Annotated in this window: 216 protein-coding genes, 1 tRNA gene, 1 riboswitch and 4 other annotated features (2 of these 222 running past the window's edge); of the genes, 53 read left to right on the top strand and 164 right to left on the bottom strand. The window is 37.6% G+C overall.

Annotated elements, in window-relative coordinates:
* Positions 1-263, top strand: the end of a protein-coding gene (locus IGL36_RS03055) for a helix-turn-helix domain-containing protein (RefSeq protein ID WP_002404994.1). The gene continues 1,216 nt to the left of window position 1, outside the view; 263 of the gene's 1,479 nt are visible here — the last part of the coding sequence; the start codon falls outside the window, past its left edge; it ends in the stop codon at positions 261-263.
* 54 nt (positions 264-317) lie between these two features.
* Here IGL36_RS03055 and lepB read toward each other — a convergent pair whose 3' ends face one another.
* The 7 genes from lepB to acpS all read right to left on the bottom strand — a co-directional run bounded on the left by lepB (position 318) and on the right by acpS (position 5,657).
* Positions 318-1,067 (bottom strand): signal peptidase I, encoded by a 750-nt coding sequence (lepB, locus tag IGL36_RS03050; RefSeq protein ID WP_025189632.1) that lies wholly within the window; start codon positions 1,065-1,067, stop codon positions 318-320.
* Between the two features lie 57 nt (positions 1,068-1,124).
* Positions 1,125-1,451, bottom strand: a complete 327-nt coding sequence (locus IGL36_RS03045; RefSeq protein ID WP_002378073.1) for a hypothetical protein — start codon at positions 1,449-1,451, stop codon at positions 1,125-1,127.
* Complete coding sequence (locus IGL36_RS03040; RefSeq protein WP_002355731.1) at positions 1,432-2,727, bottom strand: hypothetical protein; 1,296 nt, start codon at positions 2,725-2,727, stop codon at positions 1,432-1,434. Before IGL36_RS03040 ends, IGL36_RS03045 begins: the two co-directional genes overlap by 20 nt.
* 24 nt (positions 2,728-2,751) lie before the next feature.
* Positions 2,752-3,447: a hypothetical protein gene (locus IGL36_RS03035; RefSeq protein WP_002364743.1), complete on the bottom strand. Its 696-nt coding sequence runs from the start codon at positions 3,445-3,447 to the stop codon at positions 2,752-2,754.
* 318 nt (positions 3,448-3,765) lie between these two features.
* Positions 3,766-4,143 carry a type II toxin-antitoxin system PemK/MazF family toxin gene (locus IGL36_RS03030; RefSeq protein WP_002355729.1) on the bottom strand — a complete coding sequence of 126 codons (378 nt, stop codon included), beginning with the start codon at positions 4,141-4,143 and terminating at the stop codon, positions 3,766-3,768.
* A gap of 15 nt (positions 4,144-4,158) precedes the next feature.
* Positions 4,159-5,274 (bottom strand): alanine racemase, encoded by a 1,116-nt coding sequence (alr, locus tag IGL36_RS03025; protein ID WP_002355728.1) that lies wholly within the window; start codon positions 5,272-5,274, stop codon positions 4,159-4,161.
* 29 nt (positions 5,275-5,303) lie between these two features.
* On the bottom strand, positions 5,304-5,657 hold the full coding sequence (gene acpS / locus IGL36_RS03020) for a holo-ACP synthase (protein WP_002355727.1): 354 nt from the start codon (positions 5,655-5,657) through the stop codon (positions 5,304-5,306).
* A gap of 304 nt (positions 5,658-5,961) precedes the next feature.
* Here acpS and IGL36_RS03015 point away from each other — a divergent pair, with 304 nt between their 5' ends.
* The gene (locus IGL36_RS03015) at positions 5,962-6,228 is read left to right on the top strand and encodes a hypothetical protein (RefSeq protein ID WP_002364744.1); all 267 of its coding nucleotides are present in this window, start codon (positions 5,962-5,964) and stop codon (positions 6,226-6,228) included.
* A gap of 60 nt (positions 6,229-6,288) precedes the next feature.
* Here IGL36_RS03015 and cshA read toward each other — a convergent pair whose 3' ends face one another.
* The 21 genes from cshA to udk form a co-directional block, all read right to left on the bottom strand.
* A complete protein-coding gene (cshA, locus tag IGL36_RS03010) occupies positions 6,289-7,836 on the bottom strand; it encodes a degradosome RNA helicase CshA (RefSeq protein ID WP_002355724.1) in 1,548 nt (515 codons plus the stop codon).
* Positions 7,837-8,138: 302 nt separating this feature from the next.
* The gene (locus IGL36_RS03005; RefSeq protein WP_002355722.1) at positions 8,139-9,512 is read right to left on the bottom strand and encodes a UDP-N-acetylmuramoyl-tripeptide--D-alanyl-D-alanine ligase; all 1,374 of its coding nucleotides are present in this window, start codon (positions 9,510-9,512) and stop codon (positions 8,139-8,141) included.
* A 78-nt stretch (positions 9,513-9,590) separates the two neighbouring features.
* Positions 9,591-10,661, bottom strand: a complete 1,071-nt coding sequence (locus IGL36_RS03000) for a D-alanine--D-alanine ligase (protein ID WP_002379157.1) — start codon at positions 10,659-10,661, stop codon at positions 9,591-9,593.
* A gap of 140 nt (positions 10,662-10,801) precedes the next feature.
* Positions 10,802-11,248: a YaiI/YqxD family protein gene (locus IGL36_RS02995; protein WP_002379156.1), complete on the bottom strand. Its 447-nt coding sequence runs from the start codon at positions 11,246-11,248 to the stop codon at positions 10,802-10,804.
* The gene (locus tag IGL36_RS02990; protein ID WP_002363239.1) at positions 11,245-12,273 is read right to left on the bottom strand and encodes a hypothetical protein; all 1,029 of its coding nucleotides are present in this window, start codon (positions 12,271-12,273) and stop codon (positions 11,245-11,247) included. Before IGL36_RS02990 ends, IGL36_RS02995 begins: the two co-directional genes overlap by 4 nt.
* Positions 12,274-12,366: 93 nt before the next feature.
* Positions 12,367-13,377, bottom strand: a complete 1,011-nt coding sequence (locus tag IGL36_RS02985) for a sugar kinase (protein ID WP_002379155.1) — start codon at positions 13,375-13,377, stop codon at positions 12,367-12,369.
* Positions 13,378-13,386: 9 nt separating this feature from the next.
* Positions 13,387-14,130: a 2-dehydro-3-deoxy-phosphogluconate aldolase gene (gene dagF, locus IGL36_RS02980; RefSeq protein WP_002361094.1), complete on the bottom strand. Its 744-nt coding sequence runs from the start codon at positions 14,128-14,130 to the stop codon at positions 13,387-13,389.
* A gap of 3 nt (positions 14,131-14,133) precedes the next feature.
* Positions 14,134-15,240: a DgaE family pyridoxal phosphate-dependent ammonia lyase gene (locus tag IGL36_RS02975; protein ID WP_010707792.1), complete on the bottom strand. Its 1,107-nt coding sequence runs from the start codon at positions 15,238-15,240 to the stop codon at positions 14,134-14,136.
* Entirely contained in the window at positions 15,230-16,339 is a 1,110-nt protein-coding gene (locus IGL36_RS02970) for an amidohydrolase/deacetylase family metallohydrolase (protein ID WP_002381282.1), read from the bottom strand. Before IGL36_RS02970 ends, IGL36_RS02975 begins: the two co-directional genes overlap by 11 nt.
* 8 nt (positions 16,340-16,347) lie before the next feature.
* The gene (locus IGL36_RS02965; RefSeq protein WP_002379152.1) at positions 16,348-17,436 is read right to left on the bottom strand and encodes a DUF871 domain-containing protein; all 1,089 of its coding nucleotides are present in this window, start codon (positions 17,434-17,436) and stop codon (positions 16,348-16,350) included.
* Between the two features lie 8 nt (positions 17,437-17,444).
* On the bottom strand, positions 17,445-17,744 hold the full coding sequence (locus IGL36_RS02960; RefSeq protein WP_002363233.1) for a hypothetical protein: 300 nt from the start codon (positions 17,742-17,744) through the stop codon (positions 17,445-17,447).
* Between the two features lie 25 nt (positions 17,745-17,769).
* Entirely contained in the window at positions 17,770-19,083 is a 1,314-nt protein-coding gene (locus IGL36_RS02955; RefSeq protein ID WP_002358780.1) for a PTS sugar transporter subunit IIC, read from the bottom strand.
* A 130-nt stretch (positions 19,084-19,213) separates the two neighbouring features.
* Positions 19,214-19,909: a DUF4310 family protein gene (locus tag IGL36_RS02950; RefSeq protein ID WP_002361314.1), complete on the bottom strand. Its 696-nt coding sequence runs from the start codon at positions 19,907-19,909 to the stop codon at positions 19,214-19,216.
* Between the two features lie 19 nt (positions 19,910-19,928).
* The gene (locus IGL36_RS02945) at positions 19,929-20,708 is read right to left on the bottom strand and encodes a DUF4311 domain-containing protein (protein WP_002355709.1); all 780 of its coding nucleotides are present in this window, start codon (positions 20,706-20,708) and stop codon (positions 19,929-19,931) included.
* Positions 20,709-20,723: 15 nt separating this feature from the next.
* A complete protein-coding gene (locus IGL36_RS02940; RefSeq protein WP_002355708.1) occupies positions 20,724-21,080 on the bottom strand; it encodes a DUF4312 family protein in 357 nt (118 codons plus the stop codon).
* A gap of 30 nt (positions 21,081-21,110) precedes the next feature.
* Positions 21,111-21,467 (bottom strand): glycine-rich SFCGS family protein, encoded by a 357-nt coding sequence (locus tag IGL36_RS02935; protein WP_002355707.1) that lies wholly within the window; start codon positions 21,465-21,467, stop codon positions 21,111-21,113.
* Between the two features lie 14 nt (positions 21,468-21,481).
* Positions 21,482-21,805, bottom strand: a complete 324-nt coding sequence (locus tag IGL36_RS02930) for a PRD domain-containing protein (protein ID WP_002386991.1) — start codon at positions 21,803-21,805, stop codon at positions 21,482-21,484.
* A complete protein-coding gene (locus tag IGL36_RS02925; protein ID WP_010706696.1) occupies positions 21,771-23,690 on the bottom strand; it encodes a BglG family transcription antiterminator in 1,920 nt (639 codons plus the stop codon). The genes IGL36_RS02930 and IGL36_RS02925 overlap by 35 nt, the downstream gene beginning before the upstream one ends.
* 370 nt (positions 23,691-24,060) lie before the next feature.
* Positions 24,061-25,026 (bottom strand): Gfo/Idh/MocA family protein, encoded by a 966-nt coding sequence (locus IGL36_RS02920; protein ID WP_010706697.1) that lies wholly within the window; start codon positions 25,024-25,026, stop codon positions 24,061-24,063.
* A gap of 101 nt (positions 25,027-25,127) precedes the next feature.
* On the bottom strand, positions 25,128-25,469 hold the full coding sequence (locus IGL36_RS02915) for a type II toxin-antitoxin system PemK/MazF family toxin (protein ID WP_002355703.1): 342 nt from the start codon (positions 25,467-25,469) through the stop codon (positions 25,128-25,130).
* A 168-nt stretch (positions 25,470-25,637) separates the two neighbouring features.
* On the bottom strand, positions 25,638-26,267 hold the full coding sequence (udk, locus tag IGL36_RS02910; protein ID WP_002355702.1) for a uridine kinase: 630 nt from the start codon (positions 26,265-26,267) through the stop codon (positions 25,638-25,640).
* A 174-nt stretch (positions 26,268-26,441) separates the two neighbouring features.
* Here udk and IGL36_RS02905 point away from each other — a divergent pair, with 174 nt between their 5' ends.
* The gene (locus IGL36_RS02905; protein ID WP_002378057.1) at positions 26,442-26,897 is read left to right on the top strand and encodes a GNAT family N-acetyltransferase; all 456 of its coding nucleotides are present in this window, start codon (positions 26,442-26,444) and stop codon (positions 26,895-26,897) included.
* A gap of 34 nt (positions 26,898-26,931) precedes the next feature.
* Here the strand turns inward: IGL36_RS02905 and IGL36_RS02900 are convergent, their stop codons facing one another.
* Together IGL36_RS02900 and IGL36_RS02895 are read right to left on the bottom strand one after the other, a co-directional pair.
* Positions 26,932-27,612 (bottom strand): YjjG family noncanonical pyrimidine nucleotidase, encoded by a 681-nt coding sequence (locus tag IGL36_RS02900; RefSeq protein ID WP_002355700.1) that lies wholly within the window; start codon positions 27,610-27,612, stop codon positions 26,932-26,934.
* Positions 27,609-28,391, bottom strand: a complete 783-nt coding sequence (locus IGL36_RS02895) for a 16S rRNA pseudouridine(516) synthase (RefSeq protein ID WP_002358774.1) — start codon at positions 28,389-28,391, stop codon at positions 27,609-27,611. Before IGL36_RS02895 ends, IGL36_RS02900 begins: the two co-directional genes overlap by 4 nt.
* 330 nt (positions 28,392-28,721) lie before the next feature.
* On the opposite strand from IGL36_RS02895, the gene IGL36_RS02890 reads away from it, so the two are divergent.
* Together IGL36_RS02890 and IGL36_RS02885 are read left to right on the top strand one after the other, a co-directional pair.
* Positions 28,722-29,330, top strand: coding sequence for a 50S ribosomal protein L25/general stress protein Ctc (locus IGL36_RS02890; protein WP_002398085.1), 609 nt, complete (start codon positions 28,722-28,724; stop codon positions 29,328-29,330).
* A 251-nt stretch (positions 29,331-29,581) separates the two neighbouring features.
* Positions 29,582-29,905 carry a DUF960 domain-containing protein gene (locus IGL36_RS02885; RefSeq protein ID WP_002355697.1) on the top strand — a complete coding sequence of 108 codons (324 nt, stop codon included), beginning with the start codon at positions 29,582-29,584 and terminating at the stop codon, positions 29,903-29,905.
* 69 nt (positions 29,906-29,974) lie between these two features.
* On the opposite strand, the gene IGL36_RS02880 is transcribed toward IGL36_RS02885, so the two are convergent.
* From IGL36_RS02880 to IGL36_RS02865, 4 genes are all read right to left on the bottom strand, one after another.
* On the bottom strand, positions 29,975-32,989 hold the full coding sequence (locus IGL36_RS02880; protein WP_002364752.1) for a polysaccharide lyase 8 family protein: 3,015 nt from the start codon (positions 32,987-32,989) through the stop codon (positions 29,975-29,977).
* A 114-nt stretch (positions 32,990-33,103) separates the two neighbouring features.
* On the bottom strand, positions 33,104-33,913 hold the full coding sequence (locus IGL36_RS02875) for a PTS system mannose/fructose/sorbose family transporter subunit IID (RefSeq protein ID WP_033591546.1): 810 nt from the start codon (positions 33,911-33,913) through the stop codon (positions 33,104-33,106).
* Positions 33,897-34,688 (bottom strand): PTS mannose/fructose/sorbose/N-acetylgalactosamine transporter subunit IIC, encoded by a 792-nt coding sequence (locus tag IGL36_RS02870; RefSeq protein ID WP_002358771.1) that lies wholly within the window; start codon positions 34,686-34,688, stop codon positions 33,897-33,899. Before IGL36_RS02870 ends, IGL36_RS02875 begins: the two co-directional genes overlap by 17 nt.
* Positions 34,689-34,736: 48 nt before the next feature.
* Positions 34,737-35,630, bottom strand: coding sequence for a PTS mannose/fructose/sorbose transporter subunit IIAB (locus IGL36_RS02865; RefSeq protein ID WP_002383065.1), 894 nt, complete (start codon positions 35,628-35,630; stop codon positions 34,737-34,739).
* Between the two features lie 260 nt (positions 35,631-35,890).
* On the opposite strand from IGL36_RS02865, the gene IGL36_RS02860 reads away from it, so the two are divergent.
* Positions 35,891-36,598, top strand: a complete 708-nt coding sequence (locus IGL36_RS02860; protein ID WP_002366233.1) for a GntR family transcriptional regulator — start codon at positions 35,891-35,893, stop codon at positions 36,596-36,598.
* Positions 36,599-36,622: 24 nt separating this feature from the next.
* On the opposite strand, the gene IGL36_RS02855 is transcribed toward IGL36_RS02860, so the two are convergent.
* The 6 genes from IGL36_RS02855 to IGL36_RS02830 form a co-directional block, all read right to left on the bottom strand.
* Positions 36,623-38,401 carry a glycoside hydrolase family 35 protein gene (locus IGL36_RS02855; protein WP_033605461.1) on the bottom strand — a complete coding sequence of 593 codons (1,779 nt, stop codon included), beginning with the start codon at positions 38,399-38,401 and terminating at the stop codon, positions 36,623-36,625.
* A 12-nt stretch (positions 38,402-38,413) separates the two neighbouring features.
* Complete coding sequence (locus IGL36_RS02850; RefSeq protein ID WP_002398087.1) at positions 38,414-39,577, bottom strand: glycoside hydrolase family 88 protein; 1,164 nt, start codon at positions 39,575-39,577, stop codon at positions 38,414-38,416.
* A gap of 382 nt (positions 39,578-39,959) precedes the next feature.
* On the bottom strand, positions 39,960-40,787 hold the full coding sequence (locus IGL36_RS02845; protein WP_129238658.1) for a hypothetical protein: 828 nt from the start codon (positions 40,785-40,787) through the stop codon (positions 39,960-39,962).
* Between the two features lie 3 nt (positions 40,788-40,790).
* Positions 40,791-42,530, bottom strand: a complete 1,740-nt coding sequence (locus tag IGL36_RS02840) for a DUF2264 domain-containing protein (RefSeq protein WP_201292311.1) — start codon at positions 42,528-42,530, stop codon at positions 40,791-40,793.
* 378 nt (positions 42,531-42,908) lie between these two features.
* Positions 42,909-43,157 carry a GlsB/YeaQ/YmgE family stress response membrane protein gene (locus IGL36_RS02835; protein ID WP_002355684.1) on the bottom strand — a complete coding sequence of 83 codons (249 nt, stop codon included), beginning with the start codon at positions 43,155-43,157 and terminating at the stop codon, positions 42,909-42,911.
* 106 nt (positions 43,158-43,263) lie between these two features.
* The gene (locus tag IGL36_RS02830; RefSeq protein WP_159154313.1) at positions 43,264-44,895 is read right to left on the bottom strand and encodes a peptide ABC transporter substrate-binding protein; all 1,632 of its coding nucleotides are present in this window, start codon (positions 44,893-44,895) and stop codon (positions 43,264-43,266) included.
* 147 nt (positions 44,896-45,042) lie between these two features.
* Positions 45,043-45,275: a binding site (T-box leader), on the top strand.
* Positions 45,276-45,430: 155 nt separating this feature from the next.
* Positions 45,431-45,673, top strand: a binding site (T-box leader).
* Positions 45,674-45,726: 53 nt separating this feature from the next.
* Here IGL36_RS02830 and IGL36_RS02825 point away from each other — a divergent pair.
* Genes IGL36_RS02825 through IGL36_RS02815 form a run of 3 tightly spaced genes read left to right on the top strand, consistent with a single transcriptional unit; the run spans position 45,727 to position 47,851 of the window.
* Positions 45,727-46,371, top strand: a complete 645-nt coding sequence (locus IGL36_RS02825) for an amino acid ABC transporter permease (RefSeq protein ID WP_002398092.1) — start codon at positions 45,727-45,729, stop codon at positions 46,369-46,371.
* A gap of 12 nt (positions 46,372-46,383) precedes the next feature.
* A complete protein-coding gene (locus IGL36_RS02820; protein ID WP_002355681.1) occupies positions 46,384-47,019 on the top strand; it encodes an amino acid ABC transporter ATP-binding protein in 636 nt (211 codons plus the stop codon).
* Between the two features lie 10 nt (positions 47,020-47,029).
* A complete protein-coding gene (locus IGL36_RS02815; RefSeq protein ID WP_002368082.1) occupies positions 47,030-47,851 on the top strand; it encodes an amino acid ABC transporter substrate-binding protein in 822 nt (273 codons plus the stop codon).
* A 55-nt stretch (positions 47,852-47,906) separates the two neighbouring features.
* Here the strand turns inward: IGL36_RS02815 and IGL36_RS02810 are convergent, their stop codons facing one another.
* Positions 47,907-49,127: a Fic family protein gene (locus IGL36_RS02810; RefSeq protein ID WP_002376018.1), complete on the bottom strand. Its 1,221-nt coding sequence runs from the start codon at positions 49,125-49,127 to the stop codon at positions 47,907-47,909.
* Between the two features lie 247 nt (positions 49,128-49,374).
* Between IGL36_RS02810 and IGL36_RS02805 the strand changes: the two genes are divergently transcribed.
* Entirely contained in the window at positions 49,375-49,818 is a 444-nt protein-coding gene (locus IGL36_RS02805) for a hypothetical protein (RefSeq protein ID WP_002379142.1), read from the top strand.
* A gap of 96 nt (positions 49,819-49,914) precedes the next feature.
* Entirely contained in the window at positions 49,915-50,139 is a 225-nt protein-coding gene (locus IGL36_RS02800) for a DUF3955 domain-containing protein (RefSeq protein WP_002390916.1), read from the top strand.
* 55 nt (positions 50,140-50,194) lie between these two features.
* On the opposite strand, the gene leuS is transcribed toward IGL36_RS02800, so the two are convergent.
* Positions 50,195-52,609, bottom strand: coding sequence for a leucine--tRNA ligase (gene leuS / locus IGL36_RS02795; protein WP_002364766.1), 2,415 nt, complete (start codon positions 52,607-52,609; stop codon positions 50,195-50,197).
* A 120-nt stretch (positions 52,610-52,729) separates the two neighbouring features.
* Positions 52,730-52,962 (bottom strand) — a binding site (T-box leader).
* A gap of 50 nt (positions 52,963-53,012) precedes the next feature.
* A complete protein-coding gene (locus IGL36_RS02790; protein ID WP_010716812.1) occupies positions 53,013-55,226 on the bottom strand; it encodes an autolysin in 2,214 nt (737 codons plus the stop codon).
* 316 nt (positions 55,227-55,542) lie between these two features.
* Here IGL36_RS02790 and IGL36_RS02785 point away from each other — a divergent pair, with 316 nt between their 5' ends.
* From IGL36_RS02785 to IGL36_RS02765, 5 genes are all read left to right on the top strand, one after another.
* Positions 55,543-56,202, top strand: coding sequence for a DUF1700 domain-containing protein (locus tag IGL36_RS02785; RefSeq protein WP_002381265.1), 660 nt, complete (start codon positions 55,543-55,545; stop codon positions 56,200-56,202).
* Positions 56,202-57,227 (top strand): DUF4097 family beta strand repeat-containing protein, encoded by a 1,026-nt coding sequence (locus tag IGL36_RS02780; protein WP_002398094.1) that lies wholly within the window; start codon positions 56,202-56,204, stop codon positions 57,225-57,227. Before IGL36_RS02785 ends, IGL36_RS02780 begins: the two co-directional genes overlap by 1 nt.
* Positions 57,228-57,394: 167 nt before the next feature.
* Positions 57,395-58,045, top strand: a complete 651-nt coding sequence (locus tag IGL36_RS02775) for a phosphatase PAP2 family protein (protein ID WP_002398095.1) — start codon at positions 57,395-57,397, stop codon at positions 58,043-58,045.
* 15 nt (positions 58,046-58,060) lie between these two features.
* The gene (locus IGL36_RS02770; protein WP_002355668.1) at positions 58,061-59,029 is read left to right on the top strand and encodes a TIGR01212 family radical SAM protein; all 969 of its coding nucleotides are present in this window, start codon (positions 58,061-58,063) and stop codon (positions 59,027-59,029) included.
* Entirely contained in the window at positions 59,029-59,592 is a 564-nt protein-coding gene (locus IGL36_RS02765; RefSeq protein WP_002355667.1) for a class I SAM-dependent methyltransferase, read from the top strand. Before IGL36_RS02770 ends, IGL36_RS02765 begins: the two co-directional genes overlap by 1 nt.
* 57 nt (positions 59,593-59,649) lie before the next feature.
* Here the strand turns inward: IGL36_RS02765 and IGL36_RS02760 are convergent, their stop codons facing one another.
* From IGL36_RS02760 to erfC, 5 genes are all read right to left on the bottom strand, one after another.
* Positions 59,650-60,318, bottom strand: coding sequence for an ABC transporter ATP-binding protein (locus IGL36_RS02760; RefSeq protein ID WP_002363221.1), 669 nt, complete (start codon positions 60,316-60,318; stop codon positions 59,650-59,652).
* A gap of 4 nt (positions 60,319-60,322) precedes the next feature.
* Positions 60,323-61,402, bottom strand: coding sequence for an ABC transporter permease (locus IGL36_RS02755; protein WP_002355665.1), 1,080 nt, complete (start codon positions 61,400-61,402; stop codon positions 60,323-60,325).
* 138 nt (positions 61,403-61,540) lie between these two features.
* Positions 61,541-62,146 carry a TetR/AcrR family transcriptional regulator gene (locus IGL36_RS02750; RefSeq protein WP_002355664.1) on the bottom strand — a complete coding sequence of 202 codons (606 nt, stop codon included), beginning with the start codon at positions 62,144-62,146 and terminating at the stop codon, positions 61,541-61,543.
* 409 nt (positions 62,147-62,555) lie between these two features.
* Entirely contained in the window at positions 62,556-64,325 is a 1,770-nt protein-coding gene (gene erfD / locus IGL36_RS02745) for a multidrug ABC transporter ATP-binding protein/permease ErfD (RefSeq protein ID WP_002358756.1), read from the bottom strand.
* Positions 64,325-66,040: a multidrug ABC transporter ATP-binding protein/permease ErfC gene (erfC, locus tag IGL36_RS02740; protein WP_002355662.1), complete on the bottom strand. Its 1,716-nt coding sequence runs from the start codon at positions 66,038-66,040 to the stop codon at positions 64,325-64,327. Before erfC ends, erfD begins: the two co-directional genes overlap by 1 nt.
* 253 nt (positions 66,041-66,293) lie before the next feature.
* Between erfC and IGL36_RS02735 the strand changes: the two genes are divergently transcribed.
* On the top strand, positions 66,294-66,956 hold the full coding sequence (locus tag IGL36_RS02735; protein WP_002358755.1) for a TetR/AcrR family transcriptional regulator: 663 nt from the start codon (positions 66,294-66,296) through the stop codon (positions 66,954-66,956).
* Between the two features lie 80 nt (positions 66,957-67,036).
* Here the strand turns inward: IGL36_RS02735 and IGL36_RS02730 are convergent, their stop codons facing one another.
* The 7 genes from IGL36_RS02730 to rpoN all read right to left on the bottom strand — a co-directional run bounded on the left by IGL36_RS02730 (position 67,037) and on the right by rpoN (position 75,772).
* Positions 67,037-67,828: an alpha/beta hydrolase gene (locus IGL36_RS02730; RefSeq protein WP_002355660.1), complete on the bottom strand. Its 792-nt coding sequence runs from the start codon at positions 67,826-67,828 to the stop codon at positions 67,037-67,039.
* A 38-nt stretch (positions 67,829-67,866) separates the two neighbouring features.
* Entirely contained in the window at positions 67,867-69,333 is a 1,467-nt protein-coding gene (locus IGL36_RS02725) for an MDR family MFS transporter (RefSeq protein WP_002368061.1), read from the bottom strand.
* A 170-nt stretch (positions 69,334-69,503) separates the two neighbouring features.
* Complete coding sequence (gene metK, locus IGL36_RS02720) at positions 69,504-70,688, bottom strand: methionine adenosyltransferase (protein WP_002355656.1); 1,185 nt, start codon at positions 70,686-70,688, stop codon at positions 69,504-69,506.
* Positions 70,686-70,781: riboswitch (SMK box riboswitch) on the bottom strand. (Overlaps the previous gene by 3 nt.)
* A gap of 75 nt (positions 70,782-70,856) precedes the next feature.
* A complete protein-coding gene (locus IGL36_RS02715) occupies positions 70,857-71,549 on the bottom strand; it encodes a hypothetical protein (protein WP_002364776.1) in 693 nt (230 codons plus the stop codon).
* The gene (locus tag IGL36_RS02710; RefSeq protein WP_002364777.1) at positions 71,542-72,237 is read right to left on the bottom strand and encodes an ABC transporter ATP-binding protein; all 696 of its coding nucleotides are present in this window, start codon (positions 72,235-72,237) and stop codon (positions 71,542-71,544) included. The genes IGL36_RS02715 and IGL36_RS02710 overlap by 8 nt, the downstream gene beginning before the upstream one ends.
* 125 nt (positions 72,238-72,362) lie before the next feature.
* Entirely contained in the window at positions 72,363-74,240 is a 1,878-nt protein-coding gene (locus IGL36_RS02705) for an acyltransferase family protein (protein WP_002398099.1), read from the bottom strand.
* A 200-nt stretch (positions 74,241-74,440) separates the two neighbouring features.
* Positions 74,441-75,772: an RNA polymerase factor sigma-54 gene (gene rpoN, locus IGL36_RS02700; RefSeq protein ID WP_002370760.1), complete on the bottom strand. Its 1,332-nt coding sequence runs from the start codon at positions 75,770-75,772 to the stop codon at positions 74,441-74,443.
* 58 nt (positions 75,773-75,830) lie between these two features.
* On the opposite strand from rpoN, the gene IGL36_RS02695 reads away from it, so the two are divergent.
* Positions 75,831-75,902: transfer RNA gene (locus IGL36_RS02695), tRNA-Arg, on the top strand.
* 656 nt (positions 75,903-76,558) lie between these two features.
* Here IGL36_RS02695 and IGL36_RS02690 read toward each other — a convergent pair.
* From IGL36_RS02690 to IGL36_RS02665, 6 genes are all read right to left on the bottom strand, one after another.
* Positions 76,559-76,759: a cold-shock protein gene (locus IGL36_RS02690; protein WP_002355647.1), complete on the bottom strand. Its 201-nt coding sequence runs from the start codon at positions 76,757-76,759 to the stop codon at positions 76,559-76,561.
* A gap of 233 nt (positions 76,760-76,992) precedes the next feature.
* Positions 76,993-77,400 (bottom strand): NUDIX hydrolase, encoded by a 408-nt coding sequence (locus tag IGL36_RS02685; RefSeq protein WP_002398101.1) that lies wholly within the window; start codon positions 77,398-77,400, stop codon positions 76,993-76,995.
* A 25-nt stretch (positions 77,401-77,425) separates the two neighbouring features.
* Positions 77,426-79,213 carry a glycerophosphoryl diester phosphodiesterase membrane domain-containing protein gene (locus IGL36_RS02680; RefSeq protein WP_002363211.1) on the bottom strand — a complete coding sequence of 596 codons (1,788 nt, stop codon included), beginning with the start codon at positions 79,211-79,213 and terminating at the stop codon, positions 77,426-77,428.
* A 29-nt stretch (positions 79,214-79,242) separates the two neighbouring features.
* Entirely contained in the window at positions 79,243-79,752 is a 510-nt protein-coding gene (locus IGL36_RS02675) for an SA1002 family membrane protein (RefSeq protein WP_002398102.1), read from the bottom strand.
* A 173-nt stretch (positions 79,753-79,925) separates the two neighbouring features.
* Positions 79,926-80,309, bottom strand: coding sequence for a bacteriocin (locus IGL36_RS02670; RefSeq protein ID WP_002355641.1), 384 nt, complete (start codon positions 80,307-80,309; stop codon positions 79,926-79,928).
* 24 nt (positions 80,310-80,333) lie between these two features.
* Complete coding sequence (locus tag IGL36_RS02665; RefSeq protein ID WP_002398105.1) at positions 80,334-82,769, bottom strand: isopeptide-forming domain-containing fimbrial protein; 2,436 nt, start codon at positions 82,767-82,769, stop codon at positions 80,334-80,336.
* A 464-nt stretch (positions 82,770-83,233) separates the two neighbouring features.
* Between IGL36_RS02665 and IGL36_RS02660 the strand changes: the two genes are divergently transcribed.
* A complete protein-coding gene (locus IGL36_RS02660) occupies positions 83,234-83,638 on the top strand; it encodes a DUF1622 domain-containing protein (protein ID WP_002383026.1) in 405 nt (134 codons plus the stop codon).
* 20 nt (positions 83,639-83,658) lie between these two features.
* Here the strand turns inward: IGL36_RS02660 and IGL36_RS02655 are convergent, their stop codons facing one another.
* Positions 83,659-84,177 carry a hypothetical protein gene (locus IGL36_RS02655; RefSeq protein WP_002355635.1) on the bottom strand — a complete coding sequence of 173 codons (519 nt, stop codon included), beginning with the start codon at positions 84,175-84,177 and terminating at the stop codon, positions 83,659-83,661.
* Between the two features lie 195 nt (positions 84,178-84,372).
* On the opposite strand from IGL36_RS02655, the gene clpP reads away from it, so the two are divergent.
* Entirely contained in the window at positions 84,373-84,966 is a 594-nt protein-coding gene (gene clpP, locus IGL36_RS02650; RefSeq protein ID WP_002355633.1) for an ATP-dependent Clp endopeptidase proteolytic subunit ClpP, read from the top strand.
* 44 nt (positions 84,967-85,010) lie between these two features.
* Here the strand turns inward: clpP and IGL36_RS02645 are convergent, their stop codons facing one another.
* The 8 genes from IGL36_RS02645 to uvrB all read right to left on the bottom strand — a co-directional run bounded on the left by IGL36_RS02645 (position 85,011) and on the right by uvrB (position 95,714).
* Positions 85,011-85,529: a DsbA family protein gene (locus IGL36_RS02645; protein WP_002373440.1), complete on the bottom strand. Its 519-nt coding sequence runs from the start codon at positions 85,527-85,529 to the stop codon at positions 85,011-85,013.
* A 111-nt stretch (positions 85,530-85,640) separates the two neighbouring features.
* Entirely contained in the window at positions 85,641-86,564 is a 924-nt protein-coding gene (locus IGL36_RS02640; RefSeq protein WP_002398107.1) for a PEP phosphonomutase, read from the bottom strand.
* A gap of 232 nt (positions 86,565-86,796) precedes the next feature.
* The gene (gene whiA, locus IGL36_RS02635) at positions 86,797-87,732 is read right to left on the bottom strand and encodes a DNA-binding protein WhiA (protein ID WP_002358736.1); all 936 of its coding nucleotides are present in this window, start codon (positions 87,730-87,732) and stop codon (positions 86,797-86,799) included.
* 33 nt (positions 87,733-87,765) lie between these two features.
* On the bottom strand, positions 87,766-88,761 hold the full coding sequence (locus IGL36_RS02630) for a gluconeogenesis factor YvcK family protein (RefSeq protein WP_002355627.1): 996 nt from the start codon (positions 88,759-88,761) through the stop codon (positions 87,766-87,768).
* Complete coding sequence (gene rapZ, locus IGL36_RS02625; protein WP_002355625.1) at positions 88,761-89,648, bottom strand: RNase adapter RapZ; 888 nt, start codon at positions 89,646-89,648, stop codon at positions 88,761-88,763. The genes IGL36_RS02630 and rapZ overlap by 1 nt, the downstream gene beginning before the upstream one ends.
* 165 nt (positions 89,649-89,813) lie before the next feature.
* A complete protein-coding gene (locus IGL36_RS02620; protein WP_002398108.1) occupies positions 89,814-90,608 on the bottom strand; it encodes a YusW family protein in 795 nt (264 codons plus the stop codon).
* Between the two features lie 171 nt (positions 90,609-90,779).
* Positions 90,780-93,599: an excinuclease ABC subunit UvrA gene (uvrA, locus tag IGL36_RS02615; protein WP_002361280.1), complete on the bottom strand. Its 2,820-nt coding sequence runs from the start codon at positions 93,597-93,599 to the stop codon at positions 90,780-90,782.
* A gap of 117 nt (positions 93,600-93,716) precedes the next feature.
* A complete protein-coding gene (uvrB, locus tag IGL36_RS02610) occupies positions 93,717-95,714 on the bottom strand; it encodes an excinuclease ABC subunit UvrB (protein WP_002355618.1) in 1,998 nt (665 codons plus the stop codon).
* 278 nt (positions 95,715-95,992) lie between these two features.
* Here uvrB and IGL36_RS02605 point away from each other — a divergent pair, with 278 nt between their 5' ends.
* Together IGL36_RS02605 and IGL36_RS02600 are read left to right on the top strand one after the other, a co-directional pair.
* Positions 95,993-98,161 (top strand): amino acid ABC transporter substrate-binding protein/permease, encoded by a 2,169-nt coding sequence (locus tag IGL36_RS02605; RefSeq protein ID WP_002355617.1) that lies wholly within the window; start codon positions 95,993-95,995, stop codon positions 98,159-98,161.
* A 1-nt stretch (position 98,162) separates the two neighbouring features.
* Positions 98,163-98,900 carry an amino acid ABC transporter ATP-binding protein gene (locus IGL36_RS02600; RefSeq protein ID WP_002355616.1) on the top strand — a complete coding sequence of 246 codons (738 nt, stop codon included), beginning with the start codon at positions 98,163-98,165 and terminating at the stop codon, positions 98,898-98,900.
* 47 nt (positions 98,901-98,947) lie between these two features.
* On the opposite strand, the gene IGL36_RS02595 is transcribed toward IGL36_RS02600, so the two are convergent.
* The 15 genes from IGL36_RS02595 to IGL36_RS02525 all read right to left on the bottom strand — a co-directional run bounded on the left by IGL36_RS02595 (position 98,948) and on the right by IGL36_RS02525 (position 115,094).
* Positions 98,948-99,667: an MgtC/SapB family protein gene (locus IGL36_RS02595; RefSeq protein ID WP_002361276.1), complete on the bottom strand. Its 720-nt coding sequence runs from the start codon at positions 99,665-99,667 to the stop codon at positions 98,948-98,950.
* Between the two features lie 35 nt (positions 99,668-99,702).
* Complete coding sequence (locus IGL36_RS02590; protein ID WP_002386153.1) at positions 99,703-101,607, bottom strand: heavy metal translocating P-type ATPase; 1,905 nt, start codon at positions 101,605-101,607, stop codon at positions 99,703-99,705.
* A 109-nt stretch (positions 101,608-101,716) separates the two neighbouring features.
* Positions 101,717-103,165, bottom strand: coding sequence for a helix-turn-helix domain-containing protein (locus tag IGL36_RS02585; RefSeq protein ID WP_002358731.1), 1,449 nt, complete (start codon positions 103,163-103,165; stop codon positions 101,717-101,719).
* 3 nt (positions 103,166-103,168) lie between these two features.
* Positions 103,169-103,618, bottom strand: coding sequence for a hypothetical protein (locus IGL36_RS02580; RefSeq protein ID WP_002363200.1), 450 nt, complete (start codon positions 103,616-103,618; stop codon positions 103,169-103,171).
* Between the two features lie 201 nt (positions 103,619-103,819).
* On the bottom strand, positions 103,820-104,914 hold the full coding sequence (locus tag IGL36_RS02575) for a DUF916 and DUF3324 domain-containing protein (protein WP_002361272.1): 1,095 nt from the start codon (positions 104,912-104,914) through the stop codon (positions 103,820-103,822).
* A 75-nt stretch (positions 104,915-104,989) separates the two neighbouring features.
* Positions 104,990-105,730 (bottom strand): WxL domain-containing protein, encoded by a 741-nt coding sequence (locus IGL36_RS02570; protein ID WP_002355609.1) that lies wholly within the window; start codon positions 105,728-105,730, stop codon positions 104,990-104,992.
* Positions 105,731-105,752: 22 nt separating this feature from the next.
* Positions 105,753-107,849 carry a lectin-like domain-containing protein gene (locus IGL36_RS02565; protein ID WP_002398109.1) on the bottom strand — a complete coding sequence of 699 codons (2,097 nt, stop codon included), beginning with the start codon at positions 107,847-107,849 and terminating at the stop codon, positions 105,753-105,755.
* 19 nt (positions 107,850-107,868) lie between these two features.
* The gene (locus tag IGL36_RS02560) at positions 107,869-108,648 is read right to left on the bottom strand and encodes a WxL domain-containing protein (protein ID WP_002355607.1); all 780 of its coding nucleotides are present in this window, start codon (positions 108,646-108,648) and stop codon (positions 107,869-107,871) included.
* Between the two features lie 16 nt (positions 108,649-108,664).
* Entirely contained in the window at positions 108,665-109,396 is a 732-nt protein-coding gene (locus tag IGL36_RS02555; RefSeq protein WP_002361269.1) for a WxL domain-containing protein, read from the bottom strand.
* Positions 109,396-109,779, bottom strand: coding sequence for an LPXTG cell wall anchor domain-containing protein (locus IGL36_RS02550; RefSeq protein WP_002355604.1), 384 nt, complete (start codon positions 109,777-109,779; stop codon positions 109,396-109,398). Before IGL36_RS02550 ends, IGL36_RS02555 begins: the two co-directional genes overlap by 1 nt.
* Positions 109,780-109,957: 178 nt before the next feature.
* Positions 109,958-110,908: a rhodanese-related sulfurtransferase gene (locus tag IGL36_RS02545; protein ID WP_002398111.1), complete on the bottom strand. Its 951-nt coding sequence runs from the start codon at positions 110,906-110,908 to the stop codon at positions 109,958-109,960.
* A 153-nt stretch (positions 110,909-111,061) separates the two neighbouring features.
* A complete protein-coding gene (locus IGL36_RS02540; RefSeq protein WP_002398112.1) occupies positions 111,062-111,772 on the bottom strand; it encodes a DUF1003 domain-containing protein in 711 nt (236 codons plus the stop codon).
* Positions 111,773-111,870: 98 nt separating this feature from the next.
* A complete protein-coding gene (locus IGL36_RS02535; protein ID WP_002398113.1) occupies positions 111,871-113,037 on the bottom strand; it encodes a serine hydrolase domain-containing protein in 1,167 nt (388 codons plus the stop codon).
* A gap of 152 nt (positions 113,038-113,189) precedes the next feature.
* Positions 113,190-113,570 (bottom strand): VOC family protein, encoded by a 381-nt coding sequence (locus IGL36_RS02530; protein WP_002363195.1) that lies wholly within the window; start codon positions 113,568-113,570, stop codon positions 113,190-113,192.
* Between the two features lie 132 nt (positions 113,571-113,702).
* Positions 113,703-115,094: an L-cystine transporter gene (locus tag IGL36_RS02525; RefSeq protein ID WP_002355598.1), complete on the bottom strand. Its 1,392-nt coding sequence runs from the start codon at positions 115,092-115,094 to the stop codon at positions 113,703-113,705.
* 297 nt (positions 115,095-115,391) lie between these two features.
* Between IGL36_RS02525 and IGL36_RS02520 the strand changes: the two genes are divergently transcribed.
* Entirely contained in the window at positions 115,392-115,727 is a 336-nt protein-coding gene (locus IGL36_RS02520; protein WP_002366186.1) for a hypothetical protein, read from the top strand.
* 46 nt (positions 115,728-115,773) lie between these two features.
* Here IGL36_RS02520 and IGL36_RS02515 read toward each other — a convergent pair whose 3' ends face one another.
* The 4 genes from IGL36_RS02515 to pnuC all read right to left on the bottom strand — a co-directional run bounded on the left by IGL36_RS02515 (position 115,774) and on the right by pnuC (position 118,405).
* The gene (locus tag IGL36_RS02515; RefSeq protein ID WP_002358717.1) at positions 115,774-116,160 is read right to left on the bottom strand and encodes a DUF1149 family protein; all 387 of its coding nucleotides are present in this window, start codon (positions 116,158-116,160) and stop codon (positions 115,774-115,776) included.
* 112 nt (positions 116,161-116,272) lie between these two features.
* Complete coding sequence (locus IGL36_RS02510; protein WP_002398115.1) at positions 116,273-116,704, bottom strand: hypothetical protein; 432 nt, start codon at positions 116,702-116,704, stop codon at positions 116,273-116,275.
* A gap of 349 nt (positions 116,705-117,053) precedes the next feature.
* A complete protein-coding gene (locus IGL36_RS02505; RefSeq protein WP_002355594.1) occupies positions 117,054-117,698 on the bottom strand; it encodes a deoxynucleoside kinase in 645 nt (214 codons plus the stop codon).
* A gap of 8 nt (positions 117,699-117,706) precedes the next feature.
* Positions 117,707-118,405, bottom strand: a complete 699-nt coding sequence (gene pnuC, locus IGL36_RS02500; RefSeq protein WP_002355593.1) for a nicotinamide riboside transporter PnuC — start codon at positions 118,403-118,405, stop codon at positions 117,707-117,709.
* Positions 118,406-118,625: 220 nt separating this feature from the next.
* Here pnuC and IGL36_RS02495 point away from each other — a divergent pair, with 220 nt between their 5' ends.
* Positions 118,626-118,769 (top strand): hypothetical protein, encoded by a 144-nt coding sequence (locus tag IGL36_RS02495; RefSeq protein ID WP_002398116.1) that lies wholly within the window; start codon positions 118,626-118,628, stop codon positions 118,767-118,769.
* A gap of 190 nt (positions 118,770-118,959) precedes the next feature.
* On the opposite strand, the gene IGL36_RS02490 is transcribed toward IGL36_RS02495, so the two are convergent.
* From IGL36_RS02490 to ptcA, 5 genes are all read right to left on the bottom strand, one after another.
* The gene (locus IGL36_RS02490; RefSeq protein WP_002398117.1) at positions 118,960-120,546 is read right to left on the bottom strand and encodes an amidase family protein; all 1,587 of its coding nucleotides are present in this window, start codon (positions 120,544-120,546) and stop codon (positions 118,960-118,962) included.
* Between the two features lie 196 nt (positions 120,547-120,742).
* On the bottom strand, positions 120,743-121,672 hold the full coding sequence (gene arcC, locus IGL36_RS02485; protein ID WP_002355590.1) for a carbamate kinase: 930 nt from the start codon (positions 121,670-121,672) through the stop codon (positions 120,743-120,745).
* An 11-nt stretch (positions 121,673-121,683) separates the two neighbouring features.
* The gene (aguA, locus tag IGL36_RS02480) at positions 121,684-122,781 is read right to left on the bottom strand and encodes an agmatine deiminase (RefSeq protein ID WP_002364800.1); all 1,098 of its coding nucleotides are present in this window, start codon (positions 122,779-122,781) and stop codon (positions 121,684-121,686) included.
* Positions 122,774-124,150 (bottom strand): APC family permease, encoded by a 1,377-nt coding sequence (locus tag IGL36_RS02475; RefSeq protein ID WP_002355588.1) that lies wholly within the window; start codon positions 124,148-124,150, stop codon positions 122,774-122,776. The genes aguA and IGL36_RS02475 overlap by 8 nt, the downstream gene beginning before the upstream one ends.
* A gap of 66 nt (positions 124,151-124,216) precedes the next feature.
* On the bottom strand, positions 124,217-125,236 hold the full coding sequence (gene ptcA / locus IGL36_RS02470) for a putrescine carbamoyltransferase (RefSeq protein WP_002355587.1): 1,020 nt from the start codon (positions 125,234-125,236) through the stop codon (positions 124,217-124,219).
* A 398-nt stretch (positions 125,237-125,634) separates the two neighbouring features.
* On the opposite strand from ptcA, the gene IGL36_RS02465 reads away from it, so the two are divergent.
* On the top strand, positions 125,635-126,480 hold the full coding sequence (locus IGL36_RS02465; protein WP_002392183.1) for a helix-turn-helix domain-containing protein: 846 nt from the start codon (positions 125,635-125,637) through the stop codon (positions 126,478-126,480).
* Positions 126,481-126,522: 42 nt separating this feature from the next.
* Here the strand turns inward: IGL36_RS02465 and IGL36_RS02460 are convergent, their stop codons facing one another.
* The 8 genes from IGL36_RS02460 to IGL36_RS02425 all read right to left on the bottom strand — a co-directional run bounded on the left by IGL36_RS02460 (position 126,523) and on the right by IGL36_RS02425 (position 133,397).
* Entirely contained in the window at positions 126,523-126,840 is a 318-nt protein-coding gene (locus tag IGL36_RS02460) for a thioredoxin family protein (RefSeq protein ID WP_002355583.1), read from the bottom strand.
* Positions 126,841-126,979: 139 nt separating this feature from the next.
* A complete protein-coding gene (locus IGL36_RS02455) occupies positions 126,980-127,108 on the bottom strand; it encodes a hypothetical protein (RefSeq protein ID WP_002355577.1) in 129 nt (42 codons plus the stop codon).
* Positions 127,109-128,482 (bottom strand): 23S rRNA (uracil(1939)-C(5))-methyltransferase RlmD, encoded by a 1,374-nt coding sequence (rlmD, locus tag IGL36_RS02450; RefSeq protein WP_002355574.1) that lies wholly within the window; start codon positions 128,480-128,482, stop codon positions 127,109-127,111.
* Positions 128,483-128,681: 199 nt separating this feature from the next.
* On the bottom strand, positions 128,682-129,770 hold the full coding sequence (locus IGL36_RS02445) for a diacylglycerol kinase (protein ID WP_002355572.1): 1,089 nt from the start codon (positions 129,768-129,770) through the stop codon (positions 128,682-128,684).
* A gap of 18 nt (positions 129,771-129,788) precedes the next feature.
* On the bottom strand, positions 129,789-131,219 hold the full coding sequence (gatB, locus tag IGL36_RS02440) for an Asp-tRNA(Asn)/Glu-tRNA(Gln) amidotransferase subunit GatB (RefSeq protein ID WP_002358703.1): 1,431 nt from the start codon (positions 131,217-131,219) through the stop codon (positions 129,789-129,791).
* A complete protein-coding gene (gene gatA / locus IGL36_RS02435; RefSeq protein ID WP_002398120.1) occupies positions 131,219-132,688 on the bottom strand; it encodes an Asp-tRNA(Asn)/Glu-tRNA(Gln) amidotransferase subunit GatA in 1,470 nt (489 codons plus the stop codon). Before gatA ends, gatB begins: the two co-directional genes overlap by 1 nt.
* Entirely contained in the window at positions 132,688-132,993 is a 306-nt protein-coding gene (gatC, locus tag IGL36_RS02430) for an Asp-tRNA(Asn)/Glu-tRNA(Gln) amidotransferase subunit GatC (protein WP_002355569.1), read from the bottom strand. Before gatC ends, gatA begins: the two co-directional genes overlap by 1 nt.
* A 317-nt stretch (positions 132,994-133,310) precedes the next feature.
* On the bottom strand, positions 133,311-133,397 hold the full coding sequence (locus IGL36_RS02425; protein WP_306173767.1) for a hypothetical protein: 87 nt from the start codon (positions 133,395-133,397) through the stop codon (positions 133,311-133,313).
* Between IGL36_RS02425 and IGL36_RS02420 the strand changes: the two genes are divergently transcribed.
* Positions 133,363-133,578 (top strand): hypothetical protein, encoded by a 216-nt coding sequence (locus IGL36_RS02420; protein ID WP_002398121.1) that lies wholly within the window; start codon positions 133,363-133,365, stop codon positions 133,576-133,578. The two genes, IGL36_RS02425 and IGL36_RS02420, sit on opposite strands and share 35 nt — an antisense overlap.
* On the opposite strand, the gene ligA is transcribed toward IGL36_RS02420, so the two are convergent.
* Together ligA and pcrA are read right to left on the bottom strand one after the other, a co-directional pair.
* Positions 133,575-135,605 carry an NAD-dependent DNA ligase LigA gene (gene ligA / locus IGL36_RS02415; RefSeq protein ID WP_002398122.1) on the bottom strand — a complete coding sequence of 677 codons (2,031 nt, stop codon included), beginning with the start codon at positions 135,603-135,605 and terminating at the stop codon, positions 133,575-133,577. The two genes, IGL36_RS02420 and ligA, sit on opposite strands and share 4 nt — an antisense overlap.
* 125 nt (positions 135,606-135,730) lie before the next feature.
* Positions 135,731-137,989, bottom strand: a complete 2,259-nt coding sequence (pcrA, locus tag IGL36_RS02410) for a DNA helicase PcrA (protein ID WP_010716808.1) — start codon at positions 137,987-137,989, stop codon at positions 135,731-135,733.
* A gap of 164 nt (positions 137,990-138,153) precedes the next feature.
* On the opposite strand from pcrA, the gene IGL36_RS02405 reads away from it, so the two are divergent.
* The 4 genes from IGL36_RS02405 (at position 138,154) to IGL36_RS02390 (ending at position 143,464) form a co-directional block, all read left to right on the top strand.
* Positions 138,154-139,713 (top strand): ClC family H(+)/Cl(-) exchange transporter, encoded by a 1,560-nt coding sequence (locus IGL36_RS02405; RefSeq protein ID WP_002368023.1) that lies wholly within the window; start codon positions 138,154-138,156, stop codon positions 139,711-139,713.
* Positions 139,714-139,851: 138 nt separating this feature from the next.
* Complete coding sequence (locus IGL36_RS02400; protein WP_002381250.1) at positions 139,852-140,604, top strand: DeoR/GlpR family DNA-binding transcription regulator; 753 nt, start codon at positions 139,852-139,854, stop codon at positions 140,602-140,604.
* Positions 140,601-141,518, top strand: a complete 918-nt coding sequence (pfkB, locus tag IGL36_RS02395; protein ID WP_002363177.1) for a 1-phosphofructokinase — start codon at positions 140,601-140,603, stop codon at positions 141,516-141,518. Before IGL36_RS02400 ends, pfkB (IGL36_RS02395) begins: the two co-directional genes overlap by 4 nt.
* A 23-nt stretch (positions 141,519-141,541) precedes the next feature.
* Positions 141,542-143,464 carry a PTS fructose transporter subunit IIABC gene (locus IGL36_RS02390; RefSeq protein WP_002366176.1) on the top strand — a complete coding sequence of 641 codons (1,923 nt, stop codon included), beginning with the start codon at positions 141,542-141,544 and terminating at the stop codon, positions 143,462-143,464.
* Between the two features lie 46 nt (positions 143,465-143,510).
* Here the strand turns inward: IGL36_RS02390 and IGL36_RS02385 are convergent, their stop codons facing one another.
* Both IGL36_RS02385 and tig read right to left on the bottom strand, forming a co-directional pair.
* Positions 143,511-144,173, bottom strand: a complete 663-nt coding sequence (locus tag IGL36_RS02385) for a hypothetical protein (protein WP_002355557.1) — start codon at positions 144,171-144,173, stop codon at positions 143,511-143,513.
* Between the two features lie 111 nt (positions 144,174-144,284).
* A complete protein-coding gene (gene tig / locus IGL36_RS02380; RefSeq protein WP_430609059.1) occupies positions 144,285-145,568 on the bottom strand; it encodes a trigger factor in 1,284 nt (427 codons plus the stop codon).
* A gap of 348 nt (positions 145,569-145,916) precedes the next feature.
* On the opposite strand from tig, the gene IGL36_RS02375 reads away from it, so the two are divergent.
* Genes IGL36_RS02375 through IGL36_RS02365 form a run of 3 tightly spaced genes read left to right on the top strand, consistent with a single transcriptional unit; the run spans position 145,917 to position 150,115 of the window.
* The gene (locus IGL36_RS02375; protein ID WP_002405398.1) at positions 145,917-148,208 is read left to right on the top strand and encodes a hypothetical protein; all 2,292 of its coding nucleotides are present in this window, start codon (positions 145,917-145,919) and stop codon (positions 148,206-148,208) included.
* Positions 148,209-148,262: 54 nt separating this feature from the next.
* On the top strand, positions 148,263-149,000 hold the full coding sequence (locus IGL36_RS02370; protein ID WP_002358689.1) for a WxL domain-containing protein: 738 nt from the start codon (positions 148,263-148,265) through the stop codon (positions 148,998-149,000).
* Between the two features lie 35 nt (positions 149,001-149,035).
* Positions 149,036-150,115: a DUF916 and DUF3324 domain-containing protein gene (locus IGL36_RS02365; RefSeq protein WP_002386937.1), complete on the top strand. Its 1,080-nt coding sequence runs from the start codon at positions 149,036-149,038 to the stop codon at positions 150,113-150,115.
* A gap of 44 nt (positions 150,116-150,159) precedes the next feature.
* On the opposite strand, the gene ptsP is transcribed toward IGL36_RS02365, so the two are convergent.
* The 3 genes from ptsP to IGL36_RS02350 form a co-directional block, all read right to left on the bottom strand.
* Complete coding sequence (gene ptsP, locus IGL36_RS02360) at positions 150,160-151,887, bottom strand: phosphoenolpyruvate--protein phosphotransferase (protein ID WP_002363173.1); 1,728 nt, start codon at positions 151,885-151,887, stop codon at positions 150,160-150,162.
* Positions 151,887-152,153, bottom strand: a complete 267-nt coding sequence (locus IGL36_RS02355; RefSeq protein ID WP_002355551.1) for a phosphocarrier protein HPr — start codon at positions 152,151-152,153, stop codon at positions 151,887-151,889. Before IGL36_RS02355 ends, ptsP begins: the two co-directional genes overlap by 1 nt.
* A 170-nt stretch (positions 152,154-152,323) precedes the next feature.
* Positions 152,324-152,515, bottom strand: a complete 192-nt coding sequence (locus IGL36_RS02350; RefSeq protein WP_002398126.1) for a hypothetical protein — start codon at positions 152,513-152,515, stop codon at positions 152,324-152,326.
* Between the two features lie 301 nt (positions 152,516-152,816).
* Here IGL36_RS02350 and IGL36_RS02345 point away from each other — a divergent pair, with 301 nt between their 5' ends.
* Both IGL36_RS02345 and IGL36_RS02340 read left to right on the top strand, forming a co-directional pair.
* On the top strand, positions 152,817-155,057 hold the full coding sequence (locus IGL36_RS02345; protein WP_002386935.1) for an ATP-dependent Clp protease ATP-binding subunit: 2,241 nt from the start codon (positions 152,817-152,819) through the stop codon (positions 155,055-155,057).
* Between the two features lie 194 nt (positions 155,058-155,251).
* The gene (locus IGL36_RS02340) at positions 155,252-155,566 is read left to right on the top strand and encodes a DUF1827 family protein (protein WP_002398127.1); all 315 of its coding nucleotides are present in this window, start codon (positions 155,252-155,254) and stop codon (positions 155,564-155,566) included.
* Between the two features lie 39 nt (positions 155,567-155,605).
* Here the strand turns inward: IGL36_RS02340 and IGL36_RS02335 are convergent, their stop codons facing one another.
* The 6 genes from IGL36_RS02335 to IGL36_RS02310 all read right to left on the bottom strand — a co-directional run bounded on the left by IGL36_RS02335 (position 155,606) and on the right by IGL36_RS02310 (position 162,541).
* Complete coding sequence (locus IGL36_RS02335; RefSeq protein WP_002398129.1) at positions 155,606-156,676, bottom strand: hypothetical protein; 1,071 nt, start codon at positions 156,674-156,676, stop codon at positions 155,606-155,608.
* Between the two features lie 66 nt (positions 156,677-156,742).
* Positions 156,743-157,390 (bottom strand): DUF421 domain-containing protein, encoded by a 648-nt coding sequence (locus IGL36_RS02330; protein ID WP_002368017.1) that lies wholly within the window; start codon positions 157,388-157,390, stop codon positions 156,743-156,745.
* A 15-nt stretch (positions 157,391-157,405) separates the two neighbouring features.
* Positions 157,406-157,849, bottom strand: a complete 444-nt coding sequence (locus IGL36_RS02325) for a DUF3290 domain-containing protein (RefSeq protein ID WP_002355544.1) — start codon at positions 157,847-157,849, stop codon at positions 157,406-157,408.
* Between the two features lie 175 nt (positions 157,850-158,024).
* On the bottom strand, positions 158,025-159,599 hold the full coding sequence (locus tag IGL36_RS02320) for a peptide chain release factor 3 (protein ID WP_002355543.1): 1,575 nt from the start codon (positions 159,597-159,599) through the stop codon (positions 158,025-158,027).
* A 173-nt stretch (positions 159,600-159,772) separates the two neighbouring features.
* A complete protein-coding gene (locus tag IGL36_RS02315) occupies positions 159,773-161,152 on the bottom strand; it encodes a hemolysin family protein (protein ID WP_002363168.1) in 1,380 nt (459 codons plus the stop codon).
* A gap of 174 nt (positions 161,153-161,326) precedes the next feature.
* Entirely contained in the window at positions 161,327-162,541 is a 1,215-nt protein-coding gene (locus tag IGL36_RS02310; protein ID WP_002384914.1) for an AI-2E family transporter, read from the bottom strand.
* A 75-nt stretch (positions 162,542-162,616) separates the two neighbouring features.
* On the opposite strand from IGL36_RS02310, the gene IGL36_RS02305 reads away from it, so the two are divergent.
* Positions 162,617-163,048 (top strand): GNAT family N-acetyltransferase, encoded by a 432-nt coding sequence (locus IGL36_RS02305; protein ID WP_002358682.1) that lies wholly within the window; start codon positions 162,617-162,619, stop codon positions 163,046-163,048.
* Between the two features lie 87 nt (positions 163,049-163,135).
* On the opposite strand, the gene bph is transcribed toward IGL36_RS02305, so the two are convergent.
* From bph to pfkB (IGL36_RS02280), 5 genes are all read right to left on the bottom strand, one after another.
* Positions 163,136-163,669: a biofilm phosphatase Bph gene (gene bph, locus IGL36_RS02300; RefSeq protein ID WP_002355538.1), complete on the bottom strand. Its 534-nt coding sequence runs from the start codon at positions 163,667-163,669 to the stop codon at positions 163,136-163,138.
* Positions 163,670-163,857: 188 nt separating this feature from the next.
* Positions 163,858-164,835: a tagatose-bisphosphate aldolase gene (lacD, locus tag IGL36_RS02295; protein ID WP_002405399.1), complete on the bottom strand. Its 978-nt coding sequence runs from the start codon at positions 164,833-164,835 to the stop codon at positions 163,858-163,860.
* Positions 164,832-165,293, bottom strand: coding sequence for a fructose PTS transporter subunit IIA (locus IGL36_RS02290; protein ID WP_002382981.1), 462 nt, complete (start codon positions 165,291-165,293; stop codon positions 164,832-164,834). Before IGL36_RS02290 ends, lacD begins: the two co-directional genes overlap by 4 nt.
* A gap of 26 nt (positions 165,294-165,319) precedes the next feature.
* A complete protein-coding gene (locus IGL36_RS02285) occupies positions 165,320-166,738 on the bottom strand; it encodes a PTS fructose transporter subunit IIC (protein WP_002355535.1) in 1,419 nt (472 codons plus the stop codon).
* A gap of 4 nt (positions 166,739-166,742) precedes the next feature.
* On the bottom strand, positions 166,743-167,669 hold the full coding sequence (gene pfkB / locus IGL36_RS02280) for a 1-phosphofructokinase (protein ID WP_010716803.1): 927 nt from the start codon (positions 167,667-167,669) through the stop codon (positions 166,743-166,745).
* Between the two features lie 178 nt (positions 167,670-167,847).
* Between pfkB (IGL36_RS02280) and IGL36_RS02275 the strand changes: the two genes are divergently transcribed.
* A complete protein-coding gene (locus tag IGL36_RS02275; protein ID WP_002363162.1) occupies positions 167,848-168,594 on the top strand; it encodes a MurR/RpiR family transcriptional regulator in 747 nt (248 codons plus the stop codon).
* 59 nt (positions 168,595-168,653) lie between these two features.
* Here IGL36_RS02275 and trmB read toward each other — a convergent pair whose 3' ends face one another.
* From trmB to IGL36_RS02255, 4 genes are all read right to left on the bottom strand, one after another.
* Positions 168,654-169,298 (bottom strand): tRNA (guanosine(46)-N7)-methyltransferase TrmB, encoded by a 645-nt coding sequence (gene trmB / locus IGL36_RS02270; protein ID WP_002355532.1) that lies wholly within the window; start codon positions 169,296-169,298, stop codon positions 168,654-168,656.
* Between the two features lie 72 nt (positions 169,299-169,370).
* A complete protein-coding gene (locus IGL36_RS02265) occupies positions 169,371-170,150 on the bottom strand; it encodes a phosphotransferase family protein (RefSeq protein ID WP_002355531.1) in 780 nt (259 codons plus the stop codon).
* 128 nt (positions 170,151-170,278) lie between these two features.
* Positions 170,279-171,490: an ABC transporter permease gene (locus IGL36_RS02260; protein ID WP_010716802.1), complete on the bottom strand. Its 1,212-nt coding sequence runs from the start codon at positions 171,488-171,490 to the stop codon at positions 170,279-170,281.
* A gap of 1 nt (position 171,491) precedes the next feature.
* Positions 171,492-172,229: an ABC transporter ATP-binding protein gene (locus IGL36_RS02255; protein ID WP_002363160.1), complete on the bottom strand. Its 738-nt coding sequence runs from the start codon at positions 172,227-172,229 to the stop codon at positions 171,492-171,494.
* Between the two features lie 215 nt (positions 172,230-172,444).
* Between IGL36_RS02255 and IGL36_RS02250 the strand changes: the two genes are divergently transcribed.
* The 3 genes from IGL36_RS02250 (at position 172,445) to IGL36_RS02240 (ending at position 174,407) form a co-directional block, all read left to right on the top strand.
* Positions 172,445-172,870: an HIT family protein gene (locus IGL36_RS02250; RefSeq protein ID WP_002398134.1), complete on the top strand. Its 426-nt coding sequence runs from the start codon at positions 172,445-172,447 to the stop codon at positions 172,868-172,870.
* Positions 172,871-173,215: a YtxH domain-containing protein gene (locus tag IGL36_RS02245; protein ID WP_002398135.1), complete on the top strand. Its 345-nt coding sequence runs from the start codon at positions 172,871-172,873 to the stop codon at positions 173,213-173,215.
* 163 nt (positions 173,216-173,378) lie between these two features.
* On the top strand, positions 173,379-174,407 hold the full coding sequence (locus IGL36_RS02240) for a peptidylprolyl isomerase (RefSeq protein WP_010716801.1): 1,029 nt from the start codon (positions 173,379-173,381) through the stop codon (positions 174,405-174,407).
* A gap of 39 nt (positions 174,408-174,446) precedes the next feature.
* Here IGL36_RS02240 and IGL36_RS02235 read toward each other — a convergent pair whose 3' ends face one another.
* From IGL36_RS02235 to IGL36_RS02215, 5 genes are all read right to left on the bottom strand, one after another.
* Complete coding sequence (locus IGL36_RS02235; protein WP_010716800.1) at positions 174,447-175,391, bottom strand: 3'-5' exoribonuclease YhaM family protein; 945 nt, start codon at positions 175,389-175,391, stop codon at positions 174,447-174,449.
* Positions 175,388-178,099, bottom strand: coding sequence for an ATP-binding protein (locus tag IGL36_RS02230; protein ID WP_002398137.1), 2,712 nt, complete (start codon positions 178,097-178,099; stop codon positions 175,388-175,390). The genes IGL36_RS02235 and IGL36_RS02230 overlap by 4 nt, the downstream gene beginning before the upstream one ends.
* The gene (locus IGL36_RS02225; protein ID WP_002371470.1) at positions 178,096-179,331 is read right to left on the bottom strand and encodes a metallophosphoesterase family protein; all 1,236 of its coding nucleotides are present in this window, start codon (positions 179,329-179,331) and stop codon (positions 178,096-178,098) included. The genes IGL36_RS02230 and IGL36_RS02225 overlap by 4 nt, the downstream gene beginning before the upstream one ends.
* A 155-nt stretch (positions 179,332-179,486) precedes the next feature.
* The gene (locus IGL36_RS02220) at positions 179,487-179,828 is read right to left on the bottom strand and encodes a YlbF family regulator (RefSeq protein WP_002355518.1); all 342 of its coding nucleotides are present in this window, start codon (positions 179,826-179,828) and stop codon (positions 179,487-179,489) included.
* A gap of 62 nt (positions 179,829-179,890) precedes the next feature.
* Entirely contained in the window at positions 179,891-182,077 is a 2,187-nt protein-coding gene (locus IGL36_RS02215; protein WP_002398138.1) for a PBP1A family penicillin-binding protein, read from the bottom strand.
* 342 nt (positions 182,078-182,419) lie between these two features.
* Here IGL36_RS02215 and IGL36_RS02210 point away from each other — a divergent pair, with 342 nt between their 5' ends.
* Positions 182,420-183,283 (top strand): RluA family pseudouridine synthase, encoded by an 864-nt coding sequence (locus IGL36_RS02210; protein ID WP_033627171.1) that lies wholly within the window; start codon positions 182,420-182,422, stop codon positions 183,281-183,283.
* A gap of 123 nt (positions 183,284-183,406) precedes the next feature.
* On the opposite strand, the gene IGL36_RS02205 is transcribed toward IGL36_RS02210, so the two are convergent.
* The 5 genes from IGL36_RS02205 to IGL36_RS02185 form a co-directional block, all read right to left on the bottom strand.
* Complete coding sequence (locus IGL36_RS02205; RefSeq protein WP_002398141.1) at positions 183,407-183,961, bottom strand: GNAT family N-acetyltransferase; 555 nt, start codon at positions 183,959-183,961, stop codon at positions 183,407-183,409.
* A gap of 23 nt (positions 183,962-183,984) precedes the next feature.
* The gene (locus tag IGL36_RS02200; protein WP_010716798.1) at positions 183,985-185,493 is read right to left on the bottom strand and encodes a phosphoglucomutase/phosphomannomutase; all 1,509 of its coding nucleotides are present in this window, start codon (positions 185,491-185,493) and stop codon (positions 183,985-183,987) included.
* Between the two features lie 33 nt (positions 185,494-185,526).
* Positions 185,527-185,982 (bottom strand): arginine repressor, encoded by a 456-nt coding sequence (gene argR / locus IGL36_RS02195; protein WP_002355509.1) that lies wholly within the window; start codon positions 185,980-185,982, stop codon positions 185,527-185,529.
* 141 nt (positions 185,983-186,123) lie between these two features.
* A complete protein-coding gene (locus tag IGL36_RS02190; protein ID WP_002398143.1) occupies positions 186,124-187,641 on the bottom strand; it encodes an ABC transporter permease/substrate-binding protein in 1,518 nt (505 codons plus the stop codon).
* Entirely contained in the window at positions 187,642-188,595 is a 954-nt protein-coding gene (locus tag IGL36_RS02185) for an ABC transporter ATP-binding protein (RefSeq protein ID WP_002361238.1), read from the bottom strand. It abuts the gene before it with no gap.
* 236 nt (positions 188,596-188,831) lie between these two features.
* On the opposite strand from IGL36_RS02185, the gene IGL36_RS02180 reads away from it, so the two are divergent.
* The gene (locus IGL36_RS02180) at positions 188,832-189,851 is read left to right on the top strand and encodes an acyltransferase family protein (RefSeq protein WP_002405403.1); all 1,020 of its coding nucleotides are present in this window, start codon (positions 188,832-188,834) and stop codon (positions 189,849-189,851) included.
* 164 nt (positions 189,852-190,015) lie between these two features.
* Here the strand turns inward: IGL36_RS02180 and IGL36_RS02175 are convergent, their stop codons facing one another.
* The 4 genes from IGL36_RS02175 to IGL36_RS02160 all read right to left on the bottom strand — a co-directional run bounded on the left by IGL36_RS02175 (position 190,016) and on the right by IGL36_RS02160 (position 194,435).
* Positions 190,016-190,249, bottom strand: a complete 234-nt coding sequence (locus IGL36_RS02175) for a hypothetical protein (protein ID WP_002355504.1) — start codon at positions 190,247-190,249, stop codon at positions 190,016-190,018.
* 144 nt (positions 190,250-190,393) lie between these two features.
* The gene (gene pepV, locus IGL36_RS02170) at positions 190,394-191,809 is read right to left on the bottom strand and encodes a dipeptidase PepV (RefSeq protein ID WP_002371462.1); all 1,416 of its coding nucleotides are present in this window, start codon (positions 191,807-191,809) and stop codon (positions 190,394-190,396) included.
* A 133-nt stretch (positions 191,810-191,942) separates the two neighbouring features.
* Positions 191,943-192,677, bottom strand: coding sequence for a pseudouridine synthase (locus IGL36_RS02165; protein ID WP_002355501.1), 735 nt, complete (start codon positions 192,675-192,677; stop codon positions 191,943-191,945).
* 108 nt (positions 192,678-192,785) lie between these two features.
* Positions 192,786-194,435, bottom strand: a complete 1,650-nt coding sequence (locus IGL36_RS02160; protein ID WP_002364837.1) for a putative polysaccharide biosynthesis protein — start codon at positions 194,433-194,435, stop codon at positions 192,786-192,788.
* Positions 194,436-194,638: 203 nt separating this feature from the next.
* On the opposite strand from IGL36_RS02160, the gene IGL36_RS02155 reads away from it, so the two are divergent.
* Positions 194,639-196,165: a UDP-N-acetylmuramoyl-L-alanyl-D-glutamate--L-lysine ligase gene (locus IGL36_RS02155; RefSeq protein ID WP_010716797.1), complete on the top strand. Its 1,527-nt coding sequence runs from the start codon at positions 194,639-194,641 to the stop codon at positions 196,163-196,165.
* Between the two features lie 65 nt (positions 196,166-196,230).
* On the opposite strand, the gene IGL36_RS02150 is transcribed toward IGL36_RS02155, so the two are convergent.
* Positions 196,231-196,803 (bottom strand): alpha/beta hydrolase, encoded by a 573-nt coding sequence (locus IGL36_RS02150; RefSeq protein WP_002358653.1) that lies wholly within the window; start codon positions 196,801-196,803, stop codon positions 196,231-196,233.
* Between the two features lie 30 nt (positions 196,804-196,833).
* Here IGL36_RS02150 and IGL36_RS02145 point away from each other — a divergent pair, with 30 nt between their 5' ends.
* Together IGL36_RS02145 and IGL36_RS02140 are read left to right on the top strand one after the other, a co-directional pair.
* Entirely contained in the window at positions 196,834-197,808 is a 975-nt protein-coding gene (locus IGL36_RS02145; RefSeq protein WP_010716796.1) for a ring-cleaving dioxygenase, read from the top strand.
* 112 nt (positions 197,809-197,920) lie between these two features.
* Positions 197,921-198,094, top strand: coding sequence for a hypothetical protein (locus IGL36_RS02140; protein WP_002355495.1), 174 nt, complete (start codon positions 197,921-197,923; stop codon positions 198,092-198,094).
* A 75-nt stretch (positions 198,095-198,169) separates the two neighbouring features.
* Here IGL36_RS02140 and IGL36_RS02135 read toward each other — a convergent pair whose 3' ends face one another.
* From IGL36_RS02135 to IGL36_RS02125, 3 genes are all read right to left on the bottom strand, one after another.
* Positions 198,170-198,640, bottom strand: a complete 471-nt coding sequence (locus IGL36_RS02135) for a C-GCAxxG-C-C family protein (RefSeq protein ID WP_002397516.1) — start codon at positions 198,638-198,640, stop codon at positions 198,170-198,172.
* 52 nt (positions 198,641-198,692) lie between these two features.
* Positions 198,693-199,421 carry a YebC/PmpR family DNA-binding transcriptional regulator gene (locus IGL36_RS02130; RefSeq protein WP_002361233.1) on the bottom strand — a complete coding sequence of 243 codons (729 nt, stop codon included), beginning with the start codon at positions 199,419-199,421 and terminating at the stop codon, positions 198,693-198,695.
* Between the two features lie 130 nt (positions 199,422-199,551).
* Entirely contained in the window at positions 199,552-200,061 is a 510-nt protein-coding gene (locus IGL36_RS02125; RefSeq protein WP_002366143.1) for a VanZ family protein, read from the bottom strand.
* A gap of 127 nt (positions 200,062-200,188) precedes the next feature.
* Between IGL36_RS02125 and IGL36_RS02120 the strand changes: the two genes are divergently transcribed.
* Positions 200,189-202,015 carry a M3 family oligoendopeptidase gene (locus tag IGL36_RS02120; RefSeq protein WP_002397517.1) on the top strand — a complete coding sequence of 609 codons (1,827 nt, stop codon included), beginning with the start codon at positions 200,189-200,191 and terminating at the stop codon, positions 202,013-202,015.
* A 24-nt stretch (positions 202,016-202,039) separates the two neighbouring features.
* Here IGL36_RS02120 and IGL36_RS02115 read toward each other — a convergent pair whose 3' ends face one another.
* The 8 genes from IGL36_RS02115 to IGL36_RS02080 all read right to left on the bottom strand — a co-directional run bounded on the left by IGL36_RS02115 (position 202,040) and on the right by IGL36_RS02080 (position 209,474).
* Positions 202,040-203,380 (bottom strand): MATE family efflux transporter, encoded by a 1,341-nt coding sequence (locus IGL36_RS02115; protein ID WP_289861564.1) that lies wholly within the window; start codon positions 203,378-203,380, stop codon positions 202,040-202,042.
* Between the two features lie 174 nt (positions 203,381-203,554).
* On the bottom strand, positions 203,555-204,205 hold the full coding sequence (locus IGL36_RS02110) for a uracil-DNA glycosylase (RefSeq protein ID WP_002361229.1): 651 nt from the start codon (positions 204,203-204,205) through the stop codon (positions 203,555-203,557).
* Between the two features lie 86 nt (positions 204,206-204,291).
* Positions 204,292-205,692 (bottom strand): M24 family metallopeptidase, encoded by a 1,401-nt coding sequence (locus IGL36_RS02105; protein WP_002397518.1) that lies wholly within the window; start codon positions 205,690-205,692, stop codon positions 204,292-204,294.
* 12 nt (positions 205,693-205,704) lie between these two features.
* Positions 205,705-206,466 (bottom strand): DeoR/GlpR family DNA-binding transcription regulator, encoded by a 762-nt coding sequence (locus tag IGL36_RS02100; protein WP_002397519.1) that lies wholly within the window; start codon positions 206,464-206,466, stop codon positions 205,705-205,707.
* A gap of 128 nt (positions 206,467-206,594) precedes the next feature.
* On the bottom strand, positions 206,595-207,440 hold the full coding sequence (locus tag IGL36_RS02095) for a VOC family protein (RefSeq protein ID WP_002355476.1): 846 nt from the start codon (positions 207,438-207,440) through the stop codon (positions 206,595-206,597).
* Between the two features lie 42 nt (positions 207,441-207,482).
* Positions 207,483-208,079 (bottom strand): nitroreductase family protein, encoded by a 597-nt coding sequence (locus IGL36_RS02090; RefSeq protein WP_002355475.1) that lies wholly within the window; start codon positions 208,077-208,079, stop codon positions 207,483-207,485.
* 170 nt (positions 208,080-208,249) lie between these two features.
* A complete protein-coding gene (locus IGL36_RS02085) occupies positions 208,250-209,185 on the bottom strand; it encodes a LacI family DNA-binding transcriptional regulator (RefSeq protein ID WP_002361227.1) in 936 nt (311 codons plus the stop codon).
* A 4-nt stretch (positions 209,186-209,189) separates the two neighbouring features.
* Entirely contained in the window at positions 209,190-209,474 is a 285-nt protein-coding gene (locus IGL36_RS02080; RefSeq protein ID WP_002366136.1) for a hypothetical protein, read from the bottom strand.
* Between the two features lie 114 nt (positions 209,475-209,588).
* Here IGL36_RS02080 and IGL36_RS02075 point away from each other — a divergent pair, with 114 nt between their 5' ends.
* Both IGL36_RS02075 and IGL36_RS02070 read left to right on the top strand, forming a co-directional pair.
* On the top strand, positions 209,589-209,924 hold the full coding sequence (locus IGL36_RS02075) for a hypothetical protein (protein ID WP_002358645.1): 336 nt from the start codon (positions 209,589-209,591) through the stop codon (positions 209,922-209,924).
* A 182-nt stretch (positions 209,925-210,106) separates the two neighbouring features.
* Complete coding sequence (locus tag IGL36_RS02070) at positions 210,107-210,961, top strand: M48 family metallopeptidase (RefSeq protein ID WP_002382951.1); 855 nt, start codon at positions 210,107-210,109, stop codon at positions 210,959-210,961.
* Here the strand turns inward: IGL36_RS02070 and IGL36_RS02065 are convergent.
* Both IGL36_RS02065 and IGL36_RS02060 read right to left on the bottom strand, forming a co-directional pair.
* Entirely contained in the window at positions 210,869-211,969 is a 1,101-nt protein-coding gene (locus IGL36_RS02065; protein WP_002397520.1) for a lipoate--protein ligase, read from the bottom strand. The two genes, IGL36_RS02070 and IGL36_RS02065, sit on opposite strands and share 93 nt — an antisense overlap.
* Before the next feature lie 202 nt (positions 211,970-212,171).
* Positions 212,172-212,789 (bottom strand): nitroreductase family protein, encoded by a 618-nt coding sequence (locus tag IGL36_RS02060; RefSeq protein WP_002355466.1) that lies wholly within the window; start codon positions 212,787-212,789, stop codon positions 212,172-212,174.
* 111 nt (positions 212,790-212,900) lie between these two features.
* Here IGL36_RS02060 and IGL36_RS02055 point away from each other — a divergent pair, with 111 nt between their 5' ends.
* Complete coding sequence (locus IGL36_RS02055; RefSeq protein ID WP_002355464.1) at positions 212,901-213,248, top strand: winged helix-turn-helix transcriptional regulator; 348 nt, start codon at positions 212,901-212,903, stop codon at positions 213,246-213,248.
* Between the two features lie 13 nt (positions 213,249-213,261).
* Here the strand turns inward: IGL36_RS02055 and IGL36_RS02050 are convergent, their stop codons facing one another.
* Positions 213,262-214,221, bottom strand: a complete 960-nt coding sequence (locus tag IGL36_RS02050) for a GDP-mannose 4,6-dehydratase (RefSeq protein ID WP_002371454.1) — start codon at positions 214,219-214,221, stop codon at positions 213,262-213,264.
* 23 nt (positions 214,222-214,244) lie between these two features.
* On the bottom strand, positions 214,245-215,213 hold the full coding sequence (locus IGL36_RS02045; RefSeq protein ID WP_002355462.1) for a TDT family transporter: 969 nt from the start codon (positions 215,211-215,213) through the stop codon (positions 214,245-214,247).
* 141 nt (positions 215,214-215,354) lie between these two features.
* Here IGL36_RS02045 and IGL36_RS02040 point away from each other — a divergent pair, with 141 nt between their 5' ends.
* Positions 215,355-216,182, top strand: a complete 828-nt coding sequence (locus IGL36_RS02040) for a LysR family transcriptional regulator (protein WP_002371452.1) — start codon at positions 215,355-215,357, stop codon at positions 216,180-216,182.
* Between the two features lie 46 nt (positions 216,183-216,228).
* Here IGL36_RS02040 and IGL36_RS02035 read toward each other — a convergent pair whose 3' ends face one another.
* Both IGL36_RS02035 and IGL36_RS02030 read right to left on the bottom strand, forming a co-directional pair.
* Positions 216,229-216,639 carry a DUF4809 family protein gene (locus IGL36_RS02035; protein ID WP_002358638.1) on the bottom strand — a complete coding sequence of 137 codons (411 nt, stop codon included), beginning with the start codon at positions 216,637-216,639 and terminating at the stop codon, positions 216,229-216,231.
* Between the two features lie 15 nt (positions 216,640-216,654).
* A complete protein-coding gene (locus tag IGL36_RS02030; protein ID WP_002363122.1) occupies positions 216,655-217,017 on the bottom strand; it encodes a DUF4809 family protein in 363 nt (120 codons plus the stop codon).
* Positions 217,018-217,184: 167 nt separating this feature from the next.
* Between IGL36_RS02030 and IGL36_RS02025 the strand changes: the two genes are divergently transcribed.
* From IGL36_RS02025 to IGL36_RS02015, 3 genes are all read left to right on the top strand, one after another.
* The gene (locus IGL36_RS02025) at positions 217,185-218,138 is read left to right on the top strand and encodes an L-lactate dehydrogenase (protein ID WP_002358635.1); all 954 of its coding nucleotides are present in this window, start codon (positions 217,185-217,187) and stop codon (positions 218,136-218,138) included.
* A 131-nt stretch (positions 218,139-218,269) separates the two neighbouring features.
* A complete protein-coding gene (locus IGL36_RS02020; protein WP_002355457.1) occupies positions 218,270-218,776 on the top strand; it encodes a phosphatidylglycerophosphatase A family protein in 507 nt (168 codons plus the stop codon).
* A 138-nt stretch (positions 218,777-218,914) separates the two neighbouring features.
* Positions 218,915-219,364, top strand: coding sequence for a YehR family lipoprotein (locus tag IGL36_RS02015; RefSeq protein WP_002355456.1), 450 nt, complete (start codon positions 218,915-218,917; stop codon positions 219,362-219,364).
* 52 nt (positions 219,365-219,416) lie between these two features.
* On the opposite strand, the gene IGL36_RS02010 is transcribed toward IGL36_RS02015, so the two are convergent.
* The 8 genes from IGL36_RS02010 to IGL36_RS01975 form a co-directional block, all read right to left on the bottom strand.
* On the bottom strand, positions 219,417-220,334 hold the full coding sequence (locus tag IGL36_RS02010) for a hypothetical protein (protein WP_002397522.1): 918 nt from the start codon (positions 220,332-220,334) through the stop codon (positions 219,417-219,419).
* 355 nt (positions 220,335-220,689) lie between these two features.
* Positions 220,690-222,096 (bottom strand): Na+/H+ antiporter NhaC, encoded by a 1,407-nt coding sequence (gene nhaC, locus IGL36_RS02005; protein WP_002397523.1) that lies wholly within the window; start codon positions 222,094-222,096, stop codon positions 220,690-220,692.
* 124 nt (positions 222,097-222,220) lie between these two features.
* On the bottom strand, positions 222,221-223,639 hold the full coding sequence (gene tyrP / locus IGL36_RS02000) for a tyrosine-tyramine antiporter (RefSeq protein WP_002355453.1): 1,419 nt from the start codon (positions 223,637-223,639) through the stop codon (positions 222,221-222,223).
* 202 nt (positions 223,640-223,841) lie between these two features.
* The gene (tdc, locus tag IGL36_RS01995; protein WP_002355450.1) at positions 223,842-225,704 is read right to left on the bottom strand and encodes a tyrosine decarboxylase; all 1,863 of its coding nucleotides are present in this window, start codon (positions 225,702-225,704) and stop codon (positions 223,842-223,844) included.
* Between the two features lie 298 nt (positions 225,705-226,002).
* Positions 226,003-227,259, bottom strand: coding sequence for a tyrosine--tRNA ligase (gene tyrS / locus IGL36_RS01990; RefSeq protein ID WP_002355444.1), 1,257 nt, complete (start codon positions 227,257-227,259; stop codon positions 226,003-226,005).
* A 191-nt stretch (positions 227,260-227,450) separates the two neighbouring features.
* Positions 227,451-227,665: a binding site (T-box leader), on the bottom strand.
* A gap of 291 nt (positions 227,666-227,956) precedes the next feature.
* A complete protein-coding gene (gene cls / locus IGL36_RS01985; RefSeq protein ID WP_002361214.1) occupies positions 227,957-229,402 on the bottom strand; it encodes a cardiolipin synthase in 1,446 nt (481 codons plus the stop codon).
* Positions 229,403-229,567: 165 nt separating this feature from the next.
* Positions 229,568-230,050, bottom strand: a complete 483-nt coding sequence (locus IGL36_RS01980) for a VOC family protein (protein WP_002397525.1) — start codon at positions 230,048-230,050, stop codon at positions 229,568-229,570.
* A gap of 22 nt (positions 230,051-230,072) precedes the next feature.
* Positions 230,073-230,686, bottom strand: the 3' portion of a protein-coding gene (locus IGL36_RS01975) for an aldo/keto reductase (protein ID WP_002390484.1). Its footprint extends 262 nt past the window's final position; the window shows 614 of its 876 coding nt (coding positions 263-876); its start codon lies beyond the right edge, outside the window; the stop codon is at positions 230,073-230,075.

Here is a 230,686-nt window from a genome sequence, read left to right as displayed (position 1 = left end):
AAATAACGATTGGTGTTTATCACTCACTGAGCAGTGCTTATAGCGAGTTGGTAGCACAAAAAATACAACAGAGTATCGCTGGAAAATATCCGCTGAAAATTGAGCCTTACAACGCAGAAAACCATTATGATTTGCTTTTAATGAATACCAATAATGAACAGCTCGTTGCCCAGTATGACCATTACTATATTTTTTCGGATATTAGTAATCGTTACGACCTACAATCAATTGAAAAAATTATTCAATTGTTATTGGGCAAATAATCTCTAATAAAAAAAGCTTAAGTGCCCTACTCTCAGATGGCTGACTTAAGCTTTTTATTTTACTTTCCCTATTTCCTTAAACGGCGCCATTTTAAATACCACGATTCCTTCAATCGCTTGTATCTCGACAAAGCCGAACGTACGACTATCACTTGAATGCGTACGATTGTCCCCTAAGACAAAGTAATGACCGGCTGGAATCTTCTGAAACAGGCGAAGTTGGGCTGCCGCTTTTTCTGATAAGTCAAAACGACTGGCATTCTCAGGCAGTGCCTCATTATCGCTTGCTATAGGTTCTTCTGAAAGATAAAGTTTTCCCTCGTTTACCCAAATTCGATCACCAGGAACCCCGATAATTCGCTTGACGTACGTACCTTTGCTAGCTAGCGGTGCTTTAAATGCAATCACATCGTACCTTGCTACTTGCTTCGTCCGTTGTACTAAGACTCGTTTCCCTGCGTTAAGTGTCGGCTTCATGGATTGCCCAGCAATTGGGTAGCTAGATGTCTTTAACACAAAAAAGAACACAAAAATGGCGAAAAGAATAGCTGGCATAAAAAATTTAACGACTTGGACGCGTTGTTTCTTTTGGTAGGCTTGCCGCTTTTTTTTAATCTCTTCAGCGGTCATTTTTCTTTTCGGTCCTCTTATTGATTGATGGTTATCTGTTTGCTCAAGCAAATATTCCATTGCTGTGTTAGCCTTTTGCTTTTTTAGCTGATATGTCGCAGGCAACTTTTGCTTCAAGAAGGCGCGCTTAATGTGGCGAATTGTTCGCATAACGGGCTTTATCCATTCTTCCATCGTTTTCTTAAAAGGAAAAGCTTCTTAAATAAACTTTTCCTTTCTTGCTCCTTTTTTCTATTTAACTAATTGCGTTCCTTTTTTTATATAACTACTACGTAACTGGTTTTCCTTCATAAACTGATTCAATGGTTTCTGCGCATCTTGTGCCAGCTCCCAAATACTTTGATTTGCTTCTACAAGATATTCGCTCTTCTCTGTTACTATGTTTTTCCTGATAAGCGGTTGCCTTAGCGACTGCTCTTCCTTTGAGACAGCAGCAGCCTGTAATCTTTCTGCGGAGCTACTTAATGTAACAGCTAAAAAAATGACCCCAAGACAATGTAGTTTCCTTGCTCCCATTAACTTTTTACTGACCATTTTATTAATAGTTATCTTGTTCAAGACGTGTCAGTTTAGTTAAACGTTCCTCTAATTCGCGATAAATCTCAAGTACTTCTACTTTTGATGCTTCGACTTCATTCGAAATACTTTTCGCTCGGTTACCAATATTTAACATTTCTAATTCTGCAGAATTGATTAGATGTTTTGCTTCTACTTTCGCTTCATTAACAATCCGATTGGCTTCTTTTTTGGCAGAAACCATCACTTCGCCAATTTCTTGTTGCGATTTTAAAGCCTCTTCTTGTAATTGCTGATTTTTCATTAATAAATCGTTAATTTGCTGTTTTGCGCGTAGCAGTTCTGTTAACTGCTCACTACTCGGTTCAATATTTTTTGAAACGGCTTGTAGTGTCTTCAATTCTTTTTGAACTTGTTCTAAATTGTCTTCTTTGGCCTCTACTTCTTTTCTTAGAGCAGCTAATTCTCCTTCGTAAACTTGCTTTTCAGCAAGATGTTTGTCATTGACACCTTGTAGTCGACCTAGTTTTACTTCTGCTTCATTTTTTTGCTGTAAACTATTTTGAAGCTCATTCTTTAACTCCTCCATGCGTTGTTTCACAATCACTTCTTGTTGGACAGCCTCTTGTAAGGCTTGTTTTTCGGCTTCTACTTTTTGTAATTGTACAGTTAGTTTTTCAATTTGTTCCTGCAATGCTTGTTGAGTCGTTGTGCTTTCTTCTAATTCTGTCGTTAACGTTTCTACTTGCTTTTCCATTCCTGTAATATCTCCTTTTTTCTCCAACTTTCCTTTTTCTTCTGCTAACTGGTTGTGTAATGTCTGGATATGTTGTTGCTGTTCAGCCGATTCTTTTTCTAATTCTGCCACTTGCTGCGTTAATTCACTTTCTAAACGTTCCATTTGATTATGTACAGTGGTTAATTGTTTTTCTGCATTTTGCAGATTTGTTTGAAGAGTGGTAGCCTCTGTCGTGGTTTCACTGTTTGTTTCCAGTTGCTCTTCCAATTCAAAAATTTCATGTTCCTTTTGATTTAGTATTTCAAGTAATGACTGATTTTTTTCTTCTAATGCTTGTTTTTCCGTTTCTTGTTGGTTCTTTAATTGCTCATTTTCTTCTTGAAGTTTTTTAAAGGCTGTTTCTTTTTTCTGATAGTAGGCGAGCCTTTCTCTTAACGTCGCCATTTCTTTTTCCTGTTGTTCTGGTTTGATTCCGCTAATTATTTTTTCTGGTTCGAATCCTGGCTGAAAAAAGACTTCTTTTTCAAGCGTATCATCCGAAATATCTTTAATTTTTTTGATTAAACGTCTTTTTGTCATCTATATGTCCTTTCTCTCGTCCTTTTAACTAATCACGACAGGCTCCAAATTTGTTTCCAACGTCTCACGAGCATACGTATCAATGGATTTGACAAGGGTTTGCTCTTGATCTCGATAAGTAAAATTAAAATCAATCATGGTAATTTCTTTAACTGAATTCAACGCTGCAATAAGTGCTACAATATTGTCTTGGCCTGTTTGAAATTCATGGTAACTTAAGCCAACTGAAAAAACAGACAGTGTCAAGGTTTGTGTTTTTTCACTTCTAATTATTGTGATACTCGTCTCTCCGAAGTAAGGACGCCATTCACGCGCTAATTGTAATTCATAATTAGTCAAGACAGCGGCCGATTCTGCCGAAACAGCTTGCTTCCAGGGAAACTGATTTAAGGCTGTTTTTTTAATCGCTTGTTTTTTTATTTTGTCACCTTGAGTAGCTTGGCCTTGTGCCAAACGCTCGATCCGTTGTTCCATGCGGATATTTCGTTGATTTAATTGATAATATGTATAAACAATTCCTAACAATAATACGCTAAGTAGACAAACACTAAACAATAAATAAATCATTAAACGACTATTTTTCTGATACTTATAGAAATTTATTTTCCTCTTTAATGTCCGGTCCTCTGAATCCAGTTTTTCGACAAGTAATCGCAAATACAATTGATAGCTTACAAATAAAAATAAGCAACTACTCATTAAAAGTACAACAATCATCATACAAATATAATCTCCTTTATGTCATCGCTCGACAATCAAAACTTGTAAAATCACCTGTTACGCTCTTTAAAAACTCTATATAGTATTGATTGTAACATTCCGTTTGAGCCTTGCCAACAACTTTATTTAAAATACAATGATAAAATTTTATATTTTATATTTATATTTTAATTTTTAAAATATAAAACAAAAAAAGAGAGATGCCACTTGGCCATCTCTCTCGCTTTTACTCAAACTATGTTTAGCGAACCGAACTAGATCAGTCGCTTTTAAAAAAATCCAATTAGTCTTTGTTGATTTCATAGTAGCTATCGTTCTTTATGTAGCTGAATTTGCTTTTGCTGGGGCTGAATCGCTACTAAGTCCAACACTGATGCCTAAGGCACGATCAACTTCTTCCATAATATCAAGTCTCAAATGACAAACTTTTTCTTTCAAGCGACCCTTATCGATTGTTCGAATCTGCTCTAAAAGAATCACTGAATCTTTTTCAATGCCTGTTTCATCAGAATTAATCCCGATATGTGTTGGCAATTTTGGCTTTGCCATTTTGGCTGTAATCGCCGCAACGATAATCGTTGGGCTAAAATGATTACCTAAGTTATTTTGGACAACAAGGACAGGTCTGACGCCACCTTGTTCCGAGCCCACTACTGGGGAAAGGTCTGCAAAATAAATATCTCCGCGTTTGACCATAGTGGAACCTCCTATCTAGTTATATTCTCTGGGGATTCTTTGTGAGAAAGTACATGCAACTTCATAATGAATGGTTTCTAATTTTTCGGCTACCATTTGTAACGTATTTTCTTCATTGCCATCTTTTCCAACTAATGTAACGACTGAGCCGACAGGAACTTCTTCTGCTAAACGAATCATACATTGATCCATACACACTCGTCCGACGATTTCGCAACGCTTACCATTCACGAGCACTGTAAATCCTTGGAGATGACGCAACCAGCCATCTGCATAGCCGATTGGCACTGTCCCAATCCATTCTTCAGCTTCAGTTACGTAGGTTTCGCCATAGCCAATTCCTTCGCCAGCCGCTAAGCGTTTTACATGGATGAGTTCACTGGTCAACCGTAAGGCCGGCTTTAACGCATAGCTTGGGGCAAGCTTATTACCTGAAGGGTTCAATCCATACATGGCTACCCCATAGCGAATCATGTTTCCTGGCACATCAGGATGCCATAACGCTGTCGCACTATTGCTAACATGGACATACCGAGGTAACTCTTCTAAAACTGCTAGAACAGCCTTAAAACGCCCTGCTTGTTTTTCAAAATAGCTTGTATCGATTTCATCAGCTGTTGAAAAATGAGTAAAAATCCCTTCCCATAAAAATTCTTTGTGGGATTGAACAAACCGCACTGCTTGCTTAGTCTCTTCTGGGGTTAAAAAGCCAATCCGTCCCATGCCAGTATCGACTTTTAAGTGAACACGTAATGGCGTGTTACTCTCAGGCGTTAGTTGTTGAAGAGCAGCTTCTAACCATTCTTGTGTAGCTACCGTTACAGATAAATCATATTGAATCAACAAAGGCACATAAGCTAAGTCTACCACACTCAAAATTAAAATGGGGTCCTGAACACCTGCTTCTCTCAATTCAATTGCTTCATCCAATAAGGCGACACAAAAACCTGTCGCGCCACCTTTTTTCGCCGCTTTGGCGGATTCTACGGCGCCATGCCCATAGCCGTTCGCTTTTACAACCGCAAATAAAGCGGTTCCTTCTGGCAAACGTTGACATTCCTTTTGGACATTTTCAGTAATTGCTTGCGTATCGATATGTAACCGTGTAGGACGATGCCATCCAACGACCATTGTACATCCTTCTTTCTTCGTTGCTTCTATTATTCGCTTTCTAAAACAATTTGTGCAATCGCCATAGTATCTGTGTGCGTAATCGAGACAAACACTTTACCATTATGGGGCGAGTTTGCTACGTATGGTGCACCTGTTTTTTCAGTCAGCACCTCAATATCTTGTAAACCAACTTTACCAATCCCTGTGCCCCATGCTTTAGAGAACGCTTCTTTACAAGCAAAACGACCAGCTAAAAATTCTATTTGACGTTTTGTAGATAACTTTTCAAAAAGGGTCAATTCGTTAGGTGTTAAAACCCGTTGAATAAATGATCCTTGTTTTTCAACAATCGGTTTTATCCGACTTAATTCTACTGCGTCAATACCAATTCCCTTTATCATTTTCCGCCTTACTTCCTATTTAATATAGTTACTCCGAATTACCTTTCATTTTAACAAAATTTCAAAATTTTTCCACTGATTCGCTAAAAAAATAAAGAATGTTTTACAAGATCCTCACACAAATTGAAGTACCATACGTTTTCTTCCTATTTACATTTTTATAAAATTTTTCTGAATTTTTATAAAAGTAAGAAAACAACTAAGAAGTATCGGAAAAAAAGCAGGAAACTAAGTGGATGTTCTGATATTTTATAGAAAATTTTGGCTACTTATGGGAGAATAAAAAGAAAAAGGAGAAAAACGTATGACTTTAACTTCTCGGCAAAAAAAGTTACTTCGTTGCGCCCTGTTTATTTTTACTTTGTTGCTCTACATATTTCCAATCTTATTTAAAAATCCCAGCCTATTTTTTCTCTTGCAACTGGTTTGGATTATAACCATTCATTTGCTACAACAAAAAATGAAACTCTTCAATGTAACTTCCCCGTTGAAAACTTGGATAATTTTGGCGTTTTTCTTTTTCTATATCATTTTGATGCCTTTTTTACTTTTTTTAAGTTTTTCTATTTAACGATTATCTACCAAAAAAGAGCGAGTGTTCCGTTCATAGACGGAACACTCGCTCTTTTGATTATTTGGCGTTTTCGCGAATGACGAAACCACGTTTTTTATCGTTATGACGTTTGCCGCCACGTTGATCTTTATTTTTGCGGTCGCTATTTTTGTAATTACGGTCGCCATCTTTATGGTTTTTGTTGCCACGATAGCTGCCACCTTTACCATTGCCACCACGGTTGCGATTACGGTTGTTCCCACCGCCACCACCACGGCCATTTTTGTTAAAGCCTTTTTTATTTGAAGGCAATGGTCGTTCTGGGGTAATTTTTACAGGAACCGCATCTGCTGGATCTTTCGCTACTGTTTTTAATAATAACGCAGCTAAGTCTGTCGCTGAATATTTTTCTAATAACGCTTCAGCAGATTCTAGATATTTGTCTAAACCATTTTCTTCTAGATCACTTTCGATGGTTTCAACAGCTGCACTTAATTGTCCTTTAAATGCTTCTTTTTCGGTTGGTGGACGTAATGGTGTCATCCGTTTTTTCGTTAGGTTTTCGATGACATGTAAGTAACCCATTTCGTTTGGTGTTACAAACGTCACAGACATACCGCCTTTACCAGCACGACCTGTCCGACCAATACGGTGAACATAACTTTCTGGATCTTGTGGAATATCGTAGTTATAGACATGGGTGACACCTGAAATATCTAACCCACGTGCTGCTACATCTGTTGCCACTAAGATATCTAAGTTACCATTTTTGAATGAACGTAAAACACTCATCCGTTTTTGTTGTGATAGGTCGCCATGGATGCCTTCTGCTTTGTAACCACGCGCTTCTAACCCGCGGGCAAGTTCATCAACACGGCGTTTTGTCCGACCAAAGACAATGGTCAATTCTGGGGTTTGCACGTCTAGTAAACGTGTCATAATGTCAAATTTTTCAAAGTCTTTTGAACGTACATAATATTGATCAATTAAATCAGCCGTCATTTCTTTGGCTTTAATCTTCACATGTTCTGGTTGTTTCATGAATTTCACGCCAATATTCTTGATTGCTGGCGGCATAGTTGCTGAAAATAGAAGTGTTTGACGTTGTTCTGGCACTTGTGAGATGATTTTTTCAATGTCTTCCAAGAAGCCCATGTTTAACATTTCATCTGCTTCGTCTAAAACTAATGTTTCAACAGTTTCTAATTTCAAGGTACGACGATTAATATGGTCTAGTAAACGTCCTGGTGTACCTACAACGATATGTGGACGATCTTTTAGTCCACGGATTTGGCGACCGATATCAGCCCCACCGTAAACGGCTTGGACGCGAATCTTTTTATCGCGGCCTAAACGGAATAACTCTTCTTGTGTTTGGATAGCCAACTCACGGGTTGGTGCAATGACTAATCCTTGAATAACGCGATTGTCTGCGTCAATTTTGTTAAGCATTGGTAAGCCAAAAGCAGCGGTTTTCCCTGTTCCTGTTTGTGCTTGTCCGATTACGTCTTTTCCTGCTAACGCTAACGGAATTGTTTCTGATTGAATAGGGGTTGCTTCCTCGAAGCCTGCGCGTTCTACCGCTGATAATAATTCTGGCGCTAAACCAAGTTCTTTAAATTTCAAATGATATCCTCCTAGATTTTGTTTCGGAAAGAACGATTTCTTCCTAGTTTCAGGTGTCTTCACTTTCAGTTGTTAAAAAGAAATCCATTATAGTGTGCCAACTATTTCTTCTTTCCTGATTTCACCGAAAAATTCACCTTATGGCATTAGAAAAGCCAAACGTGGTCGTTCAGCTTCACATTTATTATTAAACATAGAAATAGATCTATTTTATTTACTACGATTCAATTTTTCTCGTCATCTTCCGGCAATAGGTCATTCTATCATAGAATCCCATTTTCAGCAAGTTTTATGAAACTTATTTACTTTTCCAAAAGTGCATCGATGACTTCACGAAGTCCCATCCCGTTACTTCCCTTTAAAACCACCATGTCTTCTGGCTGTAAGACTTTTTTGACAGCTTCAATCAACTCATTTTTTTCTTCTTTTTTAAAAGAATGAATGTTAGCTGGTGCATAGGTTTCTTGCAATTTATCAGCTAAATAAGCCATTTCAGAACCATATAAAAAGACTTCTTCAATCGCATCTGGGGCTAAATGCTGCGCCATTGCTTGATGCATGGCAGCAGAATCAGGACCTAATTCCAGCATGTCTCCTAAAACAGCAATTCGTTTTCCTACTTTGGACATTTTGCTAAAACTGTCCAGAACAAGACCCATAGCTGTCGGATTGGCATTGTACACATCACTTAAAATTTCGGCACCATTCGCTGCTTTCAGCCATTCTGTCCGATTCTTTGTTAGTTCCGCTGTAGCCAATCCTTTTTGAATCTCACTATCCGTTAATTGGAAATAACGACCAATGCCAATTGCGATTAATGCATTGGTGACATTATAGGTTCCTGGCACTGGAATCGTAAACGTCATTTGTGTATCACTGATTTTGAATGAGGTTTGCTCTTTGGCTTCATTTGTGACGATTCCTTGAAGTTGACTTTCCTGGCTAAAACCAAAAGTAATCACTTGTTGCGTGACTTTTTCCACCAATGGTTCTAGCAAAGGTTCATCGCTTGGCACAAATAAACTACCGTCTTTGGCTAAACCATCTACGATTTCCATTTTTGCTTGTGCAATGCCTGCTCGTGAGCCTAAATTTTCCACATGGGCTTCGCCAATCATTGTGATGGCAGCAACTTCTGGCTGAGCCAGATTGGAAAGGAAAGAAATTTCCTGAGCATGATCCATGCCCATTTCTAAAATCAGTTTTTCTGTTTCATCAGGCATGTGTAAAATAGTATAGGGTAAGCCAATTTGATTATTGTAATTGCCTTGCGTTTTGTAAGTCACAAACTTTTCAGATAACACAGCAGCAATTAAATCTTTAGTGGTAGTTTTTCCATTACTGCCAGTCACAGCGATGACATTCGGTTGCATTTTATTTAAATAATAGGTAGCTAATTTTTGCATAGCAACCAGTGGATCAGTAACATGCAAAACAGGCAATTGTTGCGGCGCATCGACTAAATCCTGTCCCCAAAAAGCGGCCTGACAGCCATTAGCCATGGCACTCTCAATAAAACGATGACCATCATTTTCACCTTGTAAAGGAACAAAGAGATTTCCTTTCACAATTTTACGACTATCAAATTCAATGCCTGTTAAAGGAAAATCAGGCCATTGTTGCCAATCATTACTGGCTTCAACCGCTTGCGCTACTTCCCAGAAGGTTAATTTCATTATGTTTTGCTCCTCTGACACAGGGACTGGGACATGCCAAAGTCTTGTCATGTCCCAGTCTTGTGTGATTTTTTCTTCTTAGTTATTATAAAATTCTTGGCGTTGTTTAAAACGATTCAAAGCTAACTGAATCAGTTCCTCAATTAAATCACTGTATTTCAAGCCCATATTTTCCCACAGTAAAGGATACATACTAAAGTCAGTAAAACCAGGCATGGTGTTCAATTCATTCAGGAATAATTCGTTTTTGCTTGTTAAGAAGAAATCACAGCGACTTAAGCCACTTCCATCTAACATAATATACGCTTTTTTAGCGTATTCTTGCGCTTGATGAGCTACTTCTTCTGGAACATGCGCTGGGATTTGCATTTCAATCGTGTTATTGATGTATTTTGCATCATAATCATAGAAAGCGACATCTTTCACCACTTCACCAGGTAAAGTCGTACGGACATCTTCATTTCCTAAAATGGCTACTTCAATTTCACGTGCTTCGATCCCTTGTTCAACAATTGCTCGGGCATCATAACGGAAAGCTTCTTCCAATGCTTCTTGCAATTCTTCACGATTTTCCACTTTGCTAATTCCGACACTAGAACCCATATTGGCAGGTTTAACAAAGACCGGATAAATTAAAGAACCTTCACATTTTTCAAAGACTTCTTTTGGATTTCCTTTCCAGTCACTTCTTAAAACTGGCACGAATGGTACTTGTGGAATGCCAACAGTTTGTAAAAGATATTTCGTCATGATTTTGTCCATTGCGTTAGCACTAGCTAAGACACCCGCGCCTACATAAGGCATATTAATGGTTTCCATGAATCCTTGAATTGTTCCATCTTCACCATTTGGCCCATGTAAAACAGGGAAAACAATCGCTTCTTCTTCATAAATTTCCGAAGGACTGATTCGTTTTCCTGAAAATTCGCCTGTTTCTTCAGGTGTTTGTGCCCAAGTTAAATGTAAAACTTCTTTATTTTGTGGTCGTTCAGATAAAAGAGGGCCTTTTACCCATTGACCGTCTTTACTAATAAAGACTAACTGTACTTGATAATATTTATAATAGATTGCATTTAAAACGGAATATGCAGACAAAACAGACACATCGTGCTCTTCACTTCTGCCGCCATACAACAAAATAATCTTCAAATGCTTGTCCTCCTAGTTTCTTTCCTGTCTTTTAGAAAAAATTATTTTTCAAATTATCCTTACTTATTTTAGCATAAAACCCAGTTTCATAATAGAAGCAAATTTAGTGAAGGAAAAATTCTTTGCTTGCCTTTTCCTTGCTAAAGACTCCGTTTCACCAGCTCAATAAGGGCTTGTTTAAACGTTGTTCTATCTTGGTCTGTAAAAGGTTTAGGTCCTTTCGTTCGGCCACCTTTTCGCCGAATTTGGCCACTAAAATAGCGTTGTTCTAACAAGCCATCAATATTTTCTTTCGTATATTGATAACCCAGTTGATGTAAAACCAACACTCCTTTTGGCAAAACCAAGGAAGCTAAGCCATAATCTTGTGTAATTAAAAGATCCCCTTTTTTTATTAACTGCACAATTTTAAAATCAGCAGCATCCGCTCCTTTATCAACATACACAAAAGAGACATTTTCTGGATAATCTTTTAAGGAATAATGATCTACACTAGTAACAATCACCACATCCAAAGCTTTCTCTACAGCGACTTCAATAACCGTCTCTTTCACAGGTGAACCATCGCCATCGACAAAAATTTTCATTCATTTCCCTCGATTCTTCCTTGCTCTAACCATTTGGGATGACGTTGAAAATAGTGTTGTAATTCGTCAAAAACGACTTCTTTAACCACTTCATATAACTCTGTATTTCTTAAAATGGTTTTCGTTGCATCAGTGTAGCGGGGCTTTGGTATCGTAATGGCTAAAACAAAATCAAATTCTGCTAAAAAACTATCTGCTGTCACAGATAATGAATAATGTTGCTCCTCTAAAAATTGATTAAAGGCGGCCACTACACCATCAAGAAAGCCCTCATAGTGGGTTCCACCAAGACTGGGATAATGCCCATTAACAAATGTTTTTTGCACTTGCGGCGCATGATTTTTACTCAAAATAAATTGAACAAGGGCCAATTCTGTTTGCTTGGCTTGAATAATCGGTGCAGCTTTTCTAGTTAATGGGTTATCTTTTTCAAATAAATAATTACTTAAACCTTTAGGGTAATAACAAAGATTTTTTTGTTCCTCTTCTTGTGTTAAGAGAATCTTTAAGCCTGGATTCAACATGGCAATCTGTTGACATTGTTGTAAAACACGCATATAAGAAAGTGATTCTGTACCAAAAATTTGCGTATCTGGCCAAAACAAGACTTCAATTCGTTCCTGGGTTTCTTCAATAGGTAATAATAATCGTTTTTTCAATTGCCCTTGATGGTAAATAAAAATAGTTCGCTGTTTTTCTTGATCGATACTGATCCCTACTTGTTTTGAGAAGGCTTGTAAAACAGATAAATACAGAAAAGGTGGTTCTAAATCGACTTGCTTTTGTTCAAAAACAAGCGGTCGTGTGGAAGATACCTGAAAAGAGATTTGTTGACGCGATAACTGTATAGCAATTTTCCCTTGATTCTTTTCAATGAAAAACTCTAATAAACCGTTAATTGTCTGAACAAGTAAATTCTCTAAGCCGACTAAGCCAGTCGTTCCAATGAACGCTTCTGGTCGTTTTTGAATCCGTTCAATAAATTCATCATTTTCTAAAACTGTTAAAAGATGTGCAACACTCATCCTGCTGCCTCCTTTGCAATCTGTTTCTTTTAATTATAATGAAAAAAAGACCAGAAGAAAAGCCACACACGACTTTTCTTCTGGTTTTCTTCTTTAACGAATTAAATCAATATTCGGATGCTCAAGAACGTGATTCACTTGTTTGACCGTTGTCAAAGGAATATCTCCTTGAATCGTATGTGCAAGGACCCCATTGACTGTGGCAAAGGTAACTGCCTTTTCTAACGACCAATTTTGGCTATAGCCATATAAAATCCCCGCCGCATAAGCATCACCAGCACCAATTCGATCAAGATTAAGAAGCGGTCTTTTTTCACTCTGTTGGTACTCATTTTGGGTATATAAATACCCACTTAAGTAGTTTTGATTTTGGGAATGACTTCTCGTTGTCCCAGCAAACCATTCCAAATTGTATTGAGACATGAAACGCTGAATCAGTTCAGTTTCTTGTGCCTCACCTTCTAAATCTTCTCGCGGAATGAAACCCAATAGCTCGACCAAATCACGTCGACTGCCAAAAACAATATCACAATAAGGTAAAATGCGTTCGTACTGTTGACGCATAAAGAGTGCGCTATTTGCTGTATTCAAACTAGGTCGATAATTAAAGTCAAAACAAACTTTCTTTTGATAGGCATGCGCCTTTTGAGCAAGTATCAAAGCAGCATCACGAGTTTTTTCAGTTAAACTTAACGAAATACCACAAATATGCACCATATCTACTTCCGCTAAAAAGGCCTCAAAATCGTAGTCCTTCGCCTCGCTGATGCCAAAAGCACTCTGATGGCGATTTTGATAAGTTACTTGTGTGGGGCGGATTCCATAACCCATTTCTGCAAAAAAACTACCAATATGATCGCCCTTTTCTCCTACCCATTGATCTGAAATTCCTAACTTCCTTAGCGCTGCTTTGCCAGCTTCACCAAGACGATTGGCAGGTAATTTCGTAATCAATGCTGTTTCTAGTTGAAAATGAGCCAAATTTGCTAAGAGATTTACGCCAGTCCCTACAAAGTTCATTCTTAACTGCTCTGTTTGTTCTAACATTAGATACTCTGGCGGAGTGAAACGAAGCATGACTTCACCAAACGCAGCAATTTTCATCTTTGCCACCTACTTATTCAATGTGTTTTTCATCATGGTTAGTAACGTTTTCACGTCTTCTGTTCTAGTGTCCCCTGTTTCTTGATCGATAATTGAGCTGTAGACATGAGGAATGATTTTTTTAACGCCGGCATCCACCGCAATTTGAACAATTTCTTCAAAGTTTTCTAAATCAATGCCCCCTGTTGGCTCTAAATAAAAGTCATACTTGGCACAAGCTGCTGCTACTGCTTGGTATTCTTCTTTGTGAGCCAAGCCTTTCATCGGGAAATATTTAATGGAACTGCCCCCCATGTCTTTCAACAATTTGATGGCGGTTTCGATAGGTACTTCCGCCGCTGGCGCACCCGAGCTTAACGGACCTGTCGCAATGTTAACATAGCCAACTTTGCCTGTGGGTGAAACCAAGCCATTAATCACTGTTTCGTCTTGACGAAGTAAGGCCCGCGAAGCGCCGACACCTGTGAAAACTTGGTTCACGTGTTGCGGTTGTAGAACTTCTGATAAGCGAGCCACCATTTGACTTTGATTAGGATCGCCAGCCCCTAAGCCGACAGATAAAGCGTTGTTGGTTGCTGCTTGGTATTTTTTCATATCGTCAATGGCTGCTTCATCGGTTTCATAGTTTTTTGAAAGGACGCCTAACACAACATGCCCTTCTGCTGCTTCATAACAGGCTTGGGCATTTTCTACTGAATTGGCTAAGACGTTTAAACAAATGCGTTCTTCTAAATAATTAGGTTTTAATGACATGACTTATTTCTCCTTTGTGTCCATAATTTCTTGTAATCGTTGCACGATTTTGTTCATTTCTTCTTGATTGACAGAACGAATGTCAAATTCAATGATGCCATTGTTGGCTTGATATTCTCGCGTATAAATAGCTGGACTTTCTGCTTTTAATGCTTGGATGACTTCCTTGGCAGTTTTTCTGCCGTCCACTTTGACACTGGCGCGATAAATGTCTCGGCCAGCGCCATCTTGGACGATTTTGGCGGTTAAATCTGATAAGTTGTTGATGGCTTCAACAAACGGTTTTAAGCGCTCTTGCATCGAAGCCCCTGATTCACTGCCATGTGCCAAGTATTCTTCCACTGCTTGCGTAAAGCCCAAGATATTGTCTTTGCCAATTTTCATTGCTCGACCAATGCCTTTGCCTTGTAGGCGCACCCAGTCAATGTATTCTTTTTTCCCGACCACTAAACCGGCACTTGGCCCTTCAATTGCTTTGGCGCCGCTGTAAATCACCAAATCAGCGCCTGCTTCAGTGTATTTGAAAAGATCTTCTTCTGCTGCCGCGTCAACAATTAGCGGCACCTTGTGGCGTTGCGCCACTTTGGCCGCTTCGGCCACCGTCAGCATACTTTTTTGCACGGTATGGTGGCTTTTGATGTATAGAATGGCCGCTGTTTTTTCAGAAATCATCATTTCCACGTGTTCTGGACTGCACATGTTGGCGTAGCCAGCTTCCACCACTTGGCCGCCACCTTGCGCTACCATGACTTCTACAGGCGTGCCGTAGTCCACGTTGTGCCCTTTAGGTAAAACAATCTCCCGCTGTTCGATTTTTTCTGTATAGGGATGATACGCGTGGTACAAGCTGCCTTTTCCAATCAAGGCAGCCACCGATTGGGCAATCCCCGCCGAAGCCGAGGAAACGATTTGGGCATCTTCTACCTTCAACAAGTTGGCTAAAAAGGCCCCTGTTTGCACACTAAGTTCACTCATTTCAAAGAAATGTTCGCCGCCGAATCGTTGAGCTGCTAGGACTGCCTCCGAAACTTTGGAGACACCTAGAATGGTCATTTTGCCAGAAGCATTAATGACTTCTTTTAAGTGGAATTTTTCGTAACTAATTGTCATAGATTTGTCCTCCAATAATTGTTTTGATTGGGCGAATTTGCTCTTTGGCTACTCGTGTCAATCCATTAGAATCAGTCAATGTTTTTTCTTCTGCTTGAATCGTGAAAATCGTTAAATCAGCATCTTTACCTATTTCCAACGTGCCTTTTTGCGTTAAATGGAAATTCTCAGCAGGAGCCTTGGTTACCTTTTCAATAATTTCTGGCCAATCATAGCCGACCACACGGAGTTTTTCCATCGTTGTGGCTAAATCATAAACAGGACCATTTTCTCGGTTACGGATGTAGATATCTGTGCTAATTGATGCAGCTTTCATTCCCTCGCGCAACGCTGTTTCAGCTACGTGAAAATTGAAACTATCCGTACCATGCCCGATATCAAATACGACTCCTTTGTTGTACGCTTGCCAAGCGAAATCTTTTATTTTATCCGTTGCTTGGTCTAAGATACCATTTTCTTTCCCATTAAAACAATGGGTTAGGACATCCCCTTTTTCCATCAAGGCTAAAATTTCATCTAAATGAGGCGGTGCTGATCCAATGTGAACCATTAAGGGAATTTCTTGGTTCTCTTGCTGAATCTGTTTGGCCAATTCTAAAGGCGTAATGCCGTTATCGCCAATAACGGTCCTACTCATACGGGCTTTAATCCCTACAACAAAATCTGGTAATTCTTGAATCGCTTTTTTGACTAAACTCGCTTGTACTTTACTTAAATCTGCGAGTTCGTCCTGAGCAACGATGCCCCATTTAGAAATATTGACTAATCCAAAAACATTTGTTTTTGCTTGCTGCGCTAAGTCATAAAATTCATGAATGTTTTCAGCACCTGTTGTCCCAGCATCAATCACTGTCGTAACACCCTTTTTGACCCCAATTTCATCTGGATAATCATAATAAAGAGCCATTTTTTCAAAACAATGAACGTGATCATCTATCCAGCCTGCGGATACATAAGTACCTGGTTCTAAGTGGATAGTTTCTTTTGCAGAACCTGAAATAGTTGCTGCAACAGCAGCTATTTTTTTCTCTTTAATTGCAATTTCAACAGGCATACCATCTACTGTCTGTCCATTTTTTATAAGTAAATCGTAGTCCATATTCTTCCCTACTTTTCTATAAATCTAAATTTTGTCCAAGGCTTAATGAATTCTAATAATACAAGTTCTTCTTCTATAATACGCCCTACTCGGTTTTTGCGTGAGTCTTGATGTGGTTCTAAAACGACTTGTAATTCATTTTTGTATTTTCCAAATGCATCATTTCCCACAACAACATCTCCAGGTTGTAGCATTGCTTGATTATCATGTGGGGGATTAACTTCATTTTTATATTTTTTACGCACTTCTGTGGAACGAATCATCTGCTGAGTGATATCTCCACGGCGAAAATGTTGATTTTTTGTTACGATTTCTTTTTCAATTTCAGAAGTCGCTTCTTCAAAAACAATGGTCAATTCTGTTTGATAACGATTCAACTGACCCAATGCTTCTAATTCTTCGTTGGAAGCATAAGCATTTCCAATAACAACATCATCAATTAAATTTGTTGCAAATAAATGTTTAGCTTGAACAGTGACTGGCAACTGTCTATGCATTTCTAAAGTAGGTAGCCCATCATTCACATCCCAAGGACCAATTTCACCTACCTGTGATGAAATAAAAGCAGCTGTCCGAATACCTTCCTTTTTAAAACGGATGCTACATTTTTCAAAGAAATCATACGGCAATGCAGTTCCCGCTTGTGGATAAAAGTTATGACAACCATATAAGAAAGGTCGATTCGCTTCATACGTCAAAATGTTATCAAGATAAGCGACATCATTACTCATATTCAACTCAATAGCCACGCCGAATGGATTAAACGTCAACATGGCTTCTTTATTTCCATCAAACCCTGTATCCAACCGAATCCCATCAGCTCCTAATTCGCTGAAAAAAGTCAAATCATCATATGAAATTTCCAATTCATCAAAGATACTTGGAACGACATCTAAAATTGTTTCAAATCCTAAATTTTTCGCATAACTAATTAATTCTTTAAATTTTTTCTGAACCGCTTCTTTGCCATCGGTCACTTCTAACATACTCATAAAAATTCGAGTAAACCCACATTCGCTGGCTTTTTTTAAATACGCTTTATCTTGATTGATATCACTATGATCTGGATAAACTGATACACCTAATGCTCTTTTCATCTTCGTTCTCACACTCCGCTATTTTCAAATTTATTTCGAAATTTCCAAGCAATCACCGAGCTACACAAGATTGTTGTAGAGCCAACGAGCAATACTGGTTGATTTAGAAATCCGCCAATTATCATGGAAAGAGTAATACAAACTGCCGTAAAAACCAACGTCTTTACCAAACCAAATTGATAAACAACAGTAGGCAACTGCCCTTTTTCTATAATAATTTGACTAACGATAAAAAAGAAAATGAACCAAATAATCATCTTATACGCTCCTGACTTTCTTCTCTGACTTAGAAGGGGCAGGATATTCATATCAGAACACCCGCCCTAACATTTTTTAATTTTTTGCTGCTTGTTCAGCTGCTAATTCTTCTGCTTCTTTATCCAATTGTTGTTTTTCATAAACTTTGAAAAATGGATAGTAGATAGCCATTGTAATTAAGAAGTTAACAATCACTAATACTGCGGCCGAGAAACTCCAATTGGTACTCATCCAAGCAGCAATTGGTGCTGGAATTGCAAACGCTAAGCGTGCAGCCATCATCGGAATTATATTAGCGACTGTTAAGAAATAAGATAACGTTGTGGTAATTAACGGTGCCACGATAAACGGAATACCTAAAATAGGATTCATTACGATAGGCGTTCCAAAAATAACTGGTTCATTAATATTAAACAAGCCTGGTAAGAACGATAAACGGCCAAGACTTTTCAGATACGTTGATTTAGAAAACATCATTAAAACAACTAAAGAAAGCGTAGTTCCAGCGCCACCAATCCAGATAAACCATTGTAAAAACTGTTCTGTAAAAATATTAGGTAACTGATGAACGTTTGCGCCATTGGTAAAAGCTTCAAGGTTTTCTGCAATCGACATATCCCAGAAAGGACGAATAACTGGGCCCATAATCGCTGGACCATGAATCCCTAAAACCCAGAAGAAACAGATTAAGAAGACTGTTAGTAAGCCGCCAAATAAACTGTTACCAGCAAGGATACCTTTAAGTGGCATTAATAACGTACTCAAGAAACCATTCAAATCAAAACCAATTACGTGGCGAATAACCCAGAATAATAAAAGAATAACTGCTCCTGGAATTAACGCAATAAATGAATTTGACACTTCAGGCGGTACGCCATCTGGCATCTTAATCATAATATCTTTTTCAATAAAGAAGCGATAAATTTCAACAGATAACAGCGCTGTTACAATCGCACCAAATAAAGAAGCTGAACCTAAATTTGCTAAATTAATATAGCGCCCTGCTGTAATGACGTTGTCAACATCTTCAAAGACACGTGTTGGTGGTGCCGCTGTTACTAAAAAGGCCATTAATGCTAAAATTCCGCACGTCAAAGAGTCAAGCTTATAACTTTTGGCCAATGATGAAGCAATCCCAAATGTTGCATAAAGTGCAAGTAACCCCATCGTATAGCGGGAAGGAATATCTAAAATTGCTTGATAAGGTTCAATCAATTTTGTGTATGCCTCAATTGGAATATTTTGAAAAATTGTAAAGAATGAGCCCACAATTGTTAAAGGCATCGTTGCAATTAATCCTTTTCTAATCGCTGTCATATGGCGTTGCGAACCAAATTTATTCGCAATCGGCATTAACTTAACTTCCATCCACTGTACAAAACCATTCATTTGTTAATTCCTCCGTTCAACTAATAAAAATAATAATTATTTCGCATTTATAATAACATAGTAACATTATAATGTAAACGCTTATTCTTATTTGTGACAGAGAAAGTGCAAAACAAAAGGCTTTTTCTTATTATAAAGAAACTGGGAATATTGCACCAAAAATCATTGCGCCTAAAATTGCGCCCCCAGCGATTGGTTTTTTCCAAATGTAAAAACCTAAAGCTCCTAATGTAGCACCAATCCCAATAGGAATCGAAGCACCCGCCGCACTCAAAATAATTAACGGGCCTAAGAAGCGTCCTGAGGCATTACCAGCCCCCATCATCACATCCGCACCAAAAGTGGAATTTCCTTGATTGATAGTAAATTTCCGAATCAACACAATTACGCCACCAACTGCTAACCCTAGTAGCGCACCTGTTAAAAGTGCTAAGCCAAAGTTTTCTACAGGTGCTTTAATACCCATGCTGAGGAAAATTGCAGGTACGCCAATCCCGATCCCCGTTAAAATTGAGCCACCTAAATCTAAAATCCCGACTAAAGAACCTTCTAAAATTCGTGCAAACAGGAAACTTGCACCAAATGCTGCGGCAGCGCCATAAGAACCACCATCTAAACCAGCTTTTAGCATCGCAACAATTGAAACTTCATTAAAGGCGCCCACACCATAAACTACATACATATGTGTTCCTGCAAAAATTGCCGCTGACATAATCCCGACTAAAATGGGAAAGCCCCAATCAGCATACCAAAAACTTTTGCCTTTTAAACCTTCTTGAATTTCTTGTTCTTGTTGTGCCCATTCATTTTTTTCTTGCTGTTCCATCTATGAGACCTCCTTTTTTCTATTTAACGGTGAAGACATTGTGTAAATTATTTAACCATTGAGGAATAGACAAGCGGAAACTTTCGATCATTTCTAAGTCGAACCCTCGGAAGAAGCCACTTAAAATAAATAATAAGATAATGGCACCAAGCATGCCGCGTGTCATTCGGGTCCACCCTAAATCATCGACACCTTTACCGATTAAGATCCCTAATACAACTCCTGGGACAGCATTGCCCATGACTAATTGAGATAATCCGCCAAATAATGTTCCCCAGAAACCCGTCCGTTTTCCTGCATCTAAAGCCGCTAGCCAGAATAAAACAGGCATCACAGTATTGATTAAAATCGTTGCTGCAGGTACCAACACCGCAACCGCTGTTACTTGTAGCGATTCTGGAATTGCTGCAGCTGTACTATTTAAGAAAGCCACAGTCGCCATTCCTACAAAGGCCCCGACAATCCCCATTTTTTTGGGATTATGCATCGTTTTAGTGACATCTTTATCCTTTACCAATAAAATTGCTGCAGCCCAGTTAGGCACAATCCGGTGGGTCACATCTTGTGTAAAGGCCCCTGCTCCGACGGCCGAAGCCCAAGCATTAAAGAAAAAACCTAAACCAAAAGAAAAGTGTGATGCTGGATCTCCTTGTGCCGCGTTCATTTCTCCTAATGTTCTAAATGCCCCTAACCCTTGCGTTTGTGGTGCATGAAACATCCGAGCAGCGCCTGCGCCAGCTGCAAAACCTAGTAAACCACCAATAAGCAATGACTTCAGCAAAATGATTACAAATTCCATTCCTTCTTCCTCCCTTTATACGCCTCTTTTTGAAAGAAACGGAACTACTACTGCGTTCGGTTCTTTAATTGTTTCCGTTAAAAAATCAACTTCTTCGACTGCAATGGCTTGGATTTCCACTTCTACAGCTAGTTCGACATGATAAATCACTCTCTTTCTAGGAAAGAAGAAGAACAGAAATTTTTCTGTATAAACTTGTTCTTTTGCCTGACGAATAGTTACTTCTTTCGGTTCAATCCGGATGAGGACCTCTGTTGTTTCTTTTAATACTTTTTTTGAAACATCATTCAATGCACTTGCAAAAGCTTCATTCTTCTTATTACCTTTTCCAGAAACAATCACGGTTTGTGTTGACCGTTTTGTGGCATCCATAATTACCGCTCCTTTCTAAGTTACTACTTTCTATGCTCCGTGTTTCTTAATAAATGCTTCAGTTACTCGTTTACCAAGTTCTTCCTGATCCATAAAACCAAATCCAAGAACAGTTTTCCCATCGTTAATTGCTGTTACCCCTTCTTCGATTGATCGCATGCCATGTCTTTCGGGATACCCGTATTTAGTAGCAGCCGTTAACGCTCCTGCACCACCACTTCCACAGAAAGAAATGCCTAAATCAGCCTTTTCTTGTTGCATCACATCTCCTAAACGCATATCAGCGCCCATTCCTGGAACAACAACCGCGCGACCACCGGCTTGCTCCACTCCTTTTGCAACATTTTGTCCTTTTCCTAAACGATCTGCGATAACTACTGTAATCATAACTTTTCCTCCTATTAATTGTTTTGTTTAGCAACTTCAAAATGAACAGCTAAAACATACCATTCATCTTCTGATAACTGACCAATTGCTTCTGTTGTTTCTTCTGCAATTTTCAACGTTTCTGGTGTTAGTTCCGTAAATAACGTCCGATCAACACCAGCTAATGTCGTTCCTTCTCTTGAACGATTCAGCATCTCATTGAGATGGTTAATCAAAATCGTCCACTGTAATTCCGTTGGTTCAATTTGTGCTTCTGCTAATCGCGCACTGGTTTGTTTGATAATCGATTGTAGCTTTTCTGGTTCAGCACTTTGTCGAATGATCTCCTGTGCTTCCATTGCTAGTTCCATCCTCTTCCTCCTTTGGTTGTTCTAAATAATTAAGTAATGCTGAAATTTCAGCATGATTGACAGGTAACTCATTTTTAGCAAATAAACATTCAATTTGCCGAATTTCTTCTTGCCTTTCATGAGATACTTCTCTATTACAAGGAATCTCTTCGTATTGTTTATTAAACGTAATCCGATGTGTCATTAATAAAACGTGAAGTAAAAAGGCTTCTTGATATTCGCTCAGTAACTTTGTTTGAAACATTCGTTTTAACTCTTCATAAATAATATACGCTTTTACTAATAAATCTTGGCTTTGTATCCGTTCATTTTTTTCAATTACATCAGATTTCGTGGAGCGAGCGGTACCTTTCCCTTGACGTTTCCCTAATAAAATTTTATCGACCTCTTCCCGAATCAAACTTAAGTCTGTGTCCGTCAACAATGGACTAACTTTAATAAATGGGTATGTCATTTCTTCAATTGGGAAAATACTCAATACCAAATCGGGCTTTTCTGCTTGAATCACTTCAGTTGCATTTAAAACAGAAGCAAATCCTGCGAGTTCAACGTTTGGTACTTCCTCTAAAATTTTTTGTTCAATTAAACTGGTCACACCTAAGCCCGTCGAGCAAACATACACAATCCTAACAACTTTAGCTTCCTGCTGTTGTCGTTCCTGAGCTGCCAAAAAATGCAACGCAATATATGCGCAGAAAGAATCGTTGACTAACAAAACAGAACGTTGAATTAATTGTTTACAGGCACTTTGAATAGCTAAAAACAACGCTGGGTGTTTTCCTTTGATTTCTTCAGAAAACGGATTGTATTCATTAATAAATAAATGTTTCTTTGTAAAACGTAAGGACAGGTGTGCAAACAAGTTCGTAAATAATTGGCGATCATTTACAAAAGGATAATTCAGCTCTTTTGAAACGCTTTCAATCACTTGCTTTGTTAATTGAACCATATCTTGCCGTTGATGGGTTCCGAATAAATCACTATAAATATAAAAATATTCATCCGCTAATAAAGGCAAGTCATACCGTTCAAACACCTCTTGTAAAAGTAAAAGTGGTACTTCGTTCCGTTGTTCAAAGCGTGTTTTTTGTGATAACACTCGGTAAGTCCCAATTGTATGTGCCATCTGCATACGTGCTGCGGCAATTGCCACTCTCAACGTAATAGATAATATTTCGGCATAATCAAATTGATTTTGATCGAGTGGATTAATTAAATTTCGCATTTTTTTCAATGCACTACGATAACAACCTTGAAACAATGTCCCTGACCCAAATTTAATTTTAGGGATTTTTTCAGCCCCTTTTGTCTTTGTCACATAGTTCATAATTTGGTAAATATCGTATTCTGTAAGTTCTTTTTGAGTGATAAATTCCATCAGTAAGCGTACATTGCTTTCTTCACCACTGATTGTAAACCCTTGCCGCGCTTGGCGAATTAAGGTTAAATCATATGCTTGCAGCAACCGTTCGACCTGTTCCAAATCACTGACAATTGTGTTTCGACTCACTAATAATTCATCTGCTAGCTGCTGTGCCGTTAAGTACCCTTTGACTGACAATAACTGAAAAATCAATACATTGACTCGTCTTTTTTGATCAGGATAGGTTTCAAATCGATCGACATCGATAATTTCATTTTTTAACAGTAAGCGTTTAGAGTCAGGTAAATCTAGCCAGATTCCCTTATTTCGTTTTGAATAAAGTGTCTCATCGTGCTGTTCAAACCAAGCACGAATATCTTCTAAATCATACTTAATTGTTCGAACGCTGACAGTAAAGCTCTCAGCTAATTCTTGCGTGGTAATACTCCCTTCCAAATCCAAAAGCATCAATAAAATATTTATCGCTCTTTTGGACAACAACACGGTCATGCCTTGTCACCTCTTTTCTTTTCCCTTTACACTTAAAACTATAGCGTTATTTTATCTGTTCCACAACACAAAAAAGTTGCACTTATAAAAGTGCAACACTTCTCTTTTCATACAAAAAAAATCCCTTAACAGTAGTAACTGTTAAGGGATACCACACTATTTATTTGCATAAATAGACAGAAACCTTCTCCACAAAAGTATTCTGTCCGACACGTTACAAATCCGGTAACTGATAGCCGTACTATCTGGTGTCGTTGTGTTTGACAATCACTAGCCGTCAAAACGGAATAGCCGAAGCTATCTGATTGAGTCAACTCGTCGCATAAAACACACTTTAACACAGAATAGTTTGGATAGCAAGTGATGGTAATTATTCGTTATCGAACCATTCTTGATAAAAACTTTCAACAATTTTAACGGTTGCTATCGTTAATTCTTTCGTCATTACTGGGCTAGTTAACTTTTTGTCTTGTAAACATTGATTCACATGATTGATTTCATACGTAAATTCACTAGTGAATTGTTCAGACCATTTGACAGTGTTGCCTTGAGCATCTGTATAATAAGCACAATCTGTTTTCCAGAAATTAGGAATAACGATTTGCCCTTTCGTCCCACAAATGGTCATTTCACTAGGTATCTTTAAACCAACATTAATAAAAATATTGCCCAGCGTCCCTTCAGCAAATTTCAAAGCTAAATTACATTGACTATCCGTCGCCCCTTGCTGATACGTTGCGGTTCCCGTAACCTCTTGAATCTCTTTCCCTAATACGTATTGTAAGTATTGTAATGGATAACTTCCTGAGCCATGAAGCGCTCCACCACCCGCTTCTCTCGAGTAAAACCAGGGAATATGATCCACATTGGGATAGGCAGTAACTGACTGAACCCATAAAATCTCTCCCAATCCCCCTTCTTGAATCGTTGCCTTTACTTTTTGGGTAATTGGTAAAAAGACAGACTTCTGAGCTTCCATTAGAAAAACCCCTTGCTCCTGTGCGATTGCAAAGAGTTCTTCTGCTTCAGCAGCATTTAATGTAAATGGTTTTTCCAGTAGGACGGGTTTTCCTTGTGATAACGCAAGCTTAGCTGCTGAGTAATGTCCTTGATTGTAGGTGGGAATATAAATAATATCAATTGTTTCATCCTTACATAACTCTTCATAACTGCCATAAGCCACCGGAATCGCTAATTCTTTAGCCATTTTTTGAGCATTCTCTAAACGCCTTGATGCAATCCCGCGCACTTCAGCTTGCGCGCTTTCTCGAAGCCCTGCTACAAATCTTGGGACAATTTGGGCAGTACTCATAATTCCATAACGAATTTTATCCATGTGATCGCCTCCTCTTTCACTATACGAGAAAAACGAATATTTGGAAACCATTTCAACAAAAAAAGAAACCGTTTCCCCAAAACGATTTCTTTATATGTAAATTAACGGATACCAACGCTAACTTTTAAAGCTTGATTGACCTGTTCCATCTCTTCACGAGAAAGTTGACAAACCTTGTGTAGCATTCGTTCTTTATCCAATGTTCGAATTTGTTCTAACAAAATAAGTGATGGCGTCCTGCACTCGTTATGGGGAATTTCGATAAGGACTTGCGTTGGTTGCAGCCGCTTGCTTACGTTACGGGTAATCGGTGCAACAATCAACGTTGGACTAAATAAGTTACCTTTGTTATTTTGAATAATCAGGACAGGTCGAATCCCACCTTGTTCAGAACCAACAACTGGTGAGAGATTCGCATAAAAAACCTCACCTCTTTTTATCATTCAGATTCCCTTCCCTCCTTTTCCTTTAAAAAATTATAGCATATTGTTTCTTGCAATATTTTCAACTTTTTAGCTATCCCTTAAAATATTTGATAAAACCACCCTTTAAAAGTCAAAAAAAGCTTAAACAGTCGACTCTGATATAGAGACGGCTATTTAAGCTGACTATTACATTTTTGTTAAAATACTATCCACTTTTGTATTAATTAAATCAATAGCGACGTGGTTTTCGCCACCTTCTGGCACAATGATATCTGCATAACGTTTCGTAGGTTCAATAAATTGGTGATACATGGGCTTGACGACTGTCAAATATTGTTCAATCACAGAATCCAACGTACGGCCACGTTCTTCCATATCACGCTTGATTCGACGAATAATACGGATGTCATCATCTGTATCCACATACACTTTAATATCCATTAAATCCCTTAAGCGGCGATCTTCTAAAATTAAAATCCCTTCAAGAATAATTACTTCTTTCGGTTCTTGTATCACCGTTTCTGTACTTCTTGTATGCGCAACGTAGTCATAAACTGGCTTTTCAATGGCTTGATAGTTTAACAGTTGTTCAACATGTTGAATCAATAAATCTGTATCAAACGCAAAAGGATGATCATAATTGGTATTTAAACGTTCTTCAAAACTCAAATGGCTCTGATCTTTATAATAAGAATCCTGTTCTAACATCATAATTGAATGATCGGGAAAATTATTAAAAATCGCACGGCTAACACTGGTTTTTCCGCTTCCTGATCCGCCAGTAACACCAATGATAATTGGCTGACTATCTTTCATGTATAAACCTCTTTCTTTTCAAAAACTTCATTGTCTTTTACTATTATAATGAAAACTCTGAAGAATGCCAGACCTTTTCCAAGACTTTTCATGTGATTTTTATCTTCTTATGAAAAATCTGCCCACACTTCTTTCAATTACAGTATACTTATCAATAAAAGGAGAATCCTACCTATGATTAAAAAAGTCAAAAAAGAAGCACTTACAACTGCGCATTACGCTCTTCTTTATGAGGCAGATCCCTCAAAAAAAATGGTGGAAGATTACATTACCCGCGGCATTTGCTTTGACTATCAGACTGAAGAACTTCAAGGAATTTTAGTCCTGTTGCCGACTCACCCACGGACATTGGAAATCGTAAACATCGCTGTCTCAGAAGAAAGCCGAGGGCGGGGCATCGGACAAGAGTTATTACATTTTGCCATTGATTTTGCCAAAAAAGAAAAGTATGATTACTTGGAGATTGGGACTGGGAGCACAGGCTTTCAACAGCTATATCTCTACCAAAAAGTCGGTTTTCGAATGACACATATTGAACCAGATTTTTTTATCCATCATTATGATGAGCCCATTACGGAAAACGGCTTGCCTTTAAAAGATATGGTTCGCTTACGGTTACATTTAAGTTAAAAAACAACATTTCCTGTACAGGAAATGTTGTTTTTTAATGCCCAAGAATTGGTAACAACTCATCTAGCTGTTGAATCGTATAATTGGGTTGAATGGTTGGTGTTGCTGGAGCGGAGGTCGGATTGAGCCAAACAGTTTGAATTTTTGCTTGTTGGCCTCCTTGAATATCTGAATGCAAAGAATCGCCAATAATCATTGTTTTTTCTCTACTAAAATTAGGAATCCGTTCAAAAACAAAATCAAAATACTCTTTCATCGGTTTTTGATAACCCACTTCTTCTGAAACAAAAATATCTTTAAAATAAGGCATTAATTTCGAATCTTCCAATCGACGATACTGTGTTTTTGCCACTCCATTTGTCACAATATATAAATCATAATGGGGTGCTAATTTTTCCAAGATACGTTGACTATTGCCAAGCAAGTCATGTCCTTGACTTAAATATTCTCGGTAGTTTTCTCCCATTTTAACGCTATCAACTTCTCGATTAAACGCGTCAAACAATAAACCAAACCGTGTATCAAGGAGAACATCTTTTGTTATTTTTCCTTCTTCAAATGAACGCCATAATCCTTGATTAATTCGGTGGTATGTTGACTCGACTTCAGATGTAAATGGTACATTTTCTTCTTCAAATAAGGCATGGAGCGCCTTCTTTTCAGCCAATTTAAAATCTAACAATGTATCATCAACATCAAAAAGCAATGTTTTCATTTACGTTCCTCTTCTCTTTTCAAATTACTCGGTAACGCTTTGCTTGTTTGTTGTTTTTCAATAAAAAAATAAGGCAATAGCAATTGTAACTCTTCTCTTGTTAATGAACGATAAGCACCTAAAGGTAATTGCGGATCTAGCCGCAACGGCCCCATAGTTTGGCGTTTTAAAGCAGTCACTTTTTTCCCCACAGATAAAAACATTTTTTTCACTTGGTGAAATTTTCCTTCTTGAATAGTTAGGAAAACATGACTCTCCGTTTCAGTTGCTGCAAGAACAGTTATTTTTGCTGGCTTACATTGAATGCCTCCTTGCAAAACAATCCCATCTTTAAATTTAGCACAATCTTCTGCAGAGACCAAACCATTGACTTTCACTTCATAACATTTCGCTACTTCTTTATTTGGCCGAATTAATTGATACCCTAATTGTCCATTATCTGTTAATAGAAGTAACCCTTCCGTATCGCCATCGAGTCTGCCCACTGGATAAAGACCAGGGCGTCTGTCTTGTGGTGCAATCAAATCAATGACTGTTTTTTTAGATGCATCTGAGACAGCGCTAACCACACCTTTTGGCTTATTCAACATGTAGTACACATGTGTCTTATGCGAAATTAATTGTCCTTTTACTTTAATCATTTGTAATTGCGCATCGACGTTTTGGCTTTCATTTAATGTCACGATGCCATCCACAGTGACCTGCTTGCCTCTGATTATTCGTTTCACCGTTTTGCGTGATCCAAACTGAAGTTCTTCTAGTAATTTATCTAATCGCATTGTTCCGCTCCATTCTGGTATTAGTATAGTGGAATCCGTTAAAGATGAAAAGTAGAAAAAGGTAATTCCTTGACGTATAAAAATATAAGTGTTACGGTTAATAAGTAAAGTAAATAAAGGTTTCTCAAAAACAGCGTAATGACCTGGGAGAGAACAACGATAACAATGAACCATTCCCATGAGTGTTGCCTGGCAATATTTGTGGGGATTTTTTGATTATTGTTAGCATTTTTCTAGACAAGAACAACTGAAAAAAGAGTTTCTTTTTTCCATTATGTTTTGTTTCTGAGTTTAACCAAATCACTCATTATTTCAAGGAGGAATTAGGTTATGTCAGTACAATTAGAAGTTAAAGAAAGAGCTATCCGTCCACGTTCACTAAGAAATCAGCTACGTCACGAAGGGAAAGTACCTGCCATTGTTTACGGTTACCAAATTGAAAGTACACCAATCTATTTTGAAGAAAAAGACTTATCAAAAATTTTACGCGAACATGGTGCTAACACCGTTATTAAAATTACAGTTGATGGGAAAAACATCAACACATTAATGTCAAAAGCACAATTAGATACCTTTACTGGTCAAATGCTTCATGTTGAATTCTTATCTGTAAATATGAAAGAAACAACAGAAGTCGAAGCAGAAGTTCAATTAATTGGTGAATCTGCAGGTGTGAAAGCTGGGGGTACCTTAGCTCAAAACTTGTACACTGTTTTAGTGGCAGCCACACCAGATAAATTGCCAGAATCAATTGAAGTAGATATTACAAACTTAGAAATTGGTGATGCTCTTACAATCGCTGATTTACCTGAACACAAAGACTATGAAATTTTAACTGATCCAGAAGAACAACTAGTTGCTATTGTTGAAGCACAAACTGCTCCTGAAGAAGAAGAAGGAACAGCTGCTGAAACGACTGAACCAGAATTAGCCGAATAAAGAGTACTCTTTTGTTCAGCTGATTCTCTTAAGTTTTAGAAATGGGATGTACGTTGAAACAACGTACGTCCCATTTTCTTTTTACTGCATGTCTTGATTTCTTCACATAAATGATGACACCTGCAAAGCTAGGAAGCTACAGAGGAATATTAAATTTTTGCTAATCTACGCAATATTTTCAAACGAAACAATTTCTTTTTTTAAAATTTGCAGTATACTAAAAGTAAGTAAACAAAAAGGAGGTCATCCATATGTTTGAACGTTTTGATAGTGACCGTAGCCGCTATGCTTCATTAGGTGTTGTTTCTAGCTTACCTAGTGGCTTAATTGATAGTATTTGGTTGATTATTGACTTAAATCTAAAAGGGGTTATCCCTTTAAACGACTTACTTCACTTTGATTTGTTGAACAATAATGGCAAAGTGACTGTCCATTTTTCTCAAGAAAATAGTTCAGTAGAAATGGCAATCGACTTACCATTTAGTTATTCTACGGCATATCCGTCGCGAATTTTTGCTTTTGATGATGGCCATCGTGAAACGATTTTATTACCTGCAGAAATGTTAGAATCCTAAATAATTTCAACAAAGTAGCCTCAAATTCCAGTTTAAACTGGAATTTGAGGCTACTTTAATTTCTTTTAGTTATTCTACAATAATTTGTTTACTACTTCCTGCAGCATTTTCAAAATTAATAGTAAAGGTTTCTGTTGCATCATCATAAGTGATTCCGTCACTTTGACTAATTACTGTGCTGTAATCTTTTGGTATTTTTAAAGTCAGTGTCTTAGTTGTTTGTGTAGGATCAGAGAAAGTATACGTTTTTTGGTGTTGTTGTGTCTTTCTCATTAAAGAAATAGCTTTATTTGAGGTAATCCCTGCTATTGTACCGCCAGTTTCTGACCAAATGTTAACCCCAAGATAGCCTTCTTCTTCTTGCTTAACTGCTTGAATTTCTTCTGTATTTGAGAGAACTTCTACTGTTTTTTTGGCAGCATATGTTTTTAAATCAGTTTCATCGATTCCTGGTAAAACTACATAAGCATAATGCTCGTTCGTTGGGTGTTGACCATGTTGAATCGTAAATGTTCGATAATCACCTACATATTCTTTATCACTTGGAAATGCTTCATTAATTGCTTTATAGGTTCCTTTTCTAGTTTCACTTTTAACATTTACCGTTGTTTCTTCTGGAAAATAATAACCCATATTAGCATTGGAATGATCCGACTTTAGTAATAACCATTGTTTTTTACTCGTTTCATTTTTCTCATGAATCTCCCCAATATTTGATAGCACTTGATACTGATACGCATCATTTAACAAACGATTATCAACAACTGTCTCAATCGAAGCTTCTGTATCCCCTTTAATTCCTGCGCCTAATGCGATAATTTGCCCATTTAATAAAAACCAAGATTTTTTAGCTTGTAGGTTCATAGTTAAAAGTTTCCCATTATTTTTGGTCCCGTCTTTATTAAGAGCCATCCCTACTACTGCCTGATTGTCTGACGTTACTCCACCAACCCATTGCTCTTTCGATGTGATTGTTGTAAATGCTGAAACTTCATCTGCCAAAGAAATGGTATCTACCGTTGTTCCTGGTAGTCGATAGGGATCTACAGTTGGCCAATAGCTGGAATTAAATTGAACCTCGTCATCATTATATACGTACATCATTCCGTCACCAGTGTGCCAGCCACGTTTATTTTCTTTATTCCCTGCTTCAAAAGATGCAGTGCGCTTTGAATACAAGCCTAGCCCAAACATATAACTAGGTGTGCGTTGGACAAATCGATCCATCGAAGCATAAAGTTTCGTGCCTGTAAAAGGAAGTTGTCCTCCCGTAATTTCTGGATTAGTTAAAAGTTGCATAGTCATCTGTAAATCATTAAAATCACGAGCATTTGTCAAATAATAATCTGGGTTCTCCTTCATCCAATATTTAACGGCTTCTTGAAATTTCTTTTGATAATTATTAGGAGCAAATTTAGCCACAATTAATAAATTATACATGGTAGTTGAGCCGTAGCCTGTTTTTCCAACTGCTGGGGCTCTTGAGATGGAACGGCCATTCACAGTTGGTAGCATTTCACCTTTATAAATCAAAGGAAGAAAGGCACGATCAACATTTTCAACAAATTCTGTCACAAGAGTTGCATCCATTTGAAAAGATGAATCTGCTGTAATGGCCAAAATTTGTCCAACCCCTTTCACCAAAACATTGCCATACGAACCTGTATAAGGAATGTTATTGTGCTGGATAAAAGAACCATCTTGGTAAAAACCATCACCTTTTGTGACTAATTTAAATACATCGACGATACTACTGGATGCTTGGTTAATTTTCCCGCTATCCTTTTGTAAAATTCCTAACCCCAAAACAGTTAAAGCTAAGTCCGTTCGGTTCGCTCCTGATGTCACAAAATTTGGGATAAAAGCTAAATCCACAAACGTTCCTTGTGGTTTTGTATACAACTGTTTAAATGGATCTGGGACATAACTGCTCAACGCATTTGTATAGATTTGTTGCTTTTCCGGAGAAACTTTATCCTCTAAAATCATTAGAATATTAAGAAACTTCTGTGGCACACCAATTTGCCAGTCCCACCAATTTCCGTGGTACTTTTTCCCATCATATCCTTTTTGCGTTACCATAAAATCTAAGCCATCAATAATGGTTGCTGCCAATTTGTCATCTTGGTAAAGCGTACTCCCCTTCGTTCCATAGGCTAACGCTAATTTTTGCAATTTGGTAAATTGAGTCGTTAAATCAGCAGATGGCGTATTGCCAGGCTCTAGTGGCCATAAATAGCTGCGGTTCGGCTCTTTATTCATCGTTTGATCGAGTTCTGTTGCTTCATTGGAGATTTTTTGGACGTAGTCTACAAGCGCTTGGTTAGTTGAATCATATTCTTTTGAAACAAGCTGATTTCGCCATTTTTCTTTTAATTCTCGGTATTCTGCAGATGAATCGATAACAGGAATGCTACCAACGGAGCCACTTTTCATAGAAATGATATTCAGCTTTGATAGATTACCAAATAGTCTAATTCCTACAGCCCCCGTCCAGTCATCATTAATGGACGTACCATCAGGATAATGAACCTCTTCATTTTCATAAAATAATTGATCATTCAGGAATGTTTGAATTTTTTTCCCATCATAGCGAACCAGCAGTTTATATTGTTGGCCACTTAGTAATGTTGGCCCCGGAATATTAGTTAGCCATTTACCGCCTGGTTGTCCTAATTGCCAGCGGCCGTCACGATTATAAGCAAAAGATTGCCATTGACTCGTCTTTTGTTTATCTCCGCGAAAAACCAATCCGAAGTTACTTTGTCCTTCATATAAAAAGGTTAGTTCAAGATCTCCTGAAGATTGTTCGCGTGCATCAAGATTGATAGAGACAGATTCGAGGTTTGTCCCTTGCTTCGTGTTTGCGATCCATAAACCAGCAGAATCATTCTTTTTTTCTGCTGTTCCCACCAAATCTTGCCAATGCCCAACTTGATTGGGAAAATCTGAAATGTAAGAGGGTTGCTCAATCGTTTGGCTCGCTTCGTTTTCTTCTGCAAAAGTAAGGGTGGTTCCCATAAATCCACTCGTCAAAGCAGTAAACAGTCCGACCAGCATTACCCATATTTTCCTGTTTTTCATTCTTTCTCCTCCTAAAAAATTATCGTAAAACGCTTACATCTAAATTAGAGAAAAAGAGTGAAGAAAAATACTTTCTACACTCTCCGACTCTCTGAAAATCACTTAATATACTTTTTACGCCAAAATACCAAAGGCACTCAAAACAATCGATAAAATTAAAATAATCCAAATCACTCGTGTGGAATTTAATTTCTTTTGACCTAACATCCAATAAGTTAAAAGAACAAGTAAGATTGGAACTAAGGAAGGCAAAATCGCATCTAACGTATCTTGAATAACTAATTCGACCCCGTTCTTTTTATAAACAAAAGGAACTGTCGCCTTGATAACTGAAGGAATTAAGGCACCAATCACAGTCACACCAAGAACAGTTGCTGCATTCGTAAAGGCAGATAACTTGTCTTTTAAGGTCGTCACTAGTTTGACCCCTTGCTTATAACCAAGTGGTAAGAGCGCGGCCCGACCAAACAATAGTGCAATATTTGCAATAATCCAAATAACACAGCCCACCACCGAACCATTTTGAGCCAGTGTCCCTGCAACAGAGCCGAAAATCGTCCCCCAAATAACGTGGAATAAAGAGTCCCCAACGCCTGCCAAAGAACCCATCAGAGCTGTTTTTAACGCAATAATTGTTTCTTTCGCTTTATAGCCATCTTGCTCTTCAATCGCAACATCAATCCCCATAATTAAATTCCCAAAAATAGCATTGGTGTTAAAAAATTGATTGTGTGTGCGCATCATATCTTGAAATTGTGCTTCATCATGACCATAGAATTTTTTTAAAACAGGTAAGATGCCGTATAAATATCCTGAACTCATCATACGTTCATAGTTCCAGTTTAATTGGCTTCCTAAAATATAACGCCAGCTAATTGCATTTAATTCTTTTTTTGTCAGTTTATGATTACTCATCGCCGTCATATCCTCCTTCAAAATCACCATTTCCTGTTGTTGCTTGTGTCGTGCTTTTTGCCCCATCACGTTTAAATACAAGCATCGCTGCTACCATCCCAACTATCGAAACACCTAACATTGGAACTTTTAAATAAGCCGCTAAGAAAAAGCCTAATAGTAAATAGGGGATATATTGCTTCGTTGGCAAGTAACGTAATAAAATCCCTACACCGACAACAGGTAATACTCCTCCAGCTGTTTTTAAGCCCGTCATTAGCCATTCTGGCATGTTATCGGTAATCGTTGTTACTACAGCATCCCCCGCTAATAACATTAATAAAATCGGAATGGCACGAGACAGTCCCCATAGAACAGAACCAGATAAAACTAAGCGTGGAATCCGTTTTACTTGCATCTTATCAATCGCTTTATCGACACTATGAAGTAAAAAGACATTACAAAAACGGGCCACTACATCTAGTTGCAACATCAACAGAGAAACAGGAACAGCTAAGCCAATACCATACTCCGCTCCTTTTCCAGAGATCACAGCGAAAGCGGTTCCTAAAACAGCCCCTGTGAAATAATCAGGTACCGATGCTCCACCAAAAGCAGCAATTCCTAAACGCATTAATTGAAGAGTGCCGCCAACCATTAAACCAGTTTTTAAATCTCCCATAATCATTCCAGAAATCATTCCAGCAATAGCTGGTTGCGTCAACGTATTTGAAATAAGTGAGTCATTAATAGCAATAAACGCATAAATAGTAATTAAAATAATTTGATACGCTGCTAAATGCATTGAAATTTCCTCCTAAATTTAAAAATATTCTTTCTTAGTCTGACAGTTTTAGCCGCGTAATTTTTTCATAAAATCAACGACTGGATCGTTTGGAACTAATTGGGCTGTCACAGTGACGCCTTTTGAAGCGATTGTTTCAAAAATTTGTTCTTCTTCTGGCAAAACTTGAATACTTTTTGTTACTTCGCGTGCTCCTTCTTTGTAACTCATATTCCCAACATTTACAGTTTTGATAGGTCCTTGCGCTTCGATAAAGCGGAGCACATCTTTCGGATTTTTAAATAATAAAAATAAACGCTGTTTACCATATTTTCCTGATTGAATATTTTTAGCGGCAGCCTCTACTCCAAGAACAGATAAACGCATCGAAGAAGGCGCTGCCATTCTCAAAGATGATTTTTGTAAAGGATCTGTAGCCGCCTCATCATTGGCTACAATTATTCGCTGTGTACTAAGACTTGTCGACCAAATTCCCGCTACTTGTCCATGAATTAACCGTTCATCAATCCGTGTGTTTACAATATTTTCTTTTCCAGCATATTGACTATAGTTACTTAACTCTTTTTCTTTGCTGGCTTCTGAAATCTCTTGTTCTGCTTGATTCATCCCAGCTTTTACATCAACAATATTTTCTTGTGCTAAACAAACTAATTCTTTAATCGAAGCCTGTTGATTAACCACTGCTTCAATCACAACAGAGAGCGTCATCCCTGCAATAATTTCCACTCCGTCAACGTTCAAATAATTCTTAGTTGCCACGTTACATGGCGTTCCTCCTAGTAAATCAGCAATAATCAGTGTCGTACCGTTAAGGGCTTTCATTTTTTCATTTAGCTCTTTCTCAAATTGAAGATTGTCGCTATCTGGTCGTAATGAGACTGTATGCACGTGTTCTTGCCGACCAACGATCATTTCTAAGCTAACTTTGACGCCTTCAGCCATGCTACCATGACTAATTAGTACAATGTTTTCCACGAATTTCCCTCCCTAGATGTAGGTGACCCTACTTAACATGTTATGTTCTCTACGAACTTACTATAACACATACTAAGTTATCCGTAAACCTAATATCTTAATATATTGAATTTATTTTTTTGAATTCTTTAAATAAAAATTGTCTTTCCTCTTTTTCAAAGTGTTTGCTAAAGGCTAGTTAACATGTTATGCTTAATTCATTCGATTACTAGAATGGAGGCAATCGCATGTTACCTAAATATGAACAAATTAAACAAGACCTTTTACGTGAAATAAAAAATCATACCTTTATTCCTGGTGATAAATTTTATTCTGAAGCCGATATTAAACGAAAATATGCTGTTAGTTCTATCACAGCTGTCAAAGCACTGAATGAGCTAACCAGTGCAGGTTACTTGTATCGTATCCAAGGAAAAGGGACCTTTGTTTCGAAATCAAAAGTTTCTCAAAATGTAAAATTTTCTGATATCGAGTTGCATTCTTTAGACTCTGAAAAAGTTAAAGTCCTTTCAATTGAAGAAGAAAATCAAGCCGAAATTTTAAAGGAATTAGGCTTACCAGCTAACGCTTCTTATTATAGAATCAAGCGTGTACGCTATTCTGAAGATACACCCTTTCTCGTACATATCACACATCTTCCCAAAAAGCTTGTTAAAGAGCCGCTCTCAAAGGACCTCACAGCTTATGCAAGTGTGTATGAACGAGTCCGTAAAGATTTTTCAGTAGACCTCTTCTCGTTGGCTTCTGTAGAAACAAATGAAATTGTCTTTCCCGAAGATGCAGAGTTATTGAATTTACTTCAATTAAGTTTTCGTGAACCCGCTGTTAAACAAGTTAAACATTCCTATCTCGCAGATGGTAGTGTTGCTGAATATATTATTAGTTATAAACATTGGAAATATTTCAAAACCAAAATAGAAGTAGAAGCCGAATAAATTTCAGCTTCTACTTCTATTTTTTTAATCTATGATTACTTGATTCGTAAATTTCAAGTACTCAATTTCAATTCCCTCTGTTTCAAAAATTACTACTTCATTTTGTCCTTGCTGTAAAAATTCTTTGGGACAATACAGCGAATGAATGGGTCCTATTTCCCAATAACGACCTAGATGATGACCATTGACCACAACGAATCCTTTGCCGTAGCCTCGACAGTCAATATACGTGTCTGCTAGCTGTTCTAATTCAAATGTTACTTGATAAAATGAAGGCTGCAATGGATTTTTTCCAGCTGTGTAATCAATCTTGGCTAATTGCTCTTGTGAAAAAGTTAAGGGATAGTGTTGATAGCCTTGGTGAAAATGAATGTCTTGCATCACTCCACCTCGAATTCCTTTACTTTGTGTCGGATTATTTAATTTAAAGCCATAATTAACGCGACCTAAGTTTTCCACTAAGATATCTAACGCAAGTGTGTCTTTTTCAGTTTGTCCTGAAATCAGTAGCTCTTCTCCCACTGTCTCTTGATATTGGGTAGCAGCTAAATCTCCATCTACATAAATGTGTAAACGATCACTGGCCTCGACGACTTTTAGTTTATTTTCATGATGATAATTTTTTAAATCAAACGAATAAAGCAAGTAGCCATAGCCTGAGCCAGCTTCTTCCATACTTAATGGATACGCGGTGGTCTTCGGTGTCATCATTTGATCTTTTACTGCGAATAAGGATACGCTAGCAGTTACTGGAAAGCTTCCTAAATTCCCCAGTTTTTTCGTGCGTGGTTGTGCTTGCCAAACTTCTGGACATACTTCTTTAATTGCTTTTTGAACGGCATAATATTTTTCTGTTGGTTCTCCTGCTTCTGTTAATAAAGCATCATAATCATAGCTAGTGACTTGAGGTAAATCTTTTGCACCTCGCGCCGAACACCCGTTATAAAAGCCGAAATTTGTTCCTCCATGAAACATATAGAGATTTAAAGAACCCACTGCCAGCATATCTTTTACTTCTTTCGCCAAGTCGGTACCTTCCCGCTGAATCACTGGTTCGCCCCAACGATTGAACCACCCATCCCAGTATTCCATGCACATCAACGGCCATTTTTTACCATGACGAGTCATAAATTTTTTCAAAACGGCAGCATTTTCTTTCGAATGACTACCAAAATTTCCTGTCACAAAAACATCCTCTTCAATTAACGTCCCCGCATCCAAAACCTCTTCCCAAGCGCCATCAGATGTAAAAAGAGGAACCTCAATCCCCAGTTCTTCCATTATCTGCTTGGTTTGTCGCAAGTACGCTTTCTCCATGCCATAGGACCCATATTCATTTTCAACCTGCATCATGATCACTGGTCCACCTTGTGTTATCTGCAGCGGTGCTAGTTTAGGCAATAATACTTGAAAATAGTTACGAACTTTAGTCATAAAAATAGGATCTGTCGAACGTAATCGCACACTTTTTTCTTTCAAAAGCCATGCTGGTAAGCCACCAAACTCCCATTCTGCACAAATATAAGCCGAAGGACGCAGAATAACTAGTAAATTCAGTTTTTCTGCCAAGCGGACAAATGCTTCAATGTTTTTCATTCCTTCAAAATCGTATACGCCTTCTTCTGGTTCATGAATATTCCAAGGAATGTAGGTTTCTACTGTATTAGCTCCTAAAGCTTTCAGATTATAGAGGCTATCTTCCCATTGTCTAGGTGTCATTCGAAAGTAATGAATCGCCCCGCTAATAATTTTTATTGGTTGTCCATTTAATAAAAAGTCTTCTTTAATCTCAAACGTTTGCATCATTTTTCCCCTTTACCAGTATCTTTGCCATGATGGTTTTGCTAAACGCATTAAGGCTTCCATGTAAAAATAATCGCCCCATAAGTTGGGTTCATCAATCCCTTTTCCTTCTGCATGTGCGTAAACACCATGGAGTAGCAGTCCTTCATTTTCGGAATCATTTTTCGTACGATAATATTCTCCTAATTGATAAATCATTCCTTTGGCAAGCTCTTTTGCTTGAGGAAAAGCCTGTAGTTTGTCTGCTTCCAATAAACCACATGTCGCAATTGCCAGTGCCGAGCTATCTTTGTCAGATGGCATTTGGTCATTAAAATCAAAATCCCAATAGGGAATTAAATCTGCTGGCAAATGAGCTAGAAAAACCTCCACTATTTGTGGATAAATTTCCGGAAATGGTTGGGAATGGAGAAATGTTTCGTTTAGGGGAATCCCTAAAATTGCCCAACTTTGGCCTCGTGCCCAAATGGAAGTATCACTATGTCCTTGATGCGTAGCTCCATGTTTTGGTTTGCCTGTTTCTGGATCAAAATAATAGGTATGATAAGTTGTCGCATCGAGTTTAATCACCGTTTTCATTAACGTATGATAGTGACGTGAGGCAATTTCCTCATAAACCCTATTTCCAGATAATTTAGTTGCTTCAAATAAAAGCGGTAAATTCATTAATGAGTCGATAATTAATCGATATTCTTTGGGATCACCATAATGGCCCCACGCTTGAATGAAGGAGCCATTTTCTTGGAATCGTGCTGACAATACTTCAGCGGCAGCTAGCACTTCTTGTTTACAGCGCTCATCACCGGTAATTTTATACCCAGCACCCGCCGATAGACTATATAAAAAACCAATGTCATGGTGGTCCAAAACAAAATGCTCCTCTAATCGTTGTTGAAAGCTGTCAATATTTTCCATTGCCAGTAAACGAAATTTTTCTTGGTGAGACCACTCATATGCCAGCCAAAGCATACCTGTCCAAAAGCCATTGGTCCAATCATCGTTAGCTTTGAGACGATATCGACCATTCGTAGCACAAGCTGAAGGAAACTGTGTTCCGAAACGCTGCATATTTTTAGCAATTTTTGAAACGCATTCATTTAATTGCGTTTGAATCCATTCATCTGTGACATTTTCTCCTAGAGAGATCAGTCTTTGTTTATTTTCTTGACTACACATCTCCACCACCCCTTAACTTGTTAACATATTAACTTATTGTATTATAACGTAAAAGAAAATAAAAAGCGACCTTTCTTGATTATTTCTCTTAAAAACAAGAGCGTGGGACAAAAATCACTTTGGATTTTTGCTCCACGCTCAAAAACTGATAAACGGCGGGAACAGAACCAACACTACGCGTTGCTCCGATCTCAACAACTTCTAAGAGCTAAAGCTCTAAGAGTTGAAGGTCCTTCGGAAATAAGCCGAAATTGTTGAGAATCCCGAAGAACGTAGTGATTCGATGATGAACAATACCTACTTGGTCTCCAAAAATCAAAGAGAAATTTTCGGAAATTTATTCTTATTTCTCAGAGCTAAACGGTTCTGTCCCGACCTCTTATTATTTATTCCGACCGAATACTTCAATTTGGGTCAACGCTGGAAACGGAGAAGAATCCAGCGCTTTTCGTAAGCATTTTAATGTCAAAGTTTGTGTTGTTTTCATTGGGAACTTTATTTCTTGAAAACAGGCGGTATTCGTTGTGGCAACTACTCGTTCCTCTCCATCTGAAAAAGCTAAAGTGACTTCCTCCCAATAGCTATCATGTGGGTAATCCGCCCGAAATAGCAAGCGGATCCAGTCCGTTTCTACAGGCCTGCCAAAGTCAATCGTTATCTGTGCCTCCTTTTGTTGGTTAATTCCCCAAGAAGCAAATGGATACGAGCCATGAGAAAGGTTACCAAACTTAGAATCAATAGCATTTTTCGCAAAGAAAACAGCATCGTCTCTCGTTTCAACGTTTGCATACGCATGAGGATAGGCTCCTGAATATTCTTTTTGGTCATGTGTATTCATAGAAAGATTTTGATAATTGTCTTTTTCAAACATGTGCGCTTGTCGAACCATTATTTGGTGCCTTGCTGAATGAAAGGCCGTATCAACAAAAGCTTTTCGAGCAGATTCTTCTAATGGAATTTGATATTCCCAAACTTTTTCTTTCAAATAAATCAATGAAGGAGCCAAAGTTTCATCTAATTGAACCATCAAATAAGGGGTAGCCCCTGTATAAGTCACTACAATTTTATCGCCAACTTGATAAAGGTACTGTTTAATTGCTAATACCGATAACGTGTCTCCCTCCGCCATGAATGGCGCTTCTGGCTTCTCGTGATCGATGCGGCCAGTAATAATCTGATTGTCTTTATTTTTCAATTCGATTTTTATCATTTTTTATTCCTCCCTTGTCACACCACCTACCAAACAAATCAGGCGATGCGTTCCTATTGGTAGCTCTTTTTGTAAATAAGGTAAACTTGTTCTTGTGAAAAACAACGATGTATTGGGTTCAGGTTGAAGAATACCTGCGTGGTCATACCCTTCAATTGCAACTATTTGCGAACACAATTCTCCTGAATCGACTCTAGCCCACTCTTTACCAAGTTCTTTTTCTGAAAATTTTCCAAGTAACGGTAGACTGAATCCTCCTTCTCGCACTTTTAATGGAACCGATGTCACTATTTCATGTACTCTAACATGCCATTCTCCAAAAGGATAAATGGTTGTTTCAATTTCTACTTCTTGAAAAGGTAGCCATTTATAATAAACTTGCTCCTCTGTTAAATAAAAATCATGAACTTTCCCTTTAACACGAAAATATTCACCATCACGAGAAACAGCCAATACGTTATCAAAAGCCCCCTCCTCATAACGCGCACCAGCTTTGGGAACGCTAAAACCAAAGCGGCTAGAATAGACAAATTTACTATATTTAGCCGCAGCATGTGCTTGATTTTCAAGCCATAGTCCTGCAGGATAGCCGAGGACATGCGTTTTCATTTTAGGATGGATTAATAACATGTTTCCCTTTTCTATCAAACGCTTTTCTTCTCGTTTTATCGCCAGCGGTTCAGCACGCCAAAACGGATGGTCTTGATCCACTGCGAGCAACAAAAATGTTTTAAAAGCCCAATACGGAGAGCCTGGTGCGTTATAACCTTCTGCCATTACTAAATTTTCGTAATGATAGCCAATGGACAACCGACCATCATAAGTGAAAATAGTCTGTTGCATCCAACAGTGTAAATGTTTTGCTAACAGCGTTTTTATTTGTCCCCAAGGTAACGCCTCTACTTCTGCAAATATCAAAGCTGCGAAAAACGCTCCTTGAGCAAACCGATACGTTTGACTACGTCCGTAAGGTAACGCTTCGCCCTCCTCATCAAAATAGTACAGATAGTCCTGCGCGAACATAACGGCTCGTTCTGTAAAACGTTTCGCACGAACAGGATCTCTTTCTCGCATAAATTTGACATAAATCAAACTATAATAATGAAAAGCAAACGAAATATAATAATCTCTTTGCGTAGTTTTACCATCCATATACCAACCATCACCTAAATACATGCGTTCAATCAACGCCAATTCTTCCTCTAGTTCCGCTTGGTTAATCACTTGTCCACATCCCTCGAGTGCCAAACGAATGAGCACTTTGAAAAACGTCCAATTATTTTTAGGAATTTTACAACCAAGTGCTTTATTTAACCAAACCATGATATTTTCTTGCTGTTTCTCAGAAAAACAGGACCAAAAATATGTCTTATGAAGCAATAAAGTTAAAGATAATGCTGCTGCTTCCACAATATATTGATCATAATCAACAATATCGCCCCAATAGTCTGGGGATGACGGATCAGTTCCTGCGATTAATTTTTCCACATAAGCATCTCTTAAAACATCATCTTTACAAGTAACCCAATACGGTCCAATTCCCCATAATGGTCGAATGAGCGCTTCCATTTCAGCATGTTGCTGATCATAGACAGCACCACTGGACCCGAAATTTACGCCAGGTTTTTCTGATGTTAAAATAGCCGTTTTTAAAGGTGTCATGATTGTTTCAAAAGCTTCCAAATATGCTTCTCTGGTCAAAAAAAGATTACTTTTTAACGATTCCATGCTTTTCGCCCCCATTAGTTTAATTCAAAGAATAACAAGGGCACTTATTTTTTTCAACTATCGTTTAATGAATAAAACGGCGTATTATGAGAGCAGCATTTCACCTTCCCCAAACTTAACATATTAATTTTTTCTTTATTTTTGTTGAACCTTGAGCTATTCACTTTATCCAACAAAACTTCCATTATCAAAAATGAATAATAAATGAAAAATAAGCAGTCTAACGCAGGAAATTCTCATAATAAATATTTTTAAAAAAAAGAGTCTATGACAAAAATCCAAAGAGATTTTTGTCATAGACTTAAAATATGAGAGAAAAGACATCAAAAGTAATGGTTTGATCAACCTTCACAAGTTTTATGATGCTTTTCAAGATATCATTTTGATACAATTTTACGCCTTGCGGTTTACAATAAAAGAGTAAATAGCGATACAGATAATCGCTCCTAGCAACGCTGAGATAATTGGAAAACCGCCGATGACTGGTCCTAAAGAAGGCAACAAGAGTGATGCTACCCAACTTCCTAAAAAGCCCACGATAATATTTCCAATAATGCCACCTGGCACGTCTTTTCCTAAAATTGCGCCAGCAATTGCGCCAATAATTCCTCCGACAATTAATGCCCATAGAAAGCTAAACATTTGAAAAACCTACCTTTCATAGTTGATTTTTTTAGTTAATTTTCCTACTTTAAGGATAAAACAGAAAGCAGACTTTTTCAAAAGATAGGACTTTTCAGAAGTCAATTTATTCTTCTACATAAGCTAAACGATAGGATACTGTGCGACCAAAAGAAAATACTTGCAAACCTTGTAAGCGATCTGATTTCAAGTAACCAATGGCTCCTTGGAATAAGGGTAAAACACCGGCATCTTTTTCAATTAATGTTTTTTCTAAACTTAGTAATTCATTCCAGCGTTTTTCAGGTTCATTGGCGTAATCTTTTCTAACTTTTTGGAGACCCGCATCATACGCTGAATCGTTATAACCAGAAGTATTTAAGCCACTTTTTGAGTCATAAAATTCTAAAAAATTAATGGGATCAGCATAGTCAGGTGTCCATGTTCCAAAGGCTAAATCGTAATTACTTGCTGTTTGTAAATCCAAACGATTTTGCAAAGGCAGTGATTTTAATTTGATTGTTAAACCTGGTAAATTTTGTTGCAATTGCCCTTGAACAAATTCAATGGTTTTCTTGGCAATCGCTGAGTCCGCTGAGATTAGTTCCAATTCAATTTTATCTTTGCCCAACTCTTCTTTCGCTTTGTTCCAGTTAGCTTGGGCTTCTTTAATATTATATGGCAATAAATCACCATTTTCTTTACGGAAATCTTCACCTGTGTCTGGATTTTTTGCAAAATTAGCTGGTACAAAACCATTTAAAGCTGTCGAGCCATCTCCTAAAATTTCTTTTGCAAAAGTTTCTTTGTCAATCGCTTGTAAAAAAGCTTTTCGAACATGCTCGTTGCCGGTAATTTCACGGCGATGATTTGGGCTTAAATAACCCACCATGGCTTTAGGCACAAAATGCGCTTGTTTTGACTCTTTATACTGAAGTGCATAAGTATCTGCTAAAACAGTGTAATCTAAGTCGCCATTATCAAAAAGATTGGCTCCTGTGCCAATTTCTTTCACTACTTGAACATCAATTTCATTCAATTTTACGTGTTCTTTATCCCAATAATGATCATTCTTCTTCAATTTCCAGGTTTCGGAATTGCCATCCCAGCCTGAAATTACAAACGGCCCATTGCCAACAAAATTATCTGCAGAAGTCCCATAGGCAGTACCTTTTTCTTTGGCAAAGGCTTCATTTTTAGGCATAAAAGGTGTCCCAACCAAGACTTGGGCTAAATAAGGAATTGGATTTTCCAATGTTAGTTCTAGTGTCTGGTCATCGATTGCTTTGACACCAAATTCTTCCATCGTGGCTTGTCCTTCCCGCACCGCACGCCCATTTTTAAAAATATCCATTTGATTACTACTACTTGAACCATACGCTGGATCGACCACGTTTCTAAACGCAACTACAAAATCCCCTGCTTTAACTGGATCCCCGTTTGTCCATTTTGCCTCTCGTAACTTGAATGTATAGACTAACCCGTCTTCACTAACTTGTGGCTCTGCTTTCGCCATAGCTAGCTCAGGATCTCCGTTTTTATCTTGTCGATACAAGCCTTCAACTACTTGACCAATCATATCGGAACTATAGACATCTGTATAATGAGCGCTGTCTAATGTCGAGAGTTCACCACCAGATGCGACGTTAATTTTCTGTGTAGCTGTTTCATTCGAGGTCGTTTTCGAACCGCCACTTCCACATGCTGCTAAAACCAAGCCCAATGCAACAAGTCCGATTAACCACTTTTTCTGTTTCATACCAAAACTCCTCCTTCTGTTCAAACAACTTACCTACATTTTACATGATTTTCCACACATTTGTCCTTTTTCAGCACTTACTTTTTGAAAGAAAAATATTTTTTTAAGAATAAGAGTTGACAGATATTTTTTCTGGTGGTACAGTATTGAAAAACAGAGAACAGAAGAGTAACTGTTTCCTTTAGTGAAGAGAGTCTTTGGTTGGTGGAAAAAGACGTAAAGAAACAGCGAACCACATCTGGGAGTTGACTTTTTGAACCCTTAGTAGGAAAGTACGGGACCACTCGTTAGCAGGCGAAGTTATGAACTTCATAAGGTTCGTGTTGCGAAACACGAATAAACTAAGGTGGAACCACGATAATTGATTATTCGTCCTTTGGCTATTCAGCCAAAGGACTTTTTTGTTTTTTTAGATGCGCTTTTCAACCTGAGAGAGTGCCTCAACTGCTCAAGTCTGTTGTCCTCTTTTCTATATGCTTAATGGGATAAGCTAGAAAAGCAACAGGTTTTCTGTTCCGTTCGAACAATTTCATACTTACAATCAAGGCTTAGGACATAGTAATTTAGCTCTTCCTTTACAGAGACTTTTTCATTGGCTGAAAGAAAAAGATGGATTCTTCTTTACTCACACCTAAAAGATGTTTTTCTGAATCCTTTAGTAAGAAAAACCGGTGACTCTATCGTTAACAGAGAGTAGTTGTCAACGCAACTACATAAGGCTTATCTTGTGAAAGATAAGTAAATTGAGGTGGCACCACGAATGCGATTCGTCCTCTTGGCTCACAGCCAAGAGGCTTTTTTGTTTTTTAATAAAAATTGTTGGAGGAAAAAATGATGGATTATATTTTAGAAATTTTACCTGCTTTAGTTAGCGGAGCTGGCATGACACTGAAAGTCTTTTTCTTTACGCTCCTTGGCTCGATTCCACTGGGGATTATCATTGCCTTTATTTTACAAAGTTCGTTTAAACCTTTACGTTACTTAATTAACCTCTACATTTGGTTAATGCGCGGCACTCCGCTATTGTTACAATTAATTTTTGTTTTTTACGGCTTACCATTAATTGGTATTGTCTTTGAACGTTACGATGCAGCCTTATTCGCATTTATTTTAAATTATGCTGCGTACTTTGCTGAAATTTTTCGCGGGGGGATTCAAGCAATTCCCCAAGGTCAATATGAAGCTGCTAAGGTTTTACGTTTAACACGTTTTCAAACAGTCACGCGGATTATTTTGCCACAAGTTGTTAAAATCGTGCTGCCTTCCGTAGGAAATGAAATTATCAATTTGGTCAAGGATACTTCTCTTATTTATGTTCTTGGCTTAGGCGATCTTTTACGTGCTGGTAAAATTGCGATGAGCCGCGATGTTACATTAGTGCCATTAGCTTTAGTGGGAGTGATTTATTTATTCTTTACGGCAATTTTGACTGTTGCTTCTAAGAAAATTGAAAAATTCTATCAATATTATAAATAGGAGGACTCTACCATGTTAACTATTAAAAATTTAACCAAACATTTTGATAACCGGACCATTATTGATCACTTAAATTTAGAAATTCCAGAGGGTAAAATTTTAACGATTGTTGGTCCTTCAGGCGGCGGAAAAACCACTTTACTTCGTTGTTTGGCTGGTTTAGAAACCATTGATTCTGGTGAGCTTTTGTTGGATGGTGTTCCTTTCAATCCTGCTGAAATGGACAATGCCGATCAAGTGGTTGGGGTCGTTTTCCAGGACTTCCAACTTTTCCCTCACTTATCAGTTTTAGAAAACATTACCTTAGCACCTACATTAGTACTAAAAGAAGAAAAAGCAAAAAGTCAGCAAGAAGCTTTAGAATTACTGGAAAAATTGGGCTTGGCTGGTAAAGAAAAACTCTATCCGTACCAACTTTCCGGTGGACAAAAACAACGAGTTGCACTTGCTCGTGCCTTAGCAATGAAGCCAAAAGTTCTTGGGTACGATGAACCAACGAGCGCGCTAGATCCAGCTTTACGCCAACAAGTGGAAGAAGTTATTTTAGATTTACGGAAACAAGGCATGACACAGATTGTCGTGACCCACGATATGGCTTTCGCTGAAAAAATTGCAGACAATCTTTTGACGGTTGCCCCCGTCCAATAGAAAGGAGTTTATGATGAAAAAGAAATATTCTTTAGCCTTGCTGGTTATCTGTTGTAGTTTACTCCTATTTGCAGGTTGTGGTAAAAGAAAAAGCAACGAAGATCAATGGACACGGATTAACGAAGAAAAACGGATTATTATTGGCTTAGATGACTCCTTTGTGCCCATGGGTTTTCAAGATAAATCAGGCAAAATTGTCGGCTTTGATGTCGACTTAGCCAAAGCGGTTTTTAAACTTTATGGCATTTCCGTTGACTTCCAACCGATTGATTGGTCTATGAAAGAAACAGAATTACAAAATCAAACCATTGATCTTATTTGGAACGGCTACACTAAAACGAGCGAGCGGGCCGAAAAAGTTCAATTCACACAACCTTACATGACGAACGACCAAGTACTTGTTTCTTTAAAAGAAAAAAACATTGCAACAGCGAGCGACATGCAAGGCAAAATTTTAGGGGTTCAAAATGGCTCTTCTGGCTATGATGGCTTCGAAAGTCAGCCTGACGTTTTGAAAAAATTTGTTAAAGACCAAACACCTATTTTATATGACGGCTTTAATGAAGCTTTCTTAGATTTAAAATCTGGCCGAATTGATGGGCTCCTAATTGATCGCGTCTACGCCAACTACTATCTTTCCCACGAAGATAATTTAAAAAACTATACTATTTCTCATGTCGGCTATGACAATGAAGATTTTGCTGTGGGCGTCCGCAAATCAGACAATCAATTAGTCCAAAAAATCAATACTGCCTTTGAAACGTTACGAAAAGATGGCACCCTTAGTAAAATTTCTCAAAAATGGTTTGGAGAGGATGTTACAAATCATTAAAAGTTGACCACTAAAAAATCCTGAAACTCTCAAAATCAAGAGATTCAGGATTTTTTTATCCAATTGTTTCTTCAAATTGTTGAGTGATTCGATACGTTTTCGGTTTCTTCCCTTGAACTTGAATGTACGCTTGTTTTTCTAATGTTTCCGTTATTCGCTTAACTTTTCCGTAGGACCAGTTTTGATTTTCTTGAATCTCTTTAATCGACACACTTTCGGTGCCATTTCTAAACATATGTGCTTGAATTAATAAAAACAGAACACTGCATTCATCTTCAGGTAACTCTGAATGTTTTAACCATTGCGTGGCTCTTTTCAACTGATTAGTCCATGTTCTCAGCTCTTCTAAAATTTCCGTTTGTCCTAATAAGATAAATTCATACATCGTCTGAACAAAAAGAGTTACTTCTCCTCTATTTCTTGGATTTGTGACTTCGGAAAAAGCTTTTTCATATTTTCTCTTATTATGGATTACGGCATTGGAAACAGTCAATCCTGTCAGTGGATCCAATTTTCTAGAGAGATAGTTAGACATCAAAAAACGGCCCATCCGTCCATTCCCATCATAGAAGGGATGAATATACTCAAAATAGTAATGACTGATACAACATTTAAGTAAGCTTGGTAGTGCTGATTGATTCATAAAAAGGATAAGTTTTTCTAGATCAGCTATAATACTTTCTTCGTTGGAACTCCCCTGATGAACAACTTTGTCTTTATCACTGATATATACAACAGATTTCCTAAATAATAAACCATCTGGATAGTCTTCTTCTTGGATATCAGCTTTAAAGAGTTCATCATAGATTTCTCTAAATTGACCTAATGTTTCTATTTTTAGCATTTTATCAGTCACGATACCTTTATACATGTTTACAATGCCCTGAAATCTTTCAGTTGAATTAGCATTTAATTTGTGTAAAACTTTGCTAATATCTTTTCTTGAACTTTTAACCCCTTCAATTTCATTCGTACTTTGTATCTCTTCAATCAATTGATAAAAAAAGATATTTTTTTGTACAATTTTTGGTAATTTATGTATATATCTCATTATTTCTTGAGAATTTTTCATAATTTTTTCTTGTAATACGCTGTGTTGAAGTAAAGGAACGTAGAATAACTCATAGGTTTCTTTTGTTTTCCGTTCTTCTTTGTCAAAGGGGTGGATAAATAACTTAGTTTGTAAAGTAGAGTCAAAATTTAAACGTTCTTGATATTTCTTTTCAAAAGAATCTCTATTTTTATAAAAATCTACTTTTAGTAATTTATATGTCATTATACCCCTCTTTTCTTATTCTAAATTACAAAAAAACGTTTTTTTGTAATTTAGAATATCTTTCACTTAAATTTAACATTCAAAATTACAAAATTCAACTATTTTATAATTTTAAATTTACATAGAAAATTTAGCAAATTCTAACTTATGAAGAACTTTTATTTTTGCTACACTAGTAAAAGTCGAGAGAATTTGTCCTTTTCTGCCTAGAACAATCATTACTCTCAATAAATGAAAGGAGAAAAAAATGCCTACTAATAAAAAAGAAGGAATGCTTTTTACTACGTTAATGTGCTTTCTGATGGTTTTCGGAATGAGCACCTATAATTTATTATTGCATGAAGAGTTTTCATTGTACGCCTTATCAAAAGGTTTGCTTCCTGGATTTATCGTTGCTTTTATTTTAGACGTTTTCATCGTTGGTGTCTTAGCTAAGAAAATCGCTTTTTCTTTACCCTTTAATAAAGAAAAACGGCTATTACTTATTCTGACCATTTCGAGTCTCATGATTATCGGCATGGTGACTTGTATGTCTTTATTTGGCTTATTAATGGAAGGCCAGACGTTGTCACTAAGTGCGTATTTCCAAGCTTGGGGCCTGAACTTTATTGTTGCCCTTCCTTATCAATTGCTGATTGTCGGTCCCTTCTCACGTATGATCTTAACCAATTACCAACAACGACAAACTTAGAAAATAGATTTCTTATCTAAGTTTTAACAGTTGCCTAAAAAAAAGTTAACCTTTTTGATTTATCTTAGTGATAGTTCATTAAAGGAGGAACTGAAGTTGAAAAAATATCGTATTAGCTTATTTCTTGGCTTGATTAGTCTTTTATTATTTATGACCTCTATTTTAGTTGGATCAACATTATCTAGCGATGGACTTTTAAAAGAACCCGCCTTTTTCTGTACGCCGCTCGGTTACTTTTTTCTCTTCATTGCCTTGCTTTCAGTTATAACAATCACATGTAAAGAACATATGAATCAAAAAGGTAAAACAAAACAACCTTAAAAAGAGCCTGACGTTTTGACACGTCCGGCTCTTTTTTTAATAAAAACATGTAAACTTAATTTGCAACAATATTTACTAATTTATCTGGAACAGCAATCACTTTGCGCACTGTTTTTCCTTCAATAAATTCTTTAACAGCTTCATGGTTCATTGCAATTTGTTCTAATTCTTCTTTACTTAACCCACGAGCGACATTTTGTTTGCCACGTAATTTTCCGTTCACTTGGAAAACTACTTCCACTTCATCTTCTACTAAAGCCGCTTCATCATAGGTTGGCCAAGGGACATAAGTTAAACTTTCCTCGTTACCTAAAATTTGCCATAGCTCTTCGCCAATATGTGGCGCGATTGGCGCAAGTAATTGGACAAATCCTTCCACATATTCATAAGGTAAGGCATCCACTTTATTGGCTTCATTCACAAAAACCATTAATTGAGAAATCGCTGTATTAAAGTGCAAGTTTGCCATATCTTCTGTCACTTTTTTAACCGTTTGATGATAAACTTTCGTTAAACGGCCATCATTAATTGTGGTAATTCGGTCACGCATTTTGCCTTCTTCATCAACAATCAGACGCCAAACGCGATCTAAGAATTTACGACTTCCTTCTAATCCATTTTCATTCCAAGCAATGGAAGCATCTAATGGGCCCATGAACATTTCATAAAGACGTAACGTATCCGCACCATATTTAGCCACCACATCATCGGGATTTACAACATTGCCACGTGATTTAGACATTTTTTCGTTGTTTTCTCCTAAAATCATACCTTGGTTGTATAATTTTTGGAAAGGTTCTTTGGTAGGAACCACACCAATATCATATAAGAATTTATGCCAAAAACGAGCATAAAGTAAATGCAGCACCGCATGTTCGGCACCACCAATATAGATATCAACTGGTAACCAACGTTTTAATTTTTCAAAATCAGCAATTTCATTTTTATTATGAGGATCAATGAATCGTAAGTAATACCAAGAGCTTCCAGCCCATTGTGGCATAGTATTCGTTTCACGTTTTCCCTTCATGCCAGTTTCAGGGTCGACGACATTGACCCATTCATCAATGTTTGCTAATGGCGATTCCCCAGTTCCACTTGGGCGAATATCCGATGTTACTGGTAAACGTAGAGGTAACTCAGATTCAGGAACCGTTGTGGTTGTTCCATCTTCCCAATGGATCACAGGAATTGGTTCACCCCAGTAGCGTTGACGAGAGAATAACCAGTCACGTAAACGATAAGATACTTCTTTTTTCCCTACGTGATTTTCTTCTAGCCACTCATTCATTTTAGCGATGGCTTCTGCTTTGTTTAATCCATTTAAGAAATCAGAATTGATATGCGGTCCATCCCCTGTATAGGCTTCTGTTGTAATGTCGCCACCTGCGATTACTGGTAGGATATCAATGCCAAATGTTTTCGCAAATTCGTAATCCCGTTCATCATGCGCTGGGACTGCCATGATTGCGCCTGTGCCATAGCTTGCTAAAACATAATCGCCAATCCAAATTGGAATTTCTTGGCCATTGACTGGATTTATAGCATACGCACCTGTGAAAACACCTGTTTTTTCTTTTGCTAAATCCGTTCTATTTAAATCAGATTTTTTTGAGGTTTCTTCAATATATGCTTCTACAGCTGCTGTTTGTTCAGGTGTCGTAATTTTTTTCACTAGTTCTAGTTCAGGAGCTAGAACAGTATAGGTTGCACCGAACAAGGTATCAGGACGGGTTGTAAACACCGTGAAACTTTCTTCTGTGCCAGCGACTTTAAAGGTCACATTGGCTCCTTCAGAACGTCCAATCCAATTTCGTTGCATATCTTTAATACTTTCTGGCCAATCAACAAGCTCTAAATCTTCTAATAAGCGATCTGCATAAGCAGTAATTTTCAGCATCCATTGACGCATTGGTCGGCGAACCACATCATAACCGCCACGTTCACTTTTTCCATCAATGACTTCTTCATTTGAAATAACAGTTCCTAGTTCAGGGACCCAGTTAACCGCAACTTCTGCTTCATAAGCTAACCCTTTTTCATATAATTTTGTAAATATCCATTGTGTCCATTTATAATATTCGGGATCAGTGGTATTAATTTCGCGATTCCAATCATAGCTGAATCCTAATGAATTAATTTGGCGACGGAATGTTTCGATATTTTTCTTAGTAAATTCAGCTGGGTCATTTCCTGTGTCTAACGCATATTGTTCTGCTGGCAAACCAAACGCATCCCAGCCCATTGGATGCAACACATTATAGCCTTGCGCACGTTTCATACGTGAAAGAATATCGGTTGCTGTATAGCCTTCCGGGTGACCTACGTGTAAGCCTTGTCCAGATGGATAGGGAAACATATCTAGTGCATAAAATTTTTCTTTATTTGGGTCGTCCAATGTATTGAAACAATTGTTCTTAGCCCAATATTTTTGCCATTTCTTCTCAATCTCTTTGTGATTGTAGCTCATGTTATTCCTCCTAGTAATATAAAATTTTTCATTCTTAAAATTTGCCACCTGCAGCCATCGTCACTATTCTGACTTAAACTAGCCACTTAGTGATAAAAAAAAGTCCTATAGGAAAAATTCCTATAGGACGTGAACATACAAATGCAACGTGGTACCACCTAAATTCGTCAAAGAAACGGTCAGTCACCGTCACCTTAACCTCAAACGTCTTAACGATCGTCACCGACTTTTCCTACTTGGTTTGTTCAAAAAAGTAACTTAAAGGCGAGTTCAAAAGCTTCTGTACGTATTTCCACCAGCCATACGCTCTCTATCACATGGTTCTTTCTACTATTCCTTCTCATTGTTTTTTTCTATTATAAGACTCATGTTACCAAAGATAGCTATTTTTTTCAATCTTAAATTAACCAACTTTTAAAGTTTGACCAATATAAATTGTATCCCCGCTCAAGCCATTTAATTGTTTGATTTTTTGGATGCTGATTCCGTATTGCATTGATAAGCCCCAAAGTGAATCACCGCTTTTAACTGTATGGCGTTTGCCTGATGCACTATTTGTTGAAGAAGCATTGCCACCTGCAGAAGCGCCTTTTTTCACGATAATTGTTTGACCAGCAAAAATTAAATCGCCTTTGATCCCGTTCCATGAACGTAGATTAGCAACACTCACGCCAAACTGTGCAGAAATTTTATTCAACGTATCGCCTGATTTAATCGTGTAGGATGTTGTCGCACCGCCACCATTATTCGTAGGCTTGTTCGTATTCGTTGAACCTGAGTTGGCGCCTTTTTTCACGATAATCTTTTGACCAGCAAAAATCAAACTACCGCTGATGTTATTCCAGGCTTGTAAGTTAGCCACACTAACACCGAATTGTGCAGAAATTTTGTTCAAGGTATCGCCTGATTTAATCGTGTAGTACGTATTCGTTCCTGATTGATTATTGTTAGAACCACCATTGCTTGAGCCACCGGTATTACCTGAAGTACCTTTTTTCACAATGATTTTTTGACCAGCGAAGATTAAATCGCCAGAAATGCCATTCCATGAGCGTAAATTAGCAACACTCACGCCATATTGGGCGGCAATTTTGTTCAAGGTATCGCCTGATTTAATTGTGTAGTACGTATTCGTTCCTGATTGATTATTGTTAGAACCACCGTTGTTTGAGCCGCCAGTGTTACCTGAAGCACCTTTTTTCACGATAAGTTTTTGACCAACGAAAATTAAATCGCCAGAGATGCCATTCCATGAGCGTAAATTAGCAACGCTCACGCCATATTGAGCGGCAATTTTATTCAAGGTATCCCCTGATTTTACAGTATAGTACGTGTTCGTTCCTGATTGATTATTGTTAGAACCACCGTTGCCTGAGCCACCAGTGTTACCTGAAGCACCTTTTTTCACGATGAGTTTTTGACCAACGAAAATTAAATCGCCAGAGATGCCGTTCCATGAGCGTAAATTAGCAACGCTCACACCATATTGCGCGGCAATTTTATTCAATGTATCTCCTGATTTTACAGTATAGTACGTGTTCGTTCCTGATTGATTGTTAGAACCGCCTGTTCCTGGATTAACTGTTCCGCCCCCAGTATTTCCACCAGAAGATGGTGTATCATATTGAGTTAAGTTATATGCGGTAATGACATTATTTAATTTAGCATTGTAGCTAGGATCTGTCGCATAACGACCTGTTAACCAAGCAGTTGCATCGCGGTACGAGCTTGTATTGCTTTTCCAAGCCCCAGCATAATAGTAAACGCCCGCTTGGAAAGAAGTTGTTTTTAGCACGTGCGCATTATCTTGGAATGATTCCATGTAAGAAGGATATTTACGGAAAGGTTCTTTTTTCACTAACCATTTGCCGTTTAAATATTCCCATGTATCCATATAGACAGATTGTCCATTGTAGCTGCCTTTAATCCCAAATAAGTTATAGTTTGGTGCCTTAGATAGCGTACTTGCTCCCCAACCACTTTCAACGATTGCTTGAGCCATCATCACTGATGCATATAAATCATTGGCTTGCGCAATAGGTTGTGCACAACGAGCTAACTCGGCAATAAATTCTGAAGGACTTTGCGTCGGTGATAACGCTGAAAAAGTTTGCGCAGAAGCTACTCTAGCTTCTGGTACTTTTACTTCATCATCGGGTGTAACTGCAGGCGCTGCTTCAGACTCGGTTGTTGAAGGAGCTACTGGCGCGATTTCTGCTACTGAAGAATCAGTCGTTCCTGATTCCACAGGTGTAGTTGAATCAACTGTTGGTTGCTCGGTACTTGGTGTTGTTGGTGTTTCTTTTGATGATTCAGTTGTCGATTCAGTCGTTGTTGACGAATCCGTTGTCGGTTGTTCCGTAGTTCCTGGCGTAGTTTCTGTTGTTGGTGTCTCTACTAAGCCAGTTTCCGTAGTAGGTGCTTGGGCAACTTCCGCATTTGTTGGCTGCTCTTCTGTTGCCTCAGCAGTCACTGGTAGTAACGCAACGGGGGTTCCTACAGATGAAACAATTAACGCCGAGCTGAATAAAGTAGTGCTCTTCTTCCATTGTACTGGCGTTTTCTTTCTTTGTTGTGCTTTCCTTCTTTCGATACGTGACATTGATTCTTTCTTCATTGATACGTCCCCAACTTTCCTTTTTTAACTTATATGTAAATGTAATTTTTTAGTTTTGTTATTATAACAAGTATACCTTTTTTTCTGGCGAATTAAAAACACTTCAACAAAATTTCATATTACTGTAACTAGATTGTAAAGAAGTAATGTTTTTTAACATGGATTTCCTCTCTTGTTACTACTCGGAAAAAAACTGCGACTTTAGTTGTAGACGCTTCTTTACCTTAGTCTGATTTTTTTAATTCCTCTTGTTATTCGCTCAAAAAGAAATTATAGTTTAAGATGAGAAATGAATCGTGTAGAAAGAGGGAGCGGAATGAATAAAGAACATTTTATTATTGAGCTGAAAATTTATTTAAAAGCATTAAATCCCAAAGATCAAGCTATTATTCTTGCGAAATACAAGGCGTTATTTGATGCTCGTGTTGCGGAAGGCGAAACAGAAGAACAAGTGGCAAAATCATTGGGGAAACCACGGGTTATCGCAGAAGAAATTTTAAAAGAACAAGGCATCGAATTGACGGAACGAAAAATTGAAAATAATGGCTGGCAAGAAATTCCAGCGGCTACACCTGCTTATGATCATCCCTATGAAGAAGAATCTGAATTTTACTATGATAATGATTCTCCATACTATCAACGACCACAGCATCGGCCACTAACCCGATTTTTCCAAGTGCTTGGTATTTTCTGTTTAAATTTTTTCTTCATGTTTTGGGTTATTTTAGGGATTGCCTTAATGTACGTAGGTTGTGGCATTGCCGGAGCTGCAACTTTATTTTCACCAATTTATGGTATTTATAGTGTCATTACCCAAGCAAATGCCGCTTCCTTTTTCCAATTATCTATGAGTCTCTTTTTATTTGGTGCATCAATCATTGGTTGGTTACTGTTTCTACCAATTTTAAAATTTTCAGCACATGTCTTTAAGCGTTATTTCCAATGGAACATTGCTGTTTTACGAGGTGATATCTAATGAAAAAAACAACAGGGATTCTCTTATCCATTGCTGTCTTAGCGATGCTAATTGGTGGATCTGGCGCCGTCTATTATTACAAGCAAGCGGAAAAATCAGTCACACCGCTAAAAGAAAGTTATACACTAAAAAATAAACAAGCAGGCGAAGAACTTCACTTATCCTTAAAAGGCAAAGGCCCTTATACCATTTATAAAACTGATAGTAACAAAATGGGATTACGATCACCGAATAATGCCTTTTATTCAAAAGCTGAAGGCACCTTAGATGTCAAAGAAGAAAAAAATAAAATAACAGCAACCATCAATACCACTCGTACACAAAACCAACCCGAGTTGTCATTTTTTAATATTGGTATTTTTAGTGACTTCACACCGAACGTGAGTGTCCAGATTCCTAATAATGTGAAAAAGTTAGTGATTGATGGCTCAACCCATTCACAAGTTTCATTGAATGCTTTTAACGTAGACGAATTAACAACTAATCTACCAAATTCTTATGTTAGTCTATCAGGCGTTAAAGCAAAAAAAATGACACTTAACTCTTCAGATGGTATCTACCTTTCAGCGGATACTTCCGCTAAAACAGCAACAGTTGAAACCACTGACGGCGATATAACGTTGGGTTCAGCCTATTTCGATGAAATCAAAAATACGACTACTTCTGGTGATATTCGAGTGCAAAATGCCCGTGGAAACATCCAAGCAACAACGACAGATGGCGATATTAGCGTCTATGATTTCAAAGGAGAAGCTAACTTTTCAAGTGAAAATGGTGATTTTTCTTTAGACATGCCTGCTGTGCCTAAAAAATTAACTGTCGCTCTTGTCCATGGAGACATTTATGTAAATTCTGGAGAAATTTTGCGTAATATTTCAATCAAAGGGGAATCAAAATTAGGCGATGTTCAACTTTTAAACAAAGAGCGAACATCTTATAAGAATGGTCGTGCGGATACAGAATTTAACCTTTCTAGCGAATTCGGCGATATTACCGTTGATACTCCTGACGACGATAATCAATAAACATGGCCATTTAAAAAAGTTCTGGTACCACAATGAGAGATTGTGCTGCCAGAACTTTTTTAATATCTGTATCCCCTCCAAATCAGGCAATGAAATTATCTTTTAATTTTTTACCCTTTTGATGGTATAATACGGATTGTTGCGATTAAATTTTGAAAGGATTTTTTATGAAAAACAAACTTTATTATCAATTTGCAGGTAGTTGTTTTCTTTTAGTATTTATGTTTTTAGGCTACGTTGTTCGTTTTTATCCAACCTGGCTCAAAGGCTTTGATCAAACGATTACTTCTTTTGTTCGTCGTCCTTTTCCACAGCTAAATAACTTTTTTATTTGGTACACCAAATTTGCCAATTCATTGACGATTATCATCTTAGCAATCGTTGTCATTGCTCTGTTTATTGTTTGGAAATATTATGCTGAAGCATTATGGCTCTTTATTAATACTGCCTTAATTGCTGGCTTAGGTAATTCTTTATTAAAATTATTCTTTATGCGCCAACGTCCTACTTTGGAGCATTTAGTAACTGAACATACGTATAGTTTTCCTAGCGGACATGCTGTAGGAAGTACCTTGTTCTACGGCACTATTTTATTGATTCTGCCAATTTTCATTAAAAATAAAACGGTCCGTCTTTGTGTGCAAATTTTACTAGGTATTGGGATTTTCATGATTGGGGTTAGTCGAATCTATTTAGGTGTCCATTTCCCTAGCGATATCTTAGGTGGTTTTTGTCTTGGTTTAGCTTGGTTGTTATTAAGTTACCCTATTTATTTAGAAAAACGCTTTGTTTGGCGATTTCAAAGCAAACAACGCTAGAAAGAAGTCTTGATTATGCAAATTTTTCCTTATTCAGATGATCCAAATAAACGCTATCACACTTGGAACTATGCACTTCGTCAACAGTTTGGTGAAAAGATTTTTAAAGTGCCAATTGATGGTGGCTTTGATTGCCCCAATCGTGATGGGACGGTTGCCAAAGGTGGTTGTACGTTCTGTAGTGTTTCTGGATCAGGCGACATGATTGTTGCACCTAGCGATCCCCTGCCGCTTCAATTTCAAAAAGAAATCCAATTGATGCATCAAAAATGGCCAACTGTCGATCAATACATTGTTTACTTCCAAAATTTCACCAATACACATGCGCCCGTTGACGTTATTCGTCATCGGTTTGAACAAGTAGTCAATGAAAAAGGCGTCGTTGGTTTATCCATTGGTACCCGTCCTGATTGTTTGCCTGATGAGGTGGTGAACTATTTAGCCGAATTAAACGAACGCTTTTATTTATGGGTAGAGTTGGGTTTGCAAACCACGTTTGAGGAAACTAGCGCTGCCATTAATCGCGCTCATGATTATCAAACATATCTAGATGGTGTGGCTAAATTACGGAAACACGGGATTCGGGTCTGTACACATTTAATTAACGGGCTACCTGGTGAAACACCTGCCATGATGCGTGAAAATGTGCGGCGAACTATTCAGGATTCAGATATCCAAGGGATTAAACTGCATTTACTTCATTTAATGACAAATACCAAAATGATGCGAGATTATAATGAAGGACGCTTACAATTGATGAGCAAAGAAGCCTATGTTTCAGTGATTTGTGATCAGTTAGAAATGATTCCACCCGAAATTGTTATTCATCGCTTAACAGGCGATGCCCCCTTTGAAACAATTATCGGACCGATGTGGAGCTTGAAAAAATGGGAAGTCCTCAATGCGATTGATGCGGAAATGAAACGCCGCAACAGTTATCAAGGAAAATATACTGTCATTTCAGGAAAGGAAGTTTTCAATTAATGCTACAAACAGCCCTACATTTTAGTCACCAACTTTTAAAAGAAGTAGTGGAACCTGGCGACTTCGTCATTGATGCAACAATGGGAAATGGTCATGATACAGCATTCTTAGCAGAGCTGGTTGGCCCTTCTGGTGAAGTTTTCGCCTTTGATATCCAAAAAGAAGCGTTGATCAATACAGAACAAAAGTTAACAGAACTTAATTTACTCCCACAAACTACGTTATTTCCATTAGGACATGAACATCTTCATGCTGTCCTAGATGAAGAAACAGAAATCACTGCCGCTATTTTTAACTTAGGCTATTTACCTAAAAGTAATAAGGAAATTATTACAAAACCCGCTACGACTAAACAGGCGTTAGATGGGTTACTGCCTCATTTGGTAAAAGGAAGTCGCATTATTTTAGTCGTTTATTATGGCCACGAAGGTGGTTCAGAGGAACTTGATTTGGTCACGAATTACACGCAAGCCTTACCACAAGATGTTTACAGTGTCTTACGTTATGAGTTTATCAATCAAAAAAATCAGCCACCTGTTCTTTTCTGTATTGAAAAGAAATAAGAGAACATGGTCGGATTGTCTCCAGCAATCTGATCATGTTCTCTTTTATTTGTTTTGTTACTCTGTCAATTCACCATCACGAATACGAACCACTCGATCACAGTATTTCAACAAACGCTCATCATGTGTCACCATGATAATCCCTTTATCTTTCTCTTTGGCCTCTTTCGCTAGTAATTGGACAACATCAAATGCCTTTTCTGTATCTAAACTAGCCGTTGGTTCATCTGCCAAAATTACGTCTGGCTCATGATACAATGCACACGCAATGGCTACCCGTTGTCTTTCCCCACCAGAGAGATCACGAGGATAACTATTTCGTAATTCTTTTAAACCCAACGTCTCTAACAATTGCTCTTTTAATTCACTATTTTTACGTGACTTATCAACTTTTTCAATTAAGTGAAATTGATCTTCCACTGTTAAGAATGGCACCAAATTAGAGCTTTGTAAAATAAAGCCGATTTTTTGAAAACGTTGCGCCAAACGTTGCTTCTTCGTTAACTTATTTAGTGATTGCCCGCCAACAATGACTTCACCACTTGTCGGTGCCTGTAAACCAGCTGCAATCGTTAAAAAGGTACTTTTACCAGAGCCAGAAGGACCAATTACTGCGACAAATTCACCTGGCTGAACCGCAAAAGATAATTCTTTTAACGCGATCACTTCTGTATGTTTTTCACCATATTTTTTATAAATATTTTTCATTTCTAAAACATTTGCCATGTCTTTAACCTCCAATCGCGATTAACGGATCAATTTTAGCAATCGTTCGAATTGAAAATGCCCCGCCAATTAATGCAGATAAAATCAATAGTACACTAAACAAAATCATGCGTGGTCCATTAGTTGCATAAGGCATCGCTTCTGGTAAAAAGAGCACGGTAATTCCAGTTAAAGCAAGACCAATCGCCACTCCTAGAACAGCCAATAAAGCGGTTTGTAGCATGACTGCCTTTGCTAAGAAACTAGTCGGCACCCCTTGAACTTTTAAGACACCGAACATTGCTGTTTTCTGTAAAGTCATCACAAAGATAAAAATACCGATAATGAACGCTGCAATCACAATCAAGAAATAAATCATGCCATCCAAGGTCAAGTTTTGAGCGCTGTATCCTGGCAGTTTTTCAATAAAATCTGAAATTGAAAGAACTTGGCTGTCTTTATTAGTCGTTTTAACTTCCGCGTTGTCCTTGCTGCGAACAATGAAACCATTAACCATTTTGGCCATTGCTGGATTGTCACCATATTTAATTGACCGCCAAGTATCCAGAGAAGTGTAAATAACCGGCACAATGTTATAGCTACTTTTAGAAATAAAGCCGACAATTTCTAATTGCTCATCATATTTCCCTGCAGTTAATTTGTCGCCAATTTTAAATCCTTGATTTTTCAATGTTTCTGAAGCAATCACTTGATTTTTATCAGTAAATGCGTTTCCTTCAATCACTTTTGGCATTAAAAAACTTTCTTTTTCAATCCCAAATAAGCTAACATTCGTTAATTCAGCCTTTTTATCATCTGCTGGGCGGATGGCTAAAGATTGTTGACCAATCGGTGCAATTTTGCCTCCTGAAATCGTTTCTTTCACGTTTTCATCTAACACTGATACATTTAAATTACTATTGGCCTCTTTTGATAAAACCACTTGATTCGCTTGCCATTGATCTACGGCTAAACGATTTCCTTGAGCTAAACCGTTCGCTAAACCTGACAAAATAAAAATTAACCAAGCAATCAAGACCATTACTAAGACTACAAGGACGTACCGTCCTTTTGAATACTTCATTTCATTAAATCCTAAAAACATGAATGGTTCACCTCTTTCTTCTTTTCGAAATAAACTATATCACTTATCAATCGATAAATCAATAATTATTTATCGATTGATAAGTGAATTTTACAAAAAAATAGAGAAGTCTGTTTTTCAACAGGGCTTCTCTATTTTTTATTTGTGACTTTTCAGAACGCCATGTAGCATAAATTGAATAAATTTTTTGACATCGTCATCCACTGTTTTTCGCTGGTACGTTTTTTCAATACTTAATAATGCACTAACGTTATATAAAATAAACCGAGTTGCATCATCTACACTGATGCCCTCTTGTAAGCAATTGGTTTCAGGTTCACTTTCAAAAATAGCCGCAATATTATTGATATAGGTTTTTTTGAAAATTTGATACAGCGTACGATTGTAATCAGGGCCCATTTCTTGAAACATGTCGTTCAACATTAAGAAAAGATTGGTCGGATGTTCATCTAACAAAACTTTGATTAATTGATAAAGTTTTTCTTCTACTGATGCATTTCCAGAAACAATTGGGACTAATTCTTCCTGAACACGGGACGTTAATTCTTCAATCACAGCTAAATACAGTTCTTTTTTATTTTTAAAATGGTGATAGAGATTCGGTTGGGTAATGTTCGCTTTTAAAGCAATTTCACGAGTGGAGGTATTTTTGAACCCCTTTGTCATGAATAATTCAGAAGCGACAGACAAAATAATTTGCCGTGTACGTTCTAAATCAGCTTTGCGTTTATTTGGCTTTTCCATGGTTTTCTCGCCCCCTGCTGCTTTTTATTTTAGCATATTCTCCGGCAAGAAACGAGAGACCTTTATACAAAAAACGAAAAATATACAATCAATGTGCCTACTATTTGGAGAAGAATCGCGCAATAATACCACCGCTGCAAATGTATCAGCCAGCCTTTTTCGCCCCCAAGATAAATCAACCACTGCAGTCCATATAAAAAACTATTAGCCAACAACCAAAAAAGCAGTGCCGATTTTGTCCATCGATTCTCTCTGAATACACTCAGTACAAATAAAGTATTTAGCACCAAAAACGTGCGCCGTAATTGCCGTACATTCCTCATTTTCCCCATTGATATATCTCCTTTTTCTATTTAGCATAGCAAAAAAAGAAGCAAATGAGAATGACTCATTTTGCTTCTTTTTCAACTTATTCAAAAACAAATTGATTTTTATAAAGTTCCGCATAGAATCCATCTTGTTCAACTAGTTCATGGTGGTTGCCTTCTTCAATGACTTCACCGTCTCGTAAAACAATAATCCGATCCGCATTTAGAATCGTTTTCAAACGATGGGCAATCACAAAACTGGTGCGCCCTTTAATTGCTTCGTCCATCGCTTTTTGGATTTTAGCTTCTGTTACTGTATCAACATTACTTGTTGCTTCATCCAAAATTAATAATTCTGGATTGGTAATAATCGTTCGTGCAATACTTACTAATTGCTTTTGCCCCGTACTGAAAAGGTTATTCTCTTCCGTAATCTCAGTATCGTAGCCTTGCTCAAGATTTACAATAAATTCATGGATATTCGCTTGTTTCGCTGCTTGAACAATTTCTTCATCCGTGGCCTCTGGCTTACCAAAAGCAATATTCTCACGAATTGTTCCTGAAAATAGAACGGACTCTTGCAAAACAATGCCTACATGTGAACGCAAGCTATCTAAATCCATTTCACGAATGTCCACACCATCAAACGTCACGGCGCCTTCATTCACATCATAAAAGCGATTCATTAAATTCATAATCGTTGTTTTTCCTGAGCCTGTCGGTCCGACTAAAGCGACCATTTCACCTTTATCCACATGAATAGAAACATCTTTCAACACAGGCGTTTCTGGATTATAGCCAAAAACAACATGATTTAAAGCCACAGCTTTGTTAATCTCTTCTAATTTTTCGCCATTTTCGGGACGAATTTCATCTGGTTCATCAAACATCTCATTTAAACGACGAGCGCCTGTAACAGCTAATTGAATCATGCTATAACCTGAAGAAATTTGCATTAATGGTTGATAATATTGTTGGGAATATTGGACAAACATAACGACTAAACCTAACGCAGCGGCACGATCAACAGAGCCATTGATTGCTAACCAACCACCAAAGAAAATAACAATCGCCGTATTGACTAATGACATTCCTTGCATCATTGGGAAAAGTAATCCTGAATACACTTGACCTTTATACGTAGCGGCACGGACTTTTTCATTTTGCTCTAAAAAGCCGTCAATGGTTTCTTCTTGTAAACCATTGGTAATAATCACACGTTGCCCACTAATTTTTTCATCCATATAGCCATTTAATTTACCCACTTCATCTTGCTGTAAATCGACATATTTGCGCGCCTTGCTAATCACAAAGACCGCAATTAAAATCGCAATCGGCGTAGAAGCAATTGTAGCCCATGCCAGTTCCACATTTTGACGGAACATCATGATTAAGACACCAACCAATAAGGCAATATTGGTTAATACTTGTAGCAACGCTTGGTTTAAACTGTTTTGGATGTTGTCTAAATCACTAGTAAAACGACTTAAAATTTCACCATCTTGATGAGAATCAAAGAAACGAATCGTCAATTTTTCTAATTTGTTAAACAAACCAATCCGCATGCGGTTCGTCGATTTTCCCACGACTTGTGTAAAGAGAATACTATAAATGAAACTAGCGGCACTAGTTAAGACATAAAAAATGAGTAGTTTCCAAATGACAGAAACGAACGCACTTTTATCGTCTTTTCCTTGCATCACATTAACCGCATATTTCGCTAATTCCTGAATAGCTTCCCCAACGAATTGCGGCGCTTTGACTTGTAAATAAGTCGCTGCGAAAATTGCTAAGAAAATAAAGAGGAAAGAAACTTTGTAACGTTTTAAATAATGATAGAAAAATTTACTAGCTTTTATTAAATCAGTCATTAAGCTTCCTCCTTTCCTTTTTGAGTTTCGTAAATTTCTTGATACACGGGGTTCGTAGCTGCTAATTCTTCATGCGTGCCTTCCCCGACTAAACGTCCATTATCCAATACTAAAATACGATCTGCATGGACAACAGAAGAAATTTTTTGGGCAATAACGATCGTGGTAGTCTCTTTTAACTCTTTATCCAACGCTTCTCGGACTAACCGCTCCGAACGAGCATCCAACGCGCTGGTGCTATCATCTAAAATCAAAATTTTAGGCTCACCAATCACACCTCTTGTAATTGATAACCGTTGTTTTTGTCCACCAGAAAAGTTATTACTCCGTTCTTCGACGGGTGCATCATAACCTTCTGCTAATTTTTCAATAAATTCCTTGGCTTGGGCGATGCCTGAAGCCCGTTCCATGTCCGCTTCAGAAGCGTCACGTTTACCATGGCGTAGATTTTGCGCAATCGTTCCAGAGAACAGGATTGCTTTTTGCAACACAAAGGAAACTGTTTTTCGTAAACTGTGTTCGTTCACTTCTCGTAAATCGACACCACCAACTTCAATCTTTCCTTCTGTCGGATCAAACAAACGTGGAATTAATTGTGCCAATGTAGATTTACCAGCGCCAGTTGCGCCCACAATCCCAATCATTTCACCTGGCTGAATAGAGAAAGAGATGTCTTTCAAGGTATCTTCTTCATCCCCAGGATAACGGAAAGATACGTGATCAAACTCAACACTACCAATTAACTCTTGTTCTGGGACTTTTTTGTAGGTAACATCTGGTTCTGTTTCCATCACTTCTTTAATCCGCTTAATGGAAACAGCGGCACGAGAAGTCATCATCATCATCATTCCGCCGATAATAATCGCCATCATGATTTGCATTAAATAGTTCATAAAGGAAGCGACACCACCGATTAAAGTTGGATCGTCCTTGACTAAGTTACTCACAAAGAAAATCGAGCCTACAACGGCTAAGTTCGCCACCAACATAAACGCTGGAATCATCACAGCAAATAAGCTACCTACGATTAAGTTATGGGTGGTTAATTCTTCACTCACTTTTGTAAAACGTGACAATTGATTTTTTTCTTGAACAAATGATTTGACGACACGAATGCCTAACAAATTTTCTTTTGCGATACCATTAATCTTATCAATCAAGTTTTGAATAATCATGAAATGCTTGCCCATTTGCGAAAAGGACAGCATAGAAATCAAAATAACTGCGATGACAAGTGCAACAATCACCCACCATAGTTGTGGCAAGGTTAGCATCGCTAAAATAAAACTCCCGATAAATAAAAAAGGAATTCTAAAAAGTGTCTGCAACGCAATCATAATGACATTTTGAATTTGAGTAACGTCATTTGTTAAACGAACAACTAAGTTACCTGCTGAAAATTTTTCGATATTGCCAAATGAAAAGGTTTGGATTTTGCGGAAAGTTGCTTCACGAATGTCAGCACTGACACCTTGGGCAACTTTGGCAGAAAAAATTGTATTAATAACCCCTGCAACGAGTCCTAATCCTGCAATGGCAATTAATTGAATCCCTAAGTTTTTCATTTTGTCGCTATCGTCATTCATAATTGCTTCCAACACTTGTTGTAACAATTTTGGTTGCCAAAGTGCTGAGACAACCATTACGATCACCGCCAACAAGGCAATAACTACCGAGCCTTTGTATTTTTTGGCGTGTTGAATAATAAGGTCCATCTTATCCCTACTTTCTTAAAATAGTTCCCTGCTTCTTCAGTGTTGGTCTGCGAATTCTTCCCCATTACAAAAAAATCAATTTGCTCATTGACTTCACCAATTTAACACTGTAAAATAAGGCCGATTCATAATTTACCATTTTTAGTGGTAAAATACAAGCGAACAAGTTAATTTTTCACAAGTTTTTCCTATCATAAAGTGTACCTTCTTTTTGATAAACTTACGAAGATAACGTTTAATAGGAGCTAAAATCATGGAACCGAAATTATCAAAAGACACGATTATTGCAGCCGCATTTTCTTTGTTAGAAAAAAGTCCCACTTTAGAACAACTTTCTATGCGTAAAGTCGCCAAACAGCTTGGTGTACAGGCGCCCGCAATTTATTGGTATTTTAAAAATAAGCAAGCCTTACTTCAAAGTATGGCTGAAGCGATTGAAGAGCACTTTCAAGAACCTGCATTATGTGGTGAATGGTATTCTGACTTACTAGCCTTCATGGAAAACTATTATGATCTCTATCAACAATTTCCCTGTGCCGTAGCTATCGAAATCCAAACCGTCCCTGCCTATCCCCAACGATTACGCCATTTGAATCAAATGATGGGCATTTTAAGAGAAGCAGGTTTTTCACCAGAAATGACTCATTTAGCAGTAACGTCTTTACAACATCTTTTATTTGGGATGATTATGGACGCAACGGAGGAAAAACAGCTCGTTTCGCAAGTATTGAACGGAGATGACTATTTAAAAGAACAAGTGCTGCACATGAAACAATATGTCTCCGACAATGAGTTAACGTACATGGAGGAAAGCATTCAATTTCGACACTCCATCCACCAAAAATCCGCCTTTATTCAAGCCGTTAAAACCTACTTAGATGGGTTGCAAGCAGACAACACATCTTCATCGAAATAAAAAAAGCCCTTGGTCCGTCAGTCATTTCGACTGACGGACCAAGGGTTAACCTTTAAAATAAATAGCGAAAACTACTTTCTCTATTTTGGTATTGGTAGCCAAGCCAAGGCTTTTTGAATCCATTCATCCCAGAACACCCAGTCATGTTCTCCTGGTCCAGTTTCAAAAGTGTAACTTGCCTGTGCCTGTTCCAACGCTTGAGCCATCTGTTGATTAGCAGAAAGTAACATATCTTGCTCCCCACAACAAAGGTAAAATTGGGGCATTTCTGTTTGGCTTTCTACTAATTGTTGTAGTAAATACAGCGGATCGTGAATAGAACCTTCAATTTGATCTAACGGGCCAAAAATACCTTCCCAATAGCTTCGCTTACGGACTTTTAATAATTCCCCAAAACTAGTGGATGATAAACTGACTGCCCCAGACAAAGAAGCAACGGCTGCAAAAGATTCTGGTTTCGCTAATCCTAATTTCAAGGCGCCATAACCACCCATTGACAAACCAGCGGCAAAGGTTTTTTCTCGTTTTGTACTTAACTGTGGAAAGAGTTGATGACAAATTTTCGGTAATTCTTCTGAGATAAACGTCCAATAGTTCATATCGTATTGTGTGTCCGTATACCAAGCTAAATCCGTGGACGGCATAATGACAGCAATCCCCAAATCAGCGACATACCGCTCAATAGAGGTTCTGCGAGCCCAGACGCTGTGATTTCCTCCCATCCCATGTAATAAATACAACACGGGAATATCTGTTAATGCTGCTTGGGTACTTGTGCCCACTTTTTTTACCGTTTCTTGTGGTAAAATGACGTTCACATTCACTTCCATTTCCAATACATTTGAATAAATATTTGCTTGTAAAAAGGCCATCTACTTTTCCCTCCAATACTCTTTCTATTAGTGTACCACTAAACCTTCGCTCGTTGCGCTTTTGCAAAAATATTTAACAAAAGAGCGACAATAACTAAGCCCGCACCGACTAAGTAAACATTATGCAGACCTGCATAGAGGATACCGCGTAATGGTTTTAACAACGCAGCTGGAATTAAATTTGCAGTATGTGGATTCACTAATTGATTCATGACATCTGCATCGACGTTTAACGCGCTCGCTTCCAATTTCGCAAACATTCCTGCATTTAAAATCACACCAAAAATTGACACCATCACAGTCTGCCCAATTGTACGCACCAACGTATTAAACGATGTTGCAACCCCCATTTTTTCAGGCTCCACTGTACTTTGTGCTGTCACCGTAGTCGTTGTGATAGTAATCCCAAAACCAACTCCTAAGACAGAAGACACTACAAAGAAAAGCCAAAACGGAACGGCCATTGGCATTACCACTAAAAAGATGGCCCCGACTAATAGAATCGATAACCCAATCGTTAAGACTTTTTTCATAGCATATTTTTCCATAAAGCTACTTGCTATAAATGATCCAGCCATCCAAAGTAACGACATAGGCGCTAAAACTAAGCCACCAATTCCTGCACTTTTTCCTAAGACGCCTTGCATCCACATCGGAATGTAGACATCAATCCCCATTAAGAAACCGCTAATAAGCGCCGCAATAAGATTTACTAAAACAAACGTTGGTTGATTAAATAAATGCAAATCAATCACTGGGTCTTGCGCGCGTTTTTCTATCATCACAAACGCTACAAAAAAGAGCACACTCAAACTCAAACAACCAAATGTTACTAATGTAAAACCATTATCGCTAATCATTTGAAAACCTAGCAATAACGTTAGCAGCACGGCCATCAAAGTAACGCTGCCCAAAATATCCATTGGCATCTTGGTCCGTTCCCGCTTTGGTTCAACTAAGAAAATACTAATCAAGCCCAATAAAACAAGTCCAATAGGAACATTAATGAAGAAAATCCAATGCCAACCGACTGTATCTACAATAAAACCACCTGCTAACGGACCAAAAATACTGGCAATTCCCCAGGCGGCGCTGTTTAAGCCTAAAATTTTCGCTCGCTTGTCCAATGAATACATATCGGCAATAATCGTTAACGCAACTGGTAAAATTGCGCCTGCCCCCACACCTTGAATTGCGCGGGCAATAATTAAGGTCAACATATCTTGAGCAAAGCCACACAACGAGGAGCCCAAAATAAAAATGATAATGCCAATCATGAAGACAGGTTTACGACCAATTTTATCCGCAAGTTTCCCATAAATCGGTGTTAACATCGCATTCGTTAATAAATAAATTGAAAATACCCAGTTCATAATTTCCATGCCATGTAACGAGCCGACAATCGTTGGCATCGCAGTAGACACAATGGTCCCTTCAATGGCTGTCATAAATGTTGCCACAAAAACACTCACCGTGACTAACTTAACATTTGTTTCTTTTGCCATTTGTTCACATCCTTTTCTATTCAATTGTCAATTTTCTAAATTGCTCCATAGCTATTCTATACAAAAAAGAACAAAATGTCTTAAAAAAATGCTTTTTCATAAAAAAATTATTGCAAAAAAAAACAAGAAGGCAGCCAGTACTTGGCTGCCTTCTTGTTTTTTTTATTTAATTATTCAGCTAAACTAGCTTTTAACGCTTCAACTTTATCTGTTTGTTCCCACGGTAAATCAATATCTGTTCGACCAAAATGACCATAAGCCGCAGTTTGTTTATAAATTGGGCGACGTAAATCTAGCATTTCAATAATACCTGCTGGACGTAAATCAAAGTTTTTACGAACTGCTTCGATTAATTTACTTTCTGGAAGATCACTCGTACCAAACGTATTAATAGAAATAGACACTGGTTGCGCCACACCAATTGCATAAGCTAATTGGACTTCTACTTTTTTCGCCAAACCAGCAGCAACAATGTTTTTCGCGATATAACGCGCAGCATAACTAGCAGAGCGGTCAACTTTGGTTGCATCTTTTCCAGAAAAAGCACCGCCGCCATGACGAGCATAACCGCCATAAGTATCAACGATAATTTTACGACCAGTTAAGCCGGCATCTCCTTGAGGGCCACCGATTACAAAGCGACCAGTTGGGTTGATAAAGTATTTTGTTTCATCATCTAAAAGTTCATGAGGAATCACCTCATTGATTACTTGTTCTTTAATGTCTTTTTCGATTTGTTCTAAGGTTGTTTCATCATCATGTTGTGTACTGATGACAATCGTATCCACACGTTGTGGTTGACCTTGATCATCATATTCCACTGTTACTTGAGATTTTGCATCAGGACGTAAGTAAGGTAAGACTTTTTCCTTCCGCAATTCTGCTAAACGGCGAACCAAACGATGACTTAACGCGATTGGTAATGGCATTAATTCTGGTGTTTCGTCAACGGCAAAACCAAACATTAAGCCTTGGTCACCAGCGCCAATATCGTCTTTTTCATCTTGATCACGCACTTCTAAGGCTGCGTCAACCCCTTGAGCGATATCAGGTGATTGCTCATCGATTGCTACAAGAACTGCGACAGTCTCTCCATCAAATCCATATTTTGCTCGTGTATAACCAATATCTTTCACAGTTTGACGAACAATTTTTTGGATATCTACATAAGCTGTTGTAGAAATTTCTCCAAATACTAGGACTAAACCAGTTGTTACGGATGTTTCACATGCCACGCGGGCCATCGGATCTTTCTCCAAAATCGCATCTAAAATTGCATCACTGACTTGGTCAGCTACCTTATCTGGATGTCCTTCTGAAACGGATTCTGATGTAAATAAATGTCTTTCTGTCATAATGTTATTCCCCCTAAATAGTTTCGGTTACAAGGCATCTTTAGTAAGTAACGACAATTACTTGCTAAATCCTTTCGGGAACTTGTAACAAAAACAGTATACCAGATATCTAAAAAAAAAGCTTAGGTTTTCAAGAAAATCATTAACCTATTATAAATTTCTATCACACTATTCAATAAAGAATAGCGAATTTTTAACTATCTTACTTGTTGCCATAGTTAGCAAAATACTACAACTTATTAAAAACAGAAAATAAAGTAAAATCTTTACTAAAGAAAACTGTACATTGAATAAAATATAGGCACTTGCGAGAATGCCACCTAAAGTCAGCGAACAAAAAACAGAAAGATACTCTGCCACCTTTTTATCTTTGATAATTACTGAAAGCAATAGAACTAAACTTCCTAACAGGTAAGTAATAAAAGGTAAAGTAACTATGCTCTGTGGTGCCAATAGATAAAGATATGGACTCTTTTGGTTATTTAAAATAACAAGACTAATAAGTAGTTGAAACACTTGAAAAGGTACACTAATCATTACAGCAACCACTATTTTCCCAACAACTACCCTAGTTATACTGACAGAAGACAGAAGTAATAGAGGTAAGGTCATTTGCTTTTTTTCTTGAAGCATTGTACTCATGATAAACATAGCAGCAAAACTACCGGCCAAAGTAAAGCTGGAAAATAAGTTAGCTTCATTTGGCAAAACAATTCCTTCTGAACCGCCGCTTTTACTAATGAAAACTGTAAAAAAAATCAAATAAAGCATTAAACCGAAATATTTCCAAAGATGACTTTTTAATTCCAGAAACTCACGTTTAATCACTACTTGGATTTCATAAAAAAATTCTTTATTCATGGCGTTCACCTACTTTTTCCAAATAGATTTCTTCTAAATTGACTCCTATATTTGGCTCATTGAAGCAGACTTTTCCATTATTTAATATTAAAAAATTAGTACATATTTCTTCAACGAAAGCTAAATCATGACTATTAATTAAAATGATTTTTCCTGCTTCTTTTAAATGAATAATTAATTGTCGTAACTTTTTTTTCATTTCTGGATCTAAAGCATTCGTAGGTTCGTCAAAATAATAAGCTTCACTCTCTCTTAAAAAAAGCATTGCTAAAGCAGCTCTTTTTTTTAATCCCTGTGACAATTTATCTACACGTTTAAACTCATAGTCTATTAATCCAAATTCTTTTAACACTTGTGTCAATTTTTTTGACTTTTGTTTTTCCCTCGACAGCTCCAATTTAAAAAGTATATTTTCTCTGACTGTCAGTCGTTCATAGAAACCACCCATTTCCGGAAGATATTCTACTTTTTTTATATAATTATGTACTACACCTTTGCTCGGCTTCAGCAAGCCTAAAACTAAATAACTTAGTGTCGTTTTTCCCGCACCGTTGTGCCCGAGAATCCCCCAACATTGTCCTTTTTCGATTTTCCAATTAATATCTTCCAAAACAAAATAATTTTTTTTGTAGAAAAAACTAATATCTTCAGCATAAATTTCGCTGTTTTCACTCCGATTTTCTCTCATTATCTACCTCCTATAAAAACGATGATTATTTATTTATCGTAACGTAAACACCATATTTTGTAAACGATTTCTTTATCTGCAACAAAAAACTTCCAGCCCCTTTCATCTGAGCTGGAAGTTTCTTGCTACTGTAAAATTTTCTCCGCGATAAAGTGTGTATATTGCTCGCCGCCTGCCACATTTGGATGAACTCGGTCATCATAAAACCAATCATCATGGGCGTTACTATAATTAAACCAGTCAATGACCGTTAAGTTATCGTATTTTTTGTCCATTTGACTAAGTAAACTATTCACTTGATTTTGCCATCTTCTAGTTGGGACGCGAACATTAATCCAATAAACTTTTCGATTACCTAACGCTTTCATAAATTCATCAAATTGTGCCTCTGTAAAAGGACCATTCGTACCTAAACTCACTAAAACAGTATCTTTGAGCATTTTCTTTTTGTCTAGTTCACCAATTAGTGAAATGCTACTATACAATTGACGGCCCACTTCCCCATCGATAATCATTTTAGGAAAAATATCTTGTAACCCGCTAGCACCATCTAGAATAACAGAATCACCAATAGTTGTGATTTCTAAATTCTGCGCTTTTTTTACTTGCTCTGGTGTGAGTTGTGTGGGTAGAACATCTTGGCTTTCACTCGGTTTTGTACTACTTTCTGTGGACGTGCTACTATTTTTCGTGCCACTTTCTTGGACTTCTTTTTTACGTTCTTCAATTTTTTGCTGATTTTTCGCAATATTTTTTTCTAGTTGCTCTTGTTGCGCACTTTTAGCGTTTGCTGGAGCCACAATTAAACCGAATACTGCAATCACGCTAATCACTGTCATAAAGGCCATTGTCCCTTTTTCACGAAGGTCCCACGGTTTCCGTAAAAACTCAGTGAATTGAGTCCAGACATCCTTATAAGACAATCGTGTCAGTGGATGTTCGATAAAACGATATGACAATTCGCTCACTACTAAAATTAATGCTATTTCAACCAATGAATGTAGAAAAACATGGTCCGATAAGGTCTTAATTTTGGCCTCATAAAAAATCATGATTGGGAATTGATACAAGTAAATGCCATAACTCCGTTTACCTATCCACGTAAAGACTGGATTCGTTAACCAACGATTCATATCTGCCCCTGGATGTGCAGTGACAGCCACTAAGACAGTGGCTGCCAAACTAATTAAAAACATGCCGCCGTAATAAACAAAATTTGTATGATCTGATAATGTTAAAAAGGCTAACACTAAAAGAACTAAGGCACTTAAACCAGCGCCATTTAAGATTTTTTTAGAGGCTTCTGGAATTTCTTCTTTCAAACGTGTGCTTGGCCAAACATACGCCAATGCACTACCTAGTAAAATAGAAAAAACACGTGTGTCTGTTCCATAATAGACACGTGTAGGATCTGCGCCAGGAACATATAAAACGGCCATCAGCGTCACCGAAATTAAGGCGCCGATTAAAACTAAACTGAAAATTCGACCGCGCTTACGAACAAAGCGTTCCAGAAGAATAAAAAGTAATGGCCAAATTAAATAATTTTGCGCTTCAACTGCCAATGACCAAATATGTACAAATGGCGATTGTGTCGCAAATCCATCAAAATAAGAAAACCCTTTAAAAATTTGCCACCAGTTGTTGTAATAAAAAATACTACTAGCGACAACGCTGCGAATATTGTTTAATAAATCCTGCTGAAAGAGTGTAATATAACTAACTGCACTTAAAAGCATCACAATTAATGCTGGATACAGCCGTTTCATCCTTCGCACATAAAATCCTTTTAAATCAATGGTCTGATTTTCTGCCCATTCTTGCCGCAACAAGTCGTTAATAAGATAACCTGAAACAACAAAGAAAATCGGAACACCTAAGTAGCCACCTCGCATGACTTGGGGAAAAAGGTGATACAAAATCACGCCAATTACAGCGATCGTCCGAATGCCATCAAAACCTGTAATATAGCGTTTTTTCTTGCTATTTGCTGTCTGATTCATTTGTGCTTTCCAACTTTTCTATAAAATTATTCTTTTCCTTTATTTAAAGAAGCAAGTAACTTTAATATACGTTTTTTCCTAGGAAATGGCAAGCAAACTTTGCCTCCTTTAGGCTTTTTTTACAATTCAAAAAACCAACATTTTTTAAATTGTAAAAAAACAACCAAAGCTTATGAAAATCACTCATAAGCTTTGGTTGTTTACTCATATCGTTTTCGTTTAGATGAAGATGGAATCCCTAAGGCTTCACGATACTTTGCCACCGTTCGCCGGGATATTTCCATGCCTGAATCTTTTAATCGCTCGACTAATTTTTGATCAGATAACGGTTTACTTTTTACTTCTTCATCAATTAATTTTTGTAGTTGCTTTTTAACCATCGTTGTTGAGACATCCTCGCCATCTTCTTCTGATGAAAGAATACTTGTGGAGAAGAATGAGCGCAATTCAAAGACGCCAAACGTGGTTTCTAGATATTTTCCATTGACCGCACGACTAACTGTCGATTCATGAATAGACAAAGCATCCGCAATTTCTTTTAAAGTCATTGGTTTTAATGGCCGATCTGCTTCTAAAAAGAAGGCTTCTTGGCGGCGCACAATTTCTTGCCCTACACGTAAAATTGTATCCCCCCGCTGATTCACTGCGCGCTCTAACCATTCAAATTCGTTTTTCTTATCCTTAATATATTCTTGGACTTCTTTGTCGTCAGTCTCTTGCATTCGTTTGAAATAATTTTCTTGAAAATTTAATGTCGGTCGACCGGCTTTGTTGGAAATCACCACTATTCGATCTTCCTTGATTCGGACAGTTAAATCTGGTCGAATATACAATTCCTCGGTCGCATCAAAAATATTCCCTGGCGCTGGCGATAACGTTTGTATATAATCAAAAATCAATTGAATTTCTGCTAATTCAATCCCAAATTTTTTAGCTAACGGGCCCCATTTACGACTCACTAAGGCATCAAACTCTTCCTCCAATAAAATATACGCTAAGTTAGGCGCGGTATCGTCTCGTTCTGTTTGTAGCATCAAACATTCTTGTAAATTGCGTGCCCCCACACCTGCTGGATCTAGCTGTTGTAACAAAGTTAATGCATCTAGCATTTGAATGGCGCTTGCTTCGGTTTTCTCTGCCGCTTCTTCTAACGAAATCTTTAAATAACCATTCACGTCTATATATTCTACTAAAAACAATACCAATGTTCGCAAGTATGTATCGCGGTAATTCAAATGAATTTGATCAATTAAAGACTCAAATAATGATAAATGATAGTCTGGAATTTGATTCATATAATTATTTTCTTCGTCTTGGTTGGTGTAAGAACGACTAGTTATCGGAAAATCTGTGGTGTACTGCGTGTCTACTTGTAAATCAATTAATGGATTCTCTAGTGCTTTCGCTTCAACAAAGGCAGCGAGTTCTTCCGTATTAAATTGTAAAATTTGAATGGATTGTTGAAGCTGTTGAGTCATGGCCAACTTCTGGACTTGTTTTTGTTGTTGGGACATTCGTTGCTCAAATTTCATTATTTTCGTCCTCCCTCTTGTAATTTTTGTCAATATCAGCTAAACTAGTATTCGTGCCGCGCCCTTAGTGTAGTGGATATCACGTAAGATTCCGGTTCTTGAGACGGGGGTTCGATTCCCTCAGGGCGCGTTATTTAAATATGTTGATTTATCAACGTTTCTGGACACTCTTTATTCATCTAAAGAGTGTTTTTTTCTTGTTTAGGAATGATTTTTCTATCCGTATTTTTTTCAAATGTTGCTTGTGGCAAGCTCAATCGCACTTAACGCGACAACATTTGTTCTGCTTCAGCTACAAATCCAATAAGGTTAAAATTCCTCCGTTCCTATTGTAACGCATAACGTTTCCTTTTTCTATCTGCTAAACAAAGTATTACGACAAGCAAACACCTGCTTCTCTCTTAAAGATCCCTTTCTGATTATATAGTAAATTGCTTTTAATTTGTTAATTATTTTACCTAAAACTTAATACCCTAATTAAATAAAGAACCTAGGGCAAAAATCACTTTGGATTTTTGTCCCAGGCTTAAAACCTGATAATTGGCGGGAACAGAACTGTTCAGCTCCGACCTCTAAAATACTTAATTAGAAATATGCTACCAGCAATCATACCAATTATGATTACTAGCCAAAATAATCCACTTACAAGTAACAGCTCAGTTAAGGTCGTCTTCAGATTCTCCTCCTTTAAATGGCCTCTGCTTTGTTTTGCTATGTAATTAATGGCGAGATCAGACAACAGCTATCAAAAAAACGGACCAACACGTGGTCCGTTTTCATTCATTATTAAGCTTTTACGATGTTCGTTGCTTGTAAGCCGCGTGGACCTTCTTCAGTATCAAAAGTTACTGCTTGGCCTTCGTCTAAAGTTTTAAATCCATCTGATTGAATAGCTGAAAAATGTGCAAATACATCATTGCCATCTTCACCTGTAATAAATCCAAAACCTTTGTCTGCGTTAAACCATTTTACTGTACCGTTGTTCATATATATTTCCTCCTAGTGCATAAAAATATGCAAGTTATTGCAAAAAATGTTGAGTGGCAAAAGGAGAAGTATAGTTTTTAAATATATAACTCAAATTACTTATCAAAATTGATTACTTAATTACTATAACATATTTATTAGGAATAAACAATGCCCACGACTTTTCCTTGGACTTTCTAAAATAATCAAAGATGCGCTTGACAAATCCCTAGCAAAAGACACTCCTATTCTTTCTATTTCCAGTTAGTTTTGTTTAACTTTAAATAATCGCTACGCGCCAAATAATCAAATAGCGGAGCTAATCCTGGTGAAAAATTTACTTCCTCAAACCCCTTAATAAATTGTACGCCTTTAATTTTATTTGGTTCGTTCAGGGTAACTTTTCCTTGGGCTTGTTTGGCAAAATAAAAATGTCCTTGCCAAACGATTGAATCAAAAACAAGTGGTCCAGTAAAAATTTCTTCAAGTTCAGTAATTTCCACTGCTAATTCTTCTTTCATTTCACGAATCGCACATTCCAGCGCTGATTCACCAAATTCTTGTTTTCCGCCAGGGAAATTCCAAGTGTCTGGCCGATCTTTTAAAATAAGAATTTCATCTGATTGATTTTTAAGAAGTACTCGCGAAAATTCTTTTTTCATTTCGTTTAACCCTCTTCTTCATTTTTTATTGAGAAGCCACACTTGGCAGCATAAAAATATAATGCAAAATACGATCCGCATACGATGGATTTTTTTCAAAGTCATTGACTTCTTCATTGACTAACTCCAAATCATCGGTAATCACTCCAGCAACGTCCATAAAGAGCATTTTACTCAATACCTCTGAGTCATTAACTGTCCAAGCATAAACTGCTTTTTTCTGTTGGTCAGCTTTTAAAATGAAAGTATCGTTCAACGTGGTAGCTTCCATTGTATACAAATCAGCTTGTGTTTCTGGAAAAGTGAAATTATAGGGCAAAATAAAACTAACTTTTACTTTTGATTTGGCTTTTTTAAACGCTTTGATCACATTGTAGTCGAGAGATTGAACCTGATGGTTATTCTTTATCAAAGGACGTTCATATTTTTCAATAAAGTTAGAAAGCGCACCTTGACTATCTTGTTTAGACGTTTTAATTTCTACTAGTAATTTTTGTTTGGCTTGGTTTGCTTTCGCTAAATAATCATCAAAACTGGCAATTGGTGCTTCTTGGCCATTTTCTTTAACAGTCATTTTTGTTAATTCAGCCAACGTAAATTCTTGCGGCGTGCCATCAACGCCGGCGAGTTCTTGAAGGTTTGCATCATGCATCACAACAAATTGATGGTCTTTGGTTTCTTGAACATCAATTTCAATATAATCTGGTTTAAATTTAATGGTTCTTTCCATAGCAGGAATAGTATTTTGCACGCCATTACTATTGGTGACCCCTCGATGCGAAATAATCAAAGGTTTTGATTCTAATAGCCCTGTTAAGTAAACAGCGTTGAAAATTATATAGCCGCCAAAAATGGTGAATAGTCCTAGGCCCATTCCGATAGTCACTAATTTATTACGTTTCGTTTCTTTGTCAAAGGCAACTTTTGTCGTCGTTTCTGCTTGAACATTTAATTGTGTATATAAGAAATTAATCAGTAATACTGAAAGCCAAGCATTAGAGACAAACTGTAAAAATTGGACAACCGTTAAATTTAAAATACCACCTAGCAAGCTAATGGTATCGCTCAAGGTATCTAACTTCAACTGTAGAAGATAAAGTAACACATAAATAACATACGTTGAAACAAATACCGCGATCGTCACAAATGCAATATTACGAATAATGAACCATAATCGTTTGTTTGTCATTGACCAACTAGCCTTAACTGCCTCGCCCGCTTTTTTTCTCTCCAGAATCATTAATGGAAGCGTGTAAATGAAACGAATAGCTAAATACCAGACTAATAACCCAAAGGCCAGTAACCCAACCAAGTAAGGAATTCGTTGGGACAAAAATTCAACAATAAAATCTGGAATCACAAATTTCGTCAATAGATTACTTTGGAAAATCAGGTTACCAAAAGGGACAATGACAACAAAATAACCGAAAAAGAATAACCACGAACGGGCACCTTGCTTTTTAAGAACCTTAAAAGATGCCTTGGTAACTCCTTTAAAATGAAAGCGATGGTCTTGCCGTATTTGAAAAATCCCTAATAATAAAAAGGTAAACTGATAAAAAACTGCACCTAAAAAAAGTAACAACAAGAGAATTAATAACACCAGAGCAAGCGGCTTTTCTAACAATAAATTCAGGTTATTAAACGAAAGATAAGGAATACCTTGAGTTTTTAGTGCGTTGGAAGTAGCCCAACTAAAAGCCCCACCCACCAATAATAATAAGACATTTAAAGTAAAAAATAACCATAAGTACTGCAAGATGTCTTTAAAAAATTGCCTTGTTCCATTTTTAAATGTTTGCCAAGCAGACATACAAACTCCTCCATTCTAAAAGTATCTGATTAAAGTTCTTCCATACGAATCCTAAATAAAACAACGGCAATCCAAATTGAAATAAATGATGGCAAAATAACAATAATGATTGCGACTGGCTCATCAATAGTCCCTTGTAACATATTTTTTACTTCTGAAGAAACAATAAACTGATCAAAAATCACTTGATAAATAGTAACATAAATCAATACCCATTGAATATAATATTCAATTATTTTCATTAAAGCGATGGGTAAAACAATTTTTTTCGTCGTTAAATTCAATAAAAAATATAACAAAAGACTCGTACTGATGATAACGACTATCCCTAAAAGAAATAACGACTCTAACCGCTGCCCTATTACGTTTGCAACGCCTATTGTTAATAATAAATACATAGCTACCGAAATTAAGATGCTCACACTTAGCATAACAGAAAACAAAAGTAATGCCTTAAGAAAAAGCCACTTATCAACTCTTTTATTTCCAATCAATAAACCTAAAAGAATCACCGACAAAAGTAAAATCAATTCAATCATTCGTTCCTCCTCCTAAAACAAATGAAAACAAATTCATATGTTCGCGTTTATTTTATCAAACCAAAATGGATTTGTAAAACATTTCACATGTTATTTACTAAACGACTATTACTAGAAAAAAGACAAGCCAAGTTTCCTTTATTTAGGAAACTTGGCTTGTCTTTTTATTCTTTTTACTTCGTTATTTTTTGATAGTTTACGAATAATTGATTCGCATCTCCTTCTCCATCAATTTTCTTGAGATGGCCGTTATCTATTTTAAACATAGATGGCACATGTAAAACTTTATTTTCTCGGATAAATGTTGACCATTCCTTCATGGTCTCTTTGTTGGTTAATTCTACATAGTAAACCTGTTTAGGTGCTTGTAATAGTTTCTCGAAATTCTGACAATCTGAACAGTTTTTCTTTTTTAAAACAACATAAAATGTTTCGCCAGAGTGTTTTTTTTCTTGATACTCATTGAAACTTAATTCCTTTTTATGCGGAATAAATGTAAAACCTACCAACAAACTAAGTAACAAAATTAACAGACTGAACGAAATTTTTTTATTCATGTTTTTTCTTCCTTTTTAGTTTGTCTAATTTTTTCTTTTTTTATTTTTTGTTATGCCAAAGCTAATAGCCACTATAAGGACAATTAAACCTGCGATCATGTAAAGTGGATTTACTGTTGTATTAGTCATTGGTAAATGAATTCCTTTACTTGCTGATTTTCCAAAATTGACTGGGTTCGTTGGCGCTTGATGATTTGTAGGCGTCAACGGTTTCTTCGGTTTTAGCGGTTGTTTAGGTTCAGGTTTTTTTGGATCTTCTGGCGTTAGTGCAGGCGGTGTTACGCTTGGCTTGTTGGAATGTAACACGTCCCCTTCGTTGCCAAAGTTCAAGTCCGCTTGGTTGGGAATCCCGCCTTGTTCAATATAAGGCGCTAATTCTTCGTCCGTTGCGTCAGCTTTAATTTTAGTGGTGATAGTCAGTGTATACGTATGACCACTTAAATAGTCATAGCTGTCTGCTTGTTTGTTCATTTCAAAAGTTACTTTGTTATTTTCTTGTGTTACTGTGCCGTTAGCTGTAACATCTTTACCATTTTCATCAGTGACTTTCACATCAGTGATGTCTAACACTTTATTAATGTCATCTACCATGCTGGCTTGGGTCCAAGTGCTTGTTTCGTTACCGAAAGCTGTTTTGACATTCCATTTAAATTCTTGGTCACGGTTGGTTAAATCTAAATGTTCTTGGCCTTCGATATCTTTTGTAATCGTTGGATCTTCTGGCGTTGGTGCAGGCGGTGTCACTGTTGGTTTGTTGGAATGTAACACGTCACCTTCATTGCCAAAGTTTAAGTCGGCTTGGTTGGGAATGCCACCTTGTTCAATATAAGGCGCTAATTCTTCATCCGTTGCGCCGTCTTTAATTTTAGTGGTAATAGTCATTGTGTACGTATGTCCAGCTAAGTATGAGTAGCTGTCTGCTTGTTTGTTCATTTCAAAAGTTACTTTGTTATTTCCTTGTGTTACTTTGCCGTTAGCTGTAACATCTTTGCCATTTTCATCTGTGATTTTTACATCAGTGATATCTAGCACTTTATTAATGTCATCCACCATGCTAGCTTGGGTCCACGTGCTTGTTTCGTTACCGAAAGCTGTTTTGATGTTCCATTTAAATGCTTGGTCGCGGTTTGTTAAATCTAAATGTTCTTGGCCTTCGATATCTTTTGTAATCGTTGGATCTTCTGGCGTCACGTCACACGCATGCGCATTGTCATTTTTAGGAATCATCGCTTCTGGAAATTCCTTAGCAATTGTTCCTTGATTCATTGTCCCACTACTTACAAGGGTTGCTGCATCAATCGCTGTATTTTCTTTGACTTCGTAGTGAATCGTGATGTTTCCTACGTAACCTTCTGTACTAGTTGCCGAAATGGTTTGTCCGTTAATTTGAACAGGCACATCATTTCCAGCATCGTCCGTAGCGGTCGCCGATTGAATGTCAAATTGATCAGCAATTGTTAATGAAGCTGTTGCTGGTGTCGATTGAGCCAGACGATCTTTGACAATTTGTTTTAATTGGGTTGTAAAATCATCAATAGATTGGCTTGTAATAAAATCTTCTGGTGTGCTAGATCCTTGTTGCAACTCTTGTTTTACAAAAGGACCCACTTCTGTTTTATATTTATCAAAGTATGAATTCACTGAACTTAAAGATTCAACACTTTCCCAATACGCATTAATCATTTCATAGCCTTGGTTAGTAATTTCTTGGTTTAACGCTAAAACTTCTGCTGCTGCACCTTGGTAGTCATTACTATATTCCACTGAGACTTGAAGAGGATGTCTTGGATCTGGATATTCATTGATTGAATCATTGGTATTGGTTTTATGCAAGTAACCATCTAAACGTGTATTAGCGACCCCATCTGTCACTAATAGGAAATACGTTTTTCGATTCGTTAAATCTCCGTGTGTTTGATTGTACGTATCTAAAGCGAGTTTCAATCCTGGGGCGGTTGGCGTACCACCATACGTCCGAACGTCTCCAAAACCAGAGACAAATTGGCTTTTATCATAAGTCAATTGCGTATTGACGCGCACATTCATATCATAATCAGCTGAATTAATTTTTGTCTTTCCATCAGGAAACATAAATTGTTTTCCGCCGCGATATGAAGCCAGCATCACGCGGTCTTGATCAGATAAGCCTTGAACCACTTCATCAATCGCTTGTCTTACATGTGGAAAATTATCTGAAAAACTACCACTGGCATCTTCAACAACTACTAAATCGACTGGTTCCGTTTCACCCGCTTGAACTGGGAAAGTAGCTTGTCCTTCCAATATCCGTTTACAATCAGCCAGACTGTCGTCTTTCACTTTCACCGTATTGGTCATTCCTTCTGTATCTCCTGCTTTAACCGCTTCTTCAGCTAAAGCCAATGTGGGACTGAAATTTCCCACAACTGTTCCAGCGACAATCACCATTGTCGATAATAATTTCGTTGCTTTATTAAACATTTTAATCCTCCCTATTTTCTTTCGCTAGTGTTTGGGACACTTGCTTCTCTTTACTTCAACTACAGCTCCTTAAATCTTTCATCAAGTCGATGTGGCCCCTTGTTTTTGTGACACATCTCTTACTCAATTTCTGATTCTATCACCTTTATAGGCTAAAACTTGGCAGTATTCGGCTCTTGAAAACGTAAAATTTGTCTTTTAAAAATTAATGAAAAGACTATCCACTGACAAAGTTGGTTTTCACTTACTTTTTGCTACTTGATTCCTTTTAAGACTCTTTTTTTACACAAAAAAAGTAAAAGAACCTTTACAGTCCTTTTACTTAATTGTTAGATGCTATTCATAATTTTCTTAGTTTTGTTCTATAAGATGAATAGTTTAGCCTGTTTATTTCAACAATATTTGACGTTAGTCAGCCGTTTCGTTATAGTTAAAGAAAAGGCTTTTTGGTAGGAGTGAATACGATGAATGAGTGGCCCCATCAGTTAATGACGCTTTTAACCCCACTTTTTGAGCTATGTATTTTAGGACTGAATGTTTTTTCGATTATTGTTTTAGTTTGGGGTGTTTGTTTAGCAGGAAAAGATTTCATTAAAAGTGAACGACAAAATCAAAGCCGCTTTACCTTAACCAAAATGAATACGTTCATCAAAAACTTCCTTGGTAGCTACATTCTGTTAAGTTTAGAAATTTTAATTGCTGCTGATATTATTGAATCCATTGTCAAACCAACTTTTCAAGATATTTTGAAATTGGCAACCTTGGTGATCATTCGTACAGTTATTTCTTATTTCTTACATAAAGAAATTGAAGACACTATGACCGATATGGAACAACAAGAAAAAGAACCAGATACCCCAAAAAATTAGCGGGTACGCTGGTTCTTTTTTTATTTAATCGCTTTAAAATAATGAAGTGGTTCGTTAGACAAACGCTGCATTTTACGTTTTTTATCTTCAATAATTGCTAAAATTTCGTCTGAAAAATTTTCTAAAATAACACGGCCGCCTTTATAGGTGTGACCACCCATTTCAGCAACTTCGCTGGCCGTCAAAATGACTTTACGATGCGCAATTTTTTTGAAAAATTCTTCAATTAAGTACGTCGGTAAGTAAAAATTATTTTGAGCAGAAAATGATTCCAAATAAATAAAATCATCGATGCTGATGAAACAATCATCCATCGATAAGTATTCAATTGATCTGTCTATATATAATTCACGCTTTTGTAAAATTTCTTTGACTTTTTTATTTAATAAATTCAATGATTCAATTTCTTTAACCAAATGTTCTAGTTCACGATAACGTACTTCTTTTCGCTCTTTGTAAGATGAATGTAAGGCGGCACTTGCTGTGACTATTAGCGCACCGACGATTACACCGACCATTCCGGCGATAAAAACAAACATATTTTTCCCCTCGCTCTTTTCTAATTTTCCATTTTAGTATAACATAATCCAAAAGTTTCGGATAAAAAATGACACAAAATTTTTCAAGCGACTTCGTTGACCTTTATTGACCAAAGAGGTATACTTTTCATAGGCATTCAAAGTGCTTTGTGATAGAATGACTTTAAAAGTTTCTTTATATAGGAGGATTTACTTATGAATTTAATTCCAACAGTTATTGAACAATCATCTCGCGGTGAACGTGCTTATGACATTTACTCTCGTTTATTAAAAGACCGCATCATTATGCTAAGCGGCCCTATCGATGATAATGTGGCAAACTCAGTGATTGCACAGTTATTATTCTTAGATGCCCAAGATTCAGAAAAAGACATTTACTTGTACATTAACTCTCCTGGTGGCAGCGTTTCTGCAGGCTTAGCGATTTTCGATACCATGAATTTCGTTAAAGCGGATGTCCAAACGATCGTATTAGGAATGGCGGCTTCAATGGGTAGCTTCTTATTAACAGCTGGTCAAAAAGGCAAACGTTTCGCTTTACCAAATGCGGAAATCATGATTCACCAACCACTTGGTGGCGCTCAAGGGCAAGCAACAGAAATTGAAATTGCTGCTCGTCACATTTTAGACACTCGTCAACGTTTAAATTCAATTTTAGCTGAACGAACTGGCCAACCAATTGAAGTGATTGAACGTGATACCGATCGTGATAACTATATGACTGCCGAACAAGCAAAAGAATATGGTTTAATCGATGAAGTAATGGAAAATAGTAGCGCCTTAAATTAAAAATAAAAAAATGGAAACAGCGACAGTCGCTGTTTCCATTTTTTTTATTTTTCAATGTATCCACGTAATTCTTCTTCAGTGACACTTTCGTCAAAGATATGCTCACCAATGATGATCGTTGGTACAAATTGAATGTGCGCCGCATTGGCTTCAGCAATCACTGCGGAAACAAGCGTTGCATCTTTTTGTTCTTTTAAGCCAAGATTTTTTTCAGCATACGTCGCTACTTCTTCTAAGGTTAAGTTTCCCCATTCATCTTGCGTAGCAAACATTTTATGCAATGCTGACAGTGCTTGTTCAGGCGCTGAATAGTCAATGTAGTGATGCATCACATTGCCGCGTTGTAAACTTTCTTTTTCTTTATCAAACAACTTAATGATACGTTCAACTTTACCACTTTTGACAAATTGTGCTAACAGTTCCTCAGACTCTTCAAACCATTTTCTGCAATAAGGACAGCGAACATTGATAAATTCTATCATTTTGACAGGGGCATTGCTCTCACCAATGTGAAGCCCTGTTTCTGTGTTAACTTTTGTTGCATCAATTACTGAAATATCCATAAAAACCTCATCCTTTCAAACCTTTATTTCTCTTTTAGTATACCGTTTTTCAATAAAAAAATCATAAGACACGAATTCAAATTTTCTGAATTCGTGCCTCTGTTCACTTTTTTAACGATTAATCGAACGAGCCATTCTAGCAACAGTATGTCTTTTCCCACGTATCGCATCAGAAAGCTCTTTAATATTTTCAATACCAACTAAGCCCATATTGGCATCGCCAATATGTTGAATATCTACGCCTAAAATTTTATTTCTAATGCCGATTGCTTGGATAACTTCAGGTTGAGTACTTTCTTGTGAAGTTCCAATGGCACTCATAACTAATTTTCCTTTTGAATGTGCAAAATCCACAACTTCTTTGACTTGTTGATCATCGATGCCCCAAACCGTGCCGACTGCTGGGACTAAGACAATATCAGCGCCCGCTTCAATAAATTGGTCAGCTGATTTTAAACTGACCACTGGTTCATCTACGCCTGAACTGTGCATTTTTCCGGCAATAATGATGCCATCAAAATGTTTTTTGGCTAAGGCCACGTTCTTAGCAATCAAGTCGTTGGTCACGCCAGTTCCTGGATTACCTGTCAATAAGATAAAATCCAAACCCAGTTCATTGGCTTTTTTGAAAGTAGCTGCTGATGCTTTTCTACCTGGTTCGATCGAAACTCTCGTTGAAGCTAAGTTTAAATTTTCATCAACAGGTTCGACATTCATGCCAATCGGTAAACCGACTAGTTCTTTCAAACGATGAACAACCTCATCATTAGGGACACATGTTTCCGCAGTATATTGCCCTTCATAAGCGGCTACTACAATCGGTTTATTAACATCGAAAACATTCAATAAAATCATGTCTGCGCCATATGCTTTTGACATTTCCGCACAAGTGATATCACCTGCTACGGATGGATGAACTACCACATTTTCCGATAAAATTACGCGCCCTTCGCTCGCTTTAATACTCTGAAACAGCTCTTCTTTTGACATCCGTTTGATTTCTGATGCATTTGCACTAATTAATCGTTGAACCATTTTGACCCCTCCAATAGTTTTTAATGTTTTAGTTAAAAACAGCAATAAGTAATCGCTTGCATTTTATTACATGCAACATTCGTGCCAACGTCGTTTCTTTAAACCACAGGTAAACACTACATTTCAGTACTACACACTTTTTGCACACTTTATTTTTTTTACACGCTTAAAGAAAAAGTGAAGGATAGCACTTCAAACGGAAATGTTATTCTTCACTTCTGGAGCAGAACAATTACGCACTTTTTTCTCGTAATTTTTCTGCAAATTCATTAATTTTTCGAATACGATGATTAATACCTGACTTAGAAATAGCTCCTGAAGGAATCATTTCCCCTAGTTCTTTGAGACTAACTTCCGGATACTCTAACCGTAATTCTGCGATTTCCTGAAGTTTCTCCGGTAATGATGTCAGCCCTACTGTACTTTCAATAAATTGAATATTTTCAATTTGTTTTGAAGCCGCATCAATGGTTTTATTTAAATTCGCTGTTTCGCAATTCACTAAACGATTTACTGAATTCCGCATATCACGGACAATCCGGACATCTTCAAATTTCAACATAGAGTTCGTGGCACCAATTAATGTTAAAAAGTCGGCAATTTTTTCAGCACCTTTTAAATAACAAATATACCCATTTCGGCGTCCCAATGTTCGAGCGTTTAAGTCATAGTAATTCAACATCTTACAAATATCATTATTGTGTTCTTCATAAATTGAAAAAATTTCTAAATGATAGCGACTTGTTTCCGGATTATTAACTGAGCCAGAAGCCATAAAGGCCCCGCGTAAATAGGAACGCATTTTTTGCGCGTTACCCATGATTTCATTTGACACATTGCCATTAAAAACGACCCCATCCATAATATCCAAATCAGCTAGAATTTTTTGTGTATCTTGTTTTAGACGCACAATGTAAACATTATTTTTCTTTAGTTTCATTTTTTTACGAACTAATAATTCTGCTTGTGCATGGTAATGATCTTTCAGCAATGAATACATTCGACGAGCAATTGCAGCATTTTCCGTTTGTACATTCAAGACAAACTGTTGATTAACTAAGCTAAGTGAACCGTTCATCCGAATTAATGCTGCTAATTCTGCTTTCGCGTGTTCTCGATGGACTTCTAAACCAGTTAACTCTTTTTTGACATCCGAGGCAAAAGACATCTAAGCTCCTCCTCTCTTGATTCTTTTGATTAATTAATATTTCGTTCCAAATACGATACGGAAAAGTTCTTCAACAACTTTTTCCCCATCATGAAAAACTCCGCCATCTCTTAATTCTAAAAAGTCTGTCGAAATGACTCGGCATCCTTCTTCACGTAATCCTTGAAAATCATGCTTTACTTGAACTAAATATTCATCATAAATTTCAGGATCCATGTAATTTTCTGGTACTTTTTCTGTGTTAACCAGCACTGTATCAACAAACTGCGCTTGTAGATGTTCGTTTAAGACACGAACATGATCGGCATCCGTAAAATGTTCCGTTTCCCCTTTTTGGGTCATGATGTTACAAATATAGACTACTTCGGCTGCCGTTTGTTTGATGGCTTCACCAATTTCTGTAATAACTAAATTAGGTAAAATACTTGTAAAAAGACTCCCTGGTCCTAACACGACCATGTCTGCTTCTTCAATTGCTTTGACGACTTTGCGCGCAGCTCTTGGCTGTTCTTCTCCGTGTGTATTTGTCACAAACACATGGTCAATCGTCTTGCGATCCAGTGCAATTTTTGATTCTCCCACCGCCACTGAGCCATCTTTAAATACGGCATGTAACGTTAATGGCCGTTCTGATGATGGATAAATCCGTCCATCAACATGCATCATTTTTGAAAGTAATTGAATCGCTTCATACGTACTTCCTCTCATTTCTGAGACAGCAGCAATGATTAAATTACCGATTGCATGATTGGCAAAATGACTATCTGATTTATCAAAACGATATTGAAAAATATCTTCATATAATTGTGGCATATCTGACAATGCCACTAAAACATTTCTTAAATCTCCCGGAGGTGTCATGTTATTAATAGAGGAACGAAGCTCGCCACTACTACCGCCATCATCAGCGACCGTTACGACGGCAGTAATATCAACACTTTGATTTCTTAAACTTTTCAAAATTACTGGTAAGCCTGTTCCACCACCAACAACCACGATCTTCGGTTTACGAATTCGATAGGTTTTCATTAAGAGCGATTAACCGTTTCTTTTCTTTTTAAGCGGTCGCGGTGGGTAATATTTACATGGTAATCTTCCTCTTTTAATTCAGCGCCAACACGTTCTGTCAATGCAACAGAGCGATGTTGTCCGCCAGTACAGCCAATTGCAATGGTAACGCTACTTTTACCTTCTTTTTTATATCCAGGTAAGACTGTTCGCAGTAAATCGATAAATTTTGTATAAAATTCATCTGTTTCTGGGAAGCCCATCACATAATCATAAACAGGTTGATCCATTCCAGTTAACGGCCGTAGTTCATCAATATAATGGGGATTAGGTAAAAAGCGAACATCCATAACGATATCTGCATCAATCGGCAAACCATATTTAAAGCCGAAGGACACCATTTCCACTCGAAATTCGTGTGTCTCTCTCGTTGCTAGTTCTTTATTCAAACGTTCCCGCAATTGACGAGGGGACAAGTCCGTGGTATCAATAACCAACTGAGCATCCGCCTTGATTTCTTCCAGCATTGCACGTTCTTTACGAATACCTTCTGTCACTAAACCATCCATCGCCATTGGATGCGCACGCCGTGTCTCTTTATAACGAGAAACCAACTCTTCATCGGTGGCATCTAAAAATAAAATCGTTGTATCAATAAAATTAGTATTTTCAAGTTCGACTAACATATCCTGAATTTCTCTAAAGAAGGTCCGTGAACGTAAATCAATCACTAACGCAATCTTGGTAACTTTTCCAGATTCTTTAATTAATTCCCAAAATTTTGGGATTAAGCTTGGTGGTAAATTGTCGATACAGAAATAGCCCATGTCTTCAAAGCTTTGAACAGCGACTGTTTTTCCAGCGCCACTCATTCCTGTAATAATAACCAGTTGTAAATTTTCTGGCATATTCAACACTCCCTTCACTTGCATCACTATATTATAACACCCCGGGCGTATCAAAGAAAGCTTTTCAATCATTCTTATAAAGATTTCTATTCTTTCATAGAAAAACAGCATTGACATTTTTGTCAATGCTGTTTTAATTGCTGAATTATACTATATAACTCTGTGTTATTTTAATACAAACTCAATTTCTGTTTTATCAGTAAAATTAGCTTCAAACTCAAATTGTTTTACTTGTTCATTCACGGCTAACTTTTTCGTAATGTGTTCTTTAATTTGTTCATTTGTAGCTGTTTTGATTGACAATCCATCTAAAAGAGTCATGATTTTGTCTTGTGCTGCCTTACCTTCTAATTCTAAATCAGCAGATTCATCTTCATACGTTGCTTCAATTGTTCCGTTCGATTTTATTTCATAGGTGAACTCAATTTCATTTTCGTCGTATTCGATTTCTACATCAATCTCTTGAAGACTGGCAACAGTTGGTGTCGGTGTGGTTAGTTCATTGTCTGCTGTTTCATGGTCCCCACCAACTTCAGGAGTTACAGTTTCCCACTTAAAGGTACCAATTTTAGCTGTTGCTAGATAGGGATTATTAATGGTAATGACTTTCAATTGAAGGTCTGAATGGTTGGCGATATCTGTTAAAATCCCCAGAGCCTGATATGTATTTTGTGTAAAACGTGTCGCAATATTTTGCGCATCAATTGTGGAATAGCCTAATGTTTCCCAGGTGATTTGTTGCTTTAATTCCTGATGAACGGCTTGTACTGTCGCCGGCTCCAATTGAATGCCCGTTGCTTCTTTTAAGTCTTTCTTGGTAAAGCCCATTACTTTTTCATGGTCTGATTGTGAAATTAAGGTCGCTGCTTCCATTGTGTTACTATGTACAAAAGGTGTGATTCCGATAGCTAAGACCATTCCTGCTGTTAATAAACCTGTTGTTATTTTTTTGTTTTTCATTTAAGACTTCCCTTCGTGTTCATTGTTATTTTGTTAACAAACATAGTATATCTTTTAATTACACATTAAGTCAACATTTATTTTTAATTTTCGTTAAAAAATATTTGTTATTTTATAATAAAAGAACCTTGTTTCCCATAAAAACAAGATTCTTTATCTAATCATTAATGTTTATTTCAGAACACGTTTTAAATAATATCCTGTGTAACTGTCTTTGACTTTAGCAACTTCTTCTGGTGTTCCTGTCGCCACGATTGTCCCACCACCGTCGCCACCTTCTGGCCCTAGATCAATCACATGATCCGCAGATTTGATGACATCCAAGTTATGTTCAATCACTAAAACGGTATTGCCCGCTTCCACTAAACGCTCTAATACTAGAAGCAACCGCGCAATATCATCGGTATGCAAGCCTGTTGTTGGTTCATCCAGAATATAAAAGTTTTTCCCATTAGAATTTTTATGAAGTTCACTCGCTAGCTTCATCCGCTGTGCTTCTCCACCAGATAAAGTAGTTGCTGGCTGCCCCAATGTCACATAGCCTAAGCCTACATCCACAATTGTTTGCAATTTACGATGAATTTTAGGGATATGTTTGAAAAATTCTACGGCATCTTCCACCGTCATATCTAAAATATCAGAAATGTTTTTGCCTTTATAATGAACTTCTAACGTCTCAGAATTATAACGTTTGCCATGACAAACTTCGCAAGGCACATAGACATCAGGTAAAAAGTGCATTTCAATTTTGATGATACCATCCCCGCGACAAGCTTCACAACGGCCACCTTTGACGTTAAAACTAAAGCGGCCTTTTTTATAACCACGAACCTTGGCTTCATTTGTTTGGGCAAACAAATCGCGAATGTCATCAAAAACACTAGTATAAGTCGCTGGATTACTTCTTGGTGTTCGACCAATCGGACTTTGATCAATGTCAACAATCTTTTCAATGGCTTCATAACCAGTGATACTTTTGTGTTTCCCAGGTTTATTGGAATTACGATTTAATTTTTGGGCCAGTGCTTTTTTCAAAATTTGATTGACTAAAGTACTTTTCCCTGAACCTGAAACACCTGTGACAGCAACAAATTCACCGAGCGGAAATTCAACACTGACATTTTTTAAATTATTTTCACTGGCACCAGTGACTTTGATCGCTTTGCCATTACCTTTGCGACGTTCTTTTGGTACAGGAATCACTTTTTTCCCAGAAAGATATTGTCCGGTCAATGAATGCGGATTTTTAGCAACCTCTTCCGGCGTACCAGCGGCTACAATTTCACCGCCCAGATGTCCAGCGCCAGGTCCCACATCAATCAAGTAATCCGAAGCCATCATTGTATCTTCATCGTGTTCCACCACAATTAATGTATTGCCTAAGTCCCGCATTTTTTTCAATGAGTCAATCAAGCGGTCGTTATCTCGTTGATGCAAACCAATTGATGGTTCATCTAAAATGTAAAGAACGCCTGATAAGTTTGATCCAATTTGTGTTGCTAAGCGAATTCTTTGTGCTTCTCCGCCAGAAAGTGTACCAGCAGCTCGACTTAAGGTTAAGTAATCTAACCCAACATTTTTTAAGAAGGTTAACCGATCTTCGACTTCTTTTAAAATTGGCCGAGCAATCGTTGTTTCTTGTTCAGATAAAGACACACCTTCAAAAAATTGGACCGCATTTTTTATTGCTAATTCACTGACTTCACCAATGTGCGTGCCATTGATTTTTACAGCTAAAGCTTGCGGATTCAAACGATACCCTTGACAGCTTCGACAAGTCAATTCTGTCATGTATAACCGCATTTGATCTCGTGTAAAATCGCTATTTGTTTCATGATAACGTCGTTTAATATTTTTTAAAATCCCTTCAAATGGTACTTCCACATCACGAACACCACCAAAGTCATTTTCATAATGAAAATGAAAGTTTTTCTCGCCAGAACCATTTAAAATAATTTCTTGTTGGTCTGCAGGTAATTCTTCAAACGGCGTATCCATATCAATCCCAAAACTGGTGGCTGCTTGCTCCAACATTTGTGGATAATATTGGGAACTAATAGGGTTCCACGGAACAATGGCTCCTTCTCTCAAGGTTTTAGTGGGATCTGGAATCACTAAGTCTTTGTCCACTTCTAATTTAACACCTAAACCATCACAATCGGGACAAGCGCCAAATGGTGCATTAAATGAAAACAAGCGCGGTTCCAATTCACCGACTGTGAACCCACAATAAGGACAAGCATAATGTTCACTAAACAACATCTCTTCTTGACCAATCACATCAACAATTGCGTAACCTTCAGCTAAACGTAAAGCCGCTTCAAACGAATCAAACAAGCGAGAGCGAATGCCTTCTTTCACAACGATACGGTCAATCACAATCGCAATATCATGTTTTTTATTTTTTTCAAGTTCTGGTGCCTCACTAACATCATAGGTTTCACCATCCACCCGCATTCTGACATACCCTTCACGTTGGATCATTTCAAACACTTTTTTATGTTGGCCTTTTTTCTTGACCACAACAGGCGCCAAAATTTGAATTTTTGTTCGCTCTGGTAGCTCTAAGACTTTATCAACCATCTGTTCAACAGACTGACTGGTAATTTCAATATGATCGTTAGGACAAATTGGATGACCTACCCGAGCAAATAACAATCGTAAATAATCATTGATTTCTGTGACCGTCCCCACCGTTGAGCGTGGGTTTTTACTTGTCGTCTTTTGATCAATTGAAATAGCTGGACTTAAACCATCGATGCTGTCAACATCTGGTTTATCCATCTGTCCCAAAAATTGTCGCGCATAAGCAGAGAGACTCTCTACATAACGTCGTTGCCCTTCTGCGTAAAGCGTATCAAACGCTAATGAACTTTTGCCAGAACCAGATAGTCCAGTTACAACAACCATTTTGTCACGAGGAATCGTGACATCAATATTTTTTAAGTTATGGGCGCGTGCACCATGAATCACAATTTTATCATTTGCCATATATGTTCTCCTTTTACTAAATCTCTTACGTCAAATCATTTCAAGTCATTCTATAGAGAAAAGATTAGTAAAAGATACGATGGTTCATCGTATCTTTTACTTAATCCGTTGGTTGACTTATTTGGCAGCTTTCAATTCAAGAATGGTATCTCGTAATGTGGCTGCAGTTTCGAAGTCTAATGCTTTGGCCGCATCTTTCATTTCTCTTTCAAGTTTCATTAATAAATCAGCTTTTTCTTGTCTTGATAAATCTTCATATGATTTATCCAATTGAACCACTGTTTCATCTTTATCAGCTGTTTTGGAAATAGAAATCAAATCACGAATTTCTTTAATAATTGTTTTTGGTTCAATGCCATGTTCTTCATTATATGCTTCTTGGATTGCCCGACGTCGTGCCGTTTCATCCATAGCTCGTTGCATCGAATCGGTGATTTTATCTGCATACATAATGACTTTTCCTTCGGCGTTCCGGGCAGCCCGTCCCATCGTTTGCACTAACGAGCGTTCACTACGTAAGAAGCCTTCTTTATCCGCATCTAGAATCGCAATTAAGGAAACTTCTGGCACATCGATTCCTTCACGTAATAAGTTAATACCAATTAAAATATCAAATTCGCCTAATCGTAAATCGCGAATAATCTCCGTTCTTTCCAGTGTTTTTATATCACTATGCAAATATTTAACTTTTAAGCCTAATTCTTTGAAATAGTCGGTTAAATCTTCGGCCATTTTCTTCGTTAAGGTTGTGACAAACACTCGCTGATCTTTTTCGATCCGTTCATGAATTTCGCCCACCAAGTCATCAATTTGACCCATAATTGGGCGGATTTCTACTTCTGGATCTAGTAAACCTGTTGGTCGAATGATTTGTTGAACAACAGTCTCTGTTTGTTCCATTTCATAAGGGCCTGGTGTTGCCGATACATAAACAATTTGGTTTACATGTTGTTCAAATTCTTCTAAACGAAGCGGTCGGTTATCAAGTGCACTTGGTAAACGGAAACCATAGTCCACTAACATTTGTTTCCGTGCTCGGTCGCCATTATACATTCCTCTAATTTGCGGCATTGTTACATGAGACTCATCGATTACAAGTAAGAAGTCATCTGGGAAAAAGTCCAACAGCGTATACGGCGGCTCTCCTTCTTGGCGACCGTCCATATGTCGAGAGTAATTCTCAATCCCTGACGTATAGCCCATCTCTCTCATCATCTCAATATCATAGTTGGTTCGCTGTTCCAAACGTTGAGCTTCCAATAATTTGTTTTCACTGCGAAGCACTTTCAAACGTGCCTCTAATTCTTCTTGGATCTGCGATATGGCATGTTCCATATGTTCTTCGTTCGTCACAAAGTGTGTTGCCGGAAAAATAGCTACATGCTCTGTTTCGCCGACAATTTCACCAGTTAACGCATCTACTTCACGAATTCGATCAATTTCGTCTCCGAAAAATTCAACACGTAGCGCATGCTCATCCCGTGAAGCTGGGAATATCTCAACCACATCACCGCGGACACGAAAACGCCCCCGTTGAAAATCAATATCATTTCGTTCGAATTGAATATCGACTAAGCTTTTTAGTAACTCATTACGATCCATTTCCATTCCCACACGTAATGAAACAACTTGTTGACTGTATTCCCGCGGATCCCCTAAACCAAAAATACAAGAAACTGACGCTACCACGATGACATCGTTTCGTTCCAATAAAGAACTTGTCGCTGAATGGCGTAGTTTATCAATTTCATCATTAATACTGGAATCTTTTTCAATATATGTATCACTTGAGGGTACATATGCTTCTGGTTGATAATAATCATAGTAACTGACAAAATACTCGACCGCATTATCTGGGAAAAATTCTTTAAATTCCCCGTATAATTGTCCAGCTAGTGTTTTATTATGTGCAATCACTAATGTTGGTTTGTTCACTTCTTGAATCACATTAGAGATTGTAAATGTTTTACCTGTTCCGGTCGCTCCAAGTAAAATTTGAGCTTTTTCTCCACCTTTGACACCGTCAACTAGTTCAGCAATAGCGGCTGGCTGATCTCCGGCAGGCTCATATTTAGAAGCCAAATGAAAGGTATTGGAAGTTTCTCTTTCGATCATTTATAACTCCCCCTCAAAGTGTCTAATTTCTCTTAAATTATCGGCCCATTCTGGCAGAATGTCCACTTATTAGTTTAACATACCGAACATATTTTCGCCACTTTTGCTGTTTCGGACTTCAACTGATCTTAATCTTTTGTTCTTAATTTCTATGTTACATTTTATAACATGAAATGTAAGGAAATTAGAGTTTTTTTCTCTTTTTAGCGTTCAAATACTTGTCAGCTTCCTATTTCTTACTATATAATTGTTCAATATGCAAAACTAGGAGGTATTTTATGAAAAGGAAACACTTTTTACTTTCTTTCTTTGTGATGATGGTAACTCTGCTAACATTCATTAGTGGCACTTCAGCACATGCAGAAGGAAAGAAATATACAATTGGAACGGATTTAACATTCGCCCCTTTTGAATTCCAAGACTCAAAAGGAAAATACATTGGTATTGACGTTGATTTATTAGATGCGATTGCCAAAGATCAAGGTTTTGAAGTGGATTTAAAACCATTAGGCTTCGATAGTGCAGTCCAAGCGATTCAATCTAAACAAATTGATGGCATGATTGCTGGAATGAGTATTACGGATGAGCGAAAAAAATCCTTTGATTTTTCAGATCCATACTTCGATAGCGGTTTACAATTAGCGGTTAAAAAAGGAAACGACAAAATTAAATCATATGATGATTTAAAAGGCAAAACGGTTGCGGCTAAAGTTGGAACTGAAAGTGCCAATTTCCTTGAAAAAAATAAAGAGAAATATGACTACACCATCAAAAATTTTGACGATGCAACGGGTCTTTATAAAGCCTTAGAAAACGGTGAAGCGGATGCAATCGTTGATGATTATCCTGTATTGGGCTACGCAGTTAAAAATGGTCAAAAATTACAATTAGTTGGCGATAAAGAAACAGGCAGTTCTTATGGTTTCGCAGTGAAAAAAGGGCAAAACCCTGAATTAATCAAAAAGTTCAACGCTGGTTTGAAAAATCTTAAAGACAATGGTACTTATGATAAAATTTTAAACAACTACTTAGCGACAGGTGATGAAACAAACACACAAGACGCTGGCGAACAGATGAAAAAAATCACTCCTAAAAAAGAGAAATATGTGATTGCTAGTGATTCTACGTTTGCTCCGTTTGAGTTTCAAAATGCCCAAGGTGATTATGTCGGAATTGATGTAGATTTAGTCAAACGTGCAGCTGAATTGCAAGGTTTTACTGTTGAATTTAAATTTATTGGTTTTAGTTCTGCTGTCCAAGCTGTTGAATCTGGTCAAGCAGATGGGATGGTTGCAGGCATGACGATTACGGATGATCGTAAAAAAGCCTTCGACTTCTCTGTTCCTTACTTTGATAGCGGTATTCAAATTGCGGTCAAAAAAGGCAATGACAAAATTAAATCGTATGATGATTTAAAAGGCAAAAAAGTCGGCGTAAAAATTGGTACTGAAAGTGCTGATTTCTTAGAAAAAAATAAAAAGAAATATGATTACTCAATTAAGTATTTAGACACAACTGATGCATTATACAGTGCATTAGAAATTGGCGAAGTTGATGCCATGATGGATGATTATCCTGTCATTGGCTATGGGGTTGCGCAAAATCAACCACTAGCGACACCAATTCCTCGTGAAAAAGGTGGTTCTTACGGTTTTGCTGTCAAAAAAGGGCAAAATCCTGAACTACTTGAAATGTTTAACGAAGGCTTAAAAGAAATGAAACGTACAGGTGAATACGATAAAATTATCGGCACTTACGTGAAAGATGGCAACGAAGCCAAAGAAGAAACAGCTGACGAATCTACGTTTGTTGGCTTCATGCAAAACAACTGGAAACAATTGTTACACGGTTTATGGATGACGATTCTATTAACGTTGATTTCCTTCGTACTTGCTTTAATTGTCGGCGTTATTTTTGGGCTATTCAGCGTTTCACCAATCAAAGCATTACGTGTACTTTCAACCATTTATGTTGATTTAATTCGTGGAATTCCTTTAATGGTCTTAGCGTTCTTCATCTATTTCGGATTACCTGGTGTGCTTGGCTTTAATATCCCAGTCTTCATTGCTGGGATTATCACATTAACTTTAAATGCCAGTGCCTATATTTCTGAAATTGTGCGCGGCGGAATCAAAGCTGTTCCAGTTGGCCAAATGGAAGCTTCAAGAAGTTTAGGTCTTTCCTATAATCGGACAATGCAAAAAATTATTTTACCACAAGCGATTCGCATTATGATTCCTTCATTCATTAACCAATTTGTTATTTCATTGAAAGATACAACTATCCTTTCAGCAATTGGCTTAATCGAACTACTACAAACAGGAAAAATTATTGTTGCTCGGACATTACAAAGTACAATGGTTTACTTCGTTATTGCGTTAATCTACTTAATTTTAATTACTAGTTTAACTAAATTAGCGAAAAACCTTGAAAAGAAGGTGAACTAATATGACTGAAAAAATCTTAGTTGAACATTTAGTAAAAAAATATGGTGACAACACGGTCTTAAACGACATTAATGTTTCTATTAACGAAGGCGACGTAGTCTGCGTCATCGGTCCTTCTGGTTCTGGTAAAAGTACTTTTTTACGTTGCTTGAATCAATTAGAAGAAGCTTCTAGCGGAGACATTATTATTGATGGTGCGAACTTGACAGATAAAAATACGGACATCAACCAAGTCCGTCAACATATCGGCATGGTTTTCCAACATTTCAATTTGTTCCCACATTTATCTATTTTAGAAAATATTGTTTTAGCACCAACCGATTTAGGTCGCTTGTCAAAAGACGAAGCGGAGAAAAAAGCGTTAGAACTTTTAGAACGTGTTGGGTTGGCAGATAAAAAAGATGCCTATCCAGATTCTTTATCTGGTGGTCAAAAACAACGTGTCGCAATTGCACGTGCGTTAGCGATGAATCCTGATATTATGCTTTTCGATGAGCCAACATCAGCCCTTGATCCAGAAATGGTTGGCGATGTTCTTGGTGTAATGAAAGATTTAGCAAAACAAGGAATGACAATGGTCATCGTTACTCACGAAATGGGCTTTGCAAAAGAAGTGGCTAATCGAGTAATGTTCATTGATGGCGGTAACTTCCTAGAAGATGGTTCGCCAGAGCAAGTCTTTGAAAATCCTCAAAACCCTCGAACAAAAGATTTCTTAGATAAAGTATTAAATATTTAAACAAAAGCACTTGGCGCGCGCTAGCGCCCAAGTGCTTTATTTTATGGTTAAATTGTTTCCGTGACAGAGACAGATTGAACGTGCCCTTTTTCTTTTAAGAGATGGTGCAAGTTGGAATGCCAGAAATCTTCTTTGCCTACATAAGAAATCTTTGCTGTCACTGCCTCTTGTTCGGATTCCAAAGTCAATTCTACTAAGCGCTCCCCTTTTTCTAAAGAAGCTTGAAGTTGTTCATGCAGTCGGCTTTCTTTAATCATGGGTTCCTTCATTTTTACGATAAGCTGCAATCGTTTTAAAGGAGTTTTTCGTTTAAAATGGGCCAGAGCTAATACTAGCAAAGTTGCCACGAGATTGATAAATGCAATGGTTAAAAAGCCCATCCCAATGACTAAACCAATAATAGTAACATTCCACATCATTACTGCTGTCGTTAACCCAGAAACTTTCCTTTCTCTAAAAACGATAATCCCCGCACCGAGAAAGCCTACACCACTAATCACTTGGGCGCCATATCGTGTAATATCCATAGAAATAATGGATGCCAAGGCACTATTTTGTTTCACCACATCGACTAAAATATCCACCGATTGAATCTGTAAAATGGAAATCGTACAAGAGGCCAAACATAAAATGGCATTACTACTGATACCGAAGCCTTTTCTTTTAATACTTCTTTCTAACCCAATCAATGCTCCAAAAACCACGGCTAGAGCCATCCGAATGACAACGTCGGTGAGAGAAAGTTCAATCATTTTTAAAGAATTCATCGCTTTCTCTCCTTTCTTGCAAGTGACTATTTGACTTATTTTGTATTAACTAATAAACGCAAGCCATTAAAAATGACCACTAAGGTACTTCCTTCATGAATAAGTACGCTAAATGCGATATTCGCAATACCTAAAAAGTTCAAGATAATCAACGTTGCTACCACTAACATTGAAAAAATAATATTTTGCTGCACAATTTTATTCAAGCGTTTTGAGACACGGTGAGCATAGCCTAATTTAGAAAGATCATTTTTCATCACTACCACGTCTGCAACATCGATAGCAATGTCTGTACCATCCCCCATCGCCACTCCGATGTCAGCATTCACTAAAGCGGGCGCATCGTTAATGCCATCACCAACCATCCCTGTCATTCCTACTTCGCGTTTTAATTGATCAACAATCGCTGATTTTTCCTCAGGTAAAACATTAGCAAAAACTTGGTCCACGCCTACTAAGCGACCAACTGCTTCACCCGTAAGTTTTGCATCTCCTGTAATCATTGTTGTTTCAATATTTTGTGACTTGAAATAGTGAATGGCGTTCATTGCTTCTTCATTAGGAACATCCATCAATGCCACCAAACCAATCACTTGTTCATTTTCGGCAAAGTACACTACCGTTTTTCCTTCACTCGCTAATTTCGTTGTTTGTTTCTCAATGATTGTTGGCACTTGTTCGAAACTAGATGGTTTACCAATTCTAAAAGTTGTGTCTGCAATGGTCGTTACTAAACCCACCCCGACAATATTTTCTACTTCTAAATTTAAAGCCGTTGTTTCTGCTTCAAAGCGATTAACAATCGCTGTCGCCAATGGATGATTGGATTTTTTCTCCATATTTGTTAAAACAGCTACTAATTCGTCTTGGCGATCTTCTAAGCCATCAACAAAAAGATAATCTGTGACCTCAGGTTTGCCTTTTGTTAGCGTGCCTGTTTTATCAAAAGCGAGTGCTTTCACTTCAGCTAAATTTGATAAGAATGAGCCACCTTTAAACAAAACGCCTTGTTTCGCTAAATTGGAAATTCCTGATAAAGTTGCCGGAACGGCACTCGCTGCTAAAGCACAAGGTGAGGCAGCAATTAAGAAGACCAAGCCTCTGTAAAAACTTTCAGCCCAAGTCAATTGGAAAAGTAATGCGCCACCTAAAACAATTAGTGGAAAAACTGCTAAAACTAGTGTGACATATTTTGGTTCAAATCGTTTAATTTTGCTTGCAATTTCTGATTGATTTTCTTGTGATTGGTTCACGAGCTGTACGATTTTTGCAAAAACTGTTTCTGAACTATCTTTCGTTACTTCAACAACAATTGTGCCTGAACCGTTCATGGTACTACCAAAAACTGGGTCCCCGCTATTTTTTTCTTTGGGAATACTTTCCCCATTAATAGATGATTCATCCACAGCGGTACTTCCTTCAATCACGACGCCATCTGTCGGAATTTGCGCACCATTGAGGACTTGCACGCGGTCACCAATCTTCAATTGTTCAACTGACACAGTTTGAATTGAGCCATCGTCTGTTATCAAGCGAGCTTCTGTTGGATTTAAATTTAATAGTTTTGTAATTTCACGTTGGCTTTTGCCTTGAGCGTAATCTTCAAGGAAATGCGCCGCCGCAAAAATCAAAATCAACAATGCTGATTCTTCAAAACTTCCCATTAATGCTGAACCAACTGCAGCTAAGGTCATTAACAAATGAATATTAGGCGAAAACTTTCGATTGTTTTTCGTATCCCGATACGTATCTCCAAAGCCTTCCCCAATAATATGATAACCAGCTAAAATAGCAGCTAATGAGAAAAGAATATTTTTCACTAAGAGCATGTTCCCTAAAAATAAACCGATAAAGAAAAGAGCCAATCCTGTAAAAAAGAGAATAACTGGAACGTTTTTACCTTTTTCTTCATGTGTGTGTGCACCTGTTTGTTTTGACATTGTTATGCGCCTCCTCATTAATGTTTTTCTATTCATATGAATGTATATTCATATTATAAAACACTTGGGTGGTTTTGTAAAGACTTAAACACAAAGACAAGCGATGATTCTATTCGATAGGATCACCGCTTGTCTTTGTCGATTCTTTTTGTTGTTGATATTTTTCTTCTTGAATAGTCAATAATGATTGCGTTAAATTGACCCAATCAATCGAACGAGGTGGATCCAGCCAAACCATAACTTTACTCTGTTCTTCTTGATACAAGTTATTTAAATTGGTAATCACCACATCTGGTAAGGTATCTGATAACGGGTCAATAATTTCTACATTTAAATTCACATAGACGGATAAATTTTTTTTGATGAATTGGTTATACTCTTTTCCATAAGAAAAATCAATTAGGACCTTGGCTGGCTCTGCAATTAAATGAACCGGAACATGATTAATTAGCAACAATAGATAGTTAAAAAACAAACAGTGATTGGCTTTCGCAATTTTTTTATGTTTTGCTGTTAACCAACGAATATATTCAATTAAATAAAAATAAAATTCCGGATATGTTTGCTTAAAAAACTGTAAATCCATTTCAAAATCGTCAAACATATTAATCGGAAAGTAAATAACATTGAAATGAATAATTGCTAACCCTTCTTCTAGAGTATTCCTTGTTGACTCCTCTAAACAATTAAATGCTTTTTCAAAACTTCCAATGAAAACACGAGTTAGGCTTTCAATCGTAGGATCTTCGTGAATGACATATTTTTTCTCTAGTTTGCCATGCAAATACAAGAAAAAAACAATCGTATACGTTAATGATTTTGAGGCCAATGCCCATGCCACTTGCGATTTTTTTATTAGTTCCTCTGAAAATGTATTCAGTGCACGCGTATCGATCCCTTCCACCGCACGTCCTTCGTTGTTAATCATAATAGCTAAATAATGGAAAAAATTGCGTCGCTCATAGGTGGTGAAAGTATAGTTTAACTCAACAGACTGTAATACACGTTTCGCTTCATTATAAACTTTTACCGAATATAGTTCGGAAATTGGTTGATTGGAAAGCGTGAACAATTTATACAAAAAAAATGAAATTGCTTTTTGATTGCCGACAATTTCCCGTTTACTAAAATAGATCTGATACTCCTTTAAGGCTTTTTTTAGCCGCTGTAAGGTACTATACGCCACAGAGGTGCTGACATGATTACATTCAGCAAACTTTGTCAAACTATAATTTCCTCTAAAGTAAGACAACACTAATTTAAAAGAGAGCGATTCTGTTAAGTATTTCGTGAGCAAAAGTTTACTTGAATAGTTTCCATCAATTTCAAGTGTAACATCTACATCAGAAACGACTAAAGTTAAGCTGTCGCTTAACTTTAGATTGTCAATATCTGCTTTTAATTTTTCTAATGTTTTTTTGACTAAAAAATTCGACATTGATAATTCTTCGCGAAGTGCAATAAAAGTACCTGATAGCGTGGGACTTTCTTCTAAATGCCTTAGCAAGGAATAACTTCGTTGATCTTCTTTATTTAAAAAAATTTCATAATTCATCATTTATCAGTTCTTTCTCCCATAAATAGCCGTTCCTACTAATTCCCGTATGAAATTCAAGTAAAAAGTGTTTTGCCCCTCCGTTCCAGCACCGCCTGTGCTATTTGGTACAATGGTGATATGGCTAGCATCAAATAATTCATCCGTGAAAAATACTTGATGCTGACTTTTCTTGGAAGAAGGCCTTTCTTCATTTGTTTTTGGATTATTGGTTGTCACTTCTTTTTTACTAACGTCTTCGCTACTTTCTTCCGCTTGCGTTTCGCTAGTCATAGTACTTTCATTTGTTTCTTCCATTTTTTCTGGTGTGCCAGTATTCTCAATCGGATAAATTTCTTCTGTTGGATTGGTCGGATTATAAATTGGATTCCGTTCTTCTGCTGCTTGCACATTGGTTACTTGAAAAAACGAGAGTAACAATGTACTCCATAATAGTAAATGTTTGTATTTATCCATTTTTCTCACATATATTGCCAAATACTTTAGCTACATAACAAAACAAAAAATATAACTAGTAAAGTGGTATCAGACGATATTTAACAATACTCCTTCTTATTATTTCTTTTTTTGAGTTAGGTTTGTTGAATAAACTGCATGTTTGATAAGCAAAAACAAACAAAAACGTTGCCGATGATCAAATCAAAAATTAACTACTCTTTATATTTCTCTTTCGTTTTTTTCCTGTTTCTTTTTTCGCCAAATCAACCAGGCAATGATTAAAATCACTATCAATAATAGTAGTAAGCCAATCATCAAATATAAATTCGAATGATTTTCTTTTAAGGTGACATCTTTTTCATTTAATTCTTTGGCAACTTCACCATTAATTGTAAAGTCTTTTTCAAATTGCCATTGATTTCTAAAAGATATCGATTCATTGTTTATTGATTTTTTAAATGAGCCTGCAGCATCTTTATTCCCAACAACGGTCATAGACAAATGGTAATCTCCTGGCTTAAGTGGTTGCCCTTTTAGCGCAATGGGAACAGAAAAATTGGTATTTGGTGCAATTTGCATGTTTGCTTTTTCCTCTTTATATAAAACTTCTTCATGTCCCTTTTTGGTAATCTCTGCCGAAAAGGCAACTTGGTTAATATATGTTTTTTGATCATTTTGTAGATTGACTAAAATCACATTTCTAGCATTAATCTGTCCTGGTGAGACTTTTTTCAAAAGTAAATTCGGCTCAACCTTTTTTTTGTTTTGTTGCATCAATAATGCAACGACATACGAATATTCATTTTTAATGGATAACCCCTGACTCTTATCGTCTTGGCGTTTGCCTTCATCCGACGTTTCTTCTTTAAAAGTGATACCACTAGCTAACACTCCATCAAAGGGTGTATTAGGCATTTTGACGTTAATAGAAACCGTTTGTTCACTTTTCGGTTTTAAACGAACTGAGCTAGGGTATTGAACGTAGTCTTTTATATCAAACGCTAAACTTTGATCTTTTTTCCCCTTATTTTCACCATACTCCACGATTACATTTGAATTGGTAATGGCACTATTGATGGAAATACCTACCTTTACTTCTTTATCTGTATCATTGCGCAAGTTCACTTTCAACTCAGTTTCTTCATTTGGTGCTAGTAATAAATCAAAGTAAGTTTTTTCTTTATCTACTTGTTTTTCTGATGGAATAGGCGTAACCGCAAAATTAAATTCACTGGCAAAACCATTGCTAGGTACTAACGCTAAAAGAATTAGTAGTATCGGAAAAAAAAGAAATCGTTGTTTTTTTCTGTTCAAATTATTTACTCCTTTTCTATATGTAGTGAATAGCAGGTAACCATGTTCCCCGCTATTCTTCTTTTTAAAACTCGTTTAATTTCCTGGAGCGTCTGTCAACGTCCATGTTAATTTTGTGGCGTATTTTTCAGCGTATTTGGTTGTAGAACCTGGAACAGTTAACTCAATACTTTTAGCAGCTGTAGTTGCATCTGTTCCCCAATCAAATAAATAAGTTCCTGCACCGTTTCCTTTCGCTGCACTCATTACATCTGATTGACTACCATCTGAATTTAGCGTGATTGTGGCTGGGCCTGTTGGTTTGCCTGAATCTGAAGCAGTCACTACATTTCCGTTTTTAAACGTGATAGCTGCCCCAGTCAATTCTTTACCAGAAGTTGATTTAAATTGTCCTTCTTGTTTCACTTTTAATGACCAGCCAGCTTCGGTTCCACGGTTATCTGTTACTTGGACATAGTTAGGCCCTTCTTTGACTTCATCGGTTGCGCCTACTGTCTTGTATTTTTGGGTAGCAGCAAAATAAGTCTGATCCTTCGACGTGATTTTTTGAACACCGAAGTCTAGACTTGACGCATAATCAATTGACAACGGACCGTTTGTTCCTGGATTAGGACCTTCAGGATCTGTTGGGTCAATAGGATCAACTGGATTAGTTGGATCCGTTGGGTCAACCGGATTAGTTGGCTCTTCACTTGGTGTAAATTCTACGATACCATTAGATGTATAACTACCGCCATCTTCTGCAAAGGCTTGAGAAGTCATGCCTAAGCTCCCTAAAATAAATGTGGATAAACATACTGTTGTTACTTTTTTCATTTTCTTTTCTCCATTCTTTTCTTTAATTTCCTGGTACGTCTTCTAACGCCCAAGATAAACGAGCTTTAAATGTTCCAACTCTTTGATAAGCTACAGGAACATTAATTTGAATTCCTTGTTGTTTTGATTCATCAAGTAATGCTGTTAAATCTGTTTCACCTTTCTGATTACTTTCTAAAAGCGTAATTGCCTCATTTGTAATCTGAGAGCTTCCAGCAGTTGAAACGAAAGAAAAAACATCTGGCATTACAATTGAATCATTTGTTAACGGTTGCGTTTGCTTTAGTTGCAGGCGCCAATTATTTGCGTTACGTTCATCCACGACTTTTAGTCCTTCGGTGGGATGCCCAAGTTTAATTAGTGGTTGATTACGTATCTTTTCCGTACCAAAAGTAATCTGTTTTGGTGCCTCTTTAAAATATAGTTCCCCTAAACGATAGTAAAAATAAATATCTTTTGTTTCCTCTGTCATTGTTCCTTCCGCATTGCCCGAGTCTTTTGTAAAAACATAGCCAGAAATATCTAGGGGTTTTTCTTGATAGGGTGCACCAATTTTCCCTGTTACACTTTTAGGTGGAGCAATATCTTTACCTTCCGCGTCTTTATAAAAAACGGTTACTGTTTTTTCTGTTGGTTTAGGAATAGTAATCGTTACATTATTTGACTTTTGCAGTAAGGTTCCTTCTTCATAATAGTCAAAGTTCATAGTTAAAACTTTTTCGGGCGTATTATCTTGAAGGGTTGTTTTTAATTCAATCATCATGTCCTTCTTTAAAACTAGGTAGTCATTTAAAGCAATTGTTAAGTGATTCCCTGTTTGTGTCAGATCTTTGGCTGCTACCTTTTTACCATCAATCGTTAATGAATTTTCTTCATATGCTAATTCATCAGGTATGTCAATGCTTACTTGCGGTTGACGATCTTCGATAAAGTCATTGTCAATATTCAACGTATTCAGTAGTCTCACCTGATCATTTTTCACTGCTTCAACAGCTGAGCTAAATTCCTGACCATTCACGCTAAGGGCTGCTTGTGACGTAACGTTGGTAGGAATTTGTGTCATTGCTAAAGCATTCTCTTGGTATTTGCCACCTGTGGATGATGTAAAGCCCCAATAAACTGTTGTTGCGCCAAATTGTGCATTTAAATCTGAAACTACATACGTATTCGTGCCCACACCTTCTAAATCATATGTTAATGCTTTGGTTGCGGCATTCCAATGAACAGTCAACATGCGCCAGGTTCCATTAGATAGATAGGTTGGCGCAACGGTGACACCTGAATGCTCCCCTGTATAGTTGTTGTTATTAGCTTTCGGAGTGACAAAAGCTAAATGTCCATTTCCCTTATCTTGTGAAATTTCTCGGTCCATTCGGTTGGAACTACCAGTATTTTTATAGGTATCAAACTCAATCGATAAGGCATTTCTAACATAAGGTTGACCAGCTTTCGTGGAGTATGCACCGATTCCCATCCCAGGTGAACCAATGACTTCTTGAGGCGTTGTGGACATTCTAGGATCATTCGTTAAGGTAAAGGTCATACCATCACCAGCATTTGCATACTCGTTTCCTAAATACAAATAACTTTTAAAGGTAAAATCCGACAATAAACTGATTGGTTTTTTTGACCAAATAGCTCCTTTTTGTGATTTAACAGCTGGGTTTAGTTGTAATAACTTCCCACCTTCTAAAATACTTGTTGCATTTCCAATTGGCTCTTGAAACACCTTGTCGATTGGAATGATATTAGGATCATCCGGCAATGAAGTAGCGTATGACGCAGCCAACATGCGCGGCTGTGGTTCAACTATCACCGATTCCGTTGCACTGTTATCGTCATCCTTTTGTTGTTCGCTAGGTTCTAAAGTAGCCGTTGATTGGTCTGTTTCTGCGGTATGATTATCGGTTGTTGTCGTTTCTAGGGAAGGTTCTTGCTCTAATGTTTCCGAGTGAGAAGGAGCGCTAGTTGCCTGATCATTGGCCGATTCCTCCACTATTTCCCGATTGACTTCGTTGATATTTGTCGAAGGATTACTAATCGCTTCGCTAGTAATAGGCGCAAGGATTAGTAAGAATAAACTACTTGCCAAAAAGACTAGGCTTTGTTTGTTTCGCATCTCTCTTCACCTCTACTTTTTAAATTCCTGGTACATCCGTCAACGTCCACAATAATTTTGTTTGATATTTCACGGCATCTTTAGGGGTTGACCCTGGTACTGATAGCGCAACATCTTTTGTAACATTAACATTGTGTACCGTATTGGTTTCATCGCGTTCTGCAACCACTTCTACTTTGCCCCAATAAGTAGCCCAAGTTCCTGCACCGGTTCCTTGCTTCGCAGCTGCCACTAGCGATGCGGTCCCTGGAACAAGGGCAATCTTATTTGTTGCCTCTGGTTTCACAACATTTTGCGCATTACTATTAACAGTCGGGTTAGCTAAAGAAATTTGCGCACCTGTCAACTGACTATTTAAAGTCGCCTTTGTTGCTTTAAATTGCTCCTTTTGCGTAACCGTTAAAGACCAACCACTATTGGTTCCTCTATTATCAGAAATTTGCACAAAATTTGGTGTTTCTTTTTGATTTTCTTGATATTGCTGTGCTCTTGCAAAATATACTTGGTCTTTATTCGAAATACGATTTTTCCCAAAGTCAAAACTTGAAGCATAATCAATAGACAACGGTCCTTGGGTACCTGGATTAGGACCTTCTGGGTCTGTCGGATCAATTGGTTTGACTGGCTTTTCTGGATCGGGATTTTCTGGATCAACCGGTTCTGTCGGATCTACGTTCGGAATAAATTCTACTAAACCATTCGAACGATACTCTTTTGGCTCTTCTGCCTTCGCTTGTAAGGACCAACCAGCAACTGCAAATGTACTGCATAGAACGATTCCTGTGAATTGTTTTTTCATTGCTTTTCTCCTTTATTTAATTATTAGCGGGAGTATCTTCTAATGCCCAAACTAACTTCGTTGAATATTGTTGTGCAAGCTTTACAGATTTTCCGGGAACGAATAGTTGGACAGCTTCTTTATTTGTTGCTTCATTTGAACCAAAGCGATAAACCCAAGTCCCAACCCCTGTTTCTTTTTTAGCGTTCATCGCTAGATTATTATTTACACCAGGTGTTAAGGAAATAGTACTACTGACTTCAGTAGGTTTATATTTTTCATCCACCATTGAAGCAGCTTCTGCCTTTGTAAACGTTAATTGAGCGCCGACTAGTTCCTCTCCAGTAGCTGTTTTAAATTGTTCAGGTTGGGAAAGCGTTAGTTTCCATCCTGCTAACGTTCCTCTTTTATCAGTTACTTGTACATAGGTTGGTTTTTTTGAACCATCTTTCATTTCATCTGGCGCAGCATAATACGTTTGATCTGCCGTAGAAATCTTTTGTGTGCCAAATTTAAATTTTGACCCATAATCAATTGATAAGGCACCACCCGTTCCTGGCCCTGGAGGATCAATTGGGTCTACTGGATCAGTAGGATCGGGGTTTTCTGGATCAACAGGCGGTGTGATTTCGTTATCGCCTGCTTCAAAAGTAATTGTGCCTTCCGTATTGTATTCTTTCGGAAAAGTTTCTGCTGCTGATGCGTTTATTGCTTGAAACCCTACGCCTAAAAGTATGGTTGCCGATGTAAGTAAAACAGTTTTTTTCATTAAATAAGCTCCTTCTCTCGTTTCATTTTATTAATTAAATAAATGACTACTCCCAACAAACTAACTCCTATCAAGGAATACAGCGGATTTTCAGACTCGCCTGTTTTAGGTAAAACTGCTTGTCCAGAAGCAGCTAAATTATTTCTTCCCTGTTCTTCTGATTGTTGAGTATACGCTACGTCATTTGACTCTTTTTCATTCTCATAAACGTAGGTGCCATAGAAGCTCGCTTGACCATTTGATTCATAATTATTTTCTTCAGCCATAACGCTTTTTGTTTGCAACCCAATGATCAATAGCCCTAAACATACCAAACTAAACCTTTTTATGATTTTCATCTGAATTCCTCCTTCCCCATTTTCAACATTGACTGGCCCAGCCAATAAACATTATATAAAAGAAATATTTATTAGATTTTTTTATTTTTTTCAGACGCTTTTAAAAAATAAAATGGTTTTAGCTAAGAAAGCTTTAAAATCAACACTTTTAAAGACAAAAAAATAAACAAAAAAACTTCGAAAAATAATTTTCGAAGTTTTTTTGTTTATTTTTTTATTATTTTTATACTTCAACCGCTTCTAACAAAGCTAAACGTTCAGCAACTTCTGCTTCTATTAAATTATGTTTTTTTACATAACGGTTGGCAGGATGCTGGCTACATTCTAATGAGCAGCCACCTAAATGTTTATGTTCATTTTCTTCTGAAGTTAAGATTTGACGATTACATTCTGGGTTTGCACAGTTAATGTAGCGTTCGCAAGGTGTCCCATCAAACCAGTCTTTCCCAATAACTTTTTTATCAACATGATTAATTTCGACACTGATTCGGTCATCAAAGACATACATTTTGCCATCCCAAAGTTCGCCACGTGTTTCTGGATTTTTTCCATAGTTGGCAATACCACCATGCAATTGAGCAACATCTTCAAATCCTTCTTTTAATAACCAGCCAGAAAATTTTTCACAGCGAATCCCGCCAGTACAATAGGTAACAATTTTTTTATCCATAAATTGTTCTTTGTTCTCGCGAATCCATTGTGGTAACTCACGGAAGCTACGGATATCTGGGCGCACGGCACCACGGAAATGACCTAAATCATATTCATAATCGTTACGAGCATCGATTACAACAGTGTCTTCGTCTAATAAGGCTTCTTTAAATTCTGCAGGTTCCAAATATTTCCCCGTCGTTTCCAATGGATCAACGTCTTCTTCTAAGTTCAACGCCACTAATTCAGAACGTGGGCGAACAAACATTTTGCGGAAGGCCATTTCTTCTGCTGGATCAATTTTAAAGAATGTATCCTTAAAGCGCTCATCTGCTTGCATTGCTTCCATATACTTTTCTGTTTCTTCGACAGTACCAGATAACGTTCCGTTAATCCCTTCTGTCGCTACTAAAATACGGCCTTTTAAGTTTAATGATTTGCAAAAGGCTAGATGCTCTTTCGCAAAAGCTTCTGGATCTTCAATTGTTGTATATTTGTAATAAAGTAATACTTGGTATTTCATCTTGTTTTCCCCTTTTGTATAAAGTCATTCTATCCCATTATACGGTGAATGAAAAAGGGAAAGCGATTATTTTGCTTGTGTATTTACACACAATAAAAAAGTAGCTTGTTGTTGCGTAATAATTATTACGCAACAACGAGCTACTTCTATATACTACTCCTTTTCAGAAGTCGTAGCGAGTTGTTCTTGCAACTCACCTAAAAGTTCAATTTGAATATTTTGGATTTTTACCAAATTTTCTAGTTGATTATTGATAATATAATCCATTTTCTCATGTAATAAATTAATTTCTACCTCTGCTTTTAAGTTAATTTTATAATCATTATTCGCTTGTTCTCTATCACGGGCTTCTTGTCTGTTTTGACTCATCATAATAATCGGTGCTTGGATAGCTGCTAAACAAGATAAGGCAAGATTCAACAAAATATAAGGATATTTGTCAAATGGTTGTCCCAATAAAGTGGTAGAGTTAATCACGATCCAAGCAATCAACACGAAGCAAAAGAAGCCAATAAACACCCAGCTACCGCCAAATTTAGCAATGGTATCCGCTGCTCGTTGGCCAAAGGTTAATTTCTTTTCCATCTTTTCATTCATATTATTGGAAATCAGCTTATCTTCTTTGATGTGTTGAACCACTAATTCATTCAGTTGTTGGATTTTTTCAGAATCATTTGCGACTAATTGTTTCATGTAATCCAAACGATAATTAAGTAACTCCGCCAATGTAATCATCGATTCAGCTGTCAATTGTGGATTGTTTTGGAGAATAAAAGCTTGCGTTTCCTGTTCTATATCTTGAAGATAAATGTTTTTTTCCGTTGATTCACCAATAACAACTTGTTTATTTTTTGATTGCTTCATCTTCGTCACTCCCTTTGATCGTTCTTCCCTTTATTTTAATATAAAGTCTCTCAGAAGAAACCTAAAAAGGCTTTGGAGTGATCGTTGTTGCTTCTGCTTTAAAATTTAACAGTTAAATTGGTTACATCATGGAACAACGAACCAATTAATTCTTTGTATTTCGCTGGATTCACACAATTAGTTAGCAATATGACCCCGGTTTTCATATCTTTTGAAAATAAAACCAGGGCTTGTTGACCCGCTTCAACACCGTGTAAGCGTAAATAATTATCATGAACATAGATGCCGCCATGATAAGAACTTTGCTGAGAAGACGTCCATAATTTTTGCAAAAGTGCGGTGGAAACTAAGTGTCCACTCATTAATTGATGTAAGTACCAATACAAATCACCTGTCGTCATATCCACATTCCCAGTCCCAAATTCATGGGCAAAACTAGCTGCGGGAATTGAGAGCACTTGGTTATATGAATTGTCTTCTGTCCATTTATAACTTGTTGAATTATTGGGTTGTTCCAATAAGGTTTCATAGAAGCCAAAATTCTTTAAACCAGCCGTTTTGTGATAAAGATTATTAAATAATTCTTGATAGGTACGTTGATACATTTTCTCTAACATTCCTGCTAAAAGGACAAAATTTACTGGGGAATAATTGTATTTTCCTTTATTGACTTGAATGGTATTTTGTTTAACAAATTGAATAATTTCTTCATCGGTAACGATATTATTAGGCATTGCTGATAACTTTAAACCGCTTGTCATATTCAACATATCGCTAATAGTAATGTCCTCAGCACCTTGTACTTGCGGATAAAACGTAGCGAGTTTTGTATCTAATGTAAGTTTACCTTCTTCAATCGCTTTTAAGATCAAGGTTGTGGTAAAAGATTTTTGAATTGAGCCAATCTGAAACCTTGTGTTTGGCGTATTGGCTTGTTGCTTTTCAAAATTGGCAAAGCCATATCCTTTATTTACTAAAACCTGATCATCTTTAATGATCAAAGCCGAACCAATATAATTTGTTTCTTGAATTTTTTGATCAAGTTCGCCACTATCTGGTGCAACTATTTCTTTCGTTAAATTCGCATAATTATCACTTCGGCGATCTTCTTCCAAGACCACTTTCGATTCTTGACTAACTTGTGAATCTCTAGTGAAAAAGAACGTTTTTATTAAATAACCACTACCACCAATCACCACCAACAAACATACTATAAAAAGCCAATTCACTCCTCCATGTCTTTTCTTTGCATGTCGTTTACGCATACCGCTTACCTCCGCCTATTCTATTAACAGCATTATCATACGCTATATTTTCATGAAAATTACAGATTTTAGTAAAATTTATAAAACTTTCAACTTTTATAAAAAACAGCTTGGCACCAGAATCTAGATTGATTCTGGTGCCAAGCTGTTTTTTATTTACTTTCTTGCCCCATCACAGCAAAGTAATTATCATCGTTATCTGCAAAATTAAAAACTAAGCCTGTTGGCAATTGAACCATTTCACCGACAGTAACCCCAGCCTCTTGCATTTTTTTATAGAGACCAATGATATCATCGCTAGCAAACATTAAAGAAGGGGTATTCCCCGCCACTTCTGGTGAATGTTTTTGAATAAAGGCCAAATCATATAAAACAATAATCGTCTCTGCTGATTCACTTGGCGCAATTTCTACCACCAATGTGCCGTCAACTTCCTCTCTTTCCTTTTCAACAAAGCCAAACGTTTGCCAAAATTGACTAGATTCCTCAACATTATTCACATATAACATAATCTTTACTTGGTTTGAAAACATTCCTTCACGTCCTTTTGAATTTAGTTAACAACTTATTATATACGTTCTTTTAAATAATTACTGCACTTTCGCTTAAAATTCAAAAAAAGTGTTTGAGCAAGACATTGCTCAAACACTTTTCGTTTTATTGATTTAGATATTTGCATCTAAGACAACGTCGCGATCATTTAAGACATCACGATCTAATTCATGAATACGAGCACTTGTTAACACGCCTGCAACCATACTATCGTTAACGTTAACAGCTGTCCGCGCCATGTCAATAAGTGGTTCAACTGAAATTACTAAACCAACAATTGCAACTGGTAAGTTCATTGCGCCTAAAACGATTAGAGAAGCAAAGGTTGCTCCGCCGCCGACACCGGCTACGCCAAATGAACTGATTGTGACAACTGCTACTAACATTAAAATAAATTGTAAACTAAAGACATCAATTCCAACAGTTGGTGCAACGATGGTTGCTAACATAGCTGGATAAACGCCGGCACAACCATTTTGTCCAATAGATAAACCGAAACTACCAGCAAAGTTTGCTGTGGCATCATCGACACCTAATGCTTTGGTTTGTGTTTCAATATTTAATGGTAAAGCGCCTGCACTTGAACGAGAAGTAAAAGCAAAGCTCAAGACTGGAAAAACTTTTTTTAGATACGTAACTGGGTTGACTTTTAAAGTAATTAAAATCAACATGTGAATGGCAAAAACAATAATTAAGGCCACATACGATGCCAACACAAATTTACCTAAGTTAATAATCGCAACAAAATCACTTGTTGCTACAACATTAATCATTAACGCTAACACGCCATAAGGGGTCAAGCGTAAAACTAAGGTAACAATTCGCATGGTAATTTTATATAAACTATCAATTAAATTTGCAAAAAATTCAGCTTCTTTTGGCGCTTTACGACGAACGCCTAAATAAGCGACACCAACAAACGCAGCAAAGATTACCACCCCAATGGTACTCATTGGTCGTGTGCCCGCAAAGTCAGCAAAGACATTTTTAGGAATGAATGAAACGATTTGTTGGGGAATCGTCAAATCTTGAATCGCATCTTGACGCGTCGCTAACTCGGCAATTCTTGACGTTTCTGCAGCACCTTGCGTGAATTTTGCCCCTTGAAGGCCAAACGCTAAGGTTGTTCCAATCCCCACCAAGGCAGCTACTGCTGTTGTTCCTAGTAAGGTGGCTAACACATTAAAGCTAATTTTTCCTAATTTATTGGATTCTTTCATTTTTGTAAATGCACCTACGATAGATACAAATACTAACGGAATTACGAGCATTTGTAGAAACGCTACATAACCATTACCTACAATCCCGATCCATTCCATTGATTGCGTAGTAATTTTACTGTCTGTACCAAAAGCAAATTGAATAATTGCACCTAAAACAATCCCCACGCCCAATGCTGAAAAGACACGTGTTGAGAATTTTAAATGTTTCTTTTGCATTTGGTAGAAACCGAATAACACAGCAATAAATGCAAGGATCACTAATACAGTGATGAATGTTGTCATTTTAGTTCCTCCCTATGTTTTTAATGACAAGTACATCAAAGGAAGTAAAGGTTCCCGGTACTCACTCTCCAGTAAATACCCTGAAAACAGCAAACTGTTTCCAGTGATAGTTCTATTGTACCTTATTTTATAGCAAATAGTGGGATAATTTGCTTACTTTTTGATAGAAAATAACCGTTGCGATAGTTTAAAACTATCACCAAGCGTTGTTTTACTAGTCACTGTAAAAATAATTTGTTTTTTGTCCTCTTTCTTTTAAGCTGACGTGGTATACTTAGTTCTAGGAGGTGTAAGCGTATGCAAAAAATTTGTTGGATCCTTTCTGTCAACCGTGATGGAGCGACGTTATTTGTGGGAAGCCCTGCAAATGCGGGTCCTTGGCTCTTTTCAAATAAAGAGCAGCAAAACATCAAAGCCTTTTTTCAACCAACCTATGAAATTGACTTTATCAGTTATGATGTTCTTTCAGAGGAAGTACCAGAAGCTGCGTTCATTTTGTACAATGAAATGCTCGCTCCCTATCTTCCCGAAAAAATCACCAAAGTTGGTCAGCCGATTGCTTATGTGGATATCGCTACAAAAAATTATGAACAGTTTAAAAAAGCTTTGGTTGCTAAATCTTCACAAGAATAAAAACAGCGTTTATAACGGAATCCGTTATAAACGCTGTTTTCAAAGTTTAAGCTTCTTCTGATTGTTGAAAATTCAATTGAACACCTGGACGATCCAGAGCAATTTCAGTTACTTCATAAGATAAACGTTCGACGATGCTAAATAAAGGACGCACAAGTTCATCGACTTCTTCTTGCGAAATATCTTCTTGTTTTTCAATTTTACGATCAATAATGTGATTAATTTGGCTAATCGCCCCTGATAAAACAAATTCGTCAAAGACAATTCGAAATTCTAAGCGAGCAACAAGTGCTGAGCTGTTTTCTGGATAATTTTCTTCTTCTACTTCAATTGGTGAAAAGCTGACACGTAAATCTGTCTCTACTTCTGAATCAGGTACTCGCATATCATAGTGATACGCTTCAACAATTTCTTGTTGGCGTTTAATTTCCATTGTTTTTTCTCTCCTTTTTTAACAAGATATTCCCCTTTTAGAATATCCAATGGTTTCTTTTCTCAAGTATACCACAAGTCCGAAAGTTGCCTAGACCAAAAAACACAGAAGGTCAGACTTTTTTGATAAATTGATTTTGGCAGTTTGAACAAGTGACTTTGATTGTTCCTCGTCCTTTCGGCGCACGTAATGACTGCTGACATTTTGGACATTTAAAATAACGATACTCTTTCTGAGTCAGGTGTCGCTTGCGAAAAGCATGAACCTTTTGCATTAGGCGTTGTTTTCGAAGAATAAACCGTTGATTTTCATTCAATCGCGGGTGAATATGTTTTGAAAAAAAGCGATAATACACGTAGGCGACTGTGATTAAAATCAATAACCGAACCCAAAGATAGCCAGTAAAAATATTGATGAGCGCCAGCACGACACTTGTTAGCAACAGCGTGCGATTCAATTCATCGAACCGGGCATAACGTCCTTGTAAAAATCGTTGCGCTTTTTTGCGCCAACGTAGAATGCGTTCAAACCAAATTTGGCCCATTTATCTTCCTTCTTTCGAGCATTATTTTTTGAATAAATGATTGATTTACAGAAACTTTCAATCAAAATTTACACTTACTAAGTCCAAATTTTGAACAACTGTTGGTTATTTTCGATGGTATACTTCTAGAGAAGTCAGGTCAACCGATGAATGACTTCGTTGATAATAGCTACCGCTATTTTATACAAACTTAAACTGTCGATGGATAGATTATCCGATTTTAACTTAGGGGAAGGTTAAAATCCGATTCTATAATTTAGCACTACACTCCTTTATTTAGTAGCAACTTTAGCCTATCTATCCACATTTTAAGTCAAAAAGAAGCAAGTCCGGACTTGCTTCTTTTTATTTATCTTTCTAATTCTTCAATTTTCTTCTCAATTAACGCCAAGACATATTGACACGCTTCAGGATCTTCGACAAAATCATATTTATCGCCATCAATTTGAATTTTAGGACTTTCATCATAGTCTTCATACCATTGATCATAACGCTCGTTCAACATTTGATAGTAATCATACAACGTTGGATCTGTCTCAATTTGTTCATAAGGACGGCCACGTTTTTTGATGCGTTCCAACATTTTGGGAAATGAAATACGAATGTGAACTAACAAATCAGGTCTTTTTTTATGCGCAGCATACGGCAATTCTTGGAGCATGTTTTGTAATAAGTCATCGTACACTTTGACCTCTGTTTCGTTGGCACGACCTAAATCTGCATTTAAATGAAAAAGTAATGAATCTTCATAAATCGAGCGATCCAATACATTATTTTCATGTGTTAATGCTTGTTTAATACTATCAAAACGTTTATTTAAAAAATAAATTTGTAATAAAAATGCGTACTTTTCCGGTTCTGCATAAAATAAAGGTAATACCTCATTATCATCAACTGATTCGTAAAAGGCTTCTGAACCTAAACGGTTTGCAATTAAAGCTGTTAAACTAGATTTACCAGCGCCAATCGTACCTGCTAAAACAATCACTGCCATCGAACTCCCTACCTATTTTTTTCCATTTTATTTTTTATCTTCAACCAATTAAACATACCAAAAATTGAGTTAAAAGTATACATACAATACATAACAAATATCGCATAATCACCACCAGCGTGCGTCCCTGCTCGGAACCATAACAAAATTGAAAAAATATTTCCTAGTAGCCAAAACACGAATTGCGATTGATAACGTTTAATCATCAATAACATCCCTGTCGCTGAAACACTGAACGTGATTGCATCTAATGTTTGTTGCGCATCATTTACAAAACCTAACAAAATATATGCAGCTACGCCAATGAGCAGCCACGTGAAAAAGGCATACAACCACTGAATACCTTTTAAAACTTTTACTTCGGTTACTTGACCCGAGCCATCTTCGCTAGCCCGAAGCCAAGCATAAAGCCCTGTAATGTCCATAATAATATAGAAGCTTTGTAAAAGAACTTCGGCATATACCCGTGTCACTAACCCAAAATAGCCAATAATCACTGCACTGATTAACCCAAAAATGTAATTGCTGACTTTTCCTTGGGCAATTAAATTCACACAAATGATGCCGGCTAAACCACCTACTAACGTAATCCAATTCGATGGATTGATAGCAAATGCAATCAACTGTACCCCCACCATCAAAGCTAAAAACAAGTAACTTCTCGTTTCCCAACCTTTAAAATCATTCACCAAAAAATTCTTATTCACGACAAATTTCCGACCTTCCTAAAACCAAACTTTTCTCTGTTGACGTCTCAATAAGAGTACTCCGTTTTAAAAAACAAGTCAATCAGATTTCGGAATAAAAAGAAGATTTTAATACTATATATTGATTCGAAAAATATCAAAACACTACATATAGTTATTACGTAAGCTTTCTGATATCCTTTATTGCCACAATATTTTCTTCATCTTGCTTTAATCTTCTATGTATTCATGGATTTGTTTCCATCTAATAATTCCTGCAGCAGAACCCTTTACGACGGCAGCGCTCCAAATTAATGTTGCGAAAGCGGAAGCAACCGCACATATTTATGCTTCAAATACAGTCATCGTTCACTCTTTTTATTGAAATGCTTAAAAATTGATGGCCTTATTTCTCGAATCTGGCCACTTATTAACTTATTACATGAAAACATTCGCCTAAAAAAGCAAAAAAAACGACTAACCTAAATAATCGACCTACAAACAATTCCTTTCATTTGTAGGTCGATTATCTTTATTAGGTTTGATACGGATGTTTCGCCAATCCTAGTTTCCCTTTACTGCTCATCTCTACTTATTTTTTTACTGTTTGCCAACAGCTCGTTGTCTGAAAGTACTATCCGTCCTTTTGTACTTTGTTCAAAGCTGTAAGCTTGCTCAAATAACGTTTGCTCTTTATTGGCAGTTTGTGTAAAAGTCAGCCCATAAGGTTGTCCTTCACTGTTTTTCGCCAAAGGAACCGTCAATTCAGGATATCCTGCCACAGCACTTAAACCCGTACCTTCAGAATCAATAAAAGCATATCCGTCTAATTGTTGTTTTTTTAGCAACGCATCAAACGTTTGCTGTGCTTTTTTAATGGTTGCTTGAATGACTTCTTTATCTGGTTGTTTCTTTTTAACATCTGCTTCTAATAAATCTTGCCCATACTTGGCACGAACCTTTTTATCTTGTTGATTATACGCAATTAGTTCCTCCAGTGTTTTAAATGGTAAGTCATAACGTTTCGCAAATTCTTCCAATGCAAACTTAAATTCATTGGAAATAACTTTCCCGCCATCAATCCCTTCCATGTCTGGCGTTACCGGAATCACTTCTGCTCCTGCTTTTTGGAGGGCCTTTTTAGCAGCCGTAAATTCTTCTTCAGCACTTGGCATTTCTAGCAACCCAATGCGTTGACCTTGTAAGTTATTTTTAGTAAATTTCGTTGAATCAATGCTCGGAACCGTGTCTTTCTTAAACGCATTATAGCCTTGCGCAGCATCAACGACACTTCGGGCAATCGGGCCAACTGTATCTAATGATGGTGCCAATGGTAAAACACCTTCGCCACTTACTGAACTGTGGGACGGTTTAAAACCAACCACTGATTGATGAGAAGCGGGGGAAACAATCGATCCCATCGTCTCAGTGCCTAAAGAGAAGGCGCCGATATTCATCGTCACACTAGCCCCACTCCCAGAACTTGAACCTGAAGGTGTTATTTTGAGCGGCCCATAAGGATTAAGTGTTTGTCCATGTTTGGAACTATAGCCACTTGGTGCTTTCATTGACATATAATTCGCTAGTTCAGATAAGTTTACTTTTCCTAAAATCAAAGCTTGCGCCTCTGTTAACTTCTTAACTACTTCCGCATCTTCCTTAGGCTTGAACGTGCGTAAGGCATAAGCTCCTGCACTCGAAATCATGTTGGTCGTATTTATATTTTCTTTCAAAGTCACAGGAATACCATACAAAGGCTTCTTCGGTGTTTGAGAGGCTTGCTGGTCAAATGCCTTTGCTTCCTTAATTGCTTGCGGATTGATTTCAGAGATGCTGTTCATGCCATTATCTATTTGATCGAACTGTAAAATACGGTCCAAATAAAACGCCGTAAGTTCTTCATAGGTCAATGCTCCGTCGGCAATCGCTTGCTGTAATTCAGTGATATTTTTTTCAATAATCAACGGTGCTTTGGTCCGAGCTTTTTGTACATCCGTTTCTTTTAATTGGTCTTCAATCGTTTTAACGATTCTCTCTTGATTGTACATTGCTGGGGTTTCTGCCTCAGGAGTGAACTTTTTGAGTATAAACCAATACGCTGCAGCGCCTATTATGACTAACAAAACAGCAATTATTCCGATTACTTTTAAAAATTTAGACATTTTTATCCTCCTATACCATTTAAAGATTATCTTACTATGTTTATTTTTGCATGACAACTAACAGTTTTGTTCGTTAAAAAGACAAAATAGAGAGTAGGACATCCGTCAAAACGACCGATGTCCTACTCTCTAACGATTAAGATAGTCCGCTAAATGCGTTTGTTTTAGTCTTTTGTGAAAGTTAAATACTGAGAATTTATTGTGTAATTCGTGTACCACTTTCTCCTTTGATTGCTTCCGAAGCTAATTCTAAAAGTCCGATAATCGCCTGGCGGTTTGGTTTACTTTCTGCAAAACTGATGGCCGCTTCTACCTTAGGTAACATACTACCTGGCGCAAATTGATTTTCTTCTATATATTGTTGCATTGCCGTAACCGTAACATCGGTCAAAGCTTGTTGATTTGCTTGACCAAAGTTAACAAAAACATGTTCTACTGCAGTTAATACCACAAAAACATCTGCTTCAATGAGTTCAGCCATTTTTGCTGCCGCAAAGTCTTTATCAATGACTGCATCTACACCATGATAGACTGGACCATCATAGGCAATAGGAACCCCGCCGCCACCACAAGCAATTACGATCTGTCCTGCATCAACAAGTGTTCGCAAGCTAACTTTTTCGTAAATATCAACTGGTTTTGGTGAAGGAACTACCCGCCGCCAGCCTCGACCCGCATCTTCTTGATAGACGTTCCCAGTTTCTGCCATCAACTGTTTGGCTGTTTCTTCGTCATAATAACCACCAATTGGTTTTGTTGGTTTTGTAAACGCTGGATCTTTTGGATCCACCACGACTTGTGTAATTAACGTAACAACTGGTTGTTCCCCTAAATTTCTGGCTACTAGTTCTTCATCAATTGCTTGTTGTAAATGATAGCCAATATAGCCTTGGCTCATTGCTGTGCATTCAGGAAACGGCACGACATCTTCTGGAGATTGACTCGTTTCCTCAAAAGCTAAGCGAATTTTGCCAACTTGTGGCCCGTTGCCATGAGCAATCACCACTTGATGGCCTTGTTCAATTAAATCAACAATGGATTTTGCAGCGGTTTGTGCTTTTGCCAATTGTTCTTTCGAAGAATTTCCTAACGCATTTCCACCTAATGCAATCACTATTTTTGACATCTGTTTCCCTCCTAGCGCTTTGGTTCTTGTTGTGTGATACAGTGAATATTGCCGCCCCCATAAACAACTTCTACCGTATTAACGCCGACAATTTTTTTATCTGGGAACATCGTTTGAACTTGCTCTAAAGCCAAACGATCATTTTCATCACCATACTGTGGCACAATCACGCCATCATTTGTAATTAAAAAGTTCATATAGGATGCGATACAAATATCGCCATCTTCTCGTGGCATGGTTCCTTCCACGAAATCAATTTTGAAGGAGCCTTTAATGGTTACATTTTTGACAGGACAGCATAATTTGTGGACTTTTAATTGGCGTCCTTTAGCATCAGTCATTTTAAGCAAACGTTGATACGCATCTTGTGCCGCTTCATAAAACGGGCTATTTTGATCTTCAGTGTAAATACAAGCCACTTCACCAGGTGCAATAAAACAAGCTACATCATCCACATGACCATTAGTTTCTTCTGGGTCAATTCCATCACCTAGCCAAAGAACTTTTTCAACATTTAAATAGTCGCATAATTTTTGTTCGATTGCTTCTTTTGAAAGTTGTGGATTTCGACCTTCACTTAATAAGCACATTTCTGTAGTCAAGACTGTTCCTTGTCCATCTACGTGGAATGAACCGCCTTCTAAAACAAAATCATCTGTACGATAAGAATCTACATGCTCAATTTCACAAATTTTTTGTGCAACCAAATCGTCTTGGTCCCAAGGGAAATATAAACCATCTACTAATCCCCCCCAAGCATTGAATGTCCAATCCACACCACGGATTTCTCCATGGTCGTTAATGACAAATGATGGTCCACAATCACGGACCCAGGCATCATTGTTTGACATTTCGTAAACCGTAATTTCTGGCGGCAATTGGCGACGGCAATTTTGAAATTGTTGTTGAGAAACCACCACATTCATCGGTGTAAACTGACTAATTGCTTTGGCCACATTAGTAAAAGCTTCTTGGACAGGTTTACCACCATCACGCCAATTATCCGGTCTTTCTGGCCAAATCATCCAAACTTTCTCTTGTGGTTCAAATTCTCCTGGCATTCTAAAGCCATCTTGTTTAGGGGTACTTCCTACAATTCGTTTAGCCATTTTCTTTCGTTCCCTTCTTAATTTTTTTCACGTAAATAATTACTTCACCAAACAGAATAAAAATGATTGCCCCAATTGTGATTGGTAATTTTTCATTTAATGCTGCGGGACTAAAATCTAAAGGCACTGCTGTGAAAATCAGTGAAATAATAATCATAATCATTGGTAAAACCACTAAAACTTTTAAAAATCCTGGTTTTCCGTTAACTTTAAACGGACGTGGTGTATCGGGATCAATTTTTCTAAGCTTATAAAAAGCTGGGAAAACTGGGATATACGATAACAAGAATAGGACGACATTCAAGGAGAAAAAGGCCCAGAATAAATCTTGATTAGGTAAAATTGGTGCTAATACAATGACCACCGATGCCACAATGCCATTCATCAAAGCAGCCCCAATTGGCATGTCATTTTTCTTACTACGTTTTTCAAAAAATTTAGGCATGTCACCATTTTCAGCAGCATAACAAGCTGTATTATTGACTCCTAATGACCAAGAAATCATGTTTCCGAACAACGTAAGAAGGAATAGGAAAGCCATCAACATAATGAACCAACCTTCTGTCGAGCCTGTCAATAGTTTAAAGCTATCCATCATACCACTGCCGGTACTAATTTGATCGGTGGGAATCGCTACCCCAATTCCAAAGGCTGAAAAAATATAAATGGCCGCAATGACTAACCCCGCTGCTACAATAGCTTGTGGAATTTGCTTCTTAGGATTTTCCATATCATCTGCAAACGTACAGATGACTTCAAACCCTAACAAATTAAAAATGATTACAGAAATAAAAGATAAACTCCTTAAGTCAAACGTTGGCAGCATTGATTTCAAGGTAAATTCATTGGCAACACCTTTCGTCAAGGCTACATACAATCCTAGCCCACCAATTAAGACAGCTAAAACCATCTTGATTACGGCAGCTCCATTTAGAATCCAGATACTGTCGCTGACTGGATAAAAACTAATCCAAACCACAATCCAAGTAAAAATTAATTCAACAATAATCATCATCGGTGTTGAAAACTTAATACCTGTAATTGTCGTTAATAGTTCTGGCGTCATAACGGCTAATGAAGCTAGCCACAATGGATAATTAATCCAATAATACCAAGAAACTCTGGCACCCCAACGATGACCATATGCTTTGGTCACCCAATCATAGATGCCCCCTTCACCAATATAAGTTGTTCCTAATTCTGATGAAATTAACCCATATGGCAATAGGAATGCAATTAATAAGAAAATCCACCAAAAAAACTGAGAATTACCAATTGCAGCAACAGGCGCCGCTGCTTCAGCAACGAAAACCACACAGATGACTGATAAAATGGCACTCGTTAAACTAAATTTCTTTTTCCCCTCCATGAAGACTCTTCCTCTCTTTATAAACTGTCCACTGATTCATTTTTTCAATCAGTGGACAGTTGGCCGTTAAATGCTTTGAGTGTCTAAGAAAACTTCTAGTTCTTTTTTCGCTTCTGCTTGCTTGATTAAATCATAAGGATTTTTTGCTTCATAATCATTCATAAGATATACTAATAAGCCACGAATAGATGTTAAACGGTTTTCTGCTTCATCGAAACAAATAGAATTTTTACCGTCAATCACTTCATCAGTTACTTCTTCCCCACGTGTTGCTGGTAAACAGTGCATGAATTTACAATTGGCACCTGCCCGATCCATCATTTCTTGATTCACTTGATATTTTGGATAGAAAACCTTCATACGTTCTTCTTCAGATAATTCCGCTTCGTACAAGCCATACCAAACATCCGTGTACAAGAAATCAGCGCCTTCAACAGAACTTGCATCATCTGTGACCAAAAAGCTACCGCCTGAAACTTCACAATTTTTTGCTAATTTCGCTTGATGCTCTTCATTTAATTGGAAGCCTTCTGGACCGAAGTGAACAAAATTCATGCCCATTTTTGTTGTGATTAATCCTAAAGAAAAACAAACTTGTGTTGCATCTCCGACAAAGACAACTTTACAATCTTCTAATTTTTTGCCTTCTGGTAAATGCTCAACCATGGTACACAAATCACCTAATTCTTGGGTTGGATGATTGTAATCAGACATACCGTTAATGACTGGGATGGTAGCACAATTAGCTAAATCAACAATACTATGGTGACGTTCCACACGAGCCATCAAAATATCTACTAAACGTGACAATACACGGCTGGTATCTTCAATCGTTTCATGTCCCCCTAATTGAATTTGACCAGGTGCTAAATATTCGCCATGTCCACCTAATTGTTCCATTGCAGTTTCAAAAGATACTCGTGTTCGAGTTGAAGATTGTTGGAAAATCATTCCTAAAGATTTGTTTTTTAACAGTTGCGGATAATACCCATTTTTAATCGCTTCTTTAATTTTTAATGATAAATCGACTAAATAGTGCATTTCCTCTTTCGTATATGTTTCTGTTGTAACGTAATCTCTTTTCATGATGTGTTCCTCCTAAAAGTTGTTTTTGTTTACACATCGACTTTACCAAGTTTAGCGAAGAGTTTACTATCCACCAAAAGTTAGAAAACGCTTTCTTTTTCGGCGTTATTTTTCATTAAAAAAAGTTTATTTATGGTTATAAACCGTTGGTACACCAGGGGTTTATAAAAGTTTAGGCGGATTTCTCTCTAATTTCTGACCAATCATAGATTTGAAAATGGTATAATTATTTTGAAAAATCATTCACTTAAAATAAAAGATGAAAGGGGTTTCCAATCGTGACATTTGTTTTTATTTATAACATCTTGTTGATTATTTTATATTCGTTTACTTCAACCTTTACCTTAAATCTTTACTTGAAAAATAAACAACCGATTTTTTTATTGCTTCTCTTTTTAATGGTTATTTTTATTTGTGACAATGTGATTGTTTATATGACTGAGTTCATTAATTCGTTTGCAACCGAATATAATCAGACCTTTATGACCGCACCTTTTTTAAAGACCATCATTTTTATTTGTTGTAATTTTGCCTATCTGGCTATTATCAATACTATTAGTGGGCGTCCTTTTAAAAATTATCAATTTGTCTGGTTATTTTTAATTGGTTTATGGATGCTAGCTATTCCATTTTCACAAAATTCCGCCTTAAAAGTTTGGTTGTACTATTTACCCAATCAGCTATTTTTAATTTACCTTGGATGCTATGCGCTCTATCAACTACGAATAGATCCTTTATCAGCCCTTGCGAAAAAATATCTTCGTTTTATTGGTTGGCTAAGCATTGGTTTCGGTGTGGCGATTCTTTTGGAAGATACCTTCGTTATTTTTAACATTGACCAATATTCTGATATTGTCTTTAAAATTAACAACCGAAACGTTTCTGAAGATATTTATACAATCATTCTCTCCATCGCCATTATCTACTTCTGTAATCGTGATTTTCCTCTGTCGGTGCTTGAAAAAGACGCTGCTAAATTGGAAGAAAATCAATCAGATGAACCCGTACTTTTGGCGCCTTTTTGTGATGCCTATCAATTAACGCAGCGAGAACGAGAAGTGCTTTCGTTACTTTTAGAGTGCAAAACAAATCAAGATATAGCCAACGAACTATTCCTATCAATCGGGACAGTAAAAACACATATCCACAATATTTTCGTTAAATTAGAAGTAAACAAAAGAGCAGAAGTTTTTGTCAGTTATCAACTTTTTTCTCAACAACAAACTGAACATTTAGCGAGATAATTAAAAAGGAAGCCTCTCCGTGATCGGTGGCTTCCTTTTTGATTAACTATTTTCTTGTACTTGTCGAACTCTCTTTTCAATTTCTTGAAAGTTAATAATTTTAGCTTGGCGATGAATTTCTTTTCCTTCATAGTATAAGATAATGGTCGGTGCAGAAAAAGCATTTAATTGTCCAATTATTTCTGGACTTTTATCAGCTTCTGCAATGTATGTAGGAAATTCATATTTTGTTGCAATTTTTTCGACAATCGGTTTATCAACTGTACAAACACTACAATTTTTTGCTGTCAAAAAGACGGCTTGTAGACGATTGTCTGTAATTTTTTCTTCTAATTCTTCTAATGTTGTTACATATTCCACTGAATATTCCTCCTTGTCTTTTGTCTAAAATAACAGATTTACTAGCAAAATAACAACTTATTTGTTTGGCTAGGAATGCTTTAACAAAAAAGTTGTCGCCCATTTCATTAATGGGCGGCAACTTTTTACTGATAACCGCTTATTTATTAAAAATTTTAGGCCCTTTGCGCATGTTTTTACGATCATTTTTGGGAGTTTCCATTTTTTTAGAACGGCCACCACCTTGTTTCTTTTTAATTAATTCTAACATTTTTTCTTTTTCATTCATTTAATCCACCGCCTTTGTTAATAACGTGACAGATTCAATGTGGGTCGTTTGTGGGAAATTATCCACTGGTTGAATTTCTTTTGCTTCATAGCCACCTTCTGTTAATAATGCAATGTCGCGAGCGAGTGTGGCTGGATTACAGCTGACATAAACAATTCGTTCAGGTTGCGTTTCAATTAATGTGTTTACTAATTGACCATCTAACCCTTTCCGTGGTGGATCCACCACCACAACATCTGGTTGCAAGCCATTTTCAACTAATTTTGGCAATAATTCTTCCGCTAAACCAGCCGTGAAAGTGGCATTCTCAATGTTGTTTAATTTAGCATTATTTTCTGCATCTTTGACCGCTTCTTCAATTACTTCAATACCGTAAACTTGCTTTGCATCTTGGGCTAAAGTTAAGCCAATCGTCCCAATCCCGCAATAGGCATCCACCACAATTTCATTGCCTGTTAAAGCCGCATACTCTTTAACTTTTTGATACATCACTTCTGTTTGTTGTGGATTTACTTGATAAAATGAACGCGCGGAAATTTCAAATTTCAAATCAAAAATAGTATCTGTAATTTTTTCAGACCCATGTAATAAGATGGTTTCGTCGCCAAAAATGACATTGGTTCGTTTTGGATTTACATTTTGTACAATGCTGACTACTTCCGGAATAGCTTCCAAAATATCTGGCACAATTTTACTAATTGGGAATAATTTCGGTGTTCTCGTAATTAGAACAACCATCATCTCCCCAGTATGGTAGCCACGACGAACGACAATATGGCGTAAGTTCCCTGTATTATCAGATTCGTTATAAGGTTTTACGCTATATTTACGCATAATGTCACGGATTTTAACAATTGCTGCATCAATTTCGGGGTCTTGAATATAGAAATGTTCCATCGGAATTAAATCATGGCTATTTTTCCGGAAAAAACCTGTTTGTAGTTGGTTGTCAATTTTACGCACGGGAATTTGTGCTTTGTTCCGGTAATGCCACGGATCGTTCATCCCAATTGTTGGTAAAACAGGGACTTCTGGCAATTTAGCGACACGTTGCATAACATTTTCGACTTGTTGCGTTTTAAATGATAGTTGGGCGCCGTACGCTAAATGTTGCAACGGACTAATCCCGACTTTTGTAAAGTTTTCATCTTTCACGGGCACACGCTGTTCACTGCTTTTTAGGACAGTCAATACTTTCCCATAACCAAAACTTTTGCCTGTTTTTAAGACTTTGATTTCAAGTTTTTCACCTGGTAAGGCATTTTCAATAAACAATGGATAATGGTCCACTTTTGCCACGCCTAAACCTTCATGCGTCAAGTCAATGATTTCTACTTCAATGACGTCATTTTTCTTTACTGGATAATTTTTCATAAGTCGCTCCTTCTTTTTATACACTTCACTCATTCTAATGAAAATACCTAAGAAAAGCAACAACGAATTTTCATGGCGATTTAGCAATTCCGTTTGAGCTTTTTGGGTAAATAAAAGAATGAGATCCTTTCCCTTAGTCAAAAAATAGCCAATGAAAGATCTTATCAACTAAATCTTTCATTAGCTATTCACGGACTACCTAGTGCTTTTCTTTTTCGGCAATCTTTCCATCGCCATCAATATCTTCGTCTGTTAGTCGTTCAACTTCTTTGACAAATTCTTTGCTGGCTTCGTTATATGCTTCTTCCTCTTCGTCTTCTGATTCTACGACAATCTCATCGCTACCAGTTAAGACAGAACCCATAATTGCATTGGACGGCAGTGCATCACCATTTGCAAAAATTTCAATGTGTTGATGCATATTTTTAAAGGTCATTGGAGCATCGCCTCCATATTCACCATCTAAATTAATCATCATTTTATTGTTCTTTTCTAACGTTTCTGCATGTAAATAGCTGGTCTTTGTATAGATTAGTCGATGATCTTCAACATGCTTTCCACCATTTAACATTAACGCAACTAAATGAAGAATCTCAAAAATATTGGCTGTTTTTACAATGATTAATGAAAACTTACCATCATCTAATTTAGCGTCTGGTACGATTTGCTCGAAACCACCCACCGAGTTAGTCAGCCCTAGGAAAAACATTGATGCGTTGCCTTCGTATACACCTTCATCATATGTCATGCGCATTTTAATCGGCTTCACTCGCGGCAACATTTCGGCTCCTTTGGCTAAGTACGCTAAGTAACCAAAAATACTTTTCAACTCTGACGGAACTTCATAAGTCAGTTCCGTTAAATGACCACCCGCCGCAATATTGATAAAGTAATTTTTGCCGGCTTGGCCAATATCCATTTTGACAGTTTGATTTTTTTTAATCACTTCTGCTGCCTTAACGATATTATCACGAGGAATCTTCAAGGCCCGTGCATAGTCATTCGTCGTTCCAGCAGGAATAATGGCCATTTTAGGGCGCCGCTTCAACGGAGCAATCCCATTCACGACTTCATTAATGGTCCCATCTCCACCTGCTGCTACTAGTAAATCAAATCCTGCACGCGCAGCACGATGTGCTTCATTGCGTGCTGAATTTTCTTCTGGTGTGGTCGCAAATGCACTGGCTTCATAACCACATTCTTCTAAAATAGATAAAATATCGGCTAAGTTCTTTTTGATTAACTCTTTTCCTGACGTTGGATTATAAATCACTCTAGCTTTTTTCATGGTTTGCCTGCTACTTTCTTATCGTTTTGAAAGCTCTTCTTGCAATAACTTGTTAACCACACCTGGGTTTGCTTGTCCACGAGTTGCTTTCATAATTTGTCCAACAAGGAAACCAACTGCACGGTCTTTTCCGTTTTTAAAGTCATCAATTGATTGTTGGTTGTTGTCTAAAACTTCGTTAATCATTGGTAATAATTGCGCTGGATCAGATAATTGAACAAGGCCTTTTGCTTCGACAACTTCTTTAGCATCTCCACCGTTTTCAATTAACTCTTTGAACACTTTCTTCGCAATTTTCGAGCTGATTGTGCCATCGTTAATCAAAGTAATCATACCCGCTAGATTTTCTGGTGTTAGTTTAGTATCGGCTAATTCAACTTTTTCACTGTTTAAGTAAGCAGAAACTTCGCCCATTAACCAGTTTGATGCTTGTTTCGCATCTGCACCGTTTGCTAGAGTTGCTTCAAAGAAATCTGACATTTCTTTCGTTAAAGTCAAGACCATTGCGTCGTATTCAGGTAACCCTAATTCACTGATATAACGGGCACGACGTGAGGCTGGCATTTCTGGCAAACTAGCGCGAACTTTTTCAATCCATTCATCATCAATTGAAAAACGAGGAACATCTGGCTCTGGGAAGTAACGGTAGTCACTTGAGCCTTCTTTAACACGCATAAGCAACGTTGTACTAGTTGCTTCATCAAAGCGGCGTGTTTCTTGTTGAATTTCGCCACCAGATAATAGGACTTTGGCCTGGCGTTTTTCTTCATAAGCTAAACCTTTTTTTACAAAGTTCATAGAGTTCAAGTTCTTTAATTCCGCTTTAGTACCAAATTCTTCTTGACCATACGGACGTAAAGAAATATTGGCATCACAACGCATAGAACCTTCTTCCATTTTCACATCAGAAACTTCTGTAAATTGGATAATTGAACGCAACGCTTCTAAATAAGCATACGCTTCTTCTGGTGAGCGCATGTCTGCTTCAGAAACGATTTCAATTAAAGGCGTACCTTGACGATTCAAGTCTACATAAGAATAGCCATCTGTGCCGTGAATATTTTTCCCAGCATCTTCTTCTAAATGCACCCGTTCAATGCGAATTTTTTTCTTTTTGCCTTCGACTTCAATTTCAATCCAACCATCATGTCCGATTGGTTGATCAAATTGAGAAATTTGGTAGGCTTTCGGGTTATCTGGGTAAAAATAGTTTTTACGGTCAAAATGTGTTTCTTTTGAAATTTCACAGTTCAAGGCAAGTGCTGCTTTCATGCCAAATTCTAAGGCACCTTTATTCATGACAGGCAAAACACCTGGGTAACTCCAGTCAACCACATTTGTGTTGCTGTTTGGTTCTGCTCCGAAATGCGCTGGCGCAGAGGAGAAAATTTTAGAGTTGGTTTTCAATTCTACGTGGACTTCTAATCCGATGACAGTTTCAAAGTTCATTAATCGTTCCCCCCTAAAATGACTGGTTTTTTCGTATGGAAATCTGTCGCTTGTTCAAAAGCATAGGCTGCTTTATACATTGTATGCTCGTCAAAATGTTTCCCAATAATTTGTAAACCAACTGGCAAGCCTTCTGAGAAGCCTGCTGGAATGGACATGCCTGGTAGTCCTGCTAAGTTGACAGGAATGGTTAAAATATCATTCATATACATTGTGATTGGATCATTGATGTTTTCCCCTAGACCAAAGGCAACTGTTGGTGTGGATGGGCCAATGATTAAGTCATAATCCGCAAAGACATTCTCAAAATCTTGTTTGATTAGTGTACGGACTTGACCAGCCTTTTTAAAGTGCGCATCATAATAACCAGCACTTAAAGAGAAGGTTCCTAACATAATCCGACGTTTAACTTCTGTTCCGAAACCTTCAGAACGTGAATTAACATAGACATCTTCTAAGTTTTGTACATTGTCTGAACGGTACCCGTAACGAATGCCATCAAAGCGTTGTAAGTTTGAACTTGCTTCTGAAGAGGCAATAATATAATAAACCGCTACGCCGTACTTAGAATGTGGCAAACTAACTTCTTCCACCGTTGCGCCTAAAGATTTAAATGTTTCTGCTGCTTTTAATACCGCTTCACGAACATCCGATTGTACCCCTTCACCTAAGTATTCTTTTGGCAAAGCAATTTTCATGCCTTTGATGTCGCCAGTTAAATCTGCCGTAAAATCAGGAACAGAAACGCCTGCAGAAGTGCCGTCTTTTTCGTCATAACCACTAATTGCGTTTAAAGCTAAGGCATTGTCTTTAACATTTCGTGTCAATGGACCAATTTGGTCTAAACTTGAAGCAAAAGCAATCAAACCAAAACGAGACACACGTCCATAAGTTGGTTTTAGGCCCACAATACCGTTGAATGCGGCTGGTTGGCGGATACTGCCACCTGTATCGCTCCCTAAAGAAACTGGGACTTGTCCGGCTGCGACAGCAGAAGCTGAACCACCAGAAGAACCGCCAGGAACTTTGGTTTGATCCCAAGCATTTTTTGTTTTCTTGAAGTAAGACGTTTCCGTACTTCCGCCCATGGCAAATTCATCCATGTTCAATTTTCCGACTGGAATCATATCTGCTTGATAGACTTTATCCATCACGGTCGCATCATAAATTGGGTCAAAATTGTGTAACATTTTTGAGCCAGCTGTTGTTAAAATATCTTTTGTGACAATGTTGTCTTTAATCCCAATAGGAATCCCAGCTAATGGATTACTTTCAGTGATGCCTTTTAAGTCAATCGCTTTGGCTAATGCCATTGCTTTTTCTTCACTAACTGTGATAAAAGAACCTAGTTGTTCTTCTGTATCTTGAATACGATTTAATGTTTCTTCGGTTAAATCAACTGCAGTGATTTCTTTTGAGACCAATAAATCATGTAACTCTGTTAACGATTTGTCGTATAATTTTTCCATTAGGCTCCTGCCTCCCCGTTATCCATAATTGCAGGCACTTTAATGTAACCATTCTCTGATTCCGGAACATTCCGCATTAATTCTTTACGGTCCATTCCTGGTGTCGCTACGTCTTCACGCATGACATTGATTGATTCATTCACATTTGAAGTAAAAGGAACCCCTGTTGTATCTACTTCTTCTAGTAATTCCACCATATCAATAATTTTATCTAGTTGATTGGTAAAGTCCGCTAATTCTTCTTCGGAGAAAGATAATTTTGATAATTTAGCGACATGTTTGACTTGTTCTTCTGTAATTGCCATAGATACCCTTCTTTCTATCATTTACTGAAATTTTCATTTTCAGATTAATCAATTGGATTGTATTTCTTTAAACAGCTTAGCACAGCTGTTCACTCTGTTCCTATTCTACCATAAAATGGTCGGATATTTTAGATGAAACCTTGAATTTCATTGATAATTTGTCGCTCGCAAAAATGATGGAAACATGTTATTATGAAAATGAAAAGAGAGATATGCAGGAACATACCTCTCTAGTAGCCACTACTAGTTATAAGAACTAGCGGCTTACTGAGTTATTGGTTTTATTTCAAACGCTTAACCGTTCAGCTCCTCAAAGCTTATGAACGGTTATTTTTGTTGTCTAAGACAAGCGCTAAGATACCGAAGATAATGGTCACAACAAGTGTTGCAAAACCAATCATCAGTCCTAGCGCTGCTTCAACGGACAAAAATATTGCTCCTTTCGTTAAAGTAAGAAGAATTGCGCATAAGCATCAACCTCCTTTCTCAACTCAGAAAGTCCTCGTTCATATAACTTTTATGACTAAAATAAGTATACCATCAAATTACTACATAAAATCTGACAACGTTAATTTGTCTTCTTAAAAATGACTTGCATCTAACGCATCGACCATTTCTTGTTCATTCCAAACGGTCACGCCTAAGCTTTCAGCTTTGGTTAATTTACTGCCAGCATCTTCGCCAGCAACCACAATGTCAGTTTTTTTCGAAACACTCCCTGTAACTTTTCCACCAAGATTTTCAATTTTTTCTTTGGCTTCTTCGCGAGTGTACTGCGTTAATTTTCCTGTTAAAACAACTGTTTTGTCTTTGAAAGGTGACTCCACTTCTGCTAATTGTTCTGTCCGGAGACCTTTATATGTCAAGTTCACTTGGGCTTTTTCCAGTTCAGCCATTAATTCATGAACTTCCTCATTTTCAAAATACGTCACAACGCTGTCTGCGATTGTTTCGCCAATTGAATCCAAAGCCACAATTTCTTCCGCAGTTGCTCGACTTAAGGTTGATAAATCACCAAAATGCTCCGCTAAAATTTTCGCCGCTTTCGCACCCACATGGCGAATCCCTAAGCCAAAAATCAAACGTTCGACAGAGTTTTCTTTACTCCCTTGAATGGCAGTATAAATGTTGTTTGCTGATTTTTCTTTGATTTTATCCAAAGTCATTAACTGTTCTTCTGTTAAGAAATACAGATCCGCTACGTCTTTCACTAATCCTTTGTCATACATTTGTGCTAACACTCTTGGCCCCAAGCCATCAATGTTCATTGCGTTTCGTGAGACAAAGTGATTCAGCCCTTCTTTAATTTGCGCAGGGCATTTTGGATTAATACAACGTAACGCCACTTCCTCATCTAAATGCACCAACTCACTATGACAAATTGGACAATGTGTCGGCATTTCATAAGGCTGACTATCGGCTGCACGTTTTTCAACTAGGACTTGCGCTACTTCTGGGATAATATCGCCGGCTTTGTAAATAATAACATGATCATTTAAACGGATATCTTTCATTTGAATAAAATCTGCATTATGCAAACTTGCCCGACTAACCGTGGTTCCCGCGACTCGTACAGGAGCCATGACCGCAGTAGGAGTGACCACTCCCGTGCGCCCAATTGTCCATTCAATATCTTCCACTACTGTCTCTGCTTCTTCTGGTGGAAATTTGTAGGCAATCGCCCAGCGAGGTGCTTTGACAGTGAAACCTAATTCATCTTGCAACGCAAATTCGTTCACTTTAATCACAATTCCATCGATTTCGTATGGCAAAGTGCTCCGCTTTTCATGGTATTCTTCAATATAGGCCCAAACTTCATCGATTGACTGACATAATTGCCGTTCGGGATTGGTTCTAAAACCAATTGCAGAAAGCTCTTCTAATGCCTCAAACTGCGTCTTCGCTTTCATTGGCCCAAAATCAGCAACAGTGTATAAAAACGTATTTAAGTTCCGTTTCGCCACAATTTTTGTATCTAATTGGCGCAAGCTTCCCGCCGCTGCATTCCGAGGATTGGCAAAAATATCTTGGCCATTTTCTTCACGTTCTTCATTCAATGCGACAAAGGATTGTTTAGGCATGTAGCACTCGCCACGAACTTCCACTGAAATGGGCTCCGTTAAACGCATTGGCACAGAGCGAACCGTTCGTAAGTTCTCTGTAATGTTTTCACCAACCGTTCCATCGCCTCGTGTTGCTCCGCGTACAAACACCCCGTTTTCATAACGTAATGAAATTGCTAACCCATCAATTTTCAACTCGCAACAGTAAGCAACGGGTTTACCAATCGCCTTATGAACACGTTCATCAAAAGCAAAAATGTCTTCCTTGCTAAATCCATCATTTAAACTATACATTGGAATGTCATGCGGAGCTTTTTCAAAACCAGATAAAACTTTGCCACCTACACGTTGTGTCGGCGAATCTGGCGTGATTAAATCAGGAAACTCCGTTTCAATATCTACTAACTCTTTATACAAACGATCGTAAACATAATCTTCTACGGATGGTTGATCTTTGACATAATATTCATGGGAATATTGATTGAGTTGTTTTCTTAATTCTTGCGCACGAGTTGTCGCCGCCGTTAATGTTAATGGTTGTTGTTCCATCGTAGAACTCCTCCTCATAAGTGTAATGCTCTCATCGTCTTTTTAACACATTTACACTAAGATAGAAAATAAAAAGAATTTATCTAATGATGATTTCTCATTAAATCGCTGACCTATTTTGCATGTTAAATTTTTTCAATTGGTGCAAATGCCGCTAACAACCGTTTAATGCCTTTTTCTGGGAAAGCAATGTCCAACTCTAAGTCTTTGGCCGAACCGCCTACACGAACGACTGTACCAACGCCCCATGCTTTATGTTGGACCTTATCACCTGCTTGCCAAGAAACTTTTTCGCCACCACTTGCCACTTTGTTGCTAACTGATTTTGTAGCTGGCTGTGTATAAGCTGGTTTACTTGCGTTGGGCTTGAATACTTTAGGATCAAAGGTGCGCGCTGGAGCTTTCTGTAAATTGGCCGCCGCCCCTTGTTTCATTAAACGCTCCGCCTCAATTTCTTCTAAAAAGCGACTTGGTCGATTATATTGCGTGCGACCATATAATGTTCTCGAATAAGCATTCGTTAAGAACAAGGCTTCTTCCGCTCGAGTGATACCAACATAAGCCAAACGCCGTTCTTCCTCCAGTTCACTTTCTTCTAGCATGGCACGTGATAATGGGAAAACCCCTTCTTCTAAGCCCATTAAAAAGACCACTGGAAATTCCAGCCCTTTGGCCGCATGCAACGTCATTAAGGTTACTTGTGAAGAGCTCTCTTCTAAATTATCTAAATCAGAAACCAAGGCTAAATCTGTTAAAAAATCCGCCAATTTTGTTTCTTCGCCATTTGAATCGTCGTTGTTTTGCGCTTCAAAACGTTTATCAAATTCTTGTGTCACAGATAAAAATTCGTCCAAGTTTTCTAAGCGAGCTTGAGACTCTAAATTATTTTGCGCCATCAAAGCTTCCCGATAACCACTACGTTGTAAAGTTTCTTTCACCAATTCTGTAATCGTTAAATAGGGCACTGTTTTCGTTAAGTCTTGAATCATCATGCCAAAATTACCAAGCTCTTTACCCGCTTTTCCTGAAATATTTGCCAAATCAACATTTTGGGCAGCTTCCAGCAAAGCCCAACCATGCGTATCCGCAAATAGCCGTAATTTTTCAATTGAACTTTTACCGATTCCTCGTTTTGGTTCATTGACAATTCGTTCAAAACTAATCGAATCATCTGGATTGGCAATCAAACTTAAATAAGCCAAAATATCTTTAATTTCTTTACGGTCGTAGAATTTATGTCCGCCCACCATGGTATACGGAATATTAGATTTCAAGAGCATTTCTTCCACTACACGGGATTGGGCATTGGTCCGATATAATACCGCAAAATCACCATAAATTCGGTCATTTTCCCGCATTTCTTTTTGGATTTGGCTCACAATAAATTGTGTTTCATCCCGTTCTGTGTCCCCGCGATAATAGACAATTTTTTCACCGTCTATATTTTCTGTCCACAGTTCTTTCTCGCGGCGGTTACGGTTATTTTTGATGACATCATTCGCAGCCGCCAAAATGTTTTTGGTGGATCGATAATTTTGTTCTAGCAAAATTACACTGGCATCTGGATAATCTTTTTCAAAATCCAAGATATTTTGCATATCCGCCCCGCGCCAACCATAGATACTTTGGTCGGCATCACCTACGACACACAGATTTTTGAAACGTGCAGCCAATAAATTGACTAAGGTATATTGTGCATGATTGGTATCTTGGTATTCATCCACATGAATATAGTGAAATTTATTTTGGTAGAACGCCAACGTATCTGGTTGTTCATTAAATAAACGAATCGTATTCATAATCAAATCATCAAAATCCATACATTGGTTTTTACGTAATTCTTTTTGATAGGCTTCATAGCATTTTGCGACAATTTCTTCATATAAGGAACCTTGCATTTCAGCAACTTTTTCAGGCGTTTGTAATTCATTTTTGGCATTGCTAATCGTACCTAAAATTGAGCGAGGATCATATTTTTTTGAATCAATATTTAAGTCGTTTAAGATGCGTTTCATTAATGTTTTTTGTTCCGATGGGTCAATAATTGTAAAATTACGGTTGTAACCAATCTGATCCACATCACGACGTAAAATTCTTACACACATGGAGTGAAAAGTGGAGACCCATACATCTTCGCCACCCGTTTCCAGTAATTTATTTACACGCTCTTTCATTTCTTTAGCAGCTTTATTGGTAAACGTAATCGCCAAAATATTCCATGGATTTACTTCTTTTTCCTCAATTAGATAGGCAATTCGGTGTGTTAAAACCCGCGTTTTTCCACTACCAGCACCAGCCATGACTAACAGTGGTCCTTCTGTATGCAAAACGGCTTCTTCTTGTCGAGGATTCATTCCCTGAACCAAGGCATGTTTTTGTGTCATATTAAACGTCCTCTCTCTTTTTTCAATCTTATACAGTATACCAAAAATCCCTTTGAAGTTCTTTAGAAAAGAACAAAAAATCTTTTTCTTTTTATATGAAATTTTCTTGTAAATCAAGTCAAACCGCAGTACATTAGTAAGTAGTGATGGAGGCTAAAAATGAAATGAATAATGATGTACATGAAATTAAACAATTAGATGGTACCCGAATCGGCTTTATCCTTAAAGGCATCGTCGTCGGAATCCTGGTCGGCTTTGTTGTCAGCTTATTTCGCTTAGGCATTGAAAAAATTGGCGAACAAGTCGTGCATCTGTATCAAACGTTTCACGAAAAACCCTTTTGGATGATTCCTTGGTTCTTATTTTCTCTCGTGCTTGCTTATTTATTAGGACGACTGATCAAAAGCGAACCAGCAATTAAAGGCAGTGGCATTCCCCAAGTGGAAGGACAACTTCAAGGTCAATTAGAAATTCACTGGTTTCCAGTGCTTTGGAAAAAATTTATCGGTGGGATCTTAGCGATTAGTCCTGGGCTATTTTTGGGACGTGAAGGTCCTTCAATTCAACTAGGTGCAGTGGTTGGACAAGGCTATAGTCAATGGCGGCAAAGCACCAAGTCTGAAGAAAAAATTTTAATCAGTAGTGGTGCCAGTGCTGGTTTAGCCGCCGCTTTTAATGCACCAATCGCAGGACTTTTATTTGTTCTAGAAGAGGTTCACCATTCCTTTTCACCTTTAGTTTGGTTAACCTCTTTTTCTGCGGCCATTTCCGCTAACTTTGTTTCTTTGCATTTCTTCGGATTGCAACCAGTTCTTTATATTGGTCCGGTTAAATCTTTGCCTTTAGAGTACTATTGGACATTAGTCCTGCTGGGCGTTTTGCTAGGATTATTAGGTTGGATATATCAAAAAACATTGTTGTCCTTACCAAAAGTATATGGAAAAATCAAAGGCCTTTCTTCTAATTATTATGGTTTTATTCCTTTTATTTTGATTTTACCGATTGGTTATTTCTTTCCACATTTACTTGGCGGTGGGAATCAAATTGTTTTAGCTTTAGGCAATCAACCGGCCACTATTTGGGCTTTAGTCGGCTTACTGGTTTTACGTTTTGTTTTTTCAATGGTTTCTTACGGTTCGAATCTCCCTGGTGGTATTTTCTTGCCTATTCTAACTTTAGGTGCCATTATCGGAACATTGTATGGCAGTCTACTTGTCCAATACGTAGGGATGGATCCAATTTTTGTGAAAAACTTTTTAATTTTTGCCATGGCTGGTTATTTTACTGCGATTGGTAAAGCACCGTTAACAGCGATTATTTTAGTAACAGAAATGGTCGGCAATTTTTCTCATTTAATGTCTTTAGGAGTTGTCGCTTTAGTTAGTTATATTACCATCGATAGTCTTGGCGGCAAGCCAATTTATGAAAGCTTATTAGAACGTTTGGTTCCTTCTAAAGTAAGTAATATTCGTGGCCACAAAACGATTATTGAATTACCTATCACTGCAGAAAGTTCCTTAGATGATACGATGGTACGTGATTTTGTCTGGCCTAAACAAATGTTGCTCACTTCCATTCGCCGTGGCGAATCGGAAATTTTAACACATGGTGATACTGTTATGCATGTTGGCGATGTGCTCATTATTTTGACCGATGAAAAACTCGCTTACCAAGTCAAAAAAGAGATTTATCAAAAAACTTTACCGAATGATTTAGTGAATTAAAGAAAGCTGCTGAACCTGAGTTCAGCAGCTTTCTTTTTTTCTTATGACTGTTTTTTAATTTTTTTGAATGTTTTTGACCGTTTTAGATTGATTAGCGTTTTCATTTGTGCTATTATATCCATGAAATGAGGGATGAAAATGCTTACGGAAGAACGACATCAAAAAATTTTACAATTGTTAGATCAAAAATCAGTCGTCAAATCGCAAGAACTTGCTAGCTTGTTCAATGCTTCAGAATCCACAATCCGCCGCGATTTACAAGAATTAGAAGACGCCAATTTGTTAGAACGCATTCACGGCGGCGCTAAGCGTATTCTTAATTTAGGCTTTGAACAAAACATGACGGAAAAATCAATCAAAAACACGCACGAAAAGCAAAAGATTGCTTCTTTAGCCGCTAGTTGTGTACAAGATGGCGATATGATCTATTTAGATGCTGGTTCAACCACGTTAGAAATGATCCCTTTTTTAGTTGGGAAACAAATCCATGTAGTGACGAATTCCGTGCATCACGCTGCAAAACTTAGCGATATGGAAATTCCCACTATTATGCTTGGTGGTACTTTGAAGCTCTCCACTAAAGCAATCATTGGTGCCACTAGTATGGAACAGCTACAACATTTTCGTTTTAACAAAGCTTTTTTAGGAACTAACGGCGCACATTTAGAGTTTGGTTTAACGACGCCTGATCCCGAAGAAGCAGCGCTAAAAGCCTTGGCTATTCATCAAGCAGAAACAGCCTATGTTTTACTGGATCATACAAAATTTAATGAAGTAACGTTTACCAAAGTGGAAGAATTAGAGTCAGTTACTTTACTAACTGACTACTGCCCTGCTGAATCGCTTCAAGGATTCCAGCAAAAAACTATTTTAATGGAGGCAAACAAATGATTTACACAGTGACTTTAAACCCTTCTATCGACTTTATCGTTCATGTCGATCATCTACAAATTGGTGATTTAAATCGGATGACGAATGATTTTAAATTACCTGGCGGCAAAGGAATCAACGTTTCACGTATTTTAAAACGTATGGAAACAGAATCCACTGCCTTAGGTTTTTTAGGTGGTTTTACAGGCTCATTCATTGCCGATTGGTTGAAAAAAGAAGAAATCCAAACGAATTTCACTCCCGTGTCTGCTGATACACGAATCAACATTAAATTGAAATCAGATACTGAAACAGAAATTAACGGCTTAGGACCTGCTCTAACAAACGAAGAAATTCAAGAACTAAAACAAGCAGTTAGTCGTGTTCAGGCTGGTGATATTGTTGTTCTTTCAGGAAGTACACCTGCTTCTCTACGCAAAGGATTTTACGAAGAATTAATCCAAATTGTGAAGGAAAAAGGCGCAGAATTTGTTATTGATACGACAGGTGAAGATTTAATGAACGCTTTGTCACAAAAGCCTTTATTGGTCAAGCCAAATAATCATGAGTTGGCAGAATTATATCATACAACCTTTACAAGTGTTGAAGACATTTTACCTTATGGACATCGGTTACTAGAAGAAGGAGCGCAACACGTAATTATCTCAATGGCTGGTGATGGTGCATTACTTTTCACAACAGAAGGTGTTTATCGTTCCAACGTTTTAAAACGTCCACTGAAAAATTCTGTCGGCGCTGGCGACTCAATGATTGCTGGTTTTATTGGCAACTTTTCAAAAACACAAGATCCTTTAGAGGCTTTCAAATGGGGTGTCGCTTGCGGTAGCGCGACTGCTTTTTCTGATGATTTAGCCTCAGAAGATTTTATCCAAGAACTTATTCACGAAGTAACAATTGAAAAAATTTCAGAATAAATCCACTAAGGGAGGAAAATAGAGTGAACATTAATGATTTATTAATAAAAGATGTCATGATTATGGATTTACAAGCTACTGATAAAAAAGGCGCGATTGATGAAATGGTCCAAAAATTATACGATGGTGGCCGCATCTCTGACATTGACACTTACAAAGAAGGAATTTTAAAACGCGAAGCACAAACATCGACTGGTTTAGGCGACGGCATCGCTATGCCTCACGCAAAAAACAGTGCCGTAAAAGAACCGACAGTTCTTTTCGCTAAAAGTAAAAAAGGTGTTGATTATGAAGCACTAGATGGACAACCTACTTATCTATTCTTCATGATTGCTGCTCCAGAAGGCGCCAATGATACACATCTCCAAGCGCTTGCGGCCCTTTCTCGATTACTTATCGATCCAGAATTTGTTGGTAAATTGAAAGAAGCGGAAACTCCAGAAGCAGTACAAGCTCTTTTCCAAGCAGCAGAAGATCAAAAAGAAGCGGAAGAAAAAGCAGAACAAGAACAAACAACGCCAGCACCAGAAAGCAATCGTAAATATATTATTGCTGTGACTGCTTGTCCTACAGGAATTGCTCATACTTACATGGCCGAAGATGCGCTGAAGAAAAAAGCAAAAGAAATGGGCGTAGACATTAAAGTAGAAACAAACGGTTCAGAAGGAATTAAAAATCGTTTAACTGCTGAAGATATTGCTCGTGCTGATGGCGTGATTGTCGCAGCCGATAAAAAAGTAGAAATGAATCGTTTTGACGGTAAAAAATTAGTCAACCGTCCCGTTAGTGATGGAATTCGTAAAACCGAAGAACTAATTAACTTAGCCATTAGTGGTGAAGCTCCTACTTTCCATGGCAGTGACTCGGCTGCAAGCGACCAAGAGGATTCAGCGGAAGGTTCAATCGGTTCTCGTATCTATAAAGATTTAATGAATGGTGTTTCTCATATGTTACCTTTCGTTATTGGTGGCGGAATTGCCATTGCTCTTTCCTTTATGATTGATCAATTTATCGGGGTTCCTCAAGATCAATTAGCCAATTTAGGGAATTACAATGACGTAGCTAGCTGGTTTAACCAAATTGGTGGCGCAGCATTTGGCTTTATGTTACCTGTCTTAGCTGGTTTTATTGCTTCTAGTATTGGGGATCGTCCAGGCTTAGTTGCTGGTTTCGCGGCTGGTGCATTAGCAAATGCTGGAGGAGCTGGGTTCCTTGGGGCCCTAATCGGTGGTTTCTTAGCTGGTTATGTAGTGGTTCTTTTACGTAAAGTTTTCAAAGGCTTGCCAAAATCATTAGATGGAATTAAAACCATTTTATTCTATCCAGTTTTTGGTTTGATTATTACAGGCTTATTAATGTTAGTCATTAACATCCCAATGAAAGCAATTAATGATGCGTTAAATCATTTCCTACTTGGCTTAGATGGCACAAATGCAGCTTTACTTGGTGCCTTATTAGCTGGTATGATGGCCATCGACTTAGGTGGACCAGTTAACAAAGCTGCTTATGTTTTCGGTACAGCTACGCTAGCAAGTACTGTTGCAGAAGGTGGCAGCGTGGTCATGGCTTCTGTAATGGCTGGCGGAATGGTTCCTCCATTAGCAATTTTCGTAGCAACTCGTTTATTTAAAAATAAATTTACAAAAGATCAACAAGATGCCGGCTTAACCAATATTGTAATGGGACTTTCTTTTGTCACTGAAGGGGCAATTCCTTTTGCAGCAGCTGACCCATTACGTGTGATTCCAAGTTTCGTGGTAGGTTCTGCCTTTACTGGTGCGTTGGTTGGTGCGTTTGGTATCAAATTATTGGCACCACATGGAGGAATCTTCGTCGTCTTCCTATTAAGTAATCCATTACTATATCTATTGTTCATCTTAATTGGGGCGATTATTTCAGGAATTGTCTACGGACTTTTGAAAAAACCTGTCGAAGTACCTGCTTAAAAAAACAGCAAAAAAGCGATTCAACCATGGTTGAATCGCTTTTTTATTATTTTCTCTTTATCGCATAATTTTCTAAATACTCAGGATTTCCTTTGCTTCTGATATACGTGTACACGCCCATCACAAAGGCCCCAAGGGTATTGGTAAATAAATCCCCCATCGTATCCATTAAAGCAGCACGCCCAATAAATGGTTGGCCGTTGGACATATTATAGCGTTGTAAGTTCATGTTCCCTAATGAATCGCAGATAAATTCCCAGAATTCCCAGAAGACGCCACAAAGCCCTGCAAATGCAAACCCAAATAATAAAAATAACCACGGGGAAACATCGGCGTACTTCGTTTTCTTCAATAGGAAAGCAGCAATACCATAACCCACAGCAGTTAACAGCATCGGACTAACAAAATGTAAAATTTTATCCCAGAACGAAATGATTGAAATCATATGCAACGAAGTTCCTAGGAATACTGAAATAAATAAGAAAAACCAGTAAAAATAAACGATAGTCGGTGGCATAATAATTTTTAAAAATTTATTGACAAGATCTGGTAAAAAGATCAGCCCAATTCCAAGTAAACATTCGATAACAAACGTCACACCTTGTTTTGTTGAATACTTAGCCGTAAAAAATTCCCAGAGATTGTACGTTAAGCATAAGATGCCAAACACCACTAATCCATATTTAATTTTCGAATAATTTTTATCCATTTTGACACACCCTTTCAAAAGTTATTTTATATGAAAAAAACTGTAGATGAAAGACACCTTCCATCTACAGTTTTAGAAAACTCTATCGAATGAAGAGCTTATTAAAAATGTTTATTTTTCAACAGCTGTTTCAGTAATTGTTTCAACAGCACGTTTCATACGAATATCGTGTTCTAACATGTCGTTGTTTAATACTTTACGTACTTGCGCTTCAGGCATGTTGTATTGTTCTGCTAAATCTTTCACTTCAGCATCGATGTCTTCTTGTGTTACTTCGATGTTTTCAGCTTTGGCAACTGCTTCAATCACTAAGTTTGTTTTTGTGCGTGTTTCTGCTTCGCCTTCAAATTGTTTGTGTAAATCTTCTTCTGTAGAACCAGTTAATTGGTAGTACATTTCAGGAGAAATTCCTTGGCGTTGCATGTTGTTTAAGAATTCATCCATTGAACGGTGAACTTCGTCGTGAACCATTACGTGTGGTAATTCAACGATTTCAGCATTTTCAACAGCTAAACGAATTGCTTCTTCGTCTTTTGCTTCTTCAGCTGCTGCTTCTTTTGCTTCTGTCAATTCTTTACGGAATTTTTCTTTTAATTCGTCTAATGATTCTACTGAATCGTCAACGTCTTTTGCAAATTCATCATCCAATTCTGGTAATTCTTTTGCTTTTACTTCATGAACAGTTACTTTGAAAACTGCTTCTTTACCAGCTAAATCTTCTGCTTGGTAATCTTCAGGGAAAGTAACGTTTACTTCTACTTCTTCGCCAGCTTTTTTGCCAACTAATTGGTCTTCAAAGCCTGGAATAAATGAATTAGAACCTAATTCTAATGAGTAATTTTCGCCTTTGCCGCCTTCAAATGCTTCGTCGCCTAAGAAGCCTTCAAAGTCGATAACTACAGTGTCGCCATTTTCAGCAGCGGCATCTTCTTTGATTACTAATTCAGCTTGAGATTCTTGTTCGCGTTTCAAACGTGCTTCCACGTCTTCATCTGTTACTTCACGGTCTTGTTTAGACACTGTTAAGTTTTTGTATTCGCCTAATTTTACTTCAGGTTTTACAGTTACTTCAGCAGTGATAACCCAGTCTTCCCCTTTATTCATGCTTTCAACATCAATTTTTGGTTGTGCTACTGGTTCAATTCCTGCTTCTAATACAGCCGCTTCATATGCTTCTGGTAAAACAGCGTTTAACGCATCTTCGTATAACGCTTCTTCTCCATACATACGGTTAAAAACAGTACGTGATACTTTTCCTTTACGGAAACCAGATACGTTTAAGTTTTTTTTCACTTTATTGAACGCTTGCGTTAATCCTTTTTCGATTACTGCTTGTTCGATTGAAAAAGTTAATACACCATCATTAGTGCCTTTTTTTTCCCATTTCGCAGACATTTGTTTCCCTCCGAATAACATTTAATTTTATACATCAAACTTTATTTATGCATACCTTTAAATAGTACACTATCCCTAGGAAAATGTAAATATTTTAAGTGCTAAGAAGTGAAAGAAAGACTCGATTTTTAGCAAACTATCAGTTTTTTAATTTTTTCGGATTAAAAAAGCATAGAATTTCGAGAAATTTCCTTCTTAAAACACTAAAAGATTGTGAACAAAATATCTTGTTCACCATCGGATGTAATCGCTTTACTTTATGAATGGCCCATTATAGAATGTATGTACTCAATATTTACACATTATATATTTTCGTCATTATACATATAATATCAAAAAAAGGAGAGGATGGTTTTGAATAAGTTCGTATGGGGAATCTTTTCTTGCATCATATCATGGCTTTTTTTATCGCTGACTCAACCTTTGATAGCTCATTCTGAAACACTGAACCCTACAACTCACGCCTCTACTTTTAGTGAAACATTTACTTCAGTTTCAACAGAACAACAAACAACTCAAGCAACCGATATCGTGGAACAAGAAACCGAGCAAACCCATGCTTCCTCTGAAAACGATGAACCTATGGCACCTACGCCAGCTAGTGTTTCTGTTGGTAATAGCACCTTAAAAAGTACCTTAAGCACGGGAACGTATAACCAAGATATTATCACACTTTCGTATGAATACAGTGTGACACTTATCGGCTTAGCAATTAATGATCGACCGATTATTGCTATTCAACTTCCTACAGAAATTTCAAGCCAGTTAGATAACGACACTCTAAAGCAACAAGATTTTCTGACTCTTTTAACAGGGACTGTCAGTTATCCAGGAACAGCCACTCAAGATATTCACAGTTCAACTAACAGCGTCAGCCTCTCTTATAGTAGCACTTATCATTCTGTTTATCTGACTTTTCCAAGTAGCACCTTGGTGTTACTTCCCGGAACCAAATGGTCTGCCGCCATTTCGTTTGATGTGGGCGCACTTTATAAACGAGGAATTTCAATCCCTCCTGCTCTTAACGGCAAAGACTATCCGATTCGAGGAACCTTTACAGATGTCGGCACTGGATTAGGTGCAATTAATATTATTATTGGGAACAATACAAAAACAGGCGTAATTAGCAAAGCTCAACTTAGTTTAGGTAATTACCCCGTTCCTCAAGTCACACCAGCCAAACTAACTCAACCAAATCATCTGGACACTACTGTAACAGGGACCATTCAACAAGTACAAGACCCAAACTATAACTACTCTGTTCAATTAACCTTGAACCGCCATGATGGCACCACTACCCCCATTGTGGTGAAAGGGATTTCTGTCGATGCAGCCGGAAATTTCTCGACATCGTTAGCTTCACCATTAGAATATGGCGACACGCTCTCTACAATTGTCTTTGCTCGTTCCAAAACGTCAACCGACTATATTCAAAGCAGCCCCTCAGCTGACCAAAGTGTCAATTGGTCAATCCAACCAGTCACAAACGTAGTCGCCAATGCCGGCTCAACTCAACTTTCAGGTAAAGCTTCTCAAGCATCTAACGGAACCTATCAAGTTAAAGTACAAATAAATGGTGGTTCTATTTCCACAACGTCCTTAGATTCCAATGGCCATTTTCAATTTGCTAATTTACCCACTTTCCAAGGGGGAGAAACGGTCAGCTTGTGGGTCCAAGGGCTCAGCAATCGCACTGGCCTCCCTTTGTTAACCAGTTCTACTGTTTCTCAAACAGTTGCTTATCCTGTGCCTCAACTAACGGTCACGCAAATCATTGAGCGGAAAAATGCACAAGGGCTCTGGGAAGCTGCAAACTCTGTCGTAAGTGGTCAAATCATTCGTTTCACGTTAATCACACGTTTAACCAATCAACCAGCAACGTGGATGAATCAGCAATTACGAGCAATGGTGCCTAAAGGACTGGCTCAACTTTCAGCTGCTACATTAACAAAACAATCAGCAGCAGGTTTAAGTACGCCAATAGCTGGGCTTCAACTTTTAACTGATAGTTCCACTGGTTTGCCGTATTGGAGTTATCACAATTCGCTGCCAGCAGATAATTTTACGGAAGCCAATACACAATTCACCTTACAATATACAGCAACGGTTACAGAAGAATGGATAAACCAATTTCTTTTATTTTCTAGCACGGTTACTGGCAATGATGGTGGCGGAACGCCAATTACGCCAATCACTAAGGAACAGTCTTTACCTATCAAAAACGGTACCCTCCGTTTTGTGCAGATGCCAACTACAGTTTCCTTTAAAAATTTACCTTTTCCCAGCAAACGAACCCTCTACTCACCATCGACCATTAGCGCTCCTTTCCTCATTGCCGATGGTCGTGTTGCAAAAACACCATGGCATTTGTTGGTAAGAGAGAGTCAGCCCATGCATTCAACTTCTACAAATAAAACGATCCAGCAAGCTTTCATTTATCGAAAAAATGGTAGTGATTTTCCTATCTCCTCTTTAGCAATCGAAGTTTATCAATACACCGCAACGGACGATAACAATGTAGAAATTCCTTGGAACCAACAAAATGGACTTTTTTTAAGCGTTGCTCCTGACCTTAATTTAACGGTCAAAGAATCTTACACTGCCGAATTACAATGGATTCTTTCTGATACACCCCTCTAATTAGGATTTAGCTTTTTTAAAAGTTAAAAATAAACAAGAAAGAAGGAATAAAAAATGAAAAAGATCGTGCGCATTTCAAGCATTTTGTTCGTTGCTACGCCTCTTATGCTTTTAAATAGTCCAAAAGTTGAAGCAGCTCAAGTCGCTTCTATTCAATCCAACGCTGATATTACGTTTGCTCTTGATAATACTGTCACGCCACCTGTCAACCCGACGAACCCTTCTCAGCCTGTGACACCTAATCCTGCTGATCCTCATCAACCTGGTACAGCCGGACCCCTTAGTATTGACTATGTTTCAAATATCCATTTTGGATCAAAACAAATTCAAGCCGGAACAGCAATCTATTCGGCACAACTGGACCAAGTGCAAAATAGTACTGGCGATTTAATTAGCGTGCCAAACTATGTTCAAGTAACTGACAAACGTGGTCTAAATCTTGGCTGGAAATTATCAGTTAAACAGAGTGCGCAATTTGCTACAAGTGATTCAACACCCGCTGTTTTGGATAATGCGTCCTTGACCTTTTTAGCAGCAACACCCAATTCAACACAGTTACTTTCTTTGGCGCCATTAACGGTCCCAGTAACCTTGGATCCAACTGGTGCCGCCACTTCTCCTGTGGCGACTGCCGCTCTTTCAACAGGAATGGGCACTTGGACATTAGCTTTTGGTAGCGGAGCGACCGCTGCTCAAGGCATTCAATTAACTGTTCCTGCGACAACGAAAAAAGTTGCAGCTAAACAATATAAAACAACGCTTACTTGGATTTTGGATGATACACCACTTTAAAAGAAAACAAACAAGGTATTGCATGAAACAACTTCATGCAATACCTTGTTATAAAAAATTGTCAAAAAGGAGTGCACACTATGAATCAGCAGCTTTTTAAATGGCTCCATGCTATTAGCGTCATCATTTTTTTATTTTTTATTGGCTCTTATTCTGTAGAAGCAAGCGAAATGACTTTTTCTGTAAAAGCCATTTTACCCGACAATCAACGAACCAAAGAGACAAGTTATTTTGATCTACGTGTCGCTCCAAACCAAACACAAAAGCTACAAATCGAACTAACGAATCAAACAGCCAACGACATTACCGTGCTAGCTTCAGCTAATGCAGCGATTACTAATGATAATGGCTTGGCAGATTATTCTCATGCTGAAACAAAAAAAGACCCATCTGCACCTTTTACTTTTAATGAGATTGCGCAATTACCAAAAGAAATCCACCTACCTAAACACTCAACCAAGACTGTTGAATGTCAGCTTACTTTACCGGAAAAACCATTTAATGGGTACGTTTTAGGAGGACTCTACTTTGAACAAAAGTCAGATGAACAACCTGCTCACTCAGAAAACGGTGTGGCCATCAATAATCGTTTTTCTTATGTAGTCGGCGTCTTACTTAGTGAAACAGATGAACCTGTTCAGCCAGAATTATCTTTAAATGAAGTAAAAACCGATCAAGCTAACGGTCGTAACCGCGTATTAATGAATCTCCAAAACAAACAAGCGGCTATGATTAAAAAATTACAAGTCGATGCCTCTTTGTATTATGAAAAAGAAACCAAACCTCGCTACGAAAATCACCAAGAGTCGTTAACAATGGCTCCTAATACAAATTTTAATTATCGGATTGACTTAAAGGAACAACCTTTTGTTCCTGGAAATTATACTGTAAAAATCAAAGCAAACGATGGCTATCAAGACTATTCGTGGGAAAAACACTTAGTCATCCAAGAAAAAGAAGCTAAAAAATACAATGCTACCGCCGTCAACCTCCCACCTGAAAAACACACCAATTTCCCTTGGAAACTGGTGAGTAGCATCACGCTGGTTTTTCTATTCATTTTGGGAAGCACGATTTATTATTTCAAGAAAAAAATACGTGAATCGCAACAGTAAAAAAGCACATCGACAATTGTCGATGTGCTTTCATAATCGCTTAATTATTTTGTATATTCTTCAACTAATGCAACGACTTCTTCCATCGTGTCGCATTCTTTTAATGCGCGGTCAGCAAGTTCAGCCATTTTAGTTGTGTCTAGACGTTTCATCAAGCTACGTGTTTTAAGGATAGATGTAGCACTCATTGAGAACTCATCTAAGCCCATACCCAATAGTAATGGAACAGCTGTTTGATCGCCCGCCATTTCACCACACATACCAGCCCATTTACCTTCAGCGTGTGCTGCATCAATTACATTTTTAATTAAACGTAAGATTGATGGGTTGTATGGTTGGTATAAGTAAGAAACGCGTTCGTTCATACGGTCTGCCGCCATTGTGTATTGGATTAAGTCGTTAGTTCCAACACTAAAGAAGTCAACTTCTTTGGCAAATTTATCAGCTAATACGGCAGCTGCTGGAATTTCAATCATAATACCTACTTGGATATCGTTTGAAACTTCAACACCTTCGTTGACTAATTTTTGTTTTTCGTCTTCAAAGATTGCTTTCGCTGCTCTAAATTCTTTCAAAGTAGCAACCATTGGGAACATGATACGTAAGTTACCATGAACAGACGCACGTAATAATGCACGCATTTGTGTACGGAACATGCCGTCACCTAGTTCTGATAAGCTAATACGTAATGCACGGTAACCTAAGAATGGGTTCATTTCGTGTGGTAATGTTAGGTAAGGAAGCTCTTTGTCCCCACCAATATCCATTGTACGAACCACAACGGGTTTTCCTTCCATTCCTTCAAGAACTGCTTTATACGCTTGGTATTGGTCCTCTTCAGTTGGAAAGTCAGATGAATCCATGTATAAGAATTCTGTACGATATAAACCAACAGCTTCGCCGCCGTTTTTGTGTACGCCTTCTAAATCTTTTGGTGTACCAATGTTTGCAGCTAACTCAACATGTTTGCCGTCAGCTGTCACTGTTTCTGCATTTTTTAGTTTATCCCATTCTGCTTTTTGATCTGCATAAGCTTTTGCTTCTGCTTCAAATTCAGATTTTTCAGCATCTGTTGGGTCAATAATAACATCCCCAATGATTCCGTTCACTGCTAAAATATCGCCTGCTTTTACTTTGTCAGTAATTTCTTTTGTACCAACGATTGCAGGGATTTCTAACGAACGAGCCATGATTGCTGAGTGAGAAGTACGTCCGCCGATGTCTGTCACAAAGGCTTTAACATACGTACGGTCTAATTGTGCAGTATCACTAGGTGTTAAGTCATGGGCAACCACGATTACTTCTTCGTTAATCATTGAAGGATTTGGAAGAGTCACACCTAATAAATGTGCTAAGATACGTTTGGCAACGTCACGAATATCTGCTGCACGCTCTTGCATGTAAGCATTATCGTCCATTGCTTCAAACATACCAATATACATATCCGTAACTTCTTTCAAGGCAGCTTCTGCATTGACTTTGTTGTCTTGGATATTTTGTTTGATTTGACCAACCATTTCTGGGTCAGATAAAACCATTAAATGAGCATCGAAAACTTGCGCTTCTGCTTCACCAAGGCTTTGAGCTGCTTTGTCGCGAATTGCTTGCAACTCTTCAGTAGATTTTGCTAAAGCATCGTCTAAGCGAGTTGCTTCTGCTTCAGTATCTTCTACGGAAGTTTTGTTGAAAGACAAGTCAGGTTGAACTAGCAGGTAAGCTTTAGCAACAGCAACGCCATCACTTGCGGCAATCCCTTTTAGCATCTCAGACATTATTCAGCCAATCCTTCTTTTTGTAATGTTTCAACGATTGCTGCCATTCCTTCAGCTTCGTCAGCACCATCAACAGTGATTGTTACGTCAGAACCTTGACCAACGCCTAAAGACATAACGCCCATGATTGATTTTAAGTTAACAGATTTACCTTTGTATTCTAAGTTAATATCTGAGTTAAATTTGCTTGCAGTTTGTACTAATAAAGTAGCTGGACGTGCGTGAATTCCTGTTTCTGCTACAATGTGAAATTCTTTCTTTTCCATATAAATCGGTCTCCTTCGTAAATAAAAAATTTTTATGTTAGGGTTTTCCTTTCTTGATACGCTAAAATCAAACGTCTACTCGAAAAAAGACCCTTTCAGTTTCTAAGATTACCATTTTTTTCTATCTTACACAACACTTTTTGCTTAAATTTCGTGATGTTTTGCACTGACTATTCTTCCTCTTTTTGGTAACGATAAATGATTCGTCCATTTAACCCCGCTTCTCCAACAATTTCCGTGCGGTCAGGCAAAGAAATCCAAGCATCACGAAATTGGAAAAATTCATTTTGCTCCACGATTAATTCAGAGATTTCTCCAGCTTTTAATGAAGCAATTTTTTCTACAAAAGGATTTTCAGCCATTGATTTCACCACTCTTTCTCTTAAATATCAACTCTTATAGTTTACTTGAAAATGGCGCAATTGTCTGTAAAAAAATCGAATCTTTGCCTTTTTTTAAACAAGGTCTTTTACTTGATTCTCTTACAAAAAATGCTATAATAACCTCAAAGGTCAAAAATGGTCAAGTGGTTTTATAGACAGAATTTATTCCTGCTATCTAGTACTTGGCTGGTTTTAGGAAAAATGGTCTGTTTACTAGAAATAATAGAGCAAACAACTATTTTTCTGGCCTCAGTTATTTTGAAAGGATGTGTTTCATTCAATGATTTGTCAAAATTGTCAACAAAATGAAGCAACAATTCATTTATATGCAAATGTGAATGGTCAAAGAAAACAACTGGACTATTGCCAAAGCTGCTATCAAAAATTAAAAAATCAAGCAAATAATTCCCCTCAAAATATGGGACAAGACCCTTTTGGCTTTGGGAGTTTAGACGATTTATATCGCTCTCTTTCTCGCCAAATGCAACAAGGTAATCCTTATGAACAACAAACACCACCCACTCAATTTGGTGATGGTGGTAATGGAGGTCAACCCCCTCGCGGAGGCGCTGGCGCTGGTCAAGGTTTACTAGGCGAGTATGGGATTAACATCACCGAAGCGGCACGCCAAGGAGATATCGATCCTGTGGTAGGACGTGACCAAGAAATTAAGCGTGTCATTGAAATCTTAAATCGCCGTACAAAAAACAACCCCGTTTTAATCGGTGAACCAGGTGTTGGTAAAACAGCCGTTGTCGAAGGTTTAGCCCAAAAAATTGTCGATGGCGATGTGCCCCAAAAATTATTGGACAAAGAAGTCATTCGTTTAGATGTGGTTTCACTTGTTCAAGGAACTGGTATTCGCGGACAATTTGAAGAACGGATGCAAAAATTGATTGAAGAAATCACTGAAGCTGAAAATGTCATTTTATTTATTGATGAAGTCCATGAAATTGTGGGTGCTGGTGCTGCTGGTGATGGCAATATGGATGCTGGCAATATTTTAAAACCAGCCTTAGCACGTGGTGAATTACAATTAGTCGGTGCCACAACTTTAAATGAGTACCGTATTATTGAAAAAGATGCTGCCTTAGAACGTCGGATGCAACCAGTCCAAGTAGATGAGCCAACCGTTGCCGAAACCATAACGATTTTACATGGTTTGCAAAAACGTTATGAAGATTATCATCATGTTAAATATACAGATGAAGCGATTAACGCAGCAGCAAACTTATCCAATCGTTACATTCAAGATCGCTTTTTACCAGATAAAGCGATTGACTTGTTAGATGAATCTGGTTCAAAAATGAATCTAACTATTCAACTCGTCGATCCAAAAACAATTGATAAAAAATTAGCAGAAGCGGAACAACAAAAACAACAAGCTTCCGCAGAAGAAGATTTTGAAAAAGCGGCTTACTATCGTGATCAAATCAATAAATTACAAGCAATGAAAGAAAAACAAATCAGCGATGAAGAAACACCCGTCATCACTGAAAAAGATATTGAAGCCATTGTGGAACAAAAAACTGGCATTCCTGTCGGTGACTTAAAAGAAAAAGAACAAACCCAATTGAAAAATTTAGCTGTTGACTTAAAAGCTCATGTTGTCGGACAAGATGATGCCGTCGATAAAGTAGCTAAAGCGATTCGTCGCAATCGTGTAGGCCTAGGCAAACAAAACCGCCCAATTGGTTCCTTCTTATTTGTAGGGCCAACAGGCGTTGGTAAAACAGAATTAGCAAAACAATTAGCCTTTGAGCTATTCGGTTCAGAAGATTCGATGGTTCGTTTTGATATGAGTGAGTATATGGAAAAACACAGTGTTTCTAAACTGATTGGTTCTCCTCCAGGCTATGTTGGGTATGACGAAGCTGGACAACTCACAGAAAAAGTCCGTCGTAATCCTTATAGTTTAATTTTATTGGATGAAATTGAAAAAGCACATCCTGATGTTTTACACATGTTTTTACAAATTCTCGACGATGGTCGTTTAACAGATGCACAAGGTCGTACGGTCAGCTTTAAAGACACCATCATTATCATGACAAGTAATGCTGGAACAGGTGCTGTGGAAGCCAACGTTGGCTTTGGCGCTGCCCGTGAAGGTGTGACTAAATCTGTTTTAGGTCAATTGAACAACTTCTTCACCCCCGAATTCCTTAACCGTTTCGATGGTATTATCGAATTCAAAGCATTAAGCAAAGAAAACCTGATGAACATTGTCAGCTTGATGTTAGAAGAAGTAAATGGCTTATTAGCTAAACAAAAATTACACATTGAGGTTCCAACAGAAGTCAAAGAGAAACTCGTTGATTTAGGTTATGATCCTGCAATGGGCGCTCGTCCTTTACGCCGAACGATTCAAGAACAAATTGAAGACGGCATTGCTGAATACTATCTAGATCATCCTGAAAATCATCAATTAGTCGCAGCGTTAGATAACGAAGGTAAAATTATCGTAACTGGCGCACAAGAAGTGACTAAAACAGAAACTTCAACATCTGACCAAGCAGAATAATCAAAAATCCACACGCATTAATAACAATGCGTGCGGATTTTTTTATGCTTTTCACTTTTTATTTTCATCAAAAAAAACTATAATAGAAGAAAGATATTCGTATACTTGTTCCTCATAGAAAAAATTCAATCTGGAACTCCTGTACATAATTGGAAACGCTCTTTTGCAGCACACAACTATAATGAGGTGATAAAATGAAATTAGTGAATGTGACCAATAGCTACAAACAATTAGTAAATAAACAATTGGAAAACACGGATGCTTACTTTGTAAAAGTCTACTCAGCAGGAAACACGACCGCTGTCTATTCAGAAGCAGCTCATCATGTGGAAGTTCTGATTATGAATAAAAATCGTCGCATTCGACCGACAGAAGTAAAAGAAATTTTAGCAAAACTGTTAAAACGATTACCTAAAGAGGCTTATGATCCAGATAAAATTTCTATCATTGAGTTAAACCATGTGACCGAAGTGTCTGTTCCATTAAAAGTTTCCCTCATGGAAAACTAAAAAAATGCCGAAGTTTCCCCACTTCGGCATTTTTTTAATTTATTGTGACGTTATTTTTTTTACAAGCCTTTGATAATTTTCCGACCAGGCTTCCTCATTTGTCGGACTGACTAATTTATTTTCCTCGATTGCTTTTTTTCTTAAGTCATCCACTTCTTTTTTGAAATTTTCTCCCGATTTTTGAGCATAATCTTTAGAAAAATATTTTGATTGGCGCGAATAAGCCTTCAGTTTCGCATCTTTAATCTCTTCTTCTGTATCTGCAAAATATTCATCATAACGAAGATCGGTTATTTTCCCTGAATCTTTTAACGTAATAACAGTTAAACGTCCAGAAAGCCCCTCTCCAAAATCTTCTGTTAGACTTGTATAATGTTCTTTTGAGGGTTCTTTGATTTCCTTGGCTAAAGCCCTAGCAGCAGGAAGATAACCATTATTAGCGCTATTGGATTGACCTTTGGCTGTCTGGAATGCGCCATCTAGACGATTTTCAGCAACCATTTGATTTTCTAGAAAAGTCATCGTATTAACAACGGTCACTAACGATTGATCAGTTCGGGCGTTGTTCGCTTGAAAATTTGCATAGCCGGATAAACGTTTTGTCACTCCTGCCCATTCTTCAGAATAATAGTTTTTAGGTCCACGTTCATCAAATTCCACTAACTGAATTTGTTGATCCTTAACAACGACATCAATTAAAGCCGTATAGCCGCCATCAAACACGACTTCATGATGATAATAATCCCCTTGAACTTCCCCGATTTCTGGACGACCTGACCAATACATCTTCTGAGCTTTTTCTTCTGGACTAATTCCTGATTGTCCATTATTAGCTTCTACTGTAGCGCCAGAAACAGCATCAACTTCAAAGGTATGTCCATTACGCTCATAACTCACTTTGGCAGCACTCTCTTTTGGTTGATTATTCGTGTTTGCCTGCTCCTCCTGCTTTACAGAAGTGGCATTAGTGGCTTCCGAGACACCACTCGTTACTTGGACTGCTTCTGCTTCAGTACTTTCTTTCATTTTTTCAGTTCGTTGATCTGGTTGGCACCCCATTAAAATAATCATTGAACAAAATAACCCGACAACTATCTTTTTAGTTTTCATTTTCCCTCCTTTTGAAACTCATTGAATTACCATTTAATTTTAATATAAGTAGAATGAAAAGTATAGCTAAGCAATCGTTTTTTCTTCATACGGCGATAAACTTAACTGTCCAGATAAATACTCACCTAAATAGATTTCCTGTAATCTTTGAAATCCTTGTTCTTGGATTTGCGTTAATAGCCAGTGCTCATCTTTTTTGATTAACTCTAGGACATCCATGTTGGCTTGACCGTCCACAATAATCGGATAACGAATACTTTCATCGCCATATTCGACGATTGTTAATTGACCATTTTGTTCTAAAACCGCCCGTTTAACAAGCTGGACTTCATAAATACCATTTGCTCGTAATTTAAACATTAGATCATTTGCAGAAATACCATTTTTCAAACATTCCTTCACCACAACCTGTCCATCCTTGATTAAAGTAATGGGTTTACCATCCACAATTTGCTTCACATAGCGATTGTGTTCTTTTGCAAATTTTAAAATTAAGACTAATAATGTCCACAAAATTAACACTAATACAAATTGGAGCACCGTAATTGAATCATTATAAATAACACCACCAATAATGCCCCCCAATACATAGTTTTGCACTTGGTCCATAGCCGATGTGGGCGCCAAATTGCCTTTTCCCATCAAATTAATTTGGACAATTAAACAAATAATACCTAAAGCAAATTTAATAATAATTGGACTATAAAACTGCATTAATTTTCCCTCACTTTACTTTATGATTTCAATCGTTGGTGTTAATAAATACGTTTCTTGTAACGTATAAGACTGCTGATCCGTACTTAAACTCATTTTATAAAACACTTCGTCAATTTTAACTATGGTTCCGTCAGCCAATTGTGTACCATTGACATAAACTTTTTCTGGAGAAACCTTTTTTTCCTGTGCCACTTGTTCGACAAAATGTACCATTTGTGAAGATTGTGAATGCTGATTTTGGTTCAGTTGATAATTGGAATATTGAACCCCTAAAACAAATAATAATGATAAAAAAATAATAATACTTAATTCACGATATTTCGTTTGAATTTGATGTCGCACATAAAAACTAAACACAATGACTAGCCCGATTAACAAAGCAAAAATAAAAAAATACTTTAAGTAATCATTTAAATTAGATTGGCTTTTTAAATACTCGATGCCATAAAAATTCATGTTCTTGTCCACTCCTTGATAGGTTCGTTATAATAAGTATTCTATCTCAAAAAAAACAATCACGCCTGCTTTAATACCTTATAACAAGAAAAAGCTCAGCGCAATCATCTTGAGAATGATTGCGCCGAGCTTCAATCTTCTAAAGATTCAGCTACTGATTGATTACAAATTAATTTTACATCAAACTTTTCAGTTCAACATCTGGATATTTATCCGCAAACCAGCGTTCCGCAAATTGGTTTTCAAATAAGAACAAAGGTTGATCGAAACGGTCCCGTGCCAAAATGTTTCGGCTAGAGCTCATGCGTTCATCTAAATCTTCTGGATTAATCCAGCGGGCAATTTTAGAACCCATTGGCGTCATTACTACTTCAGCATTGTATTCATTAGACATTCGGTATTGGAAAACTTCAAACTGCAATTGACCTACGGCGCCAATGATATATTCTTCCGTTAAATATGTTTTGTATAATTGAATGGCTCCTTCTTGAACCAGTTGGTAAATTCCTTTATGGAAAGATTTTTGTTTCATTACGTTTTTGGCAGTCACTTTCATGAATAATTCAGGGGTAAATGACGGCAACTCTTCATATTGAACATTCATTTTCCCTTCATACAAAGTATCGCCAATTTGGTAATTTCCTGTGTCATACACGCCGATAATATCGCCTGCAACAGCTTCTGTGACGTTTTCGCGGGCATCCGCCATAAATTGTGTCACGTTACTTAATTTGACTTTTTTACCTGTTCTACCTAAAGTCACGTCCATGCCTCTTTCAAAAACACCTGAACAAATTCGAACAAAGGCAATTCGATCACGATGGGCTGGGTTCATATTCGCTTGAATTTTAAAGACAAAGCCTGAAAATTCTTTTTCGTAAGGACTTACTTCGCCACCCTCTTCTGTTTTATGCGCATGTGGCGCAGGCGCAAATTGTAAGAAGGTTTCTAAAAATGTTTGAACCCCAAAGTTTGTCAAAGCAGAACCGAAGAAGACTGGCGTTTGATCACCACGAGCGATTTTTTCCTCGCTAAATTCATCGCCTGCTTCTACCAATAACTCAACATCTTCCAACACTTGTTGATAAACGCTGTTATTGTGCAATGGTAAATCGCTTGGGATATCGCCATCTTTTAAAGGAATAAAACGCTCCCCGCCATTATTTTCTGGACGATATAATTCCACACGTTCATTATAAATATCGTATAGACCTTCTAGGCCTTTTCCCATACCAATTGGCCAGTTCATTGGATAAGATTCAATATCCAATAGTTCTTCCAATTCTTCTAAAAGTTCCAATGGTTCCCGTCCGTCACGGTCCAATTTGTTAATAAAAGTAAAAATTGGAATACCACGTTTTTTAACAACTTGGAAAAGTTTTTTCGTTTGTGCTTCAATCCCTTTGGCACTATCAATAACCATCACAGCACTATCCACGGCCATTAAGGTCCGATACGTATCCTCTGAGAAATCCTCATGCCCTGGGGTGTCCAAGATATTAATCCGTTTGTCTTGATAGTCAAATTGCATCACAGAACTCGTTACCGAAATTCCCCGTTGTTTTTCAATTTCCATCCAGTCAGATTTGGCAAAGTTCCCTGTTTTTTTCCCTTTGACGGTTCCAGCTTGGCGGATGGCGCCCCCAAATAATAATAATTGTTCAGTAATCGTTGTTTTCCCAGCATCCGGATGGGAAATAATCGCAAACGTACGGCGACTATCGACTGCTTCTTTTTGATTGATCGTCATAAAAATCTCCTTATCACTTGTGATGTTTATTTATTTATTTTCTTCAGCATAATTTTTGATTAACCTTTGCTAGTATATCATGTCAAGCCTTGAGAATAAAGAGCTGCTGTTGGCTGTTTTTTAAAAGGAAAACCTGCGACATTAGTCAAAACGACTGATGCCACAGGTTATTTTTAACGTCTTGGTTCGTCATCTTCCATTTCTTTACGGAAAAAACGACGATTTTCTTCTGGTTCTTCATCGACAGTTTCTTCATCGTAGAAATGAACGCGTAAGACTAGCAAACGTGTGCCTTCCATTTCTTCAGCAGTTAACTTAATATTGCCCACTTCAAAAGAAGGTTTTTCCCCTTCATCAGGAATGGTTCCTAATGCTGTAATTAAGTAACCTGCCATTGTATCAACATCGCTCATGTGTAAATCTGTTTCAAATACTTCATTAAATTCGTCAATTAACATGCGTCCTTGAACCAAATATTCATTGTCGGCCACTTGTGTATATAAATTTTCTACTTCATCAGTTTCATCGTCAATTTCACCAACGATTTCTTCTAGTAAATCTTCCAGTGTTGCTAAACCGACAACACCGCCATATTCATCTAGTAAAATCGCCATTTGGTTTTGTGTTCGTTTTAACTCATAAAGTAAATCATCAATAAAAATGGTTTCTGGGACAAATAATGGTTCTTGGATAATCGCGCCTAATTCAATGTTTTCAAAGCCTAAATTACGTGCAGCTTTTAGTAACGTTTTGGTATGTAAAATACCAACAATTTTATCTTTGTCTTCACTATAAACAGGAATCCGAGAATAATTTTCTCCTAAAATTAAATTGATGTTTTCTTGGACATCATCTTGGATGTCAACCATGAATGCGTCTGTCCGAGGAACCATTACTTCTCGTGCCACTTTTGTATCTAATGAAAAGACACCTTGTAGCATTTCTAGTTCTTCGTTTTCCAAAACACCTTCTGTTTCAAGCATGTAGCGCATTTCATCTCGTGTCATCTTCGAATCAGCATCATCGAAAGTCATTGGTGTGATTTTGGATAATAAATCGGTCGAAGCCGATAGCAACCAAACGAAGGGACGCGCGATAACTCCTAAAAAGCGGACTGCACCAGAAGTCAATTGAGCGACTTCTTCTGATTTATTCATAGCAATTCGTTTAGGGTATAATTCACCAAATACAATAGAAACGTACGTTAACAACGCTAAGATAATGATACTGGCAAGACTCTTAGCTGCGGCGCCGCCACCTAATACAGGGGCCAAACGACTAGATAAAGTCTCTGCTAATGAAGCACCAGATAGGATATTAACCAAAGTAATCCCTACTTGGATTGTGGATAAAAAGTTATTGGGGTCTTGCAATACCTTAAGCAATTTTTGAGCTTTTGCGTCGCCGTCTTCCGCTTTTTGTTCCACACGATTCTTGTTAACAGATACGACTGCAATTTCCGCCGCTGCCAAAAAGGCATTGATAAACGTCAACACGACTAATAATAGAAGTTGCGCAATTAGCGACTGACTCTCAGGGTCAGCATTATTCATAATGTTCTCTCTCTCCTTAATTGTTGATAATTCCGAGGCTGTACTTTCGTACTCTTTTAACGTTCTTCCTCTTTTTATGGTTAGGCTTAGAAACAGACACAATCAGTATTATGACAGGTTATTTTCTATCCTAATCCATAAAATCATAGCACGAAAGATTAGCGGATTCAATCATTAACCGTTATTTTCTTTCGTATTTGTTTCATTCCCTAAAAGAACAGCATTGGTAACTTTTTCACTACGACCCGCTTTGACCATATCAATAACATAGTAGATAATGGTCCGGCAGATTGCGTAAAATGGGACACCGAGGAAAATACCTAGCAAACCTGCTAAATTTCCTGCCACCAATAAAATTAAAATAATCGTTAATGGATGGATTTTTAGAGATTTTCCGATAACGTTTGGATAAATAATATTTCCGTCCAATTGTTGAACCACTAGCACCACTAAACAACATAAGGCTGCTTTGACGGGTTCATTAAAGATAGTCACTAAGACAGCGGGCGCTAATCCTAAATAAGGGCCTAGATAGGGAATCAAATTCGTAAAGCCGGCAATGACACCAAATAAAAAGGCATAACGAACGCCAAGCAATGAATACCCAATAATCGTAAATGTACCGACAAATAAACATTCAATCGCTTGTCCACTAATATAACTGGATAAGGTTTGGTTCAATTGTCCTAAAAGATCCACAATATCATCTTTTCTTTTCTCGGGTAAAAAACGTTGAATCGCTGGTACTAGCTTATCTCCATCTTTTAACATATAAAATAAAATAAATGGCGCAGTGACCAAAACAATGGTGGTTGACGCCACCGTTGATACGATTGAACCTAAGCTACTTGATAAACTACTTAAAAATTGTTGGATAATATTGGCATAAGAAATATCCATTTTTTCAATATAGCTTGTTAAATCAATTTGTTTAAAAATAGGTAACTCCGCAATCTCATAAATCCAGGTCTCCACTTGTTTAAAGAAATCCGGCATACTTGATGCTAAACTAGCTAGCTGATCTGCCAACTTAGGGATAATTGTTAATAAGATCAGAACTAATGCGATGATTAGTAATAAAAATACCAGTAAGACGGCATAAATTCGTTTCATTTTCGTCTTCATTAGTAGATTGACCACAGGATTTAGTAAATAATACAAAAAGCCTGCTACTAAGACTGGGGCAAACAACGTTGAGAAGAATGTCCCAATCGGTGCAAATAAGAAATTAATTTTCGAAGCAATAAATAATAGCATGGCCACGACAAGTAATTCAACTGACCAGAAAAATAATTTCGATTCTTTAAATCGATTAATCACAGCAGCTCCTCCTTTATTTTTATTCAATTGTTGCTGTTTTATTTTATCACACCTTCCCCCCTCAGTCATTGAGAATACTTCATTTCTAGAACTTTTTCGTGGTATAATAAAATAGAAACAGATTCTGAACTTGGGGGTTTTTCTATGCATGTAGCTCAAACAAAAGATACCATGAGTGATCTTTATTTAGATGCTGTCCGGCTTCGTCAACGCGTATTCGTAGCGGAACAAGGGGTACCAGAAGAGATGGAAATCGATGAATATGAAGCACGTTGTATTCACTTTGTTTTGTACACGGATCATGTAGCTGTCGCAACTTGTCGCTTGCTTCCACTAGAAAATGGCGTTATGAAATTACAACGAATGGCCGTTGAAAAAGCTTACCGTGGCGCCGACTATGGACGAGTGATTATGGAAGCGGCGGAAAATTTTGCCAAAGAACAAGGCTACCACAAGATTACTCTAGGAGCACAAGTCACCGCTGTAGGCTTCTATGAACGTTTAGGTTATCAAAAAACAGGGGCACCTTTTATGGATGCTGGCATTGAACACTACGAAATGAATAAAGAACTATAACACCAATTAAATCGGAAAATTTAGAGCTTGGAGCATTAGCCATTTTGGCTAATGCTCCAAGCTCCTTTTGTGGGCTGTTTACATCGGCTATTTTTTTGATAGCTGTTGATAACGTTGATACCAGATATCTACATATTCGGGCGAGAAGGGGCCTTTTTCGTTATTAATCCAATCCACTAAAGTCTTGACATTTTCTTTTAAAATGAAGTCAATATCTTCTGGATAATCCATTAGTTTGCTATGAAATTCATATTCATCAACGTCTAGTAAACGTTTTTCACCATCTGGAAAAACCTTGATATCTAAATCATAATCAATATACTTCAACGCTTCGTCATCTAAAACATATGGCGAAGCCAGATTGCAGTAATACGAAACCCCCTTTTCTCTAATCATTGCTATTATATTGAACCAATATTTCTTGTGAAAATAAACAATGGCTGGTTCACGAGTCACCCACCGACGTCCGTCGGATTCCGTTACTAACGTGTGATCGTTCACACCAATTAAAGAATACTCGCTCGTTTTTAGTACCATCGTATCACGCCACGTTCGATGTAAATGTCCGTCATGTTTATAACTCTGAATGGTTACAAACTCGCCTTCTTTAGGAATTCCCATAATACCCCAACTTTCCCCAAATAAAGTAAAGCACTGTTACTTTTTGGGTGTTCATACATCGATATCAAAATAATTATATCATATCTTTTGAGTTTGCGTACATTGAGTTCACTTAAAGAAGACGATTTCTGAAAAAATTTAATTCAGATGACCAAATAGTTTAAATTCAGTAAATATTTTCAGCTTAATTACTGTATTTTTTCAAAGACTGATACTGCGCTCTCTCTTAAAACCTGATTCAATTCTTCAACATTTGTTTTACCAGTTGTTTCAAGCCATGCAACGGCTGCTTCAGAACCTTGTTGAACAAATGGAAGCACGCCGTCTGCCCAAGTTGCGCGACCACATAAGACTCCATTAAACGAGGAACCTGCTTTTTTTGCAAATTTCAATGTTTCCTGAAACATCGCAGCACTAACCCCTGCACTCAAGAAAATAAATGGAAGTTGTGTTACTTCACTTTGCATGTTGAAAAAGGCCTGCGCTTCATCTTGGCTATAAAGACTTTCAGTGCCAAAACCTTCTACAAAATTCATATTCACAGGGACTTCTACTTTTAAAACATCAACATTATAGCGATCCTTTGAAAATTCTTTCATCGCTTCAATTACTTTGTGCGGTTTTACTTTAGCGTATTCTTTTGAAGCACTATCCGAATTGTTTGCATCATAAGAGACAATTTCTAAAAAGAATGGAATTTCTTCGGCTAAACACTCTGAACCAATCCGTTCTATATAAGCTTTCTTTCGTTCATTGATTGCTTCACTTTCGTCAACATCGTAGTAAAGTAAAAATTTACACGCGTCTGCGCCCGCTTCTTTTAAACGCTTAACCGACCAAACATCAAGACTATCGGGGAACCGTCCTGGTGTCGAAGCATCGTAGCCCGTTTTTTCATACGCAAGTAACAAACCTGAAGTCTGTGCTCGATTTTCAGCAGCAGCTAGGCCATATTCTGGATCCAACAAAATTGCTGAAGTCTCTGGTGTTAAGCAACGAGATACTAATACTTTAAAGTCACTGATTTCTTGCGCAGTCACCTCTTTGTATTTTCCCATCATGCGTTTTAAGGCCCCACGTTGATCAATGGCTAGTGCGCCAATAATCCCTTGATCATCTACCAGATTTTCTAAATGTTTACGTTTTTGTTCACTAATTTTTTTCATTCTGTTTCCTCTCCTAATTGATTATTTAGTAACGTAGCAATTTCAGCTGGCGAACTTGCTTGTTTCAGTCCAGAAGTAACTTCTTCTCTTAATAGGAGGCGCGCAACGGAAGAGAGTAATTTCAAATGTGTCGTGCCAGCTTCGGCATCTGGAATAAACAGCGCAATCACAAACTCCGTTAATTGGTTGTCAAGGCTCTGCCACTCAACACCTTGGTCCAAGGTAACGATGATAATGGCCGCTTGTTGAATCGTTGCTGCTTTTGCATGAGGTATCGCAAATCCATTCATCATCCCCGTTGTTCCTTCTTGTTCTCGCTCGTTCAGTTTATCGAAAACTTCCTGTGCGTCCTGAGCAACTTCCAATTCTGTTGATTTTTTTGCTAAAAAGTGAAAAACATCCTCTTGCGTTTGTAACTGTTGATTTAAAAAAATATGATTTTCTTTAATAAAAGCCATTCCATTCACTCCTAATTCCTGTTATTTCATTTTTTTGATAACGATTGCTCTTGTTTGGCGATTCTACTTTTTTGTACAAAACCTAGCAATAAACCGCCTACCAATGAACCAGCTAAAATTGCCAAAACCCATTGAACAGCGTGAGTAACAACTGGTAAAACAAGAAATCCTCCATGAGGTGCTGGCACTTGTACCCCAAACATATACGTTAGGACTGCCGCAATTGAAGATCCGAGCATCATAATTGGTAAAACCTTCAATGGGTCTTTTGCCGCAAACGGAATAGCGCCTTCTGTAATATGTGTGGAGCCTAAAATAAAATTCACTAGCCCCGCATTGCGTTCATTTGTGTCAAAGTATTTTCCAAAGAATAATGTAGCAAAGCCTGTAATTAAAGGTGGCGCTATGCAGGCAGCAGAAACTCCTGCCATAAAAGAAGTATTTCCTTGAGCTAAGAGTGCCGTCCCAGTAACATAGGCCGCTTTATTAACTGGACCTCCCATATCAAAGGCACACATACAACCCACAATAATTCCTAAAACCAACGGACTGGAGTTTTGGAAACTAGCTAAAAAGCTCATCATTCCTTCGTTAACAGCTTTCATCGGATCTGCTAGTAAAGACATAGTGATACCAATAACTGCAACGCCAATGACTGGATAAAGGAAAATTGCTTTTAAACCATCTAATGATTTAGGCAAACCTTTAAATACTCTTTGTAATAAAAGAATGAAATACCCAGCAAGGAAACCAGATAATATCCCTCCTAAAAAGCCAGTACCACCAGTGTTAGCAATCAAACCACCGACAAAGCCCACAACCAAACCAGGTCGTTTGGCAATCCCCTCTGCGATATACGCAGATAAGATTGGCACCATCATGCCCATTGAGGCATCACCAATACTTTTTAACATAGCAGCGGTAGCATTATACTGACTACTTTCTGGATCAAATGAATAAATGCCCCAAATAGCAAAAGAAAGAGCAATTAAAACGCCGCCTGCTACTACAAACGGCAACATGTGAGAGACGCCATTCATTAAGTTTTTATAAATACTATGTCCAACATTTCCTGAAGAAATCTGTGTTTCCTGTTCAAGTTCATCCACTGCTTGGTTTTCGGCCGCAATCGATCCTTTGCCTGCGAGCGCTTCTTCAATTAAGCGATCTGCTTCTTTAATTCCCACACTGACAGGGACATCAATGATTCGTTTCCCAGCAAAACGTTCTGCTTGAACGTCTTTGTCGGCGGCAATAATGACTGCCTCCGCTCCTTGGATTTCTGCAGGTGTTAACTCGTTTTCTATACCAATCTGACCATGTGTTTCAACCTTAATCGTAATACCTTTACGTTTCGCCGCTTGTTCCAATGCCTCCTGTGCCATATACGTGTGCGCTATTCCCGTCGGACAACCTGTAGCAGCTATTAATTGATACGTAGCCATCTGTTTATTCCTCCTCTTGAATCTTTATTTGTTGCTCTAACTCCTGAACATCTGAAAAATCTGTCAATCCTTTGCGAAATGCTGTTGAACTACCTGCTGCAATACTTCTTTTTAAATTTTTTTCCAATGAAAGTCCTTGATGCCAGCCAGCTAAAAAGGTACCTAACATTGCATCCCCTGAACAAGCTGTATTCACAACCATTCCAGTTGGTGAATTACCTGAAAGAACCTTTTCATTACTCATAAATAAAGCCCCTTCACTACCTAAAGAAAGTAAAATATTTTTGGCTCCCCGCTTCAGTAATTCTTGTCCGTAAAAAATGTAATCGTCCTTAGTCTGCACTTCTGTATGAAACCACTCTTGAAGTTCTTCTTCATTTGGTTTCAATAAAAATGGTTGATAAGGCAAACAATCTAAAATTTCTTCATAACTACTGTCTAAAATTAAGAACACCTGCTTTTCAAAACAAATTCGGCTAATTTCAATCAAAATACTTGGCGAAACCCCTTGTGGTAAACTTCCTGATACGCACAAATAATCCCCTTTACGTAACTCTGAAATTTTTTTCAAAAAACGTTGTACATGTTCTTCAGATAATTTTGGTCCTTTATTGACTAATTTGTATTCCTTTTGATCTTGGGTAACTTTTGTAAACACATTAATTCTCGTTGTACCAGCGACTTCGATAAAATCAGTGGTTATTTCTTTTTCTTTTAAATAATCCTCGACATAGTTCCCAGTGAAACCAGCTTTGACTCCCAAAGCGGTATTATCAATCCCTAACATCTTTAAAATTAGGGAAACATTGACTCCTTTCCCGTTTGCTTGAATATCATCTTCCTTCGTGCGATTCACGACAAAAGGAACTAGCTCTTCTGTTTCGATAAATAAATCAATGGCTAAATTTAATGTACATGTATAAATAGTCACTGTAGTTCCTCCTTTCTCCTCTTTATTATGTCTCAAAATACCATGTAAAGGTTTTCATTCTTTCGCAAAAATATAGAAAACATTTACAATTTCATAATTTCTCTAGCTTTTTTATTTTTTTTCATTAAAAATAGGCTTATAAATGTTTTTTTAGTGAAAGAAAGAAGGGCTGGCCATTATGGAACAAAAATTGAGTGAGTCGGAGCAATATCTCTGGCATTTTATCGAAACACATATTTTAGAAATCCCTGATTATTCCATTGTAAAATTAAGCGAACGAGCCAACGTATCAACTGCGACGATTGTAAGAACCATGAAAAAGAAAGGCTATGAAGGTTTCACATCCTTCAAGCATCACTTGAAAGATAAAGAAAACCAAAATATAAATTTTTCAGCATTAGAAAAAGTAGACCGAGGAATTCGGACGGCCATTTTAAAGAATGAAGAAGAAGTAACTCGCACCATTAACATGATTGAAATTGGTAATATCGAAGATGCGATCCAAAAAATCAAGGCTTCTCGACGGATTATTATCTTTGCTAGAGGTTTTTCAGAATTAATTGCTCAGGAAATGATGGTTAAGTTTCAATTGGCTGGCAAATACTGTGAACTGCATACGGACCCAGAAATTATTAAAAATATTAGTAAAAAGTTATCAAAAAAAGATGTGGCTCTTTTTGTTTCTTTAAACGGAGAAACCCAAGAATTAGTTGTCGCTGGTAAAAACTGTTACGACTCAGAAATTGGGACTATCCTTTTAACTGCAAGCAAACACTCTAGTTTAATGAAATACATTGAAATTCCGTTCGTAGGCTTCAAATCAGAAGGCTCCTTTTTCCCCGATTATGAAGTGCGTTCACGGTTACCATTATCCATTCTGGCAAGAATTTTATTGGATGCCTATGCTTTAAGAACGACAACTTAAGCTTTCTTAAATAATAAAAAACAAGCATTCCTTCACTTAAAATAAAGGAATGCTTGTTTTTATTTTGCAACAAAACGTGCTTCTACTCGATAAATTCGTTGACCACGACTAGAAAATTTTTCTTCGTATTCTGTCATAATGTTGCCTTCAAACTCGCTATTATGCAAATCTAGCCATACACGTTCAATAATCATGCCATATTTAGAAAAGCTACTTAATGAGTATTCGAAGAGCCCTTGATTATCCGTTTTAAAATGAATTTCTCCATTTGGTTTTAAAATAATTTCATCTGTCGCTAAAAAGTTTTTATACGTTAAACGACGTTTTTCATGTTTTTTCTTTGGCCAAGGATCTGAAAAATTTAAATAGATTAAATCTACTTCATTTTCAGCAAAATATTCTGTTAATGCTTCGCCGTCTACTCGCAATAACTGTAGATTAGGTAACGGCTCGGCCACTAGCTTATCTAATGCAATCGATAAAATACTTAATTGCATATCGATACCAATATAATTAATTTCAGGATGTGCTTTAGCCATTTCATAAATAAAACGACCTTTACCTGAACCAATTTCAATGTGGATGGGATGATTATTGCCAAAACGTTCTTGCCATTTCCCTTGCCATTTTTCAGGACCTTCTACCACATATTGTGGATATTTTGCCATATATTCTGCTGCTCCGGGTCTATTTCTTACACGCATATTTAAAATTCCTTTCTTTTAAAAACAGACTGGTGAAATTCGCCAGCCTGTGTGGATGTTAAATGAATTAGTTTAACTACTAAACATTCGTTTTAATTGTAAAATTTCTGCAGTCATTGCTCTTCTTTCGCCTTCTTGATGATGACGAACAATCTCTTGTAAAAAGCTAAATAAACCATACCAATAAATTCGTTGAACCGTACTTTCATTCGGGATTAAACCATAAGATAGTAACCATTGATTCCAACCGGAACGAGGCACATAATGACTCAAAATCATTCCTAAATCTACCGCTGGGTCCGCGACCATCACAGAATCCCAATCTACTAAATAGAGATAATTATTCGAGACTAACCAATTCCGATGATTCACATCGCCGTGGACAGCCACATAGCTAGTTTCTGGATATTCTGGTAAATGATTGTATAAATAAGTGATTACTTCTTTTAAATAACTGTTTCGTTTTAATTCTTTAGGTAGTTGACGCTTATACTCTTTCAACATTGTTAGCGGGGTACAAACTTCGCCACCAATTTTTTTCAACATGTCTTTCAGCAAATTGGAATGATGCAATTGGTATAACACGTCAATCACGTCATTGCGTTTGCCAATTTCGTCCGCATGTAATAAACGTCCTTCCAGCCATTCTTGGGCTGTTAGTACGTCGCCATTCGCTGTCCGCTTTGTCCAAATCATCTTCGGGGCTAACCCTTCTTTAGACAATGCTGCAAGAAGTGGAGAAGTGTTTCGTTTAATGAACACTTTCTCTGTTTCTTTTATTCCCATGTATGTTTGACCAGTTGCGCCCTTTATCGGCTGCAGACGCCAGTCTTTATCCAACTGAAATTCCATGGAAATTATCTCCTATCTCAACACAATTTTATTGCAATTTTTACAGCAATTACCATTTTAGTCGCCAAACCTTGCTTCGTCAAGCTTCTATGTGGTTCTTTTGTAAATTTTGCTGGGTTTTCTCATCTTTATAACTTATTCAAGCGCATTGGAACATACATTTTAGTGAAAATCACAACTTCTACAATTAAGGCACCCAGAATGATCAAGCTATTTTGCAAACTGCCTAAACGAAGGCAGACAATCCCACCAAAAATAATGGCCGCAACAGATAATGCGCCGCTAATTAACCGGCGAATCGCTGCTTGTTTTTTTTCTATTGAAATTGGATATAGCTGTGTCATCACCATATAATCAAATTGCGTGTACATGGGAATCAACTGGAACCCGATTAAATAGACAAACAATAAAGCAACTACCAACGCAATCCAGAATTCTTGTAAAAAGAAGAGTAGCACGCCACCAACCAAAATCAAACGAAACAATAAGCCGCTATATTCGCTACCTCGTAAAAAGCTCCGAATGAATAAGTAAGCATACGTGTTCTCAGATGTTTTTTTGACTACTCCGAGGAGAGGATCTAAGTATTTACGGCGTTTCACTGTACTACTCACTTCAGGAATATCTGTAAACAGCTGAATGAATTTATAAATTCTATGCATTCTGTTTTGTTCTTTTTGGATCATTTTTTCCCAATCCAAGAAACTCTGTTTCATCTTATTTTGCCAAATACTCGATAAACCAACGGCCAGAATGATGCCACCAACCACACCAACCCAAGGCGTCCAGTAAATGGCTCCCGTCATAATCAAGAGACTACTGATCAACCAAACGAACCACCAACTACGGTAAGTGGTTGACGAAAGATGATAGAGCCCATAGCTTTGTAAACTAAGATGTGTATAAATCATACAAACTAGCATGACCAAAAATAAAAAGAAGGTTTGAAACGACCAACCCGTTGTAACTACAATCAACGGCATCAATAGGCCACTTCCTAGAAAGCTGACCACAATCGGTAAAATTAAAGAGTAGCGCAGCGCCCGTTTCAGATAAGCAGCGAATTGTTTTTCTTTTGGTAATAAAAAAACCTTGTCTGGCTCTTCTGTCAAAGTAGCCAACTTACCAACTTGAATGAGTAGCAGCCAGCCCAACAGAATTAACGGTCTGCCCCAAACAAAATCACGAGGTAATTCTTTTAACAACTGGGAATAGTACAGACCTAATCCGCCTAATAAAAACATACAGACTAAAACAAAATGATCATTTAAAATATAGCGCAAGTACTTGGACATTTTTTTGAAATGCCGTGACAAACGTTGACTAAAAAATTCGCCCATGTTACCCCACCTTTTCTTCCTTCGTCAAGGCAAGATAAATATCATCTAAAGAAGACTCTGGTAAATTAAATTCTGCACGTAATTCAGCCATTGTACCGTTTGCCCGTAATTTTCCTTCGTGTAGCACCACAAAGCGATCACAATATTTTTCAGCTGTTGCTAAAATATGCGTGGACATTAAAATCGCTGCCCCTTGCTTACGCATCGTATCCATTAATTCTAATAAAGCATGAATTGCTAAAGGATCTAAGCCTAGAAAAGGTTCATCAATAATATATAAACTCGGTTCAATTAAGAATGCACAAAGTACCATGACTTTTTGTTTCATGCCTTTTGAAAAATTAGCAGGAAACCATTCCAATTTATTGTCTAAACGGAACGTTTTTAGTAATGGTTCTGCTCGTTTGAACGCTTCTTCTAATGGAATATCATAAGCCAAGGCCGTTACTTCGATATGCTCTTTCAATGTTAATTCTTCATATAAAGAAGGTGTTTCCGGAATATACCCGATTTTTTTACGATATTCTTCAGGGGCTTGTTGCAATGTTTCCCCGTCAATCATAATTTTGCCTTTTTGCGGCGTAAGTAACCCAATAATATTTTTGATGGTGGTACTTTTCCCCGCACCATTCAAGCCGATTAAACCAACCATTTCACCAGACTTGACGTCAAAATTAATATCTTTTAAGACAGGAATATGGCCGTAACCTCCTGTTAAATGTTCAATTGTTAAGCTCATTTCTTTTGCCTCCAACCTTTTCTCTCTACCATTATTAAACCCTAAGCGAACCAAGAATTCAAAAATTACTCCCTTAATTAAATGGATTTTTTTCTTTCTCTTATTATACACGAAATGAAACGAACTTTTTAGCGAACTCACGTACTTTTTCATCCACAGAGAAATCAACTTGTGGTAAAGTAAAGGAAAGAACCTAGAGAAAAGAGGAATTTTTCATGAATGATTGTATTTTTTGTAAAATTATCAACGGCGAAATCCCAAGTTATAAAGTCTATGAAGACGAGAAAGTCTACGCGTTTTTAGACATCACACAAGTGACCAAAGGACATACCTTAATGATTCCAAAACAACACGTTGCTGATATTTTTGAATATAATGACCTTTTAGCAAGTGACGTCTTTGCTCGTATTCCTAAAGTAGCACGAGCATTAGAAAAAGCTTTTCCAGAAATGGAAGGATTAAACATTTTAAATAACAATAAGGAAGTGGCTTATCAATCCGTTTTCCATTCCCACGTTCATTTGATTCCCCGTTATTCAAAAGAAGATGATTTCTCTATTCATTTTGGCAACCATCAAGAGGACTATTCCGCCGAAGCGATGCAAGAAATTGCTGAGACCATTGCAAAGCAGGTGAACTAAATGAAAAAATTTATTAAAGGCCTCTTTTTTGGCGCAGCTGCCGGTACCATTGGCGGTTTGTTGGCTGCTCCAAGAAGCGGGAAAGAAACACGTCAGCATTTAATCAATGAGCTAGAGGACTATCGTTCACTGAAAAATCAAGTCACGAATGACTGGGATCAGGTGCAACGAAACTTGGGAGTTGTCGAAGAAAACGTTCCACTGGCAACTGAATTTTCAAAAGACCTGCAACAAGAAATCACTGATTTCAAATTCCAAGCGGAACCTCGGATTGCTCAAATTAAAGAACAAATTGCCAAAATTACAGCTGAATTACCTGACACACAAACCAACAAGCAAAAGTAAAGTCTTTGATGTTAATTATTTCTTTTGTTATTAAAAAAATAAAAAGTGTGACGTAAATACGAATTTTGTTTGAAACTATGCCTGAGACTCTTTCTTTTTCAAAATGAGGTATGGTATAGTTATAACAGAAATAAAACTAAAAAAAACAGGAGTGCATAAGAGAATGAAGAAAAAACTAATCTTAGCTGCAGCGGGCGCAATGGCCGTTTTTAGTTTAGCAGCGTGTTCAAGCGGTTCAAAAGATATCGCAACAATGAAAGGTTCAACAATTACTGTTGATGATTTTTATAACCAAATTAAAGAACAAAGCACTAGCCAACAAGCGTTTAGCCAAATGGTTATTTATAAAGTCTTTGAAGAAAAATATGGCGACAAAGTAACTGACAAAGCCATTCAAAAGAAATTTGATGACGCTAAAAAACAAGTGGAAGCGCAAGGCGGAAAATTCTCTGATGCACTAACACAAGCTGGTTTAACTGAAAAATCATTCAAGAAACAATTAAAACAAGCCGAAGCAATGCAAGTAGGTTTGAAAGATCATTTGAAAATTACAGATGAAGACTTAAAAACAGCTTGGGCAAGCTTCCATCCAGAAGTAGAAGCACAAATTATCCAAGTTGCTTCAGAAGATGATGCCAAAGCTGTCAAGAAAGAAATCACTGACGGCGGCGATTTCGCAAAAATTGCCAAAGACAAATCAACCGATGCTGCAACGAAAAAAGACGGCGGTAAAATTAAATTTGATTCACAATCAACAACTGTTCCTGCCGAAGTTAAAGAAGCTGCCTTCAAACTAAAAGACGGCGAAGTATCAGAACCAATTGCTGCAACAAACGCACAAACGTACCAAACAACTTACTATGTAGTGAAAATGACGAAAAACAAAGCAAAAGGCAATGACATGAAACCTTATGAAAAAGAGATCAAGAAAATTGCTGAAGATACAAAATTAGCCGATCAAACATTCCAAGCAAAAGTTATTAGTGACGAATTAAAAGCGGCCAATGTGAAAATTAAAGATGATGCCTTCAAGAATGCTTTAGCAGGCTACATGCAAACTGAATCTTCAAGCGCTTCTTCAGAGAAAAAAGAATCAAAATCAAGTGATTCTAAAACAAGCGATACCAAAACAAGCGACTCTGAAAAAGCAACAGATTCTTCAAGCAAAACAACAGAATCTTCTTCTAAATAAGCATAAAAAAGAGAGTGGTCGATTGACCACTCCCTTTTTTTATTTATCTTTTGGCACATAGAAACTGCGGTTATCTAAACCAAAGATTCGTTCCGTATACTCCCCAAGCTGTGTTTGACGAATTGCCCCTAGCATCATTTGAATGGACGCATCCATGGTATCAATTTGATGTAAGATTTCCGCTTCCATAATTCTTGGTCGCACAGGTGAGCCATATTCCAACAATCCATGGTGGGCTAAGACCATGTGCCGAAGAACGACAACGTCTTCTTCTCGATCATCAATTTTCAAAGCCAAACACGCCTTGGTAATTTCCTCATCCACCAAAACTAAATGACCAATTAAGTTCCCTGCCACCGTATATTCTGTCGTAATAGCACCAGATAATTCTAAAACTTTTCCTAAGTCATGTAAAATAATCCCCGCGTATAATAGTGACGTGTTAATTTCAGGATATTCCTTAGCAATTGCTTTGCCTAGGCGTAACATTGAGACAGTGTGGTAAGCTAAGCCATTCGCAAAAGCATGATGGTTCCGTTTGGCTGCAGGAAATTCATAAAATTCTTGTTGGTATTTCGTCATGAGATAGCGCACAATACGATTCCAATGAGCATTGGTAATTTCAAAAATTACTTGATTGATTTCCTCGACCATCTCTTCTTTTTTCAAAGGCGCTCGTTCCATATATAAACTTGGCTGGCTTGGTTCCTCTGCTGTCGCTAAACGCATGTGTAAAATTTTTACTTGGGGTTTATTTTGATAAACTTCTCGTTTCCCATTCAGTAAAACAACGTTCCCCGCAGTAAATCGTGTAATTTCATCCTCAGAGGCGTCCCAATATTTTCCGTCAATCGTGCCAGATGTGTCTTGAAAGGTAAAGGCAATAAACTTTTTCCCATTTTTAGCTACACGTACATCGGCATTTTTAATTAGAACAAATGATTCAAAAAGTTCTTCTACTGTTAATTCACGTAATTTTTTCACTTGACGCTTCCTCCTTCTAACGCAATTACTCTTTGTTTTAAGTCCTGATAATAGCTTACCATTTCTTGGTCAGAAGAAAAACAAATGACTTGCTGTTTTTGACCAAACTTAGTAAATAATTCAGCTAATTGGGCTTTTCTTTGATGATCATAATGTAACCAGCCATCATCAATGATAATTGGACAAATCAGTTGCTCGCCTTGGACTGCTAAAAAGGCAAAACGAACAGCCATCATCAATTGATCTTTAGTGCCAGTTGATAATTCATGTAAATAAAACATTTCTTGTTCTTTCGTCACCGCAACTAGTTGACCTTCGGCTACTTGGATTGATTGATAACGCTGATTTGTTAAAAGTGCAAAGTAGCTTGATGCATACTGTAATAAGCTGGGCAATTGTTGTTCCGAAAGCTCTGTTAATAGGTCCATTAACAGTTGCCCCGCCAGTTGATACCCAGACCAACGTTGAGCTAGTTCTTTGATTTCCGCTTTTAAAATTGCTTGTCGTTGATACAACTCATCTAAGGTACCATCCGTCATTAATTGTTGTTTTTCATAAATCAGCGCTTGATACTGTTCTTGTATTTTATCTAACTTGCTTTCTTCCAGTGCTTGTTGCTGCGCCAGTTGTAGAGAACGGGCTTTTAACGTTGCTTCTGTTACTGCTTCTGGAAACAGATTGCCTAATTGTGTCGCTAATTCTTGTCCACGACCAACTTGGGCTTGCTGAGTGGTCAGCTGTTGAATCCTACTTGGAACATCAGCGATTGATAGAATCCGATAACGAATTAGTAAAGGCTGAATTCGTGTTAACGCTTCTTGCTGTTTAGTTTTCAACTCTCGTAACTGCTGTTTGAGATAGCCATCTGCTTGATACTCCTGAGCAAAGCGAACTTTCTCCATTTCTTCAGCAAACCCTTCTAAAAAGTGTAACTTTTCGGAAAGGCTCTTTCCTTGTAAGGGTAAATGCGTCATCAATGGGAAGACTTGTTCTTCAAATACTTGGCGTTTTTGTTGATTTTCCTTCAATTGACTCATGAGTTCTTCATTTGTTTGAACAAGCAATAAATAGCGCGTAATCAATTCCCGCTGATTCATTAAAGTATCAATTTGTTGCATTTTTCCTAATTGATGGACTTGGGCTTGCTCCGCTACTGCTTGTTCAAGCTGTTCCACTTGCAGTTGTGCCTCACGTTCTTGATTCAGCGCTTGTTGGAACTGTTCATTTAAATAATCTAGTTGCGAAAGTTTCGTCTGCCACTCTTCTTTCACTTCATCAGAGGAAGCTTCTTTTCTAGTGGCGTAGCTAAGCACTTCTTTCGCGATAAGACTAACTCCCACGAGAACTAGGCCCCATTTTAAAGGGCTTGGCAAAAAGAAACCGAGTAATGCAAGGATACTTCCTAGCAATAACCAAAGTGGTTGACTTGTTTTCTGCGCTTTTTGGGCACGCGTCGCTTCACCAAAAAATGCGGCATGCGCTTTTTCAAAATCCGTTAACTGGTCTTCCAGATTTTCAATTTGAGAAGTCAAGAATGCTTTCTGTTCTTGTCCTTTTTGAAGAGCTTGCGTATACGCAACTTGTTGTTGGCGCCACTTTTGAACGGTTTCGTTGTCATAAAAAAGCTGTGGTGGTCGTTCAGGCGACCATGACCATTCGTTCTCTAAAAGGACCATTTCTTGACGATTTTGCTCAAAGGTTTGGGTCATCCATTCCGATTCCGTCATCAATTGTTGCATATCATAGCGTTGATTCAACAATTGTTGAATCAATGCTTCTTGTTCTAGGTAAAAAGCATACCCTTCTGGAACATCGAGCGCTTCTGACTGAAGAGATAACTCTTTGGTCAAACGTTGTCGTTCTTTATCTAGGTACATATATTCTTGAAAGGTTTCTTCTAATTGCACTTGGTCTTCTTTTCCTAAAACAACGTTCTCTGTTTCTTCAGGTAGCGACTGCCATTCTTCGTACAAGGGAAAGTGACGTTGCTGTTCCGCAACCTGTAACAAGTCCTGTTGCGTTTCTTTTAATTGCTGTTGCAGTGTCACTCGCTGTTGTTCTGTTTCGCGAATCGTTTCTTCTAATTGTTGAAAAGTTTGTTGCTGCGCTTCTTTCTCTTGAATTTGCTCTTTTAGTTCTTGATAAGCCGCCAACTTCTGATTGAGTAATGGCTGCTGCCCTTTGCCTTTAAAGAGTTTTTGTGCTTCTTTAAAGTACGCATTTCGGTAAGTCAAAAGTTGTTGACTACCAGAAACACCAATGGCTAACAAGGATGTTTGCAGTTCCTCTTCTGTCAACTTGTCACTCGTAATTAATTGTTCTTGTTGGAAAGTAAAAACCTCTTGAAATAACTTTTTCGTTAGCGGATGTAACATTTGCTGTAAGGTTTTTTCATCCCCCATTTGTTGTTGATAATAAATGATTGCTTGCCCTTTATTTTTTTCTTTAAAACGCTCGACCTGAACTTCCCCAAACACAGGATGTGCCAACCACAAACGACCACCATACGAACCACCATTTTTAGGCGCGTAATCGCGCTTTCTTTTACCCTTTGTGGGAAAACCAAACAGCATTGCTTGAATGAATTGATACAATGTGGACTTGCCAACTTCATTTGCGCCGTACAGCAATTGATTACCAGATTCAAATGTAATTTTCTGTTGTTGCCATTTTCCAAAGCCCACAATCTCTACTGCAAGTAATTTCATAGTGGGTCCTCCTGAATAGTAAAGTCTTCATTAATTTGCTCATGTGCTAGGCGCAAGCTCTCTAATCGCCACTGCTCATCCATTGAAAAAATTCCAGCAAATTCTGGATAACGTAACAATTCCTTGGTGGTATCTTCAAAAATAACTGGATCTAAGTATGTTTTTTCTAATGCCGTTAATAAATTGGGACTAGCGGCTAAATAGATCGGTTCTTTCGTTGGTTCCTCTGCTTGCAATATTAGGCGATAAACAAAAAAATCACCTTGCGTTTTTTGTAAAAGCTGCTGCTGTAAGTAGCTTAATAGTTCACCATTGACAATGGCTTGCACCACGGTCACATCCAAATGTTGCGTTTCTTTCAGTGTCAACGCCATCAATTGCTGTTGCTGATGCGCCTGCCACTTCGTCAGCAAACTGGTTTCAAGATAAGACAAAACGCTTTGGGTGTCACGGCATTGCGCAAGAGATACTTCTTCATTCGTCCAATCTATTTCTGCGACTTTTTCAAATTGAACAGTCGCTTGATTTTGGGAAAGTGTGACCACTGCAACCCCTTGTAAAGACTGTTCTTTTTTCGTGTGTCCTTGAGGTGTTCCAGGATAAACAATTAGCGGTTGTTCACTAACAATTTGCGGCTGATGAATGTGGCCCAATGCCCAATAATTATAGCCAGTGGCTTTTAAATCCTTCCATGTAAACGGAGCATAATTTTGTTGCGCTTTCCGACTGGTGTCTCCATGATAAATCCCAATATGAATATCAGATTCTGCTTGTTTGATAGGAAATTCTAGTGCTTTATTTTCATCAATCCAGGGATGCTCATAACTAAACCCTGAAACAGCCACTTGTTCGCCCGCTTTCGTTTCAAAATACAGTGTCTCAACCATTTCTTTTTCAAATAAAAAAACATTGTCTGGAAAAGAAAACCAATAGCGGTCTTTTTTATAGTAATCATGATTCCCAAATGTTAGAATCACAGGGATTTCTGCTTGTTTCAACTGTTCTAATGCAGCCATCAATTGGGCTTGCATTGAAATAGAGGTCTGACTTTGATGAAACGTATCTCCTGCAAAAATAACCAAGTCCACCGCTTCTCGAATGGCAACTGTTACGATATTCATTAACAATTGTTGATTAGCTTCTCTTAAGCGCTTCGCTAAGGCTGTCGGGATCCCAGTTAACCCTTCAAAAGACCGATCCATGTGTAAATCAGCTGTATGCAATAGTTTCATCGTTTCCCCTCCTTTTCTCCTCCCTTTATCATATCATTTTCTGCCAGCTTGGTCAGTAAAAACATACGAAAATTTGTTCGTTTTTTTATTTTCAGTAAAAGAAAAACTCTGACAAATTGTCTTATAGACAACTTGTCAGAGTTCAATTACGTAAATTAATCGTTATACATATCACGCACAGGAGTCATGATAATTCGGTTTAAATCATTGACAACTAAGCTAAACGCTTGTTCTTTTTGCATTAATTCGTTGATAACTGCTGTTTCTTGCACTTTCGTTGCAATGCTTTGTGCTTTTTCAGCATCTTCATCCGTGAATTCTTCGCCGCGCATTTGTTTTTCTTGAAGTCCTTGTTGGAATCCTTGGAATTCTTTAAACAATGTGTAAGCTGCTTCGTCTGCTTTTACTTCTTCATACGCTGCTTGTAATGCTTTAAATTCGTCTAACTCACGTAGTTCACGTTCAATCTGATTGGCTGTATCATAAATGTTACTCAATGGAATCCCTCTTTTCTCAATAGTTTCATCTTTATTGTACCATTTCTCTTAGGTTTTCCCAACTAATTTCCTAATAAGCCTCCGAAAATTCCTTCAATCTTGTCTTTGACTTTTTTCGCGCCGTCTTTAATTTGTCCCCCAACTTCATTCAATGTATCTCCGAAATTGCTAGCGCCATCTTGAACAGAGTTTCCAAAGTCTTTTAAGTTATCCCGCCAATTAGAATTGGCACCACCGGTTAAACTATCGTTGCTATCAACAACTTTCCCACCTGTGGCATACGCATCCGCGACAGGAAATTGTGCTTGTTTAACTTCAGGCAAGATGCCACTAGCTTGACTGTTGAACACCTGAGAGGCATATGTGGCGCTACTACCTTCCAGATAATGGGTTTTACTGGTTTCTTGGAAGCCTAGCCAAGTAGCAATGACAACTTCTGGTGTATAACCAATCACCCACTGATCGTTCGTTTTACTACTATCGAAGTTGGTTTCTGTCGTACCTGTTTTACCAGCCATTACGTAGCCTGCTGGTTGTGCGTTGACCCCGCTCCCAGAACTAAAGACCCCTAGTAGCATACTTGTAATCCCATCTGCAACATCTTTGGTAATGACTTGCTCTTTCTTGACTTTCGTATTATCAACTACAATTGCGCCAGTTGAGTCGACGATTTTTGTAATTAAATGCGTTTCAGTTTTATAGCCTTCATTGGCAAAGGCACTATAAGCTCCCGCCATGGTTAGTGGCGAAACACCCGTTTGTAATCCTCCAAGGGCTAAACCATAGTACCGATCTTTTTCTGATAATGGAATGCCAAATTTCTCTGTTTTTTCATAGCCTTTATCTAAACCAATTTGATGTAATAACCACACCGCTGGTAAATTTAAGCTTTCTCCTAAGGCTTGGTACATAGGAACTTCTCCACTGTACGTGCGGCTATAGTTTTGTGCTGGATAATAATCTTGTGGTTTATCTTCTAAAATAGAGTCTGGTTTATAGCCAGCCTCTAAAGCTGGTGTATAGACTGAAATTGGTTTTAAGGACGAGCCTGGTGAACGTTTTGTTTGCGTTGCAAAGTTAAAGCCTCGATAAACGTGTTCCCCTCGACCGCCCACCAGTGCTTGCACGCCGCCGGTTTTCGGATCAATGGCTACAGAACCACTCTGAACCATGGCACCATCTTCTGCATTGGGTGGAAATAGTGCATCATTTTTATAAGTTGCATCCATCGCATCTTGATATTTTTGATTTAAAGAAGTATAAATCTTGTAGCCCTTATTTAAAATATCTTCTTCTTTAAATTTATAACGATTGACCGCTTCATCAATTACCGCATCAAAATAATATGGATATTTGTAACTATTTTCGTCGCCAACATAGGTGTCATTTAATAGACTCGCTAAGTTAACACTCGCTTCTTGATTGGCTTCTTCTTGAGACAGTTTTTTATTGTCGACCATAAGTTGTAAAACGGTATTCCGTCGCGCTGTGGCATTGTCAATGTAATCAATTGGGTTATAGATTCCTGGCCCTTTTAACATGCCCGCTAGCGTTGCGGCTTCCCCCACTGTAACTTGGGACGCATCCACGCCAAAGTATTTACGAGCTGCATCTTGCACGCCCCAGACACCATTACCAAAATAAGAATTATTTAAATACATTGCCAAGATATCTTTTTTCGAATATTTCTTTTCGATTTCAATCGCTAAGAATAATTCTCTGGCTTTCCTATCTAACGTTTGCTCTTGCGTTAAGTAAGCATTTTTGGCTAATTGCTGCGTAATTGTACTTCCGCCACCACCGCCACCGATTTTCCCGAAGGTCAATTTTCCAACAACCGCACGGGCAATCCCTTTGATGGAATACCCTTTATGTTGATAAAACCCTCGATCTTCAGTTGAAATAACCGCATCTTGAATATAAGGAGAAATATTATCCAGTTCCACAAAAGTCCCTTTTTGCCCGAATAATTTTCCGACTTCCTCTCCTGACTCATCATAAACGCGTGTTGATTCACTTAGCCCCGATTTTAGGGTCTCAACGTTTGCGGACTTGGCTAAGTAAAATAAATAAATACTGGCACCTAAAGCGACTACCAAACCAATTAACAAGAAAATTTTATTGATTTGATACTTTTTCCAAATCCGCTTTCTGGCTTGATGGAATTGTATTAAATAAGGCTTTATCCACGTCCAAAAATGACGTAATCCGACACCGACTTTACTAAAAAATTGTTTAAGATTGTCCATAGTACTCCCTCTGTTTACGTTTCTTGGCTAAGTCTACCATATTCTTGCAGGTACGACCTAGGTCTAAAGCATGAAAAATTCTTGAAAAACAATTTCAATGGTCTTTTCGCTGTAGCAAAGGAAATATGGCCTTCACTAGAGGTAAATAATTGCTTACGATTAGAAACGAGTCTTTATTTAGCCTCTATTCTATCATGCTTTTCTTCGTTTTTTATGTAAATTTGTTTAAGAATCTCTCAAGGAACTGCCTTTATAACAAATTTCAGCTTTTTTTCCGTTCTGACTTGACCTTTTGAGTAGCTTTGTTACACTAAATAGCGAATCAGTGAAAGGTGGGATTTGGTGGAATATTCAATGAGATTACCTGAAAATTTTTCAACAATGACTGTAAAAGAACTATTAGAAAATGAGTGGCTAGTCCCTCGAAAAGTGCGCCATTTTTTACGCACGCGAAAAAATGTCAAAATCAACGGAGAAACAGCTGCTTTTCATTTTCCAGTCCAAGCTGGCGATTATGTCACCTTAACGTTTGAAGAAACCGATTATGTGCGTCCCACTATTCATTTGGGGGAAGCAACGCATGTGAAGGTTTTATATGAAGACGAACATTTAATGATTGTAAATAAACCTTATGGCATTAAAACCCATCCAAATCAGCCACAGGAAACAGACACCTTGTTAAATCATGTTGCTGCCTATTTAGCCGAGAAAAATCAGGTCCCTTATGTCGTTCATCGATTAGATAAAGAAACCAGTGGTGCTATTGTCTTTGCTAAAAATCCTTTTGTCTTACCTATTTTAGGTCGTTTATTAGAAACAAAACAAATTTACCGCCAATATCAAGCGATTGTAGCTGGTCACTTTAACCAAAAAGAGCAGACAATCAATCAGCCGATCGGTCGTGATCGACATGATCGCCGGAAACGACGGATTGATCCTCAAAAAGGGGATTCAGCGATTACACATGTCCAAGTGGTCAAAGCTCTTTCTAATAATCAAACCGCAGTTACCTGTGTTTTAGAAACAGGTCGGACGCACCAAATTCGGGTCCATTTAGCTAGCGAAGGGCATCCAATTATTGGTGATCCGTTATACAACCCAAAATCGCAGGCAGCTCGTTTAATGCTCCATGCTTCACAACTTCATTTACTCCATCCGTTTACAAAAAAACAAATCGTTGTGACTGCAGCGCCTGGCCTATGGTAAAAAAACAGAAGAAATCGAACGGTAACCGCCGATTTCTTCTGCTTTTTTATTTTACCGCACATTCACTGCTGAGAACGGCATATCTGCGTTTGCTCAGTGTCTTGGTGTTAAACAGTTCCTGAGCTAACTCTCAGCCTTAATCATTTGTAGCCACTCTTTTTGTAAAATTCCGTAATTGTAGATATCCAGCCATTGGCCATCTTGAAATAACGCTTCTCTATCAATTCCTTCTTTTTTGAAGCCTACTTTTTCATAAACATGAATCGCTTTTTGATTGTTACTATTGACAGCTAATCTGATTTTGTGCAAGCCCAATTCATAAAAAGCAAATTTACAAATCAAAGACACCGCCTCAAAGCCATATCCTTGACCACGTTGCTCTTTTTGTAAAATAGCAATCCCTAAATTGGCCCCTCTATTTTTCAACTGTACATCAGACAACGAAACCCAACCAATAAATTCCTCTGTCGTATTTTCTAAAATAGCAAATAGAAATCGATCATCTTCTCCTTTATTAATTGTGAAATCTTTCCATTCTTCAAGCCCCCACGGATGTAAAGCATCCCAGCTCAAATGCCGAAGCAATTCATTATCCCATTGCTGCTTTGCAATATGTTCGATATATTCTTCTCTAAAATGAGAAAAGCCAACGTGTTTTCCTTTTAAAACATTTTCCATAAGAACACCTTTAATTTCCTAGATTATTTTTCTATTTGTTGACTATCTATTTCCTCGTATTTTTGTAAAAAAGTGGCAATTTTTTCGATGACACACGCATTTTTATCGCTTTGGTCATTCTCTACCTGAAGAACAAGCAACGGTTCATGCAGACTTAAGCGTAGCAAAAACCAACCACTGCCATATTGACCAGACACGTTTCCCCGAACACCTTCTTGGTTTTCACGGTCCACAGCAAAGTCTGCTTGATTTTCTACAAACAATTCAAAGTCTCGCAAGACTTGTTGCCCATAACAAGTAACATCCTCCGCAGTAATTTTGAAGCGAAATTCGTTGGTTTCTGCCGGTTGCTTCAATGTAGCAATCAGATCTCCTAACGTTTGATTGTTTTGTTTCAATTCTGGTAACAACATTAAAATTTTCGCCACGACATATGCACCATCATCCAGATTGTAGTTTTCTTGAAATGCTGCATGACCACTGGTTTCAATGGCTAACGGTGTCTGAAAGCCCCCATGATTCAATTCAATCATTTTATTAATGACATTTCGGTAACCAGAAATATAACGAATCTGTTGGCCGCCTTTTTCTTCAATAAATGTTTTTAAATGACTTGATGTTGGCGAATTTGTCACAATATAACTACCAGGCGCTTCTTTTAAAACGATTGCCGCTAAAACAGCAATTAAATTATTTCGGTTTAGTACCTCACCTGATTGGTCCACCACGGCCGAACGATCTACATCTGTATCAAAAATAATGCCCAAATCTGCCTGATTAGCTAAAACAGCTGTTTGAATACTTTTCATTGCTTCAGAATTATCTGGATTAGGTACATGATTAGGAAAATGCCCATCTGGTTCTAAAAACTGTGATCCCGTCGTATCAGCGCCCAAAACTTGAAGAACCTGCTCCGCAAAGAAGCCCCCAGCCCCATTACCCGCATCAACGATAATTCGAAAGCCCTGTAAAGGTTTCTCTTCTGGCGAATGAATTCCTTGGCGGATTTTTTCCACCAAATGCTCCGCATAAATTGGCAGTAACTCTTGCTTCATCAGTGTGCCATTTTCATTGGCCGTCAGCGGATCAGTATGAGATAAAATATACCGAATATCTTCTTTTTCTGCTCCACCTTCTGCTGTGAAGAACTTCAAGCCATTAAAATAGTAAGGCAAATGGCTAGCTGTAATCATAATCGCTGCATCACATTGAAGCGTTGGAAATTGAGTAGCCATAAACATAGCAGGCGTCGTAGCTAAACCAACGTCAATCACCTGAATACCTAATGAAAGAAACGTATCTACTAATGCTTGCTTAATCGGCTCCGCCGTTAGACGACTATCATGTCCGATTGCAATTGTCAGGCGCTGTTGTGCCTTTCCTGGCAGCTGTTTTTTATCCTGTAACCAACGAACCACGCCCACCGCAATCTCGGCTACTGCTGTTGCGGTTAATGTTGCAGTTTGCTCTTCCGTATCCAAAGCAATTCCCCGAATATCCGAACCATTTTGTAGCGCTTTCAATTCTACCAAGAAAAAAACTCCCTTCTATTGATGCTTTCAATTTTAAAAAATCATATTTTCGATGCGTTCGATAAAGTGTTCCGCATCCTCTTCTGAACGTGTAATCACAATAATCGTATCCGCACCAGCCACTGTACCCGCCACTTCCGGATAAGCTACTTCATCTAAAAAGTTACTCACCACATCGGCATTTCCCATCTCTGTATGCAAGATAACAATAAATTGTACTCGCTCCATTCGAACAACTGAATCTTTTACTGATTCTCGTAATTTCTCTTCACTGCTTGTGCCTTGTGCTTGAGAAAAAATTGCATATTTGACACGACCATCTGCACCATGTGTTTTAACAATACTCATTTCACGGATATCTCTTGAAACAGTCGCTTGAGTGGCTCGGACGCCAAGTTCTTCCAAACGAGTGATTAATTCATCTTGTGTTTCAATTTCTTGTTGCATAATTAATTGTTTAATCAAACGTTGACGTTCTGCTTTTTTCATATAGACCACTCCTCTCCATTCATTTCTTTTATTATATCCAAAAATGAGTAAAAATACAGGTACTTTTCACATTAAACTCTTTATTTATCTGAAAAAGACTGGATAAATGTTTATATACCAGTCTTTTTCAGTAAAAAATACTTATTTAAGAAGATTCTTTTCTTTTAAATAGTCTTTCGCCACTATGCTAGGATCTTGCCCTTCCACATTGACTTGATAATTCATTTCACTCATTTCTTCTTCGCTAATTTTTCCTGCCAATTTATTCAATATTTCTGCTAATTCTGGATATTTTTCCAACGTTGCTGTTTTAATAAGTGGTGCTCCTTGATAAGGCGGAAATAGCGCTTGATCATCTTCTAACGTTACTAAATCGTATTGTCTCAATTCACTATCCGTTGAATAAGCATCAATCACATTTACCTCACCATTATTAATCGCTTGATAGCGTAACGCCGGTTCCATCGATTGGACATTCAGATTTAAATGATATTTTTCTTGTAATCCCTTATAACCATCTTGCCGATCAATAAATTCTAACGTAAAACCTGCTTTCAACTGATTGCTAATTTTCTGTAAATCACTAATCGTTTTTAATTGATGCGCTTTTGCAAATGAGCGTTTAACTGCGACGGCATACGTATTTTCATAGCGCATCGGTTTCAGCAAAGTAAGGTTTTCTTGTTTTTTCAAGCCAGCGCGTGCCGCTTCATAGACTACTTGAGGTTGGTTGTCTAGCTGAGGAGGATTTTTTAAAAAGGTTTCGATCACTGTTCCTGTAAATTCCGGATAAAGATCGATTTCATCTGATTTCAAGGCATTATATAAAAAAGTAGTCTTGCCAAAGTTTGGCTTTAACGTCACCTGAATGTCGCTATTTTCTTCAATTAAGGCTTTATACATATTAATAATAATATCTGGTTCCGCTCCTAATTTGCCAGCAATTGTCAGCTGTTTTTCCTTTGAAGAAGTTTGTTGATTCCAGAAAAATGAACCACCTAACAAAAGGCCTAAAAGAGTACCGCCAATGATTAGTCGCCGCCCATTCGCTTTTTCCAACCAATGAATTCCATAATTAAATAAGACTGCTAGTGCAGCTGATGAAAGAGCTCCAATAAAAATCAACGATAAATTATTTCGATCAATTCCTAATAAAATGAAGGTCCCTAAACCACCTGCTCCAATTAACGCCGCCAACGTGGCCGTACCAATAATTAAAACGGTAGCCGTTCGAATCCCAGAAATAATAAATGGTAACGCCATTTGTAACTCAAACTTAAACAGTTTTTCTTTTTTACTCATCCCAAATGCTTCTGCAGCTTCTTCTAACGAAGGATCAATTTCCGTCAAACCAGTATAGGTGTTTTGTAAAATTGGGAATAAGGCATAAATCACTAGCGCAACAATTGCCGGTGGTCGACCAATACCAATTAACGGAATCAGTAAGCCTAGCAAGGCTAAAGAAGGGATGGTTTGGAAAATCCCAGTCACTTGTAACAGACTTTCCGCTAACTTACGATGACTCGTTAAATAAATGGCTAAAGGAATTGCAATCAACGCAGCGAATAATAACGAGATAAAGGACAATTGCATATGCTCGATTAACGCTTGCAGATATTCTTCTTTTCGAGCGAAAAAAGTTTCAATCAGTGCTTGCATCTACTGTCCCTCGCTTTCCAACAGCTGTTCCATAAAACGAGTAATCGTTTTTGAGGTGATACACCCTAAAACTTGTTGTTTTTCTACTAAATTTGCTTTCTCTTGCGCATTAATGAGTTGGACAATCTCTTTTAAATTGGTTTCCATGAAAACAGTCGGCACTGGCTCAATCGTCTCATCTGCGGCTTCTAAAAATGCAGTCAAGTCAGCGCCACAATAGTTCGCTAGTTCTGGCGAAGATTGTTTGAAAAATTGACCGACAAAATTATTTTTCGGATGTTTTTGAATGGCTTCTGGCGTATCGACTTGAATAATTTTACCAGCGTCCATAATACAGATGCGCTCTCCTAACAGTAAAGCTTCAGTCATATCATGGGTCACAAAAACAATGGTACTCGCTAATTCCTGATGAAGTTCTTTCACCAAACGTTGAAGATGATGTCTTGAAATCGGATCTAGCGCGCTAAAAGGTTCATCCATTAAAATCACTTCTGGTTCGGCTGCAATGGCGCGTAAAATCCCGATACGTTGTTGTTCGCCTCCTGAAAGCGCTGCTGGCTTACGATGCAGATATTCCTCAGGATCCAGCTGAACTTTTTTCAATAGTTCAATGGTTCGCTCTCTGCGTTGCTCTTTGGGCCATTTTTTCATTTCAGGAATCAACTCAATATTTTCCGCCACGGTTAAGTTAGGAAATAAGGCAATTTGCTGAAGAACATAGCCAATTTTTAGTCGTAATTCACGTAAAGGATAATTGGTTACCGCTTGCTCATTGAGAGCCACTTCACCTGTCGTTGGCTCAATGAGCCGATTAATCATTTTCAAAGTCGTCGTTTTTCCACTACCACTCGGCCCTACTAATACAAAAAATTCGCCTTGTTGGATTGTTAAATTCACATCGGACAAAACAGCATTTTCTTGATATACTTTTGAAACATTTTGAAATTTTATCATTTATTTTCACCGCATCTTTCACTTCTTAATAAACAAAATCTTTGGAGGATCGTCACTCTTTCAGTATAATTTAAGACTAACATCCTGCCTAATTTTTTGTTTTAAGCGCAAGTATGTGGGGGCTCATTTAACGGCTGCCGGTTCGTATCTACAATTATCTACTCAATGAATGGAAAAATTGTCCTCTTCTGCCTTAAACAAAAGTGAACTGTTTTCTACTAAAAGGAGTGATCGTTATGGAAAACGACAAGCGAATTTATAAATGGGACAACGTGAAACTTTTTTTAATTTTCTTAGTGATTTTTGGGCATATTTTAGATCGTGAAGCTTCTCCTTCACGACTCATGGAAACGATCAACTTTTGGATCTATTCATTCCATATGCCGGCCTTTATTTTTGTCTCTGGACTCTTTAGTAAACATGCCATTAAACAACGAAAATATCTCCGCTTACTTTCCTTTGTTTGGCTTTATCTCTTAGCGAAGTTGTTGATTACACTTGCTAATTTCGCCTTTGCAAATAAAATGAATTTTGATTTACTGAATGAAACGGGCGTTCCTTGGTACTTACTTTCCTTAGCAAGTTTCTACTTAATTACCATCTTTCTTCAGCGCGTCCAGCCGAAAATCATGTTGCCAATCATCATTGTTATCGGCTGCGCCTCAGGCTATTTGCCTGTGGAAGGTTTCTTGTCTTTAGGACGGACTCTGGGCTTCTTCCCTTTCTTTTATTGTGGCTACTTAATGGATATTCAAAAGCTGCAAACCTTTTTAGATCATCGCAAAGTCAAATGGGCAGCGATAGGCGTAATTTTAAGCTCCTTTTTATTTGTAAATAGTCAATGGTCATTGGCAACGAAATTTTGGGGCTTCTTAACTGGTTGGGCTTCCTACGCTGAAATTAGTCCGGTCTTTGAATACAGTAGTTTCATTCAGCTGTTCTTTTACGTTGCTGCAGCATTGGTGTCTCTTTCTTGGTTTGCATTATTGCCGAAACGAAAGTTACCTTTAAGCGCCCTCGGAAAAGATACCCTCTACCCTTATCTCTTGCATATGCCCTTAATTATTCTGTTGGAAAGTGGTTTGCAATTAGACACACTCTTTAAAGAATGGTTTACTTTCCGAATCCTGGCACTTTTCTTCTTAGCCCTCTTCATTTTAGCTATTACGAATATGCCTGTGGTGAAACGGGGAGCGGATTATCTTTTTAATCCAATTGCGTATGTGTTGCCAAAACAATGGTTAAAAGTTAAATAAAAAAAGAAGAGCGTGGGACAAAAATCACTTTGGATTTTTGCTCCACGCTCAAAAACTGTTAAACGGCGAGAGTTGCAATGTTTCACTGTGAAGCATGAACAGATGAAATCATCGTACCTACTTGGTTTTTGGAGCTAAACACTTTTATCTCAGATTTTTTTCAACTATTGAAACAATCCTTTAATTTTATCAAACAAACCATCGGTCGTTGTATCAGCTAACATCGCTGTAATTTTATGATAGTGTTCGCCTAATTCATCTTTATGTTCTTCAATGAATTGTTGCGCATGTTCCACGTTGCCTTCTCCAATTAAATCTTTTGCTTTTTGAACTAATTCTTCTACGTTCATCTTCACACGTCCTTTGATTAAATAGTTAACAATAAGTGTTTCACTCATTGCCTTTTCTCCTATTTATCGTATCGTGGGATCCTTTGATTTGCAAGAAATTTTCAGTAAATTGACGGTTCTGATTTTGGGTTTTTAAAAGGCAAAAATTGCAAAAAAAAGCTGTTTTCGAAAATCGAAAACAGCTTTTTTACTTTACTTCGCTAAACGATAAATCGCATCTGCATAAATAGCAGCTGCTCGGAATAAGTCATCTAATTCCATAAATTCGTTGGCTTGGTGCATTGTGTCTGTGTAGCCAGGGAACATTGCGCCATAGGCAACACCACGTTTCAATAAGCGGCCATAAGTACCGCCACCAATGATTTGTTCTTGGCCTTTTTCGCCTGTATGGTCTTCGTAAACTTGTAGTAACGTTGCCACCAATGGATCATCAACTGGTACATAATGCGGTTCTTGGTTGCGATCTCCTTGTGTTGCAGTGACCGTTTCACCGACTGTTGTTTGAACTTTTGCTTGTAATTCTTCTGCTGAAGTTCCTTTTGGATAGCGGAAGTTTAATGTTACTAAGCTATTTTCAGGGTTTTCTGGATCAAAGTTAACAATCCCAGCGTTCATTGTCAATTTACCCATTTTTTCGTCTTCAAAAGCCACGCCTAATTTTTCACCATAAAAATCTTCATGGATAAATTCAGCAATGGTATTAATAAAGCTATATGCGCCTTCTGCAAAGCTGTAATCATTTAAGAAAGTTGCCAAGAAAGTCGCTGCGTTAATTCCAGATTGTGGGCTAGCACCGTGAGCACCTTTACCAACTACATGGAAAGTCACTGTTTTATCTGAAAGTTCTGCGTTACCTGAAATTTTTGCTTCTTGTTTGATGAATGTTTCAAAGCTAGCAGCTAGTGAAGCCGCTTCATCTGCTGAAGCAGCCGTTACAACAGCATCTGCTGTTCCCGGAACCATGTTTTCACGTAAGCCAGATTTGAAGCTTTCTAATTTATAATCAGCGCCGTTACCGCCTCGGAAAGTTAAACGAATAGTCACATTTCCTTTTTCCCCATTAATAATTGGGAACTCAGCATCTGGTGAGAAACCGAAGTCTGGCGCTTCTTCATGTTGGAAATAGTAATCCATATCGCCCCAGCCGCTTTCTTCGTCACTTCCTACTACGAAACGGATTTTTTTAGACACGGGTAAGCCTAATTCTTTGATAATTTTCATTGCGTAATAAGCAGCCATACTTGGGCCTTTATCATCGCTCGCGCCACGTGCATAAATTTTACCATCTTTAATGACTGGTTCATAAGGATCTGTTTCCCAACCATCACCAGCAGGAACAACGTCCATATGACCAAAAATCCCTAACGTTTCGTCGCCTTCACCATATTCAATGTGTCCAGCGTAATTGTCGACATTTTTCACCGTAAAGCCATCACGTTCACCATACGCTAACATGTGTTTTAAGCCAGCAACTGGCCCAGGTCCAAAGGGCGCTTCAGGTGTTGCTTGTGCATCATCACGTTCACTGTTGATCCGTAATAAGTTTTGTAAATCTTCTAATAAGTCGTCTTTACGTGCTTCGACTTCTTTTGTCCAATCAATTGTCATTTGTTGTCACTCCTATTCATAAAGTTCTACATAGTCAATCATACCATTTTATGCAGAAAAAGAAAGAAACCCGACACTATTTTTCGAGAAAATTTTTATCTTTTCCGCAGAAAGGGCTGGGTTTTTGTTTATTTTAATTGAGGTATGATTGTTTAGGTTGTAGTTGTTGCAATTCGGCTTCTGTTAAGGGCCGATATTCCCCTAGTTCTAACGTTTCATCCAACCATAGTTCGCCCATTCGTAATCGTTTTAAATACGTCACAGGTTTGCCTACAGTGGCTAACATCCGTTTGACTTGATGGAATTTTCCCTCTTGAATCACTAAACGGACTACGGAAGTCCCTTCTTCCTCATTGATCGTCTCAATGACTAAACGACTTGGTTTAACCATTTCTCCATCTTTCAAGGCAAATCCTTGCGCAAACAGTTGACAATCTTCCGCTGTCACAAGTCCCTCAACTTCAGCTAAATATTCTTTATCCACATGCTTTTTGGGTGATAATAATTGATGCGCTAACTGGCCATCATTTGTTAATAGAAGCAAGCCTTCGGTATCTTTATCCAAGCGACCAACCGGGAACAAGTCGGCACGGTAATCCTGATCAGTTAACAAGTCAATTACCGTTTCATCTCGCTGATCTTCCGTCGCAGAAATGACACCTTGTGGTTTATGCAACATGTAATAAAAGAATTTCTGATACGTAAGAATTTCTCCCATCAAGGCAATTTGATCTGTTTCTTCATTTACTTGTGTTTTGGCTTCTTTTACGACGTCACCATTCACCGTAACGACTTTTTTCTTTAACAATTGTTTGATTTCTTTACGACTACCGATACCAACATCGGCTAAAAATTTATCTAAACGCATCGTCATTCCTCTTTCCTTTAAAAAAATAGCTTGGGACATAAATCGAATCGATCGATGTCTCAAGCCTTGTCTCTTAAGAGAATCTGCTGAAAGGAGTTCAATCAGCTATTATTTAATATTGAATTTTGCACGTAATTTTGCGGCATTTTTCCCTAATAAACGATCAGCTAAGCGAATCTTCAAGACCGAATAGCCATAAAAAGCGCCTCCTGCAGCAGCCACAATTACAACGATAATGAAGGCTTGGAAACGTCTAGTTGGATCTAAAAATAGATACAAGAACTGACGGAAAATCAAAGCGATAATCATCATGATGACTGTAATACAGAACATTAACAATGTTCGCCGTAAGGTTAATTTGTAATTAAAACGTGTCACTTGACGAATTCTTCTTAGAATCAATACGCAAGAAACCGTAAAGCCAATCATCGTTGCTAATAACGGACCGTAAACTTCAAATAAACGGATTGCGGGGAATTGCACGATTAATTTCACTGCTAAACCAATTCCTAAATAACGCATTGCGTCACGATTTTCATACATCCCCATCAACATATTTGACACCAACATATACAAGCCCAAGAATAAACTAGCGTAACAAGCTTGCACTAATAAAGAAGTACCTAAAGCATCTGGCATGTAAAAAACAGTGTATAGTGGTTGCGCTAAAACAATCATACCGAACGTTGCTGGCAACATTACAAACACAAAAAGTTGTAAATTATTACTAATCAAACGCGCTAACTCACGGTGATTTTTTAAGGTGACCGCTTCTGTAATCAACGGTAATCCAGTAGCCGAAATCGAAGTCGCTAAAGCCACGACAATCATGGTTAATTTGTCCGGATTGGCATTAAAAATACCGAAAAGCTCTCGTAATTGGGTATCTGAATAATCCGTAAACAAACGCATAAAGTTTGAGAAAGTAAACTGATCGACAAGTTTAAAGACAGTCACTCCTGAGCCAACTACGATAAAAGGAATCGCCTCTTTAAAAGTTTCAATCAATAACTCTTTTGGAGCAATTTCATGTTCATTGGCGCTGTGTTCTTCTAAATAATCAAATAATGGTTTTTGTTTGTACATGTAATAACCTAAAACCGCAAAACTTGCGAGCATCCCAATAAATGCCGCAAAAGTGGCTTGGGTCACCGCTGTAACGTAATTACCTTCAAAGACTTTCATGATAATAAAAGCAGTTAATAACATGTAAAAAACTCGTGCTACTTGTTCAACAATTTGTGATAAAGCAAAGGGCATCATTTCTTGATTTCCTTGGAAATAACCGCGAATGACACTCATGCTTGGGAAAACTAAAACGGCTAAACTTAATGAACGCATTGTTGGAACTAATTCAGGTCCTCCGCCAGACAAAGCTGCTAATGCCGGAGATGCCAAATACATCACAATAGCAAAAACCACACCTAAGCCACCCATTAGTTGTAAGGCACGATAAAAGAGCTGTCGACTAATTTTATATTCGTTCAATGAATTATAATGCGAGGTCTGCTTGGCAATCGCACCTGGAATTCCGGCGGTAGAGATCATTAGGAATAAGGCATAAATCGTATACCCCATTGAAAACAAACTGTTCGCTTCGTTTCCGTGCTCGCCCATCCAAGCGTACCAGGGGATGATGTAAATCGCCCCTAACATGCGGGAGATAATATTACTAGCTGTCATCCAAGCTGAGCCTTTGACCATTTTTTCTTGGTTCGTCAGGATTGGTTGATCAACTGAATTTGGTTGATTGATCATTTTGTCCTCCAATATTCTTTGAGTATGCTTTCTTTATTTTAATTGTTCATCTTGGGATATGCAACGACTTTCTCGAAGAATTATCCTATTTTAACATTTCTCATGGATTTTCTCACGCTAACGAGATGGTTTTTTTAAAAGAAAAATAATGCTATAATGACATCAGTTTTGAAATTTCGTTGAAACGTTTGGAGGCAAAAAAAGTGACGATTTCATTATTCGCAATTCGCGATTGCTTAGAAAAAGAAGATTTATTAAAAGAATTTATTTCACCAGAAGGCTGGCACTTGACCCTTTCCGACACGTTAGGTCAACGAGAAGTAACGGCTCTTTCTTACGATTCGAGAGACGTAACAGCAGAAACACTCTTTTTTTGTAAAGGATTAAACTTTAAAGAAATCTATTTAGAAAATGCTGTAAAAGACGGCCTAGAAATCTATGTTTCTGAGGTGCCTTATGAGGTTCCGGCGCAACTAGGAATTATCGTGACTGACATTAAAAAAGCAATGGCTGTGTTAAGCATGGCTTTTTATGATTATCCACAAAATAAATTAAAACTGATTGGCTTTACTGGAACCAAGGGTAAAACAACAGCGGCTTATTTCACCAAATATATTTTAGATGTTGCTACACAACAAAAAACAGCCTTGCTTTCTACCATGAATTCGACATTAGATGGCAAAACATTCTTTAAATCTGCCTTGACTACACCCGAATCTTTGGACTTGTATCGAATGATGGCAACCGCTGTTGCTAACGGGATGACTCATTTTATTATGGAAGTTTCTTCCCAAGCCTACAAAACTAATCGTGTCTACAAGCTATTTTTTGATGTCGGCATTTTTTTAAACATTACCCCCGACCATATCAGTCCAATTGAACATCCAACCTTTGACGATTACTTTTATTGCAAACGTCAATTGATTACACATTCTAAAGTCATTGTGTTGAATCACGAAGCTGATTATTTTCCATTACTTAAAGAAACTGCACAACAGCAAAAAGTCCCAGCCATTGTCTATGGCAGTCAGCCGGCTCCAGAAGTTGACTATTCATTCGCTGTTTCTTCAGAGGATTCCTTACGTTTTATCGTTGAAAGTCCTGCAGATGCGTTAGGATTGGCCGGCTCTTATCACCTTCGTTTAGGTGGTGATTTTAACAAAGGTAATGCGTTAAGTGCGGCGATTGCTAGTGTCCTTGTGGGAGCTTCAAAAGAAGAGTGCCAACAAGGGATCACAGCAACCACCGTCCCTGGCCGGATGGAATCTTTAACGAATACCAACGGTGCAACCGTCTATGTTGATTACGCTCATAACTATGACAGTTTGAAGAATCTTTTAACCTTTGTCCGTGAAGAACATCCTGATGGCCGCTTAATTGTTCTTGTCGGTAGCACGGGAGACAAAGCGATTTCTCGCCGCAAAGACTTTGGTACGGTTCTTTCTGAATTGGCTGATGTTGCAGTCCTAACAACCGATGACCCAGCCAGTGAAGATCCAGCAAAAATTTGCCAAGAAATTCAAGCCCATATTACCAAAGAAATGCCTGTTTACACCGTTTTAGATCGTGGCGAAGCAATTGCTCACGCATTATCTTTAAGCACAACGGCTGATGATGCGATTGTCTTAGCTGGTAAAGGCGCCGACCTTTATCAAAAAGTAAACGGCGTAGATGAACCTTACGCAGGAGACTTTGCACTTGCGGAAGCTTTCATTAATAAAAAGAACTAAATTATTTAAACACACATAAAAAAACAAGCTGCAACCTTTGCTGATAAGTGGTTGCAGCTTGTTTTTTAAAGCACTTCTTTTATTTTCGTTACTTCTTCTTCTGATAAGCCATGACCGCCATCAACGAGCAAAAAGTCAACTGGAAAATGTTTCTTTAATTGATTAGCTAAAGAAAGAACTTGTCCCGGAATACTCAACTCATCCTGAGCCCCTGTTGTGACAATCACTTTTGTCGCAAACTCACCAGATACATATTGATAGCCTAAATTGCTTGGATGCAGTAAAATAACAGTGTTAGCAATAGTCGGGTTCTTTTCTAATAGGCCTAAAATAAAATTGGCACCGTTAGAGTACCCTATAAAAATAACTTCATCGTATAACTTTTGCGGTTGCCAAACTTCTTCTAGAAACGCCGTCACTCGCTCATCAAAGTTAGCACGAGGTAATGCTCCATTGACTAATGGCGCAAAAAAGCGTCGCTGTTCGCCTACACCTTCTGTCCCTAAGTAACTTAGAACACTCGCTTCTGGGTAAAGGGTTGCGATGGTCGTTAATAATTGATATTCATTGCCACCAGTACCATGAAAAGCGACAACTAATTGATTAGGTTTCGACCCTTTTTGAAAAAATTGTTTCATTTAATAAACCTCCAAGAAAGGAATTTTACTATGTATGCACAAATTCATCACATCTCTATTTTAAATCGATTGATAAAGCCTACATTTGACTTCTATCATAATACACTGGGATTAAAATTACTAATGAAAACGATCAACCAAGATGACCACACCATGTATCACTTGTTTTTCTCAGATAATGAGCAACGAACAGGTACCGAATTAACTTTTTTTGAATTGAATGATGGCCAAGATCAATCCTTTGGGACAAATACGATTGAACGAACTATTTTAAAAGTACCAACGCGCGCCTCTTTGGATTTTTGGGCAGAACGTCTTGAGCAAGCGGGTATCTGCCACTATGGTGTGGAAACATTTAACCAACACCCAATTTTGCGTTTTGAAGCGCCCGATAATACACAAATGGCGCTTGTTCCGTTACGTGAATTTGAAAATGCGGAAGATTATTTTCCAGCTGAGCATGCTGAAATTCCAGTAGAACATGCAATTTTAGGCATTGATGCAATTCAATTACGCGTCCAATATGCCGTAGCTACCAAACAACCTTTAATGGATTATTTACATTGGCATGAAAAAGAAACAGTACCTTTTTTTGAAACTGCGCATGAAGTAACCGTTCTGGAAAATCATCATCCACAGTTTTATCAAGAGGCGCACATCATTGATGACCGTACCAATCCGCTTGCCATTGAAGGAATTGGTGGCGTTCATCACGTCGCCTTTGGGGTGGAAGATACGCAAGAATTAACGCAAGTTGATAGCCTGTTAGAGGAAAAGAATTTTACAAACTCAGGAATTAAAGACCGCGAATTTTTCAAATCATTGTATTTTAGAGAACCGAACCACTTGTTATTTGAAGTAGCCACACAAAAAGGCCTGCTAGATGCCGAAGCCTATGAAAATCAAAGCTCAAACTTTGATGAAATCTCCCTTTATTTGCCTCACTTTTTGGCAGATCAAAGAGAACGAATCGAAGCGATTTTAGCACAACAACGCCATAAGTAAACAAAAATAGCGGTTAGGACCGCTATTTTTGTTTTTTAATATCCTATTATTGCCCTTTTTTGAAAAAAAGGAGTACACTAATAGTAGATGAACTGCGCAAGGAGGTGAGTACATGTTATCTAAGGAAGAAGTTCTACACTTATTGAACGAAGCAAAAAAAGAAGTCGATCGTTTAGAAACAAACCGCCAAGAAGATTTAGGTAATTCAATCAACTATATTGAAAATGAATTACAGCTCCAACGTGTCTTATCTCAAGTGGAAGCTTATGAAAAAGTACTTGGTTAATTGATTACGCATTAAATGAGAGAGGAGCAACCAGATTCAGGTGAATGAATCTGGTTGCTCCTCTCTCATTTTTTACTAGACTAATTCGTAAGCAAGTTCTCGTGCAATAATTTTTGCGGTTGTTTCAGCGATTTCTCCAGTAAAGCCAATGCATTGTTCCATATGTTCAGGTGAACCCATCGTCATTTTACTTGTCAAAATACTGCAGCAAACCACTCGATGCTTTTGTCGAAAACTTTGATGCAATTCGTTGGCTAAAGCCATCGTTTTATTTACTTGTTCTCCTTTGGCTTCTGTCCGACCAAAAAAGTAGCCCAGACACATAACTCCGCCTGAAAGAGCACCACGAATACACTTCGCTCCTCCAACACCTACAGGAAACCCAGAAGCCATGGCCACAGCTTCAATGGGAATCTCCGCATCGAAGTGTTGCCGAATGGTCGCCACAATCGCTTCCGAGCAATAAAAATCACCGTTACGATAATAGGCTTCCGCTTCTTCCCTGATTGCTTGTAAACAAATTCTCTTTTTCAAAATTCCCTCCATTCTGTATCCGCTTTCATTTTATGAATAAAAGGACGCCAAGCATCCCTTTATTTTATAGATTTTCTGCAGAGGTAAATACTTCTGACACATCATCATCGTCTTCTAACTTGTCAACCAAGCGCTCTAATTGTGCTTTTTGTTCATCGTTCAAGGTTAGTAAGGTTTGCGGAACCATTGTTAATTCAGCTTGTGCTAATGAATAACCTGCTTGTTCTAAAGCATCGCGAACCGCTGTAAAATCTTCTGGTGCTGTGTAAATTTCAAATACTTCTGGTGATGTTTCTAAATCCTCGCCGCCTGCTTCCAAAACGACTTCTAGCATGTCGTCTTCCTCAATTGCATGATCTTCTCGCTTAATGACAATATAGCCTTTACGATCAAACATATAATTCACCGAACCCGTTTCACCTAAAGAGCCACCATTTCGAGTAAACGCGACGCGAACATTGGTGGCCGTTCGGTTGCGGTTATCTGTTAGTGCATGAACTAAAACTGCCACGCCACCTGGCCCGTATCCTTCATAAGTTACCTCGTCATAATGTTCCCCTTCACCAGCACTACTGGCTTTTTTTATGGCGCGCGCAATATTATCATTGGGCATATTGGCTGACTTAGCTTTATCGACTGCTAAACGTAAAGCAGGATTCATTGCGGGGTCAGGGCCACCTGCTTTTGCCGCCATATAGATTTCCCTTGAAACTTTTTGGAAAATTTTCCCACGTTTGGCATCTTGCGCATTTTTACGCCCTTGAATGTTGCTCCATTTGCTGTGTCCTGACATCCTTGATTCCTCCTGACTTTTCGTTACTATTCTCCTTTATTCTACTCTTCTTTTCAGTTAGGAACAAGCGCTACCAAAAAAAGACCCTCGCTTATCCACCTTTCTGACGAATAAACGAAGCTCTTCTAAATTAGCGTCTTCTTTTTTTATTTTTCTTCAAACCATGAACCACCAAACAAATAACGATGGCTGTCAAAGCACCCATGGCATCCAACATAACATCTTGAAAAAGAGGGGTTCTTCCGCCTGTGATCATTTGATGAAATTCATCTAAACCTGCATAGCCAGTAGCAGCTAGCCAGGAAACAACAGCTGTTAAAAATAGGCCTTTGATTCTTGGCACTAATCCAATAAACCAACTACCACCTAATAGAAAATACGTACCAAAATGGGCTCCCTTACGAATAAAAAATTCAACAAATTTACTATAACCACTAGCTTGAATGCTCACTTCACTGCCAGCATATTGAAAAGAAATATTTTTTAATTGTTCTTCAAAAGGATGACTGCTCAGAAGTTTATCTAAAAGACCAACTTGTGATTGCTGTTCATACGTCTGTGATGAACTGAAAAATAAAATGGCCATAATAACAAACGCAATGACTAAATATAAATTACTATCTTTCAAATAATTTTTCATATAATCCTCTTTTCTTGGTTTCAAGTTGCCCCGTGCCTGCCACGGAAAATTCTTTTTTATTATAGTCGGTTTCGAGGGAAAAAGAAACAACTTCTCTTAGGTCTTATGATATACTGAAAAGAAAAAAATGAAAGAAGGATTGGATATGACCTATTCTATTACATGGGATTTAGACAGTATTTTCCCCAATGGGAGCGAGTCCAAAGAACTTAGCCAACGAATGACTCAATTAACCGAACAAACAAAAGAGTACCATCAATTAATCACAGAATGGACACCAGAAAGTGCCCAAGGCAAAGAACAATTTGCTGAAATCTTAACGTTACAAGGGAAAATCTCAAATGGCTTTTCACAATGTAATAGTTTTTTAACTGCTTTAATTTCTGCTAATACTAATGATACCAAGGCCAAAATTTTATCAGGCGATTTATACAATCTGTTGCCAGCGATTCAATTAGCTGAAACCATTTTTACTAAAAAAATCACCGAGATTTCAGCAGAACATTGGCAAGCCCTGTTAGCCGAAGAACCGTTCAAAACAATGGCTTTTCGCTTAAATGAATTACGCCGCGATGGAAAAAAACTGCTTTCCGAACAAGAAGAAAATATCATCAATACGCTTTCTCTAGATGGGTTAAATGCTTGGAGTACACATTACGATACGATTGTTGCTTCCATTGTGATTCCTTTTGAAGAAAAAGATGGCTCTGTGACAGAACTATCTGCAGGCCAAGCCTTTAACCGCATGATGGGAGATCCTGACAAAGAGGTTCGTCAACGTTTGTTTACAGCCTGGGAGAAAGCTTGGAGTGGCAAAGCTTCAATTTTAGCAGACACCCTAAATCACTTAGATGGGTTCCGTTTATCTGATTACAAATTGCATGGCACTACAGATTATTTAGAAAATCCCTTAAACTATAATCGAATGAGTCAAGAAACATTAACGGTTATGTGGGAAACCATCCAAAAAAATAAACAACCATTCGTCGACTTTCTAACGCGCAAAGCGCAATTATTCGGCAAAGAAAAAATGGATTGGCAAGACCAAGATGCACCAATTATTTTAGGTGATTTAGAAGAAAAAACGTATTCCTTTGATCAAGCCGCTTCCTTTATTTTAGAAAATTTCCGTAAATTCAGTCCGAAAATGGCTGATTTTGCCCAGATGGCTTTTGAAAAAAGTTGGATTGAAGCTGAAGATCGTCCAGGCAAACGTCCTGGGGGTTATTGTACAGAATTACCTGAAACACAAGAGTCGCGGATTTTCATGACCTTTGGCAATTCAATCAACGAAGTAGCTACTTTAGCCCATGAATTAGGTCACGCTTTCCATAGTAGCGTGATGTGGGATTTACCTTCATTGAATCGAGAGTATGCCATGAACGTAGCAGAAACGGCTAGTACCTTTGCAGAATTGATTGTTGCTGACGCCACCTTAAAAGAGGCCAAATCAGACGTTGAAAAGATTAACCTTTTAGACACAAAAATGCAAAATGCCATTGCCATGTTTATGAACATTCATGCGCGTTTTATCTTTGAAAATAATTTTTATCAAGCGCGCCAAAAAGGTTTAGTAGCGGAAGAAGATATTACTGAATTAATGTTAGCGGCGCAAAAAGAAAGCTACAAAGATAGTCTTGGCAGTTATCATCCTCATTTCTGGGCGAGCAAATTGCACTTCTTTATTGATGATGTGCCTTTCTATAATTTCCCATATACTTTTGGCTATCTATTCAGCATGGGTATCTATGCGTATGCCAATCAACAAGGCAGCTCTTTTGAAGACCAATACATTGCGTTATTAAGAGACACTGCTTCGATGACAAGCGAAGAATTAGCGAAAAAACATTTAAATGTTGACTTAACAAAACCTGATTTCTGGCAAGCCGGCATTGATCAAGTCCTAAAAGATGTGGAACAATTCATGACTTTAACTGAAAACTATGTAAACTAAGCAAAAAAGAAGCAGTAACCAACATCAGGTTACTGCTTCTCTTTTTTTCAAATAGTTTCGATATGCAAGGTAGCCCACAAGCATTAGTCCAAACGTAACAAATTCAACTACGGGCATGGCTAGCCAAACACCGGTTAATCCTAGTAATTTCACCAAAATAAATAAAACTGGCACAATTAAAAAGAATCCACGCAAAGAGGAAATCATTAGCGCCATTTTCGGTTTACGAACTGCCGAAAAGTAATAAATCCCCATAAAATTCAATCCTGTAAACAAGAAGGAAATCGCATATAAGCGGATGGTTGTCCTAGCAATTTGCGCCAACTGGTCGTTCCCTTCGCTATTAAAGACCTCAATAATTTGTCCCGTAAACACTTGGCTGATTAAAAAGAACAGGAAGCCGGCGACCAAGTACGTAATAAAGCTAAGTTTAACAAATTTACGCAACACCTTCGTTTCCCCTAAACCATAATATCTGCTGAGTAATGGTTGCGCCCCTTGCCCAATCCCTGTAAAAATGGCAATCACAATAATATTGAGGTTGGCAACAATCGCATAAGCTGAAATCGCCACATGACCAACTAAGTTTAACAAAACAATATTAAATAAAAACATGACAAAGGCCGAAGAAAATTCATTTAAAAAGGAAGAAAAACCAATCGACATAATTTCTCGAACATCCTGAAATTTCACTTTAAACTTTTCAAAACGTAAAACTCGTTGCGGCGACCACTTATGCAACGTAATCAGGATTAAGCTTGTTAACGGTGACATCACCGTTGCAATGGCCGCGCCTGCCATGCCCCACCCAAATTGATAAATAAAGACATAATCCAAAATAATATTGACAATTCCCCCACTGACAAAAGCAATCGTTGCCAAACGAGGATTATGGTCATTTCTTAAAAAAGTAATCAGGCAATTGTTTAAAATAAATAATAATGAACAGCTAAGGTAAATCATATAATATTCCTTTGCCAAACCAAACAAGACACCGGTCCCCTGAAGTCCCCGAATAATTTGATCGGAAAAAATCAAGCTCGCTAAAGTAAAGAGACTCCCTATAACGAAAACTAACCCAATCGTTAAACTAAAATACTGATTAGCTTTTTTGATTTCTTTTTGCGCAACCGTGGTCGAAAACAACGTAGCGCCGCCAACGCCAAACATCCAACCTAATCCATTAATAATATTAACGAGTGGTAAGACAATGTTAAGCCCCGCCAACGCCTCGGTGCCGATCCCATTTGCAATGAAAAATGTGTCCGCCAAAATAAAAATTGATTGCGCCGCCATACTTAAAATTCCTAACAGAACATTTTTATAAAACAACGCAGTAAAATGGTTTTGCTGTGTTTGCTCCATACCCAAATCTCCTTCTAACAAAAAAAGGACTCATTCTTTTTGCTTCAAGGCTTACGCAAAAATCAGAATCCTTCAATTATTCAACCCAGCGATTAAATAATCTGTCTATTTATTGATACTTCTAGGGTAGCATTCTCTCTTCGAAAAAACAACCATCCTTCTATTTTTCTCATTTTAAACTTTCTTAAGCAGTTGCAGTTGTTTTTGAACCACTTGCCAATCTTCTTTCACGACTTCTTTTAAACGATAATTATAAAAGACAGCCGCTGGATGGAAGAGTGGAATGATTTGATAGGTTTTCTGCGTCCAATGATAGTTTTGTGATTGCTCATCAAATGTTTGAATGGGCGACTGAATGACCGTTCCGTGCACTGCAGTGATTGTTGGCTTTGGTCCTAAAAGTCGTTGCAACCCAATATTCCCCAGTGTCAAAATTAGTTCAGGTTGGCAAACAGCGATTTCCCAATCAAGCAAAGGCGCAAAAATTTTGATTTCTTCTTTGGTTGGCGTTCGATTAGGAAATTTGGTTACTCTTTCTCCCGTTTTTGCAATCTGCTTCGTTTTCACAGAAAAAGGTCGACTCCTAACCGCACTGGTGATATACACCGTTTCACGACTTAAGCCAACTTGTTGTAATTGTTCCATCAACAATTGACCTGAACGCCCTATAAATGGTACGTTTTCTTTAATTTCTTCTTTTCCAGGGGCTTCCCCAATCAGCATCACTTTTGGCTGTTGCGGACCTTGCCCTTCCACAAAACCTTCTAATGGTAAGTCTTTCGCTTTAGCTAAAACTGCTTGTTTCAGATGTTCAGGATAGTGCATTTACCATCACGCCTCTCTTCTGGTGTTCTTCCTTTGCTATATTGATTATAAATAAGGCCCAAAAGAAACTCAAAAAAGGAGCCTACTCATTTAGGAGCTGGTTTTTCTACACACAAAGCTTTGTCTTTAGCTAGATAAAAAGGCCGTAAGTAACAAACTAAATTAGACATTGGTAAAACCTCCGTTGGTAAGTCAATCTTCAATGTCTCTTTTAAATAGGCTCTGCGTGTCGCAATCCGTTGCCACATGTCTGGATAAGTTTGCTGAATCTCTTTTTGCAATGTTTCATCAGCCAAAGCCACACATTCTTCTGCACTCACCCCTGTATAACCAGGTACAGAAGGAATAATATCCACTTGAAAGAGCATGCCACTTTCCAAGCGAATGGCTGAATCTGGATAAATAGGCGACGACATCCATTCATCATCCGAAACTAAATGCCCAGGATTCAAATGCCAGTGATAGATTTCTTTTGGTAACTGTTCTTCAATCGCTTGGTACATTTCTCGCCCTAACAGTCCGATTCGAATGGTTTCAAGCCAGTGAACGACAGCTTGAAAATAGGGTTTTGCTACGCGCTCTAAATAATCACGTTGCGCTTCTGGCAATTGCTGCTCGTTTTCAATAACAAAACCTGTTCGGCTAGACAAGCCGCCTTTGTAGCCTGTAGTTAATGATAAGGCATCACCTAACTGAATTTCTTTGGCAGTCGGATACATGTTTGCATATTCAAAACGTTGACCAGTTGCCGCAATGGTTACTACCGTCGGCGTTTGACCTTCATCATTTAACAAAGCCCCAATGTCCGTTTCACGCTGTCCTACTTCAATTGCATTTAAGGCCTTTAACATACTGCGAGAAGCCAAATTCGCCCCATATTCATAGTGCGCCAATTCGTTAGCATTATTTGTTGTGCGGGCCCCCTTTGCTCCAATCAATAAGTGGGTCCCATTTAGTAAACGAGCTTCTTTCGGCAGCGCTTTTTTCAGTGCTTCGACAATAAAATATGGCACATCAAACATAGTAGCAGGTTCTTGCTGTTGTGTCGTAAACATTTTCCAACCAACAATACCTATTTTTTGAGCTGTTTCATCGAGAAGCGTTTCAAAAATCTGCGCCAACTTTTGTTCCCCAGCCATTGGTTGATTCGGTAGCGAAAAAGCTGGATAATGAATTAAATCGGCTGAGATGCGGGCATGTTGGCACAGTTTTAAATTTTCATTACCTAAAATAAGTGTCGCCATACCATCCTTATTTAACACAAGGAGTCCTTCTTCAAACCTCGGAATAAAGCCAGTTAAGTATTCAAAATTACTGCCATGCTCTTTGTCTGCATAGAAGACCAATTGATCGAATTTTTCTGTTTCCATTCGTTGTAATACTTTCTGCTTACGCGCCATCATCGTTTCATTCGTCAAATACGTTGGAAAAACATTCTCAAAAACAGTAGGTTCAGCAATATGTGTATAATTAATTTTTCGCTTCATTATTATCCTCCATTATTCATCTGCGACAATCAACGTTACGCCTGCTTGCGCTAACTGCTCACAGAATTTTTCATCAGGTTGTGTATCTGTCACTAAACAATCAATTTCTGTTAATTCGCAAATTTTAAATAAACCCGTTTTGTTTAATTTCGTTTGGTCTGCTAAGGCAATGACTTGTTTGCCTTGTTGAATCATTCGCCGTTTGACTTGACCTTCTTCTTCTGTGTGAATAAATAATCCTTGTTCAGATAACGCAAACACACCTAATAATGTATAGTCGGGGGCAAATTCCCCAACCTTAGCGACTGTTTCTGCCCCAAACAAAAAGAGTTGTTGTTTATGCAGTTGCCCAGGTAATACTGTAATTTTTGTTTGATCCATTTGCGCTAGAAGTAGCGCATGACTGAGAGAGTTCGTGATCGCGTGAATCGGACTATTTTCCATCGCTCGAATAGCTGCTTCCACCGTGGTTGATGAATCAAAAAAAATGGACGCTTGTTTGGGAATATTTGCCCAAACTTTTTGGGCAATCGCTTGTTTTTTCTCTGGATGCTTCATTATTCGTTGAGCATAATCGTAAATAGTTGCTTCAGACTGCACTGAGATAGCGCCACCATGCGTTCTCTTTAAATGTCCTTCCTTTTCTAAACGAATTAAATCTCGTCGAATAGTATCTTTTGAAACGGAGACTTGCTCCGCTAACGCTTCCATGGAAATACTTTTTTGTTCATTCACTATTTTTTGAATCTTGGCTAAACGTTCTTCAATCAACATGCTTCCTCACCTCTTCTAAGTAAAGATAGCACCTTTTGCATTATTTTGCAAACAAATGCAAAATAATGCAAACAAGACAAAAAAACTAGTCCTTCATTTTCTAACGAAGGGCTAGTTTGAGAGTGGTTTTAATAGGTAAATTGAATAATCATGCCGCTAGGATCTTCTAACGCAAGTAAATGATCTTTGGCAATAAAATGTAACTTTGCTTCTTCCGCATTGGCTTGGACAATCTCTAAATCTGCCGCAGTTGGTAAACGGAAGGTGTAATTTTCTAAGCCAAATTGATTTTCTTGAATCGTTGGCAGCTGTTTGCCGCTCCATGTATTTGTCCCAATATGATGATGGTACTGACCCGCTGCAAAAAACTTCGCTTGTTGACCAAAGTTAGACTTTAAGCCAAACCCTAAATTTTTATAGAACGTTTCAGTGGTATCTAAATCGGCCACTTTCAAATGAATGTGCCCAATTTTAGAACCTTCGGAAATTCCTAGCCAGTGACCGTCAGCTTCTGCAGCTAAACTATCACCGTCTAATTCTTCTGTCACACCGATAATTTCACCATTTGGACGAATATCCCAGACTTCTTCTGGTTTATCCCAATAAATTTCGATGCCATTATTTTCTGGATCACTTAAGTAAAGGGCTTCACTATAGCCATGATCTGCTGCGCCAATTTGCACATTTTCCTGCAAAAGCCACAGCAACATATTGCCTAAATCTTTGCGGGTTGGTAGCAGGAAAGCAATATGGTACAAGCCAGTGGTACCCTGATTTTCTTCCCCAGCTGTTAGTTCTTTTAAGACAAGAATTGCATCGTTGGTGCCTTGTGGCGCTAGCCAAGCACGTCCCTCTCCTTGTTTTAAAAGTTTTAAGCCAATTGTTTTCGTATAAAAGTTTACCATTTTATCTAAATCAGCCACTTTCAAAGTGACTTGTTGAATCCCAATATTACTTGGTAATGCTTGAACCATTTGCTTTCACTCCTTTCCTCTTCATTTTACTAAAGCAATGATTTAGTTGAATTCTTTAAAACGAGCACTATCTTCCATGTATTCTTTTTCGCCAGCTGGCGCTTCAATGGAACCAATAACCATTTGTGCACGTAAATTCCAGTTTGCAGGAATTGACCATTCTGCAGCAACCGCTTCGTCAATGACTGGGTTGTAGTGTTGTAAGTTTGCGCCGATATTTTCTTGCGCTAAGGCAGTCCAAACGTTCGCTTGTGTTAAACCAGTTGCTTGTTCAGACCAAACAGGGAAGTTATCCGCATATAATGGGAAGCTATCTTGTAAGTTTTTCACGATATCTGTATCTTCAAAGAATAAAATTGTGCCCGCACCAGCTGCAAAACCTTGTAATTTAGCTTGTGTGTTTGGAAATGCTTCTGCTGGAGTTAATGGTTTTAAGGCATCTTCAGTCATTGCCCATAATTTTTTGTGAGCATCGCCGAATAAGAACACAACACGTTGTGTTTGAGAGTTAAAAGCTGTTGGACTTTCTCTAACAACTTCTTTTACTAAAGCAGTTACTTCTTCTTTTGAAATTGGTAAGTTTTCTCCTAAAGCATAGATTGAACGACGGTTTTTCATCATTTCAGTAAATTTTGACATAATATGTTCATCCTTTCGAATTTCCTCAGTAAATTCATTTAATTTTGTTTACATGCTTACTATACTACCTTACTAAAAGTAAGTAAAGCTTTTTGTCTTACTTTTTGTAAGTTTTTTTATTTTTTAGTGAAAAACCTTATTCTACCAAAGAAAAAACAACCAGCTTTTTTCTAAGAAAAAGAAAAATCTGGTTGTCGATTAATAAATGTAGAAGTCAATTGAATCGTTTTCGGCCGTTTTTCTTGAAATAAATGTGTGGCTTTTTCCCCTAATTCCATTAATGGATGACAGATTGTTGAAAAATTTAAAATTTCACTTAATAAAGTTTGTTCCTGTCCCACTAAAAAGAGTGGTCTTTCAATAACGGCTTGAATCCCTGCGGCAATTTCATCACCGTTGGTCACAACCGCTTGGAGCGTTGGATCTTGCCCACAGTGACGTCCTACTTCACACCCATCTTCATAGGTTAAACAGTCCTTAAATAACCGATTTTCAGGAATCGCTCCATAAATTTCCTGATATGCGTCAACTAAATAGCGTGCGCTTGTACTTTTTTCTGGTGCACGGTTAATCGTAATTGCCACTTCACTACATCCTTGTTGTTTCAATGCTTGGAAGACCCGCCGATAAACGGTTAAACGATCGATATAGATACTAGCATAACTAGGGTCTTCTATTTTTTCACAAAAAACAACTTGCTCTTTATATGGAGCAAACACACTTAAAGGATTTGCCTTTGACAAAACAATCATGCCATCAAACGCACCCGTGGCCATTTTTTCCAAGTAACTTTTTTCAACTTCTTTATCATAATCCGTTGGTAATAAACTGACCATCATCCCTTGTTGAAATGCTTGGTGGATAATCCCACTTAAAATAGCATCAAAATAAGGTTGATTCGTATAAGGAACCATGACACCTAATGTATTACTTTTCCCAAAGCTAAGATTTCTCGCTAATATATTGGGCTTATAGCCCAACTCATCGATAATTGCTTGGATTTTCAGTCGTTTTTCTTCAGAAACATAAGGATGATGATTAATCACACGCGAAACAGTCGTAACTGAAGATCCTGAAAGGCGCGCAATTTCTCGAATTGTTGTCATACTTTCACCTCATTACTTTACAAAATTGAGTTAAATAAGGCACAATCCCTGTCCCGTAATCAACAAAACGATAAAAGGTCTCCTGCCAAGCAAAAGAAATTTCCTGAATATCCTCCTGCTGTGTCAAGTGCCACTCCGTTATCTGATGGTACGGAATTTCTTGATGCCAAATCTTATAGTATTTTTTGGGACTATTTAACTGCAGACTTTTGGCCGTCGTAGTCACCGAGACAAAATAGTAATCCATACCAAGTCTATCGCTTATCTCCACTATAACATTCATTTTCATGCCCTCCAATATTTTGATACACCTAGCTTACCTTATGAAACGCGTACCAGAGCAAGAGGAAAAATAAAAAAAGTGAGACCATGTTATACTAGATGTATCATATAAAAGCAAAGGATGAGTGCAATGGAAACTGTTACAGTAGCAACAAAAAGCGACTTACTAACAAATTTGAACAAGCAAACAGATGAAATCATTATCTCGGGGGCACTTGCACAAGAAATTTACCACTTAAAAAAACAACAATTAACCGAAACGGAAGAAATGGGCTTTTTAGTGGGCAGCCAAGGTGCTGGCTCATTTTTAACCTATTTAATCGAGAAGTTATCCTATATAAATTCGGCGCTATCGCCAGAAGAACAAAAAATTGAACATGCGATTTTGCGTTTGTATGTTATTAAAAAATTAACTCCAGAAACTACTTTATTACGTCTAAAACAGTTAGATTATTAAAATTTTATTTAATCAAGATAGACCAATTCCCCGCGTACAACGAGTCCCTTTCATTAATCACTTGATATAATTACCTTTATTCAAGTTCCCACCATTGTCATTATCGATTAACCAATGGTATATTAGAAGTAACAGATAAGTCATTTTATTTGAAAAAGTGTTTGGGAAATGTTTGGGGAGGAATGTTTATGTGTCAACCGCAGGAAAAAAAGAAAGAAATTTCTGTTGCTAAGTTACGTTATCGTTTTGAAGTACCAATGATTATCATTGGTTTTGTTTTATTGTTTTTCGCATTGGGGTTAGTTGCCTTATTGATATTGAGTGATTTGCCGATTCCTGACTGGTTATTAATTGTCTTAATTGCACCAATTGCGCCAGTCATTGCTTTTTTTACCATTCGTTATATGTACATGGATACTGCTTCTAACGGAGTGGAAATTACAGAAAATCAGTTACCAGAAATTTATTCCTTGTATATTGATTTGGCAAAAGAAATGGGCTTTGGCACTAAAAAATTAAGGATGCCACGTCTTTATTTAATCAACGGGAATGGTGTCTTAAACGCTTTTGCGGCAAAATGCTCTTTACACAGACGCTATGTTGTCATTCACAGTGATTTGTTGGATATCGCGTACAATACAGGCGATTTTTCGCTGATTCGCTTTATTTTGGCACACGAGCTAGGACACCATAAATGTGGGCACACTAATTTATGGCGACTAATGTTATCCATTATTTTGAAACCAGTTGCGTTAGATAAAAGTTTTACAAGAACGCAAGAATATACCGCTGATCGCGCAGGTTTATACTACGCCGAAGAAGGTGCTTTAAGTATGATTTATTTATTTTCAGGAAAATACATGGGCAGTCGTGTGGATTTAGAAGAATACTTTCACAGTATTGATTTACATGATGATACCATCTGGCTTAAATTGAGTAACTTCTTATCCGATCATCCTGTTGGCTTCCGTCGAATGCAAACATTGAAAAAAGCCAAAGATACTGGCAATTGGGACGTTCATGGGAAATTTTTCTAGCAAGAGCCAACCATCATTAAATAAATGAACAAATTCTTCTTTGGTGATATTTACAAAGTAGTCTTCAAAGTTAAACGCTGCTAATGCTTGCCAAATTGATGAATACTGATAGTCCACACCTAATAAAGCTGCAACGATTTCCGTTGTTTCTTTTTTGGCAAAATAATCACCATAAATCGTTAACTCAATTATTTTACCTTTTTCAACAGTCAAACGTGCATCCACGATGCCGCCTTTAAACTTTTCTTCTTTTTTGATCGTAAATTTAGGCGCTTCACCAAAAATCCAAGCTTCATTGCCATACACTTCAGCGACCAATTTCCTAATTTCCTGTTGATCTGCTTTGGTTAGGACATATTCTTTCTCCGCAATTTCAGTTAGAGATTCGACATCAAAGAGCTCCATCAGTAAACGATTGCGAAATTCCTCAATGGTTAATTGTTGATATTTTTCGTCTAAGTACGGCCGTAAATTGGTTACGCGTCCCCGAACAGATTTTGTCCCTTTTGATTCAATTTTTTTCTTAGAAACAGTTAAAACACGTTGAACTTCTGCCAAATCAACATCATACATCAAGGTACCATGAGTATACATCTTCCCCTTTTTTGTATACATGGCATTGCCAGAAAATTTTTTCCCATCAATTAATAAATCATTGCGACCGCTAATCTCGGCCCCCGTTGCGCCCATTTTATGTAATGCTTCAATAATTGGTTTAGTGAACGCTTTAAAATCCCCAAAAGCTTGATGTCCTTCCTGAACAACAAAACTAAAGCTGACATTCCCGAGATCATCATAAACAGCACCACCGCCCGATAAACGGCGAGTAATAACGATTCCCTTCTCTCTAGCATAAGCTAAGTCAATTTCTTCATAAGCATTTTGATTTCGGCCTAAAATAACACAGGGTTCCTGAATATAAAACAACACTAAGGGCTCTTCAAAAGAGAGAGTGTTTAATAGATAATCTTCCGTTGCTAAATTTTCACGAATATCTCGTGACTGCATTATGACATAACGCATAAGGTCGCCCCACTTCTTTTTCTTCTAGTGTATCACTTTCTTTCAAAATTGGTTCACTAAACGTCTTCTCTGGCCATTCTCAAAAGCGGATGATCAACAAAAAAACGAACGTGGGACAACAATCACTTTGGATGTTTGTTCCACGCTCAAAATCTAATAAACAGCAATTGCAGAACTGTTTAGCTTTTTAATCTAACCAAGTTACTACTTCTGAAACATCTCGTCGGACTGTTTCAAAGCCGGGTGTTTGAGCTTTGCCAATCGGAATAATCAGTCCGTTCACTAAATGATCCTCAATATTAAATAACTTGCGAACAGCTTCTGTTTCAAAACCAGACATCGCCACAGTATCATAGCCTCGATCTTTTGCAGAAAGCATCAGCTGCATCGCAACTAAGCCTTGGTCTAACATTAGCCACTCTCTTTTTTGTTCTTCGCTAACATCATAGTACCAAGAAACATTTTCATTAATTCCTTGACGAATTTCTTCCGTCATCGTTCCTTGTGCGACAGCTTTAGCACTGATTTCATCTGCATTGGCCACTGTATAAGCAGTCAAATCACCTAATAAAATAATCACCGCCGCTGCCCCTTTAACTGCTGGTTGTTGCATCGAAACTTCGTAAAGGGCCTCTTTTTGTTCTTTTTCTGTGACAATTAAAAAACGCCATGAATTTAAATTGGTACTATTTGGCGCGAACATCGCTTCCTCAATTATGGCCATTAATTCCTCTTTAGGAATCTCAACATCTGGCATAAAATCCCGAACTGAGCGGCGGCTGCGAACAACATCTTGATACATCATATTTCTTCTTCCTTCCTCTTGCCTTACTTGACATAGTTATTATTACTCACTATGATGGAGAAAAAAAGTACGCACTTTTTATTCACCTAGGAAGAAAAAAGTAACCATTACGTGTCACAAGGAGAAACTATGACAACTGATAAACAAACCAGTATCAACTTAGCCCTTTCCACCATTAACGGCAAATGGAAATTATCATTAATGGATGAATTATTCCAAGGAACCAAGCGCAACGGTGAATTGATGCGTGCGCTCGACGGAATCACTCAGCGCGTCCTGACAGATCGCTTGAGAGAAATGGAAAAAGATGGCCTAGTCCATCGAGAATCCTTTAACGAACTACCCCCGCGTGTGGAATATACGCTCACTCCGGAAGGATATGCTCTTTACGATGCCCTCTCTTCACTTTGCCATTGGGGCGAAACATTTGCACAAAAAAAGGCGAGACTTAACAAATAAGTCTCGTCTTTTTTTATCTATTTTGGGTATTATGGGTAAACTTAAGATATTTTTGAAGTCCTTCTTGAATTGAATAAACGGGCGAAAAACCTAAGCCTTTCAAAGCAGAACTATCTGAAAGAGAATATTTTATATCGCCATCTCGTTCCTTTTGATAAGAAACTGGCAAAGAAAGTCCCACTAATTGGTTCATTTCTTCAATTAATTGATTAAGGGAAATGGCAACTTCGGTACCCACATTATAAACATGTCCCAACGCTTCACTTTTGGTTGCTACTAAATTTAATGCAGTTAGGACATCCTCAATGTAGATAAAGTCACGTGTTTGCTGACCATCTCCAAATATTTGAAATTGGCTCACTTGCCCTTGCTCTAATTGGATATAACGATCCATCAAAATGGACAGGACACCAGAATAGGGTGAAGCAGGATTTTGATTGGGACCATAGACGTTAAAGAAGCGAACTGCGCTCGTGGGTACCCCGTGTAAATGGTATTCATTGAGAACATAACGTTCAGCAGCAAACTTATCAATAGCATAGGGACTCAAAGGGCAAATCACCGAAGTTTCTCTTTTAGGCAACGTTGGCTCTGCACCGTAAACGGCTGCTGACGAAGCAAAAACAAAACGTTTGAGCTTTTTTTGATATTTTTTTATTGATTCCAGTATTTTCAATACACTTAAAAAATTGACCTCATGGGTCTCTAGAGGCTGTGCCACAGAACTTGCCACGCTTGCCACGGCCGCAAGATGAAAGATATACTCAAACGAATGCTTTGAAAGTACTTCGTCCAATAATTGCTGATCCGTCACACTTCCTTTAATAAAAACCAACTGCTCAGTTTGTTGCAAATTTGACACTCGCCCCATGGACAAATCATCAATCACAAAAACTTGATACTGTTGACTATAAAAATTAGCCAAATTAGAACCAATAAAGCCAGCTCCTCCAGTAATTAATAGTTTCTTCACCTCTTTGCTTCCTCTCTTTTTTTTTAATTTAATTCCACTTTTTTCGTGTTATTTTCTCTTTGGAATAAAAAAATGCAATATCGAATGAACACATAACTTACAATAGCCACAGCTAATAAGAGTTCAAAAGTAGACAAAATATTTAACAGACTCGTTAGGCCTACCTTTTCTGCAAATAAAGGTTTAACTTTGACTAATGCTGTCGCAGAAATTACTAATGGGAATGTAAAGGCAGCATAACTTGGATAGAATGTCACTTGCATAATTTTATATAGATTCACTACTACAATCCCATAAATACATTGAGATAAAATTAGCAAGAAAACAACTAATGGCATATACAAATGACCACCCATTGAAATATAGCCAGCTAAACATAACGAACCTGGCGCTGTCATAATCGTCAATAAAGGAATGGTCGATTCAGGCATTTCTTTCGACTTCGTAATTCTCTTGATTAAAATTGGTAACAAGAGTAAATAAAAGAACAACGCTACCCAAAAAACAATTTTTCCCAACTCATTGATAAACAATTGAGAAGTATTAGGAATAACGCCAATGCCGACAAACGTAATAAACCAGCTTGGATAAATATGTTCCAGTTCGATTTTTGTTGGAAAAATATGCACCGCTACAAAATAAATCATTAAAATAAAATGTAAAATCACTGCGCCAATCCACAACACGTTAATCCAAGCAGCATTGGTAAATATCCGATCTAAGAAAACACAGATAACCATTAAAGCCATTGTAAATGTTGGTGATACCGAAGCAATAATTGGATCATCTAAGGTGCTTAATGCATGTTTCATTGTAAAAATAATTTTTAAAATAACTAAAATCATTAAGAGACTGCCAAGTACACAATAAATGGTCCCAATTGTTGCATATCCCAAGGAATAAAGTAAATTCCCCAAAGAAACCATCCCTAAAATTAGTCCGCAAATGGGAATCGGGACTTTCCGCAAGAATTTTTTCGCACTTTCTACCATTATGTAGTCACACTCCGTCTTTATTTATTATTATTGATATTAATCAAAAGTATGTTATTATACTAAATGAAATATTTATATTTGTAAAATAAATATTTGCAATACCAACTATTAAGATAGTAAATAGAAAGAGGCGATTTTATGTTCGAATGGATCAAAACATTTATTGCTGTGTATGAAACCAAAAATTTTAGTACGGCGGCCAAACAATTGTATATTTCTCAGCCAACTGTTTCTTTGCAAATCAAGAAATTAGAGCAACACTTTTCGATCAAGCTGTTCTATCGTAATGGAAAACAATCGGTTATTCCTACCAAAGAAGCTGATTTTTTATATCCAAAAATGCTCTCGATTATTGAAAGCTTAACTACTTCTTTTGCGCAAGCTGCAGAAAAAGAGAATTTTAAAGAAGACTGCATTATAGCCTCTTCAAATACAGTTGCTATTTATTTACTGCCAGATATTATGGAGAGTTTGGTTACCGCTTTTCCACTCATCAACTTTTCGATTCAACTGATGAATTCAAACGAAGTCGTGGATATGGTTCAAAATAATCATGCCCACATTGGACTAATTGAAAAACCCATTGAAACCAAAAATCTACACAAAGAAATTGTTTATGAAGATCAACTAGTTCTAGCAGGAGATGCCGCTTCAAAATTTTGGCTCTTAAGAGAAAAGAACTCTGGCTTACGTTTTTTCAATGAGCTTTATCTCAACGAACACAGCATCAACTTACCAATTATCGAATTAAACAACAACGAAGTCCTGTTACAATTGCTAAAAAATAACATTGGGCAATCAATTGTTTCTCGATTATCTATTTCCGATGAGATCCCTTGGCAACCAATTGATCAGTCCTTTGCTTCTCGAAAAATTTTCATTGTCCAGACCGATCACCATGCCAATACTTCCTTCTCTGAAGTTTATAACCGAATCGTTGAAAAAATTCGTGAACGACAAACCTAAAAAACAGGAGAACGACTTAGCTTTCGCTAAATCGTTTTCCTGTTTTTTATTCATCAGTTTCCTCTACCAATTCAAATTCAAAAGGTTCTAACTCAAATAGTTGGTGTAAAATTTGCTGGGTTTCTTGGAACACTTGTTGTGGCTCTTTACACAAAAGAGTGCTTTGAATGGTCTGTTTTTTTGATTGAAAAAGAATTCTCGTTTCCTCTTCCTTAAATACAACTTGATGAGTTTCCCTTTCAAACACCGTATATTCTTCGAACATTTCCATAACTAATTTTTGACGAAACCCTTCTTTGAGTGCTAATAAAGTTACTAAATCTGCAACGGTTAGCGTTTCTAACGCAATTGTTTCATCTTCTACATGAACAAGATAATTCGTACACTTCACATTCGGACAGGCATTGCAGCCGCCATTAATCAAGTCTGAGGTAGTTGTTATTTTCACCTGTTTCATCTTAATCCTTCTTTCCTACTTTTCGAGAAAAACACAAGGGGTCTCCTCAAAAATATTCAATAAAATATGATTTACTTCTTGAAAGACTTCTTCGTGATTCCGGCATTGTTTTTCCATTACTAAACGCAGATCATTCACAACAAAAGTCAACGTCGTCGCTTGTTGGGAAACATGTATACAACGGTTGCCTTTAACAAAACATTCTGTTTGTTCTTCAATGAATGGTTCTTTTTGATAGCCATATGCTGAAGCGACACATTCCAGGATTTCGTAGATTTCTATTTTTGGAAGTTCATAGCTACAGCTACCGATAACTAGTTGAAAACGGTTCGGCTGTTTTTCATTATTGCTTGCATAATACACTGTTGTCGTTGTCATTTTGCCTCCTTATCTCCTCTATTTTCCTACTCTTATCATAACAAAAAAAGCACGCTTCCCTTATTTAAATTGTTAATAAAGACTATTACAGATTGGTATAACCACACCTAAAAAGTTCGTGATATAATTCACTAAGAAAGAAATATTACAGAAAGAAGAGATGAACGATGAAAGTATTTAACAAAAAAGTCGCAATTATTGGTACTGGTTTTGTTGGCACAAGTATCGCCTATTCCATGATCAACCAAGGGATTGCGAATGAATTAATCTTAGTTGATATTGACAAAGCCAAATCTGAAGGCGAAGCAATTGACTTATTAGATGGTGTGTCTTGGGGTCAAGAAAATGTAAACGTCTGGGCTGGCGACTATCAAGACTGCCAAGATGCCGATATCGTCGTGATTACAGCTGGTGCTAATCAAAAACCTGGGCAAAGTCGTCTAGATTTGGTTTCAATCAATGCAGAAATTATGAAAACAATTGTTAACAATATCATGAAATCTGGTTTTGATGGAATTTTAGTGATTGCCTCAAATCCTGTCGATGTACTGACTTATGTGGCTTGGCAAGCTTCTGGTTTACCTGTTTCAAGAGTAATTGGAACTGGTACAACTTTGGACACAACTCGTTTCCGCAAAGAACTGTCTCAACGTTTAGCGATTGATCCACGCAATGTTCACGGCTATATTATTGGCGAACACGGGGATTCTGAAGTGGCTGTCTGGTCTCATACCATGATTGGTACCAAACCTATTTTAGAAATTGTGGATACGACAGAGCGCTTAACTAGTGACGATTTACCAATCATTTCTGATAAAGTGAAAAATACAGCTTATGAAATTATCGATCGCAAACAAGCGACCTATTATGGGATTGGTATGAGTACTGCACGCATTGTTAAAGCCATTTTAAATAATGAACAAGCTATTTTACCTGTCTCAGCTTACTTAGATGGGCAATATGGGCAACAAGATGTATTTACAGGGATTCCTGCAGTCGTTGGCAATCAAGGTGTGACTGACATTATTGAATTGAATCTGAATGCCGCTGAAAAAGAACTCTTCCAAAAATCAGTGACACAATTAAAACAAGTGATGGCATCGTTACAACCGAACGCTTAGTAATTTTTAACTAAAAATAACACTTCAACTAAATTATTCTCTACCAAAATAGATTCTAATTCCCCTTTATCGTTCTTTTTGGTACCATGAAAGAAGAACTTCAACTAAAGCAGAAATTAGGAGGACAAAAAATGGTAATCCAAGGAGATACGTTAGAAAATAGCGCACGTCGTTTATTGCAAGAACGTGGCGTAACAATGAATGATTTAGCTGAACTTGTGTTATTTTTACAAAAAGATTATATTGACAATTTAACATTAGATACTTGTTTAGAAAGTGTTGATGCCGTGTTAACAAAGCGTGAAGTACACAACGCGATTATTACAGGTGTCCAACTGGATATTCTGGCGGAAGAAAACAAGCTACTTTCACCGTTACAAGAAATTTTAACGGAAGATGAAGGGCTTTATGGCATTGATGAAATTATGGCGCTCTCCATTGTAAATGTTTATGGATCTATCGGTTTTACGAACTATGGGTATATCGACAAGGTAAAACCAGGCATTTTAAAAGAGTTAAATGCGCATGATGGCGAACATGTCCACACATTCTTGGATGATATCGTGGGCGCAATTGCGGCTGCAGCTGCCAGTCGGTTGGCTCACTCACAACCAGATTTAAGTGATATTACTAAATAAAAAACTTGCCTCTTCATTTTTATGAGAAGAGGCAAGTTTTTTATTTGCTGGACTTCTCACAAGCTTTCTACTTAACAGTAATTATTTGCCATGTTATGTTACAGTCAAGAATAAACAGCTAAAGGAGGTTATCTAGAAATGAAAAAATTTTTACGCGTATTTTTAATTTTTATTGGGGTATTCTTTCTTGCAAGTTGCGGTTCAAAAATAGAGACAAAAACCTTTGTAGGTTCGCCACAAGATGGGATTGATTCCACCTTAACCTATACGTACCAAGGAGATAAAGTCTTAACGCAAACGGCTAAAAACATTGTTTCTTATGACAAATTGGGGATTACAAAAGAAGAGGCAAAAACAGCGTTGGAACCCGTTTCTAAACAATATGAGGACATCAAAGGGCTTGATTACAAACTGACCTATGAGGACAAACAAGCCATCGAAAAATTGACGATTAATTATGAAAAACTTGATTATGATAAAGCCAAAAAAGTGGATGGTATCCAGATTGATGGAGATTCTTCTAAGGGAATCAGCATGAAGAAAAGCCAAGAATTGGTGGAGTCACAAGGTTATACAGAACAAAAATAATAAAAAGAAAGCGTGCGCCAATGTCCATTGTCGCACGCTTTCTTTTTATTATTTAAATCGATGTTGCCATCTTCACTGCTTGAATTGGGTCAAAATGGTGGATAGAGTAAACGACTGTACCGGCTTGCCAAACTACTGAGTTGCGATTATAGTCAGTGGTTCCTGCCACGTTCAGTGTGATTTGACCAACGGTATTCGGTGCTGGTAATGTTTCTTGTTCCAAAATGTTGACAACATTTTTCGCTAAATCATCAGGCGATTCCCCATTGATATTTGAGGCCCGTACGACTAAACTCCAATTGCCTTCTTGCCAAGATAAGTAACTAGAACCTGCCGCCCCTTGTTTATACCCAGTAATATTGTAACCTAAATCTACTGGTTGACCGCCATTGTCAATGATTTGGTTCACTGCATTTTTTGCTTCAGCATCAGAGCCATATGTTTTTTTCTCAAAAGAACTAATTGGCGTTAACTGATTAACACGTGCATCATTCACTGGAATCGCTTCTTTTTCTGCATAATATAAAACACGGAAATTGTTTTGATCCGCTTGTGATGTTGTCGCTGCAGTTAAAAAGTTATTCGTTTGACTCGTTAAAATTTCCTGCGGTAAGCCTTGACTAGGAAACATGTTTGCTAGCTGGTTAAGCACTTGCTTGGCTTGGTCATCTGGATTCGCATTTTTCGCTGGTGATTGTTTTTCTGCTGAGCCATTATTTGCCGCTTCCTTCGTAGAAGAAGCTGTTGCTTTCGAATCAGCTGTTGTTGTTCCTGACGGTTTCGCATCACTAGATTTTGTTGCTGCTTTGCTACTTGATTCTTTTGTAGCAGATGCTTTTGTACTCTCGACTGTGGTACTTTCCGCAGCACTGGAACGACTATCCGTATTTTCTGTACTTTTTCCGCCGCCGCATGCTGCTAAAGCAAGGGTTAAAAGAAAAGCACTAGAAATAAGCCCTATCTTTTTCATAAGAATTCCTCCTTGTTTTCCCTACCCTTATTGTACCTTAATCATGTGTATCCGTCACTTGTTTGTGTTTCGTTCTAGTTGGTTTAAATAACAGAAAGTGGACGGTAGGATTCGAACCTACACCTCAACATTGAGCAAGAATAAACTACTGTTAGTCTCTATGAGTTTAACACCACGTTCATCCACCTATTTGATTGATCCTTTGTATCATAACTTAGAATAATTAAATTGCCTTTAAGGAGCTTCAAAGATTATATGAAGAATTGTAAAAAATCTGTGACGAAAAAACGATTGAACCAATCAGTAGATACACTGAGGTTCAATCGTAACCAATTATTTAATTATCTGAAAAAACTCACAATTCAACGTTAGTCCCTGGTGCTTTTTTGTTTTCCCCTTGTTGTTTTTTTAAGAATATCCCCAAAATGACGGTGATAATGGGACAAAGCAATGGGAAAAAGGCATATGGTAAGTATTCTAGTGCACCAACTTTTAACGTTCCCATAATGAAGGTACCACTAACCCCCCAAGGAATTAACGAGTTGACTGCCGCCCCAGCATCTGCCAAAGTACGAGTTAAATATTTTTTATCAATACCTAAACGAGTAAATGAGGATTTAAATGTTTCCCCTGGTAAAATAATTGACAAATATTGTTCGCCAACTAGTAAGTTAATTCCCACAGAACTTAAAGCAGTTAAAGCGATTAGTTTAGCTGGATTATTCACATAGCCTTTAATTTTATCAATTAAAGTAGCCACGATGTTAAACTTAATCAACAAGCCGCCCAAACCTAATGCCAAAATAATCAACGCAGCAGAACCTAACATGCTTTCAATCCCACCACGAGATAAAAGTGTATCAATACTTTGGTCCCCTGTATCTGCCACATAACCACTCATTAAGATGGTAGAAACTTTCGCTAAACTTAGGTGATGATCATTTATAAAAGCTAAGATGACCGCCACTGTAGAGCCGACTAGTAACGTTGGAATAGCCGGTACCTTTTTCCAGGCGAATAAGAATAAAACCGCTACTGGCAACAATGTAATCGGTGAAATCCAGAATCCTTGATGTAACGTTTGGACCATTGCATCAACCGATTGTAAATCCGCTGAATCAGATTGATGCCCCAAGAAGATATAGCCGACAATCGAAATAATAAACGCCGGAATAACAGTGTACATCATGTTTAGTATATGTTCAAAAAGGTTCACGCCACCAATTCCAGCAGCTAAGTTTGTTGTATCAGATAACGGTGAAATGTTGTTCCCTAAAAAGGCACCTGAAACAACTGCGCCAGCTGTCATCGCATTGTCGAATCCAAGAATATGTCCAATACCTAGAAAGGCAATCCCCATAGTTGAAACAGTTGTAAAGGAGCTCCCTACTGTCACACCAACTAGTGCACAGACCACAAAAACGGTTGGTAAGAAGAACTTCACTGAGATAATTTTAAAACCATAGACCATAATTGTTGGAATCGTCCCAGACAAGATCCAAGTAGCAACTAAGACACCTATCAACAAGAAAATAATAATCGGAATGATTCCTGGTTTAATCCCTTCCACAATGCCTTCGTGGATTTCATCCCAAGAAAATCCTTTCCATTTGCCATAAAGCAACAACAACATGAATACAAAAAGAATCGGTATGTGAGGGGTTAATTTTTGACCAATAATTAAGTACCCGAGAATCGCTAACAAGGCAATCAAAATGCCTAAACTTTCAGCGAACGAAACAGTGGGTTTCGTTGATTTCATATGAAAACCTCCTTTTATGGAAAGCGAAAACTGAAGCAATAATCGAACTTGCTTCAGTTTCCAAACGACAATTTACTATAGTCATCAGGTGAAGAGGCACTCAGCAAAATAATTGCTAGCCTTTTTATTCACCTAAATCTTCTTTTACTTCCGTTGCCCAACTTGCTTTTTTAAAGCGATTAATGATTAACGGAATCACAAACATAACAATAGTGATTAATGCAACTAAGACTGCATCAGTCACGGTTGTTGTACCTAATGTGGCGAAAATAACAATGATAACACTAAAAATTAACATTGCTGCCACTAAATAAGCTAAGCCATTACCTTTTTTACCAATTCGGTAAGGACGTAGTGTATCTGGTTGAGATTTACGTAATTTAATTAGGGAAATCGCAATCAATACATACACAATACTATAAATAATTGTTGTTGCATTTGTTAAAGTTAAGAATACAGCGTTGACATCATCCATTACCCCATAAAGTAAAGCGAATAATGAGATAACTACAGATTGTGTTAACACAACGTTACGAGAAACGCCATATTTATTTTCGCGATGGAAACCAAATTTTGGTGGCAATAAGCCATCACGAGCAACTTGAATAATTGTTTTTGATGGTCCAGTAACCCAAGCAGATAATTGTAATAACACACCTAAGAAGACCATGAAACTAAAGATATTACCAATAATTGTTGGTAAACCTAAAACGTCACAATAAAGCAAAATTGGTTGTGTAATGTTAGACAATTCCATTTTGCCATTTGGAACAATATTAGCAACAAACATTGCATTAATAACGTTTAATAAAACTAAACCAATTAATGAAATGAAAACGCCTTTTGTATAATTTTTTGTTGCATCTTTCAAACGAGGAATATAAACAGAAGACATTTCAATCCCAACAAAGATAAACGCAATCCCTGCTAGATATTTAAATGTGTCCATATTTTCTAAGTTTGGTAAAACTTTTGACCAAGAGAAGGCACCTAAATAGCCGCCAGGTGTTAAGCCTACTTTAATCATTGAAAGAAGACCTAAAACAAACATAACTAATACTGGGATGTAAACACCTAGCCAAACACCAATATTTCCGCCAACTTTCGCCATGTCAAATTTCAAGTTCAAGATTGTAATAATCCAGTAAATCACTAAGATACAACCTAATACGAACCAATGATTTTCACCTAAATGAACATTACCAAATGTATTACCTAGCAAAGGGCCTAATGTAGAAGCAACCATTACCATTCCTGGGAACATTTGCACCCATAGTAACCAAGCGACAACAAAACCCCATTTGCTACCTAAGGCAGTTTTAACCCAAAGTTGAGGGCCACCTTCTTGAGGAAGCATCGTAGATAATTCACCAGATATCAATGCGATTGGACCAGCAAAGAATAAGACCGCGAAAATTGTGTAAGAAATTAATGTCCAACCAACAGCAGCAAGTGTTGGGATACTACGTACAGTTGCACACAATGCCATTGTTAAACCGATAAAAGTACCTAATTCAATTTTTTTAACTTGTTGTTTATCCAATTTTGTACACTCCTTATAAGATTTTGGATAAGGAGCATGAATGACTGTTATACGCTGAGTAAAACAGTCATTCGACTGCCTCTTACCCAGACAAAGAATTGGTTAAGAGGTTAGCCGTCTGGTTGATTTATCTCTTGAATAAATCAACCAGACGAACGTTCCCTCGTTCGGTTACCATTTCTTTTTTCCGTTTAAGATTCAATTATTTTACGTCGTAAATTTGTTCTAATTTTTCTTGTAAAGCAGCTTGAATCTTAGGAGCGTAAACATCAAATTCTTCTTTATCGTTCATGTATGGAGTCATTACAGCAGCACGTAACACAGTTACTTTACCTGCACGGTTCCATTCTTCGTCACTAAATCCTAAGCTGTTTACAAATTTTAATGGGCTGTTGCCATAATCTGGAATAGCAAAGTCAGTATGTGAAGTAATGAATTCGTTGTTGTAAATATTTCCTTTAACGTATGATGCATAGTCATATACATCATGGTTTAATTTGTTCATTGCTACTAAATCATCGTTGCCTTTTTCTTTAAACACATAGTCAACCATGTTGAAGTCTGGATGAGTTAATGTGTGGACTTCGATTTCTTTGTCGCCAACTTTGAATGTTAAATCATTCAAGAAGTTATAGAAATGATGTGATCCTTCAATTGAAGCACCAATTAATTTACCATAACCTGCAACGTTTAAAGGTAAAACGTGATGTGCAGCCCATACAGAAGCAGCTGTTGCACCAGCTTTTGAACCTTCAAGGATATAAGCACCTAGTAATGCAGGAATATCGGCACCTTTTTCAAATACGTAAGTTGCGAAGTAAGAAATAACGTCGCGCATACGGATATCTTGGATAACGATACCACCAGCTGAATAAGGGATATAACCCATTTTATGAGGGTCAATTGTTACTGATTCTGCTAATTCGATTGCTTTATATGCATCATACACTTCTCTTGAAATGTGTTCTTTTTTCTCTTTGAAGACACCGTATTCTTCGTGAACATCTTGTAAATCTTCGTAAGGGATGAAGTTGTTGTCTTCGTCTAAGAAGATGGCACGTCCATAACCACCATAAGCAGCATCAACGTGTACATAATAGTAAATACCGTCTTTCATTAATTCATCGCGTAAAGCAATAATTTTATCGATTGAGTCAACGGCACCTTCTTCAGTAGAACCAACTACACCGACAACACCTAGCACTGGAATTTGTTCTTCTGCTAAGCCACGAACGATTTTTTCTAATTCGTTGATATCCATACGGTAGTTATGGTCAACTGGTACTGGGATAACTTGATCTAAACCGATACCGATAATATCAGCAGCTTTTAACCAAGAATAGTGTTTAGTTTGTGGAACTAACCATTTACCGATTGCTTGTAAATGTTTACCTGAACGAGCTGAATGAGCTTTGATTTCATCAATTTCATCTTCAGCTGATTCTAATAAGTCCATAATTTCTTTTGTTGGCATGTTCAATAGTTCCCAATCTGATTTGCCAGCAACTAATTCTGGTTTTACTTCTTTCATAGCAAATGGTAATGATTTAATGTTACGGGCATACCATAAGCCTTCTAAGTTAGCTAAAGAACCATCAGCAACGATGTGTCCCCAACCATTTTTGTAGCTCATTAAGTGAGCAAATTCATGTCCTACTTCTTCTTCCATTTGAGAAGTTGCTGGAGAAGATTCATAGGCAACGTTGTTCCCGTTCCATAGCATTGCAAAGTTGTAAGCTAATAGAGAAGGCATTAATGTTTCTGAGTTCATATGTCCCCAATATCTACCTGCTGTATGCCATGGAACTGAATGTGTACGCATGCGAGAAGAAATTTCATTCAATACATCTTTCATATGGTTGACAGTTTTTTCGTAGCTTTCAGATGTGCGTTCTTGAGAAGAGATAACTGGCATGTCTTGTGGCATGTAGTTTTGACGCCATCCTAAATGTTCATCTACTAAGTCGATCAACAAGTCTTTATATAATTGTCCGTTTTCGGCTTTGTCCCCAATGAATAGTGCATTAAGGTTCATTTCGCCTTTTGCTAATTTTTCGTTTTTCATACGAAAATTCCTCCTTACAAATTTTAATGAATTAGATTTTGCATTCACAACTTACACCCAAACGGCTAAAGTGTAAAGAAGAAAAATAACAATGGTTATCATAGCTCTTTAATTTTATAATTTTTTCACAAGGTGTCTTGTCAGAACCATTATATAAAAAAATAAGAGTGGGATTGTGTGTACAATCCCACTCTTATTAGGTGTATTAACGGTTTCACCACTACCTGTAAGGAGAAATAGAATTTTAACTTTGATCAAATAATCACACGTCTTCTCTTCGTGAAATTATTATCAATTTCTAATCCATTACTTTTGCTAAAAAGTAATTTTTCTTCCCTTTCCGTACAACAACGAATTTTCCATCGAAATGTTGTGTTGGATCGACTGCAAAATCTAAATCGGTAACTCGGTCACCGTTAATACTTATAGCTCCTCCGCTCACATCTTCGCGAGCTTGACGTTTTGATGGTTCGATTTCTGTGTCAACTAACCAATCTACGATGTTTTTAGCATCTTTGGTAATTTCAACAGTTGGCACATGTTCTAACCCTTGCTCGATTTCCTCAATCGTTAAGTCTTTAATATTGCCTGAGAAAAGAGCTTCTGAAATTTTTTGCGCTTCTTCTAATGCTGCATCATCGTGAACAAATCGTGTCACTTCTTCAGCTAAGCGTCTTTGTGCTTCACGTTTACCTGGTTCTTTTTCAACTTTTTCAGCTAACGCATCGATTTCTTCTTTATCTAAGAAAGTAAAGAATTTCAAGTATTTGATGACATCACGATCATCTTGGTTTAACCAGAATTGGTAGAATTCAAATGGTGAGGTTTTCTTAGGATCTAACCAGATAGCGCCACCCGCTGTTTTCCCAAATTTTGTACCATCTGCTTTTAGCATTAAAGGAATGGTTAACCCGAATACTTTGGCTTCTGGTCCTTCTTTTTTACGAATCAAATCTAATCCTGCAGTGATATTGCCCCATTGATCAGCGCCACCAATTTGCAATTGAATATTATGTTTTTTATGCAATGTGTAAAAGTCAATTGATTGAAGAATTTGGTATGTGAATTCTGTAAAGGAAATGCCACTTTCTAAACGACTAGCGACAATGTCTTTTGCCAACATCGTGTTGACATTAAAGTTTTTCCCGTAATCTCTTAAAAAATCTAATAAAGATAGTTCTGATAACCAATCGTAGTTGTTCACCATTGTTACCTCAGCATCTTTACCAAATAATTTTTTCATTTGGTTTGAAAGACTGTCCACATTATGTTGCACAGCTTCCATCGTTTGTAAGACACGTTCGGTTGTTCGTCCACTTGGGTCACCAATTGTTCCAGTTCCGCCACCAATTAAAATGTATGGGTGATGACCTGCTAATTGGAATCGTTTCATCATCATAAAAGGAATTAAATGTCCAATATGCATGCTATCTCCAGTTGGATCGACACCGCAATATAGCGAAATGCTCGTATTTTCTGTAAGTTCTCTTAGTCCTTCTTCGTTTGTTTGTTGATTGATTGCATCACGCCATGCTAGCTCGTCAATGATATTCATGTTATCACCCTCCATATTTATAATTATCTCTTTATAGGAAATCGTTCATTTAACGAAATAAACGATTAACACACTTGTTTTTACACGATATCCCGTGTTTATTTCTATGTATACACGGGTTCACGAAATTTTCTTTGGTCTGCCACGTATTCAAAAAAAGAATACAAAAAATCCCTAAGTCGTAAAAACGACTTAGGGACGAATTTCTCGTGGTACCACCCAAATTTATACATAGTTTAGTTTATTTAAAATACTATATACCTCTTAACAAATAACGCTGTTACCCGTGCCCTGTAGGCAGAAGCTCAAGAATGTAATTCGATAAATAACGTGTACTAGTTTCCATCGCCACTAGCTTTCTGTAACAGTGGTTATTTCTCTACTGCTTTTCTGTCATTGCTTTGTATTTAACTTGTACATGTAGCATATTCCTTTTCGTTTTTTTTGTCAACACTCTTTGCTTAATTTTTTTTACTTTTACAAAAGATGTCCCTTTTTCACAAAAATAAAATAACAAATTAAAAATAATATTTATTTGTTTTAACAGCAACTACAGATAAAAAAATAACGAAAAAAATTAAAAAATATTCTTTAAAATTTTTTTGACTTTTTTTGTGATTTTCTATACTTTTATAAAATTCCCGAAGAAAAATGACGAACTTCGGATCAGAAGTTCGTCATTTTGTGAAAAACAGTTTTAAAGAATTGGTGAAAATAATCGTGAAATTTGTTGTTTAAAAATCAACCATTTTGACATGTCGCGAACAACTTCTGGAGTCATTGTTGTACATTTTTTTCGATCTTCTAAGAAAATTGCTTCTAATTGATCAATGATTTTTTTATCATATAACACAGCATTTGCTTCAAAGTTTAATTTGTAACTTCGGATATCTTGATTGGCTGAACCAACTGTACAGACTTCATCATCCATAATCATTGTTTTCGCATGTAAGAAACCACCGTTATAAATTAAAATTTCAATATTTTCTTTCATCAATAAGCGGCCGTAATACTGTGTTGCTCGATAAATAAACGGATGGTCGGGCTTATCTGGAATCATAATTTTAACATCTACTCCTGAAGCCGCAGCAACCTTTAAAGCAGCCAAGACACTATCATCAGGAACTAAATACGGCGTTTGAATCCAGACTCTTTTCTTGGCAGAAGTAATCAATTTAATAAAGGCCAATTTAATTTGTTCACGGTCACTGTTAGGACCACTGGCAATCATCTGAATGGATGTATTTGCCTCTGGCACCAATGCTTCAAGTTTAAAGAAATAATCCAATTGATACGCCACACGATTTTTCTCGGGGGAAGAGACGTTCCAATCCATTAAAAAACGCATTTGCAGTAATGAGGCTGCTGGCCCTTGAATCCGTAAATGCGTATCCCGCCAATAGCCAAACTTTTTAGTCGTTCCAGCATATTGATCGGCAACATTAAAGCCGCCAATGTAGCCTACTTTTCCGTCAATAACAACAATTTTCCGGTGATCATGATAATTCAAACGAAACTTCAAAAGTGCTTTTTGAGAAGTAATAAATGTTTGGACAAAACCGCCGTTTTTTTTCAATTCATTCAAATGATGAACCTTGGTGCCCTTTGAGCCAAAGGCATCGTAAAGCAACCGCACTTCAACCCCTTCAGCCGCCTTTTCTTCTAATAAGTTCAAAATTTTGGTGCCGATATGATCCGTTACAAAGGCATAATATTCAATATGAATGGAGTGCTGAGCTTTTTTTATATCCGCCATCAACGCATTGAATTTTTCCGTACCATCCGTAAAAATTTCAACATCATTTTTCTTAGTCAGAGGCATCCTATTTAACGAGGAAAAAAAGTCTGTAAACTGTTGTTGCTCCTCCGTCGGCATCTTTTGACTATAAAGTTCAAAACTTTCTTCTTGGAAATTCTGGAAATTCTCTAATTCCCGTAAATCACTTTGTTGCAAATAAAATTTCTTTTTGTCGGTTAAACCTCGACCAAAGAATAAATATAAGAAAAAACCAAAAACGGGTAGAGCAATCAGTACGAGTAGCCATGCCCAAATTGCTGCTACATCTCGAGGTTTTAACAAAATGGTAATTCCCGCAATAATTGCATTAATAAAATAAATAACTGTTAAGACGCTAAGAATCAATTGTCTTCCTCCTTTATTTGTTACGTTTTAGTATACCATCAATTACGGATTTGGAATATCTTTTCTTTAGCGACTTCTGTCTCAAAAAATAAAAAGAGCCCCCATTCTAGTTAGTGATACTAGAATGAGGGGGTCTTTTTGATGTTTGTTTGAAAGTCTTTTAACTTAATTTCGTGTAAATGGACCTTTAGGAGCAATCAATTCTAAATTTGTACCATCTGGATCGGTAAAGTAAGCAACCCCTGTACCAAAACCGCTCTTCAAGCCGTCTTCTTCTTGGAATGTAATCGGCTCTCCATCAGGTTCTACGCCAATCGCTCTTAAACGTGCAACAGATGCATCAATATCTTCCACTTCGAAACACATATGCATTGCACTAATTTGTTCGTTGGAATAAGAAGCTTTTTCTGATTTTGGTTTAACATATTCTAATAAATCAATATTGATGTTTTCTAGATGCACATTGGCATACTTGATTAATGTATCATCTAACCCTTGTGTTTGGGCCATCCGTTTTCCACCAATTTCATCACGATTTGCGATTTTTGTTCCTGTTAATGCTTCATAAAACTTTACTGATTCATCCAAATTACTGACTGTAATCCCCACGTGGTTGACTACTGAAAAACCTTTAACTGCTTCACTCATTGTATCTCCTCCTAATTAATTTTTAGAAATCAAACGTGTCTGGATCTGGTCCCACACGTAACGATTCATTCAATTGGTTAATTTGTGCCATTTCATCTGCACTTAGTTCAAAATCAAAGACCGCTGCATTGCTAATCATCCGTTCTTTGTGGACAGATTTCACCGCTAATAAGATATCTTGTTGAATATCCCAACGTAAAATCACTTGGGCTGCTGATTTATTATGGTTCTCAGCAATCGCCAAAATGGTTTCATTAGATAATAATTGGCCTTGCATCAATGGTGACCAAGCTTGGACTTTGATATCATGTTTTTCACAGAAATCACGCACTTCTTTTTGATCCAATTTTGGATGTAGTTCCACTTGGTTAATTACCGGAACAACTTTTGCATAAGAAAGTAAATCTTCTAAATGATGAACTTGGAAGTTGCTGACACCAATTGCTTTCACTTTTCCTTCAGCATATAAAGTTTCTAAAGCTTGCCATGATTCTTTGTAAGAATTATTTCCTGGCCAATGAATTAAATACAAATCTAAATAATCTAAACCTAAACGTTCCAAACTATCATTGAAAGCTTGAATTGTTTCATCATAGGAAATATGCGCGTTCCAAACTTTCGAGGTAACAAATAAGT

Origin of the sequence: Enterococcus sp. AZ011 (genome assembly GCF_050548355.1) — a bacterium.
In the GTDB taxonomy this organism is placed as follows: Bacteria; Bacillota; Bacilli; order Lactobacillales; family Enterococcaceae; genus Enterococcus; species Enterococcus faecalis.
This window is presented reverse-complemented; position numbering and strand designations above follow the sequence as displayed.

Coding starts and splice junctions, on each gene's coding strand:
- lepB (WP_025189632.1), bottom strand. CDS start 1,067: ATGGAAGAATGGATAAAGCCCGTTATGCGAACAATTCGCCACATTAAG.
- IGL36_RS03040 (WP_002355731.1), bottom strand. CDS start 2,727: ATGACAAAAAGACGTTTAATCAAAAAAATTAAAGATATTTCGGATGAT.
- IGL36_RS03035 (WP_002364743.1), bottom strand. CDS start 3,447: ATGATGATTGTTGTACTTTTAATGAGTAGTTGCTTATTTTTATTTGTA.
- IGL36_RS03030 (WP_002355729.1), bottom strand. CDS start 4,143: ATGGTCAAACGCGGAGATATTTATTTTGCAGACCTTTCCCCAGTAGTG.
- alr (WP_002355728.1), bottom strand. CDS start 5,274: ATGGTCGTTGGATGGCATCGTCCTACACGGTTACATATCGATACGCAA.
- acpS (WP_002355727.1), bottom strand. CDS start 5,657: ATGATAAAGGGAATTGGTATTGACGCAGTAGAATTAAGTCGGATAAAA.
- IGL36_RS03015 (WP_002364744.1), top strand. CDS start 5,962: ATGACTTTAACTTCTCGGCAAAAAAAGTTACTTCGTTGCGCCCTGTTT.
- IGL36_RS03005 (WP_002355722.1), bottom strand. CDS start 9,512: ATGAAATTAACCTTCTGGGAAGTAGCGCAAGCGGTTGAAGCCAGTAAT.
- IGL36_RS02995 (WP_002379156.1), bottom strand. CDS start 11,248: ATGAAAATTTTTGTCGATGGCGATGGTTCACCTGTGAAAGAGACGGTT.
- IGL36_RS02990 (WP_002363239.1), bottom strand. CDS start 12,273: ATGAGTGTTGCACATCTTTTAACAGTTTTAGAAAATGATGAATTTATT.
- IGL36_RS02985 (WP_002379155.1), bottom strand. CDS start 13,377: ATGAAAATTGCTGCGTTTGGTGAAGTCATGCTTCGTTTCACTCCGCCA.
- dagF (WP_002361094.1), bottom strand. CDS start 14,130: ATGTCATTAAAACCTAATTATTTAGAAGAACGCATTTGTTTAAACGTC.
- IGL36_RS02975 (WP_010707792.1), bottom strand. CDS start 15,240: ATGACAATTAGTTACGAAAAATTCCACTTAAAAGAAGTCATTAATGCT.
- IGL36_RS02970 (WP_002381282.1), bottom strand. CDS start 16,339: ATGGACTACGATTTACTTATAAAAAATGGACAGACAGTAGATGGTATG.
- IGL36_RS02965 (WP_002379152.1), bottom strand. CDS start 17,436: ATGAAAAGAGCATTAGGTGTATCAGTTTATCCAGATCATAGTGATATC.
- IGL36_RS02960 (WP_002363233.1), bottom strand. CDS start 17,744: ATGAATATCCTGCCCCTTCTAAGTCAGAGAAGAAAGTCAGGAGCGTAT.
- IGL36_RS02955 (WP_002358780.1), bottom strand. CDS start 19,083: ATGAATGGTTTTGTACAGTGGATGGAAGTTAAGTTAATGCCGATTGCG.
- IGL36_RS02950 (WP_002361314.1), bottom strand. CDS start 19,909: ATGGAACAGCAAGAAAAAAATGAATGGGCACAACAAGAACAAGAAATT.
- IGL36_RS02945 (WP_002355709.1), bottom strand. CDS start 20,708: ATGGAATTTGTAATCATTTTGCTGAAGTCATTGCTTATTGGTGGTTTA.
- IGL36_RS02940 (WP_002355708.1), bottom strand. CDS start 21,080: ATGGATGCCACAAAACGGTCAACACAAACCGTGATTGTTTCTGGAAAA.
- IGL36_RS02935 (WP_002355707.1), bottom strand. CDS start 21,467: ATGATTACAGTAGTTATCGCAGATCGTTTAGGAAAAGGACAAAATGTT.
- IGL36_RS02930 (WP_002386991.1), bottom strand. CDS start 21,805: ATGGAAGCACAGGAGATCATTCGACAAAGTGCTGAACCAGAAAAGCTA.
- IGL36_RS02925 (WP_010706696.1), bottom strand. CDS start 23,690: ATGACCGTGTTGTTGTCCAAAAGAGCGATAAATATTTTATTGATGCTT.
- IGL36_RS02920 (WP_010706697.1), bottom strand. CDS start 25,026: ATGGATAAAATTCGTTATGGAATTATGAGTACTGCCCAAATTGTCCCA.
- IGL36_RS02915 (WP_002355703.1), bottom strand. CDS start 25,469: ATGATAAAAAGAGGTGAGGTTTTTTATGCGAATCTCTCACCAGTTGTT.
- udk (WP_002355702.1), bottom strand. CDS start 26,267: ATGAAAGATAGTCAGCCAATTATCATTGGTGTTACTGGCGGATCAGGA.
- IGL36_RS02905 (WP_002378057.1), top strand. CDS start 26,442: ATGATTAAAAAAGTCAAAAAAGAAGCACTTACAACTGCGCATTACGCT.
- IGL36_RS02900 (WP_002355700.1), bottom strand. CDS start 27,612: ATGAAAACATTGCTTTTTGATGTTGATGATACATTGTTAGATTTTAAA.
- IGL36_RS02895 (WP_002358774.1), bottom strand. CDS start 28,391: ATGCGATTAGATAAATTACTAGAAGAACTTCAGTTTGGATCACGCAAA.
- IGL36_RS02890 (WP_002398085.1), top strand. CDS start 28,722: ATGTCAGTACAATTAGAAGTTAAAGAAAGAGCTATCCGTCCACGTTCA.
- IGL36_RS02885 (WP_002355697.1), top strand. CDS start 29,582: ATGTTTGAACGTTTTGATAGTGACCGTAGCCGCTATGCTTCATTAGGT.
- IGL36_RS02880 (WP_002364752.1), bottom strand. CDS start 32,989: ATGAAAAACAGGAAAATATGGGTAATGCTGGTCGGACTGTTTACTGCT.
- IGL36_RS02875 (WP_033591546.1), bottom strand. CDS start 33,913: ATGACGGCGATGAGTAATCATAAACTGACAAAAAAAGAATTAAATGCA.
- IGL36_RS02870 (WP_002358771.1), bottom strand. CDS start 34,688: ATGCATTTAGCAGCGTATCAAATTATTTTAATTACTATTTATGCGTTT.
- IGL36_RS02865 (WP_002383065.1), bottom strand. CDS start 35,630: ATGGCTGAAGGCGTCAAAGTTAGCTTAGAAATGATCGTTGGTCGGCAA.
- IGL36_RS02860 (WP_002366233.1), top strand. CDS start 35,891: ATGTTACCTAAATATGAACAAATTAAACAAGACCTTTTACGTGAAATA.
- IGL36_RS02855 (WP_033605461.1), bottom strand. CDS start 38,401: ATGCAAACGTTTGAGATTAAAGAAGACTTTTTATTAAATGGACAACCA.
- IGL36_RS02850 (WP_002398087.1), bottom strand. CDS start 39,577: ATGTGTAGTCAAGAAAATAAACAAAGACTGATCTCTCTAGGAGAAAAT.
- IGL36_RS02845 (WP_129238658.1), bottom strand. CDS start 40,787: ATGATAAAAATCGAATTGAAAAATAAAGACAATCAGATTATTACTGGC.
- IGL36_RS02840 (WP_201292311.1), bottom strand. CDS start 42,530: ATGGGGGCGAAAAGCATGGAATCGTTAAAAAGTAATCTTTTTTTGACC.
- IGL36_RS02835 (WP_002355684.1), bottom strand. CDS start 43,157: ATGTTTAGCTTTCTATGGGCATTAATTGTCGGAGGAATTATTGGCGCA.
- IGL36_RS02830 (WP_159154313.1), bottom strand. CDS start 44,895: ATGAAACAGAAAAAGTGGTTAATCGGACTTGTTGCATTGGGCTTGGTT.
- IGL36_RS02825 (WP_002398092.1), top strand. CDS start 45,727: ATGATGGATTATATTTTAGAAATTTTACCTGCTTTAGTTAGCGGAGCT.
- IGL36_RS02820 (WP_002355681.1), top strand. CDS start 46,384: ATGTTAACTATTAAAAATTTAACCAAACATTTTGATAACCGGACCATT.
- IGL36_RS02815 (WP_002368082.1), top strand. CDS start 47,030: ATGATGAAAAAGAAATATTCTTTAGCCTTGCTGGTTATCTGTTGTAGT.
- IGL36_RS02810 (WP_002376018.1), bottom strand. CDS start 49,127: ATGACATATAAATTACTAAAAGTAGATTTTTATAAAAATAGAGATTCT.
- IGL36_RS02805 (WP_002379142.1), top strand. CDS start 49,375: ATGCCTACTAATAAAAAAGAAGGAATGCTTTTTACTACGTTAATGTGC.
- leuS (WP_002364766.1), bottom strand. CDS start 52,609: ATGAGCTACAATCACAAAGAGATTGAGAAGAAATGGCAAAAATATTGG.
- IGL36_RS02790 (WP_010716812.1), bottom strand. CDS start 55,226: ATGAAGAAAGAATCAATGTCACGTATCGAAAGAAGGAAAGCACAACAA.
- IGL36_RS02785 (WP_002381265.1), top strand. CDS start 55,543: ATGAATAAAGAACATTTTATTATTGAGCTGAAAATTTATTTAAAAGCA.
- IGL36_RS02780 (WP_002398094.1), top strand. CDS start 56,202: ATGAAAAAAACAACAGGGATTCTCTTATCCATTGCTGTCTTAGCGATG.
- IGL36_RS02775 (WP_002398095.1), top strand. CDS start 57,395: ATGAAAAACAAACTTTATTATCAATTTGCAGGTAGTTGTTTTCTTTTA.
- IGL36_RS02770 (WP_002355668.1), top strand. CDS start 58,061: ATGCAAATTTTTCCTTATTCAGATGATCCAAATAAACGCTATCACACT.
- IGL36_RS02765 (WP_002355667.1), top strand. CDS start 59,029: ATGCTACAAACAGCCCTACATTTTAGTCACCAACTTTTAAAAGAAGTA.
- IGL36_RS02760 (WP_002363221.1), bottom strand. CDS start 60,318: ATGGCAAATGTTTTAGAAATGAAAAATATTTATAAAAAATATGGTGAA.
- IGL36_RS02755 (WP_002355665.1), bottom strand. CDS start 61,402: ATGTTTTTAGGATTTAATGAAATGAAGTATTCAAAAGGACGGTACGTC.
- IGL36_RS02750 (WP_002355664.1), bottom strand. CDS start 62,146: ATGGAAAAGCCAAATAAACGCAAAGCTGATTTAGAACGTACACGGCAA.
- erfD (WP_002358756.1), bottom strand. CDS start 64,325: ATGACTGATTTAATAAAAGCTAGTAAATTTTTCTATCATTATTTAAAA.
- erfC (WP_002355662.1), bottom strand. CDS start 66,040: ATGGACCTTATTATTCAACACGCCAAAAAATACAAAGGCTCGGTAGTT.
- IGL36_RS02735 (WP_002358755.1), top strand. CDS start 66,294: ATGGAACCGAAATTATCAAAAGACACGATTATTGCAGCCGCATTTTCT.
- IGL36_RS02730 (WP_002355660.1), bottom strand. CDS start 67,828: ATGGCCTTTTTACAAGCAAATATTTATTCAAATGTATTGGAAATGGAA.
- IGL36_RS02725 (WP_002368061.1), bottom strand. CDS start 69,333: ATGGCAAAAGAAACAAATGTTAAGTTAGTCACGGTGAGTGTTTTTGTG.
- metK (WP_002355656.1), bottom strand. CDS start 70,688: ATGACAGAAAGACATTTATTTACATCAGAATCCGTTTCAGAAGGACAT.
- IGL36_RS02715 (WP_002364776.1), bottom strand. CDS start 71,549: ATGAATAAAGAATTTTTTTATGAAATCCAAGTAGTGATTAAACGTGAG.
- IGL36_RS02710 (WP_002364777.1), bottom strand. CDS start 72,237: ATGAGAGAAAATCGGAGTGAAAACAGCGAAATTTATGCTGAAGATATT.
- IGL36_RS02705 (WP_002398099.1), bottom strand. CDS start 74,240: ATGAATCAGACAGCAAATAGCAAGAAAAAACGCTATATTACAGGTTTT.
- rpoN (WP_002370760.1), bottom strand. CDS start 75,772: ATGAAATTTGAGCAACGAATGTCCCAACAACAAAAACAAGTCCAGAAG.
- IGL36_RS02690 (WP_002355647.1), bottom strand. CDS start 76,759: ATGAACAACGGTACAGTAAAATGGTTTAACGCAGACAAAGGTTTTGGA.
- IGL36_RS02685 (WP_002398101.1), bottom strand. CDS start 77,400: ATGAAAAAAGAATTTTCGCGAGTACTTCTTAAAAATCAATCAGATGAA.
- IGL36_RS02680 (WP_002363211.1), bottom strand. CDS start 79,213: ATGTCTGCTTGGCAAACATTTAAAAATGGAACAAGGCAATTTTTTAAA.
- IGL36_RS02675 (WP_002398102.1), bottom strand. CDS start 79,752: ATGATTGAATTGATTTTACTTTTGTCGGTGATTCTTTTAGGTTTATTG.
- IGL36_RS02670 (WP_002355641.1), bottom strand. CDS start 80,309: ATGAATAAAAAAATTTCGTTCAGTCTGTTAATTTTGTTACTTAGTTTG.
- IGL36_RS02665 (WP_002398105.1), bottom strand. CDS start 82,769: ATGTTTAATAAAGCAACGAAATTATTATCGACAATGGTGATTGTCGCT.
- IGL36_RS02660 (WP_002383026.1), top strand. CDS start 83,234: ATGAATGAGTGGCCCCATCAGTTAATGACGCTTTTAACCCCACTTTTT.
- IGL36_RS02655 (WP_002355635.1), bottom strand. CDS start 84,177: ATGTTTGTTTTTATCGCCGGAATGGTCGGTGTAATCGTCGGTGCGCTA.
- clpP (WP_002355633.1), top strand. CDS start 84,373: ATGAATTTAATTCCAACAGTTATTGAACAATCATCTCGCGGTGAACGT.
- IGL36_RS02645 (WP_002373440.1), bottom strand. CDS start 85,529: ATGGATATTTCAGTAATTGATGCAACAAAAGTTAACACAGAAACAGGG.
- IGL36_RS02640 (WP_002398107.1), bottom strand. CDS start 86,564: ATGGTTCAACGATTAATTAGTGCAAATGCATCAGAAATCAAACGGATG.
- whiA (WP_002358736.1), bottom strand. CDS start 87,732: ATGTCTTTTGCCTCGGATGTCAAAAAAGAGTTAACTGGTTTAGAAGTC.
- IGL36_RS02630 (WP_002355627.1), bottom strand. CDS start 88,761: ATGAAAACCTATCGAATTCGTAAACCGAAGATCGTGGTTGTTGGTGGT.
- rapZ (WP_002355625.1), bottom strand. CDS start 89,648: ATGCCAGAAAATTTACAACTGGTTATTATTACAGGAATGAGTGGCGCT.
- IGL36_RS02620 (WP_002398108.1), bottom strand. CDS start 90,608: ATGAAAAACAAAAAAATAACAACAGGTTTATTAACAGCAGGAATGGTC.
- uvrA (WP_002361280.1), bottom strand. CDS start 93,599: ATGGCAAATGATAAAATTGTGATTCATGGTGCACGCGCCCATAACTTA.
- uvrB (WP_002355618.1), bottom strand. CDS start 95,714: ATGATCGAAAGAGAAACTTCCAATACCTTTCATTTGGCTTCTAAATAT.
- IGL36_RS02605 (WP_002355617.1), top strand. CDS start 95,993: ATGAAAAGGAAACACTTTTTACTTTCTTTCTTTGTGATGATGGTAACT.
- IGL36_RS02600 (WP_002355616.1), top strand. CDS start 98,163: ATGACTGAAAAAATCTTAGTTGAACATTTAGTAAAAAAATATGGTGAC.
- IGL36_RS02595 (WP_002361276.1), bottom strand. CDS start 99,667: ATGAATTCTTTAAAAATGATTGAACTTTCTCTCACCGACGTTGTCATT.
- IGL36_RS02590 (WP_002386153.1), bottom strand. CDS start 101,607: ATGTCAAAACAAACAGGTGCACACACACATGAAGAAAAAGGTAAAAAC.
- IGL36_RS02585 (WP_002358731.1), bottom strand. CDS start 103,165: ATGATGAATTATGAAATTTTTTTAAATAAAGAAGATCAACGAAGTTAT.
- IGL36_RS02580 (WP_002363200.1), bottom strand. CDS start 103,618: ATGGATAAATACAAACATTTACTATTATGGAGTACATTGTTACTCTCG.
- IGL36_RS02570 (WP_002355609.1), bottom strand. CDS start 105,730: ATGAAAAAAGTAACAACAGTATGTTTATCCACATTTATTTTAGGGAGC.
- IGL36_RS02565 (WP_002398109.1), bottom strand. CDS start 107,849: ATGCGAAACAAACAAAGCCTAGTCTTTTTGGCAAGTAGTTTATTCTTA.
- IGL36_RS02560 (WP_002355607.1), bottom strand. CDS start 108,648: ATGAAAAAACAATTCACAGGAATCGTTCTATGCAGTACATTTGCAGTT.
- IGL36_RS02555 (WP_002361269.1), bottom strand. CDS start 109,396: ATGAAAAAAACTGTTTTACTTACATCGGCAACCATACTTTTAGGCGTA.
- IGL36_RS02545 (WP_002398111.1), bottom strand. CDS start 110,908: ATGAAATACCAAGTATTACTTTATTACAAATATACAACAATTGAAGAT.
- IGL36_RS02540 (WP_002398112.1), bottom strand. CDS start 111,772: ATGAAGCAATCAAAAAATAAACAAGTTGTTATTGGTGAATCAACGGAA.
- IGL36_RS02535 (WP_002398113.1), bottom strand. CDS start 113,037: ATGCGTAAACGACATGCAAAGAAAAGACATGGAGGAGTGAATTGGCTT.
- IGL36_RS02530 (WP_002363195.1), bottom strand. CDS start 113,570: ATGTTTTCAAACCAAGTAAAGATTATGTTATATGTGAATAATGTTGAG.
- IGL36_RS02525 (WP_002355598.1), bottom strand. CDS start 115,094: ATGACAACATTCATCACTGTATTAGTGATCCTTGCATTTATTGCTGTG.
- IGL36_RS02520 (WP_002366186.1), top strand. CDS start 115,392: ATGCAAAAAATTTGTTGGATCCTTTCTGTCAACCGTGATGGAGCGACG.
- IGL36_RS02515 (WP_002358717.1), bottom strand. CDS start 116,160: ATGGAAATTAAACGCCAACAAGAAATTGTTGAAGCGTATCACTATGAT.
- IGL36_RS02510 (WP_002398115.1), bottom strand. CDS start 116,704: ATGGGCCAAATTTGGTTTGAACGCATTCTACGTTGGCGCAAAAAAGCG.
- IGL36_RS02505 (WP_002355594.1), bottom strand. CDS start 117,698: ATGGCAGTGATTGTTTTAGCAGGTACGATTGGCGCTGGTAAATCTAGT.
- IGL36_RS02495 (WP_002398116.1), top strand. CDS start 118,626: ATGTATTCATGGATTTGTTTCCATCTAATAATTCCTGCAGCAGAACCC.
- IGL36_RS02490 (WP_002398117.1), bottom strand. CDS start 120,546: ATGTCTAAATTTTTAAAAGTAATCGGAATAATTGCTGTTTTGTTAGTC.
- arcC (WP_002355590.1), bottom strand. CDS start 121,672: ATGTCAAAAATAGTGATTGCATTAGGTGGAAATGCGTTAGGAAATTCT.
- aguA (WP_002364800.1), bottom strand. CDS start 122,781: ATGGCTAAACGAATTGTAGGAAGTACCCCTAAACAAGATGGCTTTAGA.
- IGL36_RS02475 (WP_002355588.1), bottom strand. CDS start 124,150: ATGGAGGGGAAAAAGAAATTTAGTTTAACGAGTGCCATTTTATCAGTC.
- ptcA (WP_002355587.1), bottom strand. CDS start 125,236: ATGAAAAGAGATTACGTTACAACAGAAACATATACGAAAGAGGAAATG.
- IGL36_RS02465 (WP_002392183.1), top strand. CDS start 125,635: ATGGTTATTTTTATTTGTGACAATGTGATTGTTTATATGACTGAGTTC.
- IGL36_RS02455 (WP_002355577.1), bottom strand. CDS start 127,108: ATGAATGAAAAAGAAAAAATGTTAGAATTAATTAAAAAGAAACAAGGT.
- rlmD (WP_002355574.1), bottom strand. CDS start 128,482: ATGAAAAATTATCCAGTAAAGAAAAATGACGTCATTGAAGTAGAAATC.
- IGL36_RS02445 (WP_002355572.1), bottom strand. CDS start 129,770: ATGAAAAAAGCTAGAGTGATTTATAATCCAACGTCAGGAAAAGAGTTA.
- gatB (WP_002358703.1), bottom strand. CDS start 131,219: ATGAACTTTGAAACTGTCATCGGATTAGAAGTCCACGTAGAATTGAAA.
- gatA (WP_002398120.1), bottom strand. CDS start 132,688: ATGGAAAAATTATACGACAAATCGTTAACAGAGTTACATGATTTATTG.
- gatC (WP_002355569.1), bottom strand. CDS start 132,993: ATGGCAATTACAGAAGAACAAGTCAAACATGTCGCTAAATTATCAAAA.
- IGL36_RS02420 (WP_002398121.1), top strand. CDS start 133,363: ATGGTCACAACAAGTGTTGCAAAACCAATCATCAGTCCTAGCGCTGCT.
- ligA (WP_002398122.1), bottom strand. CDS start 135,605: ATGGAACAACAACCATTAACATTAACGGCGGCGACAACTCGTGCGCAA.
- pcrA (WP_010716808.1), bottom strand. CDS start 137,989: ATGACACAAAAACATGCCTTGGTTCAGGGAATGAATCCTCGACAAGAA.
- IGL36_RS02405 (WP_002368023.1), top strand. CDS start 138,154: ATGAATAATGATGTACATGAAATTAAACAATTAGATGGTACCCGAATC.
- IGL36_RS02400 (WP_002381250.1), top strand. CDS start 139,852: ATGCTTACGGAAGAACGACATCAAAAAATTTTACAATTGTTAGATCAA.
- pfkB (WP_002363177.1), top strand. CDS start 140,601: ATGATTTACACAGTGACTTTAAACCCTTCTATCGACTTTATCGTTCAT.
- IGL36_RS02385 (WP_002355557.1), bottom strand. CDS start 144,173: ATGGATAAAAATTATTCGAAAATTAAATATGGATTAGTGGTGTTTGGC.
- tig (WP_430609059.1), bottom strand. CDS start 145,568: ATGTCTGCGAAATGGGAAAAAAAAGGCACTAATGATGGTGTATTAACT.
- IGL36_RS02375 (WP_002405398.1), top strand. CDS start 145,917: ATGGTTTTGAATAAGTTCGTATGGGGAATCTTTTCTTGCATCATATCA.
- IGL36_RS02370 (WP_002358689.1), top strand. CDS start 148,263: ATGAAAAAGATCGTGCGCATTTCAAGCATTTTGTTCGTTGCTACGCCT.
- IGL36_RS02365 (WP_002386937.1), top strand. CDS start 149,036: ATGCAATACCTTGTTATAAAAAATTGTCAAAAAGGAGTGCACACTATG.
- ptsP (WP_002363173.1), bottom strand. CDS start 151,887: ATGTCTGAGATGCTAAAAGGGATTGCCGCAAGTGATGGCGTTGCTGTT.
- IGL36_RS02355 (WP_002355551.1), bottom strand. CDS start 152,153: ATGGAAAAGAAAGAATTTCACATTGTAGCAGAAACAGGAATTCACGCA.
- IGL36_RS02350 (WP_002398126.1), bottom strand. CDS start 152,515: ATGGCTGAAAATCCTTTTGTAGAAAAAATTGCTTCATTAAAAGCTGGA.
- IGL36_RS02345 (WP_002386935.1), top strand. CDS start 152,817: ATGATTTGTCAAAATTGTCAACAAAATGAAGCAACAATTCATTTATAT.
- IGL36_RS02340 (WP_002398127.1), top strand. CDS start 155,252: ATGAAATTAGTGAATGTGACCAATAGCTACAAACAATTAGTAAATAAA.
- IGL36_RS02335 (WP_002398129.1), bottom strand. CDS start 156,676: ATGAAAACTAAAAAGATAGTTGTCGGGTTATTTTGTTCAATGATTATT.
- IGL36_RS02330 (WP_002368017.1), bottom strand. CDS start 157,390: ATGCAGTTTTATAGTCCAATTATTATTAAATTTGCTTTAGGTATTATT.
- IGL36_RS02325 (WP_002355544.1), bottom strand. CDS start 157,849: ATGAATTTTTATGGCATCGAGTATTTAAAAAGCCAATCTAATTTAAAT.
- IGL36_RS02320 (WP_002355543.1), bottom strand. CDS start 159,599: ATGACGATCAATCAAAAAGAAGCAGTCGATAGTCGCCGTACGTTTGCG.
- IGL36_RS02315 (WP_002363168.1), bottom strand. CDS start 161,152: ATGAATAATGCTGACCCTGAGAGTCAGTCGCTAATTGCGCAACTTCTA.
- IGL36_RS02310 (WP_002384914.1), bottom strand. CDS start 162,541: ATGACTGAGGGGGGAAGGTGTGATAAAATAAAACAGCAACAATTGAAT.
- IGL36_RS02305 (WP_002358682.1), top strand. CDS start 162,617: ATGCATGTAGCTCAAACAAAAGATACCATGAGTGATCTTTATTTAGAT.
- bph (WP_002355538.1), bottom strand. CDS start 163,669: ATGGGAATTCCTAAAGAAGGCGAGTTTGTAACCATTCAGAGTTATAAA.
- lacD (WP_002405399.1), bottom strand. CDS start 164,835: ATGAAAAAAATTAGTGAACAAAAACGTAAACATTTAGAAAATCTGGTA.
- IGL36_RS02290 (WP_002382981.1), bottom strand. CDS start 165,293: ATGGCTTTTATTAAAGAAAATCATATTTTTTTAAATCAACAGTTACAA.
- IGL36_RS02285 (WP_002355535.1), bottom strand. CDS start 166,738: ATGGCTACGTATCAATTAATAGCTGCTACAGGTTGTCCGACGGGAATA.
- IGL36_RS02275 (WP_002363162.1), top strand. CDS start 167,848: ATGGAACAAAAATTGAGTGAGTCGGAGCAATATCTCTGGCATTTTATC.
- trmB (WP_002355532.1), bottom strand. CDS start 169,298: ATGCGTGTAAGAAATAGACCCGGAGCAGCAGAATATATGGCAAAATAT.
- IGL36_RS02265 (WP_002355531.1), bottom strand. CDS start 170,150: ATGGAATTTCAGTTGGATAAAGACTGGCGTCTGCAGCCGATAAAGGGC.
- IGL36_RS02260 (WP_010716802.1), bottom strand. CDS start 171,490: ATGGGCGAATTTTTTAGTCAACGTTTGTCACGGCATTTCAAAAAAATG.
- IGL36_RS02255 (WP_002363160.1), bottom strand. CDS start 172,229: ATGAGCTTAACAATTGAACATTTAACAGGAGGTTACGGCCATATTCCT.
- IGL36_RS02250 (WP_002398134.1), top strand. CDS start 172,445: ATGAATGATTGTATTTTTTGTAAAATTATCAACGGCGAAATCCCAAGT.
- IGL36_RS02245 (WP_002398135.1), top strand. CDS start 172,871: ATGAAAAAATTTATTAAAGGCCTCTTTTTTGGCGCAGCTGCCGGTACC.
- IGL36_RS02240 (WP_010716801.1), top strand. CDS start 173,379: ATGAAGAAAAAACTAATCTTAGCTGCAGCGGGCGCAATGGCCGTTTTT.
- IGL36_RS02230 (WP_002398137.1), bottom strand. CDS start 178,099: ATGAAATTACTTGCAGTAGAGATTGTGGGCTTTGGAAAATGGCAACAA.
- IGL36_RS02225 (WP_002371470.1), bottom strand. CDS start 179,331: ATGAAACTATTGCATACAGCTGATTTACACATGGATCGGTCTTTTGAA.
- IGL36_RS02215 (WP_002398138.1), bottom strand. CDS start 182,077: ATGGACAATCTTAAACAATTTTTTAGTAAAGTCGGTGTCGGATTACGT.
- IGL36_RS02205 (WP_002398141.1), bottom strand. CDS start 183,961: ATGGAAAATGTTTTAAAAGGAAAACACGTTGGCTTTTCTCATTTTAGA.
- argR (WP_002355509.1), bottom strand. CDS start 185,982: ATGAAAAAAGCAGAACGTCAACGTTTGATTAAACAATTAATTATGCAA.
- IGL36_RS02190 (WP_002398143.1), bottom strand. CDS start 187,641: ATGCAAGCACTGATTGAAACTTTTTTCGCTCGAAAAGAAGAATATCTG.
- IGL36_RS02185 (WP_002361238.1), bottom strand. CDS start 188,595: ATGATAAAATTTCAAAATGTTTCAAAAGTATATCAAGAAAATGCTGTT.
- IGL36_RS02180 (WP_002405403.1), top strand. CDS start 188,832: ATGGAAAACGACAAGCGAATTTATAAATGGGACAACGTGAAACTTTTT.
- IGL36_RS02175 (WP_002355504.1), bottom strand. CDS start 190,249: ATGAGTGAAACACTTATTGTTAACTATTTAATCAAAGGACGTGTGAAG.
- pepV (WP_002371462.1), bottom strand. CDS start 191,809: ATGACAATTGATTGGACAAAAGAAGTCGAAGCACGTAAAGACGACTTA.
- IGL36_RS02165 (WP_002355501.1), bottom strand. CDS start 192,677: ATGCGTTTAGATAAATTTTTAGCCGATGTTGGTATCGGTAGTCGTAAA.
- IGL36_RS02160 (WP_002364837.1), bottom strand. CDS start 194,435: ATGATCAATCAACCAAATTCAGTTGATCAACCAATCCTGACGAACCAA.
- IGL36_RS02150 (WP_002358653.1), bottom strand. CDS start 196,803: ATGAAACAATTTTTTCAAAAAGGGTCGAAACCTAATCAATTAGTTGTC.
- IGL36_RS02145 (WP_010716796.1), top strand. CDS start 196,834: ATGTATGCACAAATTCATCACATCTCTATTTTAAATCGATTGATAAAG.
- IGL36_RS02140 (WP_002355495.1), top strand. CDS start 197,921: ATGTTATCTAAGGAAGAAGTTCTACACTTATTGAACGAAGCAAAAAAA.
- IGL36_RS02135 (WP_002397516.1), bottom strand. CDS start 198,640: ATGGAGGGAATTTTGAAAAAGAGAATTTGTTTACAAGCAATCAGGGAA.
- IGL36_RS02130 (WP_002361233.1), bottom strand. CDS start 199,421: ATGTCAGGACACAGCAAATGGAGCAACATTCAAGGGCGTAAAAATGCG.
- IGL36_RS02125 (WP_002366143.1), bottom strand. CDS start 200,061: ATGAAAAATTATTTGAAAGATAGTAATTTATATTTAGTCATTGCGTTT.
- IGL36_RS02120 (WP_002397517.1), top strand. CDS start 200,189: ATGAAAGAAGGATTGGATATGACCTATTCTATTACATGGGATTTAGAC.
- IGL36_RS02115 (WP_289861564.1), bottom strand. CDS start 203,380: ATGGAGCAAACACAGCAAAACCATTTTACTGCGTTGTTTTATAAAAAT.
- IGL36_RS02110 (WP_002361229.1), bottom strand. CDS start 204,205: ATGCACTATCCTGAACATCTGAAACAAGCAGTTTTAGCTAAAGCGAAA.
- IGL36_RS02105 (WP_002397518.1), bottom strand. CDS start 205,692: ATGAAGCGAAAAATTAATTATACACATATTGCTGAACCTACTGTTTTT.
- IGL36_RS02100 (WP_002397519.1), bottom strand. CDS start 206,466: ATGTTGATTGAAGAACGTTTAGCCAAGATTCAAAAAATAGTGAATGAA.
- IGL36_RS02095 (WP_002355476.1), bottom strand. CDS start 207,440: ATGGTTCAAGCATTACCAAGTAATATTGGGATTCAACAAGTCACTTTG.
- IGL36_RS02090 (WP_002355475.1), bottom strand. CDS start 208,079: ATGTCAAAATTTACTGAAATGATGAAAAACCGTCGTTCAATCTATGCT.
- IGL36_RS02085 (WP_002361227.1), bottom strand. CDS start 209,185: ATGACAACAATTCGAGAAATTGCGCGCCTTTCAGGATCTTCAGTTACG.
- IGL36_RS02080 (WP_002366136.1), bottom strand. CDS start 209,474: ATGAAAATGAATGTTATAGTGGAGATAAGCGATAGACTTGGTATGGAT.
- IGL36_RS02075 (WP_002358645.1), top strand. CDS start 209,589: ATGAGTGCAATGGAAACTGTTACAGTAGCAACAAAAAGCGACTTACTA.
- IGL36_RS02070 (WP_002382951.1), top strand. CDS start 210,107: ATGTTTATGTGTCAACCGCAGGAAAAAAAGAAAGAAATTTCTGTTGCT.
- IGL36_RS02065 (WP_002397520.1), bottom strand. CDS start 211,969: ATGCAGTCACGAGATATTCGTGAAAATTTAGCAACGGAAGATTATCTA.
- IGL36_RS02060 (WP_002355466.1), bottom strand. CDS start 212,789: ATGATGTATCAAGATGTTGTTCGCAGCCGCCGCTCAGTTCGGGATTTT.
- IGL36_RS02045 (WP_002355462.1), bottom strand. CDS start 215,213: ATGGTAGAAAGTGCGAAAAAATTCTTGCGGAAAGTCCCGATTCCCATT.
- IGL36_RS02040 (WP_002371452.1), top strand. CDS start 215,355: ATGTTCGAATGGATCAAAACATTTATTGCTGTGTATGAAACCAAAAAT.
- IGL36_RS02035 (WP_002358638.1), bottom strand. CDS start 216,639: ATGAAACAGGTGAAAATAACAACTACCTCAGACTTGATTAATGGCGGC.
- IGL36_RS02030 (WP_002363122.1), bottom strand. CDS start 217,017: ATGACAACGACAACAGTGTATTATGCAAGCAATAATGAAAAACAGCCG.
- IGL36_RS02025 (WP_002358635.1), top strand. CDS start 217,185: ATGAAAGTATTTAACAAAAAAGTCGCAATTATTGGTACTGGTTTTGTT.
- IGL36_RS02020 (WP_002355457.1), top strand. CDS start 218,270: ATGGTAATCCAAGGAGATACGTTAGAAAATAGCGCACGTCGTTTATTG.
- IGL36_RS02015 (WP_002355456.1), top strand. CDS start 218,915: ATGAAAAAATTTTTACGCGTATTTTTAATTTTTATTGGGGTATTCTTT.
- IGL36_RS02010 (WP_002397522.1), bottom strand. CDS start 220,334: ATGAAAAAGATAGGGCTTATTTCTAGTGCTTTTCTTTTAACCCTTGCT.
- nhaC (WP_002397523.1), bottom strand. CDS start 222,096: ATGAAATCAACGAAACCCACTGTTTCGTTCGCTGAAAGTTTAGGCATT.
- tdc (WP_002355450.1), bottom strand. CDS start 225,704: ATGAAAAACGAAAAATTAGCAAAAGGCGAAATGAACCTTAATGCACTA.
- tyrS (WP_002355444.1), bottom strand. CDS start 227,259: ATGAATATCATTGACGAGCTAGCATGGCGTGATGCAATCAATCAACAA.
- IGL36_RS01980 (WP_002397525.1), bottom strand. CDS start 230,050: ATGAGTGAAGCAGTTAAAGGTTTTTCAGTAGTCAACCACGTGGGGATT.